At 43.4% G+C, this 221,454-nt stretch carries 249 protein-coding genes, 2 tRNA genes, 1 other RNA gene and 1 CRISPR repeat array (2 of these 253 only partly in view); of the genes, 131 read left to right on the forward strand and 121 right to left on the reverse strand.

The annotated features are described in order from the left end of the window. Positions 1–59, reverse strand: partial view of an inositol-3-phosphate synthase gene (locus tag IAE16_RS02320; RefSeq protein ID WP_323701106.1) — the start only. Its footprint begins 1,042 nt before the window's first position; the window shows 59 of its 1,101 coding nt (coding positions 1–59); the start codon lies at positions 57–59; its stop codon lies beyond the left edge, outside the window. A gap of 37 nt (positions 60–96) precedes the next feature. On the opposite strand from IAE16_RS02320, the gene IAE16_RS02325 reads away from it, so the two are divergent. From IAE16_RS02325 to gcvPA, 3 genes are read left to right on the forward strand one after another with little or no spacing between them, the layout of a single operon-like run. Continuing rightward, complete coding sequence (locus IAE16_RS02325; protein WP_323701107.1) at positions 97–579, forward strand: hypothetical protein; 483 nt, start codon at positions 97–99, stop codon at positions 577–579. An 11-nt stretch (positions 580–590) separates the two neighbouring features. Then, entirely contained in the window at positions 591–1,118 is a 528-nt protein-coding gene (gene gcvH / locus IAE16_RS02330; protein WP_323701108.1) for a glycine cleavage system protein GcvH, read from the forward strand. Further along, positions 1,119–2,435, forward strand: coding sequence for an aminomethyl-transferring glycine dehydrogenase subunit GcvPA (gene gcvPA / locus IAE16_RS02335; RefSeq protein WP_323701109.1), 1,317 nt, complete (start codon positions 1,119–1,121; stop codon positions 2,433–2,435). Here the strand turns inward: gcvPA and IAE16_RS02340 are convergent. The 8 genes from IAE16_RS02340 to IAE16_RS02375 are packed head-to-tail and all read right to left on the reverse strand — an operon-like array spanning position 2,432 to position 11,220. Next, entirely contained in the window at positions 2,432–3,511 is a 1,080-nt protein-coding gene (locus tag IAE16_RS02340) for an EAL domain-containing protein (RefSeq protein ID WP_323701110.1), read from the reverse strand. The genes gcvPA and IAE16_RS02340 overlap by 4 nt on opposite strands. 10 nt (positions 3,512–3,521) lie before the next feature. After that, a complete protein-coding gene (locus IAE16_RS02345) occupies positions 3,522–4,424 on the reverse strand; it encodes a DUF2860 family protein (protein WP_323701111.1) in 903 nt (300 codons plus the stop codon). Positions 4,425–4,427: 3 nt separating this feature from the next. Continuing rightward, positions 4,428–5,999 carry a DHA2 family efflux MFS transporter permease subunit gene (locus tag IAE16_RS02350; RefSeq protein WP_323701112.1) on the reverse strand — a complete coding sequence of 524 codons (1,572 nt, stop codon included), beginning with the start codon at positions 5,997–5,999 and terminating at the stop codon, positions 4,428–4,430. Further along, positions 5,996–7,114 carry an HlyD family secretion protein gene (locus tag IAE16_RS02355; RefSeq protein ID WP_323701113.1) on the reverse strand — a complete coding sequence of 373 codons (1,119 nt, stop codon included), beginning with the start codon at positions 7,112–7,114 and terminating at the stop codon, positions 5,996–5,998. The genes IAE16_RS02350 and IAE16_RS02355 overlap by 4 nt, the downstream gene beginning before the upstream one ends. Then, entirely contained in the window at positions 7,111–8,379 is a 1,269-nt protein-coding gene (locus tag IAE16_RS02360; protein WP_323701114.1) for a TolC family protein, read from the reverse strand. Before IAE16_RS02360 ends, IAE16_RS02355 begins: the two co-directional genes overlap by 4 nt. After that, a complete protein-coding gene (locus tag IAE16_RS02365) occupies positions 8,367–8,945 on the reverse strand; it encodes a TetR/AcrR family transcriptional regulator (RefSeq protein ID WP_323701115.1) in 579 nt (192 codons plus the stop codon). The genes IAE16_RS02360 and IAE16_RS02365 overlap by 13 nt, the downstream gene beginning before the upstream one ends. Further along, positions 8,942–10,159: a TolC family protein gene (locus IAE16_RS02370; RefSeq protein ID WP_323701116.1), complete on the reverse strand. Its 1,218-nt coding sequence runs from the start codon at positions 10,157–10,159 to the stop codon at positions 8,942–8,944. The genes IAE16_RS02365 and IAE16_RS02370 overlap by 4 nt, the downstream gene beginning before the upstream one ends. Then, positions 10,156–11,220, reverse strand: coding sequence for an efflux RND transporter periplasmic adaptor subunit (locus IAE16_RS02375; RefSeq protein WP_323701117.1), 1,065 nt, complete (start codon positions 11,218–11,220; stop codon positions 10,156–10,158). Before IAE16_RS02375 ends, IAE16_RS02370 begins: the two co-directional genes overlap by 4 nt. Before the next feature lie 72 nt (positions 11,221–11,292). Here IAE16_RS02375 and IAE16_RS02380 point away from each other — a divergent pair, with 72 nt between their 5' ends. The 7 genes from IAE16_RS02380 to IAE16_RS02410 all read left to right on the forward strand — a co-directional run bounded on the left by IAE16_RS02380 (position 11,293) and on the right by IAE16_RS02410 (position 17,310). Then, positions 11,293–11,502: a type II toxin-antitoxin system HicB family antitoxin gene (locus IAE16_RS02380; protein WP_323701118.1), complete on the forward strand. Its 210-nt coding sequence runs from the start codon at positions 11,293–11,295 to the stop codon at positions 11,500–11,502. Positions 11,503–11,640: 138 nt separating this feature from the next. Next, complete coding sequence (locus IAE16_RS02385) at positions 11,641–14,673, forward strand: efflux RND transporter permease subunit (RefSeq protein WP_323701119.1); 3,033 nt, start codon at positions 11,641–11,643, stop codon at positions 14,671–14,673. A gap of 12 nt (positions 14,674–14,685) precedes the next feature. Then, positions 14,686–14,982, forward strand: a complete 297-nt coding sequence (locus tag IAE16_RS02390; RefSeq protein ID WP_323701120.1) for a GYD domain-containing protein — start codon at positions 14,686–14,688, stop codon at positions 14,980–14,982. A 7-nt stretch (positions 14,983–14,989) separates the two neighbouring features. Further along, a complete protein-coding gene (locus IAE16_RS02395) occupies positions 14,990–15,331 on the forward strand; it encodes a hypothetical protein (RefSeq protein WP_323701121.1) in 342 nt (113 codons plus the stop codon). Beyond that, positions 15,300–16,181 carry a methylenetetrahydrofolate reductase [NAD(P)H] gene (gene metF, locus IAE16_RS02400; RefSeq protein WP_323701122.1) on the forward strand — a complete coding sequence of 294 codons (882 nt, stop codon included), beginning with the start codon at positions 15,300–15,302 and terminating at the stop codon, positions 16,179–16,181. Before IAE16_RS02395 ends, metF begins: the two co-directional genes overlap by 32 nt. After that, entirely contained in the window at positions 16,178–16,387 is a 210-nt protein-coding gene (locus IAE16_RS02405; protein ID WP_323701123.1) for a ubiquitin family protein, read from the forward strand. Before metF ends, IAE16_RS02405 begins: the two co-directional genes overlap by 4 nt. A 5-nt stretch (positions 16,388–16,392) precedes the next feature. Then, complete coding sequence (locus IAE16_RS02410; protein WP_323701124.1) at positions 16,393–17,310, forward strand: TIGR00269 family protein; 918 nt, start codon at positions 16,393–16,395, stop codon at positions 17,308–17,310. Here the strand turns inward: IAE16_RS02410 and IAE16_RS02415 are convergent. Genes IAE16_RS02415 through ilvE form a run of 4 tightly spaced genes read right to left on the reverse strand, consistent with a single transcriptional unit; the run spans position 17,273 to position 20,325 of the window. Further along, positions 17,273–17,734 (reverse strand): GNAT family N-acetyltransferase, encoded by a 462-nt coding sequence (locus tag IAE16_RS02415; protein ID WP_323701125.1) that lies wholly within the window; start codon positions 17,732–17,734, stop codon positions 17,273–17,275. The two genes, IAE16_RS02410 and IAE16_RS02415, sit on opposite strands and share 38 nt — an antisense overlap. Continuing rightward, on the reverse strand, positions 17,731–18,336 hold the full coding sequence (locus IAE16_RS02420) for a LolA family protein (protein WP_323701126.1): 606 nt from the start codon (positions 18,334–18,336) through the stop codon (positions 17,731–17,733). The genes IAE16_RS02415 and IAE16_RS02420 overlap by 4 nt, the downstream gene beginning before the upstream one ends. Continuing rightward, positions 18,333–19,418, reverse strand: a complete 1,086-nt coding sequence (locus IAE16_RS02425; protein ID WP_323701127.1) for a M28 family peptidase — start codon at positions 19,416–19,418, stop codon at positions 18,333–18,335. Before IAE16_RS02425 ends, IAE16_RS02420 begins: the two co-directional genes overlap by 4 nt. Then, positions 19,408–20,325, reverse strand: a complete 918-nt coding sequence (ilvE, locus tag IAE16_RS02430) for a branched-chain-amino-acid transaminase (RefSeq protein ID WP_323701128.1) — start codon at positions 20,323–20,325, stop codon at positions 19,408–19,410. The genes IAE16_RS02425 and ilvE overlap by 11 nt, the downstream gene beginning before the upstream one ends. Positions 20,326–20,402: 77 nt before the next feature. Between ilvE and panD the strand changes: the two genes are divergently transcribed. Genes panD through IAE16_RS02460 form a run of 6 tightly spaced genes read left to right on the forward strand, consistent with a single transcriptional unit; the run spans position 20,403 to position 25,923 of the window. After that, positions 20,403–20,801 (forward strand): aspartate 1-decarboxylase, encoded by a 399-nt coding sequence (gene panD, locus IAE16_RS02435; protein ID WP_323701129.1) that lies wholly within the window; start codon positions 20,403–20,405, stop codon positions 20,799–20,801. Continuing rightward, entirely contained in the window at positions 20,791–21,393 is a 603-nt protein-coding gene (locus tag IAE16_RS02440; protein ID WP_323701130.1) for a hypothetical protein, read from the forward strand. Before panD ends, IAE16_RS02440 begins: the two co-directional genes overlap by 11 nt. Then, entirely contained in the window at positions 21,390–22,283 is an 894-nt protein-coding gene (tilS, locus tag IAE16_RS02445) for a tRNA lysidine(34) synthetase TilS (RefSeq protein ID WP_323701131.1), read from the forward strand. Before IAE16_RS02440 ends, tilS begins: the two co-directional genes overlap by 4 nt. A 34-nt stretch (positions 22,284–22,317) precedes the next feature. After that, the gene (gene ftsH / locus IAE16_RS02450; protein ID WP_323701132.1) at positions 22,318–24,195 is read left to right on the forward strand and encodes an ATP-dependent zinc metalloprotease FtsH; all 1,878 of its coding nucleotides are present in this window, start codon (positions 22,318–22,320) and stop codon (positions 24,193–24,195) included. After that, a complete protein-coding gene (leuC, locus tag IAE16_RS02455; RefSeq protein ID WP_323701133.1) occupies positions 24,195–25,484 on the forward strand; it encodes a 3-isopropylmalate dehydratase large subunit in 1,290 nt (429 codons plus the stop codon). The genes ftsH and leuC overlap by 1 nt, the downstream gene beginning before the upstream one ends. Further along, complete coding sequence (locus IAE16_RS02460; protein WP_323701134.1) at positions 25,465–25,923, forward strand: Mut7-C RNAse domain-containing protein; 459 nt, start codon at positions 25,465–25,467, stop codon at positions 25,921–25,923. Before leuC ends, IAE16_RS02460 begins: the two co-directional genes overlap by 20 nt. Here IAE16_RS02460 and hemG read toward each other — a convergent pair. From hemG to thiS, 3 genes are read right to left on the reverse strand one after another with little or no spacing between them, the layout of a single operon-like run. Then, a complete protein-coding gene (hemG, locus tag IAE16_RS02465) occupies positions 25,885–27,219 on the reverse strand; it encodes a protoporphyrinogen oxidase (RefSeq protein WP_323701135.1) in 1,335 nt (444 codons plus the stop codon). The two genes, IAE16_RS02460 and hemG, sit on opposite strands and share 39 nt — an antisense overlap. Continuing rightward, complete coding sequence (locus IAE16_RS02470; RefSeq protein ID WP_323701136.1) at positions 27,216–28,019, reverse strand: thiazole synthase; 804 nt, start codon at positions 28,017–28,019, stop codon at positions 27,216–27,218. The genes hemG and IAE16_RS02470 overlap by 4 nt, the downstream gene beginning before the upstream one ends. Next, positions 28,020–28,226, reverse strand: coding sequence for a sulfur carrier protein ThiS (thiS, locus tag IAE16_RS02475; protein ID WP_323701137.1), 207 nt, complete (start codon positions 28,224–28,226; stop codon positions 28,020–28,022). 216 nt (positions 28,227–28,442) lie between these two features. Between thiS and IAE16_RS02480 the strand changes: the two genes are divergently transcribed. The 4 genes from IAE16_RS02480 to IAE16_RS02495 are packed head-to-tail and all read left to right on the forward strand — an operon-like array spanning position 28,443 to position 31,526. Continuing rightward, positions 28,443–28,568, forward strand: coding sequence for a hypothetical protein (locus IAE16_RS02480; RefSeq protein WP_323701138.1), 126 nt, complete (start codon positions 28,443–28,445; stop codon positions 28,566–28,568). 12 nt (positions 28,569–28,580) lie between these two features. After that, positions 28,581–29,039, forward strand: coding sequence for a cytochrome c oxidase subunit II (locus IAE16_RS02485; protein ID WP_323701139.1), 459 nt, complete (start codon positions 28,581–28,583; stop codon positions 29,037–29,039). A 3-nt stretch (positions 29,040–29,042) separates the two neighbouring features. Further along, entirely contained in the window at positions 29,043–30,791 is a 1,749-nt protein-coding gene (locus IAE16_RS02490) for a cbb3-type cytochrome c oxidase subunit I (RefSeq protein WP_323701140.1), read from the forward strand. 9 nt (positions 30,792–30,800) lie between these two features. After that, entirely contained in the window at positions 30,801–31,526 is a 726-nt protein-coding gene (locus tag IAE16_RS02495) for an SCO family protein (protein WP_323701141.1), read from the forward strand. Here IAE16_RS02495 and IAE16_RS02500 read toward each other — a convergent pair. Genes IAE16_RS02500 through IAE16_RS02515 form a run of 4 tightly spaced genes read right to left on the reverse strand, consistent with a single transcriptional unit; the run spans position 31,517 to position 36,576 of the window. Next, the gene (locus IAE16_RS02500) at positions 31,517–32,650 is read right to left on the reverse strand and encodes an acetoin utilization protein AcuC (RefSeq protein ID WP_323701142.1); all 1,134 of its coding nucleotides are present in this window, start codon (positions 32,648–32,650) and stop codon (positions 31,517–31,519) included. The two genes, IAE16_RS02495 and IAE16_RS02500, sit on opposite strands and share 10 nt — an antisense overlap. Then, entirely contained in the window at positions 32,622–33,914 is a 1,293-nt protein-coding gene (locus IAE16_RS02505; RefSeq protein ID WP_323701143.1) for a PDC sensor domain-containing protein, read from the reverse strand. The genes IAE16_RS02500 and IAE16_RS02505 overlap by 29 nt, the downstream gene beginning before the upstream one ends. Continuing rightward, on the reverse strand, positions 33,911–35,416 hold the full coding sequence (locus IAE16_RS02510) for a sodium-dependent transporter (protein WP_323701144.1): 1,506 nt from the start codon (positions 35,414–35,416) through the stop codon (positions 33,911–33,913). The genes IAE16_RS02505 and IAE16_RS02510 overlap by 4 nt, the downstream gene beginning before the upstream one ends. Continuing rightward, positions 35,413–36,576 (reverse strand): LL-diaminopimelate aminotransferase, encoded by a 1,164-nt coding sequence (locus tag IAE16_RS02515; protein ID WP_323701145.1) that lies wholly within the window; start codon positions 36,574–36,576, stop codon positions 35,413–35,415. The genes IAE16_RS02510 and IAE16_RS02515 overlap by 4 nt, the downstream gene beginning before the upstream one ends. A gap of 74 nt (positions 36,577–36,650) precedes the next feature. Between IAE16_RS02515 and nth the strand changes: the two genes are divergently transcribed. Beyond that, positions 36,651–37,292 (forward strand): endonuclease III, encoded by a 642-nt coding sequence (gene nth, locus IAE16_RS02520; protein ID WP_323701146.1) that lies wholly within the window; start codon positions 36,651–36,653, stop codon positions 37,290–37,292. Then, positions 37,289–38,122 (forward strand): S-methyl-5'-thioadenosine phosphorylase, encoded by an 834-nt coding sequence (gene mtnP, locus IAE16_RS02525; protein ID WP_323701147.1) that lies wholly within the window; start codon positions 37,289–37,291, stop codon positions 38,120–38,122. The genes nth and mtnP overlap by 4 nt, the downstream gene beginning before the upstream one ends. Here the strand turns inward: mtnP and IAE16_RS02530 are convergent. From IAE16_RS02530 to yaaA, 4 genes are all read right to left on the reverse strand, one after another. Further along, positions 38,119–39,027, reverse strand: a complete 909-nt coding sequence (locus IAE16_RS02530) for a LysR substrate-binding domain-containing protein (RefSeq protein ID WP_323701148.1) — start codon at positions 39,025–39,027, stop codon at positions 38,119–38,121. The two genes, mtnP and IAE16_RS02530, sit on opposite strands and share 4 nt — an antisense overlap. A 59-nt stretch (positions 39,028–39,086) precedes the next feature. Continuing rightward, complete coding sequence (locus tag IAE16_RS02535; protein ID WP_323701149.1) at positions 39,087–40,037, reverse strand: glycosyltransferase family 2 protein; 951 nt, start codon at positions 40,035–40,037, stop codon at positions 39,087–39,089. Beyond that, positions 40,034–40,726: an NYN domain-containing protein gene (locus IAE16_RS02540; RefSeq protein WP_323701150.1), complete on the reverse strand. Its 693-nt coding sequence runs from the start codon at positions 40,724–40,726 to the stop codon at positions 40,034–40,036. The genes IAE16_RS02535 and IAE16_RS02540 overlap by 4 nt, the downstream gene beginning before the upstream one ends. Positions 40,727–40,807: 81 nt before the next feature. Further along, positions 40,808–41,470 carry a peroxide stress protein YaaA gene (gene yaaA / locus IAE16_RS02545; protein WP_323701151.1) on the reverse strand — a complete coding sequence of 221 codons (663 nt, stop codon included), beginning with the start codon at positions 41,468–41,470 and terminating at the stop codon, positions 40,808–40,810. Between the two features lie 17 nt (positions 41,471–41,487). Here yaaA and rsmA point away from each other — a divergent pair, with 17 nt between their 5' ends. Together rsmA and speE are read left to right on the forward strand one after the other, a co-directional pair. Then, the gene (gene rsmA / locus IAE16_RS02550) at positions 41,488–42,228 is read left to right on the forward strand and encodes a 16S rRNA (adenine(1518)-N(6)/adenine(1519)-N(6))-dimethyltransferase RsmA (protein WP_323701152.1); all 741 of its coding nucleotides are present in this window, start codon (positions 41,488–41,490) and stop codon (positions 42,226–42,228) included. A 6-nt stretch (positions 42,229–42,234) separates the two neighbouring features. After that, a complete protein-coding gene (gene speE, locus IAE16_RS02555) occupies positions 42,235–43,077 on the forward strand; it encodes a polyamine aminopropyltransferase (RefSeq protein WP_323701153.1) in 843 nt (280 codons plus the stop codon). Here the strand turns inward: speE and IAE16_RS02560 are convergent. From IAE16_RS02560 to IAE16_RS02580, 5 genes are read right to left on the reverse strand one after another with little or no spacing between them, the layout of a single operon-like run. Beyond that, positions 43,074–43,514 (reverse strand): ribonuclease H-like YkuK family protein, encoded by a 441-nt coding sequence (locus IAE16_RS02560; RefSeq protein WP_323701154.1) that lies wholly within the window; start codon positions 43,512–43,514, stop codon positions 43,074–43,076. The two genes, speE and IAE16_RS02560, sit on opposite strands and share 4 nt — an antisense overlap. Then, positions 43,492–44,190 (reverse strand): RibD family protein, encoded by a 699-nt coding sequence (locus tag IAE16_RS02565; RefSeq protein WP_323701155.1) that lies wholly within the window; start codon positions 44,188–44,190, stop codon positions 43,492–43,494. Before IAE16_RS02565 ends, IAE16_RS02560 begins: the two co-directional genes overlap by 23 nt. Positions 44,191–44,224: 34 nt before the next feature. Beyond that, the gene (locus IAE16_RS02570; protein ID WP_323701156.1) at positions 44,225–44,578 is read right to left on the reverse strand and encodes a hypothetical protein; all 354 of its coding nucleotides are present in this window, start codon (positions 44,576–44,578) and stop codon (positions 44,225–44,227) included. A gap of 6 nt (positions 44,579–44,584) precedes the next feature. Next, the gene (locus tag IAE16_RS02575) at positions 44,585–45,100 is read right to left on the reverse strand and encodes a lytic transglycosylase domain-containing protein (protein WP_323701157.1); all 516 of its coding nucleotides are present in this window, start codon (positions 45,098–45,100) and stop codon (positions 44,585–44,587) included. Then, positions 45,069–45,542 (reverse strand): Fur family transcriptional regulator, encoded by a 474-nt coding sequence (locus IAE16_RS02580; protein ID WP_323701158.1) that lies wholly within the window; start codon positions 45,540–45,542, stop codon positions 45,069–45,071. The genes IAE16_RS02575 and IAE16_RS02580 overlap by 32 nt, the downstream gene beginning before the upstream one ends. 48 nt (positions 45,543–45,590) lie before the next feature. On the opposite strand from IAE16_RS02580, the gene thiE reads away from it, so the two are divergent. Together thiE and IAE16_RS02590 are read left to right on the forward strand one after the other, a co-directional pair. After that, complete coding sequence (thiE, locus tag IAE16_RS02585; protein ID WP_323701159.1) at positions 45,591–46,253, forward strand: thiamine phosphate synthase; 663 nt, start codon at positions 45,591–45,593, stop codon at positions 46,251–46,253. Continuing rightward, positions 46,231–47,100: a 5'-3' exonuclease gene (locus IAE16_RS02590; protein ID WP_323701160.1), complete on the forward strand. Its 870-nt coding sequence runs from the start codon at positions 46,231–46,233 to the stop codon at positions 47,098–47,100. Before thiE ends, IAE16_RS02590 begins: the two co-directional genes overlap by 23 nt. Here the strand turns inward: IAE16_RS02590 and IAE16_RS02595 are convergent. Beyond that, a complete protein-coding gene (locus IAE16_RS02595) occupies positions 47,097–47,819 on the reverse strand; it encodes a flagellar hook-basal body protein (protein ID WP_323701161.1) in 723 nt (240 codons plus the stop codon). The two genes, IAE16_RS02590 and IAE16_RS02595, sit on opposite strands and share 4 nt — an antisense overlap. A gap of 60 nt (positions 47,820–47,879) precedes the next feature. On the opposite strand from IAE16_RS02595, the gene IAE16_RS02600 reads away from it, so the two are divergent. The 3 genes from IAE16_RS02600 to IAE16_RS02610 are packed head-to-tail and all read left to right on the forward strand — an operon-like array spanning position 47,880 to position 50,177. Continuing rightward, positions 47,880–48,827 (forward strand): RpnC/YadD family protein, encoded by a 948-nt coding sequence (locus IAE16_RS02600; protein ID WP_323701162.1) that lies wholly within the window; start codon positions 47,880–47,882, stop codon positions 48,825–48,827. Positions 48,828–48,866: 39 nt separating this feature from the next. Then, the gene (locus IAE16_RS02605; protein ID WP_323701163.1) at positions 48,867–49,820 is read left to right on the forward strand and encodes an RpnC/YadD family protein; all 954 of its coding nucleotides are present in this window, start codon (positions 48,867–48,869) and stop codon (positions 49,818–49,820) included. A 48-nt stretch (positions 49,821–49,868) separates the two neighbouring features. Next, positions 49,869–50,177 carry a hypothetical protein gene (locus IAE16_RS02610; protein ID WP_323701164.1) on the forward strand — a complete coding sequence of 103 codons (309 nt, stop codon included), beginning with the start codon at positions 49,869–49,871 and terminating at the stop codon, positions 50,175–50,177. 205 nt (positions 50,178–50,382) lie between these two features. On the opposite strand, the gene IAE16_RS02615 is transcribed toward IAE16_RS02610, so the two are convergent. Both IAE16_RS02615 and IAE16_RS02620 read right to left on the reverse strand, forming a co-directional pair. Next, on the reverse strand, positions 50,383–50,583 hold the full coding sequence (locus IAE16_RS02615) for a hypothetical protein (protein ID WP_323701165.1): 201 nt from the start codon (positions 50,581–50,583) through the stop codon (positions 50,383–50,385). A gap of 15 nt (positions 50,584–50,598) precedes the next feature. After that, positions 50,599–53,616: a helicase-related protein gene (locus IAE16_RS02620; protein WP_323701166.1), complete on the reverse strand. Its 3,018-nt coding sequence runs from the start codon at positions 53,614–53,616 to the stop codon at positions 50,599–50,601. Between the two features lie 30 nt (positions 53,617–53,646). On the opposite strand from IAE16_RS02620, the gene ileS reads away from it, so the two are divergent. The 4 genes from ileS to IAE16_RS02640 are packed head-to-tail and all read left to right on the forward strand — an operon-like array spanning position 53,647 to position 58,174. Continuing rightward, positions 53,647–56,406, forward strand: a complete 2,760-nt coding sequence (ileS, locus tag IAE16_RS02625) for an isoleucine--tRNA ligase (protein ID WP_323701167.1) — start codon at positions 53,647–53,649, stop codon at positions 56,404–56,406. Between the two features lie 25 nt (positions 56,407–56,431). Beyond that, the gene (locus IAE16_RS02630) at positions 56,432–56,758 is read left to right on the forward strand and encodes a hypothetical protein (RefSeq protein ID WP_323701168.1); all 327 of its coding nucleotides are present in this window, start codon (positions 56,432–56,434) and stop codon (positions 56,756–56,758) included. Positions 56,759–56,766: 8 nt separating this feature from the next. Then, positions 56,767–57,162 (forward strand): hypothetical protein, encoded by a 396-nt coding sequence (locus tag IAE16_RS02635; RefSeq protein ID WP_323701169.1) that lies wholly within the window; start codon positions 56,767–56,769, stop codon positions 57,160–57,162. Between the two features lie 10 nt (positions 57,163–57,172). After that, a complete protein-coding gene (locus IAE16_RS02640) occupies positions 57,173–58,174 on the forward strand; it encodes a DHH family phosphoesterase (RefSeq protein WP_323701170.1) in 1,002 nt (333 codons plus the stop codon). Here the strand turns inward: IAE16_RS02640 and IAE16_RS02645 are convergent. Genes IAE16_RS02645 through IAE16_RS02670 form a run of 6 tightly spaced genes read right to left on the reverse strand, consistent with a single transcriptional unit; the run spans position 58,142 to position 64,131 of the window. Then, positions 58,142–58,861, reverse strand: coding sequence for a YdcF family protein (locus IAE16_RS02645; RefSeq protein WP_323701171.1), 720 nt, complete (start codon positions 58,859–58,861; stop codon positions 58,142–58,144). The genes IAE16_RS02640 and IAE16_RS02645 overlap by 33 nt on opposite strands. Continuing rightward, on the reverse strand, positions 58,858–59,250 hold the full coding sequence (locus IAE16_RS02650) for an ExbD/TolR family protein (RefSeq protein WP_323701172.1): 393 nt from the start codon (positions 59,248–59,250) through the stop codon (positions 58,858–58,860). Before IAE16_RS02650 ends, IAE16_RS02645 begins: the two co-directional genes overlap by 4 nt. Continuing rightward, positions 59,247–59,861, reverse strand: a complete 615-nt coding sequence (locus IAE16_RS02655; RefSeq protein ID WP_323701173.1) for a MotA/TolQ/ExbB proton channel family protein — start codon at positions 59,859–59,861, stop codon at positions 59,247–59,249. The genes IAE16_RS02650 and IAE16_RS02655 overlap by 4 nt, the downstream gene beginning before the upstream one ends. Position 59,862: 1 nt before the next feature. Beyond that, positions 59,863–62,403, reverse strand: a complete 2,541-nt coding sequence (locus tag IAE16_RS02660) for a tetratricopeptide repeat protein (protein ID WP_323701174.1) — start codon at positions 62,401–62,403, stop codon at positions 59,863–59,865. Continuing rightward, positions 62,378–63,013, reverse strand: a complete 636-nt coding sequence (gene pspA, locus IAE16_RS02665; RefSeq protein WP_323701175.1) for a phosphoserine phosphatase PspA — start codon at positions 63,011–63,013, stop codon at positions 62,378–62,380. Before pspA ends, IAE16_RS02660 begins: the two co-directional genes overlap by 26 nt. Further along, positions 63,007–64,131 (reverse strand): pyridoxal-phosphate-dependent aminotransferase family protein, encoded by a 1,125-nt coding sequence (locus tag IAE16_RS02670; RefSeq protein WP_323701176.1) that lies wholly within the window; start codon positions 64,129–64,131, stop codon positions 63,007–63,009. The genes pspA and IAE16_RS02670 overlap by 7 nt, the downstream gene beginning before the upstream one ends. Before the next feature lie 20 nt (positions 64,132–64,151). On the opposite strand from IAE16_RS02670, the gene IAE16_RS02675 reads away from it, so the two are divergent. After that, positions 64,152–64,982, forward strand: coding sequence for a DMT family transporter (locus IAE16_RS02675; protein WP_323701177.1), 831 nt, complete (start codon positions 64,152–64,154; stop codon positions 64,980–64,982). On the opposite strand, the gene IAE16_RS02680 is transcribed toward IAE16_RS02675, so the two are convergent. Continuing rightward, positions 64,966–65,487 carry a gamma carbonic anhydrase family protein gene (locus IAE16_RS02680; protein WP_323701178.1) on the reverse strand — a complete coding sequence of 174 codons (522 nt, stop codon included), beginning with the start codon at positions 65,485–65,487 and terminating at the stop codon, positions 64,966–64,968. The two genes, IAE16_RS02675 and IAE16_RS02680, sit on opposite strands and share 17 nt — an antisense overlap. A 9-nt stretch (positions 65,488–65,496) precedes the next feature. Next, complete coding sequence (locus tag IAE16_RS02685; RefSeq protein WP_323701179.1) at positions 65,497–66,555, reverse strand: hypothetical protein; 1,059 nt, start codon at positions 66,553–66,555, stop codon at positions 65,497–65,499. A gap of 57 nt (positions 66,556–66,612) precedes the next feature. On the opposite strand from IAE16_RS02685, the gene IAE16_RS02690 reads away from it, so the two are divergent. The 6 genes from IAE16_RS02690 (at position 66,613) to IAE16_RS02715 (ending at position 70,991) form a co-directional block, all read left to right on the forward strand. Beyond that, positions 66,613–66,876 (forward strand): hypothetical protein, encoded by a 264-nt coding sequence (locus IAE16_RS02690; RefSeq protein ID WP_323701180.1) that lies wholly within the window; start codon positions 66,613–66,615, stop codon positions 66,874–66,876. A gap of 89 nt (positions 66,877–66,965) precedes the next feature. Then, a complete protein-coding gene (locus IAE16_RS02695; protein ID WP_323701181.1) occupies positions 66,966–67,514 on the forward strand; it encodes a DJ-1/PfpI family protein in 549 nt (182 codons plus the stop codon). 3 nt (positions 67,515–67,517) lie between these two features. Beyond that, positions 67,518–68,075 carry a flavodoxin family protein gene (locus IAE16_RS02700; RefSeq protein ID WP_323701182.1) on the forward strand — a complete coding sequence of 186 codons (558 nt, stop codon included), beginning with the start codon at positions 67,518–67,520 and terminating at the stop codon, positions 68,073–68,075. Further along, the gene (locus IAE16_RS02705; protein ID WP_323701183.1) at positions 68,069–68,527 is read left to right on the forward strand and encodes a (2Fe-2S)-binding protein; all 459 of its coding nucleotides are present in this window, start codon (positions 68,069–68,071) and stop codon (positions 68,525–68,527) included. The genes IAE16_RS02700 and IAE16_RS02705 overlap by 7 nt, the downstream gene beginning before the upstream one ends. Continuing rightward, positions 68,524–70,608, forward strand: a complete 2,085-nt coding sequence (locus tag IAE16_RS02710; protein WP_323701184.1) for a xanthine dehydrogenase family protein molybdopterin-binding subunit — start codon at positions 68,524–68,526, stop codon at positions 70,606–70,608. The genes IAE16_RS02705 and IAE16_RS02710 overlap by 4 nt, the downstream gene beginning before the upstream one ends. Continuing rightward, a complete protein-coding gene (locus IAE16_RS02715; RefSeq protein WP_323701185.1) occupies positions 70,605–70,991 on the forward strand; it encodes a PaaI family thioesterase in 387 nt (128 codons plus the stop codon). The genes IAE16_RS02710 and IAE16_RS02715 overlap by 4 nt, the downstream gene beginning before the upstream one ends. Here the strand turns inward: IAE16_RS02715 and IAE16_RS02720 are convergent. Further along, positions 70,988–71,350, reverse strand: coding sequence for a winged helix-turn-helix transcriptional regulator (locus IAE16_RS02720; protein ID WP_323701186.1), 363 nt, complete (start codon positions 71,348–71,350; stop codon positions 70,988–70,990). The two genes, IAE16_RS02715 and IAE16_RS02720, sit on opposite strands and share 4 nt — an antisense overlap. Positions 71,351–71,432: 82 nt before the next feature. On the opposite strand from IAE16_RS02720, the gene IAE16_RS02725 reads away from it, so the two are divergent. Genes IAE16_RS02725 through IAE16_RS02785 form a run of 13 tightly spaced genes read left to right on the forward strand, consistent with a single transcriptional unit; the run spans position 71,433 to position 81,398 of the window. Then, on the forward strand, positions 71,433–71,855 hold the full coding sequence (locus IAE16_RS02725) for a hypothetical protein (RefSeq protein WP_323701187.1): 423 nt from the start codon (positions 71,433–71,435) through the stop codon (positions 71,853–71,855). A gap of 2 nt (positions 71,856–71,857) precedes the next feature. Next, positions 71,858–72,052 (forward strand): CDGSH iron-sulfur domain-containing protein, encoded by a 195-nt coding sequence (locus IAE16_RS02730; RefSeq protein WP_323701188.1) that lies wholly within the window; start codon positions 71,858–71,860, stop codon positions 72,050–72,052. 9 nt (positions 72,053–72,061) lie between these two features. After that, positions 72,062–72,286 carry a hypothetical protein gene (locus tag IAE16_RS02735; protein WP_323701189.1) on the forward strand — a complete coding sequence of 75 codons (225 nt, stop codon included), beginning with the start codon at positions 72,062–72,064 and terminating at the stop codon, positions 72,284–72,286. Then, the gene (locus IAE16_RS02740; RefSeq protein ID WP_323701190.1) at positions 72,287–72,847 is read left to right on the forward strand and encodes a class I SAM-dependent methyltransferase; all 561 of its coding nucleotides are present in this window, start codon (positions 72,287–72,289) and stop codon (positions 72,845–72,847) included. It begins immediately after the preceding gene. A 1-nt stretch (position 72,848) separates the two neighbouring features. Continuing rightward, a complete protein-coding gene (locus IAE16_RS02745) occupies positions 72,849–73,427 on the forward strand; it encodes an NAD(P)H-dependent oxidoreductase (protein WP_323701191.1) in 579 nt (192 codons plus the stop codon). After that, positions 73,424–74,044, forward strand: coding sequence for a nitroreductase family protein (locus IAE16_RS02750; RefSeq protein WP_323701192.1), 621 nt, complete (start codon positions 73,424–73,426; stop codon positions 74,042–74,044). The genes IAE16_RS02745 and IAE16_RS02750 overlap by 4 nt, the downstream gene beginning before the upstream one ends. Then, complete coding sequence (locus tag IAE16_RS02755) at positions 74,045–74,797, forward strand: sulfite exporter TauE/SafE family protein (protein ID WP_323701193.1); 753 nt, start codon at positions 74,045–74,047, stop codon at positions 74,795–74,797. Between the two features lie 4 nt (positions 74,798–74,801). Continuing rightward, the gene (gene aroA, locus IAE16_RS02760) at positions 74,802–76,097 is read left to right on the forward strand and encodes a 3-phosphoshikimate 1-carboxyvinyltransferase (protein ID WP_323701194.1); all 1,296 of its coding nucleotides are present in this window, start codon (positions 74,802–74,804) and stop codon (positions 76,095–76,097) included. Next, positions 76,094–77,479 carry a DUF8196 domain-containing protein gene (locus IAE16_RS02765; protein WP_323701195.1) on the forward strand — a complete coding sequence of 462 codons (1,386 nt, stop codon included), beginning with the start codon at positions 76,094–76,096 and terminating at the stop codon, positions 77,477–77,479. Before aroA ends, IAE16_RS02765 begins: the two co-directional genes overlap by 4 nt. Further along, positions 77,473–77,958, forward strand: a complete 486-nt coding sequence (locus tag IAE16_RS02770) for an N-acetyltransferase (RefSeq protein WP_323701196.1) — start codon at positions 77,473–77,475, stop codon at positions 77,956–77,958. The genes IAE16_RS02765 and IAE16_RS02770 overlap by 7 nt, the downstream gene beginning before the upstream one ends. Next, on the forward strand, positions 77,945–79,675 hold the full coding sequence (locus IAE16_RS02775; RefSeq protein ID WP_323701197.1) for a bifunctional 3'-5' exonuclease/DNA polymerase: 1,731 nt from the start codon (positions 77,945–77,947) through the stop codon (positions 79,673–79,675). The genes IAE16_RS02770 and IAE16_RS02775 overlap by 14 nt, the downstream gene beginning before the upstream one ends. A 20-nt stretch (positions 79,676–79,695) precedes the next feature. Next, positions 79,696–80,352 carry a flagellar basal body L-ring protein FlgH gene (locus IAE16_RS02780; RefSeq protein ID WP_323701198.1) on the forward strand — a complete coding sequence of 219 codons (657 nt, stop codon included), beginning with the start codon at positions 79,696–79,698 and terminating at the stop codon, positions 80,350–80,352. Beyond that, a complete protein-coding gene (locus tag IAE16_RS02785; RefSeq protein WP_323701199.1) occupies positions 80,313–81,398 on the forward strand; it encodes a flagellar basal body P-ring protein FlgI in 1,086 nt (361 codons plus the stop codon). The genes IAE16_RS02780 and IAE16_RS02785 overlap by 40 nt, the downstream gene beginning before the upstream one ends. Here IAE16_RS02785 and rnr read toward each other — a convergent pair. Then, entirely contained in the window at positions 81,395–83,497 is a 2,103-nt protein-coding gene (rnr, locus tag IAE16_RS02790; protein ID WP_323701200.1) for a ribonuclease R, read from the reverse strand. The two genes, IAE16_RS02785 and rnr, sit on opposite strands and share 4 nt — an antisense overlap. Here rnr and IAE16_RS02795 point away from each other — a divergent pair. From IAE16_RS02795 to queA, 6 genes are all read left to right on the forward strand, one after another. Beyond that, entirely contained in the window at positions 83,496–83,801 is a 306-nt protein-coding gene (locus IAE16_RS02795) for a dephospho-CoA kinase (RefSeq protein ID WP_323701201.1), read from the forward strand. The genes rnr and IAE16_RS02795 overlap by 2 nt on opposite strands. A gap of 40 nt (positions 83,802–83,841) precedes the next feature. Next, positions 83,842–84,114, forward strand: a complete 273-nt coding sequence (gene rpsO, locus IAE16_RS02800) for a 30S ribosomal protein S15 (protein WP_323701202.1) — start codon at positions 83,842–83,844, stop codon at positions 84,112–84,114. Continuing rightward, the gene (locus tag IAE16_RS02805; RefSeq protein ID WP_345785532.1) at positions 84,114–86,189 is read left to right on the forward strand and encodes a polyribonucleotide nucleotidyltransferase; all 2,076 of its coding nucleotides are present in this window, start codon (positions 84,114–84,116) and stop codon (positions 86,187–86,189) included. Before rpsO ends, IAE16_RS02805 begins: the two co-directional genes overlap by 1 nt. Next, positions 86,180–86,251: transfer RNA gene (locus tag IAE16_RS02810), tRNA-Thr, on the forward strand. Before IAE16_RS02805 ends, IAE16_RS02810 begins: the two co-directional genes overlap by 10 nt. 11 nt (positions 86,252–86,262) lie before the next feature. Continuing rightward, positions 86,263–86,715: a dUTP diphosphatase gene (dut, locus tag IAE16_RS02815; RefSeq protein ID WP_323701204.1), complete on the forward strand. Its 453-nt coding sequence runs from the start codon at positions 86,263–86,265 to the stop codon at positions 86,713–86,715. Further along, the gene (gene queA / locus IAE16_RS02820; protein WP_323701205.1) at positions 86,712–87,716 is read left to right on the forward strand and encodes a tRNA preQ1(34) S-adenosylmethionine ribosyltransferase-isomerase QueA; all 1,005 of its coding nucleotides are present in this window, start codon (positions 86,712–86,714) and stop codon (positions 87,714–87,716) included. Before dut ends, queA begins: the two co-directional genes overlap by 4 nt. Here the strand turns inward: queA and guaB are convergent, their stop codons facing one another. The 3 genes from guaB to IAE16_RS02835 form a co-directional block, all read right to left on the reverse strand. Further along, complete coding sequence (gene guaB / locus IAE16_RS02825) at positions 87,717–89,174, reverse strand: IMP dehydrogenase (protein ID WP_323701206.1); 1,458 nt, start codon at positions 89,172–89,174, stop codon at positions 87,717–87,719. It lies immediately after the preceding gene. 7 nt (positions 89,175–89,181) lie between these two features. Next, on the reverse strand, positions 89,182–90,522 hold the full coding sequence (locus tag IAE16_RS02830) for a sigma-54-dependent transcriptional regulator (protein WP_323701207.1): 1,341 nt from the start codon (positions 90,520–90,522) through the stop codon (positions 89,182–89,184). A 584-nt stretch (positions 90,523–91,106) separates the two neighbouring features. Next, positions 91,107–92,141: a succinate--CoA ligase subunit alpha gene (locus IAE16_RS02835; protein WP_323701208.1), complete on the reverse strand. Its 1,035-nt coding sequence runs from the start codon at positions 92,139–92,141 to the stop codon at positions 91,107–91,109. A 61-nt stretch (positions 92,142–92,202) separates the two neighbouring features. Here IAE16_RS02835 and IAE16_RS02840 point away from each other — a divergent pair, with 61 nt between their 5' ends. From IAE16_RS02840 to argF, 4 genes are all read left to right on the forward strand, one after another. Then, the gene (locus IAE16_RS02840) at positions 92,203–92,364 is read left to right on the forward strand and encodes a hypothetical protein (protein ID WP_323701209.1); all 162 of its coding nucleotides are present in this window, start codon (positions 92,203–92,205) and stop codon (positions 92,362–92,364) included. 12 nt (positions 92,365–92,376) lie between these two features. Next, a complete protein-coding gene (locus IAE16_RS02845) occupies positions 92,377–92,742 on the forward strand; it encodes a spherulation-specific family 4 protein (RefSeq protein WP_323701210.1) in 366 nt (121 codons plus the stop codon). 226 nt (positions 92,743–92,968) lie between these two features. Next, entirely contained in the window at positions 92,969–93,385 is a 417-nt protein-coding gene (locus IAE16_RS02850; RefSeq protein WP_323701211.1) for a lytic transglycosylase domain-containing protein, read from the forward strand. A gap of 5 nt (positions 93,386–93,390) precedes the next feature. Continuing rightward, positions 93,391–94,311: an ornithine carbamoyltransferase gene (argF, locus tag IAE16_RS02855; protein WP_323701212.1), complete on the forward strand. Its 921-nt coding sequence runs from the start codon at positions 93,391–93,393 to the stop codon at positions 94,309–94,311. On the opposite strand, the gene IAE16_RS02860 is transcribed toward argF, so the two are convergent. Continuing rightward, entirely contained in the window at positions 94,304–94,669 is a 366-nt protein-coding gene (locus IAE16_RS02860; RefSeq protein ID WP_323701213.1) for a CZB domain-containing protein, read from the reverse strand. The two genes, argF and IAE16_RS02860, sit on opposite strands and share 8 nt — an antisense overlap. Before the next feature lie 32 nt (positions 94,670–94,701). After that, the gene (glmS, locus tag IAE16_RS02865; protein ID WP_323701214.1) at positions 94,702–96,480 is read right to left on the reverse strand and encodes a glutamine--fructose-6-phosphate transaminase (isomerizing); all 1,779 of its coding nucleotides are present in this window, start codon (positions 96,478–96,480) and stop codon (positions 94,702–94,704) included. 17 nt (positions 96,481–96,497) lie between these two features. On the opposite strand from glmS, the gene trmFO reads away from it, so the two are divergent. After that, positions 96,498–97,802 (forward strand): FADH(2)-oxidizing methylenetetrahydrofolate--tRNA-(uracil(54)-C(5))-methyltransferase TrmFO, encoded by a 1,305-nt coding sequence (gene trmFO, locus IAE16_RS02870; RefSeq protein ID WP_323701215.1) that lies wholly within the window; start codon positions 96,498–96,500, stop codon positions 97,800–97,802. A 32-nt stretch (positions 97,803–97,834) separates the two neighbouring features. Then, entirely contained in the window at positions 97,835–98,137 is a 303-nt protein-coding gene (locus IAE16_RS02875) for an STAS-like domain-containing protein (RefSeq protein ID WP_323701216.1), read from the forward strand. Here the strand turns inward: IAE16_RS02875 and IAE16_RS02880 are convergent. Next, on the reverse strand, positions 98,134–98,832 hold the full coding sequence (locus IAE16_RS02880; protein ID WP_323701217.1) for an ATP-binding protein: 699 nt from the start codon (positions 98,830–98,832) through the stop codon (positions 98,134–98,136). The two genes, IAE16_RS02875 and IAE16_RS02880, sit on opposite strands and share 4 nt — an antisense overlap. A gap of 130 nt (positions 98,833–98,962) precedes the next feature. On the opposite strand from IAE16_RS02880, the gene ffs reads away from it, so the two are divergent. Then, positions 98,963–99,049: signal recognition particle sRNA small type (ffs, locus tag IAE16_RS02885), an RNA gene on the forward strand. Here the strand turns inward: ffs and IAE16_RS02890 are convergent. After that, on the reverse strand, positions 99,044–100,342 hold the full coding sequence (locus IAE16_RS02890) for a TrpB-like pyridoxal phosphate-dependent enzyme (RefSeq protein WP_323701218.1): 1,299 nt from the start codon (positions 100,340–100,342) through the stop codon (positions 99,044–99,046). The two genes, ffs and IAE16_RS02890, sit on opposite strands and share 6 nt — an antisense overlap. 21 nt (positions 100,343–100,363) lie before the next feature. Continuing rightward, positions 100,364–100,918, reverse strand: a complete 555-nt coding sequence (locus tag IAE16_RS02895; protein ID WP_323701219.1) for a TetR/AcrR family transcriptional regulator — start codon at positions 100,916–100,918, stop codon at positions 100,364–100,366. Between the two features lie 74 nt (positions 100,919–100,992). On the opposite strand from IAE16_RS02895, the gene IAE16_RS02900 reads away from it, so the two are divergent. From IAE16_RS02900 to IAE16_RS02920, 5 genes are read left to right on the forward strand one after another with little or no spacing between them, the layout of a single operon-like run. Further along, on the forward strand, positions 100,993–102,960 hold the full coding sequence (locus tag IAE16_RS02900) for an ATP-dependent helicase (protein WP_323701220.1): 1,968 nt from the start codon (positions 100,993–100,995) through the stop codon (positions 102,958–102,960). 8 nt (positions 102,961–102,968) lie between these two features. Next, positions 102,969–103,688, forward strand: coding sequence for a hypothetical protein (locus IAE16_RS02905; protein ID WP_323701221.1), 720 nt, complete (start codon positions 102,969–102,971; stop codon positions 103,686–103,688). A gap of 32 nt (positions 103,689–103,720) precedes the next feature. Next, positions 103,721–104,662 (forward strand): bifunctional phosphoglucose/phosphomannose isomerase, encoded by a 942-nt coding sequence (locus IAE16_RS02910; protein ID WP_323701222.1) that lies wholly within the window; start codon positions 103,721–103,723, stop codon positions 104,660–104,662. Positions 104,663–104,679: 17 nt separating this feature from the next. Then, complete coding sequence (locus IAE16_RS02915; protein ID WP_323701223.1) at positions 104,680–105,597, forward strand: TerC family protein; 918 nt, start codon at positions 104,680–104,682, stop codon at positions 105,595–105,597. Continuing rightward, a complete protein-coding gene (locus IAE16_RS02920; protein WP_323701224.1) occupies positions 105,590–106,693 on the forward strand; it encodes a glycosyltransferase family 4 protein in 1,104 nt (367 codons plus the stop codon). Before IAE16_RS02915 ends, IAE16_RS02920 begins: the two co-directional genes overlap by 8 nt. On the opposite strand, the gene IAE16_RS02925 is transcribed toward IAE16_RS02920, so the two are convergent. Continuing rightward, positions 106,668–107,543 (reverse strand): FAD:protein FMN transferase, encoded by an 876-nt coding sequence (locus IAE16_RS02925; protein ID WP_323701225.1) that lies wholly within the window; start codon positions 107,541–107,543, stop codon positions 106,668–106,670. The two genes, IAE16_RS02920 and IAE16_RS02925, sit on opposite strands and share 26 nt — an antisense overlap. Beyond that, entirely contained in the window at positions 107,540–108,172 is a 633-nt protein-coding gene (locus tag IAE16_RS02930; RefSeq protein ID WP_323701226.1) for a hypothetical protein, read from the reverse strand. The genes IAE16_RS02925 and IAE16_RS02930 overlap by 4 nt, the downstream gene beginning before the upstream one ends. 23 nt (positions 108,173–108,195) lie before the next feature. Here IAE16_RS02930 and IAE16_RS02935 point away from each other — a divergent pair, with 23 nt between their 5' ends. Then, on the forward strand, positions 108,196–108,438 hold the full coding sequence (locus IAE16_RS02935; RefSeq protein ID WP_323701227.1) for a hypothetical protein: 243 nt from the start codon (positions 108,196–108,198) through the stop codon (positions 108,436–108,438). Further along, the gene (locus tag IAE16_RS02940) at positions 108,435–109,565 is read left to right on the forward strand and encodes an SH3 domain-containing protein (protein WP_323701228.1); all 1,131 of its coding nucleotides are present in this window, start codon (positions 108,435–108,437) and stop codon (positions 109,563–109,565) included. Before IAE16_RS02935 ends, IAE16_RS02940 begins: the two co-directional genes overlap by 4 nt. Here IAE16_RS02940 and IAE16_RS02945 read toward each other — a convergent pair. From IAE16_RS02945 to IAE16_RS02985, 9 genes are read right to left on the reverse strand one after another with little or no spacing between them, the layout of a single operon-like run. Further along, on the reverse strand, positions 109,562–110,944 hold the full coding sequence (locus IAE16_RS02945; protein WP_323701229.1) for an MBL fold metallo-hydrolase RNA specificity domain-containing protein: 1,383 nt from the start codon (positions 110,942–110,944) through the stop codon (positions 109,562–109,564). The genes IAE16_RS02940 and IAE16_RS02945 overlap by 4 nt on opposite strands. After that, positions 110,941–111,783, reverse strand: a complete 843-nt coding sequence (locus IAE16_RS02950) for a glycine--tRNA ligase subunit alpha (protein WP_323701230.1) — start codon at positions 111,781–111,783, stop codon at positions 110,941–110,943. The genes IAE16_RS02945 and IAE16_RS02950 overlap by 4 nt, the downstream gene beginning before the upstream one ends. Before the next feature lie 15 nt (positions 111,784–111,798). Next, the gene (cmr6, locus tag IAE16_RS02955; protein WP_323701231.1) at positions 111,799–112,728 is read right to left on the reverse strand and encodes a type III-B CRISPR module RAMP protein Cmr6; all 930 of its coding nucleotides are present in this window, start codon (positions 112,726–112,728) and stop codon (positions 111,799–111,801) included. Beyond that, on the reverse strand, positions 112,709–113,080 hold the full coding sequence (gene cmr5 / locus IAE16_RS02960; RefSeq protein WP_323701232.1) for a type III-B CRISPR module-associated protein Cmr5: 372 nt from the start codon (positions 113,078–113,080) through the stop codon (positions 112,709–112,711). Before cmr5 ends, cmr6 begins: the two co-directional genes overlap by 20 nt. Next, the gene (cmr4, locus tag IAE16_RS02965) at positions 113,077–113,961 is read right to left on the reverse strand and encodes a type III-B CRISPR module RAMP protein Cmr4 (protein WP_323701233.1); all 885 of its coding nucleotides are present in this window, start codon (positions 113,959–113,961) and stop codon (positions 113,077–113,079) included. Before cmr4 ends, cmr5 begins: the two co-directional genes overlap by 4 nt. Further along, on the reverse strand, positions 113,958–114,935 hold the full coding sequence (gene cmr3, locus IAE16_RS02970; protein ID WP_323701234.1) for a type III-B CRISPR module-associated protein Cmr3: 978 nt from the start codon (positions 114,933–114,935) through the stop codon (positions 113,958–113,960). The genes cmr4 and cmr3 overlap by 4 nt, the downstream gene beginning before the upstream one ends. After that, positions 114,916–116,721 carry a type III-B CRISPR-associated protein Cas10/Cmr2 gene (gene cas10, locus IAE16_RS02975; protein ID WP_323701235.1) on the reverse strand — a complete coding sequence of 602 codons (1,806 nt, stop codon included), beginning with the start codon at positions 116,719–116,721 and terminating at the stop codon, positions 114,916–114,918. The genes cmr3 and cas10 overlap by 20 nt, the downstream gene beginning before the upstream one ends. Beyond that, positions 116,718–117,851, reverse strand: a complete 1,134-nt coding sequence (cmr1, locus tag IAE16_RS02980) for a type III-B CRISPR module RAMP protein Cmr1 (RefSeq protein WP_323701236.1) — start codon at positions 117,849–117,851, stop codon at positions 116,718–116,720. The genes cas10 and cmr1 overlap by 4 nt, the downstream gene beginning before the upstream one ends. Next, the gene (locus IAE16_RS02985; RefSeq protein WP_323701237.1) at positions 117,848–118,099 is read right to left on the reverse strand and encodes a TM1812 family CRISPR-associated protein; all 252 of its coding nucleotides are present in this window, start codon (positions 118,097–118,099) and stop codon (positions 117,848–117,850) included. The genes cmr1 and IAE16_RS02985 overlap by 4 nt, the downstream gene beginning before the upstream one ends. A 119-nt stretch (positions 118,100–118,218) precedes the next feature. Here IAE16_RS02985 and IAE16_RS09745 point away from each other — a divergent pair, with 119 nt between their 5' ends. Beyond that, entirely contained in the window at positions 118,219–119,109 is an 891-nt protein-coding gene (locus IAE16_RS09745) for an IS982 family transposase (RefSeq protein WP_438617125.1), read from the forward strand. Between the two features lie 634 nt (positions 119,110–119,743). Here the strand turns inward: IAE16_RS09745 and IAE16_RS02990 are convergent. The 39 genes from IAE16_RS02990 to def all read right to left on the reverse strand — a co-directional run bounded on the left by IAE16_RS02990 (position 119,744) and on the right by def (position 157,417). Beyond that, the gene (locus IAE16_RS02990) at positions 119,744–120,376 is read right to left on the reverse strand and encodes an MBL fold metallo-hydrolase (protein WP_323701238.1); all 633 of its coding nucleotides are present in this window, start codon (positions 120,374–120,376) and stop codon (positions 119,744–119,746) included. Next, positions 120,376–121,758: an NADH-quinone oxidoreductase subunit N gene (locus IAE16_RS02995; RefSeq protein WP_323701239.1), complete on the reverse strand. Its 1,383-nt coding sequence runs from the start codon at positions 121,756–121,758 to the stop codon at positions 120,376–120,378. The genes IAE16_RS02990 and IAE16_RS02995 overlap by 1 nt, the downstream gene beginning before the upstream one ends. A 3-nt stretch (positions 121,759–121,761) precedes the next feature. Then, positions 121,762–123,237 carry a complex I subunit 4 family protein gene (locus tag IAE16_RS03000; protein WP_323701240.1) on the reverse strand — a complete coding sequence of 492 codons (1,476 nt, stop codon included), beginning with the start codon at positions 123,235–123,237 and terminating at the stop codon, positions 121,762–121,764. 3 nt (positions 123,238–123,240) lie between these two features. After that, positions 123,241–125,067: an NADH-quinone oxidoreductase subunit L gene (nuoL, locus tag IAE16_RS03005; RefSeq protein WP_323701241.1), complete on the reverse strand. Its 1,827-nt coding sequence runs from the start codon at positions 125,065–125,067 to the stop codon at positions 123,241–123,243. Between the two features lies 1 nt (position 125,068). Continuing rightward, complete coding sequence (gene nuoK / locus IAE16_RS03010; RefSeq protein ID WP_173832856.1) at positions 125,069–125,377, reverse strand: NADH-quinone oxidoreductase subunit NuoK; 309 nt, start codon at positions 125,375–125,377, stop codon at positions 125,069–125,071. Beyond that, positions 125,358–125,891: an NADH-quinone oxidoreductase subunit J family protein gene (locus tag IAE16_RS03015; RefSeq protein WP_323701242.1), complete on the reverse strand. Its 534-nt coding sequence runs from the start codon at positions 125,889–125,891 to the stop codon at positions 125,358–125,360. The genes nuoK (IAE16_RS03010) and IAE16_RS03015 overlap by 20 nt, the downstream gene beginning before the upstream one ends. Further along, the gene (locus tag IAE16_RS03020; RefSeq protein WP_323701243.1) at positions 125,888–126,511 is read right to left on the reverse strand and encodes a NuoI/complex I 23 kDa subunit family protein; all 624 of its coding nucleotides are present in this window, start codon (positions 126,509–126,511) and stop codon (positions 125,888–125,890) included. Before IAE16_RS03020 ends, IAE16_RS03015 begins: the two co-directional genes overlap by 4 nt. Before the next feature lie 3 nt (positions 126,512–126,514). Beyond that, positions 126,515–127,030, reverse strand: coding sequence for a Uma2 family endonuclease (locus IAE16_RS03025; RefSeq protein ID WP_323701244.1), 516 nt, complete (start codon positions 127,028–127,030; stop codon positions 126,515–126,517). Beyond that, entirely contained in the window at positions 127,027–127,545 is a 519-nt protein-coding gene (locus tag IAE16_RS03030; RefSeq protein ID WP_323701246.1) for a Uma2 family endonuclease, read from the reverse strand. Before IAE16_RS03030 ends, IAE16_RS03025 begins: the two co-directional genes overlap by 4 nt. Positions 127,546–127,547: 2 nt before the next feature. Further along, positions 127,548–128,597, reverse strand: a complete 1,050-nt coding sequence (gene nuoH, locus IAE16_RS03035) for an NADH-quinone oxidoreductase subunit NuoH (RefSeq protein WP_323701247.1) — start codon at positions 128,595–128,597, stop codon at positions 127,548–127,550. 2 nt (positions 128,598–128,599) lie between these two features. Continuing rightward, positions 128,600–129,106 (reverse strand): Uma2 family endonuclease, encoded by a 507-nt coding sequence (locus IAE16_RS03040; RefSeq protein WP_323701248.1) that lies wholly within the window; start codon positions 129,104–129,106, stop codon positions 128,600–128,602. Positions 129,107–129,146: 40 nt separating this feature from the next. Continuing rightward, the gene (locus tag IAE16_RS03045) at positions 129,147–129,659 is read right to left on the reverse strand and encodes a Uma2 family endonuclease (protein ID WP_323701250.1); all 513 of its coding nucleotides are present in this window, start codon (positions 129,657–129,659) and stop codon (positions 129,147–129,149) included. After that, entirely contained in the window at positions 129,656–131,371 is a 1,716-nt protein-coding gene (locus tag IAE16_RS03050; RefSeq protein ID WP_323701251.1) for an NADH-quinone oxidoreductase subunit D, read from the reverse strand. The genes IAE16_RS03045 and IAE16_RS03050 overlap by 4 nt, the downstream gene beginning before the upstream one ends. An 11-nt stretch (positions 131,372–131,382) precedes the next feature. Then, positions 131,383–131,754 (reverse strand): NADH-quinone oxidoreductase subunit A, encoded by a 372-nt coding sequence (locus IAE16_RS03055; protein WP_323701252.1) that lies wholly within the window; start codon positions 131,752–131,754, stop codon positions 131,383–131,385. Between the two features lie 4 nt (positions 131,755–131,758). Beyond that, on the reverse strand, positions 131,759–133,210 hold the full coding sequence (locus IAE16_RS03060; protein ID WP_323701253.1) for an NADH-quinone oxidoreductase subunit N: 1,452 nt from the start codon (positions 133,208–133,210) through the stop codon (positions 131,759–131,761). 1 nt (position 133,211) lies between these two features. After that, positions 133,212–134,711, reverse strand: coding sequence for a complex I subunit 4 family protein (locus IAE16_RS03065; RefSeq protein ID WP_323701255.1), 1,500 nt, complete (start codon positions 134,709–134,711; stop codon positions 133,212–133,214). Positions 134,712–134,715: 4 nt separating this feature from the next. After that, positions 134,716–136,629, reverse strand: a complete 1,914-nt coding sequence (nuoL, locus tag IAE16_RS03070; protein ID WP_323701256.1) for an NADH-quinone oxidoreductase subunit L — start codon at positions 136,627–136,629, stop codon at positions 134,716–134,718. A 1-nt stretch (position 136,630) separates the two neighbouring features. Continuing rightward, positions 136,631–136,933, reverse strand: a complete 303-nt coding sequence (gene nuoK, locus IAE16_RS03075; protein WP_323701257.1) for an NADH-quinone oxidoreductase subunit NuoK — start codon at positions 136,931–136,933, stop codon at positions 136,631–136,633. Beyond that, entirely contained in the window at positions 136,930–137,418 is a 489-nt protein-coding gene (locus IAE16_RS03080) for an NADH-quinone oxidoreductase subunit J family protein (protein ID WP_323701258.1), read from the reverse strand. Before IAE16_RS03080 ends, nuoK (IAE16_RS03075) begins: the two co-directional genes overlap by 4 nt. Beyond that, a complete protein-coding gene (locus IAE16_RS03085) occupies positions 137,406–138,011 on the reverse strand; it encodes a NuoI/complex I 23 kDa subunit family protein (protein ID WP_323701259.1) in 606 nt (201 codons plus the stop codon). The genes IAE16_RS03080 and IAE16_RS03085 overlap by 13 nt, the downstream gene beginning before the upstream one ends. Positions 138,012–138,067: 56 nt before the next feature. Then, entirely contained in the window at positions 138,068–139,336 is a 1,269-nt protein-coding gene (rimO, locus tag IAE16_RS03090; protein ID WP_323701625.1) for a 30S ribosomal protein S12 methylthiotransferase RimO, read from the reverse strand. Beyond that, on the reverse strand, positions 139,336–140,253 hold the full coding sequence (locus tag IAE16_RS03095; RefSeq protein WP_323701260.1) for an MBL fold metallo-hydrolase: 918 nt from the start codon (positions 140,251–140,253) through the stop codon (positions 139,336–139,338). The genes rimO and IAE16_RS03095 overlap by 1 nt, the downstream gene beginning before the upstream one ends. A 14-nt stretch (positions 140,254–140,267) precedes the next feature. After that, positions 140,268–141,347: an acetate/propionate family kinase gene (locus tag IAE16_RS03100; protein ID WP_323701261.1), complete on the reverse strand. Its 1,080-nt coding sequence runs from the start codon at positions 141,345–141,347 to the stop codon at positions 140,268–140,270. Then, the gene (locus IAE16_RS03105) at positions 141,304–143,682 is read right to left on the reverse strand and encodes a phosphoketolase family protein (protein WP_323701262.1); all 2,379 of its coding nucleotides are present in this window, start codon (positions 143,680–143,682) and stop codon (positions 141,304–141,306) included. The genes IAE16_RS03100 and IAE16_RS03105 overlap by 44 nt, the downstream gene beginning before the upstream one ends. Then, positions 143,573–144,427, reverse strand: a complete 855-nt coding sequence (gene trmD, locus IAE16_RS03110; RefSeq protein ID WP_323701263.1) for a tRNA (guanosine(37)-N1)-methyltransferase TrmD — start codon at positions 144,425–144,427, stop codon at positions 143,573–143,575. The genes IAE16_RS03105 and trmD overlap by 110 nt, the downstream gene beginning before the upstream one ends. After that, the gene (locus IAE16_RS03115; RefSeq protein WP_323701264.1) at positions 144,424–145,287 is read right to left on the reverse strand and encodes a tyrosine-type recombinase/integrase; all 864 of its coding nucleotides are present in this window, start codon (positions 145,285–145,287) and stop codon (positions 144,424–144,426) included. The genes trmD and IAE16_RS03115 overlap by 4 nt, the downstream gene beginning before the upstream one ends. A 13-nt stretch (positions 145,288–145,300) precedes the next feature. After that, entirely contained in the window at positions 145,301–145,933 is a 633-nt protein-coding gene (locus IAE16_RS03120) for a hypothetical protein (protein WP_323701265.1), read from the reverse strand. A gap of 118 nt (positions 145,934–146,051) precedes the next feature. Then, a complete protein-coding gene (locus IAE16_RS03125) occupies positions 146,052–146,684 on the reverse strand; it encodes a trimeric intracellular cation channel family protein (RefSeq protein ID WP_323701266.1) in 633 nt (210 codons plus the stop codon). Between the two features lie 39 nt (positions 146,685–146,723). Further along, positions 146,724–147,810: direct repeats of the CRISPR family, unit length 29 nt; unit sequence CTTTCAATCCCACAATTGGCAGCTAAAAC. Positions 147,811–147,914: 104 nt separating this feature from the next. Continuing rightward, complete coding sequence (gene cas2, locus IAE16_RS03130; protein ID WP_323701267.1) at positions 147,915–148,196, reverse strand: CRISPR-associated endonuclease Cas2; 282 nt, start codon at positions 148,194–148,196, stop codon at positions 147,915–147,917. Between the two features lie 3 nt (positions 148,197–148,199). After that, positions 148,200–149,195 (reverse strand): type I-B CRISPR-associated endonuclease Cas1b, encoded by a 996-nt coding sequence (cas1b, locus tag IAE16_RS03135; RefSeq protein ID WP_323701268.1) that lies wholly within the window; start codon positions 149,193–149,195, stop codon positions 148,200–148,202. After that, positions 149,189–149,686 carry a CRISPR-associated protein Cas4 gene (cas4, locus tag IAE16_RS03140; RefSeq protein ID WP_323701269.1) on the reverse strand — a complete coding sequence of 166 codons (498 nt, stop codon included), beginning with the start codon at positions 149,684–149,686 and terminating at the stop codon, positions 149,189–149,191. The genes cas1b and cas4 overlap by 7 nt, the downstream gene beginning before the upstream one ends. A gap of 11 nt (positions 149,687–149,697) precedes the next feature. Beyond that, complete coding sequence (gene cas3, locus IAE16_RS03145) at positions 149,698–152,304, reverse strand: CRISPR-associated helicase Cas3' (protein ID WP_323701270.1); 2,607 nt, start codon at positions 152,302–152,304, stop codon at positions 149,698–149,700. 16 nt (positions 152,305–152,320) lie between these two features. Next, a complete protein-coding gene (gene cas5b, locus IAE16_RS03150; protein WP_323701271.1) occupies positions 152,321–153,178 on the reverse strand; it encodes a type I-B CRISPR-associated protein Cas5b in 858 nt (285 codons plus the stop codon). Then, the gene (gene cas7i / locus IAE16_RS03155; RefSeq protein WP_323701272.1) at positions 153,147–154,247 is read right to left on the reverse strand and encodes a type I-B CRISPR-associated protein Cas7/Cst2/DevR; all 1,101 of its coding nucleotides are present in this window, start codon (positions 154,245–154,247) and stop codon (positions 153,147–153,149) included. Before cas7i ends, cas5b begins: the two co-directional genes overlap by 32 nt. Positions 154,248–154,249: 2 nt before the next feature. Further along, a complete protein-coding gene (locus IAE16_RS03160) occupies positions 154,250–154,744 on the reverse strand; it encodes a hypothetical protein (RefSeq protein ID WP_323701273.1) in 495 nt (164 codons plus the stop codon). Further along, entirely contained in the window at positions 154,734–155,831 is a 1,098-nt protein-coding gene (cas8a1, locus tag IAE16_RS03165) for a type I-B CRISPR-associated protein Cas8b1/Cst1 (protein WP_323701274.1), read from the reverse strand. Before cas8a1 ends, IAE16_RS03160 begins: the two co-directional genes overlap by 11 nt. Next, positions 155,824–156,597, reverse strand: a complete 774-nt coding sequence (gene cas6 / locus IAE16_RS03170) for a CRISPR-associated endoribonuclease Cas6 (protein ID WP_323701275.1) — start codon at positions 156,595–156,597, stop codon at positions 155,824–155,826. Before cas6 ends, cas8a1 begins: the two co-directional genes overlap by 8 nt. Positions 156,598–156,641: 44 nt before the next feature. Then, positions 156,642–156,911: a septation protein SpoVG family protein gene (locus IAE16_RS03175; RefSeq protein WP_323701276.1), complete on the reverse strand. Its 270-nt coding sequence runs from the start codon at positions 156,909–156,911 to the stop codon at positions 156,642–156,644. Continuing rightward, positions 156,908–157,417 carry a peptide deformylase gene (gene def / locus IAE16_RS03180; RefSeq protein WP_323701277.1) on the reverse strand — a complete coding sequence of 170 codons (510 nt, stop codon included), beginning with the start codon at positions 157,415–157,417 and terminating at the stop codon, positions 156,908–156,910. Before def ends, IAE16_RS03175 begins: the two co-directional genes overlap by 4 nt. A 191-nt stretch (positions 157,418–157,608) precedes the next feature. Between def and IAE16_RS03185 the strand changes: the two genes are divergently transcribed. The 6 genes from IAE16_RS03185 to IAE16_RS03210 are packed head-to-tail and all read left to right on the forward strand — an operon-like array spanning position 157,609 to position 160,741. Continuing rightward, the gene (locus IAE16_RS03185) at positions 157,609–157,950 is read left to right on the forward strand and encodes a DUF2173 family protein (protein ID WP_323701278.1); all 342 of its coding nucleotides are present in this window, start codon (positions 157,609–157,611) and stop codon (positions 157,948–157,950) included. A gap of 16 nt (positions 157,951–157,966) precedes the next feature. Then, on the forward strand, positions 157,967–158,302 hold the full coding sequence (locus IAE16_RS03190; protein ID WP_323701279.1) for a DUF2173 family protein: 336 nt from the start codon (positions 157,967–157,969) through the stop codon (positions 158,300–158,302). A gap of 42 nt (positions 158,303–158,344) precedes the next feature. Then, entirely contained in the window at positions 158,345–158,479 is a 135-nt protein-coding gene (locus IAE16_RS03195) for a c-type cytochrome (RefSeq protein WP_438617126.1), read from the forward strand. 10 nt (positions 158,480–158,489) lie between these two features. Continuing rightward, positions 158,490–158,876: an SCP2 sterol-binding domain-containing protein gene (locus tag IAE16_RS03200; protein ID WP_323701280.1), complete on the forward strand. Its 387-nt coding sequence runs from the start codon at positions 158,490–158,492 to the stop codon at positions 158,874–158,876. An 8-nt stretch (positions 158,877–158,884) separates the two neighbouring features. Further along, positions 158,885–160,450, forward strand: a complete 1,566-nt coding sequence (locus tag IAE16_RS03205) for a sigma 54-interacting transcriptional regulator (protein ID WP_323701281.1) — start codon at positions 158,885–158,887, stop codon at positions 160,448–160,450. A gap of 9 nt (positions 160,451–160,459) precedes the next feature. After that, complete coding sequence (locus IAE16_RS03210) at positions 160,460–160,741, forward strand: hypothetical protein (RefSeq protein WP_323701282.1); 282 nt, start codon at positions 160,460–160,462, stop codon at positions 160,739–160,741. Here the strand turns inward: IAE16_RS03210 and IAE16_RS03215 are convergent. The 4 genes from IAE16_RS03215 to IAE16_RS03230 are packed head-to-tail and all read right to left on the reverse strand — an operon-like array spanning position 160,718 to position 164,688. Next, positions 160,718–161,659, reverse strand: coding sequence for a bifunctional riboflavin kinase/FAD synthetase (locus IAE16_RS03215; RefSeq protein WP_323701283.1), 942 nt, complete (start codon positions 161,657–161,659; stop codon positions 160,718–160,720). The genes IAE16_RS03210 and IAE16_RS03215 overlap by 24 nt on opposite strands. Next, entirely contained in the window at positions 161,647–162,243 is a 597-nt protein-coding gene (locus IAE16_RS03220) for a LabA-like NYN domain-containing protein (RefSeq protein ID WP_323701284.1), read from the reverse strand. The genes IAE16_RS03215 and IAE16_RS03220 overlap by 13 nt, the downstream gene beginning before the upstream one ends. Next, a complete protein-coding gene (locus tag IAE16_RS03225) occupies positions 162,240–163,457 on the reverse strand; it encodes a baeRF12 domain-containing protein (protein ID WP_323701285.1) in 1,218 nt (405 codons plus the stop codon). Before IAE16_RS03225 ends, IAE16_RS03220 begins: the two co-directional genes overlap by 4 nt. 25 nt (positions 163,458–163,482) lie before the next feature. Beyond that, positions 163,483–164,688, reverse strand: coding sequence for a coiled-coil domain-containing protein (locus IAE16_RS03230; protein ID WP_323701287.1), 1,206 nt, complete (start codon positions 164,686–164,688; stop codon positions 163,483–163,485). A 17-nt stretch (positions 164,689–164,705) separates the two neighbouring features. On the opposite strand from IAE16_RS03230, the gene mazG reads away from it, so the two are divergent. Further along, positions 164,706–165,464, forward strand: coding sequence for a nucleoside triphosphate pyrophosphohydrolase (gene mazG, locus IAE16_RS03235; protein ID WP_323701288.1), 759 nt, complete (start codon positions 164,706–164,708; stop codon positions 165,462–165,464). On the opposite strand, the gene IAE16_RS03240 is transcribed toward mazG, so the two are convergent. From IAE16_RS03240 to IAE16_RS03250, 3 genes are read right to left on the reverse strand one after another with little or no spacing between them, the layout of a single operon-like run. Beyond that, positions 165,433–166,677, reverse strand: a complete 1,245-nt coding sequence (locus IAE16_RS03240; RefSeq protein WP_323701289.1) for an epoxyqueuosine reductase QueH — start codon at positions 166,675–166,677, stop codon at positions 165,433–165,435. The genes mazG and IAE16_RS03240 overlap by 32 nt on opposite strands. Next, entirely contained in the window at positions 166,674–167,894 is a 1,221-nt protein-coding gene (locus tag IAE16_RS03245) for a cysteine desulfurase family protein (RefSeq protein ID WP_323701290.1), read from the reverse strand. The genes IAE16_RS03240 and IAE16_RS03245 overlap by 4 nt, the downstream gene beginning before the upstream one ends. A 3-nt stretch (positions 167,895–167,897) precedes the next feature. Continuing rightward, entirely contained in the window at positions 167,898–168,932 is a 1,035-nt protein-coding gene (locus IAE16_RS03250; RefSeq protein ID WP_323701291.1) for an Mrp/NBP35 family ATP-binding protein, read from the reverse strand. 81 nt (positions 168,933–169,013) lie between these two features. On the opposite strand from IAE16_RS03250, the gene IAE16_RS03255 reads away from it, so the two are divergent. Further along, entirely contained in the window at positions 169,014–169,856 is an 843-nt protein-coding gene (locus tag IAE16_RS03255; protein WP_323701292.1) for a twitching motility protein, read from the forward strand. On the opposite strand, the gene IAE16_RS03260 is transcribed toward IAE16_RS03255, so the two are convergent. Further along, positions 169,819–170,991 (reverse strand): type III PLP-dependent enzyme, encoded by a 1,173-nt coding sequence (locus IAE16_RS03260; protein ID WP_323701293.1) that lies wholly within the window; start codon positions 170,989–170,991, stop codon positions 169,819–169,821. The genes IAE16_RS03255 and IAE16_RS03260 overlap by 38 nt on opposite strands. Before the next feature lie 23 nt (positions 170,992–171,014). Here IAE16_RS03260 and IAE16_RS03265 point away from each other — a divergent pair. From IAE16_RS03265 to IAE16_RS03275, 3 genes are all read left to right on the forward strand, one after another. Then, positions 171,015–171,088, forward strand: a tRNA-Arg gene (locus IAE16_RS03265). A gap of 65 nt (positions 171,089–171,153) precedes the next feature. Next, a complete protein-coding gene (locus IAE16_RS03270; protein WP_323701294.1) occupies positions 171,154–171,588 on the forward strand; it encodes a copper chaperone PCu(A)C in 435 nt (144 codons plus the stop codon). Between the two features lie 67 nt (positions 171,589–171,655). Then, entirely contained in the window at positions 171,656–172,291 is a 636-nt protein-coding gene (locus IAE16_RS03275) for a superoxide dismutase (RefSeq protein ID WP_323701295.1), read from the forward strand. Here the strand turns inward: IAE16_RS03275 and IAE16_RS03280 are convergent. Continuing rightward, on the reverse strand, positions 172,272–172,826 hold the full coding sequence (locus IAE16_RS03280) for a hypothetical protein (RefSeq protein WP_323701296.1): 555 nt from the start codon (positions 172,824–172,826) through the stop codon (positions 172,272–172,274). The genes IAE16_RS03275 and IAE16_RS03280 overlap by 20 nt on opposite strands. A 90-nt stretch (positions 172,827–172,916) precedes the next feature. Between IAE16_RS03280 and IAE16_RS03285 the strand changes: the two genes are divergently transcribed. Together IAE16_RS03285 and lpdA are read left to right on the forward strand one after the other, a co-directional pair. Beyond that, positions 172,917–173,120, forward strand: a complete 204-nt coding sequence (locus IAE16_RS03285) for a hypothetical protein (RefSeq protein WP_323701297.1) — start codon at positions 172,917–172,919, stop codon at positions 173,118–173,120. Further along, a complete protein-coding gene (lpdA, locus tag IAE16_RS03290) occupies positions 173,113–174,504 on the forward strand; it encodes a dihydrolipoyl dehydrogenase (protein ID WP_323701298.1) in 1,392 nt (463 codons plus the stop codon). The genes IAE16_RS03285 and lpdA overlap by 8 nt, the downstream gene beginning before the upstream one ends. On the opposite strand, the gene rimM is transcribed toward lpdA, so the two are convergent. Then, a complete protein-coding gene (gene rimM, locus IAE16_RS03295; protein ID WP_323701299.1) occupies positions 174,501–175,028 on the reverse strand; it encodes a ribosome maturation factor RimM in 528 nt (175 codons plus the stop codon). The genes lpdA and rimM overlap by 4 nt on opposite strands. A 37-nt stretch (positions 175,029–175,065) precedes the next feature. Between rimM and IAE16_RS03300 the strand changes: the two genes are divergently transcribed. Further along, entirely contained in the window at positions 175,066–175,329 is a 264-nt protein-coding gene (locus tag IAE16_RS03300) for a NifU family protein (RefSeq protein ID WP_323701300.1), read from the forward strand. Position 175,330: 1 nt separating this feature from the next. Here IAE16_RS03300 and IAE16_RS03305 read toward each other — a convergent pair whose 3' ends face one another. Beyond that, positions 175,331–175,840: a DsrE family protein gene (locus IAE16_RS03305; RefSeq protein WP_323701301.1), complete on the reverse strand. Its 510-nt coding sequence runs from the start codon at positions 175,838–175,840 to the stop codon at positions 175,331–175,333. 209 nt (positions 175,841–176,049) lie between these two features. Here IAE16_RS03305 and IAE16_RS03310 point away from each other — a divergent pair, with 209 nt between their 5' ends. Continuing rightward, the gene (locus IAE16_RS03310) at positions 176,050–176,889 is read left to right on the forward strand and encodes a PDDEXK family nuclease (protein WP_323701302.1); all 840 of its coding nucleotides are present in this window, start codon (positions 176,050–176,052) and stop codon (positions 176,887–176,889) included. Further along, positions 176,886–177,689: a DNA-methyltransferase gene (locus IAE16_RS03315; protein WP_323701303.1), complete on the forward strand. Its 804-nt coding sequence runs from the start codon at positions 176,886–176,888 to the stop codon at positions 177,687–177,689. The genes IAE16_RS03310 and IAE16_RS03315 overlap by 4 nt, the downstream gene beginning before the upstream one ends. Positions 177,690–177,725: 36 nt before the next feature. On the opposite strand, the gene IAE16_RS03320 is transcribed toward IAE16_RS03315, so the two are convergent. Next, complete coding sequence (locus IAE16_RS03320; protein WP_323701304.1) at positions 177,726–179,636, reverse strand: ATP-dependent DNA helicase; 1,911 nt, start codon at positions 179,634–179,636, stop codon at positions 177,726–177,728. 16 nt (positions 179,637–179,652) lie between these two features. Here IAE16_RS03320 and IAE16_RS03325 point away from each other — a divergent pair, with 16 nt between their 5' ends. From IAE16_RS03325 to sreC, 9 genes are all read left to right on the forward strand, one after another. Further along, a complete protein-coding gene (locus IAE16_RS03325; protein WP_323701305.1) occupies positions 179,653–180,621 on the forward strand; it encodes an SDR family NAD(P)-dependent oxidoreductase in 969 nt (322 codons plus the stop codon). A gap of 119 nt (positions 180,622–180,740) precedes the next feature. Then, the gene (gene sreA, locus IAE16_RS03330) at positions 180,741–183,584 is read left to right on the forward strand and encodes a sulfur reductase subunit SreA (RefSeq protein WP_323701306.1); all 2,844 of its coding nucleotides are present in this window, start codon (positions 180,741–180,743) and stop codon (positions 183,582–183,584) included. Beyond that, positions 183,581–184,132, forward strand: a complete 552-nt coding sequence (locus tag IAE16_RS03335) for a Uma2 family endonuclease (protein WP_323701308.1) — start codon at positions 183,581–183,583, stop codon at positions 184,130–184,132. Before sreA ends, IAE16_RS03335 begins: the two co-directional genes overlap by 4 nt. Further along, positions 184,129–184,674 carry a Uma2 family endonuclease gene (locus IAE16_RS03340; protein WP_323701309.1) on the forward strand — a complete coding sequence of 182 codons (546 nt, stop codon included), beginning with the start codon at positions 184,129–184,131 and terminating at the stop codon, positions 184,672–184,674. Before IAE16_RS03335 ends, IAE16_RS03340 begins: the two co-directional genes overlap by 4 nt. Beyond that, complete coding sequence (locus tag IAE16_RS03345) at positions 184,671–185,222, forward strand: Uma2 family endonuclease (protein ID WP_323701310.1); 552 nt, start codon at positions 184,671–184,673, stop codon at positions 185,220–185,222. Before IAE16_RS03340 ends, IAE16_RS03345 begins: the two co-directional genes overlap by 4 nt. Then, the gene (locus IAE16_RS03350; protein ID WP_323701311.1) at positions 185,219–185,770 is read left to right on the forward strand and encodes a Uma2 family endonuclease; all 552 of its coding nucleotides are present in this window, start codon (positions 185,219–185,221) and stop codon (positions 185,768–185,770) included. The genes IAE16_RS03345 and IAE16_RS03350 overlap by 4 nt, the downstream gene beginning before the upstream one ends. Further along, positions 185,767–186,312: a Uma2 family endonuclease gene (locus tag IAE16_RS03355; RefSeq protein ID WP_323701312.1), complete on the forward strand. Its 546-nt coding sequence runs from the start codon at positions 185,767–185,769 to the stop codon at positions 186,310–186,312. The genes IAE16_RS03350 and IAE16_RS03355 overlap by 4 nt, the downstream gene beginning before the upstream one ends. A 2-nt stretch (positions 186,313–186,314) precedes the next feature. After that, the gene (gene sreB / locus IAE16_RS03360; RefSeq protein ID WP_323701313.1) at positions 186,315–187,013 is read left to right on the forward strand and encodes a sulfur reductase subunit SreB; all 699 of its coding nucleotides are present in this window, start codon (positions 186,315–186,317) and stop codon (positions 187,011–187,013) included. Positions 187,014–187,016: 3 nt separating this feature from the next. After that, a complete protein-coding gene (gene sreC / locus IAE16_RS03365; RefSeq protein WP_323701314.1) occupies positions 187,017–188,027 on the forward strand; it encodes a sulfur reductase subunit SreC in 1,011 nt (336 codons plus the stop codon). On the opposite strand, the gene IAE16_RS03370 is transcribed toward sreC, so the two are convergent. The 4 genes from IAE16_RS03370 to IAE16_RS03385 are packed head-to-tail and all read right to left on the reverse strand — an operon-like array spanning position 188,024 to position 190,211. Then, a complete protein-coding gene (locus IAE16_RS03370) occupies positions 188,024–188,446 on the reverse strand; it encodes a nucleotidyltransferase substrate binding protein (RefSeq protein ID WP_323701315.1) in 423 nt (140 codons plus the stop codon). The two genes, sreC and IAE16_RS03370, sit on opposite strands and share 4 nt — an antisense overlap. Continuing rightward, a complete protein-coding gene (locus IAE16_RS03375; protein WP_323701626.1) occupies positions 188,392–188,742 on the reverse strand; it encodes a nucleotidyltransferase family protein in 351 nt (116 codons plus the stop codon). Before IAE16_RS03375 ends, IAE16_RS03370 begins: the two co-directional genes overlap by 55 nt. After that, complete coding sequence (locus IAE16_RS03380) at positions 188,742–189,947, reverse strand: molybdopterin molybdotransferase MoeA (RefSeq protein ID WP_323701316.1); 1,206 nt, start codon at positions 189,945–189,947, stop codon at positions 188,742–188,744. Before IAE16_RS03380 ends, IAE16_RS03375 begins: the two co-directional genes overlap by 1 nt. Positions 189,948–189,956: 9 nt before the next feature. Further along, positions 189,957–190,211, reverse strand: coding sequence for a c-type cytochrome (locus IAE16_RS03385; protein ID WP_323701317.1), 255 nt, complete (start codon positions 190,209–190,211; stop codon positions 189,957–189,959). A gap of 29 nt (positions 190,212–190,240) precedes the next feature. Between IAE16_RS03385 and coaE the strand changes: the two genes are divergently transcribed. Both coaE and IAE16_RS03395 read left to right on the forward strand, forming a co-directional pair. Beyond that, the gene (gene coaE, locus IAE16_RS03390) at positions 190,241–190,855 is read left to right on the forward strand and encodes a dephospho-CoA kinase (protein WP_323701318.1); all 615 of its coding nucleotides are present in this window, start codon (positions 190,241–190,243) and stop codon (positions 190,853–190,855) included. Beyond that, positions 190,839–192,689 carry a helicase HerA domain-containing protein gene (locus IAE16_RS03395; RefSeq protein WP_323701319.1) on the forward strand — a complete coding sequence of 617 codons (1,851 nt, stop codon included), beginning with the start codon at positions 190,839–190,841 and terminating at the stop codon, positions 192,687–192,689. Before coaE ends, IAE16_RS03395 begins: the two co-directional genes overlap by 17 nt. On the opposite strand, the gene dtd is transcribed toward IAE16_RS03395, so the two are convergent. Beyond that, a complete protein-coding gene (gene dtd / locus IAE16_RS03400) occupies positions 192,686–193,129 on the reverse strand; it encodes a D-aminoacyl-tRNA deacylase (protein ID WP_323701320.1) in 444 nt (147 codons plus the stop codon). The genes IAE16_RS03395 and dtd overlap by 4 nt on opposite strands. Before the next feature lie 44 nt (positions 193,130–193,173). Between dtd and IAE16_RS03405 the strand changes: the two genes are divergently transcribed. Beyond that, positions 193,174–194,271 (forward strand): OmpA family protein, encoded by a 1,098-nt coding sequence (locus IAE16_RS03405; RefSeq protein ID WP_323701321.1) that lies wholly within the window; start codon positions 193,174–193,176, stop codon positions 194,269–194,271. On the opposite strand, the gene IAE16_RS03410 is transcribed toward IAE16_RS03405, so the two are convergent. Next, entirely contained in the window at positions 194,265–195,746 is a 1,482-nt protein-coding gene (locus IAE16_RS03410) for an ArnT family glycosyltransferase (protein ID WP_323701322.1), read from the reverse strand. The genes IAE16_RS03405 and IAE16_RS03410 overlap by 7 nt on opposite strands. A gap of 15 nt (positions 195,747–195,761) precedes the next feature. Here IAE16_RS03410 and secF point away from each other — a divergent pair, with 15 nt between their 5' ends. The 17 genes from secF to IAE16_RS03495 all read left to right on the forward strand — a co-directional run bounded on the left by secF (position 195,762) and on the right by IAE16_RS03495 (position 208,519). Further along, positions 195,762–196,625, forward strand: coding sequence for a protein translocase subunit SecF (gene secF / locus IAE16_RS03415; RefSeq protein WP_323701323.1), 864 nt, complete (start codon positions 195,762–195,764; stop codon positions 196,623–196,625). Positions 196,626–196,633: 8 nt separating this feature from the next. Continuing rightward, entirely contained in the window at positions 196,634–197,200 is a 567-nt protein-coding gene (locus IAE16_RS03420) for a tetratricopeptide repeat protein (RefSeq protein WP_323701324.1), read from the forward strand. Between the two features lies 1 nt (position 197,201). Further along, positions 197,202–199,178, forward strand: a complete 1,977-nt coding sequence (gene glyS, locus IAE16_RS03425; RefSeq protein WP_323701325.1) for a glycine--tRNA ligase subunit beta — start codon at positions 197,202–197,204, stop codon at positions 199,176–199,178. 3 nt (positions 199,179–199,181) lie between these two features. Further along, on the forward strand, positions 199,182–201,737 hold the full coding sequence (gene ppsA / locus IAE16_RS03430; RefSeq protein WP_323701326.1) for a pyruvate, water dikinase: 2,556 nt from the start codon (positions 199,182–199,184) through the stop codon (positions 201,735–201,737). Continuing rightward, positions 201,734–202,597: a type IV pilus biogenesis protein PilM gene (gene pilM, locus IAE16_RS03435; RefSeq protein WP_323701327.1), complete on the forward strand. Its 864-nt coding sequence runs from the start codon at positions 201,734–201,736 to the stop codon at positions 202,595–202,597. Before ppsA ends, pilM begins: the two co-directional genes overlap by 4 nt. Further along, on the forward strand, positions 202,594–203,244 hold the full coding sequence (locus tag IAE16_RS03440) for a septum formation initiator family protein (protein WP_323701328.1): 651 nt from the start codon (positions 202,594–202,596) through the stop codon (positions 203,242–203,244). The genes pilM and IAE16_RS03440 overlap by 4 nt, the downstream gene beginning before the upstream one ends. 3 nt (positions 203,245–203,247) lie before the next feature. Further along, the gene (locus IAE16_RS03445; protein ID WP_323701329.1) at positions 203,248–203,952 is read left to right on the forward strand and encodes a hypothetical protein; all 705 of its coding nucleotides are present in this window, start codon (positions 203,248–203,250) and stop codon (positions 203,950–203,952) included. Then, a complete protein-coding gene (locus IAE16_RS03450; protein WP_323701330.1) occupies positions 203,949–204,179 on the forward strand; it encodes a hypothetical protein in 231 nt (76 codons plus the stop codon). The genes IAE16_RS03445 and IAE16_RS03450 overlap by 4 nt, the downstream gene beginning before the upstream one ends. Further along, positions 204,176–206,119 (forward strand): secretin GspD/PilQ domain-containing protein, encoded by a 1,944-nt coding sequence (locus IAE16_RS03455; RefSeq protein ID WP_323701331.1) that lies wholly within the window; start codon positions 204,176–204,178, stop codon positions 206,117–206,119. Before IAE16_RS03450 ends, IAE16_RS03455 begins: the two co-directional genes overlap by 4 nt. Positions 206,120–206,146: 27 nt before the next feature. Beyond that, the gene (locus IAE16_RS03460; protein WP_323701332.1) at positions 206,147–206,347 is read left to right on the forward strand and encodes a hypothetical protein; all 201 of its coding nucleotides are present in this window, start codon (positions 206,147–206,149) and stop codon (positions 206,345–206,347) included. After that, entirely contained in the window at positions 206,344–206,610 is a 267-nt protein-coding gene (locus IAE16_RS03465) for a hypothetical protein (RefSeq protein ID WP_323701333.1), read from the forward strand. Before IAE16_RS03460 ends, IAE16_RS03465 begins: the two co-directional genes overlap by 4 nt. Then, positions 206,607–206,828: a hypothetical protein gene (locus tag IAE16_RS03470; protein ID WP_323701334.1), complete on the forward strand. Its 222-nt coding sequence runs from the start codon at positions 206,607–206,609 to the stop codon at positions 206,826–206,828. The genes IAE16_RS03465 and IAE16_RS03470 overlap by 4 nt, the downstream gene beginning before the upstream one ends. Beyond that, on the forward strand, positions 206,825–207,091 hold the full coding sequence (locus IAE16_RS03475; RefSeq protein WP_323701333.1) for a hypothetical protein: 267 nt from the start codon (positions 206,825–206,827) through the stop codon (positions 207,089–207,091). Before IAE16_RS03470 ends, IAE16_RS03475 begins: the two co-directional genes overlap by 4 nt. Next, entirely contained in the window at positions 207,088–207,321 is a 234-nt protein-coding gene (locus IAE16_RS03480) for a hypothetical protein (RefSeq protein ID WP_323701335.1), read from the forward strand. The genes IAE16_RS03475 and IAE16_RS03480 overlap by 4 nt, the downstream gene beginning before the upstream one ends. Then, the gene (locus IAE16_RS03485; RefSeq protein WP_323701336.1) at positions 207,318–207,593 is read left to right on the forward strand and encodes a hypothetical protein; all 276 of its coding nucleotides are present in this window, start codon (positions 207,318–207,320) and stop codon (positions 207,591–207,593) included. The genes IAE16_RS03480 and IAE16_RS03485 overlap by 4 nt, the downstream gene beginning before the upstream one ends. 118 nt (positions 207,594–207,711) lie before the next feature. Further along, positions 207,712–208,140: a prepilin-type N-terminal cleavage/methylation domain-containing protein gene (locus tag IAE16_RS03490; protein WP_323701337.1), complete on the forward strand. Its 429-nt coding sequence runs from the start codon at positions 207,712–207,714 to the stop codon at positions 208,138–208,140. 70 nt (positions 208,141–208,210) lie between these two features. Beyond that, complete coding sequence (locus IAE16_RS03495) at positions 208,211–208,519, forward strand: prepilin-type N-terminal cleavage/methylation domain-containing protein (protein ID WP_323701338.1); 309 nt, start codon at positions 208,211–208,213, stop codon at positions 208,517–208,519. Positions 208,520–208,873: 354 nt separating this feature from the next. On the opposite strand, the gene fabZ is transcribed toward IAE16_RS03495, so the two are convergent. Next, on the reverse strand, positions 208,874–209,320 hold the full coding sequence (gene fabZ, locus IAE16_RS03500; protein ID WP_323701627.1) for a 3-hydroxyacyl-ACP dehydratase FabZ: 447 nt from the start codon (positions 209,318–209,320) through the stop codon (positions 208,874–208,876). A 328-nt stretch (positions 209,321–209,648) separates the two neighbouring features. On the opposite strand from fabZ, the gene IAE16_RS03505 reads away from it, so the two are divergent. From IAE16_RS03505 to IAE16_RS03515, 3 genes are read left to right on the forward strand one after another with little or no spacing between them, the layout of a single operon-like run. Continuing rightward, positions 209,649–209,891, forward strand: coding sequence for a c-type cytochrome (locus IAE16_RS03505; RefSeq protein WP_323701628.1), 243 nt, complete (start codon positions 209,649–209,651; stop codon positions 209,889–209,891). Then, positions 209,888–210,124 carry a DUF7990 family protein gene (locus IAE16_RS03510; RefSeq protein WP_323701339.1) on the forward strand — a complete coding sequence of 79 codons (237 nt, stop codon included), beginning with the start codon at positions 209,888–209,890 and terminating at the stop codon, positions 210,122–210,124. Before IAE16_RS03505 ends, IAE16_RS03510 begins: the two co-directional genes overlap by 4 nt. Beyond that, positions 210,115–210,924 carry an ArsA family ATPase gene (locus tag IAE16_RS03515; protein ID WP_323701340.1) on the forward strand — a complete coding sequence of 270 codons (810 nt, stop codon included), beginning with the start codon at positions 210,115–210,117 and terminating at the stop codon, positions 210,922–210,924. Before IAE16_RS03510 ends, IAE16_RS03515 begins: the two co-directional genes overlap by 10 nt. Here the strand turns inward: IAE16_RS03515 and IAE16_RS03520 are convergent. Continuing rightward, positions 210,909–213,407 (reverse strand): cation-translocating P-type ATPase, encoded by a 2,499-nt coding sequence (locus IAE16_RS03520; protein ID WP_323701341.1) that lies wholly within the window; start codon positions 213,405–213,407, stop codon positions 210,909–210,911. The two genes, IAE16_RS03515 and IAE16_RS03520, sit on opposite strands and share 16 nt — an antisense overlap. Before the next feature lie 31 nt (positions 213,408–213,438). On the opposite strand from IAE16_RS03520, the gene atpB reads away from it, so the two are divergent. The 9 genes from atpB to leuA all read left to right on the forward strand — a co-directional run bounded on the left by atpB (position 213,439) and on the right by leuA (position 221,001). Beyond that, complete coding sequence (gene atpB / locus IAE16_RS03525; protein ID WP_323701342.1) at positions 213,439–214,098, forward strand: F0F1 ATP synthase subunit A; 660 nt, start codon at positions 213,439–213,441, stop codon at positions 214,096–214,098. Between the two features lie 24 nt (positions 214,099–214,122). Beyond that, positions 214,123–214,422 carry an ATP synthase F0 subunit C gene (gene atpE / locus IAE16_RS03530; RefSeq protein WP_323701343.1) on the forward strand — a complete coding sequence of 100 codons (300 nt, stop codon included), beginning with the start codon at positions 214,123–214,125 and terminating at the stop codon, positions 214,420–214,422. Between the two features lie 39 nt (positions 214,423–214,461). Continuing rightward, entirely contained in the window at positions 214,462–214,605 is a 144-nt protein-coding gene (gene rpmH, locus IAE16_RS03535) for a 50S ribosomal protein L34 (protein ID WP_323701344.1), read from the forward strand. Further along, positions 214,602–214,808, forward strand: a complete 207-nt coding sequence (gene yidD, locus IAE16_RS03540) for a membrane protein insertion efficiency factor YidD (protein ID WP_323701346.1) — start codon at positions 214,602–214,604, stop codon at positions 214,806–214,808. The genes rpmH and yidD overlap by 4 nt, the downstream gene beginning before the upstream one ends. Continuing rightward, positions 214,808–216,310, forward strand: a complete 1,503-nt coding sequence (gene yidC, locus IAE16_RS03545; protein ID WP_323701347.1) for a membrane protein insertase YidC — start codon at positions 214,808–214,810, stop codon at positions 216,308–216,310. Before yidD ends, yidC begins: the two co-directional genes overlap by 1 nt. Further along, entirely contained in the window at positions 216,307–217,239 is a 933-nt protein-coding gene (gene rfaD / locus IAE16_RS03550; RefSeq protein WP_323701348.1) for an ADP-glyceromanno-heptose 6-epimerase, read from the forward strand. Before yidC ends, rfaD begins: the two co-directional genes overlap by 4 nt. Further along, positions 217,208–217,807 carry a DUF429 domain-containing protein gene (locus IAE16_RS03555; RefSeq protein WP_323701349.1) on the forward strand — a complete coding sequence of 200 codons (600 nt, stop codon included), beginning with the start codon at positions 217,208–217,210 and terminating at the stop codon, positions 217,805–217,807. The genes rfaD and IAE16_RS03555 overlap by 32 nt, the downstream gene beginning before the upstream one ends. A gap of 94 nt (positions 217,808–217,901) precedes the next feature. Beyond that, positions 217,902–219,383 (forward strand): RNA-guided endonuclease InsQ/TnpB family protein, encoded by a 1,482-nt coding sequence (locus tag IAE16_RS03560; RefSeq protein WP_323701350.1) that lies wholly within the window; start codon positions 217,902–217,904, stop codon positions 219,381–219,383. Between the two features lie 58 nt (positions 219,384–219,441). Continuing rightward, positions 219,442–221,001 (forward strand): 2-isopropylmalate synthase, encoded by a 1,560-nt coding sequence (gene leuA / locus IAE16_RS03565; protein ID WP_323701351.1) that lies wholly within the window; start codon positions 219,442–219,444, stop codon positions 220,999–221,001. Positions 221,002–221,108: 107 nt separating this feature from the next. Here leuA and selD read toward each other — a convergent pair whose 3' ends face one another. After that, positions 221,109–221,454, reverse strand: partial view of a selenide, water dikinase SelD gene (selD, locus tag IAE16_RS03570; protein WP_323701352.1) — the final stretch only. Its footprint extends 626 nt past the window's final position; only the last 346 of its 972 coding nucleotides appear in the window; the start codon falls outside the window, past its right edge — the gene reads right to left on this strand; it ends in the stop codon at positions 221,109–221,111.

The raw sequence follows: 221,454 nt of genomic DNA on the forward strand, positions 1-221,454 counted from the left end.
TGAACAAGGCTACTGGCACAGTTCCCTACACCTGCTATTGCTACTCTTATTTTTGACATTTCTACCTCCGCAAAGGCTTATAATATTATAACAGGCATGAAGGTTCTTATAGTCTTTTACTCAAAACTGCTTCAGGACAACGAGCTCTTGCAGAAGGTTGTGGACAAGGTGAATATCCTAAAGAAACTAATAGGTCCAGACAGCCTTTACGCGGTAATAACAACAGAGATGAAGGATTTTATAGACAAGTTTCCAGACCTGGTATTCATAAGAAATGATGAGGGCACTTTTCTTTATGGGCTTTATAAGGGACTTAGGAAGCTAAGAGGCAACGATGTGCTTGTTCTTGACCCCTCTCAGGTCATAAGTCTGGATAAACTTAAAGAATTCATTGCTAAAAAACGGCAAAACGCTCTATATTCAGAGGATGGTAGATGGAAGGGTATTGCACTTTTGAGGTTGATAGACCTTGACTATCTTATAAGAACCCTGGAGGGCTTGCTTGGAGAGGAAAAGGAGCTGACCACAGTAATGGAAAAGGTCAGTCAGGAGTATGGTATACAATATGAAACTCTGTAAGGAGGATAAATATGGATGAGATACTTGTTGGTAAGTATGTGGTAAAGACAGACAGGTATTACACAAAAGACCATGAATGGGCTCTCGTAAAGGGAAACAAAGCTTGGATAGGTATAACAGACTACGCACAGAAGGAGCTTGGAGATGTGGTTTATGTAGACCTTCCTCAGGTAGGAGAGAGCTACGAAGCTGGTGATACCATTGCCAACGTGGAATCGGTAAAGAGCGTATCACCCATATACTCACCCCTCTCTGGAACTGTGGCGGAGGTAAATGAAACTCTAAGTGATGAGCCACATCTTATGAACGAGTCTCCTTACGAGGACGGATGGCTTGCGGTTATAGAGCTTTCTGATCCCATGGAAGTGGAAGACCTTATGCCTGCAGAAGACTACGCACAGCTCCTCGTGGAGATAGTAAAGGATGAGAAGGGAGAAATCATAAAGCTGGAGCTACCTGGGGAGGAAGAAGAAAGGTTTGAAGAATCCCTTGAGGCTCTGCCAGAGGAGGAGTTGGGCTACGAAGAGAAGGAAAGGTAAATGTATATTCCCCACTCAGAGGAAGAGACACAAAGACTTCTGAAAAGGCTTGGTCTTGAAAATCTTGAAGAGCTTTTTTCACATATAGACCCATCGCTCCTTTCAAAGCCAGAGCTTCCAGAGCCAAAAAGTGAAGAGGAGCTAAGGAGATACTTCAAAGACCTAAGCAAGAAAAACATACCTCTTATTTCCTTTGCAGGCTTTGGCTCTTACGATAGGATAATTCCGTCGGTAATATGGCAAGTCCTCAACAGAGGCGAGTTTCTTACCGCATATACTCCTTACCAGCCAGAGGTTTCTCAGGGAACACTGCAGGCTCTCTTTGAATACCAAACTCTTATCTGTGAGCTCACAGGCATGGAGGTTGCCAACGCAAGCATGTATGATGGGGCATCCGCACTGGCGGAAGCTCTTCTAATGGCAAGGGCTATAAGAGGCAAAGGCAAAAGGGTGGTTTTGAGCGAGGGAGTAAACCCTCTCTATAGAAGAGTGGCAAACACATACCTAAGGGGCTACATGGATGAGATTGAAATATGTTCGCTTACTCATGAAGGCTATACAGACCTTGAGAGGCTTGAGGGTTTGATAAAGGATGGAGAAACACACGCCTTGGCGGTGCAGTATCCTAACTTTATGGGTTTTGTAGAGCCTCTTGGAGAAATGGTGAGTCTTTCAAAGAGGTATGAAGTCCCCATCGTAGTAGTTGCAGACCCTATAGCTTTGGCAATTCTTAAGCCTCCTGGCGAGTTTGGTGTGGACATTGTGGTGGGAGAGGGTCAGCAGATGGGCGTGCCTATGAACTTTGGAGGACCCTATGCGGGCTTTTTTGCGGTAAGGTCAGAGCATCTCAGGAGAATGCCTGGAAGGCTTGTGGGCATGGCAGAAGACATAGAGGGCAAAAGAGCCTTTACCCTAATGCTACAGACAAGGGAACAGCACATAAGAAGAGAGAGGGCAACCTCCAACATATGCACCAACCAAAACCTCATAGCCTTAGCAAACCTGCTTTATATGGTCTTGCTCGGAAAAGAAGGTATGAGAGAGGTAGCCAGACAAAGCCTCTCAAAGGCTTTATATCTCAAAAGAAGACTTCTTGAAATAGGCTTTGAGGAAGTCTACAACGGAAAGCACCTTTGGGAGTTTCCACTAAGACATGAGAGGGCGGAGGAGCTTTATCAAAGGGCTTTGAGGGCAGGTTTCCTTGCTGGTGTGCCTTTGGAAGGTTTTGGATATCACAAGACCATACTCTTTGCTATTACTGAAAAGAGGACAAAAGAGGAGATGGATAGTTTGGTGGACGCTATAAGAGCTGTCTAAGAGCCTTTTACGCTTATTTGCCGGGAAGGTTCTGGGGAGGGCTTTGCAAACAGGAAACCCTGCATGTAGTCAACCTTTTCAAAGATAAAATTGAACTCTCCAATGGTTTCAACTCCTTCCGCCAAGACCTTAATATTATTCTTCCTGCAAAGGTCTACGAGGGCTTCCACGACTCCCTGCTTAAGGTTGTCTCCATTTACATTATGAATTATCTCTCTGTCTATCTTTATAATATCTGGATGTAGATTTACGAGGTTCGTAAGCCCAGAAAAGCCTGAACCTACATCATCAAGAGCAACCTTGAAGCCCTTTTCTCTGTAGTAATCAAGGATATTTCTAAGATGCTTTATATCCTCTACCTTATGTGTTTCAACTACCTCGAAAACTATATTTTCATGCTTGAGGTTATATGAGTCCGCAAGTTCTATGGTTGTTTTCAAACAAGTCTCTGGGTTATATATACTTGTAGGCACAAAATTTATAAAAATTAGGGCATCCTTTAACCCTTTCTCCGCAGACTTTCTTATGGCTACTTCTCTGCAGGTTCTGTCAAAGTAAAAAATACTGTCCGTCTTCTCCGCACAGTCAAAAAGATAGGCTGGAGATACCAACGAGCCATCCTGGTCTATCCCTCTTATTAGACATTCAAAGCCTATAACAGAAAGTTCTCTATTGACTATAGGATGAAAATACACAGTAAACCTTTTTTCTTCGAGAATTTTAATGTATTTACTACAAGCTACCTGAGAGAGCCAAAAGTTTAGATTTCTGGCGTTTTTAACATGATAGCTTTTGAGCATTTCTCCAGAGCTTAGAACCACAATCCATATATCCTCGCCCTCAAGTTCTGAAAAAGTGTTTGTTTGGTAGAATTTCTCAAAGAAGCTCCTTAGTCCAGAAACTTCAATAGTTATTGAATCCTCTTCCTCTTGGTATTTAGATGTTATGCTCGCAAGCTGTCTTTTTAGTTTGTCTTTCAATAGTTGATTTTCCAATATAAAGACCAGTGTAGCTGGTTCCTCCCTTAATCCCTTTATACCGTCGCATCTTTTACATTTTTCGTCCATTCTATCCATATATTATCCTTCACCAACTGTATCCCGTCAAGACCCCAAAGAATAGGGCTTTTCTGTCGTAGAAGTTTGCATTAGAGTTTACCTGTCTGTATGCGGTGAAGGATGTCAAGTAGACATTTTTATGGATAAAGTTCCTTTTGGTCATAGAAACAAGTAGGTAGTAGCCTGTGTCTTTTCTCTTTTTAAGTAAAACTGGGTCTTTGCTTAGGTAATTATCCACATCTATTCCCAAGCCTGCGTTGAATAGGTATGTGCTTTGTCTGTATATGCCAGAAAGTCCAAGTGTGTAGCCTGCATAAGAGTTAGCTTTGCCCTCTGCCTTAGAATACCTTAGGTTTAGTGAGGGCGAGATGCCAAAATTTTTGCTAAGGCTGTATCTGTAAGAATAGCTTAACTCTGTAAGAAGCCTGTCTCTTCTCAAGTCCCTTTCTCTCTCGCCTAACTTGTCATCCTCTATGTCTGAGTATACAGACCTTATACCAAGGCTTGAAGGACCTTGAAAAAACTTCACACCTACTTCGTAGTCTCGCTGGTAGGTCTTCTCTCTTGGTGTGTTTAACAAATATGGGTCTTTCCATACCCTTCTTAGAGGGTTGTAGCCAAGATATAGCTCCGTTGATTCAAAGACAAAGCCCTGTCTTTTGAAACCTACCTGAAGCCCAGGCATCATGGCTTCGGTGGAAGTCCTCAAAAAGTAAGTGTTTGTCCCGCTTTTGTAGGATAGGTTTATATCAAGAAAAGGCAAAGCCCTTAGGAAGCTATCCTCTGGCTTATCAAGGCTTTTTACGACGCTACTCCCCCTTGTGGATGTGTTATCCTTACCCCACATAATAGCACCGCCAGCCCCTATACGGTTCTCCGCCATAGAGACCGCTGGTAGAAGCAATGTAAGTAAAACCATGTATGGACGCATGGCTTACACCTTCCTCCTTCTTGCAAAAAACTTTAATCCAAAATCTCTTACATCCTCCCAAAAAAGATAAAAAACTGGCAGACTGCCAAGAAGAGCCCAAAGGGCTGCAAAGAAAAGAGTAGAGCCAAAGGCATCAGAAAGGGCATAAAGGTTTTGAAGCTGGTATATCATAGCCTTTGCCTTTTCCTCTGACTGGTAGGCGAACTCAGATAACCACCGGCTGGCTTCTTGTATTTTGAGTTCTAACCAATAAGTATCTTGTATCTCTGTGCTTCTTTGAAAGTTTTCTACCGCAAACCTTTGAAGGTCATTGGTGGCAAAGGCTGTTCCAAAAGAGCCTCCCACAAACCTCACATAGTGCATAAGACTTACTCCAAGAGTTGTCTTATCTCCTAACTTTTTTAGAGCCATCTGAGTGACTGGTGCAAAGAAAAAGCCCATACCCGCACCCATTGCTATAAGATAAGGAATGGCAGTTTCCTTTGAGGTGAAGTAATTGAGCCTTGGCAGTAGCAAAAAGGCAACAGAGAGATACAAAGCGGTTGCAATGTATAGAGCAAGCCGTGGAGATTTTTTGTCAGAGAGTATGCCAGCAACTGGAGAGAGAAAGCCTATAGTAAGAGCCATAGGCAGTATAACAAGACCTGTCTGAAAGGTGGTATAGCCCTTGAGCTTTTCAAAGTAGAGAGGTATAAGGTAAAAGACCTGATACATGGAAAAGCCAAGCACAAAGCAATAGACCCAAAAGGCTACCACAAACTCCTTAATCTTGAAAATAGACGGGTCTATGAGCTTGTTTTTAGAGAGCATTTCAGAAAGCAGGAAAAGGAGAAAGGAGAAAAGGGAAAGCAAAGAAAGGTAAAGTATAAAGTCGCTGGCAAACCAACCCTCCTTTTGACCCCTTGAGAGGACTATGAGAAAGCTCACGGTGGCAAGAGAAATGAAAAGGTAAGATAGGAAGTTGAGCCTTAGCTTGTGAGCAGGCTTGTGGTCTTTTAGGAAAAAAAGGGCAAGGGTGAAGTTAAGGATACCTATGGGTAGGTTTATGTAGAAAATCCATCTCCAGTCTATGTGTTCAGTTATCCAGCCACCCAGTGTGGGACCAAGGGCGGGAGCAAAGCTCACACCAAGCCCGTATATACCCATGGCAAGACCACGCTTTTCTGGAGCGTAGGCGGAGAAAAGAAGGGCTTCCGCACTTACCACAATTAAGGCTTCGCCAAGGCCTTGAACTGCCCTTGACGCTATCATCCATTCAAGGGATTGAGCTTGACCGCAGAAAAAGGAAGCGGTAGTAAAAAGAAAAAGCCCGAGCAGGAAGACCCTCTTTAGACCCACAAGACCCTCAAGCCACTCTACCAGCAGTATGGCACTTGCGGAGGCGGTCATGTAGGCGGTTATTACCCACTGGACGCCATATAGGTCTGTGCTAAGAGGTGCCATCATCTTAGGCACCACTATGTCCACGATGGTGGTATCCAAAATCGCCATAAAGACGCCTATCATCAGAGAAAAGGTGAGAATACCCCTCTCTATGGGTGTAAGACTTTCGTGAAAGGGTCTTTCTTCCTTCATTCTCTCCTTATCTCCACCTTTCCGCCCATGCCAACTCTAAGAAGGCTCTTGTCCCCTTTGGTTATCCTTATCTTCACCGGTATTCGCTGGACTACTTTGGTAAACTCTCCTGCGGACACATCCCTTGGCACGAGGGCAAAGGTTGCCGCAGAGGCTGGGCTTATCTCTTCCACTACGCCTTCAAAGACTACATTCTTGTAGGCATCAAGCCTCACATAGGCTTTTGAGCCGGGCTTTACACCCCTTAGCTTTGTCTCCTCAAGAAGGGATTCCACATAAAAGCTCTCCGGGTCTATTAGACTAAAGGCTGGCTGACCAACCCTTACCATGTCTCCTACGCTTATAAACCTCTTGGCAACTATGCCATCTATGGGTGAGCGTAGCTCTGTTCTTTCAAGGTTTAACTTTGCCTGTTGTATTTGGGTTTCTAAAGCCTCTATGTCCCTCTCCAGTGCCTCAATCTGTTTGCTAAGCTCCTTTGCTCTTATTCTTTCAAGCTCGGTTTTTTCGTATTCCCTTTGAGTTCTTGAGTATACCGCTCTTAGCTCCCTTAAACTGTCTTCCAAAGCCTTTTTCCTAAGTTGAAGGCTTTTATAGGTGGTGTCTATCTGTTCAAACCTCTGCTTTGGAATAAGACCCTCTTTAAAGAGGTTTTCCGCTCTTTGTCTGTCTCTTTCTGTCTGTTGTATTTGGACTTCAAGCTCTTGCACTTGTCTTATTAGTGCGTCCTCTTTGGCTTTTAGCTCTTTTAGGGTATCTCCTGCCATACCAACCCCTAAGTCAATCTGAGCCTTTGACCTTTTTAGCTGAAGTTCAAGGGCTTCCTTTTGTGCCAAGAGAGAGTTTAGCTTCATCTGTAAGCTCTCTAAGTGTAGCCTATAATCCTCTGGTTCAAGCCTCGCCAAAAGCTCTCCCTTTTTTACCCTGTCTCCCATATCCTTGTAGACCTCCACCACTCTACCACTAACCTCAAAGGACACGTTGCTCATGGTGTCCACCCTTACAAAAACCGCATCCGTTATGGCATATTCCATTCTGTGCTTTATCCATCTATAGGACAAAAAGCCAAAAAGCACCAAAAGAAAAAGAATTACCCCTATTCCTACCTTTCTCACAGCTCGCCCACCTCTCTTAGAAGTTCAAAGTAGGCTTCAAGTAATTTGTAGTAGGCTATAACCTTAGACTTCAAGGCTTGGGTTCTACTTGCCTCCGCCTGCAGTAGGTCTGTCCCGCTTATTATCTGGTTTCTATACTGCTCAAGGGAAAGCCTATAAAACTCCTCTGCAAACTTTACAGACTCCTCTGCCACCTTAAGATTGTCCTGTGCGGTCAAAAAGTTCTCATAGGCGGACTTCACCCTTAGGGCTATTGCCTGCTGTAGGTCTCTTAGGTCTTCCTTTACGGACTTTTCTTCCTGCATAAAAGCCAAAGTGCTATAGTAGGCACTAAGGGACTGAAAACTTAGGCTAACCCCTGCACTTAGGACAAAAAAGCCCTTTGGAGAAACTGTAGGGTTTTGGTCTGAGTAGTTGTAAACCGCTTCCAGAAAGACCTTTGGATAGAGCTTTGAGCTTTCCATTCTTCTTTGAGCTTGTGTAAAGGAGATTTTTTCTCTGAGTGCTTTTATGGCTGGTCTTTTTTCTATGGCGGTCTTTATAAGCTCCTCGAGACTTGAAAGCTCTGGCTTTATATTTAAGGGTTCTAAGGCTTTTAGCCTTTCCTCCTCAATACCTGTGAGCCTTGAAAGGTTGGCAAGGGCTATTTTGTAGTTTCCTTCCGCTTCTCTTAGGTCTCTTTGGACCTCTGCAAGTCTCACTCTTGCCTGTAGCACGTCCGTTATGGCGATTAGACCCTCTCTAAAGAAGGCTTCCCTTTGCCTTAGGTCCGCCTCCACCGCCTCCTTTTGCTTTTTTACCACTTCAAGAAGCTCCAAAGCGGAAAGCACAGAAAGGTAAGCCTTTATAACCTCAAGTTTTACCTCAAGCACCGTCTCCCTATAGTCCTCCTCAGATATCCTCAACTGAGCCTTTGATATATCAAGACTTGAAGACCTAAAGCCTCCATCGTATAGCACCTGCCTTACTCCGAGCTGGAAGTTTTGGTAGTTCCTTTTTGAGCTTCTTACCTCAAAGGGTGGCAAGCCTCCAAAAGATGGTATACTTATAGACTGTCTTTCTGACTGAATTGAGTATCGGTATACCGCAAAAAACTCAGGATAATAAAGTTGCTGACTTGACTTTAGCCTTAGCTTAGCGGACTCCACCACGTAGTCCTTTGAGGAAACCCTTGGATTTTTTTCAATTGCGGAGCTTATTAACTCCTCAAGTCCAAGAGAGAAGGAAAGTCCACAAAAAGCCAAAAGAATGCCTATTGCCCGCATTTTAACCCCCTGAATATAAGTCCAAGACCCTCATCTACCTCTCTTAGTAGGTCTTCCAAAGATGCGTTGTTTAGAAGGAGCTCCTCCATGTATATAAGTCTTACATAGCCTGCTATCAAGTTAACAAGGGCTTTTGTGTTTCCACATAGAAACTCACCCCTCTGGTATCCCCTTTCCACCATCTTTGTAAGCAGTTCTCTTATCTCTTGTAGGTGTGCGAGGTAAAGTCTTCTAAAGTCTTCCCTGTTGCATATGAGCTCAAAGAAAAAGACATAAGCTATATGCCTGTCCTCGTAGCATTCTACAAGAAAGTCCCTTATATGCCCCCTAATGCACTCCTCTGCGGAGACATCTTTTTCTAACCACCTTTTCATAATACCCTTTGTTCTTTCCGCCATCGTGTTTACAAGCTCTTCCATAAGCTGGTCTTTGCTCTTAAAGTAGAAGTAAAAAGCACCCTTTGAAAGACCCGCATGCCTTACTATGTCATCCACAGTGGTATGGTTATAGCCCCTTTGAGAAAAAAGCTCCTTAGCGGACTGGATTATCCTATCCTTTGCACTCATCTTATAAGCCTTTCAAGCCTTGCTAAGGCAGTGTTATACAGATAGAGCAAAAAGTAGTAGTTTTGCAAAGTGTTGTTATAGTTGCTTACCGCATCAAGGACCTCAAGCTGAGTTCCAACACCAAAGCCATATCTCTCCTTGGAGAGCCTAAGACTTTCCTTGGCAGATTCAAGGGCTAACTCTGTAGCCTTTATTTGAGCATCCAGAGCTTTTATGTCTAACAGGGTTTTGTTTAGCTCCGCCTTTAGCTTTTCCTCTGTGTCTTTTAAGTTTTCCATCTGCCTTAAAAGGTCAATCCTTGCCTGTGCTATGCTTGCCTCACGGGCAAAGCCATCAAAGATCTTGTAGTTTAGCCTTGCACCAACCGTATAACCTTCCACCATGGTGTCCCTGCCACCAATCCTTGCGGTATTACCCTGATAGGTAGCAAAGAGGTCAAGGGTAGGATAATACTGAGACCTTTGGACTTCAACCACCCTTTGGAAGACCTCAAGGTTCTTTTTTGCTACCCTTAGGGTGCTATTGTTTTCAAGGGATACTTTTAGGTCTTCTTGCCTTAGCTCTTTCCCTTGGAGTTCTCCTTGAATTTCAAGCTCTCCTTCATATCTAAGAAAGGCTTTAAAGTCCTCAAGGCTTTTCTTGTAGTCCGCTATTGCCTTTTCTAACTGAGCTTTGGCGTTTTCAAGCTGAGCCTTTGCTCTCACAAGCTCCACCTTTGGCACGATGCCTGCCTGAAACTTGCCTTCTGTCTGTCTGTAGTTTTCTTCCCAGTATCTGAGGTTTTCCTCCAAGAGTTTTATAACCTCCTTCTTATAGAGAAGAGAATAGAAGAACTGCTTGGTTTGAAACTCCACCTCTCTTTTCACATCCTCGTATATGAGCTCTTGAAGTTCTCTTTGGTCTTTTGCAAGCCTTAGTCCTTCAAAGACCGCACGATTAAAAACCGCTTGGTCTAATTGAAGCAAATAGCTGTGTCTGTTCTTTGGTGTAAAACCAAAAGCTAAATCCCCACCAAGTCTCGTATAGCTGTAAGAGAAACTTACCTGAGGCAGTATACCCGCCTTGGCTTTCCTTATGTTTTCCTCCGCCTTTTGAAGGTCAAGGATAGAAAGCCTCATGGAAGTGTTGTTTTTTATGGCAAGCTCCACTGCCTCCTCAAGGCTTATGGCAAAAACCAGCTTTAGACTTACAAAGAGCAATACAATAAGCCTCATCTTACCTCCACCTTTACGCCTTGTTGAAGCACGTAGGCATTTTCTAAGGCTATGCTATCACCCTCTTGTAGCTCACCCTTTATGTAAACTATGCCTTTTCCTTGTTTTATAACCTCCACTTGCACAGGCTGGGCTGTGCCATCCTGAATTTTCCAAACCACCCTCTTGTTTCCTTGAACTACCACCGCCTGCTCTGGCACTGCAAAACCCTTTTCAACTCCGAGCGAGAGCCTTGCTTCTCCATACATGTTTGGCTTTAGGTCTCCCTTAGGGTTTTTTAGCCTTGCTTTTATGGTTATAAGCCTATTGGCATCCGCAGTGGGTGAAACAAAAAACACTGTCCCTTCGTATTCTCCAAAGGCTTCAACCCTTATCTTAACCTTTGAACCCTCCTTTGCGTATGGAAGATATTCTTGAGGAGTTTGAAAAACAAACCTTATAGGGTCAAGGGTCACAAGTCTAAAGGTCTGACTTTGAGGTGTTATGTAGTCTCCCACGTTTACAAACCTTTGGGCTATGTATCCAGAGAAGGGTGCTGTGAGGCTTGTCCTGCTCAAGTTTAGCCTTGCGTTGGCTATCTGTGCTTGAATGCTTCTAATTAGCTCTTCTTGAGCCTTGAGCTGTGTCTGGACGTTTTCAAACTCTTCTCTTGCAATAAGCTCTCTTTCAAGGAGAAATTTTCTCCTTTCATAGACGGACTTTAAGTTTTCATAGCTTGCCTTTGCTTGTGCAAGCTGTGCCTCTAACTGTCCGAGCACATTTTCATAGTCCGCAGGGTCTATCTTCAAGAGAGCCTCTCCGCTCTTTACGAATGCACCCTCTTCCACAAAAAGGCTCAAAACTCTACCGCTGACAAGAGGTCTAAGCAAAACATCCTTTTCTCCCTCAAAGTAGCCCTTTGTAGCATACTCTATTGGCACTTCTTCGGACTTCAATTTATAGAGGCTCACCACTACCCTTCTCTCTCTTGGCTGTTGTTCTGAAGCCTTTTGAGCTTGCCTCTGACAGGAAAGGGCAAAGAGTAGAGCAAAAATGCCTATGGCATAAAGAACCTTCCTCATAGTGAGAAAGATTATAACATACTGACCAGTCGGTCGGTTGACATACAGGCTAAGAGATTTTAATGTATTCTTATGGTTTTCCAAGTAGTAATTCAAAAGGATAAGTATGGTTACTTCGCATACTGTCCTGAACTGCCCGGTTGTCACACACAGGGAGACACCTTTGATGAGGTTGTAAAAAACATAAAGGAAGCTATAGAGCTTTACCTTGAAACCCTTACGGAAGATGAGCTTGAGGAGCTTAGAGGTAGGGAACTTATAACTGCATTCGTGGAAGTTTAATGCCAAAGCTACCAAGGCTTACACTGTAGGAAGCGGAGGGATTGCTAATATCCAATTGTTTTGAACTGTTAAGGACAAAGGTAAGCCATCCTAACCCACTAACATACTGACCAGTCGGTCGGTTATAATATACCTACCATGTATCGCTTTTTTATACACAGACCGGTCACCTCTTGGATGTTTATGATAGCCTTTATAATCCTTGGGCTTTATTCTCTGAGGACAATACCCCTTGATAGGCTTCCTGACGTGGACTTTCCCACAGTTAGCATCGTAACTACCTATCCCGGTGCCAACGCCTACGTGGTGGATGTGAACGTCACAAGAGTTATCGAAGACCAGATAGCCACCATAAGTGGGATAGAAAGCATCTCATCTGCCAGCTTTGCAGGCACTTCAAGGATAACCATAACCTTCTCCCTTGAGAAAGATATAGATGTTGCAGCACAGGAGGTCAGGGATGCGGTGCAAAGGGTTTTAAGAAGACTTCCCGAGGGAGTAGACCCACCTCTGGTTAGAAAGGTGGATACAGCCCTCACCCCTGTTTTTGTCACACTGCTCCACTCTAAGACTGCGGACTATCAGACCCTCGCTTACTGGGCGGACAAGGTTATAAAGAGGGAGTTTGAAAGGATAAATGGCGTAGGACAGGTAGACCTTGGCGGTTTTAGAGACAATGTGCTTTGGGTGAGGATTGACCCAGAAAGGCTCTACTCAAGAGGGCTTGCGGTTCAGGACGTATTGGATGCGGTAAGTAAAAACCACATAGAAGCACCCGCAGGAGCCATATACGGCAAAAATAGGGAATACATACTAAGGCTTTACGGAAAAGCTCAAGACCCAAGAGAGCTTGAAAGTGTATACATAAGAAACGGTGTAAGGCTTAGAGATGTGGGCTTTGTGGAGTTCACAGAAGATGAAAGAAGAGGCATGGCAAGGTTTATGGGCGAGCAGGCTATTGCCTTGGTTGTTTACAAGCAATCTAAGACCAACACCGTTGAAGTGGTGGATGCGGTAAAGGCAAAGATGGAAGAGCTAAACAGACAGCTACCTCAAGGCATGAGGATGGACTACACCTTTGACTCCTCCATATTTGTAAAGGATAGCGTCAGAGCGGCAATAGAGGAGATAATAATAGGTAGTTTGCTAACCGCCCTTGTGGTTTACTTTTTCCTTGGAAACTTAAGGCTTACCCTTGTTCCCATATTTGCAATACCCATAACCCTTCTTGGCACTGTCTTTTTCATCTACCAGCTTGGAAACTCCCTTAATACCTTTACCCTTCTTGCCCTTGCAGTAGCAGTAGGCATAGTCATAGACGATGCCATAGTGGTGCTTGAGAGCATATACAGAAGAAGATATGAAGAAGGTCTTAGTCCCTTAGAGGCAGGAGAGGAAGGAACGAAAGTAGTTATATTTGCTCTACTTGCCTCCACAGCCTCTTTGGTGATAGTTTTCCTGCCTATAATATTCCTGAAGGGTGTAGTAGGCAAGCTCTTCGGAAGTTTTGCACTAACACTCGCTATAGCCATAGCACTCTCTTACCTTGTTGCCATTAGCTTTACCCCCATGGCGGTTTCGAGGCTTGTGGCAGGTCCTCCCTCCACTAACCCCTTTGTAAGAGCTTACGAGAGGTTTGAAAACTTCTTTGATAGACTTCTCAGGTGGTCTCTTGACCACAAGTTAGTGGTTATAGCCTTCTCTTTGCTAAGCGTTTTTATAGGCTTTCAACTATTTAAGGCGGTCAAAAAGGAATTTTTCCCCATAGTAGATGAGGGCAGGTTTCTTGTAAGGTTTGAAACGCCTGTGGGCTCTTCCTTTGAATACACAGAGCAGAAAACAAGGGAAATAGAATCAATTCTTCTCAAAAACCCCTATGTGGACCGCTTTGGTCTTGCTATGGGTCAAGGCGTGGCAGGAAGACCAGACGTAAACGGAGGTCTTGGCTTTGTTTACCTAAAGGAGGGCAAAAGACCCCATCAGGCAAAGATTATGGAGATGGTAAGAGAAGAGCTAAGAAAAGTAAAGGATGTTAGAGTAAGCGTAGAGCCTCCGGGCATTGTGGGACCTGGCGGTGGAAGGCAGGTAGACCTCCAGTATGCCATAAGAGGTCCCTCTCTTGAAGAGCTTCAAAACATAGCCAATAGACTTACCACAGAGTTTAGAAACAGGGCTGGCTACAGGGACGTGGACACAGACCTTAGGCTCAACGAGCCACAGGTTCAAATAAGGGTAAACAGAGAAAAACTTGGAGACCTAGGTGTTAGCGTGGAGGATGTGGCAATAACCCTTAACGTGCTTTTTGGTAAGTTTCAGCTCGGAACTTACGAGCTTGGTGCGGAAAGCTACGATGTGTATGTCAAGTCCATGCCGGAGTTTGTGCAAAACATGGAAAACCTCAAAAGGGTATATGTGAGAAACCTCAAGGGAGAGCTTATACCACTAACGGAGCTGGTAGATATACAAGTAGCCACAGGTTATAAGGCAATAAACCGATATAACAGACAATATTCTTTCACCTTCTTCGCCAACCTATCTCCAGAAAAGCCTCTTGCTGATGCGGTGGCAGAGGTTGAAAACTGGCTAAAAAATAACCTTCCACCCGGCTACACCTTTGAGCCGGTGGGTCAAGCAAAGGAGTTTCAAAGAGCCTTTCAAGGTCTTGGCTTTGCACTTATCTTTGCACTAATAGGCGTTTATATGGTGCTTGCTTCTCTTTTTGAAAGCTACAGGCATCCCTTTACCGTGCTTCTCATGGTCCCCCTTGCAGTGGCTGGTGCTTTCGGGCTTTTGCTTCTTACAAATACCTCCCTCAGCGTCCCTTCCTACTTTGGCATAATCCTCCTTGTGGGTATAATCGTCCGTGATGCGGTGCTATTCATAGAGAGGATAATCCAGCTTAGAAAGGAAGGTATACAAACCCGTGAGGCTATCCTTCAGGCAAGAAGAGAAAGGCTAAGACCCATTCTTATGACTACCTTTACCATAGTGTCCGCCCTAACACCCGTAGCTCTTGGTCTTACCGCAGGTGCGGAGCTAAGAAAACCCCTTGCCCTTGCGGTCATAGGTGGTATATTCACTGGACTTCCACTTAGCCTTTTCCTTTTGCCAGTGCTGTATGAACTCTTTGACAAGCTGAGCCTAAGAAAGTATCATATTAGAAAAACCTAAGGAGGTGTCGCCATGCCAGTGTATGTGATGCTAACCACTCTAACCGACGAGGGTATGAAAACCCTCAAGCACAAGCCCGAGAGGATAAAGGAAGTAGACAAGGAAGTGCTGGAGCGTTTTGGCGTCAAAGTGCTTGCCCAATATGTGGTGATGGGACCCTACGACTTTGTCAACATTCTTGAAGCTCCAGATAACGACACCATAGTTAAAATGGCGGTGGAGCTTGGCTCAAGAGGGACTATAAGGACACTTACCATGCCTGCCATTGATGTAGACCAGTTTATAAAGGACCTAAAGGAGCTGGGATAAGGCATTTATGGAGCATACCCTTAGGGCATTCTTTGAGATAACGGTAAGGTATACAGACCTCAAGTGGGCAAAGACCAGGGATGACCTTATAAGCAGGTCTATAAAGGTTTTGAGAGCCTTCAAAGAAGGCAAAGACCTTGAAGAGATAAAAGGCACAAGGGAACTGAGCTTTGAAATAGAAGACTCCCTTCCTTTTCTATACTCTTTTGTAAAAGAGCATCCAGAGGAAGTGGAAAGGCTTATAGAACTGCTTAGTATGTTTATAAAGTCACCAGCACCCTGTAAAATAAGACTTATAAACTTTTCGGAGGCTTTGCTTGAAGATAGGAGATTATCTAAGGCAGGGTAAGTTTAGCGTATCCTTTGAATTTTTTCCCCCAAAAACGCCAGAAGGGGAGGAGGAGCTTTTCCAGACCATAAAGAGCCTTCAGCAGTTAAACCCTACCTTTGTGTCTGTAACCTATGGAGCGGGTGGAAGCACAAGGGACAGGACAAGAAGAGTAGTAGAAAGAATTCACAAAGAAACAAACCTCACCGTAATGGCACATCTTACCTGCATAGCCCATACAAAAGAAGACCTATACGATATACTCAAAGGCTACGCACAGATAGGGATAGAAAACATATTAGCCCTTAGAGGAGACCTTCCTGCAAACATGCCAGATTTTAAGCCTCCAGAGGGTGCCTGCAAGCATAGCTCTGAGCTTGTGAGGTTTATAAGGGAAAACTTCGGAAACACCTTCTCCATAGGCGTCGCCTCTTACCCAGAGGGACATCCAGAATCTCCCAACATGGAGTGGGAGATAAGATACTTCAAGCAGAAGGTAGAGGCGGGTGCGGACTTTTCCATAACCCAGATGTTTTTTGATAACTCTTACTTTTACAGGTTCTTGGAGCTTTGCCAAAGGGCACACATAAACATTCCCATTATACCGGGTATAATGCCAATTACCAACTTCCGGCAGATACAGAAGTTTGCCAGCATGTGCGGTGCGGAGATACCCCAAAGCCTTGTGGAAAGACTTGAGCCTTATGCGGACAATCCAGAAGAGACACTAAAGATCGGTGTAGAGTTTGCCATAGAGCAGTGCCTTGACCTTTTGGACAACCGCGTGCAAGGTCTGCACTTTTATACCCTAAACAAGTCAAAGGCTACACTTCTTGTATACGAAGGCATAAAAGGTGCTTTAAAAACATGAGGGTGAAGGTAAGCTATAGGGGACAGACCCTTGAACTGGAGTTTGAGGGCGAAAGGGTAAGGGTAGGTGAACTTCTCAAAGCCTTAGGGCTTTCAAGGGAATATGCCTTTGTGGTCAAGGGCGAGGATGTGCTTGAGGAGAAAGACACCATAGTAGACGGAGAAAGTGTAAGGGTTATAAACGCCATATCGGGTGGATATATTTAAAAAGAATGCGTAGGTGTCAAAGGTGCGGACAAAAGGCGGTAGTGTATCTCCCTCAACATAGGCTTTCTCTTTGCAAGGAGCACTACATAGAGTGGTATCTCAAAAGGGTAGAGTCCACTATAAGAGAGTTCAAAATGTTCGGTAAGGACGATAGGGTCCTTGTTGCAGTCTCTGGTGGGAAAGATAGCCTTTCTCTGTGGGATGCACTGTGTAGGCTTGGATACACAGCGGATGGTCTTTATATAGACTTAGGTATAGGTGAGTATTCTCAGAGGTCAAGACTTGCCTGTGAAAGGTTTGCAAAAGAGAGGGAGCTTGAGCTTTATGTGTTGGAGCTAAGAAAAGAGATTGCTACCATACCAGAGATAAAAGAGGTGGAAAGCAGACCTGCCTGTTCCTTCTGCGGACAGCTCAAGAGATACTACATGAACCGCTTTGCAAGGGAGAAGGGCTACCATGTGATAGCTACAGGACACAACCTTGACGATGAAAGTGCAACCCTCCTTTCTAACGTGCTAAGCTGGAACATGGGTTATCTTTCAAGACAGTTTCCAGTCCTGTTGGAAGGAGATGGTTTCGTGAGAAAGGTAAAGCCTCTTGTGAAGTTTACAGAAAAGGAAAACGCCCTATATGCCTTTCTTTCTGGCATTGAATATGTGGAAGAGGAATGTCCCTTCTCGGAAGGTGCAAGCTCCATAGAATACAAGAAAACACTCGCCCAGATGGAAGAAAAGAGCCCAGGAACCAAGCTAAGGTTTTACATGGACTTTTTGAGAAGACTGCACCCTATACTTCAAACCCAAGAGGTGGAATTAAGACCTTGCAAAGTCTGTGGTGAGCCCACCACTGCTGAAGTATGCTCCGTCTGCAGGTTAAAAGAAAGGGTTATTCCAAAGCTTTTGTCATCCTCACCCAGTAGTTAAACCTGTCCCTCTCCTCAAAGCCGAGATTTTTGTAAAAGTCTATAGCCTGTTTATTTTCGTCCCCTACCCAAAGCTCCGCCATATCAAGCCCCCTGCTTTTGAAGTATTCCAAAGCCTTTTGCACAAGAGCCCTACCTATACCCCTATTTCTATACTCGGGAAGAACCACAAGTTCATGAATAGCACCCACCACCTTACCTTCCCTTTTACTAAACCAATTTCCGTCGCTGGCAACAAAGCCAACTACTTTGCTATCCTCCTCTGCAAGCCATATACCCGCCACATCCCTCCTAAAAAGCCAGTTAAGATATGCTTGCACGTCATCCGGGTGTGTATAGGAGTATTCCTCAAGACCCTTGTAGCCTAACAAATATAGGTCCACCAAAATTTTTATGTCCTTCTCTTCTGCCCTTCTTATGGTCATGGTCTTACAACTCTCGCCCCTTCGGGAACGACCACTCTAAAGAGGTTTTCAGAGGGTGTAAAGTTTGTGGTAATCCTTAGAAACTCTATGGTAGTGATTGTGCCACCCTTTTCTTCAACCCTTATACCTCTTATATCTCCCCTTGAAGATACCTCCACCAAAACCCTTGAAAAATAGTCGTCTCTTACCTTTGGCTTGAGAATAAAGGTCTTCCCTCTTGAACCTTCCATCTCACCCACAAGTTCAAAAACCTCAGAGAGAGGTCTTGAGACCAGAAATAGGGCTTCCACCACCGGCGAGCTGTTTCTTTCAACTCGTTCAAGAAAAGCAGTCCTATCCCTGGGAACATAAACCATGACCTGCACTCCGTCAGACACTATAAGGGTCCTCTCTGGCTGTTCGTATTCTATCCTAAACCTTCCTCCCTTCTGAGCGTAGAATATTCCCTTTGATACCTCTGGTTTTGACTGCCATGGATACTGGACTCTTTGCACAAAGTCCACCCTTATACTTCTTATATTCTCAAGTCTTCTCTCAAAGTCCTCAAAGGACTGTGCCACAACCAAGGATACCACAAAGAGGAACAGCAAAAGGGCTCTCATAGCCTATGGAACCTCCTAAGAAAAGATAGTATAACCTCGTGCCACATGACCACGTGGTCCCAGCTTATGGCGTCATAGTTGTCATAGGTGGTGTGCTTGAGAGTAAAAGGGTATGAGCTAAGATAGAGGGTTTGTATACCTAACTCCTTAAAGGGTAAGTGCTCACCCTCCAGCTCACCGACCATGCAAAAATCTATATCCACCCTCATTTCCTGCAAATGCCTGTAGAACATCTCGTTTATCCTCTCTCCATTGTATCCTGCCATATCTTTGTAGACGACCACAGGGTTGTGCCACCCTATATCTTCAAGGTTTATACAATAAAAGGTATGCTTTACCCCGTTTCTTAGGTGAAACCTTACTCCTTCCATACCTACCTCTCTGCAGTCAGTGATAAGGAATCTGAGCCTATAAGGTAAATTGTAATTGTCTTTTAACTCCTCGTAGAGAAAAAGTAGGAGAAGAAAACCAATACCATTGCCAATAGCTCCACGTATTCCTGCCACCGTATCCCTATGAGAAACCAGGTATATCACAGGACCCTTTCCTATCTCCGTGAAAAGGTTTACCCCCTCTATTACCCTTTCCTCTGACCTTACTTTGAGTAAAACCTCAGAATCCTCCACCTTGGGAACATGCTCCCTCCTTATACTGACTATCGGTATGTTCGCACCCATGTCATGACCGTGCACGTATGCATCCGCCTTGTCTTCCGACCTATAGGTTATTATAGCTACCGCGCCCCTTTGCTGAGCCAAAAGAGCCTTTTCCTTAGTTAGGTCTGGCACAAGGGCTATATCTCCCTCTATATAGTTTCTTTTCACATAGGCTTTATTCTCAATAGGTTTACTACCTATGTAGGCTACAGCCTTTATACTCTCCTCTCCTACTCTTATCTGTGCTTCCTCTGGCACAAATTTTCTTACATAAAAGGTTTCTTTTTCATACTTGGAGGAGGCATACTCAAGAAAGGATTCCACAAGTTTGTGGGTTTTTCTGCTTTCTTCTGTTCCCGATAGACGGTTGTAAGTCAAAATCTTATAAGCATACTCTTTGAAAAACTCCAACCTTTCACTTTTCATAAACAGGCGTTAGCCAGCCAAAATACCGCTCTATCATTCCTCTTACCGCACGGAAGTATATATCTTGAAGTTCTTTTGTTATAGCTCCCACATCACCACCACCTATCTTCCTGTTGTCCACTTCCACCACAGGTGTTATCTCCGCTGCAGTGCCAGTTAAAAATATCTCATCCGCCACATATAGCTCACTCCTTGCCACGGGACGCTCTTCTATCTCCACCACAAGCTCGTTTTTAAGAAGTTTCTTCACCGCAGAGCGAGTTATACCCTCAAGTATATGCTCAGAGTAAGAGGGAGTTATAGCCTTGCCTTCCCTTATCAGGAATATGTTTTCTCCAGAACCTTCTGCAACAAAGCCATGTTGGTTTAACATGATAGCTTCGTCATATCCTGCCAGAAGAGCCTCTGTTTTTGCCAAAGCACTGTTTACATAAGCACCAGCCACCTTCCATCTTGAAGGTATGGAGTTGTCGTCATTCCTCCTCCAAGAGGATACCTTTACCCTTATACCCTTTGAAGTATCCAAATATCTTCCAAAGTTGTAGGTGTATATGGCTATTTCGGGCGTATAGTCTATTAGCTTGGGAGTGAGCTTGAGGTCCTTAAAGTAGACTATGGGTCTTATGTAAACGTCTTCTTTTATCTGATTTTTTCTGAGTAGTTCTACGGTTATGTTTACAAGGTCTTCCACACTGTAGGGTAGTTCCATAAACATGGCTTTGCAGTTTCTTAGCAGTCTTTGGTAATGCTCTCTTGCAAAGAGGATATATAACTGCTGATGCTCCTCATTCCAATAAGCCCTTATGCCCTCAAAAATTGCAGTGCCGTAGTGGAAGGAATTGGTCTTTATGTTTATTTTGGCTTCCTCTATTGGGACAAACTTTCCTTCAAAAAAGGCGTATTCCATGGCAATATAGATTATAGCAGAAAAGCGGTTGAAGTTTACAAGTCTTAGCTTATATTTTTATTCCCTTGGAGGCGGGCATGAAGAGGTTTATGTTAAAGTCAAAGATTCATAGAGCGAGGATAACGGGTGCGGAGCTACACTATGAGGGTAGCCTTTCCCTTGACCTTGCCCTTATGGAGTCTGCGGACCTTTTACCTTTTGAGAAGATAGAGGTGTATAATGTGAGCAACGGTGCGCGTTTTTCCACTTATGTAATACCAGCACCAAGATACTCTGGTGAAGTAAGGTTAAACGGTGCCGCTGCGAGGTTGGGTGCAGTGGGCGATATTGTGATAATAGCCTCCTATGGTCTATTTGACAAGGAGGAGCTTGAGGGTTTTAGACCTTACCTTGTTTATGTGGATGAGAACAATCAGATAAGGGAAGTAAGAAGGGAGATGGTTATAGAAGGTGTGAGTAGCTGGCATGATTGGTAAGGTTTTTAGAATATTTAGAGAGAAGGGAGGTGTGCTAAAAGCCCTTGAACTTTGGGATTGGTATGAGTCCCTTGAACCAAAGGACCAAAAGAGGGTGAAGTATTACTTTTCTCTAAAAAGCATAAAGGATATGCGATTTCCCTTTAGAGCAAAGCACTTTGACACCGGGGAGGTAAACAACCCTGGATACACGAAGGCTACCTTTCTTGGCACACTTGCTCAAACAGCCCTGCTTGACGGAAAATACGAGGATGCGGAATGGCTATACTTGAAAGCCCTTGAGCTAAGCCAGAGCCCTTACGAAAAGCATCTAATATTAAACGACCTCGTTATGCTCTCTCAAAAGCTAAAAGACTTTGAAAAGATGGAAAAGTATGCACGAATGGATTTGGAATTGTTCCAAGAGTATAAGGAGGAGCTCAAAGACAAAAACGGTGGCACTTTGCCACAGATAAACTCTTATGAGCTTATGGTTTATCTCTTGGAAAGGAAAGGAGACAAAAAGTCAGCTCTTGAGATTCTCGAGAGGTTTCACAAAGAAGGTGTCCCTCACCCCTTTTACGAGGAAGTAAAAAGAAGACTCATCGCATGAAATACCACAGGCTTATAAGAAAAGTGGTTCAGCTTCAAAGAGAGAAAAAACTCATATCAGAGGGAACTTCACTGCTTGTTGCCTTTTCTGGTGGTGTGGACTCTGTAGCCCTTGCCCTTTGTATGCTTGAACTAAGGAGTTTTCTAAGTCTCAAAAGGCTCGCACTGGCCCATATAAACCACCAACTCAGAGGAGAGGAGTCTTACAGAGACGAATCTTTTTGTGTAGAGTTTGCCAAGGCAAAAGGTCTTGAGGTATTTGTGGAGAGGATAGAAGTTAAATTGGAGAGAGAAAACCTTGAGGCTAAGGCAAGGGAGCTAAGATACAAGGCTCTCGAGGAGATAAGGCAAAGAGAAGGCTTTGACCTTATAGCAACCGCTCATCATCTTAATGACCTTGTGGAGACCGTCCTTCTGTGGCTTGTGCGTGGTGCAGGAAGGGAAGGGCTTTTAGGCTTTGAGGAGAAGGAGGGTAGGGTAGTTAGACCGCTATATTTAGCCACGAGGGAAGAGATAGAGGACTTTGTAAGGTCAAAGAAGGAAACCTGGGTGGAAGATTCTACCAACTACGACCTTAGCTATGCGAGAAACCTCATAAGGCATAAGGTTATCCCAGAGCTAAAGAAGATAAACCCAAGGCTTGAGGAGAGTTTTCTAAGGCTTAGGAAAATTATAAGAGAGGAAGAAGACTTGCTTGAGGACCTCACACAGAAAGCAATTATGGAAGTTTTCAAGGAAGGTGAGCTTGACAGGAAGTCCTTTTTGAAACTGCCACAAGCCATAAAGAGGCGTATAACTTATCACCTTTATGGTATAAGAAACATGAAAGAGACAGAGAGACTAATAAACAGCATAAAAAAGGCTATACCCTTGAAAAGGCTGGGTGCATGATTAATATTAAATCTTTAAGTGTGGAGGTAGACAGATGCAGTGGATGAAGAGCATTTTTATATGGGTCGTTCTCTTAGGCTTTATGGTCCTTGCCTTTAATCTCTTTGAGAGCAATAAGGGACAGACAGCGGTCAGGACACCAATAAACACGGTGCTTGAGCTTGCAGAAGATGGTAAACTCAAAGAGGTAAAGGTTAAAGACAACCTGCTTACTGGCATAACCACAGAGGGTCAAAAGATAGAGACGGGCATACCACCCGGTTCAGACATAGTCAACAAACTCATAGAAAAAGGGGTTAGAGTAGAAGTTGCGGTGCAAGAAAGTAGCTGGCTTTTTCCCTTTCTCATTTCTTGGCTTCCCATACTTCTTTTTATAGGTATATGGATATACATGATGAGGCAGGTTAGCGGTGGCGGAAATCCCACCTCAAGGGCTTTCAGCTTTGGAAAAAGCAGGGCAAAGGTCTACATAGATGAGAAGCCCAAGGTTACCCTTGAAAACGTGGCAGGCATGGAAGAGGTAAAGGAGGAGGTAAAGGAGATAATAGAATACCTAAAAGACCCTGTGAAGTTCCAAAAGCTGGGTGGAAGACCACCAAAGGGTGTAATGTTCTACGGAGAGCCAGGTGTGGGTAAGACCCTCTTAGCAAAGGCTATAGCAGGCGAGGCTCATGTGCCTTTTATATCCGTATCTGGTTCTGATTTTGTGGAGATGTTTGTGGGTGTGGGTGCGGCACGCGTGAGAGACCTTTTTGATACTGCTAAAAAGCACGCACCTTGTATTATATTCATAGATGAGATAGATGCGGTGGGTCGCTCAAGGGGTGCTTTAAATCTTGGTGGTGGGCATGACGAAAGGGAACAAACCTTGAACCAGCTTCTTGTGGAGATGGACGGCTTTGATACCTCAGAGGGTATAATCGTCATAGCGGCTACCAACAGACCAGACATACTTGACCCTGCACTTTTGAGACCTGGTAGGTTTGACAGACAGATATACATACCCAGACCCGATGTGAGGGGAAGATACGAGATACTCAAGGTTCATGCAAAGGATAAAAAGCTCTCACCCAATGTGGACCTTGAGATAGTGGCAAGGGCTACGCCTGGCTTTACTGGTGCGGACTTAGAGAACGTGCTAAACGAGGCAGCACTTTTGGCAGCAAGAAGGGGCAAGGAAGTCATAGAAATGCAGGATATAGAAGATGCCATAGACAGAATAACTATGGGGCTTGAGAGAAAGGGTATGATGATATCTCCAAAAGAGAAGGAAAAGATAGCCTACCATGAGATGGGACATGCCATAATGAGCTTAATGATTCCTGGTTCTGATGCTCTTCACAAGGTTTCCATAATACCCAGAGGCATGGCACTTGGTGTCACCCAACAGCTACCCATAGATGACAAGCATATGTATGATAGGCAGGACTTGTATGGCAGAATACTTACTCTCATGGGTGGTCGTGCTGCAGAAGAAGTCTTTTATGGCAAAGAGGGCATTACCACAGGTGCGGAAAACGACCTACAGAGGGCAACCGAACTCGCTTATAGGATGGTTTCCATGTGGGGTATGAGTGAGCGTGTGGGTCCATTGGCAGTGAGAAGGACAATAAATCCTTTCTTGGGTGGCATGACTACATCTGTAGATATAAGCGAAGACCTCAGAAAGGAAATAGATGAGGAGGTAAAGGAGATACTTATAAGGGCTTATGAAGATACCAAGAAGGTGGTTATGGAACACAGGGAAGCCATACGGGCAGTGGTAAAAAGGCTCTTGGAGAAGGAAACCATGTCCTGTGAGGAGGTGGTAGAGATACTAAAACTACATGGGGTTGAGGTAAAGAACGAGTGCAAAAAGGAAGAATTTAAGATGGAAGGAGAAAAGAAAAAACTTGAGCAGGAGGTAGCGTAATGGGTATGACCATAACGGAGAAGATACTTGCAGACCACGCAGGTAAGAAGGAGGTTCACGCAGGCGAGCTTATAACGGTAAAGATAGACCTCGCCATGGCAAACGACGTGACCGCACCCCTCGCCATTAAGATATTGGAAAAATATGGCATTCAGAAGGTCTTTGACCCGGAAAAGATTGCTCTTGTGCTTTCTCACTTTGTGCCAGCAAAGGATATAAAGTCCGCAGAGCAAGCAAAGATGGTGCGGGACTTTGCCAAAAAACATAACATAAGGTGGTTTTTCCAAGAGGGTGAGGGTATAGAGCATACCATCCTACCAGAGCAGGGTATTGTTGTTCCTGGAGACCTTGTGGTTGGTGCGGACTCTCACACATGCACCTATGGAGGCATAGGAGCCTTTGCCACTGGTATGGGTTCTACGGACATAGCCTACGCTATGGCAACGGGAGAAACTTGGCTAAAGGTCCCACCTACCATGAAGTTTATCTTCTATGGGAAGCTCCAGCCTTGGGTTTTTGGAAAGGATCTCATCCTTTACACTATAGGTCAAATAGGTGTGGATGGGGCTTTATACAAGGCTATGGAGTTTGATGGCGAAGCCATAAGAAGCCTTTCTGTGGAGCAGAGGCTCACCATAGCCAACATGGCAATAGAGGCAGGTGGCAAGAGCGGAATTATAGCACCCGATGAGAAGACTATAGAATATGTATCTCAGAGGGCTAAAAAGCCATGGAAGGTATACCAAAGCGACCCAGATGCCCAGTACGAAGTGGTATACGAATGGAACGCCGGTGAGATAGAGCCTTTGGTGGCTTGGCCCTATCTTCCTTCAAACGTCCATCCTGTGTCTGAGTCAACCCATATAACCATAGACCAAGCCTTTATAGGCTCTTGCACCAATGGAAGAATAGAAGACCTAAGGATTGCGGCAAAGATACTAAAAGGTAAAAAGGTCCATCCCTATGTGAGATGTATAGTCATTCCTGCGTCAAAGCAGGTTTACATGCAGGCTTTGAAGGAAGGACTCATAGATATATTCCTGTCTGCTGGGTGTTCTGTTTCTGTATCCACATGCGGTCCTTGCCTTGGTGGTCATATGGGTATATTGGCAGAGGGTGAGCGATGCATATCCACATCTAACCGAAACTTCCCCGGTAGGATGGGACATCCAAAGAGCGAAGCCTATTTGGCAAACCCTGCAGTGGTTGCCGCCAGTGCAGTGCTTGGTAGGATAGCTCATCCAGAGGAGGTTGTCAAAAAGGAAGAGCTTGAAGAGGTTCTTGCTTGAGGCAGACCTACATAGGCTTGCCTACTGGCTCAGACTTCTGGGCCAGGATGCACTTCTTTTAAAGACCGCTATAAGTAAGGTGGAAGTTCTAAAGCATCAAGGTAGGGTTTTTATAACCACTTCACGAAAGCTTGAGCAACACTTCAAAGCTTGGGGCATAGAATACTTGATAATTCCTAAAGATGAATGGGAAGTCCAGCTCTGCCTTCTTATAAAATACTTTCAAATAGAGCCAGTGCTTAAACTCAACAGGTGTTACCACTGCAACGGAGAGCTTTTAGCAGTGAATAGAGAAGAGGTAAATGACAGGGTTCCACCCATGGTTTATCTCTATGGAAGAGACTTCACCCTTTGTCCTCAATGTGGCAAAGCCTATTGGAAAGGTTCACATCATCCAAAATTAAGAAGAGCCTTGAGAAAGATTCTTGCTTCCTGTTAGGTATTCTTCCACTCTCTTTGCCACCTCATCACTTGACCTTATACAGTCCGCAACAGACACACCGTGCAGGTAATTTCCAGTTAAGAAAAGTCCTGGGTTTTCTCTCTCGAGGGTCTTTGTCAACTCAAGGTATTTTCCATAGCCGAGGGTGTATTGAGGTATGGCTTTTTTCCACCTCGTTATGTTAAGAAGCTCCACATCGTCTACACCAAGCGTTTCTTTCAGCTCCCTTTGGGCTATGTTTATTATTTCTTGTTCTTCATAGTCTATTATCTCTGGGTCTGTGGCTCCGCCCATGTAGATGGTCAAAAGCTCCTTGCCTTCTGGAGACCTACTTTTGAATATCTGAGAGGAGAACAAAACTCCAAGAATCCTTTTACCTTCCACCCTTGGCACGAGGAAGCCAAAGCCAGGAGGAATTGAACCAGACCTTACGCTCACATGTAGGACTATAACGGGTGCGTAATATATACTGTCAAACTCTTCCGACGCACTCCATGATATATCTCTCAGTAGGTAGCCTGCGGAGGTAGCAGGAGCAGAGACCACCACAGCCCTTGCTTCATATTTACCCTTTTTGGCATCAAGCACAAAGTAGTTTTCCTTCCTTCTTATTTTGAGAACCACGTTTTCCGTGTCAACCTTTAGCTCAGAAGAAAGCTTCTCTATCAACGCGTAGTTTCCACTCTCAAAGGAGATAAGCCTACCACCAGGACCCAGAGCCTTTAGCTTTATAGCTCCTTTTATAAGACTTCCAAATTTTTGCTCAAGCTCGTAGACCCTTCTGACCGCATACTTTACAGAAAGTCCTTCTGGGTCTCCTGCGTAAACACCCGACACGAAGGGAGCAACTATGTAGTCAAGAAACTCCCTGCCAAGCCTTCTGCGAACAAACTCTCCTATGCTTTCCTCCGTTTTTACTGAGGGTGGAACAAAGGGTTCTCTCAAGACCTTGAGCTTGGCACCAAAGGACAAAAGAGGAGACTTTAGAAAACTAATAGGGGACATGGGGAGGGGTATTAGCTTACCTTTTTTGTATACATACCTTATTTTGGAGCTCTCCTCTGCGTATTGTGGACTTATGCCTACCTTCTTTAGAAACTCCTCCACCTTTGCATCCGCTAACACCGTTTGAGGACCAAGCTCAAGTATGTATCCATTTTTTCTTACAGTCTGTATGTTACCACCGGGTAGCTCTTCCTTTTCAAAAACATGAACACTAAAGCCCTTGCTTTTAAGATGCAAGGCTACGGAAAGACCAGATATGCCTGCACCAACTACCGCAACGTCTATCATGTCTTATAGGGCACTCCCTTAAGAGGTGAGGAAGGCACTGCATAGGTTCTCTTTGGCATCCTTCCCGCAAGGTAAGAGAGCCTTCCTGCAATAACCGCATACTTCATAGCGACCGCCATCTTTATGGGGTCTTTTGCCTCCGCGAGGGCTGTGTTAGTAAGAATTGCGTCCACACCAAGCTCCATCACCGGTGGAATGTCCGCAGCACTTCCTATGCCTGCGTCCACTATAACGGGCACTGAGACCGCTTCCTTGATGAAGATAAGGTTATAAGGGTTTTGCATACCAAGACCAGAACCTATGGGTGCTGCAAGGGGCATTACCGCAGCACAGCCTATGTCTTCAAACTTCTTGGCGTATATGGGGTCGTCAAAGATATAGGGCAGGACTACAAAGCCTTCCTTTACCAGAAACTTCGCTGCCTTTAGGGTCTCTTCCATGTCTGGTAGGAGGGTCTTTTGGTCTCCTATAACTTCAAGTTTTACCCAGTTTATGCCTGTTGCCTCCCTTGCCAGCATGGCAGTCCTTATAGCCTCGTCTCCAGTGTAACAGCCTGCTGTGTTTGGAAGTATCTGATACTTTTGAGGGTCTATGTAGTCAAGTAGGTTTTCTTTGTTTCTGTCTGTTATGTTTACCCTTCTGACCGCCACGGTTATCATCTCTGCACCACAGGACTCAAGAACCTCTTTGTTTTCCTGAAAGCTTTTGAACTTACCAGAGCCTATTATGAGCCTTGAGCGAAAGCGTTTGCCTGCGATCTCAAGGTAGTCATCCTCCAAAAGCCTTTCATAGTCTAACATCTATCCACCTCCTACAATGTTTACTATCTCAACCCTATCTCCCTCTTTCAGCTTGTACTCCGCATATCTACTCTTTGGGACTATCTCCTCGTTTACCGCCACCGCAAGTCCCACGGGTCTTACCTCTATGCGGTTTTTCTCTAAAAGAGCAAGCAGACTGATATCCTCTTCCACCTCCAAGGGCTTGCCGTTAACTATGATCCTCATGGAATTATTAAATATAAACTTTAGCTCGGTTTTGCAAGATGGATAAGTATATTAGTATTTTCTTAATTACTTATTAAAGATTAATAAACCATAAAAGGTGAAAAGAAGAAATTGAATAAATCTTGCTTTTAATAGAGGTTGACAAAATATAATATCTTGCATATAATTATAAGTAAGTTTTATTGTGCTATAAAAAAATGTTATAGGAGGTATGCCATGAAGGACGAGCACTTCTTCCCCAAAGGGGCAGTAGCCTTCTTTCTGTCCATGGTAGGCATCTACGCACTGCTGTGGCTCAGCATCTATGCAGTTCTCGTAATGAGAGGTGCAACACAACAGTAAGGAGGTTATGCCATGGACAGAGCAGAAAAGTTCGCTCTCAAAGTTACATTAGTATTGCTTGGCGTGTTTACCGGTCTTCTTGTTTACGCTGCCAAAGGTCTAAACATTGACGTGCCCACCTGCATTACAGATGTAGAGCCCTTCACAGAGGGTAAGCTAATCCAACATGCGGAAGACAGATACGAGCTTCACCTACTTGCTAAGATGTGGTATTTTGAGCCGGGGGAAATTGAAATACCAGCAGGGTCTGTAGTGGACATTTACCTTACCAGTGCGGATGTCATCCACGGTATAAAGATAGTAGGCACAAATGTGAACCTAATGGCTATTCCCGGTGCGGTTGCTTATGCAAGGTATAAGTTTGACAAACCTGGAGAATATCTCATAGTGTGCCACGAATACTGTGGTATAGGTCACCAAAACATGGCTGGAAAACTCATAGTAAAGCCAACTACAACAGCAAGGAGGTAAACCATGAGAGTGCCTGGTAGCATAAAAACGGTTCTTTACATTGAAATTCTATTGCCTATGCTACTTTTGGTTTTTGGTGTGTATCACGGTCTTTTGCAGGTTCTCTACAGAGCTGGTTTTATGAAGGAGCTGTCTTTCCTAAGGATTGAATACTATCAAGGTCTAACACTTCATGCGGTTATAAACGCTATAGTGTTTACCACCGTTCTGATAGTTGCCTTTGGAAACCTTATGTTTCTCTACCACCTTAAGAAACCACTTAGACCCGCTGTCCAGTGGACTGGTGCTATTTTGATGGTTGTAGGAACTCTTATGGCCGCTTGGGCTATGTTTACTGGCAAAGCGAACGTGCTTTATACCTTCTACCCACCTCTTTTGGCTCACTGGAGCTTTTATCTTGGTGCTGCACTGTTGGCGGTAGGTTCTCTTGTGCCCTTCTTCTTTGACTGGATACCCAACTACATCTCTTGGAAAAGGGAAAATCCCGATAAAAAGGTTCCTCTTGCGGTCTACGGCGTTTTTATAAACCACATACTCTGGCTTATAATGCTTGTTCCTCTGGTAATAGAAATCTTTTTCCAACTCTTACCACTTTCCTTGGGTCTTGTGAGTGAAATAAATCCCTCTTTGGCAAGAACCCTCTTCTGGGCTTTTGGGCACCCAGTGGTTTACTTCTGGCTATTGCCTGCATATGTGATGCTATATACAGTTCTACCTAAGGTTGTTACAGGCGAGGGCAAACTTTACTCCGATGGTGCTGCAAGACTTGCCTTTATACTCTTCCTTATATTCTCCTTCCCTGTTGGTCTCCACCACCAGTATACAGAGCCAAGCATAACCGATAGCTACAAGCTCATACACGCCATCTTCACCTTTGGTGTTGCAGTGCCAAGCTTTATAACCGCTTTCACTGTTGCTTCTTCTTTGGAGTATTCCATAAAGTCCAAGTATCCTGAAGTAAGAGATTCTCTTTTCGCTTGGTGGAAAAAAATACCTTATGCAAGCACAGAAGGTGATAAATGGCTTGTGTCCTACTTCATGGCTGGGCTATTCTTGTTCCTCATAGGGGGAATAACAGGAATAGTCAATGCTTCTTACAATATGAACAATGTGGTTCATAACACTGCTTGGGTTCCTGCACACTTTCACACCACGGTTGGTGGTCTTGTGACTCTCGTTTTCTTGGGTATGGCTCTCTATTTCTTGGCTCAACTTAAGGGGACAGAGGTAAAAGCGAAAGGTCTTGCGGTAGCAGCTCCATGGCTATGGCTCGTGGGTATGGTTATATTCAACGTGGGCTATTCCATAGCAGGTCTTATGGGCTATCCAAGGAGGACACAAACGGGTGCAACAGGTTCTTACTTTGACCCCTCTTCTCCCTACTATATGCCTGACTGGCACTTTTATGCGGTGTTGGGGGCTATAGGTGGTGTAATTGCTACTCTTGGCTTTGTCCTATACCTTGTGTCCTTTGTCTCTACGCTTTTTGCACCTGCAAAAGAAAATGCGGAGCTTTATATCCCAAGTGCAGAGCCCTATCATGACGAAAAAATGCCATCTCTTCAAAAACTCACTCCATGGGTTGCTTTCAGCGTAATTCTCTTTGTGGTTTCCTATATCCCACCTCTCTACGATGTTACAAAGAGGGGTGTTTTCTTTGATTCCCCAGGCTACAATGACAAAAGCCCAATTCCCATCACAAAACCTCAATCCGCAAGGGATGAAAGAAAAGAAACCGCAGAGGCTAAGTGAGGGTCCGTCGTGAGTGGTGTTTTGAGAGGGCTTGTGGCCCTCCTTTTTCTTATAAATCTTTCCCTTTCTCAAGAGGCTTCAACGGGAATACCACCCAACGAGAGAAGAACTCTTGGAAAGGAGCTTCCTGATGTGCTTTTGGTAGACTCCTTAGGAAGAGAGTTTAACCTTCACACTCTCAAGGGAAAACCCATTATCTTAAGCCCCATATATACACACTGCAACTCCGCCTGCCCCATAATAACGGACTCTCTAAAGAAGGTAGTTCCAGCACTTGGAAAACCCGGTGAGGACTTTTGGGTTCTTTCCTTCACCTTTGACCCCTTAGATGGACAAGAAGACATAGTAGCCTTTCAGGAGAAATACGGTCTTGACGGTGAAGGCTGGAAGGTAGTTAGGGCAAAGACAAAAGAAGACCTCTTTAGACTTGTGGATGCCATAGACTTTAGGTTCATGTCTATTCCTAAGACAAGGGACTTTGTCCACCCTAATCTTGTGGTGTTTATATCTCCTGATATGAAGGTCAAAAAGTATATCTACGGTGTGGTCTTTGATGAAAAGAACATGGTTAAGGCTCTACAATATTCCTTAGGTGCCAGAGACCTCTTGGAAGATTTTAGAAGTTTTCTCTTCTTTTTTGGTCTTTTAGGTTTGTCCTTTAGCGGGCTATATCTTGTGATATCCAGTGCAAGACTACTTCAGAAAAGAGAAGAAAGCAGGAATTTTCAAAGGTAATAAGATAGAGCTTGTTCAACTATCCCTTTTACCTCCTCTCTAACACCTCCTTCTCTTGGCATATCTAAAAGCAATTCATACATGTAGCTTCTGTCTACCTCATCGTCAAACTCTTCAAAGTCCACAGAAAGCAAAAGCTCCCTCGCCTTTTGGTTTAGGCTTTTAGGTATGTCCCTCTCTGACATTCTACACCACAAAAGAGTCCAAGCTCTTGCAAGTGCAATAGGGTGGTAGCCTCCACCTCCAAGATATATACCCTCCCCAAGCATATCTCTTATTAGGTCAAAAGCCTTAAGAAAGCCCCAGTTGGAGAGCTCAAACTTGGAAAGGTAATCCTCGCTCAAAACATCTGTTCCCAGCTGGAGAAGGTATACCTCTGGTTTAAAAATCTCTAAAACCTTTGTCAACACCTTCTCAAGGACAAAGAGAAACTCCCTGTCATTGACTCCCTTAGGAAGTGGAAGGTTAAGGTTATAGCCCTTACCCTTTCCAGAGCCTCTCTCATGGATAAAGCCTTTTTTGAAGGGAAAGGCATACTCAGGAGACTGGTGGATGGAGAGGACAAACACCCTGTCATCTTCGTAGAAGAAGTCTTGCACTCCGTCGCAGTGGTGTGCATCAAGGTCTATGTATAGGATTCTCTTATAACCCTTTGAAAGGAGATACTGGAGGGCTACGCCAGGGTCGTTTATAAAACAAAAGCCGTTTGCTCTTGAGGGATAAGCGTGGTGCATACCACCCGCAGGATTAAAGGTGGTAAAACCTTCAAGAAACAGCTCCACCGCCTGCACAGAAGAACCAGTGGCAAGCAAAGAACCTCTCCACATGGCTGGAGAGACAGGGTTTTCGTAAGTGCCTATGTTAAACCTTTCCCTATATTCCCTCTTTACACACTGACATTGGTCGCATTCTTCAAGAGCTTTGAGATATTCTTCCTCGTGGAAGAGTCTTAGCTCCTCCCACTGGGCTGGTCTGCTTTCTACAAGCTCCGCCTCTGTGAGAAGACCCATAGCCTTTAAAAGTTCAAGCAGGAGAGAAACTCTGGGTATTCTAAGAGGATGGTTCTTGGTGTATCTTAAGTTTCTGTATGCGTAGCTACCTATCAGCCTTGAGCTCTTCCGCATAACCCTTTACCAGTTTATGCACCTCTCTGTAGTTTATGTCTCCTGCAAGCACGTAGTTCTTCTCTCCATAGTTAAACTTCTTTGATACTGTAATACAAAAATCATCCGTTGCCTGTGAGATGTATATGTTGGAAATGTAAACGTCTTCGTGGCTTGCCTTCTTGAAATACTCCTTTTCTGACCTATCCGCACCCTTTTTCCCAGTTTTTACTGTATAAGTAAGCTTTGGGTTTACCACATTGTTGGAAACCTGCAAACCATTCTCTCCTATTATGTAGAAAAGTTCAAAGTAAGGATACTTCTTAAAGAAGTCATACAGAGTAAACTCCCATAGGTCTCTGTCTGTCCTTTTTAGGCTCTCCACTATGCTTTCAAAATCTTGTTTTATTCTGTTTCTTATGTGATGTATAAGCTCTCTCCTTTCATACTCGCACAAAACCACTGAAGGTTTTTCCTCGTGAAATATAAAGCAAGAGGCATCATGGATATCTTCCATTCTCTTCTTTAACTCCGAGCTTATTCTGAAAAATTCCTCAAAGTTTTTCAATTTTTTCATAGGTATACAGTATCCAAATAGGTAAACTAGGCTCGCCTCCGAATAAAGCAAAGAAAACTCCCTCTGAAACTCTCTGTATAGGTTCATAATTTCTTCCTCTTTTAGCTTTATCTTAGAAAGGGCATAGACTTCATTCTCTTCGTAAGATAGGCTTACATCTCCCTGTATGCTGGTCTTTACCGCTTCATACAGAACTCTCTGAAGGCTTTCCGCCTTTGAAGAGCCATACTCTTCCACAAACTCCTTTAGACCTCTTATGTAAAAACAGTAAAAGTAGTATTCATGACCGAAGAGAGACCTTAGCTTCTGAAACATGGGAATGGTAGCTTCTTTGAAAAGGCTTGCATAATAGAGAACCACGTGGTAGAAGAGGACACCCATGTATGAACCTTTTTTGTCCACAAGTAAAATAGGCAATTTACAGGATTTAAAAAAGTCTAAAAGAGAGGTAAGGTGCTCTGGCTTTAGTGTTGCTTCCCTTAGCTTCATAAGAGGATGGGCAATATCTCCCACGGTCAAATGCTCTCTGTGCTGAGCTTTAACGAGGTCAAGTTTGTTGACTATGCCTATGGGTTTGTTGTTCATTACCACCACCAAAAAGTCATACATGCCATACTCCTCAAAAGCCTTTAGGGCTTCCCTTATGCCAAGGTTGTATTCTATTTTTGGAATGCCTGTGGCAAGTTGAGAGAGCTTAATCTCCTTCATAAGTGTGGTCCAGAAAGGTATCTTCTTCTACTTTCTATGGCAATAAAGGCGAGGAAGACAAGGGTGGCTATTATAAACATGCGTGCAACTGTTACATCCAATCCACCCTGAGCCAATACCTTAGGAGCTTGCACCACACCCCATTGGTATAGGAGTATTACCAAGAATATGGGAGAAACTATAGCAAAGAAATAAACCAAAGGCTTTGGCACCTTCAAGAATACGTCCCTTGTCAGTTCATGGTGGAACTTATGAACTCCAAATATCCACACAAAGACTATTATTTCCACAAGTGCAAAAAAGACAAGCATAAAAGTCCCAGCCCAAAAGTCCACCTCATCTATAAACCCTGGAAGAAAGGCAGAAAGAAAAGCACCTACAGAAACCATAAGCATAGAAACATTTACCGCCTTTTTGTGAGACCATCTCATCTCATCTTCAAAGAGAGCTATTAGAGGTTGCGTAAGTGCAAGGCTTGAAGTTAGTGCTGCGATAAAAAGCAGGAAAAACCATACCGCAGACAAAAGCCAGCCCAAAGGCAGAGCCATAAGAACCGCAGGCATGGACATGAAGCCCAGCCTAAAGGTACCTTCCTTTGCGAGCTCAGGGACCGCAAGAGCACCAAACATGGCAAAGGCAGCGGGTATAGCTATGGAGGCACCTATGACTACCTCCACAAACTGATTAAGACCTGCAGTCCAAAGACCTGTTTTTAACACATCTTCTCTTGCCTTCACATAGCTGGCATAGGTGGCAATAGCACCCATTCCAAGGGAAAGGGTAAAGAATATCTGCCCCGATGCCTCAAGCCAAACCTGAGGGTCAGATATCCTGCTAAAATCGGGAGTGTATATGAAAAGCAGACCCTCTAAGCCTTTACCACCTCTTATAGAAAGAGAGACTATGGCAAGGAAAATACCCATGAGTAAAAGTGCGGGAATGCCTACTTTTGCGGTAAGCTCAATACCCTTTACCACACCCCTTTGGAGTATATACCAGTTAACCGCAAGGGTAATAATAAGAAAGACTATAGCCAAGTATGAGGGTTCTGTGTAGCTTTTAAAGAAGTCCACATAGGGTTGCATGGCGGTTTTAGGGTCGGTGCTATCCACAGGATGTGGCAGTTGTCCAAAAATAGAAAGCACCGCAAAACCCAGCGTCCAAGACTCAATGTATATGTAGTAGCACACTATGAGAAAAGGTATTGCTACACCTATGGAACCCAACACCCTCGCCCAGTTGGCATGATGGAAAAGAGAACCCATAATGCCAGTCATAGAGCCATGTCCCTTTGAACCCGCATACCTACCGATAACCCACTCTAAGACCAAAAGAGGTATTCCCAAAAGGAAAAGAGCCACAAAGTAGGGAATCATAAAGGCACCACCGCCGTAGAGAGCTACCTTAGACGGAAACCTAAGGAGATTTCCAAGACCTATAGCATTCCCCGCTGCGGCGAATATGAGACCTACTCTTGAAGCCCAGACTTCCCTTTTTTTCATAGCTTAAGCCTTTTTATCCTTTCCACAGCCTCAAGAAGTCTTTGAGTAGGCACAGTGAGGGAAATCCTAAAGTACCCCTCTCCATACTCTCCAAAGCCGTTCCCGGGAGTGCATACTATTCCACACTCATCAAGAAGCCTTGATACAAACTCCGCAGAGGTATATCCCTTAGGCACTTTTATCCATAGGTAAAAGGTAGCATCAGAGGGATAGACCTTTAGACCAACCTCTTCGAGGGCTTTTACCATGGCAGACCTTCTTTCCTTGTATGTATCTCTTATCTTTTGCAGTTCCTCCTCTGGAAGGTTCAAAGCGGTTATACCAGCCTCCTGCACCGCCTGAAACTGTCCCGAGTCCACGTTTGTTTTTACCTTTCCAAGACCTGCAACCAATTTTTCGTTTCCCACTGCCATACCAAGACGCCAGCCTGTCATATTAAAGGTCTTGGAAAAGGAATGAAACTCTATGGCTATGTCCTTTGCACCCTCTATCTGTAGGATGGACATGGGTTTTTCATTGCCAAAGTATATCTCCGAGTAGGCAAGGTCAGAGGCAACAATTATGTTATTTTCCCTCGCCCACTCTATTAGTTCCTTATAGAAAACCTCAGTTGCTGTAGCAGAGGTTGGGTTGTTAGGGTAGTTTACCCAGATAATCCTTGCCCTCTTTAACACATCCTTTGGAACGCTTTTAAAGTCTGGAAGAAAGCCATTTTCTTCCTTAAGTGGCAAAATATAAGGCTCACCGCCTGCAAAAAGCGTGCCTATCTTGTATACAGGATAAGCAGGGTCTGGACACAAAACCACATCCCCGGGGTTTACAAAAGCTAAAGGAAAGTGGGCTATACCCTCCTTTGAACCTATTAGCGTGACCACTTCCCTTTGAGGGTCAAGCTCCACACCAAAGCGTCTTTTATACCAATCCGCTACCGCCTGACGAAAAGAGAGCATGCCCTCATAGGAAGGATACCTGTGGTGTTCTGGATTTTCTACAGCCCTTTGCATAGCTTCCACTACAGGTTGAGGCGTGGGGATGTCTGGGTCTCCCACCCCAAGGTCAATTAGGTCTACACCCTGAGAAATTTTCTCTCTTTTTTTCTGGTCAATCTGAGCAAAAAGGTAAGGTGGCAAAGCCTTTATCCTCTGGGCGTATTCAAGCATTTTGCACCTCCTGAGCTTAAGCAGGAATATTATATAATAGAGTATACATATGGTCTTAATTTCGCACTCGGGATATGGTATATAATTCTATAAGAGCCAAAATGGTGCAAGAAATTCTTTCAAGGCTTGAGGAGGTGTTTCCAGATAGGCTTGAGCTGAAATTTTCAAGCCCGCTTGAGCTACTGGTGGCTGTTATACTTGCAGCACAATCAACAGATAAAAAGGTAAACCAACTGACCGAGAAATTATTCAAGAAATATAGAAGCTGTCAAGACTACCTTAAAGCACCCTTAGAGGAGTTAGAAAGGGATATAAGCTCCATAAACTACTATAAAAACAAGGCAAAGTTTATAAAGTCCGCCTGTCAGCAGATAATGGAAAGGTTTGGAGGACAAGTTCCAGACAGTATGGAAGCTCTCACAAGCCTACCCGGAATAGGCAGGAAAAGTGCAAACATTATCCTATACAACGCCTTTGGGAAAAACGAAGGTATTGCGGTAGATACGCATGTGTTAAGGGTTAGTCAAAGGCTGGGTCTCACAAGGGAGAAAAAACCTGAGAAGATAGAGCAAGACCTAATGAAAATAGTCCCAAGGGAACAATGGGGAAAATTCTCTAACCTCCTTGTCCTTCTTGGAAGGTATATATGCACCGCACAAAAGCCAAAGCATCAAGAGTGTCCTCTTTATGACCTCTGTCCTTCGAGGGAGTTATGATAGGCGTAATAGGTGGCAGTGGACTCTATAAACTTGAAGGCTTTGAAATAGTGAAAAAACTTAAAGTAAGGACGCCTTTTGGCGAACCCTCTTCTGAAGTGGTAATAGTCAAAGTGGGAGATAGGGAGCTTGCCTTTATCTCAAGGCATGGTGAAGGGCATGTATACCCCCCTCATCTTGTGCCATATAGGGCAAACCTCTGGGCTTTGAGGGAGCTTGGTGTAAATAGAGTTTTGGCTGTGTCTGCGGTTGGTGGCATAAATAGGACTTTTAAGCCAGGAGATTTTGTGGTAATTGACGACCTTCTTGACCTTACAAAAAACAGAAAAGACACCTTTTACGAAGGTAAGTTTTCTCTGCCTGTGGATGGCAATGACAAGGTAGCCAAACTATTGAAAGAAGGAAAGGTAGTTCACATAGACGCAAGCCAGCTATACTGTCCTCAGATGAGAAGCCTTCTTTTTGAGGTTTTGGAAGACTTAAAACTTTCCTACCATCCCTCTGGTGTTTATGCTTGCACAGAGGGTCCAAGGTTTGAAACACCGGCAGAGATAAGGGCGATAGAAAGGCTTGGTAGCGATGTGGTGGGTATGACGGGCTATCCTGAGGTGGTCCTTGCCAGAGAGCTTACCATGTGCTATGCCAGTGTGTGCGTAGTGGCAAACCCTGCAGCAGGTATAGCAGGCTACAGACTGACAAGCGACGAGGTTATAAGTCTTATGAAAGAAAAAGAGCAAGAAATAGGCAAGTTGATAGTTGAGTTTATAAAGAGACTACCAGAGAATAGAACCTGCGGTTGCGACCGCATATTAGATGGTGCGGAGGTTTAAACACTTACTTCCTGTAGAAATTTACTGAACTCCTCAAGAAAGTTCCTAACCGCCGAGCCCTGTGCTCTGTCCTTGCTGTAGACCATGTAAAACTTCCTCTTAGGTATTTCCAAACCCTGAAGCCTTAGGACACGGATTTCGGACGCATCAGACCCTTTCAGCACATGGGAAGAGAGGTAGGAAACCGCCCTTATGTTTTTTAATACGTCCAATATGACCTCATTCTTGTTCACTACAAGAACCACATTTAGGCTTCTCACATCCACCCCCACAGAGTTCAGAAAGCCTTCCACAAACTTCCTTGTACCCGAGGTCTCCTCCCTCAGAACAAAGGGCATCTTGGTAAGCTCTTCTAAGGTAAGCCCATCCTTCACATCTTTACCACCAACAAAGAGTATGCTGTCCTCCCAAACCTCTATTATTTCCATCCTTCTGTCTTGTTGAACAAAGCCTGTAAAGCCTATGTCTACTTCCCCTGCTTCAATCTTACTGAGCACTATCTCCGAATCCTCCACTATTAGGTCTATTTTGGTGCTTGGGTTTTTGTTAAGATACCTGCTTATAAAATGTGGAAGTAGGTATCTTCCCGGTATGGAGCTTGCTCCTATTTTTATGTATCCCTTGTAAGAACCCGTCAGAAGCCTTATCTCTTCTATTACAGAGAGCTTTAGCTCAAGCAATTTTCTTGCGTAGGGATATAGCATGTGAGCGTTGCTCGTGGGCAGGAGCTTCCTGCCTTTTCTGTAAAAAAGTTTAAGCCCTGTAGATTTTTCTAGCTGGTGTATATGAAAGCTTATTGTAGACTGGGAAAGGTGGAGACAGTTAGAACTCTCGGACAGACTTCCTTTCTCATACACGCAACAGAAAAGCTCAAGCAATCGCAGGTCTATATCAATATTCTTCATGAAATTAGCTTATACATAAATCTGCAAGACATTCAATGAATGTAGTCATACGTTTTTGTCTACAGATTGACCTTTTCTTCTACTACAAAGGGTTTATCTTCTTTTGTCCTATAGTATATCCTCACTAAAAGCTCCGCTATTACTCCTGTAGATATAAGCTGTATACCTGCAAGAATGAAAAGAACGCTAAGAATTAGGAGGGGTCTCCTTCCTATATCTTGGTCAAGAAAGAGTTTGATAAAAGCAAGATAAAAGAGTGCAATAAGACCCAAGCTAAGCAAGATAAAGCCCAAAGTCCCAAAAACATACATGGGCTTGTTTATGTATTCGTTTAGGAACTTTACCAAGAAAATATCAAGAATGACCCTTACAGTCCTACCAATGCCATACTTTGACTTTCCATACAATCTTGGATGATGCCTCACTGGAATTTCTGTTATTTTTGCTCCAAGCCTTTTTGTAAGTGCTGGCAGAAACCTGTGCATGTCCCCGTATAGCTCAAGCCTTTTTACTATGTCCGCCCTGTAAGCCTTTAAAGTGCATCCGTAGTCATGAAGCTCCACACCAGTTACCTTTGAGATTATCCAATTAGCTATCATAGAAGGTAGTCTCCTTGAGAGGAAGGGGTCTTTTCTATCCCTTCTCCACCCGCTTACTATGTCATAGCCCTCCTCCAACTTTTGCAATAGCATGGGAATGTCTTCTGGGTCGTTTTGAAGGTCCGCATCCAAGGTTATGATAACCTCTCCGGTGGCATGCTGAAAGCCCGCATACATGGCAGCGGTCTGTCCGTAGTTTTTCCTAAAGCGTATTAGCTTTACTCTTTGGTCCTTTTCCGCTATATCCTTTAGCCTTTCCCAAGTCCTGTCTACAGAACCATCATCCACAAAAATAATCTCATACTCTCTTCCAAGCCTTTCAAGAACTCCCTTTAACTTTTCATAGAGTATGGGTATGTTGTCTTCCTCGTTGTAGGCAGGTATAACTACAGAAAGGTAAGTGCTTTTCATGTGCTTAAGCTCTCTACTATTTTAACATAGTTCTTATTCCTTACAAAGTCCGCTTCTCTAATCATTTCCTTTGGTGGTTCTATAATTCCCTCTATAGCAGGAAGTACTATTTGGAGGCCATTATCCTTAGCGAGAAGAATTGCTGGCAAAAGGTCAGTGTCATAAGAAAAGAGAATTATCCTATCGACAAGCCTTTTATACGAGAGTGTTGCCACATCCAAACCTATTAGCATATCCACCTGCTTTTGTTCAAATCTTAGACTTTTGGCTGTGTCTTTATTTTCCTCACGAGGGCTAAGATGTCCAAGCCTAACTTGAACATTGTCCATTTTAGCTACACTGTTAACTAAGCTTTTACTAAGCTCATAATTTCTTAAATATTTAGGGTATAGAGCTTCAATTCTTTTACGGTCTTCATCTTTGTGTATATTTAGTTTTTCCCTCTTCAATTTTATTGTTTCTGGATACAAGCAAGTATAAAAATATATTCTAAAAATATCCTCTTGCTGTGGGTCTACGAAAGATTTCAAAAAGTTTATAGCTTTCTGCGGATTTTCATTGTAGTTTATGGTTAGGTTGTCAGGTATTCCATGTTTTTTAAGAATATTATTATCAAATATTCTGTATCTTACATTTTCCCAATCTACCAGTATAGCAACTTTATAAATGGACTTGAGGGGTCCGCTCAACTTCTTGGACCCCCCTCATTCAAGAGTAGGTTCTGGGAACCATCTACTATATTATATAGCCTGGCACACGATTTGTCAAGTTTAGATTTCATACCTACCCTCCGACCTCATAACCACCAAGGTTTTATTGCCAAGGCTTTTTACATTTTCTACCTTGTAGTCATAGAAGTTTATCTTCTCAAGCTCCGAAAAGCTCAAGTTTTTCTCAGCTATGTATCTTAGCGTATAGGCGTAGTGCTTATAGGGCAATTTTACCCTTTGGTCTTTCCTATAATACTCAAAGCTAAAAAAGCCTTTGGCATGTTTTAGGTCAAAGAGTTTCTCGTAAGGCTTGCTAACAAAGGAAACGACAACCTTTTCAGAAAGGAGCTTTTTTGAGAGGTTTCTTATGTGTTCTTTCCAGAAATCCATCAGAGTTTTCTCTCCATAAAATTCCTTCCAAGATACGGGTGCAAAGGGAATGCAAGCGGTAGGTTTAACAAGACCATACAAAGGAGATAAGACCCATGAATTTTCCTTTATGTAACTGACCACAGGAGGAGGCAAGACCCACAGCTCAAGACTTTCCCAAAAAACATCGCTAAACCTTCTATACAAAGGTGCGAGAGAGTAGTCTTTGACAAACGCCTTTTCAATAGACCTTGCAAGAGGCTCAAACTCCTCAAGTGTAAACCTGCTATCATCACAATTTTTAAAGACCAACTTCCTTTGAAGCCTACTATAAGGCAAGAGGAAAAGAAACATGCCTAAAATTATAAGGCATGAAGCTCAAAAAACATCTCGGTCAACACCTTCTTGTGGCAAAGGGTGTCCTTGAACGCATAGTGGAGTTTTTGGAACTCCAAGAGGAGGACATAGTGGTTGAGATAGGTCCAGGCACTGGAAACCTAACAAAAGAAATCCTAAAAAAGAACTTCAAAGAGCTTCATCTTTTAGAAATAGACCCGCAGATGGTAGAAATTCTTCATAAAAACATACAAGAGGAGAGAGTATTTATTCACAAAGAAGATGCCACCAAGTTTAACCTTTGCTCTCTGGGAGAAAACCTCAAAGTGGTGGGAAATCTACCCTATAATGTGGCAAGTCTTATATTGGAAAATACGGTTTTTCACCATTCCTGCATTCCAATGGCAGTTTACATGCTACAGAAAGAAGTGGCAGAGAAAATTCAAAAGGGAGCTTCTTGGCTTTCTACCTTTGTGAGAACCTTTTATAGGGTTGAGTATCTTATGAGCTTGCCTGCGCGCTTCTTTGTGCCACCCCCAAAGGTGCAATCCGGACTTATTAGGCTAAGCAGAAGGGAGGAGCTTCCAAATTTAGACCTTATGGACTATAAGAGTTTCTTGGTAGGCTTATACTCCATGAGAAGAAAGGCTCTAAAGAATAAAGTTCCAGAAACTATACTTCTAAAAGCGGGCATTGACCCCATGTGTAGGGTTGAAACTCTTGAGCCAGACAGAGTTTTTATGCTTTATAATATGCTTCAAAAAAATGAGAGGTGAAAGACTATGATGGACACCTTCTTCATGGAAAGAGACCCATATGCACCCATAAGACATTGCTATCCCATAAGCAATGTGCTTTACCACGGTAAGAGCGAATATCAGGAAATAATGGTTGTGGAGTCGCCACACTTCGGAAAAATCTTGGTGCTTGATGGTGTTGCCCAGTGCGACGAGCGATATGAGTTCATCTACCACGAGTTTATGGCACATGTGCCACTTTATGCCCATCCAAACCCGGAAAATGTTCTTATAATAGGCGGTGGTGATGGTGGAGTTCTAAGGGAAGTTCTTAAGCACCCGGAGGTCAAAAGGGCTGTCCTTGTGGACATAGACAAGGAGGTTATAGAGGTATCCAAAAGGTTCTTACCTACCATGGCGGTCGCCTTTGAAGACCCAAGAGCAATAATCCTCAATGAGGATGGATATAAATACATTCAAGACTACGAAAACGAGTTTGACGTGATAATAGTAGACTCCACAGACCCAGTGGGTTTTGCCCACGTGTTAACCACAGAGGAGTTCTTTAAGTATGTCTACAGAGCCCTAAAGGAAGATGGCATATACGTGGGTCAGACAGAATCCATACATTACCATGTTGAAATAGTTAGAAGAATACAAAAGGCTCTTAAGAAAGTTTTCCCAATAGTAGACCTCTACACCGCAGTAATACCGGGATACGCAGGATACTGGTGGACTATGTCCATAGGCTCTAAGAAGCACCCCGTAAGAGAGCCTTCCAGAGAGGTAAGGGTTCAGACAAAGCTATACTCTGCGGACATGCACCGTCATGCCTTCCTACCAGAGAGCTTTTATAACAGGCTCATATCCGGTGAATACGTGTTTTAGTATTTGCCGGTAATATAGTCCGCCACAGTAGTAGCTGCGATGGAATGAGGCTTTACCACAGGCTTTAGACCTTGAGCAAGCACATAACCTATGGCTTCCTTGAGTATTACGCTGGAGTTATGCTCTGGGTTTGGGTTTATATCAAGGTGGACTTCAAAAGGTCTGTTGCCAACCACTTCAGAAATCTCAAGGGCAAGATAAACCGCTCTACTTACCTCCTCTAAAAGCCTTTGTCTTAGGGACCTTATGCGTGGCACTTTATCCACTTTCCAGAATATCCTTGCACCTCTGCAGGAATCTATGTGAACAACTACCACAGAAACAAAGACCGTGTGGTTTTTAACCTGTCTTGAATCACAGCCCACATAAACAGCGGTCTTCTGCGAGGTTTTTCTTATAAACTCCTTTACCTCTTCAATGTCCCTTATGAGAGGCATATAGATATTCTAATTCACTCTTTCTGTTTTCCAACCCTTCTGGAATCCAACGGGTTATAAGGTATCCCTCTATAACTTCACTACTAACAAGTTTTAAGTTTAGCACAGGGACGTTCATCGCTTCCGCAAAAGAGGGTGCATCCTTTGAAAATACCACCATTGGATGATGAATTATTACAAGCTCATCCACAAGAGACAGAGCCAAGAGACTTCCGTTTAGCTTTGAACCACCCTCTACCATTAAGCTTTTTATTCCAAGTTCGTAAAGTTTTCCAAGCATGACTTTAAGGTCTATTTCATCTCTACCTGCGAGCAGGACTTTAACCCCTTGCCTTATAAAGGATTCTAAAGCCCTTCGGTCTGTATTTTCTGGAACAGCCAAGATAGCATCACTCGGTGGTTTAAAGACGTTCATATCTGGCGATATATCTACTCTGTTGCACGGTATAACCCTTATAGGATTTTTACCCTCCGTGTATTCTACCCTTAGGAGTGGATTATCAAGCCTTACCGTGTTGCATCCCACACTTATGGCGTCAAACTTTGACCTTAAGGTATGCAAGTATACTCTCACTTTTAAAGGCAAGGGCATAGTGTGTTTAGAGGACACGCCCTTGGCAGGAGCCATTTTACCATCAATTGTTATTCCTGAAACTATACTTACCCACGGTTTCATAGCTCTCCCCCACTAATTATGAATATAGTCCTTCTTATTGTCCTTTTGTTGGCTTATTTTTACCTTCTGGTGGCAAAAAGCTTACCTCTTTGTAGTAGGTAGGTCTGAAAAATATCCAGTGCTTTAGGTTTTCTGGAGTTCTTGAGTAGCATACCTCACAAAGTAGCCCACCTTCTACCAGCTTTGAATTGTCATCACAGCAATCCGTTAAGTTCCAAAACTCATAATTATCGTGAAATACCAGCTTGCCACAACTTAGGCACTCGTATAGCTTACAGCCTCTTGAGGCAAGAAACTCATCCAACTCCATATCCTCTGGAAGTTCTTCAATCTCAAAGAGGTTTTTTAGAAAGTCCTTTTGTTTTTGAGTAAGTTCCCTTATTTCCATTGCACCTCACCTAAAAAGAGCCAGCTTCTCAAAAACTCCCCTCACATAGTCCCAGTTGTCTGCCTTCAGCCCATTGTAGGCTTTTACAGCCATTGCCCAGTTGCCAAACCTTTGGAAGTTTTCATAGAGTATCCTTGCTCCAAGCTCTATGTTGGTTTCTATGTCAAAAAGCTGGTTTGGGTCTGTTATGCCATATTCTCTCATAAGCCTTAGGTTGTGCTGGTAGTTGACCTGCATGAGACCTCTATCCTCTGTGCCATCTTTGTTTTTATTGTAAGCCTTCGGGTTGAAGTTGCTCTCTTGCTTTATTATGGCATAGATAAGCTCCTTAGGGATTCCATACTTTTGGGATACCTCTTCCACCTTTGCACTAATTCTTGCATCTACTGGCAAGGATTCTTTATTTACACGCTCTTGCTGTTTTTCCATAGCAGAGTTAAGGTAATAGCTAAAGTCCTCCCTAGGTTTTATATGCTCTGCTCTCGTAGTTTTAAGCTCCAACTTCCAGCCTTCTATTCTCATATTTTTTTGCCTTGCAGTCTGAGCATATACCAAAAATTTCAAGCCTATGGTTTAAAGGTGTAAAGCTGTGCTCTTCGCACACCTTGTCTTGAAACTCTTCTATTTCCTCTTTGTAAAACTCTATTATCTTCCCGCATTCCACGCATATGAGATGCTCATGGTGTGGCTTTCCCGCCACAAACTCATATATGGTTCTGTTGCCCAGCTTTATCACCTCCCTTATTGCTCCAAACTCCTGAAGAAGCCTTACGGTTCTGTAGACGGTAGACCTGCTTGCTATAGACCTGTCTTGGTTTGCTATCCAGCGGACAAGTTCTTCTATTTCAAAGTGAGGACCATAGCTGGCTATCTTGTCTATTATCTCAAACCTACCCCTCGTAATCTTGTGTCCGTTCTGTCGCAAAAACTGCTCAAACTTCTGTTTTAGTTCTTCCAACTGCATACCTTATAATATAGTCTAACTGAATATCATTTGCAACAGGAGGAAAGAATGAAAAAGCCAGACTTAACTTTATACCTTGTAACCGATGACAGCTACCTTAAAGACAGGGACCTCGTATCTACCATAGAGTCCGCCATAAAGGGTGGAATAACTGCACTCCAGTATAGGTTTAAAAACAAGTCCACAAGGCAGATGTATGAGGAGCTTTTGGTTCTTAGAGAGCTCACTCAAAGGTATAATGTTCAGCTTGTGGTAAACGATAGGGTGGACTTAGCTCTTGCGGTGTCTGCGGACGGTGTTCATGTGGGTCAAGAAGACCTTCCTCCCGATGTGGTTAGAAAACTCGTAGGAGACAAAATCTTTATAGGATACTCAGTAAACTCTGTGGATAAACTAAAAGAGGTGGAGCATCTTCCCATAGACTATATAGGCTTTGGCTCTGTGTATGAGACTACCACAAAGGCAAACTACAAATTGGTAGGTATAGAGGGTCTGCGTCAAGCGGTAAAGCTAACCTCAAAGCCCATAGTCGCCATAGGTGGTATAACTCACTATCGTGTTGCGGAGGTGCTTTCTGCGGGTGCAAAGGGTATTGCGGTGGTTTCTGCTATCCTTGGCTTTGAGGACGTAGAAAAGGCTACAAGAAGCCTTGTGGAAGCTATGAAAGGCTATTACAGAAGGGCTCTCCATGAAGGTTTTGCATCTCCTTGACGGCTCCGCCTTTCTGTATAGGAGCTTTTTTGCTCTTCCACCTCTTTCCACAAGGTCTGGCTTTCCTACCGGTGCCATATACGGCTTTATGAGGGCTATCTTTTCCATACTAAAAACAGAAAAGCCTTCTTACTTTGCCATAGCCTTTGACCTGCCTGCACCTACAAAGAGAGAAGAGGTCTATAGAGAATACAAAGCCAAGAGACCTTCCATGCCAGACCCCTTAAAGGTCCAGATACCAGTTATAAAGGAGCTTGTTGACCTTCTTGGCATTAAAAGGTATGAAGTGGAAGGCTATGAGGCGGATGACATAATTGCAACCATAAGCTGGTGGGCTCTTGAAAGAGGTTTTTCTGTAAAAGTCTACTCACCAGACAAGGATATATTGTCGCTTGTGTGTGAAAGGCTTGTAGTGGTTAATCCCATAAGCGGTGAGGTCTTTGACAGGAAAAAAGTTTTGGAGAAGTTTGGCGTTCCACCAGAAAAACTTCCAGACTACCTTGCCCTTGTGGGTGATAAGGTGGATAATATAGAAGGCGTAAAGGGTATAGGTCCAAAGACTGCCATAAAAGTTCTTGAAGCCTACGGTAGTGTGGAAAACCTTTTGAGAAACTGGCAAGACTTCCTTAGAGCCTTTCCTCAGGCAAATAGAGAAAGCCTTGAGCTTGCTTTATCTCTTCTAAAACTGCAAAAAGTAGAGGGTTTAAGCCTAAAAGAAGAAGAGTTAAGGCTAAAAAGTCCTAACTTTAACGCATTAAGGAAAAGGTTTGAAGAATTGGAAATGAAAAGCCTTATAAAGGAGCTTGACAGCCTCTCAAAAGCCTCTGCACAAAAGAGCCTTTTTTAAAAGCTCTGGTTAAACCTCTCATAAATGGCGTCAAGAGACCTTATAAGATTGGAATAAACCTCGTGAGCTCTGTGGGTTTGAATAAGCTTTGCCATTTCAAGAATAGGGTTCACATTGGAAAGTTCAAGAAAGCCTTGCATAAGCCTATAGCCTTGAGCAGGCTGAGCCTGACCTGTATAGAGGTCTCTTCCTATTTTCTGAGGGTTTTGAAGCTCAAACACACCGATAGTAGCAATTTGCTGACCGTTTACAAACACAGAACCATCAATACCAAAAGTTGGTTGCCCTTCCAGCCTTATCTCATTGAGGTTTGTATCAAGCACCCTGTAGCCAAGCTCGTTGACAAGGTAGCCGTCTGCGTCCAGCCTAAAGTTTCCCTTTCTTGTATATAGCACCTCTTGACCACTTCTAACTGCAAAAAAGCCATTGCCCTCTATGGCAAGGTCAAGCGGGTTTCCCGTCTGTTTTATAGCTCCTTGAGAGAGGTCTGTAAAGACCCTTTCCATGACTGGATATAAAAAGTTGTTGCTTGGGTTTTGTGGGTCGTTGTCTGGAAAGCCTTGACCCATAGGAGTTTCCCAGAGGCTTGCCAAAATTAGGTCTTTCTTAAAGGCTGGCGTATCCACGTTGGCAAGGTTGTTGGTTATGGTTTCCAACTTTCTCTGCTGAAGTAGCATTCCACTGGATAGGATATATAAAGGCTGGTATTCTATCGCCATTTTTAAACCCCCTAAACCATATTTTAATGTAGTTTGCAAGTGGTGTGCTATAATTTCCCAGTGTCTTCAAAAGACATAGCTTTAAAGGACATCTTTGAGGAAATCCCTTACAGGCTAAGCAGAATACTCACACCAGCACCCATCAAGGAGCTACTACCCACAAACTTTCCCTCTACAGAGCTAAGAGTGGACTTTTTAGCAAGACTTGAGGACGAAAGCATACTGCACATAGAATTTCAGTCCTTTAACGACCCTAACATGCCCTTCAGAATGCTACGCTACTACCTTGCCATATTGGAGAGATATCCTAACACTCCAATAAAACAGCTCCTTGTTTATGTGGGAAACAGAAAACTAAGAATGAAGTCAAGGCTAAGGCTTAGAAATCTTACCTTTAGCTACGAGATGATTGACATAAGGCAGATAGACTGCAAAGTGCTTTTGGAAAGCCCAGACCCTATGGACAGGCTTTTGGCTTGTTTGTGCAAGGTAGAGGATGAAGTGTATCTGATAGAAAAGCTCATAAAGACCATGGAAAGCATGAACGAAGAAGAGAGAAAAGCCTATCTTTTGAAAGCCTTGACGCTAACAGAACTAAGACCTAACTTAAGGATAAGGTTTACGGAGGAGGTTAGGCACATGCCTATAGTGGTCAGACCTGAGGATGTAAGATTGCCAAAGAGGAAGTTGAGAAAGGATATTCTTTATAGGCTTGGACTTGAAGAAGGTAAACAGATTGGACTTGAAGAGGGTAGAAAAGAGGGCGAAGTTATTGGTGTTGAAAAGGGTAAACGGATTGGTATTGAAGAAGGTAGGCAAATTGGAGAGTTAGAGTTTGCACAAAAGATGGTTATAACTCTCGTAGAGGGTAAACTTGGCTATGTGCCGGAGGGTTTGGCAGAGATGGTAAGAGAGATAAAGGACAGAGAGTTTTTACATGCTTTGATTAAAAAGCTGATAACCTCTGAGGAAGTGCTGGAAGTCCTGAAAAAAGAGTTGAATGTTTAAGCCTTTTAACTCCTTACGAATGCGTGATATACTTTTTGTGTGTCTTCAAAAGACATAACCCTAAAAGACATCTTTGAGGAAATCCCTTACAGGCTAAGCAGAATACTCACACCAGCACCCATCAAGGAGCTACTACCCACAAACTTTCCCTCTACAGAGCTAAGAGTAGACTTCTTGGCAAGGCTTGAGGATGAGAGTGTATTGCATATAGAATTCCAGTCCTTCAACGACCCTAACATGCCCTTCAGAATGCTACGCTATTACCTCGCCATATGGGAAAGATATCCAAACAGTCCCATAAAACAGCTCCTTGTTTATGTGGGAAACAGAAAGCTAAGGATGAAATCAAAGCTAAGGCTTAGAAACCTTACCTTTAGCTATGAGATGCTTGACATAAGGCAGATAGACTGCAATGTGCTTTTGGAAAGCCCAGACCCTATGGATAGGCTACTGGCTTGTTTGTGTAGGGTGGAGGATGAGGCATATCTGATAGAGAAACTCATAAAGACAATGGAAGGTATGAACGAGGAAGAGAGAAAAGCCTATCTTTTGAAAGCCTTGACGCTAACAGAACTAAGACCTAACTTAAGGATAAGGTTTACGGAGGAGGTTAGGCACATGCCTATAGTGGTCAGACCTGAGGATGTAAGATTGCCAAAGAGGAAGTTGAGAAAGGATATTCTTTATAGGCTTGGACTTGAAGAAGGTAAACAGATTGGACTTGAAGAGGGTAGACACATTGGACTTGAAGAGGGTAAACAGATTGGTCTTCAGGAAGGTAAACAGATTGGACTGGAGGAAGGTCTTTTGAAATCTGCACAAGAGATGCTTATAGCCATAATTGAAGGTAAACTCGGCTATGTGCCTGAAGAAATAGCAAATAGGATAAGGGAAATAAAAGACGTGGAGTTTTTGAGGTCTTTAGCCAAGAAGTTGGCTTCTACTTCTGAGGACGTTATGCAGGTTTTGTCTACTGAACTGAGAATTTCATAGACTAATTCAAAACTCATAGTGGCAAGGCTCACGGAGGAGGTTAGGCACATGCCTATAGTGGTTAGACCTGAGGATATAAGATTGCCGAAGAGGATGTTGAGAAAGGATATTCTGTATAGGCTTGGGCTTGAGGAAGGTAAACAGATCGGTCTGCAAGAGGGTAGGCAGATTGGAAAGTTAGAGTTCGCACAAAATATGGTTATAACTCTCGTAGAGAGTAAGCTTGGCTATGTGCCAGAGGGCTTGGAGGAAAGAGTAAGAGAGATAAAAGACAGAGATTTTTTACACGCTTTGATTAAAGAGTTGATAAGCTCTGAGAAAGTATTGGAAGTGTTGAAGAAGGAGCTAAATCTCTAAAACTTCGTCATATACTTGGGGTGCAGTTAACATAGAAAGGTGCTTTGTCTAATATCTTTAGTCCTTGCCTTAAAATTATTGAGAGACAACAGCTTAATAAGCATGATTTATATCATAAAAATTCTCCAGATGACTGAAATTTCTACTTTCTCTGCGAATATATTGGACAAAGCAATAGAAAGGCAAACTTTGGCTCGTAAACCTTTTATAGTCTATTTTCAACCGCAAGTATATAAACGGGCTCATGGCTTTCCATAAGGACTTTTACCTCTGGGTCTGGATATTCTTCCTTGAGTTGCATAAGTTGTTTCTGCAAGTCCTTTCCCAAGGACAGGTTTCTTATTTTGTTTATCACGTATTTTGGCACAGTGCTGTAATTCTCTATGTTTTCCATAAGGTTTTTCACATATTGACGTAAGTCCTATGGTAGTTGATAGTTCCTGACTATAGTATTTAGCATACTCCACGCTTCTGAATAACTTCTCTGTAATTTTCCTATTGTTTTTGTTGCAGCATGGTTCAAAAGCTCATTGTAGTTTTTCCAAAAGCTCTCAGAAAGCTCAAGAGGTCTATCTTGATAACTTGCCTTAATATGCTCGTATACATCCTCAAAACTAACTATCTTTGGTTTTCCTTCTGGTTCTTTGTAGCCAACAAATAGGTCTGTGCCTTTCTTTATTAGCACTATAAGGTTTTCTTGGCTGTGCCTTTTTGCAGTCTTTACTCTGTATGGAAACTCTTCCACAACCTTTAAAACCTCTGGGTGCCTTTCCTTTATTTCCTCAAATTCCTTTCTTACCTTTGAGAAAAAGCTCTCCTGCTCTGCTTCCGTGTAGGTGGTAAGTCTCCTGTATAGCTCAGAGGGTTGTGGCTCTTCCTCTGGTGAAAATATCTTTGCATCTTCTCCCAAAACCTTGTGAATCATAAACATCTTGTTCTGGGCTATTTCCCTTGAACGCACTATATCCGCTCCCCTTTCTGTAGGGAAGAAGTTTACAATGGAAAGCTCATCGTAAACCTTTTTACCAATACGGTTAATCCTTCCAACCCTCTGGATAACTCTTATAGGATTCCAGGGAATATCGTAGTTTATAACCACTCCTGCACGGTTTAGGTTAAAACCCTCTGAAAGCTTGTCAGTGGCAAGTAAAATGTCATACTCACCTTTCTGCTCTTTTGCACTGGCATCAAAGTTTTTGTATATGGACTCTATGGTTTGTTTTGAAAGGTTTCCATGGGCACAAAGAACCTTATCACCAAAAGCTTCTTCAAGGATTTTACATAAATATCTGGCGGTATCCACATACTCTGTAAAAACTACCACCTTTCTGTCTTTTAAAAACTCCTTTATTGTTTCTATGAGCTTTTTTGCTTTTGGGTCTTCTCTTTCCAAACCTATTCTTTCAAACTTCTCCAAAAGCTCCCTAAAAAGCCTTATGTCCCTCTGTATATCTTCAACAAACTTTTTACCAAGCTCTTCTATCTTGTAAACTTCATGATACTTTGACTTCTTGCCTTGTTTGTATACCTTCTCTAATTCTTTTAGCTTTTGCTCTACGGTTTCATCGTCCTCAACAGAAAGTATCTCTTCTATGATGTCTCTGTCAAGCACAAAGCTTTTTGTTCTTTCTATGAAATCTAAGGCATTTTCGTGAATTTCTAAGAACCTTTTGAGGCTATTTTTAAAGGCTCCAAAACTGCTTTCAAACCTCTTTACCAATAGTCTTCTCATGAAGCTATAAAGGTTTTTCTGATAGAGGTAAGTAAAATCCTCATTTTCTTCCTCTTCTCTTTTGTATCTCTCTGGAAAGTATATGGCTCCTGTAAACCTTCCACCTTCTGAGAGGTCGGTAAAGGCACTTATGACCTCGTCGTAAAAGTCTAACTGCTCTGGTGTTAACTCAAAAAACTTCTCTATAGGGTCTTTTACTTCAGGAAGGTCTATTTTGTCTGGGTAATACCGTAGGTCAAGCCTGTTTCTTCTTATAACTACTGGCTCAATAATACTTCTTATCTGCCTTGCCAAACTCTTTGCGGTTTCTTTTACCTTGTTTATGTCTATGTCATCTTCTTTGAAAAGTTCCTTATAATACTTTCGGGCACGTTCTTTGTTGCTCTTGTTTGAGGAGTTCCAATAGGTTTTTATGTAGGATAGTTTTTTGAAGTCTCTTTCAAACTCTTCAAATTTACCTTCAAGGTCTTCGTCAAAGACTATGGTGGATTTTTTGGGAATGGTAAAGAGTTTTAGCATGGCAAATATATCCGAAGGTCTGTTGTTAAAGGGAGTTGCACTCAAAAGTAAAACTTTTTTACCACTGCATATCTGTTGCAGATAGGTGTAGCTTTTGGTGTTTTCGTTTCTAAACCTGTGGGCTTCGTCCACTATAACAGTTTGGACATCCTGGTGTTTCTCCACATATTCTAAGGCTTCCTTTAACTTTCCCACAGAAAAGACTCTCCAGTCATGCAGTCCAAAGTCCGCCAAGTATTTTTTCCACCCATAGTTTTCTCCTTCGTCTCCTATGAGGTGTGGTGGTGCAATAACAATTCCTCTTGTGCCAAGTCTTTTGGCTACCGCAACCGCTATAACAGACTTTCCAAGTCCCACCACATCCGCCAAAATAATACCATTATGGGTGTTTACTATTCTAACCGCCTGTGCAATCGCTTCCACTTGATAGCTATAGGCTTTATATCCTGCCTCTTCCAATAGAGTCTTTATAGTGTTTTTTGAACTTTCCGAGGTATCTGTGTAGCTTTCCATGTAGGTTTTAAGTGCATATACATAGGCTTCAAAGGGGCTTATAGCCCTTAGGAAGGTTTTTGTTCTAATATGGTCTAATATCTTGTTTACATCAAGGGATACCGCTTTTTCCCATAGTTTATCAAAGTATGCTTTAGCCTCATCAAAGCCATAGTCCCTTATTTCCACATTAAACTCTTCTTGATAGCTAAGCCCTGCGATGGTTAGATTGCTACTGCCCGTTATAAAAAGGTGTGGTATTGCTTGTCCCTCTTCCAAGATAAAAAGGTAAAGCTTTGCATGATTAGGTTTCCTTGTCTTTTTCAAAAGAAGTTTCTTTTCCTGTAGAAGTTTTATAAAAAACTCCACTTGCTCGTAGGTTTCTTTTCTGTCCGTATCACTGGAGGTAAAAGCCTTGTCCAAAGAGAGGAAAAATTGATTTCTTGGGTCTGAAGTCTCAAGAGCATATTCATAAAGTTTGTTTATCCTCTGGTCCACATCAAGCCCAACGAGAATCTTTATATGTCCTTCTCTTAGCTTTCCCTTCTCCTCCATATCTTTGAGAACCTCATACAAGAAGGGTGCGGAGGAAAAGTAGAAAAAGCCCACAAGGATGTTTATTTCCACACTTTTGGGGATTATATACCTTAGCCTCTGCTCAAGGGTTTTCTGGTCGCTGTTTGTTATAAAGGGCATGGCTCTATTAGCTTAGTATAATATAACCTCATGCGAAACTACGCAGAAACATTAAACCTTCCAAAGACGGACTTTCCAATGAAGGCAAACCTGCCAGAGAGAGAACCTCAAATACTTCAGAAGTGGCAGGGGCTATACAGAAAGCTCTGGGAGAGAAACAAGGACAAACCCCTTTTTGTGCTTCATGATGGACCACCTTATGCTAACGGGCATATTCATATAGGGCATGCTCTCAACAAAATCCTTAAAGACCTAATTGTCAAATATAGGCTTTTGACAGGGTATCGTGTGGACTTTGTGCCTGGTTGGGATTGTCATGGACTGCCTATAGAACAGCAGGTGGAAAAGGAGCTAAAGGAGAAAAAGCTCTCCAAGGAAGAGCTTGGTAAGGTGGAGTTTAGAAGGCTTTGTAGAGCTTATGCGGAGAGGTTTATAAAGGTTCAAAAGGAAGAGTTTATAAGGCTGGGGGTCCTTGCGGACTGGGAAAATCCTTACATAACCATGGACCCTGCCTATCAGGCACAAGAAGTAAGGGAATTAGGAAGGGTCTTCAGTAGGGGCTTGGTCATAAGGAGCAAAAAACCCGTCTATTGGTGCATATATGACAAAACCGCAGAGGCGGAGGCGGAAGTAGAATACTACGAGAAGGAAGACCCAAGCATATATGTGAAGTTTCCACTAAGGGACCAGCCAAAAACATACCTGCTTATATGGACTACCACTCCTTGGACTTTGCCTGCCAACCGTGGCGTTATGGTGGGAGAAGACTATGAGTATGTCTTTTTCAAGTCTGGAGAAGAGACCTACATATTGGCAAAAGAGTTATTAGAAAGTGTTAAGTCCCTTACGGGCATAAATGGAGAGGTTATAAGGCAGGTAAGAGGGTCTGAGCTTGTGGGTCTTGAGTATTTTGCACCCTATGGGGGCAGGGTAAACAGGGTATATCCCTCGGAGTTTGTGGAGCTTTCTACAGGAACAGGTCTTGTGCATATGGCACCGGGTCATGGTAGGGAGGACTATTTGGTGGGTCTTAGGTATGGGCTTGAGCCTTTTGCACCCGTGGACGACGAGGGTAGGTTTACCCAAGAAGCACCAGAGTTTATAAGGGGCAAGAGGGTCTTTGAGGCAAATCCTCTCATAATAGAAGACCTGAGGGCAAGGGGTTTACTACTTTGGGAAGGCAAGATAAGGCACTCCTATCCTCACTGTTGGAGATGCAAAAACCCTGTCATATTTAGGGCAACACCTCAATGGTTTATAAGCATGTCAGGTCAGGTTGATGGTAAGAGTTTTAGAGAAAAGTGTCTTGAGGAGATAGAAAAAGTTCAATGGATTCCACCCTATGGCAAAAACCGCATAGGGTCTATGGTAGAAAACAGACCAGACTGGTGTATATCTCGTCAAAGGTTCTGGGGTGTGCCTATAACGGTCTTTTATTGTAAAAACTGTGGGCATGTGGTCTCTGACTTAGAGGTCTTTGAAAGGGTAGCTAATATGATAGAGACTTCTCCGGAGGGAGCTGACCTTTGGTTTGAGAAGTCTCCAGAAGAGCTCCTGCCAGAGGGCTATACCTGTCCTTCCTGTGGCTCAAGGGAGTTTATAAAGGAAGAGGATATTCTGGATGTGTGGTTTGACTCTGGCTCTTCTCACGCACAGGTTTTGAGAAAGAGGGGTGTGCAAAAGGCGGACCTCTACCTTGAGGGTTCGGACCAGCATAGGGGATGGTTTCAGGCATCTTTGCTTGAGTCCGTTGCCAGCTACGGAGAAGCACCCTACAAGGCGGTCCTTACCCATGGCTTTACGGTGGATGAAAAGGGCAGAAAAATGTCCAAGTCCTTAGGAAACGTGGTCTCACCTCAAGAGGTCATAAGGCAATACGGTGCGGACGTGCTTAGGCTTTGGGTGGTATCTGAAGACTACACGGAGGATGTGAGGCTCGGAAAGGGCATAATCCAAAGGCTCGTGGAGGACTACAAGAAGATAAGAAACACTATAAGGTTCTTGCTTGGAAACCTCTACGATTTTGAAGTCTCAAAGGCGTTGCCTTATGAGGAGCTTCACCACTTTGACCGTTGGATGCTTTCATACTTGCAGAAACTTCTTCAAGAGGTTCATAAACATTACCAAGAATATGCCTTTCATAGGGTCTATCACTTGGTAAGAAACTTCTGCTCTGTGGAGCTTTCGAGCCTGTATCTTGATGTTTTAAAGGATAGGCTCTACGTTTATGCTCCAAACAGTTGGGAAAGAAGGTCCGCTCAAACAGTCCTTTATGCCTTGGCGGAAGCCCTCATTACTTCAATTGCACCCTTTCTTAGCTTTACCGCAGAGGAGGCTTGGGAATATCTAAGGAAGATAAATCCAGAGCTTCCAGAGAGCGTCTTTATGCACCAAATACCTCAAGGAAAAGGAGAGCTCATTGATGAAAAACTCCTCAGGGACTACGAGTATCTAATAAAGCTAAGAGAGGATGTGATGAAGGCGATAGAAATAGCAAGAAGGGACAAGGCGGTAAACCACCCATATGAAGCTCAAGTCTTTCTGTGGGGAGAAGGCTTGGAAATTGCGAGAGAGTATGAGGATTACCTTAAATACTTTTTTACCGTAAGCGGGGTCAAGTTTTCAGAGGGTGGTAGGTATGTTATAGAGGGTGAGGCGTTAAAGGGTATAAGAGTGGGCGTGTCTCCTGCGGAAGGTAAGAAATGTCCAAGATGCTGGCTATACTACCCAGAGGAAGAGTTTGAGGGAGAAGTATGCAAAAGATGTGCAGGAGTGCTACAAGAGGTATAAATTTAATAGATTACGAGGAAGTGTTATGGTTAGGCTTTTACTTCTTTTAATCGTGCTTTTGGGCTTTGGCTTTGCCAAGGAGGTCTCTTTTACTCAAGAGGACAGGGAAAGGCTTAGAAGCATGGAGATAAGAATAGAGAGGCTTGATACAAAGGTAGACATGGGCTTTCAGCAGATAGACAAACGCTTTCAGCAGATGGAGAAGCAAATAGACAGGCTTACTCAGATAATGATAGCCATCTTTGGTGGTCAACTTCTTTTGATAGCCACCATAATTGGGCTTATCCTGTGGGATAGGAAAAACGAGGACAAAAGGCTTTATGGGGTCTTGAAGAAGTATAATCTACTGTAGGAGGTTGTATGGGTAGACTTTTAATTCTTTTGACCATACTCTTATCCTTTAGCCTTGCCAAAGAGGTCTCTTTTACTCAAGAAGACAGGGAAAGACTTAGAAACACAGAAATAAAAATAGAAAAACTTGATACAAAGGTAGACATTGGCTTTCAGCAGATGGAGAAGCAAATAGACAGGCTTACTCAGATAATGATAGCCATCTTTGGTGGTCAACTTCTTTTGATAGCCACTATAATTGGACTTATCCTGTGGGATAGGAAAAGCACTGTGAAAAGGGCTACAGATGAGGCTCTTGAGAAGTTTGAAAAGGGTAAGTTTTCTAAACTTTTGGATGCACTCAAAGACCTCGCAAACGAAGACGAAAGGCTTTATAGGGTCTTGAAGAAGTATAATCTGCTGTAGGAGGAAAGCCATGTTTGAACAAAGTATACCACTTATAGAACTTCTAAAGAGAGAAGAGGGAACTATTCTCATAGCCAGCCACGAAAACCCAGATGCGGATACATTGGGAAGTGCTCTTGCTCTTTATCTTTTCTTAAAGAAGAAGGGTAAAAAGGTAACCGTAGGATGTAAAGATAAAGTGCCTCACTTTCTGGACTTTTTGCCCGGTTCTAAGGAGGTGGTTAAACTGCCAGTTAATGAGGTGTTCAGCTTTGGCGTGGTAGTGGATGCCAGTGGCTTTTACAGGATTAATGCAGAGGTAAAGGCTCTAAGAAAGGCGCGTATAGACCACCATATAGGAGGAGACTTTTACGGAGAGTATGACTACATAGACCCATCCGCACCATCAACCACAGCTTTGATATACAAACTTCTTTGTGCTTGGGATAGGTCTGCTATAGACAAGGATATAGCCCAAAACCTCTATGCTGGGCTTGCCACAGACACGGGCTTTTTCAAGTATTCCAATACCACCGCAGAAACCTTCCAACTGGCAAAGGAGCTCGTTGAGCTTGGAGCTGAGCCTCATTGGACTTATGTGAACTTTGCGGAAAGAGAGAGCTTAAACAAGATGAGGCTGATATCAAAGGTGCTTGACACTCTGTCTCTTCATGAAGATGGTCTTGTTGCAGGTATAACCATATTTGATAGGTTTTTCAAAGAAACTGGCTCTGAGTATTCAGATAGCGAGGGGCTTGTAAACTATCCAAGGTCTTTGGAAGGGGTGGAAGTGGCTTATGCCATTATAGAAAAGCCTGACGAAGGTGTGTGGAAGGTTTCCCTTAGGTCTAAGGGAAAGGTGGATGTGGCGAAGATAGCGGAAGCTCTTGGTGGTGGAGGACACAAGTATGCATCTGGTTGTAAGATTAAGGCTGATAGCTATGAATCCGCTCTTGAAAAGCTCCTCAGTGCCATAAGAGAAGGGTTTGAAAAAGAGGGTTTAATAAAGCATGCTGTAAGCCAGACCACCTAAGTGTTCTCTAAGAGCCTTGTAGCTGTCGTTTAGGACACCCATCTTAGGGATAAAGCTGTAGAGGTTGTATTTTTTGTCCTGCTTGAAATCGGTAGGATAGGGTATAACTTCTAAGCCTGCCTTCTTGAAGGTTTCCGCAGCTCTTGGCATATGGTATGCAGAGGTTATGAGAGCCACTCTCTGAAAATTGTGCTTCTCACATATCTCCTTTACATACTTGGCATTTTCAAGGGTATCTCTGCTTCTGACCTCGGTTATTATTTTACTCCTATCCACACCGAGCTCTTCAAGGAGCTGTTTCATTACCTCAGCTTCAGGAAGCCTTCCTATATTTGCACCTCCTGAGAGTATTATGGGCAGTCCGTACCTTTTGTGAAGTATAAAGCCCGTAAGAAGTCTTTTCATGGAGTCTTCTTTAAGAATGCCCGTGTTGTATGAGCCTCCTCCGAGGACTACAAGTGCGTCCGTCTGCACCTCCCTTGGGACAGGATAGGCTTTCTCCAAAGGCTTGTATAGCATATCCTTGACAGGCTCTACAGACAGCAGATAGAGCCCTAAGGCTCCAAGAAAAGCAAGAAAACTAACTATCCTTTTCTTGGAGAAAACCGCAATGAGTAAAAACAAAAGAATAAAGATGGCTGGAGGGAGTATGATGAAGCTTAAGAGCTTTTTGAGGAAAAAACTCATCTTCTTGTTCTAACACCTATAAGCAGGCTCTCCACTTCATTGCGTTTACCCATATCCATAAGAGCGACCACAAACTTGTGAGGAGTATCCTCGTCCGCTTCTATCACTAAGGTCTTTGGCTTTTTCTCTTGAAGGAGCGTTTCTATCTCCTCAAGGCTAATATCCCTACCACCTACTTGATACCTTCCATCCTTCATAACTTGAACTCTAAAAACCTCAAGGCTTATCTTTTCACCCTCTTTTGCAAAAGGAAGTTTTACTGCAAGAAAGGTCACTGGTGATTGGAATGCAATAACCGCAAGAAAGAGAAAGACCGCAAGGAGCGTATCCACAAGAGGAACCACATCTATATAAGTCCTCTCGTCGTAGCTGAGCCTCCTCTTCCTCATCTTAGCACCCTTAAAACTTCAAAAACCTCAGACTCTATCCTGTTAAGTATGCTGTTTCCCCATATTCTAAAAAGCCAGTAGGCAACAAGGGCTGGTATGGCAACCGCAAGACCTGTAGCTGCGGCCACAAGGGCTTCACTTATACCTTTTGAAAGGAGAACCATTGCCTGCTCTGGGTCTGCAGTGGCAAAGGCAGAGAAAACCTTTATAAGACCAGTTATAGTGCCAAAAAGACCAATAAGTGGTGCAACGCTTGCGGTAGTAGATAGCAGTGGCAGGTTCTTCTCAATCTTTGGCACTAAAAGAGAAAGCTCAAAATCAAGGCTTTTTACCATGTCTTCCTTTCTAAGCTTTCCCTCCTTGTATCCTTGTAGCATGTCCCTGAGTAGGTTTGCGGTAAATGAGTTTTCCGTAGAGAGAAGTTTTAAAGCACCTTCTATATCTCCACTTGCAATAAGAGGTTTTAGGTCTCTTACAGACCTGCCTATGTAGGAAGAAGAACGAAGATGAAATATGCGTTCCACTATTACAGCCCAAGAAACTACAGAAAGAAAGATGAGAGGATACATGGCAAGCCCACCCTTCTGAAGTAGCTCAAAAAGTCCTTCCATATCACCTCACCTCACATTTTGGTAAGCCTTGTCTGAGCTTATTGTATGAATTTACCTCCTCTGGTTTTGACTTGTTTAGGTCAAACCTCTCCAACAAACAGCTGGCATCTATCCTCGCACCTAACTCTATGAGTATTTTAGTTCCTTCCAACACAGCTTGATTGTAGTATGGTTCTTCCTTATAATTAAGGGATATCTCTACAAAGTTTTCAAGAGCCTTTTTCTTATCACCCTTCTTGAGACTATCAAGACCCAGAAGAAATAGAGATTCTCCTCGCAAGGTTTTGTCTGGGCTTTTGAGTACGTAGCTCAGCAGGTCAGCTTCGCCTGACTGCCTGTATAGGTCTATAAGATACTTTTCAAGGTCTCTGCTTCTGTAGCCTGCATTTATTAGCTCACGAGAAAGGGAAAGTGCGGAAGGTATGTCTTTTAGGGCTATGTATAAACCTACAGCTTTAACCTTATCTTGGGTATCTCCCTCCGCAAGCAAGTCCGCAAGACTTTTGGTGTCTCTTGCTGAAGTGTATAGCTTTATAAGCTCCTCTCTTGCTTTAGCCCTATCCTCTTGAAGTTCTGCCTCCTTGTATACCTTGTAGTATAGCACCAGTTTTTTGGCAGGGTCTTCTTCCATCTCCGCCATCTTAAGTATGGCTTTAAACCTAAGGGGTGTGTCAAGAAGTTTTAAGAGCTCCCTTTCCGCTCCCCTTTTGTCTCCCTTTCTTGCCAAGAGGGATGCATACTGGTAGATTACCTCAGGTTGTGGGTTTTTCTCCCTTTGCATGTAATTGACAAGGAGCTTTTCCAGTTCTTCGTCGCTTACTCCCTTACCAGAAAACTCAAACAGAGACAGAGTTGCCTGCTTAGCCTCCTCACTATCTGGATACCTCTTCAAGACCTCGTAATAGCTCTCCTTTGCCTTTTCTACGTTCCCGGCGTTGTAATAGGCATCACCCATCCTAAGCAAGGCTTTTGCCTTTAGTGGACTTTTATCCGAAACTCTTCCAAAGAAGGAAACCGCTCTTTGATATTCACCCTCTAAGAAGTAGGACATTCCCAATAGATATAGCTCTTCGTCCGACCTCTCTGTGAGGAAACTCCTTGCCAGTCTTGTATCCCCCATCATAAGTGCGGAGCGAGCCTTTAGGATGTTTGACCTTTGGTCTGTTTTTCCCTGAAGAAGGCTTATGACCTCCTTGTATCTTTTTAGGTTGTATAAAGCTATAGCCCTGTAGTATGGGTCTTCAAAGAAGCCCAAAGCTCCAAGCCAATCTCCTCTCCTGAATCTTTCCCAACCTGAGAACTCCCTTGCGAGGTCGGGGTAGAGCCTTGATACTTCAGAAATTACAGGGTTTAAGTCTCCATTGGTCCAATAAAGGGCTTCAAGAAGCCACATGTAGTCTTCTCTGTCCTTGCCCCTTTTATTTTCCAAAAGGCTTATAACCCTTCTGTAATCTCCCATCTTAACAGCTGAATAAACCGCATACCTTACGTTCCCCGCCTCAAGAAAATTAAGAAGGGCAAGAGAATGGTCTCCCGCATTATAGGCTATTATGCCTGCCTTTTCTAGAAAGTGGGGATTTCTCGTGATGGTATATGTAAGCCTTGAAAGGTATATATCCTTCTCAGACAGCAGAGCGTATAGTTCGCTGGCAAGTCTCTGATTAAGGCTCTCTAATATACCTGCATACCTGAAAGCCTCTTCTCCCTTACCTTCCTTGTATTCTATAAGGGCAAGATAATAAAGAGCTATGTCTCTATATGGTTTGCTCGGTGCGGAGTATAGGGAAAAGGTTTCCTTTGCTCCCTGTAGGTTGCCAGAAAAATATCTAACTATTGCAGACCTTAGAGTAGTGCTATCTTTATATAGGACATTTTCTTGTCCCCTTACAAAATCCGCTACATAGCCACAATACTGAGAAAAGACCGCATTACTGCAGTCTGGTTCTTGCATTCTACCTTCCTTAATGCTTTTTACCGCCTGCCAAAGCCCATCCCTATTTTCTGGCACGGAGCCTCTGAGGATAAAATGCAAGGCGTAGTAGGCTTCGCATGCAGGCTTTTGATACATGTGGGAAAACTCACAAGAGCTTCTGAAAAGCTCAAGGGCTTTGTTTTTTTGGTCTCTTGAGTAGGTTATAAGTCCCAAAACATACTCCGCCATAGGCTTAAAGGGAGAGTTAGGGATAAGAACTACCTTTGAAAGCTCTTCTTCCGCTGAGGAGTATCTACCTCTTAGATAGTAGTCCACTCCAAGCCTATAGGAAAGAGCATCCCTTGGCTCTCCACAGCTTATACCGCTGCCTTTTTCCACAGGCTTGACTGGAGCAAACTCCATAAACTTAGGCGGTTCAAGAAGCTCAGAAGAAAGGTCAAGCTCCCTCGTTTGCGGCATAGGAAGCTTCTCTGGAGGAGAAAACTTTGGCTTTTCTTCAAAAACCCTGCCTGTGAGCTCCACATTTATATCAAACTCTTTGCTTATCTGCTGGGCTAAAGCAAAAACCACCAAAAGCAGAAAGCTAAAGAGCCTTATGGGCTTCCACATACAAATCTCCTAAGTGGCAGGTTGTATTAAGTCTCATTATAACATTTCTATCCTTTTCCATATGGACCAGAGAGTAGCTGGCATTATCACAGCCGAAGGACCAAAACTTAGAAAGGTCTACCTTGAGGAGTGCACAGTAGATGGCTCTTATAGGCACTGTATGAGATACCAAGGCTATAGTCTGCCCCCAGTGTCTTTCCCTTATCTCCTCAAGAAAATCCTTTACCCTCTCATATACCTGCTGAAGGCTCTCACCTCCTTCAAAGCTCACCTTGTAAGGCTCTTCAAGCCACTGTCTGAACTGCTCTGGAAACCTTTTTTGGACCTCTTCCACCAAGAGCCCTGACCATACACCGTGGTCTATCTCTATAATTCTTCTATCCTCTATTATCTCAAGCCCTTTTGCCTTTGCCACTTCCTGTGCGGTCTGTAGAGTCCTTTTCAAAGGAGAGGAGTAGATGGCATGTAGCTCAATGCTTTGAAAGTGTTCTCCCAGTCTTTTGGCTTGTGCCTTGCCCCTTTCTGAAAGCTCTGGGTCAAGAAGCCCCTGATATCTGCCGATAGGGTTCCATTCGCTCTCTGCGTGCCTTATTATGTATAGCCTTACCATATTTTGTGTTCCATAAGGGTTTGACTGTAGGTCTTCACTCCTTCTCCAAGCTCCACGCTAAAGCCGAGCCTTTTGAGGACTACTTCAAGCATACCAATAAGCATAAGACCGTCCTTTGGGTCCACGCCCATGTGGGATATGCGGAATATTTTACCCTTTAGACTGTCTTGCCCTCCTGCCACTCTAATACCAAGTTTTAAAAGCTCCTTTCTTATATCCTCTGACCGTTCGGAATATATGGCACTTACAGAAAGGGATGGCTTTTCCGCAAATTTCCTTAGACCCAAGGTCTCCAATGCCCTTATAGTTCCCTCTGAGAGTGCTTTATGTCTTTTTTCAACCTTCTCCATGCCTTCTTCAAGTAGCATAAGTAGAGACTCTCTCATGGCAAGGATTAAACTTATGGCAGGCGTCCATGCAGTTTGACCTTCCTTTTGTTTAGAAAGCTCTCTCTTTACGCTAAAGTAGAAGGCTCTATCCACAAGGCTTTTTTCCGCATGCTCTGAAAACCAAAGCACCGAAAGACCAGGAGGGAGCAAAAATCCCTTTTGAGAGCCACCCACTATCACATCAAGGTTCCACTCAGAGGGTTTTATATTATAGACACCAAGTGCAGTGATGGCGTCCGCCACACATAGGGCGTTAAACTCTCTGCAAACCCTACCTATCTCTGGTGCTGGATGGTATGCTCCAGTGGAGGTTTCTGAGACTTGAAAGAGCACACCCTTGCACTCTGGGTTTTCCTTCAGAATCTCTCTTACCCTCTCTGGGTCTGCGGATTTGCCCCACTCTACCTTGTATTCTATAGGTCTTAGACCCCAATGTTGAGCGAGCTTTAGCCACCTTTCACCAAACTTTCCACCGTTTATCACAAGAACCTTATCGCCCTCTTTGAAAAAGCTAAGTATGGCAGACTCCATCGCTCCAGTGCCAGAGGAGGCAAAGAAAACAAAATTGTCTGATGGCTCATCAAGAAGCCTTTTGAAGAGCTCTCTTACCTCAAGGAAGGCATTTTTAAACTCCTCTGTCCTGTGATGGATTATCTGCCTTCCGAGGACTTCTCTTACCCTTTCGGGAAGCTCCACAGGACCAGGTGTGAAAATTTTTTCATGACGCATGGTAGAATATTTTACCCTAAATGCTTGGACTTTCTCTGGCTTTGCTATCCTCCATATTCTGGGGGACAAACGACTACCTTAGCAAAAGGCTTCTGCTGAGAGGTTTAGACGAAAACTTCACTTTATGGGTTAGATTTCCTATAGCCTTCTTACTTCTCACACCCCTTGGTATCCTCTACTGGGACTTTAATATAAAGGTTTTGACCTATGCCCTAATTTGGCTTCCTCTTGAAGTCCTCGGTGGTGTGCTTTTCATCAAGGGTTTAAAGTATGCACCCCTTTCCGTTGCCATGTCCTTTTACTCCTTTATGCCTGTCTTCTCTGCCCTCTTTGGCTGGCTTATTCTTTCCGAAGAGCCTTCTCCTATGGGTATGCTGGGTATGTCTTTGGTAATCTTAGCTACTTTAATTCTTGTAGGTTTTTCACCAAAAGAATTTTTCAAGAAAAACAGGGGAGTTGTCTATATGATCCTTTCTACTGTCTTATTTGGCTTTAATGTGGTTATAGGCAAGGCGTCCATAATAGAGAGCAATAGCCTTTTCTTCAGCTGGTTTTATACCCTTTGTATGAGTTTTGGCACTTTGGTTTTTGTAAAGCCTTCTCAAACTATCAAAAAGGAAAACTACAAGCACTGGGAGATACCTCTTCTTGGATTATTCTTTGCCATTGGAGATATTCTGTATAACCTTGCACTTTTGCTTACCCTCTCTCCCTATGTGGCATCTGCGGAAAGGCTGTCTCTATTGGTTGTTATCTTTTATGGAAGGGTGTTTTTAAAAGAGGAGACAAGGGGCATAGTCCTTCCTGCTTTTCTTATGATGGTGGGCAACCTTCTTATGGCTTTTGGCTAAGGTAGGAGTTTTTGTAGTCTATGTAGTTTTTGGCAGACTCTTCTATAAGCCTTATCTCCTCTTCTTTTAGGTCTCGCACCACCTTGGCTGGAAAGCCTGCCACCAAAACGCCAGAAGGGAATTTCTTGTTAGGCGTTAGCAGTGCACCAGCACCCACAAGCACATAGTCCTCAACCTCCACACCATCCATTACCACCGCACCCATACCTATAAGCACATAGTTTCCTATCCTACAGCCGTGCAGTATCACTCTGTGTCCTACAGTGACAAAGTCTCCTATCAGCGTAGGGTGTGTATCGTGTGTAACGTGAACCACAGAGTTATCTTGAATGTTTGTCCCTTTTCCTATGCGTATGTAGTTCACATCACCCCTTATCACCGTCCCATACCAAACAGAAGAGTCCTCTCCTATTTCCACATCTCCTATAACTGTGGAGTTCTCCGCAAGAAACACAGAGGGATGTATTACAGGATGCTTATCCTTGTAAGGCTTAACTATTGCCATAGGAATATTTTAATAGAGCTTTTTGCAGTCTTCCCAAAAATACGAGGCTTTAGCGATTGGAAAGTTTATTGACCTAAACTCCATAAAGTCTTTCTCCACCCTGAGTTTAAAACTTTTCCACCTCAAAGGCTTTTCCTCTATTTGGTATTTAAACTCCGACCTCAGCTGTGGATTCCTTACCCTAAAGGCGTAGGCTTTGCCTCCCACATACACATAGCCGTAGGCAATGTTTTCCCTCTCATCGTAAAACCTAACCGCAGAAAAATCCTCACCTAATAGGAAAACATGCTCCCTATGGACTAAAAGAGATTTCCTTACTCCACTTTTATCTTCGCCCTCACCCGCTATAAGTGTCGCATCCGAGTTTACATGCCTAAAGTAGTCAAAGCCTTGCCTTCTGTATAAGAGGCTTTCAAGCCCTTCAATACCCACTACAAAGCCTTCTGAATCTCCTTCTATTTCAAACCTTCCCACCGCCCAGCTTCCGTTGGTATATCTAAGATAGTCATTCTCTTTCCATGTGCTTCTCAATGCCCTAAGCGGTTTCATCTTAGGGTTCATCCAGAGGATAAAGCTGTCATAGTTACCTTCTTGTCCTATCCTTCCCACCAACACATAACCCCTGTCAAACTTAGCAAGGCTATAGGCGTAAAGGTGTTCACCCACGGATAAAGCCCTGCCCTTTTTGTTTTTTAGGTCCACAAGGAAAAGATGCCACAGCTTCTCTTTTGCACCGCCTACCGCATAATTACAATCCGTTTGCCAAAGTATGCCCTTGGGACCTACGAAAGAACGCACCCTTCCAGAAGCCTTCTCATAAAATAGGAACAAAGCCCTATCTCCCGAGTGTCCTACCGCCGCGTAAACATGACCACACTCCTTAACGCTATACAAACCTTCGTCCCCCTTGCCACCTAATATAAGAGCAATTCCCTTCTCCTTATCCACTACAAGAGCCTGATAGCCCTTACCTTCTTTGAAAACCCTTCCCACCAAAACTTGACCATCAGAAGCAAAAAAGGCACTGTTATATAGTCCTTCCGCCTGCAGAACTAAACACTCAAGCAAATTTCATCCTCTTTTCATCTTTAGTTAATTATATTTCCTCAAAAAGGAGGAAGTGCTATGAGAAGATTTCTTGCCACATCCACCCTGTTGTTAGGTTTGGCTGGCATAAGTGGTGCAGGTGATAGGGTTTACCTCTCCTTTGGAGTGAATCTTGGATATCCTTCCTGCCCAGAAAAGAGGGTTGTCTATGTTGATAGAGGTCCGGAGGTGATTGTAGTAAGACCCGCACCTGTTTATTACTATGCTCCCTACGAAAGGGTGCTTATAGTGGAAAAGCACAAGCCCAAACACAGGAAAAAGCACCACGGCTGGGACTGGTAAAACTTACAAACGTGTAACTAAGTTAAATGAAAGACCCTTCTTGACCTCTTTCATACAGGGTTATATACTTTGAGGGAGGAGGTGCAACCATGAAAAAGGTTCTAATACTTACAGGAGACGCAGCGGAAGCCCTTGAAGTTTTTTATCCCCTTTACAGGCTCAGAGAAGAAGGCTACGATGTAAAGGTTGCAACGCCTGGGAGAAGGGTTCTTCAGACAGTGGTTCATGATATGGAGCCCAATGTGATGGAAACATACACGGAAAAGCTGGGATACAAACTGGAAGTGGATATGAACCTAAAGGATGTAAACCCCGAGGAGTTTGATGCCCTATTTTTGCCCGGTGGAAGAGCTCCAGAGTATGTGAGGACACACCAGAAGGCTTTGGATATCGTTAGGCACTTCTTTGAGAAAAACAAGCCTGTGGCTACTCTGTGTCATGGACCTCAGCTTTTGGTGGCTGCGGGTGTGCTGAAGGGTAGAGGGGTTAGTGCCTTCTTTGTTCTAAAGCCAGACATTGAGATGGCAGGTGGAGAGTATGTGGACGGTGTGGTGGTAGACGGAAACCTTGTGTCTGGAAGGGCTTGGCCAGACCTGCCTGAGATAATGAGGGAGTTTCTAAAACTTTTGAGAGGGTGAGGTATGGGAAGGGTGTTGGTGTTGTATGATAGTAGGACTGGAAATACGAAGAAAATGGCACAGCTCGTGGCGGAGGGAGCAAAAAGGGTGGAGGGAACAGAGGTAAGATTACTGCACGTGGACGAGGCAAGCAAAGAAGATGTGCTTTGGTGTCATGGGCTGGCGGTTGGGACGCCTACCAATATGGGCATAGTCTCTTGGAAAATAAAAAGGTTTTTTGATGACACCATCGGAGACCTCTGGGGGCAGATAGACGGTAAAATTGGCTGTGCCTTTTCCTCTTCTGGCGGATGGGGTGGTGGCAACGAGGTGGCTTGCTTGTCTGTCCTGTATATGCTTATAAACTATGGCTTTCTGGTCTTTGGGCTTACGGACTACACGGGCAAGAAGTTTACACTACATTACGGTGCGGTCGTGGCAGGTGAGCCAAGAAGCCAAGAGGAGAAGGAAGCCTGTCTTCGCTTAGGTGAAAGGCTCGCTCAGTATGTGGCGGTGCTATACGAAGGCAGAAGGGAGCTTATAGACCACATAAGGAACTTTGGAGGCAAGTTTCCATGGTAAAAGACTTTGAGTTAAGGATAAATGGCAGGGTATACAGGGTTAGAGCCTTTGAGGATGAGCCTCTTCTCTGGGTTATTAGAGAAAGGCTTCGGCTAACAGGCACGAAGTTTGGATGTGGTATAGGTGTGTGTGGTGCTTGCACCCTTTTGGTGGGAAGGCAGGCGGTCAGGTCTTGTCTTTTACCAGTTAAGGATGCGGTAGGAAAGGAGATAACCACCATAGAAGGACTTCCCTCAAACCATCCTCTCAAAAGGACATGGATTGAGCTTCAAGTGCCTCAGTGTGGATACTGTCAGCCTGGTCAAATAATGGAAGCCTACGCCTTGCTTTTGGAAAACCCAAGACCCACGAGGGAGCAGATAGTTCAGAGGCTTTCTTCTCACCTTTGCAGGTGCGGAACTTACAACAGGATAGTAAGGGCGGTGGAAAGGGCGGTAGGAGGAAGGACATGATAACAAGAAGAGACCTTTTAAAGTTGAGCGGTCTTACCCTCTCTGTTATGCTAATGCCTGAGGGATACAGAATCTTAAAAGCTCAAGAAGTGCCAAGAAGGTATGCACCAAACCTTTGGATAAACCTCTCAAGGGACAACTACCTTACAGTGCTTGTTAACAAGTCGGAGATGGGACAGGGTGTGTATACAGGGCTTGCCATGCTTGTTGCGGAGGAATTGGACTTTCCTTGGGAAAGGGTAAGGGTAAGACCAGCACCTGCAGGAAGGGCTTATGTGGACCCTAAGATGGGTATACAGCTAACGGGTGGTAGCACCAGCGTAAGGAACATGTATGAAACCCTAAGGCTTGCGGGGGCAAGTATGAGGGCAATGCTTATTGCCTCTGCAAGCAAAAGGCTAAAGGTTCCTGCGGATAGGATAAGGGCGGAGAGGGGCTATCTGCTTGTGGAAGGCAAAAGGTATGCCTACGGAGAGTTTGTAGACCTTGCAAGCAAGGAACAGATACCTGCAAAACCAAGACTAAAGGAGTCAAAGGAATTCATATACATAGGCAGGTCTGTGCCAAGGATTGACGCACCAGAAAAGGTAGATGGGAAGGCGGTTTTTGGTATAGACACCTTTGAGAAAGGTATGGTTTATGCGGTGGTGGAAAGACCACCCTACTTTGGGGCAAAGGCTCTCAAAGTGGACAGCACGGAAGCTAAAAGAGTGCCAGAAGTGGTAGATATCTTTCCCATCTCCACAGGAGTGGCAATATGTGGGGAGTCTCTCTGGGCTTGTCAAAAGGCAAGACGGTATCTAAAGATAGAGTGGAGTGAGAGCTTTGTAAAGGGTTGGGAAGACAAGGACTTGGAGAAATACTTCTTGCAAAAGCTAAGGGAAAGGGGTGATGTGGTAAGGGTCAAGGGAAGCCCTCAGAGGGTCTTTGAAGGCTCTCCAGTAAAGGTTGAGGAGACCTACATACAACCCTACCTCTATCATGCCACCATGGAGCCTATGGCTTGCCTTGCATGGGTAAAGAAGGATGAGTGCATAGTTTATGCACCTACACAGTCTCAAACGTGGGTGTTGGAAACCGCAAAGAGGGTCAGTGGACTACCAGAAGGCAGGATAAAGGTCATAACCACCTACCTTGGCGGGGGTTTTGGAAGAAAAGCAAATGTGGAGTTTGTGGCGGAAGCCCTTGAGATTTCCAAAAGGCTTTCAAGACCCGTAAAGCTCATATACACAAGAGAGGATGACATAAGCTCTGGCTACTACAGACCCTACAGTGCCACTCATATCAAAGTCTCTGCAGACCAAAGGGGGAACATAAACTCTCTTAGCTTTAAGATAGCGGTTCAGCCACTGCTTGGTGGGAGGGCTTCAGTGGAAGGAGTGGAAAACACACCTTATAACATTCCCAACCTTTATGTGGAAAGGGTTGACGTGGAGCTTCCTATAAGCGTATGGTTTTGGAGGTCTGTGGGGTCAACCCACAACGCCTTTAGCCTTGAAACCATATTAGACCGCATAGCCTATCAGACAAAACAAGACCCGGGAGAGCTAAGGCTAAAGCTCCTAAGGGATAACCCAGTAGCCTACAAGGTAGTCCAGACTGCCATGGAGAGGTCTGGCTGGGGCAGGAAGAAAAACCTTGGCATAGCCTATCACTACTCCTTTGGAAGTCATGCCTGTCATGTGGCGGAGGTGGAGCTTGACGCAAAAAGTGGACAGGTCAAGGTAAAAAGGGTGGTGGCGGTCATAGATGTGGGTCCTGTGGTAGTCCATCCAGACCTTATACGCTCTCAGGTAGAAGGCTCTGTAGTCATGGGATTGAGCATGGCTCTTAAGGAGAAGGTGAGCTTTAAAGGCGGTGGTGTGGAAAACAGCAACTTTGGGTCTTATGGGCTTTTGACCATGGATGAAACGCCAGAGATAGAGGTTCATATTCTTACCTCAAATCGTCAAATGGGTGGTGTAGGAGAGCCGGGGCTTCCACCAACTGCACCTGCGGTTGCCAATGCACTCCTTTGGGGCTATGGCATAAGAGTAAACAGACTTCCCATGACGCCAGAATACATAAAAAGCCTGCTATGAGGGTAAACTTGCCCTTTCTCCAGCACTTGGGTGCAAGGCTTTTGCATATAAGCTCAGGGGAGGCAAGGCTTGGGCTTTTGGTGGAAGATTATCACCTTCAACATCTTGGCTATGTGCACGGTGGTGTTATATCAAGCCTTGCGGACAACACAGGCTGGTTTGCGGTCATCTCTGACCTGCCAGAGGATAAAACCTCTGTAACCATTGAGATAAAGGTAAATTATCTTAAGCCTGCTGTAAAGGGTGAGCTTTTGGCAGTAGGAAGGCTCTTAAAAAGGGGCAAAAAGGTAGCCTTTGCGGTGGTGGAGGTTTGGCAGGGTTCTGAACTTGTTGCCTACGCCACAGGGACATATGCGGTGCTGGAAAACAAAGGAGAAGTTTAGCTGGAGTTTTCCTCTTGGCATTCTAAGGTTTTGATAGACATAGCTTCCACATACTTTAGACCCCATTTATGTATGGCGTTAAATACATCCTCAAGGCTCTTGCCTATCTCTGTTAACTCATACTCTACCATAGGTGGCACCACAGGGTATACGGTTCTGCGTATAAGTCCACAAGCTTCAAGCTCTCTTAACTGTTTTGAAAGCATCCTTTGAGTAATCCCAGGTATAGCCCTCTGAAGTTCTGAAAATCTCTTCTTTCCATCCATTAGGTTCTTAAGAATATATAGCTTCCATTTACCGCTTAGTATCTGTATGGCAAGCTCTGCTGGGCATACTACAGAGTTGTTATTAGGTTTCATAGAGGATAGTATATAACAAAAAAGACCCTTCTTGACACGCCTGCGGAGCAGGTTTAAACTCAAAAGCAGGAGGTGGAAAACCATGAGTGTGATAAAAGGAGTAAACTTCTGGAGTTTTCTCTTTGCTTCTCAGATGGGTGGGTGGGCTATGGTAGTGCTTGATATGGTCTATGCAGGCTGGTTTGGGCTTTTTGGCATATTTCCCGGCACAAAGGATTGGGGGTGGGTGCTAAAACACCAGATAGATGCTACCCTTTTTGCCATACCCCTTGTGCTTCCCTATGTGTGGAGGCTTCTTCCTGGTCCCGGTCTCATAAAGGGCATAGTTTATGGCGTTCTTTGGCACATATTTGTTATGGTGGTGTCCTTTGTGGGTAGTCTGGGGGATGCCTTGTGGTTTCAAAAACCCATGCAGATGAATGCGCAAATTAGCACCTTTGTGCTTCACATAGTGTGGGGTGGTCTCACAGGCTTTCTATACAATCCACCAGAAAGGGAAGAATAAGCATGGCAAGACTTGTAAAATTCACAGGAAAAGGTCCATACAAACTTCAGATAGGGGAAGAGACCTATTATCTGTGCCAGTGTGGGCTCTCTAAGAAGTTTCCCTTCTGTGATGGCTCTCACAAAAGAACAAGGGATGAAGAGGAAGGAAAGCTATACCTATACGATGAAAATTCAAGGGTAGAAATAAAGCCATAGGAGGTTGCCATGGAAAACTTTAACAGGGAAAGGGCAAAAGAATATCTAAGAAGGCTTGAAAGCCTAAGCCAGATGATATACGCCTGTGCGGAGGAAGCGGAAGAGTGTGCGGGCTACGCTCCAATGGAAGGTTGTGGAAGGTTCATGAAGGCTCTTATGGAAGACCTTAGAAAGAACCTTGAATCGGTAAGGGAAACTATAGACTACTGGAAGTATCAACTTCAGGAGGAATAGATGGCTTTTAAGTTTCCAGAAGAAAACTGGCAGGTGCTTCTTTTGCCAGAAAGACAAAGTTGGCAAAACCTTGAGGACTTTTTCAAAGTAGCAAAGCCAAACAAAGAGGAGGTTTGGGCAGATATTGGGTGTGGTCCAGGATACTTTACCATACCCCTTGCGGAAAGGGTAAAAAAGCTCTATGCCATAGACCAGTCAGGCTTTATGTTAGATAGGTGCAGAGAAAGGGCTAAAAGCCTTAGAAACATAGAATATATCCAGTGTGGAGAAAACCGTATACCTCTTGAGGACAAATCGGTGAATGTAAGCCTTCTCGCAAACCTATTTCATGAACTTTTAGAGCCCAAAGCCTTTATGGAAGAAGTAAACAGGATAACCACCCACAGAATAATCCTCATTGACTGGCATCCCATACCATCACCCGCAGGACCACCCCTTGAGGATAGAATTCCAGAGGAAAAGGTCATTGACTTTATGCAAAAAGAAGGCTTTAAACTCATAGAAAGCCACGCCATATTTCCATACCATTATTTTTTAATCTTTCAGACAAAGGAGGTATAAGATGGTATGTGTGATTTACGCCCATCCAAACCCAAAGAGCTTCAACAAGGCTATAAAGGAAGTTGTCCTTGAGACTTTGTCCGCCAAGGGTGTTCAATACAGCTTGAGAGACCTATATGCTCTTGAGTTTAATCCTGTCTTGTCCGCAAGGGATTTTGAAACCTTTCTATCGGGTGGCGTGCCAGAGGACATAAGAAGGGAGCAGGAGATAATAAAAGGTGCAAAACTTTTGGTCTTTATATATCCCATATGGTGGACAGGCATGCCTGCAATCCTAAAGGGCTACATAGATAGGGTTTTTAGCTACGGTTTTGCTTACGAAGAGAGAGATGGAGAGCTTGTTGGACTTCTCTCTGACAAAAAAGCTTTCATAATAAACACCCTTGGAGCTTCTGAGCTTGACTATAGACCCTCAGGCATGGAGGAGTGCCTAATAAAGACCACGGATATTGGCATTTTCAAATTCTGTAGTATTGAAGTAATAAGACATCTTTTCCTGTATGCAGTGCCATACGTAAGCGACGACGAAAGGAAAGCTATGTTAGACAAGGTCAAAAAACAGCTGGAGGAAGTGCTATGAAGGAATGTTTAAGGTTAATCACAGAAAGGAGGTCTATTACCTTCTTTGACCCAGCGAGAGATGTGCCAGATGAAATAATAAAGGAGATACTTGAGGTTTCCGCAACCGCACCCTCTGGCTACAACCTTCAACCATGGGAAGTTATAGTGGTAAAGGATAAGGAGAAAAAGAAGAGGCTAAGGGAAATATGCTACAACCAACAAAAGGTGGAAGATGCCAGTGCAAACATAGTGCTTATTGCCAACACAAGGGCAGGCTTTGAGCATGTGGACAGAGTTTTGCAAAGCTGGGAGGAGCTGGGCTATATAAAGCCAGAGGCAAAAGAGAGCCTAAAAAGCCAAATTATAGCAGGTTGGCAAGACCCTCAAAGAGCCTTCAGAAAAGCGGTTAGAGACACAGCCCTTTTCGGTATGACTATAATGATAACTGCCAGAGCCTATGGGCTTGAGACCCATCCCATGGAGGGCTACGACGAGGCAAGGCTTAAGGAATTTTTGCAGATAGAAGACTACAAGGTAGTGCCTATGATAATAGCCATAGGATACAAGGACCCATCCAAAGGGCTTTTACCAAGGGCTTACAGGTTTAAGTTTGAGGAGTTTGGAAAGATAGTCTAAATGGAATACTTTCTTTTATCCTTTTGCTCTGCCTTTTTGGCAGGAGCTATAAACTCAGTTGCAGGTGGTGGGACGCTCATTACCTTTCCCACACTCCTGTGGCTTGGGCTTGACCCAGTGGTTGCCAACATAACAAATACAGTGGCTCTCTGGGTAGGCTCCCTTTCTGGTGCTTTTGGCTTTAGGAAAAGGATACAGGAGGTAAAAAGCCTTATTCTGCCTTTTCTTATCTCTTCTACTGTAGGTGCGGTAGTGGGTGCGGTGCTTTTAATAAAAACACCCTCTCAAACCTTTAAGTCCATAGTGCCCTTTCTCATATTCTTTGCGGTCTTTATGCTTGCCTTTAGCGAGGTCATACGAAGATTTTTGGCTAAGTTTGTAATTCAAGAGAAAAACCTTCCTTTGCTTTTGCCTCTTTTCCTTCAGTTTATAACCGGCGTATATGGAAGTTACTTTGGTGCAGGCATAGGCATAATGATGCTGGCAAGCCTAACGCTTTCTGGAGTGCATCACATACATACCGCAAATGGGCTAAAAAACCTTCTTGGCTTTTCTATAAACCTCCTTGGTGCTTTTATTTTCATATTTAGTGGTAAAGTAAGTTGGGCTTACGCACTTTTTATGATGCCGGGCTTTGCTCTTGGTGGATATGCAGGAGCAAAAATCTCTCAAAGGTTCAAGCCAAAGGTGGTAAGGTTCTTTGTAATAGTGTGGGGGCTTTTCATAGGAATTTACCTGCTTTTGGTAGAATAGTCATATGCTTAAACTAAGAAGGGCAAAAAAGGCAAAAGGCGAGCTAAGAGTTCCTTCAGACAAGTCCATATCCCATAGGGCGGTAATATTCTCTGCCATAGCAGAGGGTGAAAGCCACATAAAAGAGTGGTTAGCTTCCGAAGATACAAAGGCAACCTTAGATATAGTAAAAAGACTTGGCGTGGAAGTAAAGAGAAAGGGAAAGAACCTAAGGGTAATTGGAAGGGGATACCAGTTTCGTGAGCCACTTGAGGTGCTTGATGCCAAAAACTCTGGCACTACCGCAAGGCTTATGATGGGGGTGTTAGCCACTCAAGACTTTTTCAGTGTCATAACGGGGGATGAAAGTCTAAGGCAAAGACCTATGCTAAGGGTTGTAGAGCCTCTCAGACAGATGGGAGCCTTTCTTGATGGAAGGGAAAAGGGAAACAAACTTCCTGTGTGCATAAGAGGTGGTAAGTTAAGGGGTATTTCCTTCTTTAATAGAAAGGCATCCGCACAGGTAAAGTCTGCCCTTTTGCTTGCAGGGCTAAGGGCGGAAGGATACACGGAGGTTTTAGAGCCTGTCCTTTCAAGAGACCATACAGAAAGAATGTTAAGAGCCTTTGGTGTGGAGATTATTCAGTTAGAGGGGCAGGAGGGTCATGTGGTAAAGCTCACGGGAGGGCAAAGCCTTAAAGCTACTGAGATATTCTGTCCTGCGGACCCATCCTCTGCGAGCTTTTTTATCGCTTTGGCTTGTCTTCTTGAAGGCTCGGAGCTTGTCCTAAAAGATGTCCTTGTAAATCCTACAAGGGATGGCTTTTTTAGAAAACTCAGACAGATGGGAGCGGACATAAGGTATGAAAACCTAAGGGAGCTATCTGGAGAGCCAGTGGCGGACGTTTATGTTAGGGACAGTGGAAGACTAAAGGGTGTGGAGGTTTTGCCGAAGGAGGTGCCTTCCATGATAGATGAGATTCCTATTTTGGCAGTGGTTATGGCTCTTGCGGAAGGAAAGTCTGTGGTAAGGGGTGCTCAGGAGCTTCGTGTAAAAGAGAGCGACCGTATAAGGGCAGTGGTTGAAAACCTTAGGTCTATGGGTGCAAAAGTCCATGAGCTTGAAGATGGCTTTGAAATAGAAGGCGTTGAAAACCTCAAGGGTGCTACCATAAGGACCTACAAAGACCATAGGATAGCCATGGCTTTCTCCATAGCGGGGCTTGTAGCGGAGGGAGAGACTGTGATAGATGAGCCCGAATGTGTAGCCATTTCATACCCAAACTTTTACAAAGACCTTGACTATATTATAAAGGGATGACAGTGGAAGAACTCCTTTCAAAGATGCGAGCGGTCTTTACTCCAGAGCAGGTGGAGGTGCTTACTGAGTTTATTAAGTTTTTAGACAAGTTGGTGAAGGCTACCGACTTTATGGAAGTAAAGGAGGCTATAATCCGACTTGAGAACTCCATTGAGTCTTTGAGAGATGTGGTCAGAGAGCTTGCTCAAAACCAAAGGAAAGTGGATGAAAGCCTCTTGGAGCTTAAGGAAGTCCAGAAGTTAAATGAACAAAGGATAGCAGAACTTGCGGAAGCACAAAGAAGGACAGAAGAATCAATTAGGGAACTTCATGAGGCACAGAAGATAACCGAGCAAAAGATGGCAGAACTTACAGAGGCTCAAAGGCAAACACAGCAAGCAATCAAAGAACTCACAGAAGCTCAAAGAAGAAACGAGGAATCAATCAAGGAACTCCGTGAAGCACAAAAGATAACCGAACAAAAGATGGCAGAACTCATAGAGGCTCAAAGGAGAAGTGAGGAAGAGTTTAGAGAATACAGGAAAATAACAGAACAAAAGTTCGCAGAGCTTGCAGAAGTTCAAAAGAGGAACGAGGAAGAACTCAAAGAATACAGAAAGATAACTGAGCAAAAGTTTGCTGAGCTTGCGGAATCTCAAAGGGAAATGCAACAAGCAATCAAAGAACTTACAGAAGCTCAAAAGAGAAATGAGGAATCGGTCAAGGAATTGCGTGAGGCACAGAAAATAACCGAGCAAAAGATGGCAGAACTCATAGAGGTTCAAAAGAGAAGTGAGGAAGAGTTTAGAGAATACAGGAAAATAACCGAGCAAAAGTTTGCTGAGCTTGCAGAGGCTCAAAGGAAAAATGATGAATCAGCCAAAGCACTGCGTGAGGCACAAAGGATAAGTGAGCAAAAGCTCGCTGAGCTTTCTGAGGAATCTAAAAAAACTCAGATGGTTTTTAAAGAGTTTATGGAATCTCAGAGGGAACTTAACAGAAAACTTGGTGGCATAGACCAAACAATGGGTTATATGCTTGAAAATGAAGCCTATAGGAACTTGCCTGGCTACCTTGAGAGAAAGTTTGGTATAAAGGTTCACACTCGCATAATAAGGAAAGAGGTAAATGGAAAGGAAATAAACCTTTTGGCGGAGGGAGAAAGGAACGGAGAAAGGGTTTTAATAGTGGGCGAGGCAAAAAGCAGGTTAGCCATAGGACCAGAAAGAGCCAAGGATATCTTTGAGGAGTTAGAGGATAAAATAAGGGCTGTGCTTGAGGAGTATAAAGAATACACTGAGGAGAATGTAGTGCCAGTCATAGTTACTCACTTTGCCAGTAAAGGCTTTCTGGAAGAGGCGGGCAAGCAAGGATACATAGTGGTTCAGAGCTTCGAATGGTGATTAGAAAGGCAAAGTTAAAGGACGCAGGAGAGATATATAACCTGATAAACCATTATGCCAAGGAAGGCATCTTACTTCCCAGAAGCCTTAACTCCATATATGAGAACATAAGGGATTTTTGGGTCTGTGAAGAGGGTGGCAATCTTATAGGTTGTGCGAGTCTCCATATAGTCTGGGAAGACCTTGCGGAGATAAAGAGCCTTGCGGTAAGCGAAGAGCATAAGGGTAGGGGCATAGGCACTATGCTTGTGGAGGCGTGTTTGAAAGAGGCGGAAGAGCTCGGTGTTAAAAGGGTCTTTGTCCTCACCTACGCTCATGACTTTTTCTCAAAGCTAAACTTTGAAGAAGTAGAGAAGATAAAACTACCTCACAAGGTCTGGGGTGAGTGCATAAACTGTGTTAAATTTCCTTCTTGCGATGAGATAGCCATGTGGATAGACCTTGAAAAGGTCAGTCTAAAGCATGATGCCAAAGTTTAGTTATATAACATCAAAGGAAAGGCTTTTTGGTGTATACGAGCACCTCAAAGGGGAAAGATACCTGTTTTTTGACACAGAGGTCTCTGGTGACAAAATAAGACTTGCTCAAGTGGGAGGTAAGGAAGATATATTCATACTGGACCTTTTTGAGCTTGGTCAGGAGGGCGTGCTTTTCCTAAAAAAACTGCTTTCTGAAAGAGGTATAGTGGGGCATAATTTGAAGTTTGACCTTAAATATCTATACGCCTATGGAATAGAACCTTATGCGGTCTTTGATACCATGATAGCGAGCCAACTTCTTGGGAATACAGATAAGCACTCCCTTCAAAAAGTTGCCATGCACTATTTGGGGCAGGTTTTGGACAAGGGGCTTCAGGCATCAAACTGGGGACAACCTTTTCTCGGAAAAGAACAGCTTGAATATGCTGCTTTGGACGTTAAGGTGGTGAGAGACCTTTTTTATCTTTTTCTTGAAAAACTCAATGAACAAACTCATAGGGAAGAGATTCTGCTAAAGACGAGAACTTCAAAGGTTTTCGGGCTTACCAATCCAGTTGCCATAGTGGAGATGGCTTTTGTGCAAGAGACCGCAAAGTTAGAGATGGTGGGTATACCAGTGGACAGAGAAGAGTTGGAGAAAAAGTTAAGGGAACAGGAAAAGCTACTCCAGAAAAAGGTTATGGACTTTATGTTTCGCTACAGGACAGACCCTATGTCTCCTAAGCAAGTGGGAGACCTTCTCACAAAACGTTTTGGTCTTGACCTTCCAAAAACAGAAAAGGGTAATGTTTCTACCGATGATAAGGCTTTGGCGGAGTATTCTCTACATCCTGTGGTTTCCGAACTTCTTGAAATAAGAGCTTTAAAAAAGACTATAGAAAAACTCCAAGAGATAAAAGAAAAACTTAAGGGCAACAGGGTATATCCTGAGTTTAAACAAATAGGTGCTATAACCGGCAGGATGGCGAGTATGAACCCAAACGTGCAAAACATACCAAGAAATCTCAGGAGCATCTTCAAGGCAGAAGAAGGCAAAACCTTCGTTATAGCGGACTTTTCTCAGATTGAGCTAAGGATAGCAAGCGAATACGTGGGGGAGGAAAAGATGATTCAGGCATTCATTGAAGGCAAAGACCTTCACCGCTACACCGCAAGCGTCTTTTTGGGCAAACCAGAAGACCAGATAACAAAGGAAGAGCGTCAGCTTGCAAAGGCGGTAAACTTTGGTCTCATATACGGCATATCCGCAAAGGGTCTTGTGGAGTATGCAAAGACATACGGAGTAGACCTCTCTCTTGAAAACGCAGAGAAAATAAGAGAGAGCTTTTTTGGATACTACACTACCATAAGGGCATGGCACGAGAGAGTGAAAAGAGAGCTAAAGGAGTTCAAGGAATCAAGGGGGTATACACTGCTTGGAAGACCTTATATCGCTCACACTTTCCCAGATGCGGTTAACTACCCTATACAGGGCACGGGTGCAGACCTTCTTAAACTCTCCGTCCTCATGTTCGATGCGGAGCTTAGAAAAGAAAACCTCAAGGCTAATGTGGTTAACCTTGTTCATGACGAGGTCTTGGTGGAATGTGAGGAACGCATAGCGGAGAGGGTCAAGGAGCTTTTAGAAAGGGCGATGAAACATGCGGGCAAGATAGTGCTAAAGCGTGTTCCAGCAGAGGTAGAAGTTTCTATAAACAAAAGGTGGGAAAAGGATTAAAATTATTAAACATGGGGAGGATGTGGATTTTAATAGTTTGGTTTTTAGTCTTTTCTTGCGGACCAAAGCTAAGCACTCTGGAAGAATATGAGAGGAAAAATCCATATCCTGCTGGTGAAGAAAAGATTGAGTATGCCTCAAGAGGAAGCATTATGCCAAAAAACGGCTACCAAGACCTATACTCAGAAAGAAGGGCAAGTAGAGTGGGTGATATTATCTTTCTTCAAGTGGTGGAAAGTATAAACGCTGTGGAAAGCGTTTCAAACCAAACTCAAAGGTCATCAGCCTTTCAGCAAGGTATTAGCTCCTTTTTCGGCATCTCGCAAAATACCCTTGCGAACATAGGTGGTCGTGGCTCTGGAAATATAAACACAAAGGGCACAGGCAAAGTCCAACAAACAGGTGTCTTAACCACAAGGCTTGCGGGTAGGGTAGTGAAGGTTTATCCCAATAACACCATGCTTGTGGAAGCTAAGAAAAATATAATCATGAACAACGCACAGAGAGAGGTGGTTTTAAGAGGCATAGTCAGACCAGAGGATATAGATAGCACCAATACAGTTACAAGTGACAAAATAGCTAACCTTGAAGTCTTTATAGATGGAAAGGGCTTTTTAGCAGATGGAGGTAGCCCAGGATGGTTTGCAAGAATATTAGCAAAGGTTTTGCCTTTCTGATACTTTTCTTTTCTCTGAGCTTTGCCACACGCATAGGAGATGTGGTAACCATAGAAGGAAATAGGAGCAACTACCTTGTGGGCTACGGTCTCGTGGTAGGGCTTAGGGGAACGGGTGATGGCAAAAGCACTCTCTTTACAGTGAAAAGCATAGCCAACATGCTAAATAGGATGGGTATAGTGGTTGACCCAAGAAGAATGACCACAAAAAATGTAGCTGCGGTGATGGTTACCGCCAAGCTACCACCCTATGCAAAGCCAGGAATGCCTATAGATGTGGAGGTTTCCTCCATAGGTGATGCCAAAAGTCTGGAAGGTGGTACTCTCCTTCTTACTCCACTGAGAGGTCCAGATGGTGAAGTTTATGCATTGGCTCAAGGACAAGTTATAGTGGGTGGCTACGAGGCAAGGGGTAGAGGTGCTCAGCAGATAAAAAACACTCCCACGGTAGGAAGAATACCAAACGGTGCTATCGTAGAAAGGGAGATACCCTTCCAAAGCATACCTCAGGAGGTCAACCTATACCTTGATAGCCCCAGCTTTGCTCTTGCAAGGCTAATACAGGACAGGTTAAACACAGAATTTGGCATGCAGGTTGCCCAGGCTATTGACGCAAGCACTGTAAGGCTCAATATTCCACCAAATGTAAACCCTGTAGATTTTCTCGCAAGGGTGGAGGAGACTACCATAGACGTACCCTCCATTGCAAGGGTCGTAATAGACAGTAGGACTGGGCTTGTCCTTTTAGGTGGAGATGTAAGAATAAATCCAGTTTCAGTCGCTGTAGGTAGCCTCACGGTTACCATAAGAGAAGCTCCTGAAGTAGTCCAGCCACCTCCTCTTTCTCCCGGAGAGACAAGGGTAGTTCCCAGAACAGAGCTTAATGTTCAAGAAAAGGAGGCGAGGCTTGTAGAGCTCAGAGGTGTCACTATTTCGCAACTTGTGGAATCTTTGAATAGAATAGGTGCAACACCAAGAGAGATAATATCAGTCCTGCAAGCCATTAAAGCCGCAGGAGCCTTAAGGGCAAAGTTAGAAGTCCTCTAAACCAAAACAAGTTCAAGCCTTGCTCTTTCCTCGTCAACACTTACCACTTTGACCCTTACCCTATCTCCAAGTCTATACACCTTGCCAGTATTTACACCTACGAGCCTGTGGGCAGGTTCATCGTATATGTATTGGTCTTCCTTGAGGTTTGTTATGCTTACAAGGCCCTCCACAAGGTATTCTTGCACCTCCACGAATATACCAAAGGAAACAACACCGGTTATGATACCTTCAAATTCCTCGCCGATATGAGCCTTCATGAAACGTGCCTTTAGCCTGTCTATGGCTTCCCTTTCCACCTCCTCCGCAAGTCTTTCTTGCTGTGAAAGGTGCACGCCTGCCATCTCAAGATACTCAAGGGTCTTTTCGTAGTTTATGTCCTGACCTCTTATAGCCTTTTTAAGAAGTCTATGGACTATTAGGTCTGGATATCTTCTTATGGGTGAGGTAAAGTGAGCATAATGCTCTGATGCAAGACCAAAGTGTCCAAGGTTGTGAGGAGAGTAATGAGCCCTTTTCATGCTCCTGAGGGTTAGAAACCTCACGAGGTTTTCCTCTGGCCGTCCCTCAAAGTCTTCTATTATTTTCTGGAAAAACTTGGGACTTAGCGAAGGCTTTTTCACCTTGTAGCCAAGCCCTGCAAGAATTTCAAGAAGGTTTTCCACCTTTTGAGGGTCTGGCTTCTCATGAACTCTGTAAAGGCATGGATATTCCATACTTTCAAGATGCATAGCTACCGTTTCGTTTGCAGAAACCATGAACTGCTCTATTATCCTATGAGCCACATGTCTCTCATAAGGCATAAGGGCAACAGGCTCACCAAATTCGTCCACCACGAGCTCCGCCTCTGGCAGGTCAAAGTCTATGCTTCCCCTCTCCCACCTCATCCTTGAAAGTATTCTGTAGAGGTCTTCCATGAGCCTAAGAGGTTCAACGAGGTGTGGGTATTTGTTCTCAAGAGAGGGATCACCCACTATGAGCCTTAGGGCTTCATTGTAAGTAAGCCTTGCCTTGCTCCTTATGACGCTTTCGTATATGTCATACTCCAAAAGGCTACCCTTTTCGTCAAAGAGCATCTCACAGGTAAAGGCGAGCCTGTCTTCGTTGGGTCTAAGACTACAAAGGTCACCTGCAAGCCTTTCTGGAAGCATATGCAATGCCCTGTCAGGCAGGTAAAAAGTGAAACCTCTCTTGAAAGCCTCCTTATCCGTTGCGGAACCTTCCTTAACAAAGTAGGAAACATCCGCAATGTGAACCCAAAGCCTATATCCCTTGGGAGTTTTCTCTATGGCAACCGCATCGTCAAAATCCTTTGCCTTCTCTGGGTCTATGGTAAAACATAGCTGGTCTCTTAGGTCTTTCCTCCTTCTTAGCTCCTTTTCCAAGTCCACTTGGATGCTTTCCACTTCTCTTAGAACCTCTTCAGGATATGAGGTTGGCAAGTTATACTTTCTTATAAGCACCTCTATAACGAGGTTTTTATCTTCGGGATGACCGAGCACTTCCTTTATTCTACCTACCGCAGGATTTTCCCTTGTAGGAAACTTCTTTATCTCCACAACCACAAGTGTGCCATCCTTTAGGTCTTGACACTTGGTTCCTTCAAGGAGTATGGTTTGATGCTGGTTTTCGTCCACAGGCATACCAAGGCAGAACTTTTTTCTTTTAAGGAGCTTGCAAACTATTTCCTTTTTTGCCCTCTTTAGGACCCTGAGAACCCTTATCTCCTTTTTACCCTTATATTCCACAACCTTCGCCTTTACCACATCACCCCCAAAGAGCCTCTCCATCTCAAAGGGAGGTATGTATATGTCCTTTTTACCTTCTCCTATTTGCAAAAAGCCAAAGCCTGCAGGGTAGGGTATCACCTTTCCGCTTACTATATCTTCTTCTGGATAGGAATACTTACCCTTCTGTAAAAGAACCTTACCAGACTTCCTAAGGGACTTGAGCACCTTTTTGAGGCTTTTTCTTCCCTTCTGGTCAAGCCCAAGCCTTTTGAGTATTTCCTCGAAGCTAAGAGGCTTCTTGCTATTCTTGATAAGGTTTAGGATTTTATCCTCTATGGAAACTCCTTCCATTGTAAAATATTTAAACATGAAAGACTGGAAAATTTACAGTACCAAAATTGATGAGCTAAGAAAAATCCTTGAAGAAACTCTTGGTAGTCTTGATGTGGAATACGAGGTCAAAACCCCCGATGAGCCTGACTTTGACCACAACTTTAAAGTGCCCTACTTGCTCCTTAGATACTACACGGACCAAGAACATGCACACGAGAGAAAGATAGAGCTTTTTGACTATTACTTTGATACCCCCATTCAAGAGACTGCAAACCTCATAAAAGACATGGTGGAAGAGTTCCTTATGGAAATAGACCAAAGCGAATACGGTGGTGGTTGAGATATAATAATATCTTTTGAAGAAACTTAGGAGGAAAGAGATGGCATTACCAAAGACACTAAAGGAAGAGGTTATAAGAAACTTTCAAAGGCATGAAAAGGACACGGGTTCGCCAGAGGTGCAGATAGCCATACTTACAGAGCGTATAAACAAGCTCACCGAGCATCTCAAAAAGCACAAAAAGGATGTGCATTCAAGACGCGGTCTTATAGCCCTCATACACGCAAGGAGAAGACACCTTGAATACCTCAAGGAGAGGGACTACAAGAAGTATTTAGAAGTGGTAGAAAGGCTTGGGTTGAAGGTGAGATGATGGAGAGGGTAAGTGCAAAAGTGGGAGATTCGGAGATTTTTATAGAGACTGGTCTTTATGCAAAGCTGGCAGACGGTGCGGTTGTGGTGCGTCAAGGTGAGACCGCAGTGCTGGTGACTGTGGTTATGTCCGAAGAGCCTGTGCAGGGTATAGACTTTGTTCCTCTGTCGGTAGACTATAGGGAGCAGTCCTCCGCTTGGGGTAAGATACCAGGGGGTTTTGTAAAAAGGGAGGGAAAGCCTACAGAGAGAGAAATTCTCGTTTCAAGGGTTATAGACAGACCCATAAGACCCATGCTCCCAGAAGGCTTTTTCCATGATGTGATAATCACCGCACTTACTCTCTCTGCGGATGACAAATATGACCCAGATGTGCTTGCCATAACTGGGGCTTCTGCTGCCTTACACATATCTCGTATACCCTTTGATGGTCCCATAGCAGGAGTAAGGGTCTGTAGGATAGATGGCAAGTTTTTTGCGAATCCCACTTATGAGGAAAGACAGAGGGCAGACCTTGAGATAGTTATGGCTGGGAGCAAGGACGCTATAGTTATGGTGGAAGGTGGGGCAAAGGAGGTGGACGAGGATACCCTCGCAGAAGCTCTATACTTTGGACTTTCCGCCATACAAGACCTTATAAAAGCTCAGGAAGAGCTGAGGGAGAAGGTTGGAGTTCCAAAGGTTTCTTTTGAAGGTATGGAGCTTCCACAAGAGATTCAAAAACAACTTGAAGAATTTTGCACTCCAAAGATAATCCAGTCCTTTGGTATATCAGATAAAAGGGAAAGGAAAACCTTCCAGTCTGACATACTCAAGGAGTTTATAGAGAACTATCAAGTCCCAGAAGATCTACATTTCAAGCTCTCCTACAACTACAAAAAGCTTATAAGCAAGCTGATGAGAAGACAAGTCCTCCAAGAGGGCAGACGCATAGACGGAAGAGGAGCCAAGGACATAAGACCCATAAGCATACAGGTTCATCCCTTTGAGAGACCCCACGGCAGTGCCATATTCACAAGAGGGCAAACACAGGCTTTTGCCACAGTCACTTTGGGTTCACCGGAAGAAGCTCAAATGGTGGAAAGCATATATGAGGGTGAAACCTTCAAAAGGTTTATGCTCCACTACAACTTCCCACCCTTCTCCACTGGCGAAGCCAAGCCATGGGGTCCACCAAGAAGAAGAGAAATAGGACATGGTGCTCTGGCAGAAAGGGCAATAGAGCCACTTATACCACCAGAGACAGAGTTTCCCTATATTATAAGGGTAGTCTCTAACATCCTTGAGTCAAATGGCTCTACTTCTATGGCAACTGTTTGTGCTGGCTCTCTGGCTCTCTTTGATGCGGGTGTGCCTCTCAAAAAGCATGTGGCTGGTATAGCTATGGGGCTTATAATGGAAGGCGAGTCCTATGCCATACTTTCTGATATACTTGGCGATGAAGACCAGCTCGGAGATATGGACTTCAAAGTGGCTGGAACAAAAGACGGTATAACCAGCATCCAGATGGACATAAAGATAAAGGGTCTAAAGAAAGAAATAATGAAGGAAGCCCTTCAACAGGCAAAGGAAGGAAGGCTATATATTTTGGAAAAGATGTATGAAGCCATACCCGAACCAAGGAAAGAAGTATCTCCCTATGCACCTAAGATAGAGATAATTACCATACCAGAGGATAAGGCTCTATTGGTAATAGGACCAGGAGGGAAAAACGTCAAAGAGTTCAGGGACAAGATGGGTGTGTCTGTATGGGTGCATGAGGGTGGAAAGGTGTCCTTGACCTCCAACTCAAGGGAAGCCATAGAGGAGGTCAAGAAGGCTATACAGAACCTTATAGCAGAAGTGGAAGTAGGTAAGGTCTATAAGGGCAAGATAACAAGGGTTGAACCCTATGGAGTTTTTGTGGAGATACTACCTGGGAAGGTGGGGCTTTTGCATGTGAGTAAGATGGAAGGATATATTAAGGATGTTAGGGCTATCTTTAGCGTTGGAGATGAGCTTCTGGTAAAAGTGATTGAGATAGACGAGCAAGGAAGAGCAAAGCTTACCAACATGGGCATAAAGGAGCCGGCGTAGCTCAGCGGCAGAGCGAGGCACTCGTAATGCCTAGGTCGTGGGTTCAAATCCCACCGCCGGCTTGGAGAAGGCTATGAAGATAAAGGTCAAAAGACTTCCACACGCAGAAGGATTACCATTACCCTTTTATGCTACAGAACATGCTTCTGGTATGGACTTGCTCTCTGCGGTCTACGAGCCAATAGTCCTAAAGCCCATGCAGAGAGCACTTATTCCCACAGGCATAGCGGTTGAAATACCGCCAGGCTACGAAGCCCAAATAAGACCCAGGAGCGGTTTAGCCATAAAACATGGCATAACCCTTCTAAATACGCCCGGCACCATAGATGCGGACTACAGAGGGGAGATAAAGGTAATTCTTATAAACCTTGGGGAAGAAGACTTTGTAATAAACAGAGGAGACAGGATAGCACAGATGGTTATATGCCCAGTGGTAAGGGTTGAGCTGGAAGAAGTGGAGGAACTTAGCACCACCAGTAGGTCTGAGGGAGGCTTTGGTTCAACGGGTTATAGGATACTGGAATGAAAGTAGAAGACTTTGACTATGAACTTCCCGAGGAGCTTATAGCTAAGTATCCTGTAGAGCCAAGACATAAAGCAAGGCTTATGGTCTTAAACAGGAAGGAAAAAAGCATAAGGCACGACATTTTTTGGAACTTACCCTTATACCTCAATAGGGGAGACCTCTTAGTTTTTAACAATTCAAAGGTCCTGCCTGCAAGGCTTTATGGCAGAAAACCCACTGGTGGCAAGGTGGAAGTCTTGCTAACAGACTTTGTAAACAAAGAAGAGTGGTATGCCCTAATAGGAGGCAAAGGTATAAAGGAAGGTCTTATAATCCACGTAGGGGATGACTTGCAAATAGAAGTGTTAGAACACGTAGAGGGAGGAAAGTTCAAAGTAAAACTCTTATCACAAGACCCAATAAAAGCTCTTGACAAGTATGGAAAAATTCCCATACCACCCTATCTCAAAAGGGAAGAAGAACCCATAGACAGGGTCTATTACCAGACAGTGTTCGCTCAAGTGGAAGGCTCTGTGGCAGCACCTACCGCAAGTCTTCATTTTTCAGAGGAGTTATTGCAGAGGTTAGAGGAGTTTGGCATCAAGAAAACCTTTATAACTCTTCATGTCTCCTATGGGACTTTTAAGCCAGTAAAGGTTTCTGAAGTGGAGCTACACAGAGTTGACCCTGAGTATGTTAAAGTTTCAGAAGAGACGGTTAAGCAGATAAGGGAAACTAAGGAGAGAGGAAACAAGGTTGTAGCGGTTGGCACAACTGTTGTAAGAGCTTTGGAAACAGCAGGTTTTGAACCCTTTGAAGGCTGGACAGACCTATATATATACCCGGGCTATAGCTTTAAAGTGGTGGACGCACTAATTACGAACTTCCATCTTCCAAGGTCTTCGCTCCTTTTCCTTGTGTGTGCCTTTGGAGGGAGAGAGTTTATCCTTCAGGCTTACAAAGAGGCGGTAAGAGAAAGGTATAGGTTTTACAGCTATGGAGATGGGATGTTGGTGCTCTAACTACTCCACCCAGTAGTTGGGAGCTTCCTTTGTTATCTGCACATCGTGCACATGAGATTCTCTGTAGCCAGCCCACGTTATACGGACAAACTTTGCTTTTTGACGGAGTTCCTCAAGGTTCCTTGCACCCACATAGCCCATTCCAGACCTAAGACCTCCAACAAGCTGGTATATAACATCGCTAAGCCTCCCTCTGTATGGCACTCTGCCCTCTATACCCTCTGGGACAAACTTTTCAAGTTTTTCCTGTCCGTATCTGTCCGCACTCCTCCTGCTCATCATAGCACCCAAAGAACCCATACCTCTGTATACCTTATAAGCCCTACCTTGATAGTAGACGGTCTCTCCGGGAGATTCCTCTGTGCCTGCCAAAAGGTTTCCAAGCATCACAGAGCTTGCACCCATAGCTAAGGCTTTCACAATATCACCAGAATACTTTATACCACCATCCGCTATTATGGGAACGCCGTATTCTATTGCTACCTCATAAGCCCACCTTACCGCAGTAAGCTGAGGAACACCTACTCCCGCCACTATACGAGTGGTGCATATAGACCCGGGACCCACGCCTACCTTTATGGCGTCCGCACCCGCCTTTATAAGGTCAAGGGTTCCCTCCTTTGTTGCTACATTACCTGCAATAACCTGCAGGTCTGGATAATGAGATTTTATCTTTTCCACCGTTTCTATAACCCTCTTTGAATGTCCATGTGCAGTGTCAACCGCTATCACATCCGCACCCACAGAGACAAGGGCAGAAACCCTTTCCATAGTATCTGGACCTGTGCCAACCGCAGCACCTACTCTGAGCCTTCCGAACTCATCTTTACAAGCGTTAGGATATTTTTTCCTTTTGGTTATATCCTTTATGGTTATAAGACCCACAAGCTTACCTTCTTTGTCCACTATGGGAAGTTTTTCCACCCTGTGCTTCTGGAGTATCTCAGCTGCTTCCTCAAGGGTAACCCTTTCCTGAGCTACTACGAGCTTTTCTGAAGTCATAAAGAGGGAAACGGGCTTATCATAGTCGGTAGGTTTTATAAACCTTAGGTCTCTGTTGGTGAGAATACCAACCAGCTTGTCCCCATCGCTTACAACTGGCACACCAGATATCCTGTATCTTTCCATTATCTCAAGAGCTTGCTTGACAGTAGTATCTGGCTTTACAGTCACGGGCTGGAGTATCATACCGCTTTCGGACTTTTTTACCTTTTCCACCTCTTGGGCTTGCTCCTCTATGGAGAGGTTTCTGTGTATTATGCCAATGCCACCCTCTCTGGCAAGTGCTATAGCAAGGCGAGACTCTGTTACCGTATCCATTGCAGCGGATACGATGGGTATGTTGAGCCTTATCTTCTTTGTGAGCCAAGTGGAAACATCCACCTCATGAGGTAAAACTTCAGAATACTGAGGAACTAAAAGCAAGTCATCAAAGGTGTAGGCGTCAAAGACTTCCATGTATTAATTATATTCCAATCTCTATCTCATACTGCTTTATCTTCCTGTATAGGTTAGAAAGGTCTATGCCTATGGCTTCCGCAGTTTTTCTAAGGTCATATTGGTTCTCCTTTAACCGCCTTTCTATAAAGAGCTTTTCAAAAGACTGTCTTGCCTTTCTTAGGTCCTTTTCCATAAGAAGAGACCTTATGTCTTCTGGCTCGTGGTCAAAGCCAAGAAGGCTTTTCAGGTCTTTTTCTGTTATCTGCGTGCTTTCGTGGAGTATGACAAGTCTTTCCATAAGGTTTTTCAATTCTCTTACGTTCCCCTTCCATGGGTAGCTTTCAAGAAGCTTCCTTGCACCTTCATTTAAATACTTAGGTTGTTTGTTGTATTCCCTTAGAAACTTTGACAGGAAATGCTCCGCAAGGAGAATTATATCCTCATCCCTTTCTCTAAGGGGTGGGAGACTTATCACAAAGGTGGATATCCTATGATACAGGTCTTCTCTGAAGTTTCCCTTTTTTACCCCTTCCTGTAGGTCCTTGTTGGTGGCACATATGAGCCTAAAGTCAGACATTATTACCTGTGTTCCACCAAGCCTTGTAAACTCCTTTGTTTCAAGCACTCTAAGTAGTTTTGCCTGTGCCTTTGGGCTAAGTTCAGAAACTTCATCAAGAAAGAGCGTGCCACCATGAGCAAGCTCAATTTTACCAAGCTTTCTTTGACTGGCGGAGGTAAAAGCTCCCTTCTCGTAGCCAAAAAGCTCTGCTTCCACAAGGTCGTCAGGAAGCCCAGCACAGTTTATGTCTACAAAGGGTCCTTCTGACCTCTCTGAAAGGGTATGTATTCTCCTTGCCACAAGCTCCTTTCCTGTGCCACTTTCTCCTAATATAAGGACGTTGGCGTTGGTCTTTGCCACTTTGTGAATGAGCTCCTTTACCTGTAGTATCTGCCTGCTTTTGCCAATTATAGGGTCTTGGTCTTCCTCCCTTTTTGACCTTATGGTCTCCCTTAGGGCTTTTTCTACTGTTGTCAAGAGCCTATCCATAGAAAAGGGCTTTTCGAGAAAATCGTATGCACCCTCTTTTATTGACCTGACTGCATGCTCTGTCTTGCCATGACCAGTTATAACTATAATGGCAGATCCCGGGAGTTTCTCCTTCAAGTAAGAAATGTATTCAAGCCCATTACCGTCAGGAAGCCAAAGGTCCAAAAGCACACAGTGAAAGTAAGAACGCTCTACCCTTTCCTTCATGGACTTTATGCTGTCCGCGATAGATACACTGTAGCCCTCCTCCTCAAGTATGCTCCTTAGGGTCTCTTTTATACCCTTTTCGTCATCTACCACTAATATGTTGGCGCGCATAGGTTATAATTTAACAGCAAAGGAGGAAAAAATATAAAATAAAAAAACTATCATACTAATAGTCCTAACCCCTACGCCTACGCTAATTTTCAGTGCGTAGTTCTTTGCAATCCCATACATAACCCTTAAAAGGCTTGGCTCTGCCTTGGAAAGGGATGATTTCAATCAGATATCCAAAAAAGCATGAGTATCATAGCCGCTGTCTGCTATTAACTTCTATACCTTCAAATCACTACCCTCACCTGCACTTGCTACACCTTCCAGTAGCTCAGTTGTCTTCTGACTGTGATGCACCCTCTCACTAGATATCTCTCCTCGGTCTCTTGCCCCTTGATGGGTCTTGAGGTTAATTTCCTCTTTTGTAAACCTATGATGTAGTGTTCTAAGGAGTTCACCTCTTTTGACCAGTTCTTTGTTGTAGTCTCTCTTGTCTTCAATTCTATTATTCTATAAGTAGTGTTCTTGGACAGAGCAGTGCAATCGTAATTTAGGAAGGAGGAAGCTTCCCGAAATAATTGATAACGATTATTCGTATAGTTATTGGTCTTTGTCAAGTAGGCACAACAAAAACCCAATAATATTAATTACCCTCTAAACTGACAGGTTTCCTCATCAATAGTAGAGTAGAGAGGCTTGACTCTTCCTTCTGGAGTGGTGTCTTCAAAGTCCCTTGGGACTCTGAGCTCCTCTATGCAGTGCACAAGGTCATGGTAAAACTCTGCAACCTTAACAAGCCCTGTTATCTTACCAACTTCGTTGAATGCTCTTATCTTATCTGTCGCCTTACCCTTACCCCTTTCTACTATAGCACCTGCATGTCCAAAGGAGACGCCCTCCAGTTTTTCCTGAAATCTTCCTGCCACAAAGGCGGCCACTGGCTTGCTCCATCTGCCTTCCTTCCAAAGCCTTAGGATGGTCTCCGCTGCCTGTTCTTCGTAAGAGCCACCCACTTCACCCTGAATTATTACACCTTTCACATTTGGGTCATCAGCTATATTTTCCAAAGCATCCGCAAAAGTAGTGCAAGATATCACATCACCACCAAGAGCCAAAGCCATATAAACACCCCACCCTCTGCGTTTAAACATCTCCGCAGTTGTAGTAGTAAGACCGCCAGACTTAGAAAGAATCACTAGACCACCCTTTTCGTAAGCTATGGATGGGTTCTTACCACCTATTGCACCTATCCTTGCAGGAATCCATGGGACCATACAACCTAGGGAAGTAGGACCCACTATGACAACACCTCTCTCTTTGGCGTAGTAGTAGAAGTAAACCGTATCTCTTATTGGCACATGCTCTGTGATTATGAATATGACCTTTATCCCTGCATCTACAAGTTCTATAACAGCATCCTTTACGGAAGCAGGAGGAACGTATACTATGCCGGTATTTATTTCAGGATGTTTAGCCAAGGCTTCTTTCACCGTGTTGTAAACGGGCTTGCCAGCAACTTCTGAGCCTCCCTTTCCGGGTGTGACACCTGCCACTATAAAACCCGGATAGAGAGCCTCAGACTCTGCCACCACTTGAGAGGCTTCTCTTCCCGTTATTCCCATTACTATTATTCGTGTCTTGTCGTTCAGATATACAGTCCCCACATTCCAGTTTTTCTCCATTTTTTACCTCCAAAACCTATATGCCTTATGATTATATTACAATTTGCACTGGGAGGGAAAAATGAAAAGGTTTTGGGCTTTTTGGCTTGTTACTTTTAGCATGCTCTTAGGATGTGGAGGTTCTGGCTCTACTTTCTCTCAAGAGCAAACACTTGGAATATCCACCATACTCGTCCCTCTCTATTCCTACCCTGCGGACGTAAACTACAGAGGGCATCATTAGAGATTAGCTCAGTTGAGAAGCCAAAAGGAGATAATAGTGATAATAAATCCTGATAACGGTCCAGGTGCTACGAAATACCAAGAGTTTGAAAACATAATAAACATATACAAGGCATCGGGTAAAAGGGTGTTGGGTTATGTGAAAACTGACTACGCTCGCAGAAATCCGCAAGAGGTCATAGCGGATATACAAAGGTATTTGGACTTTTATCCTCAGATAAAGGGCTCTTTCCTTGATGAGGTGAGCAAGAAGCTTAAAAATTTTGAATACTACAGACATATATACGATTATGTAAAGAAACGCGGAAACTTTATGGTGGTAATAGACCCTGGGACAAAGATGCCTCAGGATTATTATAGCATGGCGGATAGGGTGTAGCCTTTGAGGACAGGTTAAGTTTCCTATACGACGGATATGGGCTAACGAGGGCAAACAGGAAGGATTGCTTTCTTGTGTACGGTGTAGAGGATATAGGGCAAGCAAAAGAGCTCCTTTCATACCTAACATCTCGTGGTGTTAGTTGTGTCTATGCGGTAGACAAAGACCCACCTTCATGGTTTATAAACTTACTTCCTACATGAAAGTTCTGTTAGAATAAAACTCTATGAAATTGCTCTTTCTTCTACTTATGCCTTACCTCTCTTTTGCCTTTTATCATTGCTTTTTTGATGCAGGTAAGAGGTATGGAGTTGACCCAGTCCTTTTGATAGCTATAGCAAGGGTAGAGAGCAATTTTAATCCAAGGGCTGTAAACGTCAACAAAAATGGCACAAAAGACTACGGCATTATGCAGATAAATTCTTCTTGGCTTGAGAGGTATAGGATTCCAAAGGAGTGGATTTTTGAACCTTGCTATAACATACACTTTGGTGCTATGGTGCTTAGAAGGTGTATGGAAAAATACAAAAAAATAAGCCATGCGGTGGACTGCTACAACAAGGGAAGCAAAGCAAAGGGTCATGGTGCTTATGTGGAGAGCGTCTTTAGAAATTACAAAAGATACTACACTATGCTAAAATAGATAAAATGAAGCGGAATTTTGTTGATCTTTGGGAGATAAGCTCTGAGGAAGGGTGGATTATACTCCAAGACGCTCTGAGTATAAAAAAAGGTCTTGATAGGGAGAAGTATCTTAAAGATAAAAACATAGCCCTATACTTTACAAAACCCTCTACAAGAACTCGCGTATCCTTTGAGGTAGCTATAGCCCAGCTTGGTGGTAATACCATATTTCTGCAAGAGGAGAGCTTACAGGTTTCAAGGGGCGAAGACCTAAAGGATACTGCAAGAACCCTTTCAAGGTATGTGGATGGGATAGTTATAAGGACGGACTCTCACAAAAAGTTAGAGGAGTTTGCCAAATACTCAGATATACCTGTGATAAACGCTCTTACAGATATGGCACATCCATGCCAGATACTGAGCGATATCTTCACCCTTTACGAAACCTTTGGAGAGGATTTGCAGAGTATAAAGATAGCTTATGTGGGAGATGGAAACAACGTGTGCAATACATGGCTTGTGGGTGCTGGGCTCTTTGGTCTTAAGCTTTTTGTGGCAACTCCAGAAGGTTATGAGCCAAGTAGTCTATACTATCAAGCTGGTGAAGACCTGTGCAAGATAACTGGAGGTAGCATATACCTAACTACGAACCCTGTAGAGGCGGTAAAGGACGCTCATGCAGTATACACAGATGTGTGGGTTAGCATGAACCAAGACAGAAAGGAGGAAAAGCTACAAACCCTAAGACCCTATCAGGTAAACAGGGATTTGCTATCATATGCAAAGCCAGAGGTCAAGGTTATGCACTGCCTCCCTGCAAGGAAGGGAGAGGAGATAACGGAAGAGGTCTTTGAGTCCCATGCGGACTTTATATTCACGCAGGCAGAAAACAGGCTTCACACCCAAAAAGCACTGCTTAAGTTTTTGTTTTCTAACTCTACTTGAGGATTTCTCTCTTTAGTGCAAGAAGTAGTTGAAAAAGGTGAGTGGAGTCCTCTTTAGCCTTTTTTATTATTTCCACATCCTCTGGCTTTGGGTTTTGGGTATCTATTCTGCTGGCTATCTCGTGAAAATGACAATGAAGTTTTTCTATTTCATGTAGCATTTCTTTAATGTTATCCTCGTATTCTTCCATGTAAGGATATACCTCTTCATAAAACCTTTTCCCAAAGGCACATTCTCTGCAGGTCTTATGTTCAAAGGGCTGACAGCTTTCTATGGCTCTTTCCAGTTTGGAAATATATATGGCATGTTGAGAAAGGTATATGTCCAAATCTCTTAATAAACTTATTATCCCAACCATAGGAACAAACCTCCCTAATGTCTAAATAAATTTTACTCCACAGTAACAGTCTTTGCGAGGTTTCGTGGTTGGTCCACGTCAAGACCAAGATAGTCCGCTATGTAGTATGCAAATAGCTGTAGCGGAATAATGGTCAAGAAGGGTGTGAGGTTTTCTTCTATCTGTGGCACTTCAAGGATATCTTGGCAAAGGTCTTTTAGTTTTTGGTCTTTTCTAAAGCCCACTCCTATTACTTTTCCTTTTCTTGCGAGCACTTCCTCTATGTTGGATAAAATTTTCTCGTAAACCCTATCGGTTGGTGCTATGGCTATAACGGGCATACGCTCATCTATAAGGGCTATTGGTCCGTGTTTCATCTCTCCTGCGGGATAGCCCTCTGCGTGGATGTAGGATATCTCCTTTAGCTTTAGTGCACCCTCAAGGGCTACCGGATAGCTCAGGTATCTGCCAAGATATATAGCGTTTTTAAACTCCGCATACTTGAGGGCTATTTCCTTTACCTTTTCAGCTTCCGATAGAACTTCTTCCACAAGGTGAGGAACTTTGAGAAGGTTTTCCATAAGGTTTTCCCTTTCTTCTGAATGGCTCACCGCAAGGGCGTAAAGAACTGCAAGCTGTGCGGTAAAGGTCTTTGTGGCAGCAACCCCTATCTCTGGTCCCGCATGAGTGTATAGGCTATAGTCAGATTCTCTGTCTAAGGCACTGCCTATTACGTTCACTATTGAAAGGAGCATAGCCCCCTTTTCTTTCATGGCAAAGGAGGCAAACCTCGTATCTGCGGTTTCACCAGATTGGGATATGGCTATTATTAGGTCTCCATCTCCTATTGGGCTGTCTGAGTATCTAAGTTCTGAAGCATACACGAGCTCCACAGGAATTTTTGCATACCTTTCTATCCAATACTTTCCTACAAGACCTGCATGATAGGAGGTTCCGCAGGCAACCACCAATACCCTGCGAAAGTCTCTTAGGTTTATTGGTATGTCATAGCTTCTTGAAATGTAGCCTCTTATGGTATCTCCAAGAGTTCTTGGCTGTTCAAATATTTCCTTTAGCATAAAGTGCTTAAAACCACCCTTTTCTGCAGAAAGCGTGTCCCATGGCACGTGCATTATCTCCTTGGTAAGCAGGTTGCCTTCAAAGTCGTATATGAAAAAGCCGTCAGGTCTTAGGTCCACTACTTCTCCGTCGTTGAGAGGTATCACATCCTTTGTAAAGGGCAAAAGGGCTGGTATGTCAGAGGCTATAAAGTTTTCTCCTTTGCCTATACCTACCACGAGAGGGCTTCCGTACCGCACCGCCACCGCTCTGTTTGGTTCTTTCATGGTTATTACCGCAAAGGCATAAGCTCCCTTCAACTTTTTTATAGCCTTGAGAACTGCCTTTAGGAGGTCTCCCTCATAGTTAAGAGAAATAAGGTGTGCTATGGTTTCTGTGTCCGTCTGCGTCTTGTATTCTATACTTTTTCTTTGAAGCTCTTCTTTTAGTTCTCTGTAGTTTTCTATGATGCCATTGTGAACCACTGCAAACTCACCCTTGCTGTCCACATGAGGGTGGGCGTTTAGCTCACAGACCTCTCCGTGGGTTGCCCATCTTGTATGCCCTATACCTGTGGTAGCCTTTAATTCTTTCCCCCAGAGGCTTCTTATGAGCTCCCTTATCTTGCCTACCTTTTTCTCTACATAGAGCTTCCCGTTTTCTATTAGGGCGACGCCTGCAGAGTCATAACCTCTATACTCAAGCCTTTCAAGCCCTTGCAATAAGACAAGAAGGGCAGGGCTTGTTCCTGCATAGCCTACTATTCCACACATGCCTAAAATTATAAGCTATGGAGGAAGTTATAGTAATAGGTGGTGGTCTTGCAGGTTCAGAAGCCAGCTATAGACTGGCAAACATGGGTCTTAGGGTATTACTCTATGAGATGAGACCCAACCAATACACCCCAGCCCACAGGACAGATAAACTGGCTGAGCTCGTATGCAGTAATACTCTTGGGAGCCTTGAGATTACCTCTGGTGCTGGACTTTTAAAGGCGGAGATGGAAATGCTTAACTCCTTGATAGTAGAAGCTGGCAGATACGCCTACGTGCCAGCAGGCACAGCCCTTGCGGTAGACAGGGAGCTTTTTTCTGAATACATAACTCGCAAAATAACAGAGCATCCCAACATAAAGTTAATAAGAGAAGAGGTAAAGAAAGTTCCAAGAGACAGGGTAGTTATTATTGCTTCTGGACCCCTGACATCCAAAGCCCTCGCGGAGGACATAAAGGAGCTTATAGGTTTTGATTATCTTTACTTTTACGACGCCATATCGCCTATTGTTGAAGCGGATAGCGTGGACTTTTCAAAGGGTTTTTGGGCTTCTCGCTATGGAAAGGGTGGAGATGACTACTTTAACTGCCCCCTTACGGAAGAAGAATACAAGGTCTTTTACGAAGAGCTTCTTAAGGCGGAGAAGGTAAAGCCAAAGGACTTTGAAAACCTCGTTTACTTTGAAGGCTGTATGCCAATAGAAGAACTCGCAGAAAGAGGATACAAAACATTGCTTTTTGGACCCATGAAGCCAGTAGGTCTAAAGGACCCGCATACCAGAAAAGAACCCTTCGCTGTGGTTCAGCTAAGAAAGGAAAACAAAGAAGGCACACTGCTTTCTCTTGTAGGCTTTCAGACGCGCATGACTTATTCAGAACAAAAAAGAGTTCTCAGGCTAATACCCTGTCTTAGAAATGCGGTTTTTGTGAAACTTGGTTCTATGCATAGAAATACCTTTATACAGTCAAACCGAATTCTCACACCCTTTTTGAATATGAGAAAGTATGAAAATATCTTTTTTGCAGGACAGATAACAGGTGTGGAGGGATACATTGCATCCGCAGGCACTGGTCTGTTAGCTGGTATAAACGCAGGAAGGCTTATAAAGGGTAAACCCTTGGTTGTCCCATCAGAGGAGACCATGTTAGGTTCTCTTGTAAGGTATATAACCATCAAAGAAGGAACGCTCCAGCCTATGTCTCCCGTGCTTGGACTTTTGCCACCTCTGGAGAAAAAGGTAAAGGATAAGCAGGAGAGGAAAAGGCTCTTGTCAGAGAGGGCTATAAAGGCTATGCAAAGTTGGATACTTGAGTTGACATAAAGAGTGAGGTTTATATAATTGAATATTAAGCTATGGAAGAGAGAATAGGCATATATGATATAGTGCGGAATAATTTTGCAGGGTCGAGGCACTATGCGGAGATAATAAGAGAGACCGTTTACCAGCATATTCAGAAGGGTAGAAGGGTTGTTTTAGACTTTGAGAATATTGATTTAATAACTCAAAGTTTTGCGGACGAATTGATAGGTATATTCGTGAGGGCTTTTGGAGTAGACTTTGTTAAGACAAACATATCTGTTATAAACGCTAATAAAAATATAAGAAATATTTTGAACGCAGTAGTATCTTATAGCAGACAATTTCAAACCGCTTAAAAAACATCCTCATCCTCTTGCGTTGATAGCTTCATGCTTATGTAAAGTCCTATGCCATAGTCCGAAACTTTCCTTTTAAACTTATCCCTGCATAACCTTATGTAAACTATACTACCATCCCAGTTAAAATCACATTCTAATGTTTTGCCTGATACCACGTCATACAAGGCGTTTCCTGAAATCATATACATTAAACCCTCACAGTCCTTTAGTATTTCTGAGATTATATATAAGCCCATACCTGCATGTTTGACTGCAGATGAATATACCATTTTAGCATATCCAGAAACTCCTTTCTTTACCGCTTCTTTTAGGGCATCTTTATGAGTTTCTACTTTTCTTACCCTTGAAATTGTCTTCAAGAAGCCTAAGCCTCTATCAACAACACCTATTTCTATTTCATCAATGTTAGGATAAACTTGACAATATACAGTAGCTGGGCTTTGTCCATGAATAAGAAAGTTTATTACCAATTCACTTAGTATGTAGGAAAGTTCCTCTTCATAGTCCTGCGAGCTCGCCAATCTTTGAATTATTTCTTTGACTATCCTATCAGACTGGGCTTCTGTTTGTATTTTCTTAATGGGAACAGTAGTATAGGATATTTCATCTTCTTGAAGTATGCGATTGACATAGCTTTCTATGTCAGGGTTGAGTTTAACATTACGCTTATCCATAGCTCTAAGAATAGCCACAAAAAAGGTTCTACAAAGTCAACATAGAGAGATCTAAGTTTGGAGTAGATGTAGCTTCCTTTAAGAAATCACAAGCAACTTCTATATTTCTGAATGATAGATTACCAACAAACATGCCTTATAATTATAAACAGCCCCGCAACGGGACAGGGTTGAACCCCGCCAGGCCCGAAAGGGAGCAACGGTAGACCCGCAGTCTCGGGTGCGGGGTTTAAGTATCTGGAAGCTCTCCCTTTAAATACATATGGTAAGCGTTGAGGTCAAAGTATCCGTGTCCTGAGAGGTTAAAGAGGATAACCTTTTCTTCTCCAGTCTTCTTGCACTCAAGGGCTATGTCTATTGCCTTTCTTATGGCGTGGGCGGACTCTGGAGCGGGCACTATACCTTCTGTCCTTGCAAAGATAACAGCGGATTCAAAGATTTCTCTTTGTTTGTAGGCGGATGCGGAGACAAAACCTTCATGATACAAAAGACAGACAAGTGGTGCATCACCGTGATAACGCAAGCCACCTGCATGTATGGGGGGAGGCACAAAATCATGTCCCAATGTATACATCTTTATAAGGGGCGTAAGCCCAACCGTGTCTCCATAATCGTATCTATATTCTCCTTCTGTGAGGGTTGGGCAAGCTTTGGGCTCAACCGCTATCACCTCAAGGTTTGGTTTCTCTCCTGTTAGTTTATCCTTCAAAAAGGGGAAGGCTATGCCTGCAAAGCTACTCCCACCACCTATACAACCTATCACATAGTCTGGGTAGTATCCTGCCATTTCCATCTGTAGCTTTGCCTCAAGCCCAATGACTGTCTGGTGAAGTAAAACATGGTTTAGGACGCTTCCGAGAGAATATTTGGTGTCTGGTGTAGAAACCGCCCTCTCTATGGCTTCGCTTATGGCGATGCCAAGGCTTCCTGGGTGTTCTGGGTTTTCGTCATAAAACCTCCTCCCTGACTGCGTGAAGGGGCTTGGAGAAGGGACCACTTTGCCACCCCAAGTTTCCATAAGTATCCTTCTAAAGGGTTTTTGGTTATAGCTCACTCTTACCATAAAAACCTCGCATTCAAGCCCAAAGAACTGGGTAGCGAAGGAAAGAGAGCTTCCCCACTGACCTGCTCCCGTTTCTGTGGTAAGCCTTTTCACGCCAGATATCTTGTTGTAGTATGCTTGTGCAACCGCAGTGTTTGGCTTGTGGCTTCCAGGAGGGGAGACGCTCTCGTTTTTGTAGAAGATCTTTGCAGGTGTGCCTAAGTATTCTTCAAGGTTTTTTGCCCTATGAAGGGGAGTAGGTCTCCAGAGGCTGTATATTCTTAGCACCTCTTCTGGAATATCTATCCATTCCTTGTCTGAAACCTCCTGCTCCACTATGGGCTCTGGGAATATGGCAAGGAGCTTGTCTGGGCTAACAGGTTGACCAGTTTGGGGGTCAAGAGGTGGGTCAAGGGGTTTTGGAAGGTAAGGCACTATGTTAAACCACCTTTTTGGTATCTGACTTTCTGAAAGGAAATACTTCATGTTACCCTCCTACGGAGAATTTTAACTCACAGCCTTCCATATTATCTCCGCCATTTCCTCCTCAAGACCCTCTTTCTTCTCTAAAAGCCCAGCCTCTACAAGCAGAAAAACCCTTTCAAGAGCTCCTACAAAAACAGCAAGTGCGTATTCTTTTCCTATCTTTACCGAACCCACCCTTATACCTTCTTCTATAAGCTCAAGAATTGCATCCTTAGGAAGAGGGCTAAAGTTTTTCACATCCTGGGCTCTAAGATAATGAAAGAGGTCAAGATACTTAAAGGCGGATGGGTTTTCAAAGCAAAAGCTCAGAAAGTTATGAACAGTCAGATAAAACTTTTCCTTGTAGCTTATGGGAGACCTTATCCCAGACAAAAGCCTGTTGTAGAATTCTTCGGAGTATAAACTAAAAAGACCAAGAACTATCTCATCTTTACTACTGAAATGCCTGTATATGGCTCCTTCTGTTATACCAACTTCCCTCGCTATGTCTTTTACCGTAGTCTCTCTTATACCCTTCTCAGAAAATAATTTTAGAGATGCATCCAGAATCTTTTCTCTGGTGCTTTTTCTACGCATAGTAAATTTTATTATACAGTAGGTCAGTATGAACTTGCTTACTCTCTTAGCTTTATAATCTTAAAGCCTAAGCTATGGAAGCCTTAAACCCTTCTCAAGAAAGAGCGGTAAAGCACTTTGGCAAGCCTTTGCTTATTATAGCGGGTGCTGGCTCTGGAAAGACCAAAACCCTCGCTCACAAGGTGGAGTTTCTCATAAGGGAAAAGGGCATAGCACCAGAGAGGCTCTTAGCTATTACCTTTACCAACAAGGCGGGTAAGGAGATAAGGGATAGGGTAAAGAGGGTAGCGGGCGTAGACCTACCATGGGCTGGCACTTTTCACTCTGTGGCTTTGAGGCTTTTGAGGGCAAAGGGTAAGCAAGTGGGGATAAGCACCAACTTTAGCATACTTTCTGAAGGAGATAGAAACCAGATAATAAAAAAGCTCTCGCAGTTCATAAACACAAAGCCAGAGACCTTAAAAAATTATCTTTCAGAAAGGTTTGAAAACCTAAGAGAACCCTATGACGAAAAACTTGAATACGCTCTACAGGAGTATTTGAAGGCTTTAAAAAGTATGAACCTTTTAGATTTTAGCACCTTGATGCTATATACGAGAGAGCTACTCCTTAAAAACCAAAGCATAAGAGAAAACTTTGACTTTGTGCTTGTGGACGAGTTTCAAGATACGAACACAGTCCAGTATGAAATTTTGAAACTTTTGGCAAAAGAAAATGTTTGTGTGGTGGGAGACCCAAACCAGTGCATATACGAATGGCGTTATGCAAGACCAGACAATATACTTCGCTTTAAGGAAGACTTTAACCCCGATGTGATAAAACTCGAATACAACTACAGGTCAAGACCTTACATAATACATATTGCAAACGCGGTGCTATCCGCCTCTAACGCAGAATGGAAGAGCCTAATACCTACCCTTAGACCTGTAAAGGAGGGTGGTCAAAAGCCAACTGTTAGACGCTTTGAAAGGGAAGAGGAAGAGGCGGTTTGGATAGCCACAAAGGTCAAGGAGCTACTTCAGAGCTATAAGCCTCATCAAATAGCCATACTCGTGAGGGTGGGATACATAACAGAACCCTTTGAAAGAGCCCTTGCTGGGATGAGAATTCCTTACAAAATAGTGGGTGCTATAAGGTTTTTTGAAAGGGCGGAAATAAAGGATGTGCTTAGCTTTTTCCGAGTTCTTACCAATCCTTACGATGCGGTTAGCTTCTCAAGAGTTTTGGAGGTTGCCACAAGGGGTATAGGAGAAAAAACTTTGGAGCATATACTTCAGGCAGGAAAGGGCAATTGCCTTGCGGGTTCTCAGGCTATCTTAAAAAGCCTACCACAGGCAAAGGCGGTGGAGCTCTATGGCTTTTTACAGAAACTTTCAAGACTCTACAAAAGACTTGAGGACTATCCTCAGGCTATAGAGGACTTCTTGAGGGAGATAGACTTCTGGGATTATCTAAGGGAGAGCTACAAGGATGCGGAAGAAAGGGAAGAAAATGTTAAAGAGCTTTTGAGATACCTAAGGCAAAAGCACTCTGAAGGATACCGTCTTGTGGATGTGCTTGAGGAGGTGGACTTTCTTACAGAAAGGGAAGAGGAGGAGGGTGCTGTTAAGATAAGCACTATACATGCCAGTAAGGGGCTTGAGTTTGATGTGGTTTTCCTGCCAAGGTTGGAGGAGGGCATACTGCCACACGAAAAGGCAAAGGAGAGCCAAGAGGAAATTGAAGAGGAGCTAAGGCTTTTCTATGTGGCTATAACCAGGGCTAAGGAGCTTCTCTTTATGACCTACACAAGAAACTCCAAGCCAAGCAGGTTTCTTTCTTTAATTCCTAAGGAGCTTCTTGACCTTTCCGCCTTTGCAAAGAAGAAGACCACCTACATGCCAGAGCTAAAAAGCTTGAAGGACTTCAAGGTGGGTGATAGGGTCTTGCATGAAATCTTTGGTGAGGGAGTTATACTTGCCATTGAAGACTCCAAGGCTCTTGTGGAGTTCAAAGCTGGTAGAAAGAGCATACATACCGCCTTTTTAAAGCCTGTGGTATAATGTAAAGCATGCAGACAAAGGTTGCTTGGAGCATCACCCATCAAGAGTTTACCATAACGGACTACTACTACTTTTCCATACTTCAAAAAGAGGCGGAAAAGAGAGGTCTAATAGTCCACGAGGTGGACAATTGGGAAAAACTCAAGGAATACCACACCATAGTATTTAACTACCCCGAGATTCCTTTCACAGAGAAGGAAGTCCAAGACGTAGAAAGGTGGGTCTGGGAGGAGGGTAAAAAGGTCATTCTCCTTGGCTATTACAAAAACGAAGACCACATAGCGGACACTTGCAACACTCTTTCTAAAAGGTTTGGAATGGAGCTAAACCCAGATGAGGTTATAGACGAGGTAAACAACCACCAAGGAGACAAATACTTTTTGGTCACCTCAAAGATAAGAAGGTATAACAAAAACGAGAAAAACGAGGTCAATGTAAACAAGATTATGCTCGCCTGCAGTGCCTCTATAAAACCTCTTATGCCAGACATAAAAGTGGTGGTGCGTGCGGAAGACACCGCCCAGTCTAATATGGGACACTATACCCTCTTAATAGCGGAGCAGATAGCACCTACAAGTGGAGGCTATTTCTGCCTTGCAGGGACATGCGTCTTTTGGGATAATTACTCCATAACCCTCTACGACAACCTTGAGTTTTCCATAAACCTCTTAAGGCATACACCAAAACTCAGGGTAGAGGGTGGAAAGCAGGTTATATTAGAGGTATAATTAAGGTCAAAACCTTATAAAGGAGGGGTGATATGGATGCTTACCTTATGGCAGAAGATTTTCCCAAGCAGTTTAGCAAAATAGAGTGCCAGCCTATTTCTCTTGAAGGCTATGCGGGTGTGGTCTTTAGTGGTATGGGTGGTTCTGGGATTGTGGGAGACTTTATGAAGTTGTTTGTCTCTGCGGAAAAGCCTGTGCTTTTCATAAGAGGCTATGACCTGCCAGCCTTTGTAAAAGATAACTGGCTTTTGGTTTGCACCAGTTACAGTGGAAACACAGAAGAGACCATAAGCGTCCTTGAGGAGGCACTCCAAAGGGGTCTAAAGCCAGTTTGCGTTAGCTCTGGAGGAAAACTAAGGGAAATAGCAAACAGAGAAGGACTTGTGCATATCCCACTTCCAGAAGGATATCCACCCAGATATGCACTTGGCTTTATGCTTTCTGCCCTTTTGTGCCTTTTTGGAATGGATGGCTCTGTGGAGCGTGTAAGAGAGCACTTAGAGACCAATAAGGAGGAAATAAAAAAGACCGCCCAAGAGCTTGCCAAAGATATGTTTACCTACCTGCCAGTGGTTTATGGCACGCCTCTTACAGAGCCTGTAGCCTTTAGGTGGAAGACCCAGATAAACGAAAACTCAAAAACCCTTTGCTACAATGCCATTTTGCCAGAAATGCACCACAACGAGGTGGTAGGCTTGGACAACCCTCAAATAAGAAACCTATGCGGTTTTGTCTTGCTTTATGACCCACAGGACCACGAAAGAATTCTAAAAAGAGTGGATATAACTCGTCAGGTCTTTGAAGACCTTGGCGTGCTTTTGAAGGTTCTCTCTGGAAAAGGAGAAAGTTTAATAGAGAGACTTTTATACCTTACCTATCTTGGAGACTGGGTGAGCCTATACTTGGCAGATATATATGGACAAGACCCTATACCAGTCAAGGTCATAGACTTTATAAAGAAGAGCTTAGCTTGAGTTTATAATATGCATGCATGGAGTTAGAGTGGCTTATCTTTGGTGCAGTAGTTTTTACTGCCCTTTTTCTTGACCTTTTTGTGTTTCACAGAAACCCTCACAAGATTTCTCTAAAAGAGGCACTCCTTTTATCTGCCTTTTGGATAGCTTTGGGTCTTGCCTTTGGTGTTTTTGTCTATTTTGATAGGGGCTACAATAGGGCTGTGGAATACTTTACGGGATACCTGCTTGAAAAAGCCTTGAGCCTTGACAACATATTTGTGTTTATCCTCATATTTTCCTACTTTAAGATACCAGAGGAATACAGGCACAAGGTGCTTTTCTGGGGAGTGTTAGGTGCCATAGTCTTTAGGGCAATATTTATTTTTGCTGGGCTTGAGCTTATAAAACACTTCCATTGGGTTGTTTATATCTTTGGCGTAATCCTTATAGTTTCTGCCATAAAGCTCCTTACCACGGAAGAAAAGGAGTTCCATCCAGAGCAGACCCTTGTCTATAGGATAGCCAAAAGGTTTATTCCTCTAAGACCTCATAATGGTGATGGAAGGTTTTTTATAAAAGAAGGTGGAAGGCTTTACGCCACGCCCATGTTTTTGGCTCTTGTGTTTGTAGAGAGCTCAGACATAATGTTTGCCATAGACTCCGTTCCTGCAATTCTTGCCATTTCCAAAGACCCATTTGTGGTATACACTTCTAACATTTTTGCCATATTGGGGCTTAGGTCTCTATACTTCGCCGCTGCGGGGATTTTGCCTCTCTTTCACTACCTGCACTATGGGCTTTCCTTTATACTGGGTTTTATAGGTGTAAAGATGCTCATATCGGAGTTTTACAAGATACCTGTGGAGGTTTCTTTGCTTCTTATTGGCAGTGCCATTTTCTTGTCGGTGGTCGCTTCCTTGGTGGTGAAAAAGAAAGAATCCAACAATGCTTAGGGTGCTTCAGGTTGTGGATGGTATTGGCTGGGGAGGGACAAAGGAGCAGACATACCTTATAACAAGAGAGCTATCTCTTAGAGGCTTTCAAGTCCACATGGCTCTTTCTTTTCAGTATGAGCTCATGAGAGAAAAGCTAAGAGACTTTGGAGTTAAGTTTCATCTTTTTGAAAACCACAACAAGCTCTCCAGGTTTAATCCTGCCAATTACTACAGGCTTTGGAGGGTTCTGAAAGAGGGCTTTGATATAGTTATAGCCAATTCTCCTCATGCCCTTGACTTTGTAAGGATAGCCATATCCTTTTTGAGAAAAAAGCCTAAAATAATAGCCTACAAAAGAACAGGCAAAAGCTCAAACTTCCTATCAAAAACTTTCAAATACGCTGTGGCGGACAGGATAGTGGTGGTGGACAAGACAACCTTTGAAAGGCTAAAGGAGGAAAACTTCTTTCCAGAAAGGCTTGTATATATACCCAGTGGGCTTGACCTTGAGAGGTTTAAACCCTTAGGAAGTGAGAAGGCACTACAGAAAAGAAAGGAGTTAGGCATAGAGCCAAGCAAGAGGGTTTTCATAAATGTAGCCAACTGGAACCCAGAGCATAAGGGTCAACCTCTTCTCATAGAGGCTTTCTCAAGGCTTGGGTGTGTGGACTGTCTTCTTATCCTCGTAGGACTTGAAACGGACAGGTATGCACTAGAATACGCAAAAAGGTATGGTCTTGAAGGTAGATTAATAGGTCTTGGCTTTAGGGAGGACGTGCCAGAGCTTTTGAATATGGCGGACTACTTTGTCTTTTCCTCTTACTTTGAGGGTATAGCAGGGGCGGTGCTTCAGGCTATGGCTTGCCAAAAGGTGGTAATATCCACCCTTGCAGGTGGCATAAGGGACTATCTTGTAGATGGTGAGAACGGTCTTGCGGTGCAGGTGGGAGACCTTGAGGGCTTAACGCAAAAGATGTCTCGTGCTCTAAGCCTTTCAGAAGAGGAATACAGAAAAATTTCCACAAAGGCACTTCAAACCGCAAGCCAATACTCAATAAAAAGCACTGTAGACAAGTATGTGGAGCTCTTTAAGGAGCTGTTGGATATATCTTAAGCCCTTCAAAATACTCCATAAAAGCCTTGTTTATGTATATTCTTCCATCCTTAAACAGTAGCAAAACGCCTATGTGTGGATTTTCCTTAAGAAACTTCTCCCTGCTTTGGTCATCCATAGCCAAAAGAGCAGTCTCTATCGCATCGTTAATGGTGCAATCTCCATAGGCAACTGTTGCCTGGAGCAGGTTATTTTCCCTACCCAGAATGTGCCTTCTTAGATAGTTTCCACCCGTTGAAAGGCACAAGTCTTTTGCGTTATAGCCTTCCGCGAGTATCTTGTTGTTTATAGGGTTAAAAACCGCAAGGCGTCTTTTGTGTCCCCAGACCCTTAGGTCGCCTGCTATGGACAAAAAGCCCCAGTCCGTTTTCAACAGCTCATAAGCCTTCTGCACCGCATAACCCTTGCCAACACCCCCAAGGTCTATAGCCATACCCTCTTCCAAAAGACAGACCCTATTCCCTTCTATCCTCACCTTCCTATAGTCTATGAGCCTTTTGGCTTCCTCTTCCTTTAGCATACCCTTCCTTTTGTAGTTTATAGTGTAGCTTCCCACTGTTATGTCAAAAGCACCCCCTGTCCAACTTGATACCTCAAGGGATTTTTTTATGACCTCAAGGGTCTCTTCAGAGACTTCCACACAACCCTTGCCAGCCTTCTGGTTTATCTGAGACACTTCAGAGCTTTCCAAGTAGTCAGAGAGCTTCTCCTCAAGGCTTCTCATGTATCTATAGGTTTCATACTCTTTACCTTGAGGAAGTTCAATAAGGGCGTATGTCCCCATTAGGTGGAAAAGTTTCTCCTGTGGGAAGGCAAAGGCTATAAAGAGCAAAAGGGCAAAGAGCCTCACCTTCTCCTCTGTCTGCTTGGTTGTTGTTTTTGTGGTGCCTTTGGCTCTTGCACAGAAACTTTTACTTCAAAGTCCTTTATAACCACCCTTGCAGGTTTTGCCCTTCCCTCCTCAAAGACAAAGCTAAGCATAGGATGGTTTTCCAAGCTGTAGGACAAGGTTTCATCTGCGAGTATACCACTTACAAAACCTAAACCCAAAAGGGAGGGTTGAAGCACAAGGCTTGGTTTTTCCTGATATTTTAGCACCCTCTTTAGGTCTTGGTTAAACTGGCTTTGCACCTCTTCGTGAGGTCTTTCTCCAAAATAAGCCATGTAAACATGAAAGGGCTGAAGAAGTTTGAGCCTTTCCTCAAGACCCTCTCCACCCTTTACATAGTAGGCTTCAACACCCAAGGTTTTCAAGGAAGCCACCAAAGAAGCAGAAAAAAGGGCACACAGGTCTGAGGTCTCCATATAGACCACTGCAATGCGGTTATAGCCCATGTCCTTCAGTAGCTTAGCTATTTGGACGCTCGCATTTATGCGTGAGTTTGCCCTCTCTGGCACAAGAAAAGGGTTCACCTGCTGAGCGGGTAAAAAGGCAGCAACTGACAGAATTACACCAAGTCCCAGTATGTATTTCCTCATGACCTTCATTATAATACATAACTGTGGAAAACTTTAAGGAAAAGCTCAAAGAGTTAGAAAGGCTTTCGCTTGACCCCTTTAAACCAGAACCCCTAAGGGAAGAGCTGGAAGATATAATGAAAAGCATCCCAAAAATGAGCAAAGAGGAAAAGGAAGAGCTTTTGAGGTTTCTCCAAAAACTTGAGAAAAGACTTGAAGAAAATCATCGTATATGCTTTGGCTGGATAGAAGAGGTCTTTAAAAGAGGCTTTAGGAGGCAAGTGTGAGACTTCTCATACTTCTTGTCCTTCTTAACCTTTCCTTTGCCCTTGATAGAAGCTCAATAAACGAGCAATCCTATAGGCTTATAGAATACATGAAGAGAATAGAGGAGTTTCCACAAAGGCTAAGAGGAGAGCAGATAAAATATTGGATAACTCAAGACCGCTTTCCGGAGGGCAGGCTTTTCATAGGAGACAGGCTTTTTACAGAGAAAGACCTTGAGAACTTTATGCAGGAGGCTAACCTTTCTGCCATACCAGAAGAGGTTTATGTGCGTTATGGCTGGACCCTAAGAAGGACCAATATGCGTATGTATCCGAGCGATGCGGTGGTTCACAAGGGAAACCCAAAAATAGACTACAACCAGTATACGCTTCTTGAACCTCATACCCCTTTGGCTATACTCCATAGTTCAAAGAGTGGAAAGTGGTTATACGCGCATGCACCCTATATGAGAGGCTGGGTAAGGAGAGAGGATGTGGTTTTTGTGGAAAGAAATGAGCTTCTCAAAGTTATGAGCTTGCCCTTTTTGGTGGTAACCAAGGGAAGTGTAAAGGTAGATAACACTGTCTTTGGACTTGGTTCAAAGGTCTACTACGAAGAGAAGAAGGGAGACCTCTACAAGGTAGTCCTTCCAGACAGGAGGAGGGTATGGATAAAAAGGACAGAAGGTCTTGAGGAAGGCTATATAGCCTTTAACGAAAGAAGGACTAAGTCCATCTTAGACAGTCTTCTTGGCACACCTTACGATTGGGGTGGAAAGGAGGGAAGGTGGGATTGCTCTTCCTTGGTGCAAAGCCTTTATGCCATATATGGACTTGAGCTTCCAAGAAACTCCTCCCAGCAGGCACAGATAGGCAGGCTCGTAGCGGAAAGTTTTGGTAGCTACGAAGAGTTTAAGGAAACTCTCAAAGCCCTGCCACCCTTTAGGACGCTTCTTTTTATGAGAGGTCATGTGATGATATATGGAGGTTTTGAGGAAGGTCAGCCAGTTATCTACCATGCGGTTCATAGACTAAGAAGAGAGGATGGGTCTCAATGGCATGTAAACAGCATCTATAAAAACCTCCTTGAAAGAGACGGGTTGAGAAACCTGTATAAATCTATAATAGCGGTGAGGGTGCTTGACTAAAGCTCAAGGTTTTCTCCAAAATCTGGTATGTGAGCTTCAAAACCTAACCTTTCCTTTATTTCCTTGCTAAAGACCTTCATTTTCTCCTCTTCTCCATGCACTAAAAACACTCTCTTGGGCTTTGAGGTGTAAGAGAGCCACTCAATAAGACCCTGCTGGTCCGCATGGGAAGAAAAGCCGTTTATGGTAAAAACCTTTGCTCTAACCGCTATCTCCTCTCCAAATATCCTTACACTTTCCGCACCCTCTATTATCTTTCTTCCTAAGGTTCCACGAGGCTGATAGCCTACAAAAATAAGTGCACATTCTTCACGCCAAAGGTTGTATTTAAGATGATGAAGCACTCTTCCGCCGTTAAGCATACCAGAGCCTGCGATTATTATTGCACCAGAGCTTATTGAGTTTATGGCTTTTGATTCTTCCACTTCCTTTGTGTAATGGAGGTTGGGAAGTTCAAAGGGATTTCTCTCCAAAAAGACCCTGTAGGTTTCTCTGTCGTAAAACTCTGGATGTGATGTAAAGAGCTTTGTTATGCTTATGGCTAATGGACTGTCAAGGAAGATTTCACACCTTGGGAGCCTGCCTTGTTCGTAAAACTCCCTTAGCACATAGAGTATTTCTTGGGCTCTCTCAAGGGCGTAAGAGGGAATTATTACGTTTCCACCTTTTCCTATAGCGTACCTTATGGCATCAAGTAGCTCTTCCTTTGATTCTTCAAAGCCTTTATGATTTCTGTCTCCGTAGGTGCTTTCTATAAAGACGTAGTCCGCAGGAGAAGGTGTATCTGGGTCGTGGACTATGGGCTTGTTTTTGTTTCCAAGGTCTCCAGAAAAGATTATTCTCTTGTGCCTTTTGTCCTCGTATACTTCAAGCTCCACAAAGGCAGAACCAAGAATATGTCCAGAATCTCTGAGTTTTAGGCTTATACCCTTAGATAGCCTATACTCTTGCCCGTAGGCAAGCCTTATTTTGAAAAGCTCCATAGCCTCTAACACATCGTATTCTTCATAGAGTGGTGGTTCTGGCACTTTCCCAGTCCTTTGGAGCTTTTTTAGGGCGGTTTTGTAGTTTTCATACATAACCTTGCTGGCATCAAGGAGCATAAGTCTGGCTAACTTGGCGGTAGGCTCTGTGGAGATTATCTTACCTTTAAAACCTTCTTTTACAAGGAGCGGTATCCTTCCACAATGGTCTATATGAGCGTGTGTAAGCACAAGGTAGTCTATTTCCTTTGGGTCAAAGGGAAAGGGTTCACGGTTTTTCCTTTCCTCAAGACCTTGAAACATTCCACAGTCTATAAGAAGTTTTAGACCCATTGCCTCCACATAGAAACAGCTACCAGTTACCGTCTTTGCACCGCCGTAAGGAATAACTTTCATGTCATGGTTTCAAGGTATAGCTTTGCCACCCTTTGAGCTAAGGCGTTCATCCTTCTTATATATCTTGCCCTTTCTTGGACAGAGATAACACCCCTTGCGTCAAGAAGGTTAAAGGTATGAGAACATTTAAGAAGATGGTCATAGGCAGGAAGCACAAGACCTTCCTCAAGAAGTCTTTTGGTCTCCTTTTCGTATATTTCATAAAGTTCAAAAAGCACCTTTGGGTCTGATTTTTCAAAGTTGTATACGCTCCACTGGTATTCCGCAGGCTTAAAGACCTCTCCGTAGGTAAGCCACTCGTTCCACTTTATATCAAACACACTGTCCACATCCTGAAGATACATGGCAATCCTCTCAAGCCCGTAGGTTATCTCCACCGATATCTCCTCAAGGTCAAGCCCACCCGCCTGCTGGAAGTAGGTAAACTGAGTTATTTCCATACCGTCCAGCCACACCTCCCACCCAAGCCCCCAAGCACCCAAAGTAGGAGACTCCCAGTCATCTTCTACAAAGCGAATATCATGCTCCTCTGGGTTTATACCAAGTGCCCTGAGGCTATCCAAGTATATCTCCTGAGGGTTGTCTGGTGCAGGCTTTAAGATAACTTGAAACTGAAAGTAGTGCTGAAGTCTGTTAGGGTTTTCGCCATAGCGTCCATCCTTTGGTCTCCTTGAAGGCTCCACATACGCCACGTTCCACGGCTTTCTGCCAAGCACCTTGAGAAAAGTGGCAGGGTTCATAGTCCCCGCACCCGTCTCTATATCATAGGGTTGCCAAACCGCACAGCCCCTCTCCGCCCAAAAGCGATGCAAGGTCATGATAATCTCTTGGAAGGTCATGAGAGTTATTTTAACTCAAACAGCCTCAAACCATCCATAACCCTTAGCCTTCTTTCCACCCACTCCGAGGTTTTCCAAGCCAATCCTCAGCAGGTTATAGGCATGCTCCAAAAGCTCAGGCTCTTCTTCTCCAAGAGGCTCATAGTCCAAGCAGAATACAAAGGTTGTCCCCTTCTTTAAGGTTAAAAACTTTATTGGCACTGGGTTTTCCCAGTCTCCCGGTGGGTTTTTACCCTTTTCTGTGTAGTAGCCCGCATAATGAGGGTTCATAATATCAAGCTCAAGGTCCTGAGGGTTAAATTTTTTTGGAAAAGCATCAAGGAATATAACCTCACCCCTTTTCTCCTGCGTTCCAAAAATCCTCCTAAAAACCCTATGAGGCTCTCTAATCTTGTAATCGCTAAGAATTATGCTTATTTCTGTCCTGTCAAGGGTTTCTGTAAGGCTATTTTTTGAAAACTCCTCTTCCGTTGAACTTAGATACTTATCAAGATAGTTAAGAGGCTCTTGTGTGGAAGCGAGTTTTTCCTTTATCTCTTCGTATATGGAAAGCAAAAGCACATGCCTTGCCAAGCCCTTTAGAGTTTCTCCCGGTATGTAAGGAATGCCATAGGTATGGTGGAAAAGAAAGCCGTTTTCCAAAAGGGACGGATAGCCCATACCTATAGCCAACCTGTAAGCGGTCTTTAACTCAAAGGACTTTTTGCAGGGAAGTTTGGGAATGTTCACACGGTAATCTGTAAGCTCTTTCAATGTGGCATCCAGCTCCCTTGCAAACCTTTCAGCCTTTAGACCATTTTCTAATTCATCCTCTGTAAATTTAGAAACCAAGACCTTGTAAAAGACAAGACCAATATGAGGCGATTTTGCCTTTGAGAGAAGCTCGCTAAGTTGCCTCTTAAAGCCAGCAGGTAGTTCTGAGAAACTATTCAGCCTGCTCTTCATACTTTAGCTCTCCTTCCGCTACTCTTTTTAGCCACTGTGCAAAATACAAGACCTTTCTTGTGTATAGCCTATATTCCTTAAGGTCAAGCCCTGAGAAAAACTTCACAAGACTATCCACTTCCTTATTTTCTATCTCCTTCATATATCTCTTGATATGTTCCTCTATCTTCTTCCAACCGTCGTCGTTTTGCTTTGACCTTATAAAGGCACAGGTAGTCAAAAGTCCGTTATGGACTATCATAGAGGGTAGCTTTCTTGCGTGTGATAGATAGTCTTTTTCAAAACTTTTATTCTTTACTTCCATCACACAGTCATAAGCAAAGCTCGCAATCTCTTGAAGTTTGCTCTTCATGTTTTCACCTCCCTTAGCTTTACCCTACCCTTACCCGTAGTCATATCGCCACCAAGCCACATCTCTCCCGGCAAGGAATATTCAATGTCCTCATCAAGGAAAAGGTTTACAAAAAGCACGCTCTCCGCAGGCAAATACTCGCTTGTCCAAAGTGCACCGCTTGCCACCGTTCCCTTGTCTGGGTCTATCCTCACATGGGTTTGCACCTCTGTATAGTTTTGCACAAGCTCAGAAAAGACCGTATCGCTCACACACACCACCCTATGCTTATAGCCTATCCCAAGAAGGTCCACAAACTTTTTGAAGTCTTCTCCAGCCTCCTTTGCCTTAAAGACAAACTCCTCAAGCACTACCTGTTTGTCTATGGCTATCTCCATAGAGTAGCAGAGGGCTTCCGTGTCTCCAACCTTTTGTGGAGGGATATCCATACCCACAGTTCGCGCAAACCTGCTTATAACATAGGGACAAGTAACCAACAGGAATATGTGGCTTAAGCTCCTCACAGGAAAGAGTAAAATGCTTGCATCACCAAAAGACACCTTTCCTGCACTTCCTTCTTCTAACTCTCCAGCAGTGCCAAATACAGACCTTAGGTATTCCAAGTCATCCTTTATCTTTTCTGCCTCATCCTCTTTTAGCTTTTTGCCTTTGCTAACCTCTTCGTCCAAGTCAGAGAGTTTCACTCCCGAGTTGGCAAGATGTCTTTTCCAGACTTCTCTAAGTGCATACTCCCTTGCAGAACCTTTTATGGCACTGCCGGGAACAAAGGGAAAGCCTGTGTGAACTTCTCTCATTATAGGCAGGTCTACGTGAGACAGCCCCTGACCCGCTCCCACATGGAGAGGAGTTAAAACCTCAATCAGGTAAGTTTTTCTTTTCATCCTTCCACCTCCAAAAGTATTCCACTATTCCATCCTCTTTGCAAAAAGTTTTCCAAATCCCAAAGCGTTTTCTTATCCTTACCCATCCTCTTTTTATAGTTAACCGTAGGAACGGACTCTATCTGACATATGGAACAACCCATCCCACCCTCATCCAAAGCAGACAGCAAAAGCACACTCCCCGGCTTTATCATCTCCAAAAAGGGCTTTCCAAAGCCAGAAACATACTCTATGCCAGCACTGAAAAACCATAGCACTTTAAACCTCAAGTTTCCTATTTTCAAATTCTCTTTAAGACCACCTTCTATAAAGAGATGACTAAGGACGTAGAACTTGTAAAGCTTTCCCTTTTGTATGGATACGGGCTTTTCAAAAACCTTAAGGTCTTCACTATGCATGTAAGATACCCTTCTCTCTCCGCCGAGGAAAACCCTATTATCCCTTATGTCCTCTCTTAAACCTTCCGCCAAAACCCCAATACGAGAACCCTCTGAAAACCTCAAAAAGTCTTGAGAGTATAAAAACCCATCCCTTGCAGTTCTTGTGTCCTTATCTATGCTTATACCAACCCTTTGCTCCTTTTGGATAAAGTCCCTAAGGCTACAGATAGAAAAGTCCCCTTGACCCTTCGCATATTTTGTAAAAAAGTCTTTAAGACTTATAAAGTATTCCCTTGCCTGCTCGTATGCACCTTCAACACCCGTAATGAGAGGAATACCTCTTTTATTTAGCTTAAGTATCTTTATATTAGGCTTGTCTTCCTTTTTTCTTTCCTTTACCACGTCCGCAGGCAAAGGGATATACACCATACCGTCCTTATACAGAAAAACTCCATAAACCCTTTCAAATATGTGGAAAAACCTCATTATAGGTGGTGGAAAGGCACTTCTTTGCACATGGGTTTCTCCCCCAGCAAAATGCCTAAGCCCGCCAAAACTCAAAACATCGTAAGGTTCAAACACATACAGTTTCATCCTCTTCCTCCAACTTGGAGAAAAAGCGTGCTATGTAAAAGAGATGCTCTAAAGAGTTAAGGTCTTTCAAAAATCCAGCCTTTTCTAAATCTTCTATCAAAGATAGAATATCCTCTTTTTCTAACTTACTCTTTCTGGCAAAAAGTCTTTTTAGTAAGGACATCACTATAGGCTTATAGGAGTCCGCATCCTCCTTGAAAAGCCACAACTCTTCTCTGAGGGCATAAGGCATGTTTTGAGAGATTAAAGAGTCTTTGGAATGTTCAGCTACCTTCTTGACTTTGAAATACTCAGTTATCTTCTTAAAAAGTTGCAGGTCATTCCATTTAAGAACAAGCCTCACAGGTTGAGAGTTTCTCATAACTACACTTATGCATATCCTATCTCTTCCCTCCCGCTTGGCGAGTTTTTCCGCCTCCCTTAGCTCCTCAAGCAAGAACCTAAGGTTTTCGCTTTCATGTCCCACCACCAAGCCTGCACTTGTGGTAGCTTCCTCTAACTTAAGAGTTTTTGAAAAGTTCCCTCTTATATCCTCCGCAAAGTCCAAAAGACTTGTAGGATAGCCTACCGCCAACACGTCATCTCCACCTGCATACACAAGCTCCACACAAGGTTTTTTCTCTTGTGCCTTTTGATAGACACTATTGGCATATTCAGAAAGCCCTTCTGAAAATCTCCTATGGAAGTCTTCACTTAGCTTTTCCTTTCTAAGCTCCCTCTTTAACCCCAGCCATTTACCCATATTGTCCCCGTCCATCATAAGTAGACCAAAGTAGGAGTTATCTGGCTTTTTATAGCCTGTTATCTTCTTGTCATAAAAGACCCCCTCAAGAAAATCAAGCAGTTCTTCGTAATGCTTTCTATCTTCTTGCTCCGCCTCTTCCATCATAGTTCTCACATCCTTTGGGTCAAGCCAATCCGCACTTATATACTCTATTGGCATAAGTTCCTTACCCAGCACAAGCCCCACCAAGTATTCCAGCTTGCTTATAACATCCCTCCTCTTATCTTCTATTAGCCTATTTTTGAAAGGAACCCATGCAAAGTCCTTTGTGGATGGAAAGCCCTTTTTGTTTAACCTCCCAACCTCCCTAAAGTATTCCATAGCAAACCTCTTTGTAAGACACACGCCACAGAGTTTTTCCCCACTTGACAAAAGCAGTTTCTTTTTCCTTCTTAAGCTCTCCCAATCTATAGCCAAGGCAGGACGCTCTCCACACAGGGTGCAACCATCTGGAAACTCCCCGTCGTAAGTCTCTTCATCAACCCTACCCCTATACGCCCTAAAGCTCTTTTTAGCACCCAAGAACCTCTCCACAAGGTCGTAAGTGTATCCATAGTCCTCTGCATCTTCCACTTGACATAACTCCATAGTCTCAAGCCATTGCTTTTTATCTATAAAGTCCTGACACTCACAGAAACTCTCAAAGTATCCATCCACATGTTTTTCAAATTGAAGACGCTCCTTGGCAGATAAACCAAGAGATAGTATGACATGGTTGTATATATCTTCCCAGGTTTTCTCAAAAACTTCCCTTAGCCTCTCACAAAGGTCTTGTGTGCTTTTTATCACTATCCTGTTGGGATACCCCGCAAGCTCTGTGCTTTTAAGCCCGGGTGCATAAACAGGATACACCACATCTCCCAACCCCTCATTTCTTATGTATTCTATAAGTCTTTCTGTAAAATACGAAAGTAAAAAGCTGGAGTTAAAAAGGTCAAGGAGTTTTCTTGATTGAGATATAAAGCTCTGCACGGGAGAGAAGGTGAAGATGCATAGTTTCATACTTTTACCTCCACAAAGCCTACGCTCTTTAATCTTGAGACCGCATCTTCAAAATCCCTACGGAACTTTTCTTCAGAATAGGGAAGGTTTTCCCTGCCGGGTCTTCTCGTTCCTAATATGTCCCAGTATTTACCCTTGGTTTGAAGTAGAAAGTTAGCACCCTCTGGAAGAAATCTGCACATAAAAGCAAGCACATAAAAACCATCTTCCTTTACAAGAAAGATAAAAGGAGAGCCTCTTCTTCTATCACCCCTTTCTTCGTTCTCTTGCCTTCTTTGAGTAGACCAGTTTAATTGAGCTTGAGGTCTTACTGGTTTATTGTTTTGCTGTCTTTTTTCAAGGCTTTTACTTTGATACATTATTGGCAGACCAAACACATAGTTTTTCAATTCAAGAGATTTAGGTATAGGATTTGACCTTATGTATTGAGCTATACCCGTTTTGTATTCATAGGTTCTGCTATCTCTTAGCCTCACCTTCCTATATAAGTTTCCAAGAAATCTTATGGCATCTTCCCAGTTATCAAAAGCCCTTTGATACCTAAGCACCCTTAGGTTATTCAAGTTAGGAAGGTCATTAAATCCAGAGCCATTTTTAGGTATATCTTTGAAAATCTTGTCTTTACTTAGTATTTCAGACCAATAGTCTCTACTTAGGAGTCTTAGGCTTAGAGACTCTTGTTTGCTTTTCATATTTCCAAAGCCTTTTCTCGCCCGGTATCCTATACCACTAAAGTTAATTGCAAGGTTTACAAGACTTCTTACAAGTTGCTCAGAAACTTCCCTATAAATTACCTCCAAATAAAACTTAGAGCCAGAAGGGATACAAGTTCTCCCTTTTGCCCCCATACCAAGCATATATATTGGCTCTCTTCTATCCTTTAGTATATCAACGGTAGATACATGACCTTTTGTTCTTACCATTATCTTAGCAGTCTTTTCTTGAGAGCCAAAAAGCTCTGCCTCGTATTTAAATATTTCTTCACTATTATTGAGATAGGTTGCCAATATTACCCTCCACCACCATCTCAAAGGCCCCACAAAGCTGGCAGGTCTAAGCTCCGCCTGCTGTTGTGCATTACCTATAAAAGCAGGAGTAATAAATTCCAGCTCAAAGGTTAACTTTCTCATCCTTCTCCCTCACAAACCCTTTCGTATACATAATCATCGTAAAGAAATTTCTCCACTACACTTCTCATCTCTTCCCTATACTTTAATAAAATCTCCCCGTTATCGCCCTTTCTGACAGCCACAATGTTGTTTTCCAAGCCAGAATGTGCGTAAAAGTTCCTTTTAGCCCTATCATCTCTTAGTAAATCTCCTGTAAGAGTTTCTCTGAAGTTGTTATTAATTAATCTTTGCTCTGTCCAACAATGCAAATTTTAAACTCCCATCAAAATTCCACTTCCTGTTTATACTATATTAACCCGAGTTGCAAGTTATAAAGAGATGTGGTAAAAAAGCTCCCTATGGAGCATCCCCATAGGGAGGTGCAAAAATGACAGAAGATAGAATAATAACATACTTTGTAATTATAGACGACTTGCTCAAGGAACTTAGACTTCGTGAAGAACCACAAACGGTAATATCTAACTCGGAGGTGTTAACAATGGCAGTTATAGCCCACATAGATTTTTGTGCAAACTACTCAAAGGCTCTTGATTGGCTTAAAAGTTTCTGTAGTCATCTCTTCCCTAAAGTCCCTGATAAATCTACCTTCTCAAGAAGACTTGAAAAACTGCTATCTTATATGCAAACCATCATATTAAAACTCGCATCTCTACCACAGGTGGATGAAAGATATTACCTAATTGATAGCATGCCAGTGAAAGTGTGTGAGAATGCACGCATATGGACATGCAAAACATTAAAAGGTGAGCTATACAGAGGATATACACCAGGCAAGAGAGAATACTTTTACGGGCTTAAGCTAAACGCACTTATGGACTCTAAGGGTTTAATTAGAGAGGTTCATCTACTTGAGGGGAGTAGGCATGATATTGATGGTTTGGCAAACATGAGCTTTTACAGTGTAGAAAGTAAGGAAATCATATGTGATAAGGCATACAAGAATTATCTGATGGAGGATATCTTGAAGGAAGAGGGCATAGTGCTTAACCCATTAAGGAGTACAAAGGAAAGCAGATATGAGGGTGGGTGGATTGAGTATGCAAAGAGGTTATACAGGAGGCTTGCGGAGAGTGTGTTTAGTGTCCTTAAAAGGTTTATCGGTATGAGACCTTATTCTGTTAGCCTGAATGGGCTTCTTGTGAAAATCTATACCGCTGTGGTTTCCTATAATCTGTATAGAATGTGGAAAATGAACCACCCGAGAGCAAAAAACTCTCAGGAGGTGCAAAATATAATCTGTATAGAATGTGGAAAATGAACCCACTTCAAAGTATCCCTTCCTGCCTGCCCTTCCTGATAATCTGTATAGAATGTGGAAAATGAACTGGTAAAGAATACAATAAGCAAGTTTTTTACTAACATATAATCTGTATAGAATGTGGAAAATGAACCTAATATAACTTGCAACTTGCGTTAAGATATATCAAGCCTTTTGTCAAGGGTGCACCACTCTCAAATAGGGGTAATTTTTCTCCAACCTCCGATAATGCAAAATTCAGTGTGCCATTGTCAAGTTTAAATCTTTGAGAGACAAGGCTTTAAAGTACTCATCATTAAAACATCAGAGCATCAAAGCATCTTGATGCCAAAACATCAAAGCATAAAGGCATTAAAAATAACTCAAGCAGACTATCATATCTCCACCCTACGACCTTTGGGAGAGCCTACGGATAGAAAGCATAAAGAAAAACACCTCAATGGGTGAGCTGATAGCAAAGAAGCTAATAGAGCTAGAAAACCTCAGAGAAAAGACTACCATAATGGAAGTTGACGAGGATGGACTTCTCAAGCCTCTTAAGTGAATACTACCCCCTTGCTTTCAAACAGCAAAAGCCCTATTCACCTGCCAAGATGTCAAGGGGCTATAGACCCCTAAGTTAGCCTCAAAAATATTATAACAGCTGTCTTAGGTATGGGTTGAACTTTCTTTCCTGTCCTATGGTAGTCTCCTCGTAGTGTCCGCATATTACCAATACATCGTCCTCAAGCTCTGAAAAGATTCTCCTTAGGGAGTTTCTTAGTGCATTGAGGTCTCCGCCGGGTAAGTCCCACCTGCCTACTCCACCTCTAAAGAGTAGGTCTCCTGCTATAAGGGTTTTGCTCTTTTCTTCATAAAGACAGCAAAGACCGGGGGTGTGTCCGGGTGTGTGGATTATGCGAAGGGTGGTGTCTCCCAGTTTTATTTCCATTTGGTCTTTTAGCTCTATGTCTGGCTCTGGGCAGGGTAGGTTTGCTCCTATTTGTCTTTCAAAGCCATGCCATATGGGGTCGTTTATAAGGAAGGTGTCCGCTGGGTGCATATAGAAGGGAACGTTAAACCTTTCCTTTAGGGTCTTTACTTGACCCACGTGGTCTATGTGTCCGTGTGTGGCTACTATGCCTACAAGCTCGTAGCTCTCTAACTCTCTTATTATCTTTTGGGCGTCCGCTCCCGGGTCTACTACGAGGGCTTTTCCGTTCTCCTCGTCCACTATCAAGGAGCAGTTAACAGAGAGCAGTCCTACGGGTAAGACCTTTAGGAGCATCAGAGTTTTATAAGGTCATAAAGTAGGTTGGGGAATATGCCAAGAAGCACCATAAGAAGGGAACAAAGGAGCAGTGTTAGGGCTTCGCCTCCCGAGACCTTTGCGGGTGGAAACCTTTTTTCTCCCTCTTGTAGGAATAGGGATACTACCACTCTTAGATAATAGCCTGCGGATAGGATGCTGGCAAGGACGAGGGCTATAGCCAAAGGTAGGAGCATGTTATTAACCAATCCCATAAAGAGGGTTAGTTTGCCTACAAAGAGTGCCATGGGTGGTATGCCTATGAAGGCAAAGAGGAAGAGGGCAAAGAGGGATGCGAGGATTGGATGGTCCTTGTATAGTCCTCTGTAGTCAAGGATGTGGTGGGAAAAGCCAGACCTTTTCTCAAGCACTGACATTATGGTGAAAGTTCCAAGACTTGCAAAGGCATACAGAGAGACATAGAAAAGAAGGGCTTTTTGAAGCTGTGGGTCTGCAAGGCTTAGACCAAGTAAGAAGTAGCCTGCGTGGGCTATGGTGGAGTATGCCATAAGCCTTTTCACAGACCTTTGGGTGTATGCCACAAAGTTGGCATAAAACATGGAAAGAATAGAAAGGATAGCTACCAGTATTAGCCACTGCTTGAGGTGGTAAAAGTAGCCAAGAAGCTCAACCAATAGGAAGTATAGGGCTACCTTTGGGACAGAGGAGAGGTATCCTGTTATGGGTGTGGGAGCACCCTCATAGGCATCCGGTGTCCAAAAGTGATAGGGAACTGCAGAAGCCTTTAGGGCAAGGGCGGAGAGCAGAAGGAACATGGAAAGCAAAAAGAGACTGTTTTCATCCCTGTATTCTTTTAGAAAGAAACTTCCCGTGCTGGCATAGTAAAAGACAGAGCCGAGAGCAAGCATAGAAGTCCCAACAGAGCCTATCATAAGATACTTGTAGCTTGCTTCTTTGGAAAGATAATCATCCCTCAAGAGAGAGACCATAACATACATGCCTATGCTGGCAAGTTCAAGGGACACAAAGACAAGGACAAGGTTTACCGAGGATATTAAAATTGAAAGCCCAAGTGTAGAAAGGAGGGGAAGATAAGAAAGCTCTGTGTATACAGAGCCTTTTTTCTCATAGTAGTCATGCATGGAAAATATGGCAAGGCTTGTGAGTATATACAAAATGGCTTTTCCCAGCAGGTTGAGGGCGTTTACCTCAAAAAGGTCAAAAAGGGTTCTTGCGGGATACTGCACAAAGAGAAGGCTTATAAGGGAAGCGATAGGCACGAGGGCGGAGATAACACTCAAAAGCCTGTAGTGCTTTTTGTCAGAAAAGAGGTCAAGGACAAAGACCAAAAGTATACCGAGGGCAAGCACCAGTTCGGGAATTACTGCGTTCCAGTTCACCTCTTAACCTCCAAGCACGTATCGGGAAGTATGCTCTATTATCTTTACAAAGGGATAGGGATAAAGACCCATGATAAAGGCGGAGGCGATTATGAGTATAAAGGAGAGCATGTGGTGAAGCTCCAAGTCTTTTAGGTGTTTCCACTTTTCTAACCTGTATTCGGAAAGGGTTTCCTCCTCAAACATGACCCTTTTATACATATAGAGGAAGTATGCTGCAGAAAGCACAATACCTACGCCTGCTATAAAAGCCCATACGGGGAAGTTTTTGTATGTGCCAAGAAAGACCAAAAACTCTGCCACAAAGCCTGCAAGACCGGGGAAGCCTATACCCGCAAGACCAGATATCATAAAAAGAACCGCCAGTTTTGGCACATACCTTGCCAGACCCCCAAGGTCATCCATATGATAGGAGTGGACTCTGTCGTATATAAAGCCTGCGGACATAAACAGTGCGGCAGAGGAAAGACCGTGAGCTATCATCATGTATATAGCTCCGTTTAATGCGTTAAGGTCCATGGCAAAGGTTCCAAGGGTCACTACACCCATGTGGCTTATGGAAGAGTAGGCTATAAGCCTCTTTATGTGGGTTTGGGCTATTGCCATCATGGCGGTGTAGATTATGGCTACAAGGCTCAGGAAGAATATGAGAGGAATAAAGTATTTGCTGGCATCGGGGAAGAGGGGTAATGAGTATCTTACAAAGCCGTAAGTTCCCATCTTGAGAAGCACGGCGGCGAGCACTATAGAGCCTGCGGTTGGAGCCTCCACGTGGGCATCAGGAAGCCAAGTGTGGACTGGCCACATGGGTATCTTTACCGCAAAGCCAAGACCAAAGAGCAGAAAGCCTGCTATTTGCAGAAACATGGGATAAGAGAAAGCCATATGGAAGGTGTAGTCAAAGGATATGGTTCCAGTCATTATATAGCCATAGACCACTATGCTGGCAAGTCCGAGAAGAAGAAACACACTTCCAAAAAAGGTATACACAAAGAACTTGTTCGCTGCGTAAACTTTTCTGTCGTGCCCCCAAAGACCTATGATGAAATACATGGGTATGAGCATACCCTCCCAGAAAAGGTAGAAGAGGAAAAGGTCAAGGGCGGAGAAAACTCCAAGACAAGCGGTCTCAAGGGCAAGAAAGAGGGCAAAGTATAGATTTGGTCTGTCTTCTATCTTAAGGGACCACAAAAAGGCGGACACGAAGACCAAAGAGGTCATCAATAGCAAGGAAATAGCCATACCATCCACACCCACATGGTAGGAGATGCCTAAGGAGGGTATCCAGTTTAGCTTTGTCACATACTGAAAGCCTTGAGCAGACCAGTCAAAGTTGAGGAAAAGATAAAGCATTATAAAAAACACCACAGAGGATATGCTTAGAGAGACTACTTTGGAAAACTTTTCGTTCCTAACTATTCCCACAAGGATAGCAGCGAGCAGTGGCAAGAATATGGCGATGTTTAGAAGGTTTTCCATCCTTTACCTCCACAAAATTGTTATGAAAAGCAAAGCCAAAAAGCCAAAAGCCATAAACAAGGCATAAAGGTTTAACTTGCCTGCTTGAAGCATTCTAAGGACACTTCCTGCACCCCTCATTGCTGGATAGGTGGCATTTACAAGCCCGTCTATGAGCTGTCTTTCTGCGGTCATGTAAAGTATTTTAGAGTAGAAGAGGTAGCCACCTGCCAAGACTTTATGGTAAAGCCTTTCAGTAAAGAACTGCTCTTTGAAGGTAGTATGCAAAGGCTTGAGAGCCTCATATGCCTTCTGTGGGTCTATCAAACCCTTCACATACACAAGATAGGCTACACCTATACCCGCTAAACCCACAAACACAGACAGTATGGCTATCTCTATGTGCAGTTCCTTCTTTACTCCCAATACACTACCATACCACCCCTCAAAAAATCCTGCGGACACCGCCATTACTCCCAACACTACCATCGGTATCGTCATCACTCCCGGGCTTTCATGTGGTTCCTCTTTATGCTCGTGCCTGAAATGCTCCTTGCCATGAAACATGACAAAGCCTTCCCTGAATATGTAATAGGCTGTCAAAAAGCTCACTACAGACACAAGCACTCCCCAGAAAAAGCTCACCTCATAGGCAGTTGCCACTATGAGGTCCTTGCTCCAAAAACCTGATAGTGGAAATATTCCCGCCAATGCCAATGCTCCCACAAGAAAACTGCCATAGGTTATGGGCATGTATCTTTTCAAGTTTCCTGTCTCGTATATGTCATGCACATGGTGGTGAAAGGCATGGATTATTGAACCTGCAGAGAGGAAAAGTAGGGCTTTGAAAAAGGCATGAGTGGTAAGGTGAAACATGGCGGACATCTTGTCTCCAAGACCCAAAGCCAAAAACATAAGTCCAAGCTGGCTCATGGTGGAAAAGGCGATTATCTTTTTGATGTCTGTGTTAGAGGTTGCAGCGAGGGCTGCAAAGAGGGCAGTTATACCTCCCACAAGGGCAACAACCTTTAAACTCTGTGGTGCGTTTTCAAACATGGGATAGAGCCTTGCAACCATATAAACACCTGCTGCCACCATGGTAGCAGCGTGCAAAAGGGCAGAAACAGGAGTAGGACCAGCCATAGCATTAGGAAGCCATGTGTGAAGAGGAAGTTGACCAGACTTTCCTACCGCACCACCAAATAGCAACAAACACGCAAGACCAAGAAGTGCCTTGTCCACCTCAGAGACCTTGCCAAAAATGTCAAGAATAGACAAAGAACCAAAAAGGTAAAAGGTAGCAATAATGCCAAAGAGGAAAAACCAGTCTCCGATACGGTTTAGAGTAAAAGCCTCAAAGGAGGCATTAGCGGACTTTTTCTGAGTGTGGAAGTATCCAATAAGCAGATAAGAGGCAAGACCAACGCCTTCCCAGCCAAAGAAGATACCAAGCAAGTTATCGGAAAGCACGATAAGAAGCATGGCAAAGAGGAAGAGGGAAAGGTATGCATAGAACTTAAAAGTCCACTGACCAAAGAGGTTAGACATGTAGCCTACAGAGTATATGAAGATGAGAGTAGCCACGAAGGTAACCACAGAGGCGGTGATAGAAGAGAGTGCGTCAAAGTAAAGACCCAGGGATAGTGTGTAGTCTCCCAGAGGCAGGAATTCGTAGAGTTTAAGGCTAAAGGGTTGAGAGAGAGCCTTTGAGGTAGCCCATAGGGAGAAGATAAAGGAGAAGAGGGAGCCAAGTATGGCTATAATTGCGGAAGCCATGTCTCCTATTCTTGAGCCAAAGAGACCTATTATCAAAAAGGCTATTAGAGGTGAGATAAGAACCAGTATCTCCATCTTACCCTCTCATGTCTGTTATTTCATCGGTAGAGTCTACCTTTCTAAGCCTAAATATGGCTATTATTATACCAAGACCCACTGCAGCCTCTGCAGCAGCAAGGGCTATTATAAAAAGGGCAAAGACCTGACCGTCCACAAGGCTTAGGTGTGCGTCCGCACCCACAAAGAGCACGTTGACCGCATTTAGGGCAAGCTCCATGCTCATAAGAACGGTTACCATGTTTCTACGCACTATCATACCAAAGACGCCAAGCCCAAAGAGAATTACGCTAAGGGTCAAGTATGCCTCAAGGGGTATGGTTGTCATAGGTCTGTGCCTCCTTCCTTCCTATTATTACCGCTCCTATCATTCCAATTAGCAAAACGAGGGAAACAAGCTCAAAGGCAAGGAAATACTTGCTAAAGAGTATACCACCTATCACCTCCACATTGCCAAACTTCTGTATAAGCTCTCTAAACTCTCCCTTTGGCGATACGCTAACTCCGATGAGAAACACCAAGAGCATCTCCGCATAGAGTAGGGGTATAAGGGGAAAGGAAAAGAGACCTGCAACCCTGTAGTGGGAGTCCTTTTTGAGGGCTTTCTCCCATGGGACTGCGGTAAGCACAAAGACATAGAAGACCGTCACTGCAACCACATAGATAAGAAGCTGGAGAGCACCCACAAGCTCCGCACCTGCCACAAAGAATATACCCGCTATAGCTACAAGGGTAGACAAAAGGGAGAGTATCACATATATGGGGTTGGACAAAAGCACAACTCCAAGGGCAGAAAGCACCGCAAGAGTGGAAAAGAGGAGAAAAACCAGCCACTGTATCACCTTTTCACCTCCGGAAGTTTAAGGTCATTTTCATACCAAAGTCTCTGTCTTTGGTAGTCATCTATCCATATTCTGTCTGGCTCTTCTTCTCTTCTCCTTTGCCAATCTCTGCCAATCCTCTCTAACACCTCAAGGTTTAGCACCGCATCCCTTCTTGTGTAGCTTGCGGTCTCGTGGATATCGCTCTGGAAAAGGCAGTCCACAGGGCAGGCATCCACGCAAAAGCCACAGAAGGTGCAAAGCATCATGTTCATGTTAAAGACCGCAACCCTTCTTCTACCATCGGGCAGTTTTTCTCCTTCTATTTCAAAGAGTTGTGGCACAGGGCATGCTCTTTTGCAAAGCATACAGACCACGCATCGGCTTTGACCGGGCTCTACCTTTATCTTAAACCTCTCCACCCACTCGTCAAAAGCAGGTTGTGGCTCTTTTCCGTCCACCACCTTGTGTCCAAAGAAACCTCTGAACCTCTTGGGTGGCGTGAGCTTTTCGTAGGGGTAGTGGGTGGTTATGGTTTTTCTGAAGGCATTTCTTATGGTTATGGAGAGACCTCTTATAAAGTCAAGGAATAAAATCCTTTCCAGCCAACTAAGCGGTCGCTCAAAGACCTTCTTTACCATGCTTTACCTCCATATTTCTTCCTCTTTTAGTTCAATAAGGCACTCTTTTATACTAAACCTTAAGTTTTCCAAGGGCACATACCCTTCAGAAGTGTTTCTATATACCTTTAAGATTTTTTCCTCTGGATAAAGGAGTATGTAGTAGGGAACACCAAGCTCTTGATATATTTCAAACTTTGTCCTTTCGTCGTGCTTTTTTGAAGTTTTCGAAACCACCTCCACAATAAGCACGGGTGTTTCTCTTATGTAGTCTTCGTTTCCTCCATCGCAAAGGACCGATATATCTGGTCTTAGGACGGTGTCTTCTGAAAGGACCCAGTCTACCTCTGAAAGAACCTCACAGGGACACTGTTTTTCCTCAAGTGTCTGGACTATAAGCCTTTGTAAGCGAAAGACAAACCTTTGGTGAAGCCTTGTGGACAAAGCCTTGGCGTAGGGAATACCTTCTATAAGCTCCCAGTCGCCTTGCCACTTTGCGTAGTCTTCGTAGGTGTAGTGGGGCAAGTGCTCCACCTTCATGCCAAGCTCCACAAGGTGTTTATATCAATTTCCACTTCACAGTCCTTTAGCCTAAGCCTTAGGTTTTCTATGGCTTTAAAGCCATCTTTTGTGTTTTTGTAAGCCTTCCAGCTTTTTTGTTCTGGGTATATTAGTATATAGTATGGGACGCCAAGCTCCTCATACTTTTCAAACTTTATGACCTCATCCTGAAGTTTTGAGCTTTCTGAAACTACCTCTAATACGAGTTCTGGTCTCTGTCTTATGTAGTCTGTGGGTTTTTCACAGAGGATTACGAGGTCTGGTCTAAGGACGGTGTCCTCTGAGACTATCCAATCAAGCTCTCCTACCACCAAGCAAGGACAGTTTGCCTTCTTTAGTGCCTCCCTTATAAGGGCGGAGAGCTCAAAGATAACCCACTGATGGGCAAACTTTGGCGAAGCCATGGCGTAGGGAATACCTTCTATAAGCTCCCAGTCGCCTTGCCACCTTGCGTAGTCTTCGTAGGTGTAATGGGGCATATGCCTTAGTTTCATCCTCATCTCCATATGAGGGGTGCTATAACCGCAGTAAGCACCAAGTTTACAAAGGTAAGGGGTAGCATCACCTTCCAGGCAGTGGCGGTTATCTGGTCAATCCTATATCTTGGCAGTGTCCAATGAAGCCATAGCACAAAAAGGAATAGAAGGCTTACCTTGAGGATAAACCAGACAAAGGGAGATAAGGGTCCAAGGAAAAAGAGGGGGTCCACAAAGCCAAGGAAGGGTATGTTTATGGGAGACCAACCACCCAAGAAGAGAACCACCGCAATGGCAGACAAAGATAGCACTTCCACATACCACTCTACAAGTGGGAAAAGACCAAACTTCATGCCACCGTATTCCACAGTAAAGCCTGTGACCAGCTCCGCCTCTGCCTCTTGTATGTCAAAGGGCACTCTTCCAGTTTCCGCAAGCATGGCAAACATGTAGACCACGAAAGCCACAGGTTGTAGCCATATATACCAAAGGTTTTGCTCTATTTGTTTTTGGACTATGTTGTAGGTGGAGAGAGTTCCTGCCAGTATTATGGGACCCATGACCGCAAAGGTTATAACCACCTCGTAGGAGACCACTATGCCTGCCTTTCTCATAGAGCCTATAAGGGCATACTTGGAATTGGAAGCCCATCCTGCCAAGGCTATGGAAAAGACCGCCATAGAACCAAGGGCAAAGACAAGCAGTAGACCAATGTTTACATCGGTAAGAATGGGCTTTATCTTGTATCCAAAAAGCTCAAACTCGGGACCAAAGGGAACTACCGCAAAGACCAAAACCGCAGGCACAAGAGCCATCACAAGGGCAAGGTTATACAGAAACTTGTTTCCATATCTTGGAAAGATGTCTTCCTTTGTGAGGAGCTTAAGACCGTCCGCAAGGGGTTGCAAAAGTCCGTGCCAACCCACCACCATGGGACCTGGTCTTCTTTGTATGTGCGCTGCTACCTTTCTCTCCACCAAGGTCAGATACGCACCCACACCAAGGACTATACCCAATATGACCAGTATCTTTATAAGAGTTATTATGAGCCAAGCGACCACGCTTTCCATGTTTACCTCCAAAGCCTTTCTGCGTCTATTTCAAAAGGGCAGTCTTTTACACTAAAGGAGAGCCTTTCCATAGGCACAAAACCCTCTGAAGTCCATCTGTAGGCTTTCCAGCTTTTGCTTTCTGGATACAGTAGCACATAGTAGGGCACTGCCTCCTGCTCGTAGAGCTTAAACTTTACAAACTCATCCATCTCCCTTGAGTTCTCTGAAACTATCTCAAAAACCACCTCCGGTCTTTTTCTTATGTAGTCCTGAGGTTCCTCACACAAAACTACAAGGTCTGGTCTCACAACCGTATCCTCCGATATGACCCAGTCAAGCTCTCCTACCACAAAACAGTTGCATTCTTCAAGCATGTCTTCCAAAAGCCTTGCCAACACAAACATAAGACGCTGATGGGGGAATTTGGGCGAAGCCATAGCATAGGGAATGCCTTCTATAAGCTCCCAGTCTCCTTGCCACCTTACATAGTCCTCATAGGTGTAATGTGGCACATGCCTTAGTTTCATCGCTTTATCTCTCCTGCTATAGGGCTTATCATGAACATGTTTACCTCCAAAGCCTTTCTGCGTCTATTTCAAAAGGGCAGTCTTTTACGCTAAAGGAGAGCCTTTCCATAGGCACAAAACCCTCTGAAGTCCATCTGTAGGCTTTCCAGCTTTTGCTTTCTGGATGCAGTAGCACATAGTAGGGCACTGCCTCCTGCTCGTAGAGCTTAAACTTTACAAACTCATCCATCTCCCTTGAGTTCTCCGAAACTATCTCAAAGACTACCTCCGGTCTTTTTCTTATGTAGTCCTGAGGTTCTTCACACAAAACTACAAGGTCTGGTCTCACAACCGTATCCTCCGATATGACCCAGTCAAGCTCTCCTACCACAAAACAGTTGCACTCTTGCTTTTCAAAAAGACTTCTTATTAACCATATAAGAGTTGAGGCTAAGAGCTGATGTTTGAACCTTGGCGAAGCCATAGCATAGGGAATGCCTTCTATAAGCTCCCAGTCTCCTTGCCACTTTGCGTAGTCCTCATAGGTGTAATGGGGCACATGCCTTAGTTTCATCGGTCTATCTCTCCTACCACTGGGTCTATGCTTGCCAAGATGGTAACCGCATCCGCTATTACACGGTCTTTCATGAGCTTGGGATACACGCAAAGGTTATACATAGAGCCTGGTCTTATCTTTACCCTGTAGGGCTTTGTGCCACCAGTGGAGTATATGTAAAAACCCAGCTCTCCTCTTGGGTTTTCTCCAGAGGAGTATATCTCTCCCTCTGGTGCTTTTAGACCTATGCCGTCAAGGGGTAGCTTGAGCTTTTTGGGGTCTGGAGATTCCGCAAAGAAGGGTGCATTTTTGAGTTTTTCAAGCACCGCCACACACTGTTCTATTATCCTCAGGCTCTGCCTTATCTCCTCAAGCCTTACCAAATAGCGGTCATATACATCGCCATTTTCTCCCACGGGAATGTCAAACTCCACCCATGGATAGGCATCGTAGGGTTCAAACTTTCTTATATCGTAAGGCACGCCAGAGCCTCTGGCTACTGGACCTGTTAGCCCATAGAAGTAAACATCCTCCTTGCTTATAACTCCCACTCCCACGTTTCTTCTTAGCCATATCCTGTTCCTACTGAGTATGGTCTCCCACTCCTTTAGCTCCTTTGGAAATCTCTTTATAAATGCTTTTATTACCTCCAGAGCACCTTCTGGTAAGTCCATACGCACACCACCGACCCTCGTGTAGGAGATGGTGAGCCTTGCACCAGTTATACCCTCTATAATGTCCATAAGTTTTTCTCTCTCCTTAAAGGCATACAGGAATATGGTCAAAGCCCCAAGGTCAAGGGCGTATGTGCCAAGCCACAAAAGGTGAGAGTTTATCCTCTGAAGTTCTGACATCATAGTGCGGATATACTTTGCCTTTTCTGGAACAAGGTCTTCTATGCCAAGAAGTCTTTCCACTGCCACAACCCAAGCCTGATTGGAGCATAGGGCGGAAAGGTAGTCCATACGGTCTGTGTAGACCAGAAACTGGTTATACATCTCGTTTTCTGCTAACTTTTCCACACCCCTATGGAGCTGACCCAGTATCACATCGCACTGATAGACCCTTTCCCCCTCAAGGTCAAAGAGAAACCACATAGTCCCGTGCGTTCCCGGATGTAGTGGTCCCCAGTTTAGCACTATCTGAGCCTTCTTCTTAAGCCTTCTCTTTTCGGTTATCTCAAGGTCTTCCAGAGTTGGCACAGGTGTGTGCATCTTATCGTAGTTCATAAGACCGTTGAGGTTTTCACCCCATAGGACCTCGTTCAAGGAAGGTAAGTATTCTGTGGCGTAGCCCTCAAGAGGAAAGTCCTTTCTAAGAGGATAGTGCTGGTAGGTTTCCCACATAAAGGCACGCACTAAGTTTTCGTGCCCCTCATACCTTATGCCAAACATATCGTAGCATTCTCTTTCTGCCCATTTGCCCGCAAACCAGAGCTTTTCTATAGAAGGAAGCTCTCCATCCGTCCACGTTTTTACCACTACCCTCTTTTTTTCATCCACGTTGTAGAGGATATAGAAGGCTTGAAAGCGAGGCTTTTTGTCAGGAAAGTCCACCACTGAGTGGTCAATAAAGAGCTTATAACCCCTTTCTTCCTTTAAGACCTTAAGAAGGTCAATGAGCCTTTCCTTTTGGATATGAAGAGAGGTAATGGTAGGCTTTTCTTCAATTTCAAGCCCCTCAAACCTGCTCCTTAGGTCAATAAAGTCCTGTCCCTTTGCCCAAGGCATCTCACACTCCTTTAGAGGCTTTCTTCTTCAAACTGCCAATCAAGGGCTCCCTTTCTCCAAGCATAAAGAAGCCCATAAGTTAATATAAGTATAAAGAGGAACATCTCCACAAAGCCAAAAACCCCCAGATACCTGTAAACTACCGTCCAAGGAAAAAGAAAGGCAGCCTCTATGTCAAAGAGCAAAAGCAGTAGACCAAGCAGGTAATAACCTTGATGGAAGGTAGACTGAGCGGATTTATCGTAAAGAGGCACTCCACACTCATAAGGATAGTCTTGCATAGCATCTGAGCTTTTTGGACCCAGTAGCTTGTTTACAAAGACAAAGACCAAGGCTAAGCCTAACATAATGCCTAAGAATATGAGCAGTGCTATATACTCCATGCTTTCACCTCATAAATAGGTTTTCCGCAGAAGGACTTACAAAGCTCCATAATATTATAGGCACTGCACCAAGAAGGACAAGGGCAAGACTAAAAAGCAATATAAGAAACTTCTCCACCTGAGACACAGAAAGGTTTAGGCTGTTGGTCTGCTCTTTCATAAACATAAGCACCGTTATTCTTAGGTAATAGCCTGTGGATATACCCGTTGCGATTATCATCACCAGAGCAAGCCACCAGAGCCTCTCAAAGGAAAGGGACATAAAGACCAGAGCCTTTCCCACAAAACCTACAGTGGGAGGGATACCCAAGAGGGCAAGGAGCATTACCATAAAGGAGAAGGCAAGCCAAGGTGCGGAGAACCTCATACCTGAAAACTGCTCTAATTTGTTTTCCCATCCTGGCACTCTCTCTAAAAGGGCAAGCACCATGAAGCTACCAAAACCCATAAGGGAGTAGGCAAGAAGAAAGTATATGACCGCCTTTAGACCTATAACCTCTGCCACGGAGATACCTGCCAATATGTAGCCAGAGTGTGCTATAGAGGAGTAAGCCAAAAGCCTTTTTACGTCCTTTTGCACCAAGGCGGTGAGGTTTCCATACAGCATAGTCAAGGCAGAGATGATAGCCACTGTGGTTATCCATGCATAGGCAAAATGCTCCTGAACCAAGGGCATGAGCCTAACCACTGGAGCAAAAAAGGCGAGCTTTCCAAAGGATGCCATATAGGCGGTTATGGGCGTGGGAGCACCCTGATAGGCATCTGGAAGCCAAAAATGAAAGGGCACCGCACCTATCTTTATGGCAAAACCTATCAAAAATAGCACGAGACCAAGCACCAAAAAGTATTGGTTTTCACCCACATGTGTAAGGATATATCTAAGGTCAAGAGAGCCTGAATACAGATACATAAAGCCTGCACCGTAGGAAGCCAAGGCTATAGAAAGACCTCCAAGGATTAGATACTTAAAGGCACCCTCTTTTGAATTAAAGTCCGACCTGAGAAGAGCGGTAAGTATGTAGAAGGCTATGGAGACCGCCTCAAGGGCAACATACAGAACTATAAGGTTGTAGGAGGAGACTAAAAACATCCCACCTATTAGGGCAAAGCTAAGAATGTAGTAGAACTCTCCGTAAAGAGACTTTTTGCTTTTGTAATAGAGGTAATTAAAGCCTAAAAGAGACATGGTAAGCAAAAGCATAAAGGCTTGCATAAGGCTTGAAAAGCTGTCTCTCTTGTAAAGCCCATAAAAGGTCTCTCCCTCCATACCCCAGTTAAAAACTAAAAGAAGCAAAGCCAAAAGATAACCCACAAGGCTTACGCTTATGGCAAGGGCATGGTTTATCCTTTTGTATATAAGGTCAAGGCTAAAGAGGACAAAGCCAGTAAGCAAGACCACAAGCTCTGGAAGGACAAGGGACAGACGAGGCAATTCTATGCTTATTAGCTGTTCCATCTTAACCTCCCATTACCCTTAAGACTAAGTATTCCAAAAGGCTGTCTATGTAAGGGTCATAGAAAGCGAAGAATAGGAAGGGTAGAAAGCCTACCATAAGCATGGGAATAACCACAAGCAAGAAGGCACTTAGCTTAAAGCCTCTTAGGTCTGTAAAGTGAACGAGCCTGCTTTCCTCCTTTGTGTCAAGGTATAGAGTCTTTAGGAGGTATAGCACATAGACCGCACTAAAGAAGGCACCCACAACCACTAAGAAGGCAAGAAGTAGTGTGTATTCCCTTGCTCCCACGATAGTGAGAAACTTACCCCAGAAGGAAGAACCACCGGGAAGCCCCATAGAGGAAAAACCGGTTATGGCAACAAGAACCGCAAAAAGGGGCATAAACTTTATACTTCCCCTAAGTGCTTGCATATTAAAGCTGTGTAGCCTGTTGTAGATAAAACCCGCCATCATAAACAAGGCGGAGGAGGTAAGACCGTGGGCAAACATCTCTGTAATGCTGGCTCTTAGACCCTCTGCGTTAAGGAGAAACATACCCCCTACCACAAAACCCATATGGCTCACAGAAGAGTAGGCTACAAACCTCTTTACATTGCTCTGGCTTATGGTAAACCAAGAGGCAAAAACTATGGTAAGTATGCCCCAAAGCACCATTATGGGCATAAGGTATACAGAAGCTATTGGAAAGAGACCTATGTTGAACCTAAGCAGGGCATAAGTCCCCATTTTAAGAAGCACCGCAGCAAGCACCACAGAACCTGCAGTTGGTGCCTCTCCGTGAGCGTCTGGAAGCCATGTATGGAAGGGCACTATAGGCGTTTTTACCGCAAAGGCTATTAGAAAGAGAAGGAACATAAAAAGCTCAAAGGTAAAGTCATACTGATTGTTTATAAGGTCAAAGTAGTTAAAGGAAAACTTGCCAAACTGTCTATAGTGCTGGACCGCAAGGCTCACAATACCAAGCAGAAGGAACAAAGAGGAAACAAAGATGTATATGAAAAACTTATAGGCGGAATATAGCCTTAGCTTGTAGCCCCATATGCCTATGACAAAGAACATGGGAACAAGGGTAAGCTCATAAAAGACATAAAAGACCATAAGGTCAAGGCTGGCAAAAACACCTACAAGAAAAGTCTCTGTGAGCAAAAACCATGCGTAATATTCCTTAAGACGGTGGCTTATTTGATGGTCTCTTGTAGACCAAAGGATGGCAACCAAAGAGACCAAGGTGGTGAGTATATACATAAGGTAAGAAAGCCCATCAAAGCCTAAGTGCAGGCTAAGGTTTAGCTCAGGTATGAGGGCATACTTTTCCTCAAACTGCACCCTGTCCGCCCTTGAAAAGTCAAAGGAGAAGAGAGATACCAAAGATATGCCAAACACAAGCCCGCTGAAGAAGACCGCTATCCACTTAGAAAGCTCCTCTTTTGCCAGGAGTATCACAAAAACTCCCAACAGAGGCAATATCATGCTCACCGATATTAGTGGAAACCCTTCCATCCTTTCACCTCATGCTGTATAGTATGACACCCAGTATAAAGACCACACCAAGTAGTAGAAAGCTCACATAGTTGTTAAGAAGACCTGTCTGTATGTTCCTTACCTTTTTACCCATCCAGTAGGACAGCTTTGCCACGCCGTTGACAAAAAGGTCCACAAGCATTATATCCAACTTCATCCAGAGGAACTTCACCACCTTAAAGTAGAGGAAGTTAAGGAGGTTTATAAAGCCATCTATCAAAACCCTATCACCAACAAGGAAAAGGCCCTTAGAAAGACCCATATAACCCCTTGCTATGCCCCTATGGTAAAGCCTTTCAGTAAAGAACTGCTCCTTGAAGGTAGTATGCAAAGGCTTGAGAGCCTCATATGCCTTCTGTGGGTCTATCAAACCCTTCACATACACAAGATAGGCTACACCTATACCCGCTAAACCCACAAACACAGACAGTATGGCTATTTCTATATGTAGCTCCTTCTTTACTCCCAATACACTGCCATACCACCCCTCAAAAAATCCTGCCACTACCGCCATTACTCCTAACACTACCATCGGTATCGTCATCACTCCCGGGCTTTCATGTGGTTCCTCTTTATGCTCGTGCCTGAAATGCTCCTTGCCATGAAACATGACAAAGCCTTCCCTGAATATGTAATAGGCTGTCAAAAAGCTCACTACAGACACAAGCACTCCCCAGAAAAAGCTCACCTCATAGGCAGTTGCCACTATGAGGTCCTTGCTCCAAAAACCTGATAGTGGAAATATTCCCGCCAATGCCAATGCTCCCACAAGAAAACTGCCATAGGTTATGGGCATGTATCTTTTCAAGTTTCCTGTCTCGTATATGTCATGCACATGGTGGTGAAAGGCATGGATTATTGAACCTGCAGAGAGGAAAAGTAGGGCTTTGAAAAAGGCATGAGTGGTAAGGTGAAACATGGCGGACATCTTGTCTCCAAGACCCAAAGCCAAAAACATAAGTCCAAGCTGGCTCATGGTGGAAAAGGCGATTATCTTTTTGATGTCTGTGTTAGAGGTTGCAGCGAGGGCTGCAAAGAGGGCAGTTATACCTCCCACAAGGGCAACAACCTTTAAACTCTGTGGTGCGTTTTCAAACATGGGATAGAGCCTTGCAACCATATAAACACCTGCTGCCACCATGGTAGCAGCGTGCAAAAGGGCAGAAACAGGAGTAGGACCAGCCATAGCATTAGGAAGCCATGTGTGAAGAGGAAGTTGACCAGACTTTCCTACCGCACCACCAAATAGCAACAAACACGCAAGACCAAGAAGTGCCTTGTCCACCTCAGAGACCCTGCCAAAAATGTCAAGAAGAGACAAAGAACCAAAAAGGTAAAAGGTGGCGATAATGCCAAAGAGGAAAAACCAGTCTCCGATACGGTTTAGGGTAAAAGCCTCAAAGGAGGCATTAGAAGCCTTTTTCTGAGTGTGGAAGTATCCAATAAGCAGATAAGAGGCAAGACCCACACCTTCCCAGCCAAAGAAGATACCAAGAAGGTTATCAGAAAGCACAATAAGGAGCATGGCAAAGAGGAAAAGAGAAAGATAGGCATAGAACTTAAAAGTCCACTGACCGAAGAGGTTATGCATATAGCCTACAGAGTATATGAAGATAAGAGTAGCCACGAAGGTAACCACAGAGGCAGTGATAGAAGAGAGTGCGTCAAAGTAAAGACCAAGCGATAGTGTGTAGTCTCCCAGAGGCAGGAATTCGTAGAGTTTTATGCTAAAGGGTTGAGAGAGAGCCTTTGAGGTAGTCCATAGGGAGAAGATAAAGGAGAAGAGGGAGCCAAGTATGGCTATAATTGCGGAAGCCATGTCTCCTATTCTTGAGCCAAAGAGACCTATTATCAAAAAGGCTATAAGAGGTGAAAGAAGAACCACCAAGCCTTCCATCTTATTCCCTCAAATGCGTTATCTCAGAAGAGCCTTCGTAGCCCTTCAGCCTAAATAGAGCAACTATAAGACCAAGACCTACCGCAACCTCCGAGGCGGCAACCGCAAGTATGAAGAGTGCAAAAACCTGCCCTTCTATACCACCTACGAGCCTGTCCACACTAACTAAGGCAAGGTTCACTCCGTTCAGCATGAGCTCCGTGCTTATAAGCAATGTTATAAGGTTTTTTCTTATGATAACACCAAGCAGACCAGAAAGGAACAAAAAGATGCTTATAAGAAGATAAGCCTTCTCTATAGTCACTCCTCTTTCCTCCCAAGAAGAATGGCTCCTATCATGGCGGTCAATAGTATAACAGAAGCCACTTCAAGAGGAAAGAGGTAAGTGGTGAAAAGACTTTTACCTACCTCCTTTACATTGTCCTTGACCGCAAGACCTGTGCTGGCAAAGTTTCCATTGAGTATGGCGTAGGCAAAGAGTGCAAAACTTCCCAGCAAAAGAGGAAAGCCAAAGAAAAACTCCCTTTTGTAGAAGCCTTCAAACTTCTTTACCTTCTCCCAAGGTATGGTGGTAATAACAAGCACGTAAAAGACCACTATGGCAACTGCGTATATTATCAACTGCAAACCTGCAAGAAGCTCCGCCCTAAGGTGAAGGAACATGCCAGCCATGGCAAGGATTAGGCTTATAAAGGAGAGTATGGCGTGGACTGGGTTTTTGAGAAAGAGCACGCCCAGGGTGGAAATTACAGCCCAAGTGGACAAAAGAGCAAAAATTAGCCATTCCATTCTATCTTCCCCCAGAGCTTTTCTCTTTGCTGGTCATCTATCCAAATACGGTCTGGCTCAGAGCCTCTTCTCTTTTTCCAATCTATGGCGTTTTCCTCAAGTCTATCCATCCTAAGGACCGCAGACCTCCTTGTGTATCCCGCCAGTTCATAAAGGTCTGTCATGGTAAGACAGCCTACAGGACAGGCATCCACACAAAGACCACAAAAGAGACAGTTAAGCAGGTTCATATCAAAACGCACCACCTTTTTTGAGCCGTCAGGCATCTGCACCGCCTCGATTCTAAAAAGGGTAGGCATAGGACAGGCGGTCTGGCACATATAACAGGCAACGCATCTGCTTTTACCCTTTTCGTAGCTCATGAACTTCTCTATAGCCTTTAGAGAATCTGGCTCTGTGCCATCCCACACAAAGTGTCCGTGAGCTCCTCTGTATCGCTTAGGTGGAGTAAGTTTTTCTATAGGGTAGTTGGTGGTTATAGGTCTTCTGAAAAGGTTTATGAGGGTCACAGAAAGACCCTTTATGAAATCTACAAAAAACACCGTCTCCAACAGGTTGAGAAAAGCTTTTCTGTTTACCTTCTTTATACCCATAGTGGGCTACTATTTTAAGCCAAGTAGAGCTTTCGTGCAAAAGTTTATGACCTATTTCATTCTTCAAGCTCCACAGCCCCAAGGTCATACCCTCCCACTTGAGTTATCTTCACCCTTAGCATATCCCCCTGCTTTAGCTCTCTACCAGACTCCACATAAGTTATCCCATCCACCTCTGGAGCTTGTGCGTAAATTCTACCCACTGGCACGTAGCCAAACTCCTCGTCAAAGCCATCCACCAAAAGCTCCAACTCCTTCCCAATAAGCTCTTGGTTTTTCCCAAGGGTTATCCCTTCCTGAATTCTTAGGAGCTCTTCTTTCCTTCTTTCCTTTTCCTTTTCTGAGAGTGGGTCTCCTAAGGAGAAGGCATGAGTGCCTTCCTCTTGATAGTAGGTAAAGACGCCAACCCAGTGGAAGTGCCCCTCCGAAACAAAGTCCAAGAGCCTTTGAAAACCCTCTTCTTCCTCTGTGGGATAGCCCACTATAAAGGTTGTCCTTAGGACAGCCTGTGGCAGTTTTGTGCGAACCTTTTCTATAAGACCTCTTACAAAGCCCTCCTCATAGCCCCTTCTCATGCTCCTTAAAACCTTAGAGCTTATATGTTGCAGTGGCATATCAAAGTAAGGTAGGACCTTTTCTGAGCTTTGCATATAGTCAAGCAGGTCATCCTCTATCTCTGTGGGATAGAGGTATAGAAGTCTTATCCACCTAATGCCTTCTACCCTTTCAAGCTCGCTGAGTAGTCTTATAAGATAGCCCTTTCCGTATAGGTCTCTTCCGTAGTAGGTGGTGTCTTGTGAGACTATGCAAAGCTCTTTTACGCCCTGACTTGCAAGGTATCTGGCTTCCTCTAATATTTCCTCAATAGGTCTGGAGCGGTGCTTTCCTCTTATCAAGGGTATGGCACAAAAGGAGCAAAGCCTATTGCACCCTTCTGCAATCTTTAGGTATGCGTAAGACTTGGGTGTGGTAAGCACCCTCTGAGTTTTCTCCTTCTTCTCCAATCCCAGAAACTCTACCACACTGTCCCAGCTTTCTGTCCCAAAGTAGGCAAGCACCTCTGGAACTTCCTTTTGGAGCTCTTCCTTATACCTTTGCACAAGACAACCCATCACTATAACCTTTTTGTCTTCCGCAAACTCTAAGATGGTTTCTATGGCTTCTCTCTTTGCAGGCTCAATAAAACCGCAGGTGTTTATAACTATCACATCCGCCTTCCTTGGGTCGCTAAGGAGCCTTGCACCACCCTCCTTTAACTTTCCAAGAAGCACCTCCGTGTCCACAAGGTTTTTGGCACAACCTAAACTTATCACACCTACCTTCATCATTCCTCCATGTCAAGCTCAGCATCTACCCTAAAGACGTTAGCGTTGTGAAAGGCATCATACATGACATATTTTCTGTAAGGGTTGTCCTTTAAGGCTTCTCTTATTTCGTCTATGCTCTTGCCTTGCTCTTTGGCTTTCCTTATGTTCTCTCTGAGAAACTGCACATATCCGAGAGTAAAATCCACAGCGGACATGTCCATAGGCTCGTTGTGTCCACCAAGAATCACCTTTGCATCCATCTTCTTAATCTTATGCAGGGCTTCCACAAGACCCTTTGAGCTTGCTCCCCTATCCCCCATAAAGGGTATGCGGTTATAGAGGACAAGGTCTCCTGTAAAGAGTACCTTTTCCGAAGGCATGTATACCACAAGGTCGTTGTCTGTGTGAGCTGGTCCCATGTATATGACTTCAAAGGTCTTTCCACCCACCTTGAGGGTGTATTTGTCCTCTACCACTATGTCTGGCGGGACAAGGACTACGCTTTTGAAAAGGTCGCCAAACCTCTGCTTTGCGTTCTCAAGGGCAAGCTGTGCCTCTCCTGACTGGTAGAAGTCCATGAGCTTTTTGTGAGCTACTATTTTTGCTCCAAGCTCTTTGTAAGTTTTTGCTCCATACCAATGGTCAGGGTGGTAGTGGGTGATTATGGCGTATTTTATGGGGGCTTTCCTTACTCTCATAAGGTTGTCCACAAATTCCTTTGAGAGCTCTGGAGTGGACAGGGCATCTATCACAACCCAACCATCCTCTGTTAGCACCGCAAAGGCATTGGACATAAAGCCTCTATTTTCCATAGAGGGCAGGGCATCCACACCCCTAACCATATAAATATCCTTTTGCACCCTCCTTAGCTTCATCTCGGGCGTAATAGCGTAGGCAAGAAAAACAAGCACAAAAAGGAGCTTCATATATCTCATCTTTTTACCTCCTGCTATATGATTTTATTACTTTCCACGAATATGTTAACCATTTCCAACTCTTCTTGCGTTTGTATCACCAAGACCTTTACACTACTACCCTTTGAACTTATGACCTCTTGGTTTTTTCTGTTTGCCTCTTGGTCAAGCTCAACTCCAAGAAAGGCAAGCCTTTTGCAAAGCTCTTCTCTTACCTCTGGACTGTTTTCTCCTATACCACCAGAAAAAACAAGGGCGTCCACCTTTCCCTCTAAGAAAAACCAATAGGCACCCACATACTTCAAAAGCCTATGCAGGAAAGCCTCAAAGGCAAGGATTGCCCTCCTGTTGCCGTTCCTTTTCAAAGTGAGAAGCTCCTCAAAGTCAGAGACCCCCGCTATAGCCCTTATACCGCTCTCTCTGTATAGCCTTCTTTCCAATTCTTCCACAGACAAGCCAGACCTTAGCATATGGAGTATAACCCCAGCGTCCACATCGCCAGGTCTTGCCACCATAAGGAGACCCTCAAGAGGTGTAAAGCCCATGGAAGTATCTATAGAAACCCCCTCCTTTACCGCACATACACTACAGCCTTGTCCCAAGTGCATCATTATGAGGTTTGGCTTTGTTTTCTCAAGAACCTGCTTAGACCGTCTCAAAAGGTAGGAGTAGGAAATGCCATGAAAGCCATACCTCTTTATACCCCTTTGATAAAGCTCATAGTCCAGTCCATATATTCTTGCACTTTCTGGTATGTTTGAATGGAAGTCTGTGTCAAAGATGGCGTAGTGCTTGCTCTTACCAAAAAGCTCAAGGCTCTGCTCTATGCCTTCCAAGGCTATGGAGTTGTGGAGAGGATTTATGCGTGCGAGCTCTCGCAGTATCTCAAGACTTTGACCTTCTATAGGCATAGGGCTTTTGTGTTCCATACCGTGCACCACCCTGTGCAGGACTACCTCTGGGCTAATTGGAAGTTCCTTTGCAAGCTCCCTTAGTGCTTGGGATAAGCCTTCTCCTCTGAAGACCCTTTTGTGCCTTAGGATTTGCTTTTGACCCTCAAAGAGGGCATGCTTAAGAGAGGAGCTTCCGTAGTTTAGGCACAAGAAAATTCTCATCGGAAAACTCCGGTGCGTCTACGCCTTCTTCGTAGGCATGCCTTAGGGCTTTTATCTGCATATCCTTTAAAAGGTCTATATATCTGCCTCCCACCGACTGTAGGGCTGGTGTTCTTTGGATAGCGTCTATGGCAATGCTAAAGCGGTCTGTTTGGTTTAGTATGGCAAGCTGGAGGGGTGTGGTAATGCCACCTCTTCCCTTAAGGAAAGGTTGAAGTTGTGTGGCATCTATGCCTATTTTTCTGTTTTCTCTGTAGCCTCTCACATGCAGGTTCTTGTGGTTCTTTCTTCTGTAGGTGAGCCTGTGTATAAGCCACGGATAGCCGTGGAAGTTAAAGATTATGGGCTTGTCTGTGGTAAAGTAGGCGTCAAAGTCCCTGTCTGGAAGACCGTCAGGATGCTCGCTGTCTGGAGTAAGCCTGAAGAGGTTTACCACGTTCACAAACCTTATGGCTAAGTCTGGAAAGAATTCTCTCAAGAGCAGTGACGCACCTATAGCCTCCTTTGTGGGTATATCACCACAGCTCGCAAGGACTAAGTCAGGTTCTTTGTCTGTGTGTGTGCTTGCAAAGTCAAAGATACCTATGCCCTTTATTGCATGGGAGTAAGCACTTTGATAATCTAAATACTGAGGATGTGCCTGCTTGTCAACTACGATGATGTTTACTCTGTTTGTGGACTTAAGGCATAGCTCCGCAGTTATAAGGAGTGTGTTGGCATCGCATGGGAAATAAAGCCTTACCACATTGGGCCACTTGTCCACTATGCTGTTTATAAAGCCAGGGTCTTGATGGGTAAAGCCATTATGGTCTTGTCTCCAAACTACAGAGGTAAGCAAAAGGTTAAGGGAGCTTATGGGTGCTCTCCAAGGCACATCCTGAGAGATATCCAGCCACTTTCCAAACTGGTTTACCATTGAGGTTATTATGGGAGCAAAGCCTTCGTAGGTGCTTAAAATGCCATACCTTCCCGTAAGGAGATAACCCTCAAGCCAGCCTTCCACTGTGTGTTCAGAAAGCATCTCCATCACTTTGCCTGTAGGGCTCAAATAGCCTTCGTCCTCGTCCACAGGAAGTCTCTCTAACATCCATACTTTGCCAGATTCAAAGGTGGGGTGTAGTCTGTTTGAGGCGGTCTCGTCTGGTCCAAAAACTCTAAAGTTGTGGGGATTTCTCCTTAAAACTTCTCTAAGGTAGTATCCAAGAGGCAAGGTGTTGTTATGGAGAGTAAACCTCTCTACGCTATGGTCTTCCATTTTTGGCAGGTCAAGAGGCTTTCTCAAAAGCCCACCGTTGGCAAAGGGAGTATCTCCAAGCCTTCTGCCCTCTTCTGGAAATAGCTCGCTAAGGTTTATGAGAGGTCTACCCTCTTGGTCAAAGAGCTCTTCTGGTTTATAGCTCTGCAGCCACTCCTCAAGGAGCTTTAGGCTATCTGGATTTTCATGAACATCAGAAAGAGGAACTTGGTGAGACCTCCAATAACCCTCTATGTATTTTCCTCTAAACTCCTTTGGTGCTGTCCAGCCCTTGGGTGTTTTTAGCACTATGGCAGGAAGCACAGGTCTTTTCTCCTTTCCACGCAGGTCCATAAGCCTTTCAAAGGCGGACTCCATAGCGGTTTTCATCTGACCAGACACTTCTTCTGGCTCTTCTCCCTCCACCCAAAGTGGCTCATAGCCATAGCCCTTCAGAAGACTTATGAGTTCTTCCTTTGGAATTCTCGCAAGCAGTGTGGGGTTGTTTATCTTGTAGCCATTAAGAGAAAGCACAGGGAGAACAAGACCATCCCTTTTTGGGTTTAAAAACTTATTAGAGTGCCACGCAGTAGCCAAAGGTCCAGTTTCTGCCTCACCATCGCCCACTATGGCAACCGCCACAAGGTCGGGATTGTCAAAGACCGCACCAAAGGCATGAGAAAGGCTGTATCCAAGCTCACCACCTTCTTGTATAGACCCGGGAAGCTCTGGAGTGCAATGACTTCCGAGCCCTCCCGGAAAGGAAAAAGCCTTAAAGAGCCTTTTCATACCCTCCTTGTCTTGAGAAAACTCAGGATAGAACTTGCTAAGAGTCCCCTCAAGATATAGGGGTGCTATGTAGCCAGGTGCACCATGCCCAGGACCCACCAAAAGTAAAGCGTTAAGTGGATACTTACGAAGCATATAGCTGGTAAACAGGTAAACAAAGCTAATGTTAGGACTTGCCCCCCAGTGTCCCAGAAGCCTTTTCTTAAGATGCTCCCTCCTTAGAGGTTCCCTTAGAAGAGGATTGTCCTTGAGGGATATCATCCCCACCGCTAAGTAGTTGCATGCTTTGAAAGCCTTTAATAGCTCTTTCATGACCCACCTCCTCCAGCCAATTTTTAAAGTTCTTACCCTTTATTATAGCAGAGAGCATAGACTCTTCCAGAGGATAAAGCCTTTTAGGGACAAGTTCTGGTCTAAGCTTTAGAGTTCTCTCTATAGAGTGCCAGAGCTCCCAGAGTCTTATAAGCTCATGATTGCCAGATAGGAGCACCTCTGGGACTTTCATCCCCCTAAAGTCCGCTGGTCTCGTATAGACTGGAGCACCAAGCCACCTTCTAAAGGAGTCCCTTTTTAGACTTTCAGGCTCGCTCAAAACCCCCGGCAAAAGCCTCGCAATGCCTTCTAAAAGCACAAGGGCAAAAAGCTCACCGCCTGCCAAAACAAAGTCTCCAAGAGAAAGCTCCTCGTCCGCCAGAGTGCTAACCCTTTCGTCCAAACCCTCGTATCTGCCACATATAACCGCCAAGCGGTCAAAAACAGACAACCTGTCAAGGTCTTCTTGAGTAATCCTTTTGCCCCAAGGTTGAGGGATAATGGTATAGGGCTTTCCAAAATTCTCCACCACATACTCATAAGCCTTAAAAACAGGCTCAGGCTTTATAACCATCCCCGGATGCCCACCATAGGCGGTATCATCCACCTGTCTTTTATGAGCAAAGTCTCTTATGTCTACAGTATGGAGCTCAAGCGTGCCTTTCTTTATCGCCTGCTTTACTATTCCATACTCCGCATAGCACTGAATTGTCTGGGGGAAAAGGGTAATAGCAAAAAATCTCATCTAAGAAAGTTCTCCACCAAGCTCTTTGCCCTTTCTTGGCTGAAGCGGTAGTATATGTCTATGGTGGTCTTCACATTGGAGTGTCCCGCAAACTCCTTTACCACCTCTGCAGGAAAGCCAGAGTTTACAAGGTTTGTTATATAGGTATGCCTAAAGCTATGCACGGAAAAGGAAATACCGAGCCTTTGAGAAAGCCTATTGGTATAAACCTGCAAAGACCCCGCCTTTACCCTTATGTAGGCATCGTAATCCTCAAGCCATTCATCAAGTTTTTCGTTTATTTTCATAGTTTCCTCTTTAGAGGGACCAATTATTGGGACCAATCTTTCTTTTCCTCTCTTTGTTATCTCCGCAGGAAGTCTTAGCCAATATATACCGCTCTTGTCTCTGTAGAAAAAATCCCTCCTAAGCTGGACGTACTCAGAAAGCCTAACACCGCTATAGAGGAGAAGACTATAAACACGTTCGTATTTTGTATCTCTTACCGTCTGGAAAATCCTATCAAGCTCCTCCCTGCTGAGAGCCTTCGGGCTTTTTTGAGGCTTTGAGCTAGAAAGCTCATCCCTTATCTCTTCCAAAACCGCTTCTAATTCCGAGTAGTGTTCCTTACTTAACCATCCTCTTCTAAAGGCAAACTTATAAAAGTGCTTTATAGCAGACAGGTGAGTAAGGAGAGAAGAAGTAGAGAGGTTAGAGGAGTCAACATAAGAAAACAGCTCTGTGGGTTCAATCTCAAGAAGACTTGATTTCTTGCCTAAGTACTTTTGAAGAGACCCAAGACACATGGTGTATGTGATTACAGTCCTTTGGCTTTTTGTCCTGCTAAGGCTTTTAACCCATAGGTCCAAAAGCCTATCCATAGTTCTATTAATTTTATTCCTTCTTTTTCTTCTTCTCCAGTTCCATACGAAGAGTGGACAGCTCCATCTCTTTGTTTAATATCTCCCTGTCCTTGTCTAGCACAACCCTCTGGATTTCCAGCTCCTTCTGGCTCAGAAGATGTTCCTTTTCTCTAAGTTCCTCTTGAAGTTTCTCTATCGTATTGTCCTTCTCTTGGATTATCTCCTTTAACCTTTGGTTCTCAGATTCCTTTTCCATGCATCTTTCTTTAACCCTTTCCAGTTCCCTTGTGAGAAACTCCATCTCCTTCTCCCTTATGGCAAGGAGCGTATATAGGCTTGATAGCTCATGTAGAAGCTGTTCCTTTTGTTGTTCCTTTTGCATAAGGGCGGACATATAGGTGGCTATAAGGCTACCTTCAAGGCTTGACTTTAAACCCTCAAGGTTAGACTGAAGGCTTTTGTTCTTTTCCTCTTGAGCTTCCTTGAAGCCTCTTATGTGTTCTAATTCCTCCTGCGTGAGGTAAACATACCATATACCATCCTCCTCTTTGCTACCCTTTAGAACACCAGCTCTTATACGGTTCTTTACCGTGTTCAGCGAAAGGTCTGTTAAAAGCGCATATTCTGACGCTTTTATCTTGACAACATCTTTGTCATCTATCATGACAGCCTCCTTTCAATAATATGACAGCATTTTATACGCTTTGATGTCAGATGTCAATACTTGTCAGATAGGAAGCAGAACTTAGAGCTGTTAATATAATTGCTATTATGTTAACAACTCACACAGCCTTGGGAAGCCTCCACTTGAAGACGATAGCAAGGGTGCGTATTGTAAGCGTAGTAAGGAAACATACTATGGAAGAAAAGGTCAGGTCTCCACTAACCTTTACGCTAACATAAAAGGCTACAGCCCCAATAATACTGCAAGTAGCGTAAAAATCCTCCCTTAGCACCCATGGAACTTTTCTAAGAAGCACATCCCTTATAACGCCTCCACCAACCCCTGTTATAGTAGCAAGAAGGACAACACCATAAAAGGAAACTCCAGTTTTGTAAGCTAATATTGCTCCTGTGGTTGTAAAGGCGGAAAGCCCTATGGCATCAAGCATTAGGAAGGTGTATTTACTTTCAATCTGCTTTTTGGTTTTTCTGTATAGCAAAAGGGATATCATCACACCAATAAGAGCAACCGTCATATCGTAGGGTGAAGTCAAGGCATTGGGAACTTTTCCTACAATAATATCCCTAAGAATACCCCCGCCGAGTGAAGTTATCACGCCCAATGTGGCGATACCCAAAAGGTCAAGACCCTCCCTTATACCCCTTAGAGAACCTGCCACAGAAAAGGTGGCTATACCCAGCAGGTTTATAAGTTGGAAGAGTAAGTCTATTTCAAAAAGGAGAGAAAACATTCCAATTTACCTAAGAGTATAAATTCTAAGCCATAATTACTTTCAATCCCACAATTGGCAGCTAAAACCTTTTATTTTTCCTGTTCTTATGTCTCCCAGTGTTATCCTTTCAATCCCACAATTGGCAGCTAAAACAAAGAGGGACAGATAGATAACATGCAAAAGCTATACCACTTTCAATCCCACAATTGGCAGCTAAAACACTTCAAGTAGAGACATCACAAAAGATTACATATGGGCCTTTCAATCCCACAATTGGCAGCTAAAACCTGCAACACGAGGAACAGGTTATAGTGCTTGTTAACCTTTCAATCCCACAATTGGCAGCTAAAACAAAAGATATACAGCAGCGTGGTACAGGAGACAATTCTCTTTCAATCCCACAATTGGCAGCTAAAACACCTCCTTTATGAAAAGTTTTTTGCAAACGCAGGTCTCTTTCAATCCCACAATTGGCAGCTAAAACGACACATTTATGTCATCAAAGCTATAGCCTGCAAGAGCTTTCAATCCCACAATTGGCAGCTAAAACCATAGGATAGCATAACACTATAGCTTGCCTCATTACTTTCAATCCCACAATTGGCAGCTAAAACGTCTACTGTGTAGGTGTCTCCTTTCCTCTTAACTTTCTCTTTCAATCCCACAATTGGCAGCTAAAACAAACTTTACCTTTGCAGGTCTTACAGGAAAACTTTACTTTCAATCCCACAATTGGCAGCTAAAACATGTCAACCCAGCTCTGTGTTTGCATGTCATACTTCTCTTTCAATCCCACAATTGGCAGCTAAAACGCTCTCGTCCTTTATCTTGTTAAAAAGATACTTGAACTCTTTCAATCCCACAATTGGCAGCTAAAACTTTCAAATCGGAAGGCTCAGAATAAATAATAATGTACTCTTTCAATCCCACAATTGGCAGCTAAAACCCTTATCCTGGCTGTCCCATCTCCTGCTACTTCGATCTTTCAATCCCACAATTGGCAGCTAAAACCATACGGAGGACTGACGCACTTATTCCTTGATAGCTCTTTCAATCCCACAATTGGCAGCTAAAACAAACTTAGCTCCACTACGGCTTTGACTTCCTGTTCCTCTCTTTCAATCCCACAATTGGCAGCTAAAACCCGTCACCTTGCCTCTTGGCAAATGCCCTACATACAAGGCTTATTATAATACAGGGTATAGCTCAAAAGCAAGCAAATTTTCTCCATGTGGCGGTAGTGCATTTTTAGAGAATGTTGTCCGTCGGGTCAAAGTCTATTCCTATGTTTTCTCTAACAAGGCTATTCTTATTTTCCAACTTATATATAACAACATAGTCCTTGTTATGGTCTATAATCTTTCCAATAGCTACCTTTAATTCCATAAGCCTTCCATAGGAAATTTCACCTTCAAAGACAGATTTTTGTGTGTGATGTAGATATTGCCTACATTTTTTCATAACCCTTATAAGCCTTCTTTGTCCCTCTTTTGTGTCTGTGGCTATATCATAAACCAGTATCACATACATCCCCTACCACCATATTCGAAAGGATTTATAGACTTCCTCGCCAAGCAAATGTTTTATTAACTTATACAATTCAAGCCTTATAATTCTTTCATAGCTAACATTCCTTTTGAGTTTTTTGTGTTTAATAGTGGTATTTAACTTCTCCTCAAAGGCTTTAACCACAATCTTTCTACCTGTTTCTTTTAGATAGCAATAATTCAAATCCTTATCGAAATGATCTTCGGTTATGCTTCTGTTATTCAGCAAATCAAATATAGTTCTGTCTCCATATATAGGTTTGAATATTTCTGCAACATCAAGTGCAAGCGAAAACCTCCTATAAGAAGGTTCATGTAGATAACTTATAGTTGGATTTAACTGAGTCCTATATATCTCCTTCAAAACTGCCGTATATACTAAACTATTTACGAAAGATATCAAAGCATTCATAATATTATTGGGCGGTCTTTTTACTCTTTTATCAAATTCTATATCTTGCCTTATGATATTTGGAAACATATCGTAATATAGGTCTCTCGCATTACCTTCAATGCCCATCAAGGATGGTATATCTTCCTGCTCATTTACCAAGTTTAGGTAATTATCCAACTGTTGAAATATTTCTTTTCCTATATCCTTATGCTTGTATCTTTTGAGATTATACACAAAGCCATGTATTGCCCCCTTGACAAACTCTCTCGCTATTTCAATTCTTTTATTCCTATCCAAATAATGCTCTGCTTGTCTTATTACAACCTCGCCAGCAAGGAGCTCTTCTCTTGGATACAAACTTCCAGTCCACCATCCATAATAATTGAAAATATGAACCACTATACCCTTTTGTGCAAGAAAGTTCAAAGCTTTCGTATTTATGTCCACTTCACCAAATATGTATAGACTATCTATGTCATTCACAGGTATTGATTTAAATTCTTCTTGTGTTTCAAACATTATAGAGTTATCTTTTCTACTAAGCCTACCACTTTTGAATATATAATAATTTCTCATGGCATTCAGCAATAACAAAACTCATAATAACTACACTTTTTGCAATAAGACTTATTTATAACAGGAGGAGGCTTTACGGAGTTTATGATTTCATGAATATCATCTATCACCTCTTTTATTGTAGTTCTATCTTCATCACTTAGTTCTACTTTTATAGCCCTCTTCTGTTTAGGGTAGTTTATTAAACCCTTGAAACCCATTATACCTTTCTTTTCAAGCACATAAAGATAGTATTTTACCTGCCATATATGTAGTTCTTCAAGTTTATTTGACTTCTTAATTTCATGAACCACTTTTCTATTTTTATCTATAAAATCCATAACTATAGCATCCTCGTCATCTACGATTTGTATTTCATGCCTTCTTCTATCAAAGCTATAAGCTGATATGAGTTTCCCAATAAAAACATCCTCGGAATTATGTTCCATTCTTATATTTCTTGCAAAAAGCCATAGGTGTCTTTTACAATGAAAATAGTAATTTATGTAAACACCATTAACCATATTATACCTTCCTATTCAATATATTTATTTTCATCTTTTGTGTAAATCACAAAGATATCACCACACCATTCCTTCAACTTTTCAAACCATTTTCTGTTTATATCTTTCACATTCCTCTCCATATCAGCTTCAACTTCCCTTATCCATTCAGATAGTGGTTTATAGCCCTTCAGTTCATAGTAGGGTATTTGAACTACAAACCCCGCAATGATTTTGTCTTTGAATGCAGTATAACTAAGTTTATCATTTACCAATTCCTTTAGTTTCTCTTTGAACTCTTTTTCCCTCTTTCCATCCACTACAGATACATTTGCTATTCTCCTAAAAATATCCTGTGCCTCTTCCCTTCTATCTGACATATATCCAGCATCCAATATAGAAAGAGTCTTAATAAACTCTTGTAGATACTCTCCATCTTCAGAAAGGCTTTCATAAAATTTACTAACGAGAGTGTATTTATCAAGTTCAGAAAGAGGTTGCCCTTCAAGGTTTTCTAGCAACTTTTCTATATCCTCTTCGCTCTTTTTTTGCTTTTTTCCTTTTACTTTGTTTTTATTGCCATCATCTTCCTGTTCATTTTCCTTCAAGCTTTTCACTTTGTCGTCTAAATACCCCTCATATGTTTTCCCATGCTGACCTTTCAAGTATTCAGCATGAAAACTAAGCATTTTTAGAGATTTTTCTATAAGCTCTCTATTATACACCTTGCCTTTTCCAGACTCATAGTCCTTCTCAAGGACAAAAATATGAATATTAGCGTCGTCGCCTCGGTATAAGTAATTCTCTTTATACCTTCTTAAGACTCTACCCATTCTTTGAACCAAGGCATCAAGAGGACATATCTCCGTATATAGAATGTCCGCATCAATATCTATTGACGCTTCCACCACCTGCGTTGCCACGAGTATCTTCCCTTCCTCATAGGAGTTTTCCTTAGGATTTTTAAACAGATTTTCTATCTTGTGTTTTATACTTTGCTTCTCATTATAGGTAAACCTTGAGTGGAAAAGAATTATGTTATCTTCTCTGATATTGTAGCCGCCTTTACGCATCCTTTCTCTTATACTCTCGTAAACCTTCTCAGCCTGCCTTACTGTGTTTAGTATCACAAGCACCCTATTACCACTATCAGCTTTCTCAAGGATTTCCTCTATATACTCATGCGGTATAGAATTGGACTCTTCTATCAATCTCATTTTAATTTTGTGCTTCTTAAGGTTTTCATATTTCTCCCCATTTTCATAATAAAGGTCTATCTTCTCAATGTCTATGTTCATATTTTCCTTTATATTATTTATCCTATCCTCGACATGCTTAGGAAGAGTTGCAGTCATCAATAAGAATCTGCCACCCAATCTGACTACATCCTCTATAAACTTGACAACTATGGCACAGGCTACTGGGTCGTATGCTTGGACTTCGTCTATAACAAGTCTTGAATAGGAAAGGGTAGCATAAACCCTCTCATACAAAGGAGGTCTTAGAGCGTATGGGAAAAATTGGTCACCAGTGGCAACTATGACAGGGTATGAAAGATTCTTAGATAGTTGGTATATTTTCATTTTTTCTATATCTTCGTTCTTTTCCTTAATTTCCCTAAGTATATAAACATCCGCATCACCGTGTAGAATGCCCACCCGTTCTTCTCCAAAAACATCCCTTGCCCTTCCAAATATCTGCTCTACCGCTGACCTTATCGGAAGCGTGTATATCAACTTACCGCCATTACTCCATAAAAAGGCAAACTCTGTTTTTCCACTTCCTGTAGGTGCTACCAAGATAAGGTTTTTGTCTTTACCTTTTTCTACAACCTCTTCTTGCCATATAGAGTCCAACCTCCCTCCTTTCTCCTTGTCCTTTTTGTTTATTTCCTCTTTCACATTTGAGAGTATACTTTCATAACCTAAATTTTCAATTTCCACCTTTTCTAAACACTCCTCCAAACCTTCTTCTTCTGCCTTTTCACAAAAAGAAGCATAATGGTCACATCTCTGTAAGAAGCCACTTATTAGTATCCAGCTTCTTAGCCTATCTTCATCTATATTGACCCTTTTGGGAAGGAAATCAAGCCTATAGGGTGGAATTACGTAGTCCGCAAAACAAAGACCATTTGCTAACCCTTTCCCAATAGCCTCATTAAAATCTATAATTCCCTCCTCTAAGAGTCCTTTCAAGTTATTTCTAAGATTTTCAATTAATTTATCCTTCTCCGCATATTCAAATAATCTCTTAAACTTTTCCTTACCATAAAGCATATCTTCTTCAAGAGAACTCTTCCAATGATGATAAGCAACAGCGGACAGCACAAGACCAACCCTATCTTTTCCTATGCCTTCAATTTTCTCTAATTCCTCTTTATTGATAAAAAGCACAGAGGCAAGAGAATGGTATATATTCATCTGCCTGTCTATGTTAAAGGGCTTATAGTCTTCGTTTTCAAGACTTACTATCTGAAAGTAAGGCAAAACTTTACCAAGGTCATGCAACAGTATAGCATACTTTACCGCTTCCCTCAAATCTTTTGGAATCCTATCCTTTATTTTCTCAAACGTTTTTAGCAAGTGTTGAATATGCTCGCTTAAACTTGTTTTATTTCCTTTTGCCCATATACAACTCATGAAAGCTCTCCAAGAACTATTTCTTATCCTTATCAATTAACTCTCCAAGAAATATAGGAATATTCTTTTCCTTATCAATTAATGTTGAAATGTTCTTTATTTTTCCATCACTTAATTTCACTTTTATTTTATCGTATGTCTTCTTTACCGCATGATTGCGATGAGATTCATAACCTTCTATCTTTGAAAGAGTTGTAAGGAAATATATATTTCCTTCAATTTCTCTCCAGTCTACTTTTACGCTATTTTTTAAATCTTCAGGATTTTTTAAATCTTCAGGAACCAATAAGAGCCTGTCTTCAGGAATCCAAAAGAAGTAGTCGTAATTTCCATCCACACGGCCTATATCCAATTCTTCATCTTTTAAAACCTTTAAATCTCTTATAACTAACAAATCTTCCGCCCTTCCAAGATGTAAAGGTTGAAGTCTTTCAACTGGATTTTCCAATTTTTGTTTTATCATTTCTATATGCTCTTCATTTTTATGATATAAATGAATTACAAGTTCCACGTTTTCAAGCACATCAATCTTTACAGGAATTTGACCACCAACATGACCAACCTGCCCATTTTTATACCTAACTGTTTCTGAAATGTAATAGGTATTATGTGCGTTTCTTGACAAGTTTCTAAACCATATATTCTCAGTCGTTTTACTATCAAACCTGCCAGCTATTGATATTTTTAGCTCTCTTATTATACTATAAACCTCACTTTTTTGGTCATCCACACCACAAATATTACACAAAAAGCCTATTACAGTGGAGTAAGGTGGTATAGGATAAGTAAGTCTCCTATTTATACTGTAAGGAATCCTGTAGTGAGCATGAGGCTGGTATATTTCAAGACAAAGCAGAGGCATTTTCTTCCTCACTTTCCTTCTTTAAAAATCCACATCCTATAAGAAAGTCCTCCCAGCTTGCATAAACTCTCTCTTTGTAGGGTTCTAAGTAAGCCTTAAATCTTTCAGAGATATAGACATAAACCTTATCTTCGAGCCAAGAGTTTCTAAAGCAATCACTTAAACCAATAACCTTTGGCTTGTCTTCACCTAATTCCAAATGTATGTAAGGATGAAAGACTGGACTTGGAACTTTCACAGGTGCTGCTATCAAAAATAGAGGAATTATCGTATTATCTTCTCCACCTGAGTGAGCCACCAATCCATCTTTGATTGTCTCAAGGATCTGACGGATACGCTCCCTTTTAATTTGTTTGTCCAGAGTCATAACCATTCTATACTTTTCGCCCACAGGATAGAAAGATACACGTCCTAATTCTAATTTTGCTGTTCCCTGAATCTTGTAAATAATAAATTCATCCTTTCCTACCTTTTCCGCATATTCAAAGGACTTCTCCAGACCTTTAATAGTTAGAGACTGACCTGAGTAATCGTATCCTTCTACAACCCATACATCTTGTCCCAAAAACTTTGCATCAATAGTAAAACTAACCTTAAAGAAGCTCATATTTTCCTCTCTTTGGTTCGGATCGGGCGTGGCATTTATACCTTGCACTAACGCCCTCTTTACTAAATCATGATTGGCATTAAACTGCATATCATTGTTATAAGGTATAAGGGAGACTGCTTTAGTTATACCAACAGGGGCTTTTCTTGTGATTGAGCTTCCTCCGCTTATGGTATACATATAACCAAAGGCATCGAGCTCCGCACTGGTAAAAATATCATCTTTTATAACGTCCAACTGGACTACCTTTTTATCTCCACTTCCTTGTAGAACCACTCCTGCCTCTTTCCAGCTATCAGGATATGCTTTTAAGAGCGTATTAAAGAGGTAGTGCCTCATGGCAGGTCTGCTTATGTATGATAATTCTTTACTTAAATATGTAAGTTTTTTAATTGACAATATATTTCCTGCTATCTTTTCGTCTCTGTTAAGGGCATGCCCCTCAAATATAACTGTTAGCGTTATGCTTTTCATGATTAACCCTCCTTCTCTTTTGGTTTTATGATAGAGCCTATAAAGGCATACATAAAGGCTTTAAAGGTATCTTCATCATAATAGGGCTTAAAGGCTTCTATAAGTTTATCGGGTATCGTTTCACCGTTAGTTATAAATATCCTTACTACACTGTATTCCACATCACTTCGCCTTCCAGCTCTTATTTGTTCAAGGATCTTAAATCCCATCGTGGCAAAACTCTCACCAAGCCTGTCTCTATATTTTTTGCCCAAGTCTGCAAGATCCTGCAATAAGGAGGATACGGTTTCCATCTTGAGTTTTTCATATACTTCTTGTGAAGTTTTATCCGCCCTTTCAGTATCAATTTTATATTCCAGAAGAGAAACAATAGCATTATCAAGTCTCTTTTTTGATTCATATAAACTTTTAACGTCTTTTACACTATGAGGTTCTTTTTCAATCTTCCAAGCGATCTCCTTTAGTAATTCTTCCGGAGTTTTTTCACTATTCTCCATATTTGACCCTCCTGTCTGTTATTTTAGCATATAAATCCAAGACCCGCCTCAGAACTATATGCGGGTTCTGCCTGTTCTTATTTTTTGTGAAATATGTATTAAGTTTTTCGTTTTTAATATAGGCTCTTAGGGATTCGTGTGCAACCTTTAGAAGTTCATCATGTCTACCCTCCAAAACAATCCTAAGTATGTGGTATTCGCCTATTTGTGAAAGAATAGAAGCTATTTCTCTATCAGTTAAAAGAGTCTGTATGTTTGATGGAAGATTGTAAAAATCTACCGATGTTTCGTCCTTGATTACAATTTCAATATTCATCGCCGTCCATCTATTTAAAACTGTATTTATTTTTGTAGTATATTCAATTAAGCTCATCCCTAATATATCAAGTGGGCTTTTGTCTTCTGAGTCTTTAACAACAGAAATCTCTCTAAACAATCTATTAAGCCAATACATAGTTTCAAAGGATGGAGTATTTATAAATACCTCCGTTCCGTCTGAAAGTTTAGTAAAAGCAAGATGATGATGTAAAATTAAAAACGTGCACATGTGACATATCTTAAGGCTATTATCTAAATTCCACGCGGAGTTAGGAAATTCTCCAACAGATGGACCAAGTAGTTTATTATTATGTAGACCAAAGTTTTCAATTTTTTCTCTGAATTTTCCAAGTGATTCTTTATCTTTGATATTTTGATCGCCAAGTTTTACATATATTGGATTATCACATAAATCGCAGTTTCCTTTACTTATTTGTAAATTTTGATTTCCAAGTTCTCTTATCAAAAGCTCAAAAGCCTCCTTTTGTTTCCCTTTAGTATCTATAAAGTTAGGATAGTATGGATTCTTACCTTTTAGGTTAACAACCTTATTCTTGTCAAGATAGTAGTTAACGCGTATACAACTAAAAACTCTCGGATTTACTTTGACTATTTCCTTCTCAAATTCATATTTTTTATGTTCTTTAGAACACCATATCAAGTAGCCCTTAAGGTTTTTCTCTTCCTTGTCTAAACATCTAAGAAATCCTATTACCCCCGCATTATATAACCAACTTGATGGATACAATTCTATCCATCCATTACTCATTTATCACCTCCAGCATACCAAAGCCCTCACTTCTTCTTGCTCCTATGCCAAGGTCATATATGTGTTTTAAAACATCACCTCTTGCCTGAATTTTTAAGTATGCACTTATACCCGGATACGTAACCTTAAAGCCACTGCTTTTTGAGCTACACAAAACTGGAACTATCCTTTGCACCCTTAGCTCCAAGAGCTTCACCTCTTTACCAGTTATCCTCACGAGGTTTTCTCTCACTCTTTGGGTAAATTCTTCCATATCTACCGCTTTCCAATATTTGAATTTTTGAAATTCTACGTCTATATCTCCCTCTGCCAGCATTGGGTATATGTAAAAATCCCCATCTTTGGGATCCCTCAGCAGAAAGGGAGATATTGTCTTGAAGTCTACAACTTCGCCTGAAAACTTTCTCTCGGGTAGTATACTGCAAGATTTCACCTTTACAGGATAACCATGGAAATAAAACCCATGTTTATTTATCTCCAAAAGCCCATTATAAACCTTAGCAAGGAATTCAGTATTATTAGTGGAAAATATTAACTTGAAATAGTCTCCATTAAGCAAGGACACACCTTTGTTAAAATTCAAAGGAACGAATATGGAAAAAGTGAAAGGCTTTTGTCTGTTAGAGGAATACCATTTTCTGTAGAAAAGTTCACCATCCTCCGAACCTATCTTTATGGACCCCTTGATGAGAGAAAGAACCCACTGTCTAAAGTTGGGCGGTATTTCCACACCCCTTTTTAGCTCTATACTGCAACAAAGCCTCATAACCCCTCCTTAGAATTAATTATAAAACATATGGAAATGCGGAGTCAACTCACAGAAATTAAACTCTTGTAATAGTCCACCACTACCCTTCTCACCTTCTCAAGAAGCTCTTTATCTTCAAGCTCCACTATGGCTCTTTTCCTTTCTGGATTGTATTCTGGCATAGAGATAAAATAGCCTCCGTTTTTTGACTCGTAGAGCCTTATTCCTCTTATGAGGATTTTCCCGTCAATTCTTACATCCGCATAGGCGAGAAGTCGTGGTCTTCTTGTGGAGACTTCAAAGGGGTAAAAGTCAACAAGCTCTACATTCATGCCTTTTGCTTTTGCAGTTTTGAATACTTTTCCAATGCCAGCCTTCTCTTTAGTCCGTTCACTCTGTCTATAAAGGTTATTCCCATAAGGTGGTCCATTTCGTGCTGAAAAACTATGGCTGGAAAGCCTTCAAGCTCATATTCTTTTTCTTCGCCATTCAAGTCCGATGCTCTTACCTTTACTTTATTGTGTCTTTCTACTTCTACCATAAGACCGGGAAAAGAAAGGCAACCCTCTTTGTATTTTATGCTTCCTTCCGCAGAGATAACCTCGGGGTTTATCAAGACCAGCTTAACAGGTGGGCTTTCCTTTTTTGGTGTGGTGTCTATAACCATAACCCTTAGGCTCACACCTATTTGGTTTGCTGCAAGTCCTACACCTTCCGCATGATACATGGTCTCAAACATGTCTTTAACAAGCTCTTTTATTTCCTTATCTATAACATCTACCTTCTGGGTGGGTGTCTTCAATACAGGGTTAGGAAATCTAACTATTTCTCTTACCATAAAGATAAAAGTTTATGCCTCTTTTGTGTAGTTTCAAGCCTTGCACGGCGTTGCATCAGTGTTGCAACACGCAACATATGATATAAAGCACTAATTCATAAAAGCATTGATAATTCTAAATCTTATGCTTATGATTTTTGGCAAGTTATTTGCATAGAATGAAAGTGAAAACCTTTAAAGGAGGTAGAACCATGGCAACACTTAGCAAGCTCAAAGAGCTCATGTCACTGCCTGGTGCAGTGGCAGCAGGAGAGTTTTCAGATGACGGTAGGCTTCTTGCCTACTACGGTAACATTGATGAGAAGTCCGCAGAGATCGCTGCTATGATGTGTGCTGCAAACAAGCTCATGGGCAATATGCAGGCAAAGGGTTGGAGTGCCTACACTGGACAGGATGGCTTTTATCCTGTTGTGGGTTTTGCAGTTGCTGGTGGCAAACACGTTGCATGCATAATGGGTAATGTGGGTGTGTTCTTGGAGCTTGACAAGGCAGACTTTGACAAGACCTTTGAAACCCTTTCCAGGTATATCTAAAAAGGAGGTGTAAACCATGGCAAACCTTGACAGACTCATGCAAGTTAAAGGTGTTTGGGCGGCAGGTGAGTTTACCGATGATGGTAAACTTGTCGCTTACAAAGGCAATATTTCAGAAGAGCAAGCGGCTATGGCTGCAGAGATGTGCGGGGCAAACAATGCTATGGCTAAGATGCAGTGCGATGGATATACTGCCTTCTCTGGTCAAGAGTGGACGCCTCTTATGGGCTGGGCTCTTACTGGTCCAAAGTATTCTGTATGCGTAATGGGTAATGTGGGGGTATTCGTTAACAACGACGAGGTGTCCTTTAACGAGGTCTTCAAGGCACTCAGAGAAGTAGCGGGCAAATGACCGCCACCTGGGGGAGGCTCTAAGCCTTCCCTTTTTTTATTTTTGGCGTTGGACTATCTTACAGAAAAAACCCTCAAGGGTGGTGCAGGTGTTTGGGGTAGTATTCCTATGCTACCTCAAAAGGTCAAAGAAGCAGAAGCCAGACAGATAGTCAAATGGATACTTTCTCTTGAATAGGGGGTTTGAAATGTATAAGTTTTTGTCAGAGGACTGGATAAAAGCCTACATGGAGGAATGGAACAAGAACGAAAAGCTAAAGTCTGATCTGAGAGACTTTTCTGCGAGTATAAAGTATTACATAGAGGGCAAGGAAGGAGAGGCGGTGGAGCTTGTAGTGGAAAATGGAACTGCAAAATTCGCTGGAAAGGCTAACGCTCATAAATATGACTTTGAGCTATGGGCAAGCCCAGATAATTGGAAAAGGTTAGCAACGGGTGAAATGGGACCTCGTTCTGCAATGCTAACAAAGAGGCTCAAGTTCAAAGGTTCTATGATAACCGCCATGAGGTATATGTCCGCCTTTGAAGAGAGTCTAAGGATGATGTCAAGGATACCAACAAGCTGGGAGCTATAATTTTGCCTATGGATTTTTCTTCCTTTGACAGTCTTTTTGATGCAGTTCTTGTGATAGATGAAAATTTCAAGGTAATTTATGCCAACAGGTCAGCCAAGGCTCTTTTACAGCGTGAGGATATAGAAGGTAAAAACTGCAAGGGACTTTTCTCCATATGTAATTCCTGTCCCTTTGGGTATGTAAGGGAGGAGGGGGAAGGAGTTCAGGTTTACGATGTGGAGACCATAAATTCAAGGCACGCCTGTTGGAGCATGTCGCCCTTGTATAAAGAGGGAAGGTTTGTGGGCGCCCTTGAGGTCTTTAGAGATGTTAGCAATGTGGTTCACTGCATAGTGGAGGCGGAGCGTCAAAGGACTTACAAGGAGACCATACTAAACTCCATAGTGGAAGCTATACTTGTCCTTGACCCACAAGGTAATGTAATAGAACACAACAGAGTTGCAAGCAGGATGTTATGTAGGGAAGAGGAAGGTATCTTAATAGGCAAGAACATAAAAGAGCTTATAAACCTGTCCCTTGAAGAGCTACCTCCAGAAGGTGAAAGGTCTGATATATTCGTGGAAACACCCTGCGGAAGACAGAAGGCATCTCTTCTTGTTTCTCCCATGTCCTCTGGCTTTGGTTATGTGGTCTCCTTGTATGTGTTAAACGAGGTATCTGTGTGTGAGCTGGGAGAAGAGGAAACAATAATAACAAAAAGCCCGGTCTTTCAGAAGGTGCTGGATACGGTAAAAACCATAGCGGATTACGATGTGAACGTCCTTATTGAGGGAGAAACGGGAACAGGTAAAAGCCTACTTGCTAAATACATACATTACCTTTCTCCTAGAAGAAACGGTCCCTTTGTAAAGGTAAACTGTGCTGCTATTCCAGAGAGTCTCTTAGAAGCTGAGCTTTTCGGATACATAAAGGGAGCTTTTACTGGAGCGGTTAAAGATAAGCCGGGTAAGGTAGAGCTTGCCGACGGTGGAACCCTGTTTTTAGACGAGATAGGTGATATGCCACTTCACCTGCAGGCAAAGATACTCCACTTGGTGCAAGACAAAGAGTTTGAAAGGCTTGGAGATACAAGGACAAGAAGGGTAAATGTTCGCATAATAGCTTCCACAAACAAAAACCTAAGAGAGCTTATAAAACGCGGTGAATTCAGAGAAGACCTCTACTACAGGCTCAGCGTTGTGAGGCTATACCTTCCTCCCCTCAGGGAAAGAAAGGAAGATATACCAGCACTTCTTAAGCACTTCTTGGAAAAGTATGCGAGGAAATACTCAAGGAGAATAAAGGGCTTTTCCTCCGAGGCAATAAGGCTTTTGCTTTCTTATCATTTCCCCGGCAATGTGCGTGAGCTTGAAAACATAGTAGAGCGTACGGTTATCACTTGCAGAGGAAGTCTGATAAACCTTGAGGATATTCAAATTGAGGTAGAAAACTCTCAAAGGGAACAAGAAGAGGAGAAGGAAAAGATAAGAAGAGTCCTTGAACAGGTGGGTGGGAACAAAAGCCTTGCGGCAAGAATGTTGGGCATGCACAGAACCACCCTCTGGAGGAAGCTAAAAGAGTTAGGCATAGGTTAAAATATACCTATGAAGTTGGTGGCAAGAAGTGTAAGCATTGAGGTGTTGGGTGAGATAGAAAGGTGCCATGATGGTGAAAACTCTAAGTTTTATTGCTTGCCTGTGAAGATTCACTTTGACAACGGTGAGGTAAAAGAATACATGCTCAGAGCCCATGGAGAGCCAAAAACCCTCAAGGACTTTTTGGAAAACAAAAAGGGTCTTAGAGACAAGATGGAAAAAGCCTTTGGTCTAACTGAGGATGGCAATATCATATACGTAGGATATTTAGAAGAGTCCTCTGACTCTTGAGATATCTTCCTCTATCTGCCTTTTAAGCTCCTCTGGATTGGAGAACTTTCTCTCTTCTCTAAGAAACTTGAGAAACTCCACCCTTATTTCCTTATCCCTTAAGTTTCCCTCGAAGTCAAGTATATGGACCTCCAAGACCCTTTTCTTACCTCCGAAGGTGGGTCTTATCCCATAGTTAGCAACGCCCATAAAGTGGTCTTCGACCTTCACCGCATACACACCTTCCCTTAGACAAAGGTTTTCCGTATTTTGCAAGTTTGCGGTTGGGAAACCAAGAGTAAAGCCTCTTCCCTCTCCAGATATTACTTTTCTTTTAAGGGTATAGTTTCTTCCAAGGTAGAGGCTGGCTTCCTCAAGTCTTCCCATATGAAGCAGTCTCCTTATAAGTGTACTACTCACCACATGCCCGTTTACCCTAAAAGGTTCAGTCTCTTCCACTTCAAAGCCTATTTCTCTGCCAAGCTCCTTTGCAAGCTCTATTTCACCCTCACGCTTATAGCCGAATCTCCAATCGTAGCCAACCACAAGATGCCTGCACTTTAACCTACTCCAAAGAACTTCTCTTATAAAATCCTCCGCAGGAAGCCTTGAAAACCTTCTATCAAACCTTATAAATACCACTTGGTCTACATCATGCTTGAGGATAAGCTCTGACCTCTCCCTTATATCCGTAAGCTCGCAGGGTGCTTGCGTAGGGCTCAAAACCCTTAGTGGATGTGGATAAAAGGAAAGCACTAAGCTCTTTAGACCCTTCTCCCTTGCTCTTGAAGTTAGTCTTTCTAAGAGATGCTGATGTCCCCTGTGGATACCGTCAAAGTTCCCAACGGTTACAGCATAGGGTTCTGTAAGTTCCTCTACACACTCCAACCCTTTAATAGACCCACTCTGACTTGTCCTAAGACACACTACCCTTTCCATAGCTTTTTTATCCTTTCCCAAAAGCTCAGCTCTTGAGATACCTCTATCTTTTCTTGCACCACAAACCTATCCAGGTAGTCATCCAAGAGCAAAAACCTGTCGCAAACCTTACGAAGTTGGTAGGAGCTTGTCCTCTTGAAGGAGGCGTTTTCTACCCTTTTGCCGATCCTTTGCACCTCCTCCACCGTGTAGGAAAAATCGCTGTCTCCACTTACAAGCACTGCAGTGTCGTAGGTATTCATGTGAGCCATGCTGAGCATGTCCGTTGCAAGCATTATATCCACCTCTTTCTCCACGTATTCGCCAGAAGGTAGCTTTCTCAGCTTTGCCAATTTTACCTTTATGCCCTGTAGAGAAAGCTCTTCAAGAAACCTCCTCTGCCTTATATAGCTCTCCCATTCTGGACTGTTTTTCTTTATGTCCTTCTCCTGAGGTATGGCACCATAAAAATACGCCCTTATGAGCTTTCTATCTTCCCTTAAAAAGTCCACCAACCTCTGGTAGTCTATCTTTATGGTCATATACCTTATGGCATGAAAAAGGTTAGAGCCATCTATGAATATTACCACCCTTTCATAGTTCATAGAGCAAACCGCATAAAGCAGGCAAGCCCGTCTATCCTTCTCTTGAGCTCTTCTGAAGATACAACCTTTATCCTTGCCCTTTCCTCAAGAGCAAATTCAATGACCTCATCCACCACATCTGGGACAGGATAGACCCTGTCCTCCAAGGGGCATTCTGGTGTAAGAAGAGGCAGGTGGGACTTTTCGCACACATATCCCGGTTTTTGGAAATCATCAGGAAGTAGCAGAAGTCTTACGTTTCCGTTGTATAACTGCTCCAAAACCTTTGAAGTGCCGTTGACCGCAAGACCCCTACCTTCTAACTCCTGCAGTTCCTCTATCAGGCTCTTCTCTTTTTCCCTACTTTTGCTCATAAGGAGCTGGTAGACCTTTTCCCTAAGTTCCACATCCTCCACGTAGGATGGGTTCATATTTATATATCCTACGAGCCTCTCCAAAAGGTATGGGTGCAGGTGGTTTTCTATCTGCCTTATATCCTCTCTGTCGGAACCTATGATCAGTTTGTCAAACTTGTTCTCTTTCCAAGCCTCCATAAGAGCATCGCTCGCAATCTTGAAGAGCCTATGCTTTTCTTCCTTTATCCTCATGTTAAACCTGTATTCACCAAAAGAGTGCTGGACCATGTTTGGACCACCTATTCTGGAGGGCATGGAAAACCTCATAGTTCCCTCCGCCCCCTTGAGCATACTACCTCCAGAGTGGAATTTATGTGCTCTTGTGGCAAGAGGCTCCATAAAGTCCAAAACCTCCGTCATCCCCTCAAGGTCCATAAGGAAAAACCGCACATGCTTTCTGTCTATGATTAGCACTCCTATCCTGCCAAGCTCTTCGTCAATTACCGCTATTTCTCTTATAAGAGGGTCATGGTCAATCATGAGCCTGTTTTTGTAGGTGTATGGTAGTTCAACAACTTCAAAAAGCCCTCTAAGGGAAGAGGAGAAGATAGCTATTCCTCTGCATCCCTTGAGGTTTTCTGGTTCTGAAAGAAAGTCTTCCATTCTCCTAAAGTCCTCTTCCAAAGACTTAAGAACATCATTCTCTAATTCTCGCTCCTTTAGAAGTTCCTTCTGAGCTTTAACCAAATCCTTAAAGGTCCTTAGATACTTTCTGTCTGTCCTTTCTTCCACGCCGAGCTTAAGGTATAGGTTGGCAACCATGTAGTTGTTTGGTTTGAAGCTCAAAAGCCTTTCAATGACCTCTTTCAAACTGTTCATCAATTACCTCCTTTCTTGATTACCTTTAATCTCTATATTTTATCAGAAGCTCCTTGGTATATCTGTCCTTGCTTTTATCGTCCTCACCCCAAAGCATACCAAGAACTTTCCATCTTTTTGTTTCGCCAAAGGTGAAGTATATCCTTCCACCCATAGGCTTGAGTTTAAACACATTTTTGTAGCCCTTCATTACCTCAAACCTTTCTTCCCTGTCCTTCATGTTGAGAAGCATAAGCTCCCTAAGAAACTCCCTCTTTGTTTCCCTGTCAAGCTCTAAAAACTCCCTTATGGCTCTGTCTTCAAACTCTATGTTTTCAAAGAGAGTTGAAAGTAGGTCTTCGTACATTTGTCTTTTGCTCTCCACCTGCTTGAGGAGGCTTTCCACCTGTAACTGGAGTTTTTCCCTTTCCCTTTTTTCCTCCTCAAACCTTTGCAAGAGCTCCTCGTACTTTTGGCTTATCTCCATATTCTCCTTTGAAAGCTCCTCTAAAAGCTCCTGCAGAGATATAAGCTCTTTTGATAGTCTTTTTCTTTCTTGTCTTAGTCTTGATAATTCCTCCTTGCCTCCCTTTGGTTCTGTGTCCTGCATGGCTTCAAGCATCTGGAAAAGCTCCCTGTTTATTCTTGTAAGCCTTTCAAGCCTTTCTGTGTATTCCATGAGCTTTTTCTGGTTTTCCTGTAGCTTTTTCAACAGAACTTGCCTTTCCCTTTCCAGTTCCTCCTTCTCTGGAAGCTCTTCCTCCCTGAGTTTTACAAGCTCTCTCTCTATAAGCTCTTTCTCCTTAGAAAGCCTTTCTGTTAGGTCTTTTGAGAGGTTTATCTGCTCAAGGAGCCTCGTTAGCTCTGTCTGGTTCCTGCTTAGCTCTTCTTCCAGCCTTCTTCTTTCCTCCTCCAGCTTCTTTGTCCTTTTTTCCACAGGAGACTCAAATAGCCAGATAAGGGACACAGTAAGCAAGAGGGAAGGAAGAAACTGGGTTATTACCTCATGGTCTTCTCTCACAATAGAAAGCCCTATTATCTGGAATAGGGAAACATAGGCAAGCCATATGACGGTCTTTTCTCTGTATCCAAAGAGCCATGCAAGGTAAAGGGCGGAAATGAAAGATGCAACCATAAGGATACCCTCTAAATGAAGAGGAAATAGAGCAATAGGTAGCAGAGTAGACAGGTAGTGCAGTATAAAGTTATAAGAGACTATGAGAAAGAGCAGTTTTAGAGCTTCTCTAACCATTGGGTATAATATAGCCCATGGAAGCCTTTAATGAGCTTTTGAGGATTATGGAGGAGCTTCGCTCCAAATGTCCCTGGGATAGGTCTCAGACCCACCAAAGCCTCAAAAAGTATCTTATAGAGGAGGCTTATGAGCTTCTTGATGCTATAGATATTGGAGATGATGAAAAGCTAAAGGAAGAGCTTGGAGACCTTTTGATTCAGGTGGTTTTCCACTCTCAGATAGCAAAGGAGAGGTCTGCTTTTGATATAGAGGAGGTAATCCAAAGGCTTAATAAAAAGCTCATAGAGCGTCATCCCCATGTCTTTGGCTGTGAAACTCCAGAGGAGGTGCTTAAAAACTGGGAGGAGAGAAAGCTAAAAGATAGAGAAAGCATCCTTGATGGTGTTCCCAAGAGCCTTCCTGCACTTATGAGGTCTCAAAAACTTCAAGATAGGGCAAGTCTTGTGGGTTTTGACTTTGAAAGACCAGAGCAGGTAATAGAGAAAATAATGGAGGAGCTTCAAGAACTAAGAGAAGCCATGACCTCTGGAGATAGCAGAGAGCTTGAACATGAGCTGGGAGACCTTCTCACTGCGGTGGTAGAGCTTGGAAGACTTCTCAAACTTGATGCGGAGCTATGCCTTCAAAAGGCAAACGATAGGTTTGAAAAGAGGTTTAGATATATGGAAAGGAGGGCAAAGGAGATGGGTAAAGACATAAGGCAGATGACCCTTGAGGAAATGGACGCTTTGTGGCTTGAGGCTAAGAGGTTTGACTACACAGAAAACTTCTAACCTTTTTACCAGTTCTCTCTTCAAAGTATCTCACTCCGGGGTTTCCGAGAGTGCTTGCACCAACCAAGAGGTAGGCTTTTCTTCCCAAGGCTATGTCCCTTTGCTCTTTTCTTAGAAACTCCCTTAAACCTTCCAGACTTATCCCTGTGCCATCCTGCAGGGTGTCCGCAGGCAGGTAAGCTATGTCCTTTGCATCCAAACTACCTATAAGCAAAATAAGAGACTTATCTGGGTTTATCTCTGTTTGAAGCTCCGCAGAGACTCTGTTTCCTAAGAGTATTTCCTCATATTCCTTTGGAACAAGAAAGGTAGGACTGCAGAGATTATCAAAAAACTCAAGAGGTTCGTCTCTCAAGCCTTCTGTCAAAATTACCCTTAGCCCACCCTTGTTGTAGTATATGACCCTTCCTACCTTTTCCACTGGGTCTGCCTTTAAGAGACCTCTTATGGAGGGGGAGTAGGGTCTTACAAGGGATGGAATTGTCTGACCCTTGACTTCAAGTTTTCCTTGCAAAACCTTCCAATTGAGAAAGCCAAATTCCCACTCCTTGCAAGAAAGCCCAAGCTCCTGTTCCGCAAAGAGCCTTGCTCCTTTTATAAAGCTCAGCTCCTCCTTGCTTCCCGGTCTTCTGCCGCCAAAGGAGACCAAATCCCACTGCACTGGACCCTTCTTCTGCTTAAAAAGTCCATATATACATCCGCAGTAGTCCTGATGGTATAGCTCCAACTCCCTTGAAAGCCTGAACATCTCCTGAGTGCCACCACCCTTGCGATAGTCCAAAGCCAAGAACTCAATGCCTGAGCCTTTGCACACCTTTTGCCCGCTCTCTTTTAGCATAAGAAACTCCTTCTTTGGACTCATAAGCAAGGTAGTTGTCAAATGCGTGGCACCCACCTCCTTGGCAAACTGGAGACTTCTGAGGAGCCGGTAATCAAAACATATGGCACATCTTTCGCCCCTCTCTGGTTCATCCTCATAGCCTTTTACCGCAGAAAGCCAACTCTCCAAGTCGTATTCGCCCTCATATAGCTCAATACCAAGCTCCTTACATATCCTTTCGGTCTCCAAAAACCTAAGCCTATACTCTTCATAGGGGTGTATATTCGGATCGTAGAAAAAGCCCACTATCTCAGACTGCGGATAGTCTTCTCTCAGCCTTTTTAGAAAGTAAACCGCATCAGGTGCACAGCATATATGGACTAAAATTTTCATTTCTTGCCCTTCACATACTGCTCCCAGTTTTCTGGGTTAAAGGGTGATAGCTCTCTGAGAAGTTTTACCGTCTTTGGAAACTCCTCTATCACATAGTCCACATCCTCATCCGTGTTATCCCTTCCAAAGCTAAAGACTATAGAGCCGTTGGCTACTTCCTTGGGAACACCCACCGCAAAAAGCACATGAGACTGCTTTAGAGCCAAAGACACGCAGGCAGAACCAGAGGCTGTCTCTATACCCATAAGGTCAAGCCTAAGGAGCATGGCTTCTCCTTCTATTAAGTGGACAATCAAAGAAAGATGATGCGGTAGCCTTTGCGTGGGATGCCCCGTAAACTCTATCATATCAAGCCTTTCTTCAAGACCCCTCTTTAGCCTGTCTCTGTATAAGGAGAGCCTTTCCATTCTGTCTGGCAGTTCCTTCATGGCAAGCTCGCAGGCAGCACCAAAGCCCACTATACCCGGCACGTTTTCCGTTCCAGCCCTTACACCCCTTTCTTGAGTTCCACCCTCTATTAGTGGTCTTATCTTTACGCCCTTTCTTGTCCACAAGGCACCCACACCCTTAGGTCCATACATGAGGTGTGCGGTAAAGGAGGCGGCATCTACACCCCAATCCTTTAGGTCTACAGGATAATGTCCCAGGGTGGGACATGCGTCCGTGTGGAAGATAACCTTTGGGTTTTTCTCCTTTACTGCTCTTACGAGCTCTTTTATGTTTTGTATAGTCCCTATCTCCCTGTTAGAATGCCCTATGCTTACAAGAACCGTATCTGGTCTGACCGCATCCGCCAATTGCTGAGGGTCTATAAGTCCGTATTTGTCTGGCTTTAGGTAGGTTACCTCCCAGCCCCTCTTCTCAAGGCTTTTTAGAGGGTGCAATATGGAATGATGTTCTATCTCCGTGGTAATTATATGCCTTCCCTTCTTTTCATAGGCTTCCGCTATACCCTTTATAGCTAAGTTGTTGGCTTCTATACCACCAGAGGTGAAGATAAACTCCTCAGGACTGTTGGCGTTTGTAAGGGCTGACAGTTTTCCCCTTGCTTCGTTTATAGCCTTTTTTGCCACCTGTCCAAAGCTATGCAGAGATGTAGGGTTTCCAAAGTGTTCTCTAAAGTAGGGAAGCATAGCCTGTAGGACTTCTTCCGCTACTGGCGTTGTTGCAATGTGGTCTAAGTAAACTACCCTTTTACCCGCTTTTTTAACAAACATCTTTTACCTCCTTTCTGTTATGTCGCTAATTAGCTTTGCTATGCTTATAAAAGCCCTTGCGGTGTCTGAGTCTGGGTGGCTTTCCACCACCGGCACTCCCAGGTCAGAAGTCTCCGCAAGCTCTGGGTCAATGGGTATTGAACCAAGTATCTTAAGCCCGTAGGTGGTGGCAAACTCTGCCACCCTACCCTTTCCAAAGATGTAATATTTCTTGCCGCTATCGGGGCATACAAAGTAAGCCATATTTTCTATGACGCCCAGAATGGGTATCTGAACCTCTTTGAACATGGCTACCGCCTTTTTCACATCTGCCAAAGCCACATCCTGAGGAGTGGTCACCACCACCGCACCACCCATATGCACGTTTTGAGCAAGGGTAAGCTGAACATCTCCTGTTCCAGGTGGGAGGTCAAGGATAAGGTAGTCAAGTTCACCCCAATTTACGTCAAAGAGAAACTGCGTGAGTGCCTTCATAAGCATGGGACCACGCCATATAACTGGCGTGTCCTCGGAGGGGAGCAAAAAACCTATAGAAAGCAGTTTTATTCCATACTTTTCTATGGGTATTATCCTATTGCTTTCGTCCACATGCACCCTTTCGCCCTTTACACCCATTATAGTAGGAATACTGGGTCCGTATATGTCCGCATCCAAAAGACCAACCCTATATCCGAGCTTTGAAAGAGCAAGGGCAAGGTTTGCTGAAACGGTAGACTTACCCACACCACCCTTTCCACTACCAACTGCGATAAGGTGTTTTATGCCTGGTACCCTTCTTCTGGTAAAGGCAGGTGCACCCATAACAGGCTGTGCGGGAATGTCCTCCACAAACCTGACCTTTACATCCTCCACATCTGGCACCCTCTCAAGGGCATTTCTTGTCTTTTCTACGATATCCTCTTCAAGCCCCCTTTGAGGTAGCCTGTATACTATCTCAAGTGTTCTTCCTATGAGTTTTATATCTTTAACTAACTCGGAGAGCCGTGAGTTGTTAACCATTTCGTCCCTTAGGGCTTCCATAATATCCTTTACCGCCATTTTTTTCCTCCTGACCTTTTGAGCATAATATAATTTTTAGTTTGAGTGGTGTTATGAGAATTATCAACAAGGAGAAAAAAGATGAATTACCTACCGCACATAGTTAGCTATCTGAGTGCCAACGAAGATATAACAGAGATATACCTCGTGCCAAAGGCTTTTATAATGGAAAGGAAAGGTCAAAAGCTCATAAAGGTATCTGATGCTCTTCTTACTCCAGAGGATATAAGGGATACCTTGGTAGCCCTTAGAAGCCACACAACCTTCGCTCTTGGACCCCTCGGGAAAGAGGGAATGTTTTCCTTTGGTCTTCAAAACGTGGGAAGGTTCAGAGTTAAATACATTACGCAGAGGGGTAGCTACGTGGTTCACATCCTAAAAACTCCTTACAATATACCGTCTCTTGATAAACTCTGTCCAAACAAAAACGACCTAAGCAGACTGGAAGAAATAATAAGGATTTATAGCTCTGGCTTCTTTGTTTTTCAGGGGAGAAACCATCTTTTAGTGAACACGTTTATATACTCCTTTTTGCAGAAGGTTTGTGATAGCTACGGTAAGGTCATATTCATCTTAGAATCCCCTCTTACTTTTCTCCTTAGACACGGGCAGTCCCTTGTAGTGCAGAGAGAGGTGGGTGTTGATGTGGATACATTTGAAGAGGGTTTGAAGGACGCTTTTTACATGAATCCTAACATACTCTTTGTGGGGTATAGAGAGATAATACAGCCTAAGGAGCTAGAATATATGCTTATGCTTGCGGAGAATACCTTACTTATACTCAATTTGCCTGCGGTTGACAAGGCTTTTATTGAGCTTTCCAGCTCCTTGCTAAGGGCGTGGGTGCATGTGGAAAGCGGTATGGAAGGAACAGTATGCTTAAGCTTCAAAGGCACAGAACCTCAGGCTCAGGAAAACCGTTAAAGTCTGCAGCATATACGGTGGTGTAAGCTCCTGCAGAGAGAATGTAAAGGTAATCACCCACTTCTGGCTCAGGCAGTGGCACCATGCGTGCAACCACATCCATGCTATCGCAAGAAACACCACCTATGGTCCACTCCTTTAGTTCTCCACCCCTCTCAAGGTAGAATGGATACCTTATGCCCCCGAGGGCTTCCGCAAGACCGTTAAAGACTCCCGTGTCTACGTAAAGCCAGTTTTCCTCACCTCTTTTTGCCTTTCCTATAACCCTGCAGACCATTATGCCTTGGTCTCCCACTATACCTCTTCCTGGCTCAATTTGAAGCTCATGGGGAAGTGAAGGCATAAACTTCTGCAAAAGACCCTTCACATAGTAAGCTATGTCCTCTATCCTAAGGGCTTCGTAGGTGTATTTTACGGGCAGACCACCACCCATATTGAGCATCTGAAGTCTTAGACCTCTGAGTTTTGCCTTCTGCCAAAGCTCACTGGCTTTCTTTATACCTATAAGCCAGTTTCTAAAGTTGTTGCACTGAGACCCCACATGGAAGGTAATACCGTAAGGAATAAGACCTTTGCTCTGGGCATATTCCAATATGTCAAGGGCTGTGTCCACATCAACACCAAACTTCTTTGATAGAGGCCAGTCGCTTCCCTCATTTGGAACCACAAGCCTTGCGTATACCCTTGACCTTGGAGCTGTCTTTGTCAATTTGTCTACTTCTGTGAAAGAGTCCACTACGAACCTATTTATTCCCTTCTCGTAGGCATAGGCTATAAAGTCCGTAGGCTTTACGGGGTTGCTGGAGATTATCCTTTCTGGCTTTACTCCAAGCTCTAAGACTTTTTTTAGCTCCTCTGAGGAAGCCACCTCAAAACCAGAGCCAAGCTCTGCAAGGGTCTTAAGAATATCCACATGGTCGTTAGCCTTCACCGCATAGTAAACCTTAAACTGAGAAAAGTGATACTTTACCTCAATGTATCTACTTTTTATGCCCTGAAGGTCTATAAGTAGCAGAGGGGTTTTCTGGGGCTTTAGGTAAGGAAGCAGATGCTCTCTTTGGGAGAGGAATTCCGTAAAATACCTGCGGGCATTTTCGTATTGCAAAGACAAGGGGTCTATAGTTTCTTTTAGCATTATGGCATATAATATATACCAAACGGCCCGTAGCTCAACTGGATAGAGCGTGGGACTACGGATCCCAAGGTTGCGGGTTCGACTCCCGCCGGGCTGGCTTTCATTGACTTTTCATGAAAACCTCCTTAAAATTATCTTTAAATTCACTTAGGAGGTAAAGCCATGAAAAAAGTTCTTCTTGGAAGCCTTTTCTTGGCAGGACTTAGCCTTGCTCAGCCAAAGATTGAAGTGAAAGACGCATGGGTTAGGGAAGTTCCTCCCACCTCTAAGATGTCCGCTGCCTATATGGTTATCGAGAACAAAGGGAGAGAAGCGGACAAGCTCGTAGATGCGTCCAACAACGTTTCTGAGATAACCGAACTCCACGAAACCGTGGAAGGTAGAATGAGGAGAGTTAAAGCCATAGAGATTCCTGCAGGTGGAAAGGTAGAGTTAAAGCCCGGTGGTCTTCATGTTATGCTTATAAACCTCAAAAAGCCTCTCAAAGAAGGCGATACGGTTGAGCTCACTCTCAAGTTTGAAAAGTCTGGAGAGGTTAAAGTCCAGGCACCTGTAAGAAAAGGCATGGGTGGGCATATGCACAGGCATGGACATTGAGCTTTCTCATAGAAAAGGAGTTTATGAGGGCATTATAATAGGTTAAAACTCACTAAGGAGGTGAACTATGCCAGTGCATAAGTTAGAGCCAAAGAACCATCTTAAGCCTGCAAACCTCAATGGCATTTCTAACGAGCAGATTGAACCCCACTTTGAAGCCCACTATAAGGGCTATGTGACTAAATACAACGAGATTCAGGAAAAGCTCGCAGACCTTAACTTCTCTGACAGAAGCAAAGCAAACCAAAACTACTCTGAGTTCAGAGAGCTAAAGGTGGAGGAGACTTTCAATTACATGGGTGTTGTTCTTCATGAGCTTTATTTTGGTCATCTTGGTGCAAAGGGGCAGCCTTCAGAAGCCCTCAAAAAGAAAGTAGAAGAAGACTTTGGCTCTTGGGATGCCTGTATTCAGGAGATAAAGGCAGCAGGTATAGCCTTTAGAGGTTGGGCTATTCTTGGACTTGATATATTCTCTGGCAGGCTTGTGGTAAACGGTCTTGACGCTCACAATGTTTACAACTACACAGGGCTTATTCCTCTCATAATCCTTGATACCTACGAACACGCCTACTATGTTGACCAAAAGAACAAGAGACCTCCATACATTGACGCCTTCCTCCAGAACCTAAACTGGGAAGTTATAAACGAAAGGTTTGATAAGGCTATGAAGGCTTATGAAACCCTCAAGGATTTTGTGAAATAACTCTCTGGGGGCTTTGCCCCCATTCTATCCATCCTTCCTCTTTGTTTATACAAACCCTTCTTACACCATCATAGTTTATTTCCCTTGATATTCTATAAAGCTGTGGTTTTTTTATAAAGGCTTCCATATGCTCTCTTGTGTCAAAGTAGAGAAGGCTTTTGCTATCCATAAGCACGCAATAGTTTCCCTTTGGGTCTATAAAGCTACCGCACACTGGACAACGAGTGAAGGGCTTAGGAGGTGGAGGAAACTTCTCTTTTAGTTTTTTTACCTTGTAGGCTTTCAAAAATATGACAATGCTTAGGACGATAATTACAGCGTCCGCAATAAGCACCTCTGGCAATGAAAAGAGCCTTGTTAGCACGCCTGTCAATATGGCAAAAAAACCTACAAGGTTTATGGCAAAAACGAGAAAGGTGTATCCAATAGGGAACTCTTTTATAAGCATAAGTATGGCAAAGAAAAAGCCAAAAACCTGAACAAACCTCGCCACTATTACAAGCAGGTTAACAAAATCCCACTGCTCTTGAGTCATGTCTTTGAGACTTTATTTCTGAACCCTCCTACATACAATGACAAAGCTCATCCAGTCTAAAGGCTATGCCTGTTAAAATATCTCAAGCCCATGAAGGAAACGCGCATAGTAAAATACATAAAAAGCATAATAAGAAACCACAGATACACTACCACAGAGGATATAATGCTCCTACTTGAGAGGTATTACGGACTTCCCATAAAAGTCCCATCTGTATACTACAAATACAAGGCTATAATAAAGCAATGCAGGCAGGCGGTTTACAAGGAAAGGAGGAAGAAAAAAGATGTATGACCTTGTCATTGTGGGTGCGGGTAGTGGTGGCTACGAGGGTGCACTATACGCACACAGAAGAGGTATGAAGGTTGCCCTTGTGGAGCTAAGTCCAGAAACGGTGGGAGGGAACTGTTTAAATAGAGGGTGTATACCTTCCAAGTATATGAGGCACGGTGCTTATATGTTGGATAAATTTCAAAAACTCCCAGAGTATGGAATATTTCTCAAGGGCTATGACCTAAACATGCAAAGGCTCAAAAAGGGAAGGGAGAAGGTTGTGCTTACCATAAGGGAAAACTTTAAAAAGTTTGCGGAGCATCTGAAGATTCCCATATTCTATGGCAAAGGTGTTCTCAAGGATGCTAACACTGTAGTGGTTGGACCCGAAGGAATTGAGCTAAAGGCAAAGTATATCCTTTTGGCTACTGGGTCATCTACTGCATCTGTTGGCGACCTTGTGCCTGACGGAAGGTATATCTTTGACACAGACCAAATATGGTCTTTGGAGGATTTTCCAAAAAGAATTCTTATATTAGGCGGTGGTGCGGTTGGCGTGGAGTTCGCCTACATATTTAGGATGTATGGCTCTGAGGTGGTCTTGGTGGAGCTAAAAGACAGACTTTTGCCCTCTGCGGACATACCAGAGGAGTCCTCCCGCTATCTTGCCAGAAAGCTGAAGAAGATAGGTGTAGATATAAGGCTCAAAACCACGCTCAAAGGCTGGGAAGTAGCAGGCTCGCAGGTGAAGGCTTTTCTTTCCGATGACTCTGAAGTTCAAGCAGACCTTATCTTGCTTGGCGTAGGAAGAAAACCCAACACAGAAGGCATAGGTCTTGAACAATTAGGTATTGAAAAGGATTCAAAAGGCTTTGTGAAGGTAAACCAGTTTTGTCAAACAAACATACCTAACATATACGCCTGTGGAGATATAACCTCTCCTCTGATGCTCGCTCACAAGTCCATGTATGAGGCGAAAGTTGCCATAAGCCATATACTCGGAGATAAAGACACGGTTAGGAATGAAAGACTTGTTCCTAAGATAATTTACTCCGCCTATGAAATCGCCAGTGTGGGTCTTACAGAAGACCAAGCGGAGGAAGAAGGCTATGAGGTAAAGGTAGGCGTGGTATCCTTTGTTCCTAATCCAAAGGCTATGGATGACGGAGAAAATGAAGGTTTTGTAAGGCTTGTGGCAAGTGAGGATGGAAAGATATTGGGTTGTCATATACTTGGTCCACATGCGGGAGAGCTTCTCCACCAAGTATTACACCTTATGAAGGCAGACCTTGGAGTGGACTTCCTTTCAAAAGCCATGTATTCTCATCCCTCTCTCTCGGAGTCTATAGTTCAAGCAGGCATGGAAGTGCACTTTGGACCCATAACCTGGGCAAAGAGGCATTAGAGTTCTGCCAAGATATCGCTTACTATTAACCTTCCTTCCTCTAACTTTACCTCCTTAACCAATGCAGACACAAAGGGTATGTAGAGCCTCCCTTCGTCTATCTCCAAAAGGTCATAGGGCTTTTGTTCTACAACTCCTGAAACTTTTCCCATATACCTTCCACTTTCTGTAAAAACCTCTAAGCCTTCAAGCTCAAAGTAATAGTATTCTCCCCTTCTTCTCTTGGGAAGCTCTCCCTTAGGTAGAAAAATCTTTGCTCCGCTAAAGGACTCTACTTCCTCAAGCCTTCTAAAACCCTCAAACTTTAAGATTAAATAGTCCTTTCCATGTGGTTTTGAGTATTCCACAACAAAAGGCACGTAATCCCCACCTTTACGCTTTAGAAAGAGCCTTTTTATCTTTGACCAATGCTTCTTGTCTAAATATGTCTGCACCTTTAGCTCGCCTCTAAGCCCGTATGTGTCAAGCACCTTACCTATTACCACATAATGATTTTCCTCATTTACGAACTCTTCCCTGTGCATAACTTTTTAGTTTAAAACTTTTCAAAGGAGGATAAAAATGGCAATGCCCACTTGGGAAGAGGTAGAAGCAGTCCTTGATGAAATAAGACCAGCCCTTAGATTTGATGGTGGAGATGTTGAGCTTGTAGACATAAAAGATGATGGCACTGTGCTTGTTAGAATGGTGGGAGCTTGCTCAGGCTGTGGCATGTCTGTGCTTACCCTAAAGGCAGGCATAGAGAGAGCCCTCAAGAACAAGTTCCCAGAAATAAAAGAGGTCAAGGATGTAAACATGGATATTCCTATGACCTTTGGATTTTGAACTACTGAACCTTTATGTAGGCAAACCGCTCAACAGCCTGAAGATGTCCTATTATCCCAACACCAGAGGGAACTATCTTTGTAAATTCGTGCAGTTTATTAGCATCAAGCCTCAACCTTTGGAGAGTTATATTACATATAAGATAGTCAACACCGTATGTGGAGAGAGACTTCTCTTCCTCGTATAGTTCTTGGACTCTTATGTTTTCCTTTTCCCAAGGCGTGCCTGATAGGTCTTTCATGAAAAACTTTGCTCCAGAACCGTGAGCTACCACCACAATCTTTATTTTCATAGGATTGAAGTCGTAAACAGAAAGATGATTCCCTATATTTCTAAGCATGGTTCTAAACCTATCCTCCTGAGGAAAATCACAGTGATAAACAACACCTATCTCTGCATCTTTTTTGACCTGTGACATATCAAGTTTTTGTGGCGATGCTTGTGCAAATTTGTTTATCAAAGGCACAGAAGCAAACAAAGAAATCCACTTAAAAAAACCTCTTCTGTCCATATAACCACCTCCTTATGCAAGGAAAATAGTCCATATAACAGAAAAGGCTATAAAACTCTGGTCTTAGATGTATAAGACATATTTATGTTAATATATTGTTTAACTCTTATGATTACCCCTGTTTTCAAACCTTCTTGGTTAAGGAGGAAGCGTGTTTTTGAGTTTTGAGCCTAACCTGTCTATTGAGTTATTATATTTAGCAAGGCAAAATGCGAGACACCAGTTTGAGCAAAGCTATTATAGGTTCATCCACTGCAAAGGGAGGCTTTGCTAACGAAAGAACTATAGCTGAGAAATTCAATAATTACAAATGGGATACTGATGCACAATTATGGCTAAGGTATATGGGATATGACCCAAGATTTATCAAAGAACTGAATGCAGAGGTGGTTCCTGTTAGAATATCATTAAAAGATGTAGTTAAATTCGGACTTGATAAAGATAAAATCCTTGAAGGGCTTAAATATAAGAAAAGTGATGTTCAAGTTAGAATAGAAATGTTATATAAAAATGTCTACTTTATTGAAAACATTTCTGTTAAGAAAGCCAACAGCGACGCTGATTATAATCAAGTAGATAAAAGAAAAGTTGATGAATATAGAAATATGTGGAACTTTGATGAACAGATAGCTACGTGGTTAAAGTATTTTACAGGAGAATTGGAACCACCTAAGAGTCTAAACAAAAGAGACAAGAGAAGGCTATTTCTTGACGAAATGCCAGAGGAAATCAGAAGTAAAATAGTTAAATTTTTTAGAGATAATAAGGTTCTTGTCGTATGTGATGTTATAAAAGGGAGAGGCTCACTATCTGCAGGATGGTTCATGGTTGCTAAGTATGACAAACTCAAAAATGAAACAAGTTTTGCAATAACAAACATAAATTTAGCGATAAATATATTTGGTAGTGGTGAAGTAGAAATCTCGCCAAAAGGAAGTCTATATATAGGCAAGGTAGTTATGCAAAGAAAAGGAGGCACACCTGATCCGACAAAACTACAGTTTAAGATAAAACCGTGCGAAATTTCCCGTGTAGGAGCATTAACATGAAGATAGAATTAGATAAGGTTTATCATGGAGACTGCATAGAAATAATGAAACAGCTTCCTGACGAATGCGTAGACCTTATATTTGCAGATCCACCCTTCAATATAGGTGTAAGATACGATAAATGGAAAGATAACCTTAAATATGAAGAATACCTTCAATGGTCTGAAAGTTGGTTAAAAGAAGCCTACAGACTTTTAAAGAAAAACGGCTCTATATACGTGGCTATAGGAGATGAATTTGCCGCAGAATTGGCTATTATACTGAAAAGGCTTGGGCTTTATATGAGAAATTGGATAATATGGTATTATACCTTCGGTCAACACCAAAAGAAAAAATTTACTCGCTCTCATACGCATATACTATACTATACTAAACATAAGTCCCACTTTACTTTTAACGCTGATGCAATAAGAGTGCCATCCGCAAGGCAGACTGTATACAAGGATAGGAGAGCAAATCCAAAGGGTAGAATTCCTGACGATGTTTGGACATTTCCAAGAGTATGTGGGACTTTTAAAGAGAGAGTTGGTAATCATCCGTGCCAGATGCCTACAGCTTTGCTGGAAAGGATTATATTAGCCAGTTCAAATCCAGGAGACATAGTGCTTGATCCCTTTGGAGGCACAGGAACTACCGCAGTAGTTGCTAAAAGGTTAGGTAGACATTTCATAACTATTGAGTTATCTGAGCAATATTATAGCACCATAATTGAACGGTTAAATATGGAAGATGCCAAAAAATTTATAAAAAAAGACATAAAGGGGTTATTTGATAGTTTGTATGAATTCAGTAATACTTGACAATATTAGCCCCTTCCACAACAAGAATATAAAACTTTAGAGATGCTCCTTTACATTCTTAACCCTTATACCAAGTTCCTCCACAGACTCCAAAAATTCTCTAAACTTGTATATTCTCTTATCGCACAAAACTATAGTTCCGCTGTCCTCCTTACTTCTCATTAACCTACCTATGCCCTGTCTAAACTTTATGAGAGCCTTTCTTTTTTGATACTCAAAAGGGTCAAGTCCCACAGACTTTAGAAACCTTATTCTATGAAAAGTTATAGGTTCCTCTGGACTTTCAAAGGGTAGCTTTGCCATAAGTATGCCCTTTTCACCCTTCACATCAACACCAAACCAAAGGCTATCGAGCCCCACAAGAGCCTTTATCCTTCCAGACCTTAGCTTTTCAAGAAGCCCAGACAAAGGCTCATCTCCCTGAAAGGCTATATCTTTTTCCTTTTCAAAAAGTTTTATATGCTCTTTGTTAGTTAAAAGCACCAGAAGTTTATCGTATAGGCTTCTAAGATACTTATAGGCATCCTTTAAGCACTGCTCCCACTCTTCCCTTCTTCTTGGGTCTACCAAGTATACGAGAAAATTAACCTTCTCGTAAGGAAAGGAATGCTCAAGGTCGTAGTATTCACCCTTTATACCCAAGGTTTGATTTAGGTCTTCTGGGTCAACGGTTGCTGAGGTAACTATGATAGCCTTGTAGCCTGTCCAATCCACATGACCTGCAGGAAAAACGGGAAAAGCTTCAAGCCAGTAGTTAAAGGTCTGAAGCCTTCTGCTAAAGCGTCTACCTACGAGATATCCTATTCCAGGTGGGTCTTCCTTCATGATTTTGTAGAAATCTCTAATCTTGTTTAGCCTCCTTGTTAAAAGCTCGTAGTTTCTTATTTTCTTTATCCATTTTTCCTCTTCCTCGCTGGGTGCGTCGTAGTTAGCCTTTAATTCCAAATACCTTTCCCAATCAAGAATACCGCTTTTAAGCATATACTCCTTTAAGGTTATGCTTACAAACATTTTCTCTGTGACAAAGTTTGTCAGCTGTGATATGAGGTTTTCTCTTATGGTTTTGTGAAAATAGAGAAGTGGTCTAAGGATATGGGTTTCAAAATCTTCCGCATAGGGTTTTAGACTTTCAAGGGCAAGCTCTTCCTTTTGCTCTTTGAAAAGTCCTTCAAAGTGTTTTATGAAGAAGTCCTCTAATTCAACCTTTGCCTCTTTGAGAAAGTCAAGGATCTTCCCCATTATATCAACTCTTAAAGTGTAGAGAGATATTCCCCATGTAAGACTGCTGGTTATATACTTGTCAAGCTCATGGGCTTCATCAAGGACAAGCACCCTTTCCTCTGGGTTTTCAAAATCCTTTAGGGTCAAAAGGGCGTGGTTTACCACAATTATGTCCGCCTGCCTTTCAAGCCTTTTTAGCCTTCCCCAGTAGAAGCAATCATGCCTATACTTGCAGGTTTGTCTGTAATGAAAGGTGCAATAGTCATCATCCACGCAGAGCATTTCTCTAAGTTCTGGCTCAAGGTTTACAAACTCAAAATCACCATCCCAACCACTCTCCAACAGAGATTCAATCTCCACAGGTCTTCTTTCCAATGATAGGTCATAGAACCTATCCAAGCACAGATAGTTGCTTTTGCCCTTCAAAATAACGTAGCTAATATCCTCTCCATATATATACGAGTAATAAGACCTAAGATTTTCAATATCTCTCCTTAGTTGTTCCTGAAGTAGCTTTGTCCCAGTGGAGATTATTGCCTTCTGCTCCCTTTCCATAAGAGGTATAAGGTAGCCGTAGGTCTTTCCAGTCCCTGTAGGCGCCTGTATTATCTTTATGCAGTTATTCCCTTCTTCTATAGCGGACAAGACTATGCTGAAAAACTTCTCTTGAGCCCTTCTTCTCTCAAGACCCTTCTTAAGAAGAAGTTCATACACTTCAAGAGCCATGCTAAAATTCTAAGCTATGAAGAACTTTTTAATAACGGGATGTGCGGGCTTTATAGGTTGGAAAACTTCGGAAAAGCTATTGCAAAAAGGCTACAGCGTGGTAGGTCTGGACAACATGAACGACTACTATGACACAAGGCTAAAGGAGTATAGGCTATCACTTCTCAAAGGGTATGAGAATTTCACCTTCTACCCCGTAGATATAGAAGACAAGGAGTCCCTAAAAGAGGTTTTCAAAAAACACTCCTTTGACTGTGTAATAAACGAGGCGGCGAGAGCTGGAGTGCGTTATTCCATAGAAAACCCTTATGTTTACTTTACCACGAACACCATAGGCACTTTGAACCTGCTTGAGCTATGCAAAGACTTTGGTATTAAGAAGTTCGTATTGGCTTCTACATCTTCTCTCTATGCGGGACAGGAGATGCCCTTTAGAGAAGACCTGCCTGTTAACACACCCATATCTCCCTACGCTGCTTCAAAGAAGTCCGCAGAAGTGCTCTGCTACACTTACCACTACCTTTATGGCATAGATATGTCAATTGTTCGCTACTTTACCGTTTACGGTCCTGCAGGCAGACCAGATATGAGCATATTTAGGTTCATAAAATGGGTGCTTGAGGGCAAGCCTCTTGAAGTCTTTGGTGATGGTTCTCAAAGCAGGGACTTTACCTACATAGACGATATAGCGGAAGGGACTATTTTGGCTACAAAGCCTCTCGGGTATGAGGTTATAAACCTTGGGAATAACAAACCACACACACTTTCGGAGGTTATATCTCTAATTGAAAAATACACAGGAAAAAAGGCTGTGCTTGAGTTAAAGGACTTTCACAAGGCGGACATGAAAGCCACATGGGCGGACATACAAAAGGCTCAAAGCCTTCTTGGCTGGAAGCCACAGGTAGACCTTGAGGAGGGAATAAGAAGAACCGTGGAGTGGACTTTGGAAAACTGGGAGTGGGTAAGGGAAGTGAAGATATAAAAGGCTATTCACTATAAGCCAGCTTTATAGAGTTAATAAGTGAGGCTTATAATGATATAAAAACTCTGAAAGGTATTAAAGCTGTCGTGCGTATATCTTTTTACTAAAGGAGGTCTATCATGGAGATAGGCGGTAGCTTTTACGACAGGAAAGCCTACAGCACTTGCTATATGTGTGCCTGCAGATGCGGTATAGAGGTCTATGTGAGAAACAACAAGGTGACATACATAAAGGGTAATGACACCCATCCAACTAATAAGGGTGTTCTATGTGCCAAGGGTTCATCTGGAATAATGAAAGAATATAGCCCCGCAAGGCTCAGGAAACCTCTTCTGAGAGTGGGTCCAAGAGGCTCTGGCCAGTTCAAGGAAATAGAGTGGGAAGAAGCACTTGAGATAGCTACCCAGTGGCTGGAAGAGGCAAGAAGGAAGGGACCCTATAAGATTGCCTTCTTTACAGGAAGAGACCAGATGCAACAGATAAACAGCTGGTTTTCCAGCCAGCTCGGGACGGTCAACTGGGCGGCGCACGGAGGTTTTTGTTCTGTAAATATCGCTGCCTCTGGTCTGTATTCCATTGGTGGCTCTTTCTGGGAGTTTGGAGAGGCGGACTTTGAAAACACAAAATACTTTATGCTCATAGGCGTGGCGGAAGACCACTCTTCTAATCCCTTCAAGCTGGGTATTCAAGAAATGAAGCGCAAAGGTGGAAAGTTTGTGGTGGTAAACCCAGTGAGATGGGGCTATGGTGCGGTAGCGGACGAGTGGGTGCCTATAAAGCCCGGCACGGACGGTGCTTTCTTTATGGGTATAATGCACGTTCTTTTTAAATACAACCTTGTTAACTGGGAGTTTCTAAAAGAATACACCAATGCAAGCTGGCTTGTAATTCAAGCACCGGGCACCTCAAAGGACGGTCTCTTCTACAGAAACGCAGAAGGTAAGCCTATGGTCTATGATAAAAGGTCTCAGTCCTTTAAGCCTGCGGACAGGATAGTGCCAGACAACCTTGACCCTGCCTTTATAGGAGAGTTCACCACGCCAGAAGGCTACAAGGTGAGACCTGCCTTTGACATATTCGCAGAAAGGCTCGTAAAGGACTATAGCCCAGAGAAGGTGGAAAAGATAACGGGCATACCTGCAAGGGATATAGAAAGAATAGCCAAGGAAATGGGAACTATAGCCCTGTATCATCCAATAGAACTACCCATAGAGTGGACGGATGTATGGGGAAGAAGGCACAAGAAGGTTATAGGTAGACCTGTTTCCTTCCATATGATGAGGGGTGTGGCATCTCATAGCAATGGCTTTCAGAGTGCAAGGGCTGTTTTCTTGCTTATGATGATGCTGGGTGTGGTGGATGTGCCTGGAGGTTTTCTTAATAAGCCACCTTATCCCAAACACATAGAAGACCTTCCAAAGCCTTACAAGATTACCAGACCTGATGAGATAAAGTATGGAGAGGTGTATCCCGGACCACATCTTGGTTATCCTCAAAACCCCGATGACCTTCTTGTGGACAAAAAGGGCAACCCTGTAAGGATAGACCATGCCTATAGTTGGTGGTTTCCTCTAACCGCTCACGGTCTTATACACAATGTCATACCCGCAGCATACGAGGGTAATCCTTATCACATTGAGGTGCTTATAATTTACATGGCAAACATGGCATGGAACTCCTCTCAGAATATACCCTACATAATCCAAGCCCTAACTGCCACAGACCCTGCGGGTAATTACATAATCCCTAAGGTTATAACCATAGATGCCTTCTATAGCGAGCAGGTTGCATACTCGGACTTGGTCTTTCCGGATGCCACTTACCTTGAGCAATGGTTTGCTCTGTCTTTGCTTGATAGACCACCCTCTGCGGTAGATGGTCCTGTAGATGCCCTAAGACATCCCATAGTAGACCCTCTGGCAAAAGGCTACGATGTGAGAGGTTGGGGTGATGTGATGGTGGAGCTTGGCTCAAGGTTAAAGCTACCAGGCTTTTTAAACCCAGATGGCTCAAGAAAATACAAGGACTTCAAGGACTTTCTTATAAACTGGCAGATAAGACCTGGTGTGGGTGCTCTTGCAGGATGGAGAGGCAAAAACGGAGACAAGCACTTTGTGGGAGAACCAAACCCTAACCAGCTTGAAATGTATATAAAGAATAAAGGCTTTTTCTACTACAAACTGCCAGAGAATATGAGGTTTTACAGGCATGCAAACAAGGACTACCAAGAGTGGGCTGTAAGCGTAGGCTTTATAAAGAAGGTAGCTCCTATAGTCTTTAACTTTTACCTTGAAACGTTACAAACCTTTAGGCTTGCGGGTCAAGGATTGTGGGAAGGCAAAAACCAGCCATCCAACGACCCCATACTCAGAGAAAGACTTGTTAAATACTTTGACCCTCTACCCTTCTGGTATCCACCCTTTGAGGAAGAGGTCTCCAATAAAGACTATCCTCTTTATGCCTTTACACAGAGACCCCAGTGGATGTATCACTCTTGGGACTCTCAAAATGCATGGCTAAGGCAGATATCTTCAAGGAACTACCTGTATATGAACCCCAAGACCGCAGAGAAACTTGGTATAAAGCACCTTGACTGGGTATGGGTTGAGTCCAGAATAGGAAGGGTAAAATGCCAAGTATTCCTAACAGAGACCACAGAACCCAACTCCGTCTGGACCTGGAACGCCATAGGCAAAATGAAAGGAACATGGGGTCTAAAGCCAGAAGCGGAAGAAGGGCGTGAAGGCTTTCTCCTCAACCATGTTATACCCCATAGCATACGCATAGGAGGAAGGGAAGTCTACTATGGAGACCCAATAACAGGACACCTTGCTTGGTTTGATACAAAGGTAAAGGTCTACAAAGCGGAAGACCAAACTCCAGAAACCTATCCACAGTTTGAAGTAGAGCCACTTGACTATATTAAGGAAAGGTGGACTCCTGTGCTGAGGTATAAACCATGAAGACCCTTGAGAAGAAGACTGTAGTGGACTACGAGGCATTGCCAGAGGGTAGTCCATACCAGCTTATTGAAGGAGAGCTTATTATGAGCCCAGCACCGGGGTTTGAGCATTTTGGAAGCTCTTTTAACCTTGTCATAAGGCTTGCAGATGCTGTTTATCGCACCGGCAAAGGAAGGGTCATCTACGCTCCAGTGGACTTATATCTTGACGAAGAGAACGCCTACCAGCCAGATATAATGGTGGTTTTAAAAGGCTCAAAGGCAAAGATAACAAGCAAAGGCGTGTATGGACCGCCTGATGTGGTGGTGGAGATACTTTCACCTTCCACTGCATACTATGACTTGACTCAAAAGAAGGATGTTTATGAGAGGTCTGGAGTAAGAGAATACTGGCTTGTGGACCCTCTTAGGAGAACCTTTGAGGTATATCTCAATACAGAAGAAGGCTTTAAACTCATAAGCAAGGCAAAGGGTAAGGGTATGGTGAGGTCTGAGGTGCTTTCTTTGGAGCTTGAGCTTGAAGAGGTTTTTGAGGGTATAGAGCCATGAAGACCCTTGAGAAGAAGACTGTAGCAGATTACGAGGCATTGCCAGAAGGTAGCCCATACCAACTCATTGAAGGAGAGCTTGTTATGAGCCCAGCACCAGCACCTGACCACCAAGTAGTCTCTGGAAATATCTACCTCTTGCTTAGAATGGCTGTAAGAGGTAAGGGCGTTGTCTTGTATTCACCCCTTGATGTATACTTGGACTTGGAAAATGCCTATCAACCTGACATAGTGGTAATTCTCAAGGGTTCAAAGGCAAGGATAACCAGAAAAGGCGTTTATGGACCACCTGATGTGGTAGTGGAGATACTTTCACCTTCCACTGCATACTATGACTTGACGCAAAAGAAGGATGTTTATGAAAGGTCTGGAGTGAGAGAGTATTGGATAGTGGACCCTCTTAGGAGAACCTTTGAGGTATATCTTAATACAGAAGAAGGCTTTAAACTCGTAAGCAAGGCAAAGGGTAAGGGTGTGGTGAGGTCTGAGGTGCTTTCTTTGGAGCTTGAGCTTGAAGAGGTTTTTGAGGGTATAGAGCCATGAAGACCCTTGAGAAGAAGACTGTAGCAGACTATGAGGCATTGCCAGAAGGTAGTCCATACCAGCTTGTTGAAGGAGAGCTTGTTATGAGCCCAGCACCGGGGTTTGAGCACTTTAGAAGTCAGAGAAACATTCTTTTGAGATTATTCAGGCTTATACTCGAAGCAGGCAAAGGTGAGGTCATCTATGCTCCAGTGGACTTATATCTTGACGAAGAGAACGTCTACCAGCCAGATATAATGGTGGTTTTAAAAGGCTCAAAGGCAAAGATAACCAGAAAAGGCGTTTATGGACCACCTGATGTGGTGGTGGAGATACTTTCACCCTCTACCGCTTACTATGACTTGACGCAGAAGAAGGATGTTTATGAGAGGTCTGGAGTGAGAGAATACTGGCTTGTAGACCCTCTTAGGAGAACCTTTGAGGTATATCTCAATACAGAGGAGGGTTTTAAACTCATAAGCAAGGCAAAGGGTAAGGGCTTGGTGAGGTCTGAGGTGCTTTCTTTGGAGCTTGACCTTGATGAGGTTTTTGAGGGTATAGAGCCATGAAGACCCTTGAGAAGAAAACTATAACAGACTATGAGGCATTGCCAGAAGGTAGCCCATACCAGCTTATTGAAGGAGAGCTTGTTATGAGCCCAGCACCAGGGTTTGAGCACCAGCAGACTTCTATAAACATAAGCCACAAGCTTTATAGTTTCCTCAAGCAAAAGGGTATTGGAAGAGTGCTATACGCACCCCTTGACGTGTATATTGACGAGGAAAACGCCTACCAACCTGACATAGTGGTAATTCTTAAGGGTTCAAAGACAAGGATAACAAGCAAAGGCGTTTATGGACCGCCTGATGTGGTGGTAGAGATACTTTCACCTTCTACCGCTTACTATGACTTGACGCAGAAAAAGGATGTTTATGAGAGGTCTGGAGTGAGAGAGTATTGGATAGTGGACCCTCTTAGGAGAACCTTTGAGGTATATCTCAATACAGAAGAAGGCTTTAAACTCGTAAGCAAGGCAAAGGGTAAGGGCTTGGTGAGGTCTGAGGTGCTTTCTTTGGAGCTTGACCTTGATGAGGTTTTTGAGGGTATAGAGCCATGAAGACCCTTGAGAAGAAAACTATAACAGATTATGAGGCATTGCCAGAAGGCAGTCCATACCAGCTTATTGAAGGAGAGCTTATTATGAGCCCAGCACCGGGGTTTGAGCATTTTAGAAGCTCAAAGAGGGTCTTTGTGAGATTATATAGGCTCATCGAAGATGCAGGCAAAGGTGAGGTCATTTACGCTCCGGTGGACTTATATCTTGACGAAGAGAACGTCTATCAGCCAGATATAATGGTGGTTTTAAAAGGCTCAAAGGCAAGGATAACGAACAAAGGCGTGTATGGACCGCCTGATGTGGTGGTGGAGATACTTTCACCTTCCACTGCATATTATGACCTAAGGCTCAAGAAAAAGGTTTACGAAAGGGCAGGAGTGAGAGAGTATTGGATAGTGGACCCTATGGAAAGAAGCCTTGAAATATACACAAACTCAGAAGAAGGTTTTAAGCTAACTTCAAGGGTCGTGGAAAAGGGTAAGGTATTTTCTAAAGTTTTAGATATAGATTTAGACCTTGAAGAAGTTTTTAAGGAGGTATAGGTATGGCACAGTTTGCACTTGTGATAGACCTTAACACCTGCGTTGGCTGTCATGCCTGTGCGACAAATTGCAAGGAATGGAACACACAGGCGGCTTTTGGACCGCTTTCTGACTTTGACCCATACGGTAGAGAGCCTCAGGGCGTGTGGTATAACAGAATAATGACCTACGAAATGGGCGAGTTTCCAAATACGCAGGTCTTTCACCTTCCTAAGTCTTGCCTGCACTGTCAAGATTCTCCTTGCGTCCCAGTTTGTCCCACAGGTGCAAGCTACAAGAGAGAGCAGGATGGCATAGTGCTCGTAAATTATGATGACTGCATTGGTTGTAAGCTCTGCTCTTGGTCTTGTCCTTATGGTTGTAGAGAGTTTGACGAAGCGGACAAGGTGATGAAAAAATGCACCCTTTGTATAGATAGAATATACGACGAGTCCCTTCCACCAGAGCACAGAAAACCTGCCTGTGTCCTTACATGCCCTGCTAAGGCAAGGTTCTTTGGAGATATAGAAGACCCAAACAGCGAAGTATACAATGTCATAAAGGAGCGTAATGGCTTTGTGTTATTCTCTGACGCAGGCACAAACCCAGGTAATCACTACCTGCCAAGAACGGAGACAAAAGTCCATGTGGACGAGCACCTTCTAAAGCACGATAACCCTCTTTTCTTAGAGGTTTTAAGAAGACATCATGTAGGAGGTTAAGACATGCATCCACCCATCTCTTTGATATGGTTTTTCTTAACCGCAGGCGTTTCTATAGGGCTTTTCAACTTTACCTACTTTATGGAGTTTCTCACACTCTTTGGTAAAAACACCGCAATGCCAAGACAGGCAGTTATTATCTCACTGGTTATCTCTCTTGTCCTCATAGGGCTTGGTGCTATTGGTGCAAGTTTTCACCTTGGACACAAAATGAGAGCCTGGAAGGCTATAAAGCGTTTTCATACCTCTTGGCTTTCCCGTGAGGCGGTCTTTAGTGGAGCCTATGGCTTTGTCCTTTTTCTGTATGGTCTTGCCTATTACTTTAATGCAAACCTCTTTATACAGCACTCTTTGGGTATCCTTACCTTTGTTCTTGGATGGCTTTCTGCCTTTTCCACTGCCATGATATACGCCAGCAACAAGTTTGTGCTTGAATGGTATACTTCTCTCACAGTGCTTTATTACCTCAACATGTATCTTATGCTTGGCTCCTCTGCCTTTTTGTCTTTGACCTATTTTTACAGACCAGAGTTTGTCCCCACTTATCTTTTCCTCACATTTCTATTTGTTTCCCTTGGGCTTGCCTTTAGGATAGCCTTTAACATAAGGCAGTTTATCATTCCAAGACCCACCATAAATGAAGCCCTAAACCTACCACACAACAGACCCATAAGAGTTCTTGACACAGGCACAACCACGAACAATTACTGCACAGAGGAATTCTATTACAAAAAGGGTAAAGACCTACTTGGCTCTGTCCTTCCCGTTGCCTACATACTTACCTTCATTGTGCCACTTTTCCTTATACTCTACGCTTGGATAACTGGAAACTATAACTACAACTTTTTTAAGATAGCCTTTGCAAGCCTCGTGTTAGGTAGCTTTTTAGAGAGATGGTGCTTCTTTGTGGAAGGCAACCACGTGCAAAACCTCTTCTATGGACTATACCCAGAAGAAGGCTATAGACTGAGAAAGGGCTATATGGAAAGAAAGAAAACGGTCATAAGGCTCTAATCTTCCTTTTGGCACTCCTCCCTTATTTTCCTAACCACCGCCCTGAAAAGATGCAGGGCGGTCTCCATTATGCTTATGTAAGCCTTTTCCGCCAAAGAAAAATCGTATATATGAACCACTTCATTTTTTAGTCTAACCACGCGGGGAATATTGTCTCCAAAACCCTTCTCTAACATTCCAACGGAGTAAAAACTCTTAAAACAATCCATGGGTGAATTACATTCAAGCCCTTTTCGCTCTAAAAGAAAAAGCCTGACCGTTTTCCACGAGGTTTCAAAGGTGTATTCAAACCTTTTTACACAAACTTCATAAAGAATCTCTTCCTCAAGCCTTTCTTTGAGGTCCTTTACCTGCTCCAATTTGCCTAAAGCCCTTTCCGTTTGAGCCAGCTTTTTAAGTAATCTTTCCCCACATGCCATAACACCGCTCCTGTAAGTATGCTATCTAAGAATTCCTCAGACAATCTCCTTAACTCTACAAACTCAATCCTCTTTGGTGTGTCCACATACAGGTTTAGCTCTTTCTCAAGCTGTAGAAAAAGCCTATCCTCTATAGGCTCAAGGCAGTCCAAAGCAAGGTCCAAATCTGAAAGCTCTGTGTCTTCTCCTAAGGCAGTTGAGCCATACAGGAGAAGAAGACACTTGTCTATGTTTAGCTTAGACCCAAGAACTTCAAGCACTTGTTTCCTTAGTTTCCACAGCTCTCCACTTTCCATTACCAATCAAAAGGCACAATATCCACCTGCTGACCTGCCTTTAGCTCATGCACCCCTTCGTATACTACCATATAACAGTTGGCATCCACATATGAGGTAAGCATGTGAGATTGTGTTTTCGGAGAATAATCACAAAATAGCCTGCCATCCTTCTCCATATACTTCGCTCTTACGAACTCTCTTCTTTCCGCATCCCTTCTTGAAAAATCCCTAAGAAGCTCTGCCTTTAGAAACTTGGGTCTATGTTCTTCTACTCCCTGCATTTTCAAAAGGGCTGGTTTAACAAGCATATCAAAAGCCATAGCACAGGATACAGGATTGCCCGGCAGACCAAAGAATAGCGTCCTTCCTCTTTTGGCAAAAAGCACAGGTTTTGCAGGCTTTATCCTTAGCTTGTGAAAGACCACCTCAAAGCCCATATCCTTTACCAACTTATGGACAAAATCCTTCTCTCCTGCGGAGACTCCACCTGTGGTAATAAAGACATCATAATCTTCCACCCTTTGGAGGACTTCCTCTATACTCTCGGGTTCATCCCTTATTATCCCCAACTGGTGCACTTCACAACCAAGCTCCCTTGCCCTTGCATACAGAAGGTGATTATTTGTGCTCCTTATCTGTGATGGCTTTTCTATGGGTTCTCCTGGCTCTTTTATTTCGTCGCCAGTAGAAAGCACTGCTACTCTTGGCTTTTGATACACTTCCACAAAGACCTTGTTGGCAAAGGCAAGCAGACCTACCTCATAGCCCCTTATTCTCGTGCCTCTCTTGAGGATAAGTTCTCCCGCCTTTATTTCTTCTCCCCTTCTCCTTATGTTAGCACCTTCTTTGAAAGACCTCTCTATGAGCACATACTCGCCTTCAAGTTTTGTGTATTCCACAGGGACAACTGCGTTTGCACCCACTGGAATAGGTGCACCCGTGAATATCCTTATGGCTTGCCCTCTCTCTAAGCATCCAGAAAACTCGCTACCTGCAGACACTTCCCCCACCACCTTTAGCTTTGCTGGAATTTCTTCAAGGTCTTGAGAAACAACCGTATAGCCGTCCATGGCTGAATTGTCAAAGGCTGGGCTATCTCTGTCTGCAAAGATGTCTTCTGCCAAAACTCTGCCTATGGCATCCCACAGAATAACCTTCTCTGTAGGTAGTCTATCAACCCTTTCGAGCAAGGATTCCAAAGCCTCTTCATAAGGTGTAAGCATGGAAATATTTTAACGCGTATTTACGCCCGCAAGCCACTTGCTTACAAGCTCTATCTCCATATCCGACAAGCCTTGACCCCATGGGCATCTTTTAGCAAGCTCCATAACCGCCTCAGGATTACCCTTATACTTCTCCTTCAGATAGCTCAAGGGCTTTCTATCCTTGTCCGTATGGCATCTCATACAGGAATTTTTAAAGATAAGCTCTCCCTCTGAGGCAAAGCCAAGGCTTACAAGCAAAAGGGATATATAAAACTTTTTCATGACCACACCTCCGTTTAAAATATCTCTTAATGCTAAATATAGCCCTAACGGGAAATCTTGGTTCAGGAAAATCTACCGCGGGAAAATTCTTTCAAGAAGCTGGCTTTCATGTCCTTGATGCGGACAGAATAATAAGGTCCTTCTACGAAGAGAAGGGTGAAGTCTACAGAAAGGTGGTAGAGGCTTTTGGTGATAGGGTGCTTGACAGGGAGGGAAACATTGACAGAAAAACACTCGCACAGATAGTTTTCTCAGACCCACAGAGCCTAAGACTGTTGGAAAGTATAACTCATAGTGAACTCTACAGAAGGCTTGATGAGGAGTTTAGAAGGCTTCCTCAAAAGAGCATAGTGGTCGTGGAGGCGAGCCTACTTATAGAAAAAGGGACATATAGAAACTACCACGTAACCCTGCTTGCTTATGCTCCCTATCAACTCTGCAGAGAGCGAGCCTTGAGGGCTGGCTATAGCATAGAGGACTTTGAGAGAAGATGGGCAAACCAGATGCCTCCAGAAGAAAAGAAAAAATACGCTCACTTCATAATGGAGAATACGAAGACCCTTGAAGCCTTAAGGAGTAGGGTCTTTGAGCTTGCAAAAGTCTTTAAAAACTGGGTGGAGTTTCAGCATGAAGAATTTCCTTGAGCTTATAGGGGAGGAGGTAGCAAAAGCTAAGAAAAGCCTTAAGATAGCTTCTCCTTGGATTGACCAGTGTATACTGGAAAAGACCCTTGAAAGGCTTCCCGAGGGTGTAAAACTTGAGGTTATACTTAAGGTAGGAGACTTAAAAGACCTCCATATAACCGGTGGAGGAACCTTTAGAGTTTTGGAAAGGTATGGGGCGGAGATATACATAAACGAAAGGCTTCACGCAAAGATAATACTGATAGATGACAGGATAGCCTTTGTGGGCTCTGCAAACCTAACCAGGGCTGGGCTTGAGGAAGAGGGTAATTTGGAGGTAGTTATTCCTGTAAAGGGGGTGGAGCTCCAGAAAACACTTGAGCTCTTTGAAGATTACAAAAAGGAATCTACAAGGCTCTTTGAGGAGGTGGTGGCAGTTGTTATGTCTTCAGAATCTTCTGTGGAGGCTTTGGTTCTTCTTTTTGACAACCTTCCAGAGCAGTCCTTTCTCTGGGCAAAGAGTGAAAGGGGAAGGCTACTCTGCAAGCTTACAAGGGTATACACCCAGATTAACCTACAGGACTCTATAGAAGGGCTCTCTGAGAGCAAAAGCTGGCTTGTTGCTTACTACAGAACGCTCTTAAAAAAATCTATCCTTGTGGGAAAGGTCAAAGTGCTTCTTGAGCTGATAGAGGATGAAAAAGGATACTTTGGCACACCTATCTCTGGTCTTTTACCAGGAGACCAGCTTCTACCCGTTAAGGAAGAGGATGAGGCTCTACGCAAGGTAATGAAAACTAACCTTTCTGGTTATTCAATGGACTTGCCCGTAAATGTTGGAAAGCTTGTAGGTAAGGGAGTTTCTGTTTTCGTAGACCTCGCAAAGGTAAGTGGTATGCATATGGCTGTCTTTGGGACAACAGGCTCTGGGAAAACTACCTTTGTAGTTAGGCTCGTGGAAAACATCCCGCGGGGCACATGCAAGACCCTTATCTTTGACCTTTTTGGAGAATACAAGCAAAAGTTGAAAATTGAAGAAGACAGAGTGCATCGCGTAAGCCTGCCCTACACTCTACTTCCCATCTGGATAGAGGACATAAAAGACCTATTCAGAGAATATGGTCTTAACCTCTATGAGAGAGGTGAAGAGGAAAAAGCCTTTTTTGCTCAACTGAGAACTTCTCTAAAGCCTGACTTTAAGCTCTCCACTTACAGGGAGAAAGAGCTGGGAAATATACTGCTTGATGCTTCAAAGGGTGGACTAAGAAGGGAGGTGCTTGAGATACTCCAGATGGTCTCAAAAGATATGGGGCAAGAGGCACTTCAGAATCAACCAGAAGTCTTTAGACTGCTGGACGATGCCTTAAATTCCTCAAAAGATGTGATTATAATAGACCTAAGAGATGTGGTGAATCCTACGACACGTCTTAACTTAACTGGGCTTGTGCTCAAGGAAATCCTATCCTTGGCAAGGTCCAATCCTCTGAGAAGACTTGTGGTGCTTGAAGAAGCACATAACTTTGCTCCAGAAAGGGGAGCTACTGATGTGCCTACAGGCAGGGAAAACCTTGCCATAGCAATGACAAAAAGGATAGCTCTGGAGGGAAGGAAGTTTGGTGTTGGTCTTGTGGCGGTATCTCAAAGACCCGCAAACCTTAGCAAATATGTGCTTTCACAGCTAAACACTCAGGCGATTTTCAGGCTCATCACCCAAAACGATATAAATGCGGTATCTCAGTTCTTTGAATATCCTTCGGAGGACCAGTTAAGGCTTCTACCAAATCTCAAGCCAGGTCATCTGTTTTTAAGCGGTATAGCGATGCCCTTTAGTATGCTGATAGAGATTGAGCTCTAAAGCTCCTTAGTATCAAGGATTATGGTCACAGGTCCCCAATTGACTATATGCACTTCCATTGTAGCACCAAATACACCACATTGAGTGGGCACATACTCTGAAAGTTTCTTTACAAAGAGTTCATAGAGCTCTCTTGCTCTGTCTGGCTTCTCCGCAAACTCAAAACTTGGTCTTCTACCCTTTTTTACGTTAGCGTAAAGAGTAAATTGAGAAACTACGAGGGCAGAGCCCTTCACATCAAGAATAGAGAGGTTAAACTTTCCAGAGCTGTCTTCAAATATTCGGAGGTTTACCGTTTTTTCTACAAGTTTTTTCACATCTTCCTCTGTATCTCCCACACCTACACCTAAAAGGATATTTAACCCCTCTCCTATGCTCGCCACCTCTACACCATCCACAAAAACCTTAGACTGCTTTACTCTTTGCAGGACTGCCCTCATGGCGTAAAATTTTATTGTAGAATAAAAGAGAACGGAGGGAAAGCATGAAAAGATTTGTGCTTTTGGTGGTAAGCTCCACTGTCCTTTTTGCACAGGACTTTTCTAACATGAGGCTTCTTGAGGGTCTAAATCAGGTTCAAAAAGGTATTGAGCTCGCAAAGAGGGAAGAGGCGGACAAGAAGGGCCCTTATCATTTTGAAAAGGCAAAGGCAAACAGGGATGTGGCTAAAATACTGGCTTCTGAGATGGATGAAGTAGGCTCAAGGGTCTTTATGATAAAGAGCTTTAATGCTCTCTCTAAGGCTGGTTCAGGTAAGTTAGAGCTTGACAGCATAGAGTTCATAACTCAGACAGAAATCAAGAAGGTTAAAAGGGTTGAATACGGCGAGTATGGAGAACCATTATACTATGATGAAGAGGAGGGTTCAAAAATAGGGGTAGAATACCAAAAGGCTCTTGGGCTTGATATAAGCTCTCTTAATGCGGGCTTGGAGTATATTAGAGAAAACAAAGCTATAAGCTGTGCTCCTGCTGAGCTTGCAAGGGCGGAAGTCTATTACGATGCTATGGCTTACGAGCTTTCAAAACCCAGACCTCATATTACAAGGCTTGTAGATTTCTACTCAAAGGCTCAAGCAGAAATAAACAGTGCCACTGAAAAGGTCAATATAGCAAAAGAGGGAAACCTTGAGTGCTATACAGGCAAGCCCTTCGTTCCAGAGCTTGCAAAGGTTGAAGAGCCCACAATAAGACCCACGCTTACTCCTATACCTTCTCGGATCCAAGAAGAACCCCTCATGGTAACTGCAAGGGTTCACTTTGATTTTAACAAGTCCAATATAAAGAGGGAATACATCCCCCTTCTTAACGAAGTGGTAAAGGTGCTTAAGGAAAATCCAAATGTAAGGGTAAGGATAGAAGGCTTTACAGATGATATAGGCTCAAAGGCATACAACGATAGGCTCGCCTTAAGAAGGGCTCAGGCGGTAAGAGACTATCTTGTAAGAGCTGGTATACCTGCGGACAGGATAGAAGTTGCTGGCTTTGGAAAAGAGAGATACATAGCGGACAACGCCACTCCCATAGGGAGGTTTACCAACAGAAGGGCGGAGTTTATTGTGATTCAAGTCCCCGGTCAGTAAAGGCATACGCCAAAATCCGCAAAGTTTTTGTCTTTGCGCGCATCCATGAGGAATTTAAACAGTCTGCTTTCTGAGCCAGTATAGAGCCTAAAAGTCCTGACTGGCTCACAGTCATTAAAGGAATTGAGCCTGAAAACTACCACAGACCCCCTTTCCGGTTGGCTGTCTCTTATTATCCTCCTTTCCGCATAGAAGGGTAGGCTATGGTGGAAGTGTCCTACTTCATAAACAGGTTTTGAAGCCTTGGCGTCCAGCATCTTTATGAACTCTCCCACCTCTCTCACCTTTCTCTTTTCCTCAAGTGAAGGAAGAAGTGCAAACTTGAGAAGGACAACTATCAAAATGCCAACCATAGCAGGAGCAAGCCTATAATCCCTCAAAAACAAAAGGAAAGGTAGTGGCAATAGGGTAAGTATTAAGGGGTTCAAAGAAAAGAAGAGCACGGCAAAAAGAACTGCAAGGGCTACAAGAAGAGAAACCACAAAGGAGAGGAATTTCTTGAACCTTTCCCAATCCTCAGAAAGCAAGAAGGCAGAGGTTATAAGTGCAAGTGCGGGAAAGGCTGGCATAACATAGACAGGTATCTTTTGGGCTATAAGACTAAAGAGTCCGTAAATAAAGGCGAACCACACAAGAGGAAAGGCATACTCTCTTTTAAGTTTTATGAGCACCCATAGGAGGGCTGGAAAGAAGATAAGAGAATAGGGCAGGAAGCTAACATTTAGGTCCGCCAAGTAAAAGTATATGGGCTCGCTACCGTGATAGACTCTCCTGAGGTTTTCTTTGTAGAAAACTTCCCAGAAAAGACCTCCCTTTGTGAATATCTGATACGCTTGCCACCAAAGACCAAGCAATAAAGCCAATACGCTAAGTATGTAATACCTGAGCTTAAGAAGTTCTCTTGGGTCTTTAAGGAGCAGGTATATAAACACGGTGCCTGCAGGTAGCACAAAGCCGGCAGGTCCCTTTACCAGCATGGCAAGAGAGGAGGCAAAAAAGGCTAAGGGTAAAAGGAAAAGGTAGCCTCTTTTGTAGTAAAGAAGCCATAGATATAGGCTAAGGGTTATAAAGAAGGTAAAGGGCACTTCTGGAGAGGCGTATTGAGAATTGGCAAAAAACTGCACAGACAGACTTAGTGCCAAAAAGCTATATACTCCAGCCTTCCAGCTCCCCGTAAGTTCCTTTGCCATAAGCATGGTTATAAAAGCAGTTCCCAAGCCAAGAAGTGCATGCATAAACCTAAGACCAAACTCGTTGACACCAAAGAGGGAATAGCCGATAGCCACAAGCCAGTAGGTCATGGGTGGCTTGTTGAGCCTTAGTTCTCCGTTGTAATATGGGTTTATAAAGTCTCCATTCTGTAGCATCCTACGAGTAGAGTCCGCATAGAAGGCTTCGTTGGGAGACCAAACCTGAAAAGCACCAAGATTAAGAAAATACAGCAAAGCCACAAGAAGGGCTAACACATATAGCATGCTAAAATTATAAGCATGAAAAACATACCCTTTATGAGTTTTAGATATTACGCTTATGGTGTATCCCTCTTGCTTGTCCTTTTGAGCCTTTTATCCCTTTTTTACAGGGGTCTCAATCTTGGGCTTGACTTTACGGGTGGTAGCGTTATTGAGGTAAAGTTTGAAAAACCTGTAAAGGTTGGGGAGGTAAGAAAACTCCTTGAAGATGCGGGTTATTCTCACTTTCAAGTGCAAGACACAGCACAGGGAACAGTTATAGTAAAGCTAAGACTTGGAGACCCAACACAGCCTGCCCTTGAAAGCCTAAAAAACCTGTCAAGCTACGAACTAATAAGGTCTGAAAGCATAGGAGGAATAATAACCTCTGAGCTTCGTCAAAAGGCAATATGGGCGATGCTAATTGCCATTGGAGGCATACTACTTTACCTTGGATACAGGTTTGAACCTCTTTGGGCTTTGGGAGCGGTTTTGGCTTTGGCTCATGACGTTCTTATAGTAGTGGGTGCTTACTCTATAAGTCAAAGGGAGGTAAACCTTGATGTGGTGGCCGCTCTTTTGATAGTGGCGGGTTATTCTGTCTCGGACACGGTAGTGGTCTTTGACAGGATAAGGGAAAACCTCAGGATAAGGAAGGGAACACCCTTTAGAGACTTGATAGACCTCTCCATAAACCAAACCCTTGCCAGAACCCTTATGACCTCTCTTACCACCTTTGTGGTTTCTCTTATGCTCTTTGTGTTTGGCGGTCCTGCTCTTTCTAATATAATGTTTGCCTTTGTGGTGGGTGTAGTGGTGGGAACTTTGTCCTCAATATTCGTGGCAAGTGCTCTGGTATACGACATCAAGCACAGGCTAAAAGCCCAGCCTGTAGGTGTATAATCTTATTAATGAGGGATATTTTTTTAAGGGTAGGTGGTCTTATAGCAGTCCTTGTTCTTCTTGTTGGAGGCTTTCTCCTTTGGGATAACTACAGGAATCGTAAACTTCAGGAGGCTTCTTACAAGGAATACGAAATAAGAAAACTCTTGCAGGCAGGCAACTACGAAAAGGCGAAGGAGCTTATTGACTCAGCTTCTAACAGTTCCATGAAGCCCCTTTTCCTCTCTTACAAGCTGTATATTGCGGACAATTCAAAAGAGCAGAAGGTCAACACCTTAGAAGTGCTTCGTGAAATTACAAATAGCCTCAAGGATAGGGAGCTGTTAGCCTTCTATAGGGAAAGATACGCTTATGAGCTTTTCAAAGAAGGTAAAAACAAGGAAGCCCTAAGTGAATTGGAGAAGATAAGGGAAGAGGACTTTAATTACGTAAGCTCTCTCTTGTTAAAGGCTCAAATTCTCAAGGCGGAAGGGAAAATAGAAGAGGCAAAGGCGGTTTTGAAAAAAATAGAGGAAAAAAGCCCCAACACTTACTTTGCCAATATGGCACAAGCCTTCTCCTTGATAGGAGACTAACATGAAAGACCTTCTTATAGAAATAGGCACTGAGGAGCTACCCGCAAGCCACATCCCTCTGGCGGTAAACCACCTAAAGGAAAAACTCTCCCAGATACTACACAGACAGGACATACAGACCTTTTCAACCCCCAGGAGGCTTGCCTTTTTTGTTAAAAACTTTGAAAATAGTAGTCCTGAGAAGGAAGAAACCATCTACGGTCCACCAGTTAAAGTAGCCTATGAAGACGCAAAGCCCACGAAGGCACTCCTTGCCTTTCTTGAAAGAAACAAGGCAAGCATAGAAGAAGTCATTGAAGTTCAAAAGGGTGAGGGTCTGTATGTGGCTATAAGGAGGAGGGTGAAAGAGGATTCACCCCTTGAGAGGCTTTCAGAGGTCTTTGAGGAGCTCCTAAGGAACGTTCCTTTCCCCAAGACAATGAGATGGGACTCCTCAAATCTTAGGTTTTCAAGACCAATTAGATGGATATGTGCCTTGTATGGCGATGAAGTTTTGCCCCTTTCTTTTGGAAGGTTAAAGGCAGGCAGGATAACATACGGACACAGGATAATCTCTCCAAAGGCTATTGAACTTAAGAGTGCGGGGGAATACCAAGAGGTGCTTAAAGAAAATTATGTAATTGCGGACTACAAGGAAAGGCTTGGTATGGTGCTTGCCTTTCTTCGGGATGAGGCTTACGCTCTTGGTGGAAAGCCCCTGTATCCAGAAGGTCTGGAGGAAGAGGTGGCAAACCTTGTAGAGTTTCCCTTTGCGGTGGTGGGAAAGTTTGAAGAAAAATACCTTGAGCTTCCAGATAAGGTTATAATGACCGTCCTTGCACATCATCAAAGGTTCTTCTGCGTAGAGAAAGACCGCAAACTCCTGCCTTACTTTATAGCCATAAGCAACAACTATCCAAGAGATGGTTTGGTAGTTAAAGGCTACGAAAAGGTTATAAGAGCGAGGCTTGAGGATGCACTGTTTTTCTATAGAGAAGACCTTAAAAGACCTCTTGAGGAGTTGGTTTCTGGACTTTCTGAGGTGCTTTTCCATCCAAAGGCTGGCAGTATGTTAGAGAAGGTGAAAAGGGTAGGAGCCCTTGCCATAAAGCTGGCAGAGCTACTCGGGCTCTCTGAAGAGAAAAAGAAAAAGATAGAAAGGGCTTGCCAGCTCTGTAAGGCAGACCTTCTCACTCAAATGGTAAGGGAGCTTGACGAGCTTCAAGGTTATATGGGATATATATACGCTCTTAAGCAGGGTGAAGACCCAGAAGTTGCCCTTGCACTCTATGAGCATTACCTACCAGTGCGGACTTCTGACCCACTACCTTCAAATGATATCTCTGCGGTGTTATCTGTGGCGGACAGGCTTGACAGCATAAACACCCTTATCACCGTAGGTGAAAGCCCTAAGGGTAGCTCAGACCCTTACGGTATGAAAAGACTTGCTCATGGACTCTTTGCCATATTAGAGCACTTTGGATGGGACATAGACCTTTCTGTATTGCTTGAAAGCTATACTAAAGAATTGGAGAAGTTTCTTGAGGCAAGGCTTGAAGCCTACCTTGACCCCTACGGCTACGACCTTGTGAGAGCGGTTCTTGAAGTAAAGAATCCACTTAAACCCTATGAAATTATAAGCATGGTAAAAACCCTTGCCAGCCTCAGGGAAGAGGAAGAATTTAAACATATAGTGGAAGTATACAGAAGGGTAGTAAGGATACTACCCTCAGAATGGGAGGAAGATATGGTGGAAGAAGGGTTAATAACTGAAAAAGAAGAGGGAGAGCTTTGGAAAGTCCTCAAAAGCCTTAAAAATACGCAGGATATGCTAAGCCTTTACGCTCTTAAAGAACCTATAAACCGCTTCTTTGATAAAGTTTTGGTAATGGACCCAAGAGAAGAGATAAGGAAAAACAGGCTTGCACTTCTTTACAGAATAAAAAAACTTTTTAACAGATTTGCGGATTTTAGCAAGATAGTAATAGAAGGAGGTTAAGGCATGGCGTTTCTTGTTTGGCTTGATGAGGTAGGTATTGAAGACATCCCCCTTGTGGGAGGCAAAAACGCATCCCTTGGAGAGATGATAAGAAACCTCTCCTCTTTGGGTGTAAACGTGCCCTACGGATTTGTGGTTACATCAGAAGCCTACTATGAGTTTATAAGGTATAACAGGCTTGAGGGAGAGATAAAAAAGATACTTCAAGGACTTGACCCAAGCAACGTAGAAGACCTGGCTCGCAGAGGGCACTTGATTAGGGAGCTTATAAAGGGTGGAGAGTTTCCAAGAGAAATAGAGGAGGGTATAAAGGACTATTATCAAAAACTCTCAGAAAGGTATGGCTCCTTTGCTATAGATGTAGCGGTGCGTTCCTCAGCTACAGCAGAAGACCTTCCCCATGCATCCTTTGCAGGACAGCAAGAGACCTACCTCAACGTGGTGGGCGCAGAAAACGTGCTAACTGCGGTAAAAAACGGCTTTGCTTCTCTTTTTACAGATAGAGCCATATCCTACAGAGAGTCCTTTAACTTTGACCACTTTAAGGTGGGTATAGCTATGGGTGTGCAAAAGATGGTCCGCTCCGACATGGGTGCGTCGGGTGTTATGTTTACCCTTGATACAGAATCAGGCTTTAAGGATGTGGTGGTGATAAATGCCACCTACGGGCTCGGTGAGCTCTTGGTGCAGGGTATGGTTACACCCGACGAATACATGGTCTTTAAGCCTACCCTTCAAGCGGGATACTCCGCCATAATTGAAAAAAAACTGGGAAGAAAAGACAGAAAGATGGTATATGGCACTGGGCAGGAAAGGGTAAAGGTGGTAAACGTGTCCCTTCAGGAGCAAAAGCAGTTCGCCCTTTCTGACGATGAAATACTCCAGCTTGCAAGGTGGGGCATACTCATAGAGGACTACTACTCAAGAAAGAACGGCAGGTGGATGCCTATGGATATAGAATGGGCAAAGGATGGAATTCTCAACCAACTCTTTATAGTGCAAGCCAGACCCGAAACAGTCCACTCAAGAAAGGAAGAAAACATACTCAAGGTTTACAAGTTTACCCAGCCTATCGAAGAAAGGTTAAAGGGAAGAATAGTCTATGGCATAGCAGTTGGCGATAAAATAGCTCACGGAAAGGTAAGGGTAATACATGACCTAAAGGATGCGGGGCAGTTTCAAGAGGGCGAGATACTTGTAACGGACATAACGGACCCAGACTGGGAACCCATAATGAAGAAAGCAAGTGGAATAATAACCAACAGAGGTGGAAGGACCGCTCACGCAGCCATAGTGGCAAGAGAGCTTGGAATACCTGCTATCGTTGGCACTCACAAGGCAACTGAGATACTAAAAACAGGTATGGAAGTCACCCTTTCCTGTGCGGAAGGAGAGATAGGATACGTTTACGAAGGCTTTATACCCTTTGAGGTTGAAGAGATAAACCTTGAAAAGCTTCCAAAGACTAACACAAAAATAATGATGAACGTGGGAAACCCTGAATCTGCCTTTAGTTACTCTTCTATACCTAACGATGGCGTAGGACTTGCCAGAGAAGAGTTCATCATAGCTAACTACATAAAAATACACCCCCTTGCACTGCTTCATTATGAGGAGCTAAAGGCTCTTTATCAAGAACTCAAGGCTCAGGGTCTTATAGATGACAGAGGAAATGTGAGCATGGCTGTGGTATATAGGTATGCCAAACCACCGCTCTCTGAAAGGCTTGCAAAGGGCAAAGACAGAAAACAAGTAAACCTTCAAAAACTTATAGAAGACATAGAAAGCCTAACCTTCGGATACGAGGACAAGGCTCAATACTTCGTCAAAAAGCTCTCCTACGGAATTGCCAAAATATCCTCCGCTTTCTATCCAAACCCTGTGATAGTGAGGTTTTCTGACTTTAAGTCCAACGAATACAGAGGACTTATAGGTGGTGAGCTTTTTGAACCAGAAGAAGAAAACCCCATGCTCGGTTGGAGGGGTGCATCAAGGTATTATTCAGAGGTCTATAAGCCTGCTTTTGGGCTTGAGTGTCAGGCAATCTTAAGGGTTAGAAATAAAATGGGTTTGACAAATACAAAGGTTATGATACCATTTTGTAGAACACCTGAGGAGGGAGAAAGGGTGCTTATGGTAATGGAGGAATACGGGCTCAGGAGAGGAGAGAATGGGCTTGAAGTTTATGTGATGGCAGAGCTTCCAAGCAATGTGGTTCTTGCGGACAAGTTCGCAGAGATATTTGATGGCTTTTCCATAGGCTCTAACGACCTTACACAGCTTACACTTGGGCTTGATAGAGACTCTGGGCTTATTGCCCACCTTTACGATGAAAGAAACGAAGCGGTAAAAAGACTTATAGCACAGCTTATACAAACTGCAAAGGAAAAGGGCAGAAAGGTGGGGATATGCGGTCAGGGACCTTCGGACTTTCCAGAGTTTGCAGTCTTTCTGGTAGAGCAAGGCATAGACAGCATATCTCTAAACCCAGACTCTGTGCTTAAGACCATGCTCGTGGTTGCGGAAGCAGAGAGTAAAACGAAAGAGGCTGTGTCATGAAGCTAAGCCTGCCTCTTCCATCTCTTGGGAAGAAAACTAAGACAGTCTTAGGTCTACATTATACAGACAAGGTTATAAGGCTCTTGGAATTGGGGAAGGACAAAAAACCCGTTTCTGAACCCGTTGAGTTAAGTCTTGAGGGAAAGGATAAGGAAAGGGTGCTAAGGGAGCTTGTTCAGAAGCACGGGCTTTCTGGAAAGAGGGTAGCCGCTTGTGTGTCTGTCGACGATGGACTTCTAAAGTTCTACAAGTATCCTACATCCATGAGCAAGAAAGACTTACAGAGTGCTATAGAGTGGTCCATAAAGAGAGAGCTTTCTGCTATGAAGGAAGAAACCTATTACGACTACTTTATACTTGAGCCGGGAGCTGAAGAAAAACAAGTGGGTGTGGTTCTCGTGCTTTCTCGCAAGGAAACGGTTGAAGGTATAAGAAAAATGCTTGAAAATGCAGGGCTCAAACTTCATATCCTTGATTACGAACCTTTAGCCATAATAAACTACGGAATCTATCACAGGCTACCTGTTCCCTATTCCATTCTCTACGTGGACTACAACTACTCTATACTTACCACCTATTCACCCACCAACATAGGCTACTATGTGACCTATTGGAGCTTTATGGAGTTTTTGAAAAGTAAAGACGAGGAGTCTCTTGAGAGCTTTTTTGCAGAAATAAGAAACATAGTAGTCCTCAATGACCTTTCCAGTATGTATGTGGCTGGTCCCATTCTTGCGGAGGAGGAAATGCTCACCAGAGTGATGGAAAACCTTCCCATACTTGGCTTGCTTGACCTTGAAGAGCTTAAACCAAACTTCTTTATTCCGTACATATTAAGTATAAGGGGGATGGAAGGATGATAAGGATAAACCTTGCAAAGGTAAGGAAGGAGGAGGGAAAAAGGGGCATAGCCTTTGACTTATCATCTTTGAAAACTTTAAAGGTGCAGGACTTACTCAAAGCTGGGGGAGAGTATTACGTAGGACTTTTGCTGTGGCTTGGTGTGGTAGGCATATTGGCTTATTATTGGAAAGTCAAAGCAGAAGTGGACTCTCTTAAGGCGGAGCTTGACAATTTAAACGCAGAAAAGACAAGGCTTCAAGCACAGGCAGAAAAATTTCTCAATGAGAAAAAGGCTATAGAAGAGAGGATAGCAAGGATAAAAAAGGGCATACAAGATATTGAAAGTAGCAAGGATATAATCATAGGACTAAAGGCTTACTATGAGCCTTTTAACTCAGGCTTTTTCCTCTACACATCAAGAGTGCCAAGAGCTTCTTGGATTAGCTCCTACACACAATCTCTGAATATAAACCAAGGTAAGCTAACCTCAGAGCTTGAAATAAGCTCCCTTGATTATGAGAGTCTCAGCCTTTATAGTAAGGCACTAAGTAATGCTTCTCAAGGTGTTTATTTTTCTCAGCTTGAAAGAAAAGTAAACCCGCATGGATTTGAATATTATTCTGCCAAGCTGTCTTCTGAAAAAAGCCTGCAGGAAGGGAGGTAAACCATGCAAAAACTCATAGAACAGTTTAAGGCACTTCCTCCTTGGCAGAAGTATGTCCTACTTCTTGGTCTCCCCTCTGTTTTAATCGTATACACTTGGCTAATGCTGATATCTCCAGCTATGGACGAAGTAAGCAAGCTGAGAGTGGAAGCCGATAATGCTAAAGCTGATATTCAACGCATAAGGGCAAGCCTTAATCCAGCGGTCCTTGAAAACCTAAGGAAGGAAGAAAAGGCTCTCAAAGAGGAATACCTTAGAAAACAGGCGGAACTTGTTAGTTTGGTGGGAGAGATACCAACAGAAAAAGACGTGGGTAAAGTAATTGCCAACATAGGGCGTATAGCTAAAAGGTCAAAAGTTACCATACTCAACATGCAGGTCTCTGGAGCTCAAAGGGTAAGCTATACAGTAGTCCAAGAGGGTGAAAGGAAGGTGGTAAAAGAATTACAACAACAGCAACAACAAGCTCAACAACAGCCTGGGCAACAAGCTCAACAAAAACAGCCTAAAGAGAGTATAACCCTTTTAAGAACTGAGGTGAGGATTACACTTCTCGGAGACTACAACTCTGTGAGGGCTTTTCTTGATAACATGAGAAGGGAAGGAATAGTATCCTATCCAGCATCTCTAAGTCTTAACGCCGAGGGTAATAAGTTGAGAGCGGAGTTAGTGATAAATATCTTGATGAAGGAGGGACAGGAGCTATGAAGAGATTACTATTTCTGTTGACTTGTTTTGGTTTTGTTTTTGCACAGCAACCCTTTCAAAACCTTGAGGGTGCGGTAGGCTATATAGTGATTGAAAGGCAGGGAAGGGTGGAAAACTACATCGTGGTTGAGGACAAGGACGGCTCGGTAAGGAACATAAGAGTAGACAGAAACCCATCACAGTTTATGAAGAAGACCGAGGAACAGAGGGAAGGAGGTAGAAGATGAGGAAAGTATTAGGCTTTCTTGTGGTGCTTTTGCTTGTAGGTTTTTCCTATTCTCAAACCATAAGAGAAATGAGGTTTGAGAATGTTAAATTGGAAATAGTCCTAAAGGCACTGGCGGAAGTTTCTGGTATGAATGTCATATTTGACCCAGCAGTTTCTCAAGATCTTCAAAAGACGGTAAGCGTTGCCATATACAGACCTGTGCCTGTAGGAGAAGCTATGAACATTATACTGAAAACTCATAATCTCATTGCGGTGCCTGTGGATACGAGAGTTTTCAGAATAACAAAGTCTGGAGACTTAACCTTTGATGTGGCAAGATATACTGACGCACAAATAAAAGAGCTCGTAGACCTTTTAAAGGCAAGGGTTAGCCCCTCTGCGGAGATAGTAGTAGATAGAACACTTAAAAAGGTCTTTGTTAGAGATGAACTTTCAAGGATAGAACAGCTTAGAAGACTTCAAAGGGACATAGAAAGGGCAAGCCTTCAAGCAGAAGAAAGGGAAGAATACATAACAAAGGTGTTCTACATAAGAAGGGATATATCTTACAAAGACATAGCAAAGGCTCTGCAGGAGCTTAATATCAAAGATATGACTGTAACTGAAGCTCCTGAGTTTAACGCTCTTATAGTTTCCGCTAACAGAAGAGACCTTGAAAGGGTAGAAAAGGCTCTTGAGAGATATATAAGAAGCACAACCTCAGAAAAGCCAATACTTACAAAGGCTCTGTATGTCAAATATGTTCCTGCGGAAGAGTTTAGAAGAATGATACAACCCATGCTCTCCGAAGTTGGTGAGGTTTATGTTTTAGGCACTGGCATTGCAACCACTGTGGCAGAAGAGAGGGAGCTAAGAGACCTCCAGCAAAGGGCTCAGGCAATTGCAGAAAGACTTAGGGATGCATCACCCGAAGAGAGAACACAGCTACAGCAAGAGCTACAAAGACTTCAGCAAAGACAACAGGAGCTTCAGAGGGTTCTTCAAGCTCCCGCCGGTCAGAGAGGAGACAGCGTTAGTATGTCAGGCTTTCCTACAGCAAGGGAAGGCATACTCGGTCCAGAGTTTAGAAAGGAAAAATCCGCAAGGGTGGTATTCCAAAATGCGGTCGTGATTAGGGACTATGCGGACGTGGTATATAGAGTAATGGAAAGATACAAGGATATAGTATCAGAGCAACCCATTCAGATAAAGATAGAGGCAAGGGTTGTGGAGCTTTCTTCCAGTGCGGTTAGGGAGCTTGGAATAAACTGGAATGCTCTTCTTTCTCAAGCAAGGGTGCCTCAATTTTGGAGCGGTGGAGCGGGTTCTAATCTTGGAATAAACGTTTCTCCTCCGCTTAGTCCCGGACTTTCCGCAACACCCGGAGGAATACTTGCCTTTACCTTCCAGAGGGGTGTGTTAAATGCTCTTAACCTAAGGCTCTCTGCCTTTGAGCAGGTGCAGAAAGCTAAAACCCTCTCAAGGCCTGTTATTATGACCCTTAACGGTGAGCCAGCTACCATACAGAGCGTGCTTGAGTATCCAATAAGAAGAGTCACCGTTGTCCCTGGAGGAACTACAACGGTCAGCATAGACTACAAGCTAATACCCCTAAACCTCACCGTCACGCCTGTCCTTCTCCCAGAGGGCAATCTTATGCTGGATATCACCATAACAAAATCAGAGATAACAAACATTGAAAAGTTTATCACAGAAACAGGCTCTGTTTTTGACATTCCAACAGTTCAAAGCCAAAGGGCGGACACAAAGGTTATAGTAAGGGATGGAGACCTTGTGGTGCTTGGAGGTCTGGTAAAGGCTGTGGATAGAAACACAGAAAGAGGCATCCCGGGTCTTATGAGAATTCCCTTTTTTAGATGGCTCTTTATGGAGCAGAGGACAGAAAAGGAAGACACAGAGCTTCTTATCTTTATACAGCCAACGCTTATAACCCAGTAGAACCTATATTTATAGGTGGAGGCTGTTATGAACCTAACAGAGGTGGTTACCATAATCTCTGCCATTACTGTGGTGGTAGGTATAGCGGTTAGTTTGCTTAACAAACGTATTGATGACACTAATAAGCGTATTGATGAGCTTAGACAGGAGCTGAAAGAGGAGATACGGGAAATCAGGATGCTTCTTTATAAGGTCTTAGAAGTGCCGCATAAGGAGGACAAAGGATGAACATAACAGAGGTGGTTACCATCATTTCAGCCATCACCGTGGTGGTAGGTATAGCAGTTAGTTTGCTTAACAAACGGATTGATGATACCAACAAGCGTATTGATGAGCTAAAGCAGGATATGGACAAGAGGTTTGACGAGCTTAGGCAGGAGCTAAAGGGGGAGGTGCGAGAAACAAGGCAGGAGCTAAAAGAGGAGATACGCGAAATAAGAACACTTCTCTACAAAGTTTTAGAAGTCCCTCATAAGGAGGACAAAGGATGAACATAACAGAGGTGGTTACCATCATCTCAGCCATCACTGTGGTGGTAGGTATAGCAGTTAGTTTGCTCAACAAACGCATTGATGACACAAACAGACGCATTGACGATACCAACAAACGCATTGATGAACTAAGACAGGAGCTAAAAGAGGAGATAAAAGAAATCAAGATGCTTCTTTATAAGGTCTTAGAAGTGCCGCATAAGGAGGACAAAGGATGAACATAACAGAGGTGGTTACCATCATCTCAGCCATCACTGTGGTGGTAGGTATAGCAGTTAGTTTGCTTAACAAACGGATTGATGATACCAACAAGCGTATTGATGAGCTAAAGCAGGATATGGACAAGAGGTTTGACGAGCTTAGGCAGGAGCTAAAGGGGGAGGTGCGAGAAACAAGGCAGGAGCTAAAAGAGGAGATACGCGAAATAAGAACACTTCTCTACAAAGTTTTAGAAGTCCCTCATAAGGAGGACAAAGGATGAACATAACAGAGGTGGTTACCATCATTTCAGCCATCACTGTGGTGGTAGGTATAGCAGTTAGTTTGCTTAACAAACGGATTGATGATACCAACAATCGTATTGATGAGCTAAAGCAGGATATGGACAAGAGGTTTGACGAGCTTAGGCAGGAGCTAAAAGAGGAGATACGCGAAATAAGAATACTTCTCTACAAAGTTTTAGAAGTCCCTCATAAGAAGGACAAAGGATGAACATAACAAAGGTGGTTACCATCATCTCTGCCATTACTGTGGTGGTAGGCATAGCGGTTAGCCTGCTTAATAAACGCATAGAGGACACAAACAAACGCATTGACGATACCAACAAACGCATTGACGAACTAAGGCAGGATATGGACAAGAAGTTTGATGAGCTAAGGCACGACACAGATAGGAGGTTTACAGAGCTAAAGGAGGAAATTCGTGAAATACGCCTACTCCTATACAAAGTCTTGGAAGTGCCTCAAAAAGAGGGCAAGACATAGCTCATTCCTTTCGTGAAATTTTCGTGAAGTCTATTGACATCTCCTACAAAAGAGATAAACTAATATCATCCTCTCTAGCCCGGGCAAGGGAGGAAAAACTCAAAAAGGAGGGTTTACCATGAGAGCACTCTACGAAGCAACCGCAAGGTCCATGAGGACCAACAAGGGTTTCACCCTCATTGAGCTCCTTGTAGTGGTCGCCATCATAGCCATACTTGCAGCCATAGCCATACCCCAGTTCAACAAATACCGTGTAACCGCAGCAAAAAACGCTTGCCTCTCTGATGTAAGAAACGCAGTAACCGCATGTGCAGCACACCTTGCAGAAAACCCGAACGCAACCGACTGCCCAAGTTTTGCGGGTGCTAATGTTACCATTGATACCACCAGTGGGACTATCACCGCTACAAAGGCATGCACTGGAGCTGCAGCAGGCAACACCGCAAGCTGCACTTCAAGCAACGACAGCATAAATTGTTCAGTTACTGGTACTGGTGGCGGCACTGGTACTGGTGACGGCACTGATACTGGTGACGGCACTGAATGAATAATGTTTAAATAATAACACCCCCAAGCCCCCTTGTGGGGCTTTTTTTTATTTTGGAGGTTTTTATACCATGAGGAGGGTATATGGGTTTTCTCTGATTGAGCTAATGGTTGTTGTTTCTGTAATTGCAATTTTGACTCTTATAGCCCTACCATCTTACCAATCCTATGTAAAGAACGCCTATAAATCCAAGGCTTTGGCTAACGCAAGGGTGTGTCTTGGAGAGAAGGCACATTCTGGTGTTAATAATTCCTCTTACAATCCTCCAGAAGGTTGCACTGTTGCGGAGGATGGTTCTTCTTGCACTTGCACTGTTTCTGGGTTGGTTGGCTCTGTGACCTGTAGTCTTGGAGAGGGTGGCTCGGTGAGCTGTGAATAGTGTGGCGTGCGTAAGTCTTGGCAACCAGTCTCTGAAAATATTGACACCCAATAATGGTAATTTGTTGCTTGAATTGTTTCACACACAAACTCACAAGCAAAAGCTATAATATCCCTACGTATAGGGCTATTGAAGTCTCTTGCCCTACCACAAAAAGAAAAAGCACCCTTATAGCTCATGTCCTAAAGCTATACAGAAAAACCGCTGAAATAATAGCAAAATTCCAGTGGTTTCTTTAGCTCCTTAAGGAAAGAGGAAAAATAAAGCCAGAATAGGCGGCGAGCTTACTGTCCGCTCCCTTTTTCAAGTAAGAAGCTCCCTAAGAGAGCTAACTCAGGTAGAGAAGCTACTATATTAACGCTTTATATCTTCAAGCTCCCTCGCCGCTGCATAGAGCACTGCGGTAGCTACCACTTCGGAGTCTACCCTTGCTGTGCCTTTCATTTTAGACAGGCTTTTCTTTAGGGATATGACTTCAAGCTCTAAAAGGAGTTGGTCGCCGGGATAGACTGGTCTTTTGAACCTTGCATCATCTATGCCTGCAAAGACTATGGCGTATTTACCTATCTCAAGCCCAAGGGATTTTATCATAAGGATTCCACCCACTTGAGCCATGGCTTCAAGGATATATACGCCCGGCATTAGAGGAAAGTCTGGAAAGTGTCCCTGAAACACAGGCTCGTTTACAGACACATTCTTTATGCCTACTATCCTCTTGCCAAGCTCCATCTCCACAATTTTGTCTACAAGAAGTATAGGATACCTGTGTGGTAGGATTTCCATTATCTCTTTTACGCCCAGCATGGCTATAGATTATAAGCCAAAATTTCATGAATTTTTAACCTTTGGTGATGTATACTCTTTAAATAGAACTATTGGAGGTTTTAGCATGAAGAGGGTTGCCTACTTGACGTTGGCTTCTGGATTAATCTTTGCACTTTCTTGCCAACAAAAGCCTGCGGAACAGCCAGCACAACAAGCACAACCTCAAGAGCAAGCACAACAACCTGCAGAGCAACCTGCACAGCAAGAGGAGCAAAGACCGGCAGAACAGCCTAAGGCAGAAGAAAAACCCGCACAACAAGAAGCTAAGGCTCCAGCGGGACAGCAAGTAGCTCAAGCAAAGGATATGCAGGCTTTCGCCCAGCAGAAGGGCTGTTTTGCCTGCCATGGCATGGACGCCAAAAAGGTGGGACCCTCCTTCAAGGAGGTTGCAAAAAGGTTTGCAGGACAGCCTAATATAGAAGAAGAGCTTGCCAAAAGGATAAAGAACGGTGGTGTAGGAGTATGGGGGCAAGTGCCAATGCCTCCTCAAAACGTTACAGAGCAAGAGGCTAAAGACCTGGCTAAGTGGGTGCTCAGCTTAAAGTGAAGGAAATTTTCAGAGGTTTTATAGAGCTTCACTTTAAAAAGCCTGTGGAGGTCTCTCAGTCTCATGTGAGGGACCTCCTTTTGCTTTCTGTTTTCTTGGACTACTTTGGTCTTGATAATCCTCTTGGCGTGTATGTGCTTGACCTGTATCCTCTAATGCTTTATGAGTTTCATATATGGCATAAGAGCTTAGGGCTTGAAAGGGGAGGTTTGGACTTCCTGCCGTGTTGTTAAAGAGGCTTGTATTCTTTGGTGGTAAAGGAGGAGTGGGTAAAAGCACACTTTCTTGTGCGGTCGCCCTTGAGCTTTCAAAGAGGGAAAAGACCCTTTTGGTCTCCATAGACCCAGCCCATTCTCTTTCTGGCATTTTTCTGGTAGAAGTGGGAGACCAGATAAAAAGACTAAAAGACCAGCTATTTGCCATTGAAATGAAAGCGGAAGCCCTTGTTGAAGACTATGCGGAAAAGGTTTTGTCTACTCTTACTGAGCTTTTACCTACTGTAAGGTCTGGAATAAAAGAGTATGCCAAGTATATAAGACATTCTCCTACCGCTCAAGAGACCGCAATTCTTGACAAGATATTGGATTACTGTGAGGAGTTTACCTATGTGGTGGTAGACTCCGCACCCACTGGTCAGATGCTAAGGCTTTTTGAGACTTTTCACATGGTAAGTGGCTGGTTTGACTTTTTAAGCCAAGTGGCAAAGGAAAGGCACAAAGTGGAAAGGTTTATGGGAAGAGAGGACAGATTACCAAAGCTCATAGAAGAGAGAAAGCAAAAACTTCAAAACTTGGCTAACATACTAAGAGAAAGGACCACAGTTTTTGCAGTTGCCAACGAAGAGCCTCTATCTTTGCAAGAAGCCCAGAATATACGCAATAAGCTCAAGGATATAGAGGTTCAACTTGTAATTAACCGCTGGCACTATATGGAATGTGATTGTATAAAAATTCCTGGGATTGAAAAACCCTATGGCTTTGAAGCCCTTGAGAGACTCTCTATAAAGCCCATTCTGGACTACCTCCTAAGATAGACAAACCACTTCCTAAGCTCTATTCCAAAGAAGGTAAAGACTGGAAGAAGGACCACATAGGGTATATGCTCAAGAGATAGGCTGACCGCATGGAAGTAATCCGCAAGAAAGGTTATGGCAGAAAGTTGAAGTAGAGTTCCTATGAATATGCCAAGATAGACGTATGGGTTGAGCTTTATATGTTCCACTGGGTTTCTAAAGAAGGGTTTCTCGCTTACCTCTTGTACACCTACCGCCCACTGGCTTGCTACCGCAGAGGTAAAGCTAATGGTGAGTGCTATTTCATAGGGATAAGTTTTTAGAAGATAGACAAAAAGCATATAATGTGTAATCGCCATCAAAAGCCCGTTGTAAAGCAAGGTAATGAGCTGTTCCCTGCCCATAAAGACCTCTATAGGGTTCTTTGGCTTTTCCTTCATAGGGTCTCCTTCGTATTTGGTAAAAGGATAAGCCTTGTCTTGGACTCCGTCGGTTACCAAGTTTATCCAAAGTATTTGGGTAGGATATAAGGGTAAAGGTAGTCCTGTGATTATGGCGAAGGAGTTGTAGAAAATCTGAAAGGAGTTGGCAGAAAGGAGATACCTTATGACCTTTGAGATGTTTTTGGCTATGAGCCTGCCTCTTTTTATGGCGTTGACTATTATGGCGAGGTTGTTGTCCACTATTACCATCTTGGCGGCGTCCTTTGCCGCTTGAGAGCCAGAACCCATGGCTATACCAAGGTCTGCCACCCTTAAAGCGGGTGCATCGTTTGCTCCATCTCCAGTTACCGCCACTATCTCACCCCTTGACTGTAAAACCCTTACTATTCTGTATTTGTCTTCTGGCGTAGCCCTTGCCACTATGCTCACCCTTTTGAGTATGTTGTAGAGCTCCTCATCGCTATATCTTTGCATTTCCTTTCCCTCTATGGCTAAGTCCTTGTCTTGGTATATTCCCACCATCCTCCCTATAGCCTTTGCGGTCAAAAGGTTGTCTCCTGTTATCATTATCACCCTTATGCCTGCCCTTTTTGCGGTCTCTACCGCCTCCTTTACTCCTTCCTTTGGAGGGTCCATAAAGCCCACAAGTCCCACTATTTTTATCTTTGCCTCGTCCACATGTTCTGGAATTCTCTCTAACTTTGCATATCCAAAGGCTAAGACTCTCAAACCCTCCTGAGCCATTTTGTCATGTATTTCCCAAACTTCCTCAGGGCATTCCTCCCTGCACATACCCACAAGACTTTCTAACGCACCCTTCACATAAAAGTCAAAACCACCAGACCCGTCGGAAACCACCACAGCCATAAGCCTCCTTTTTGTATCAAATGGGTGTTCCCACAATCTTTCGTAGGTCTTTCTAAGAGCTTCCCAGTTTACCCTTTCTTCCTCTAACCACTGCAAGAGGGCTATCTCAAGGGGGTCTCCTTTAACAGCGTCCGCATCGTTGCAAAGGGCAGAGCAAAGAAATAGTCTTTTTCTATCGTAGGCTTCATACTGGCTAACTTTTAGCCTGCCAAGTGTGATAGTTCCAGTTTTGTCGGAGCATATGTAAGTGGCACTTCCCAAGGTTTCTACCGCAGGCAGGTATTTTACAAGCACCTTTTCCCTTGATAGCCTGACCGCACCTACCACGAGGGCTATGGTTACCACTATGGGAAGTCCTTCGGGGACTGCAGAAACGAGCTGTGCTATGGCAAAAAAGACTATTGTTTTTGAGTCTCTTCCTTGAAGGATTCCAATGACTACCAGCAGGGAAAGGAATACAAGCAAGAAAAGTATCCACCTTTTCCCAAAAGTGCCAAGAGCTCTCGTTAAGGGACTTTCTGGAGATTTCTCCTGCACCCTCTGGGCTATCTTGCCAAGCTCTGTGTTTCTACCTGTGGCAAAGACCACACCAAGAGCCTTTCCTCTTACCACAGTAGTGCCCTTGTATAGGCAATTACTACGAGCATGCAAAGGTGTATCCGCTTGCAATACAACACCTGCCTCTTTTTCCACCGGTAGGGATTCACCTGTGAGCATAGCCTCGTCCACCATAAGCCCAACACTTTCTATGAGTCTTATGTCCGCAGGAACAACATCTCCTTCACTAAGTAAAACGAGGTCTCCAGGCACAAGCTCCTTGCTGTCTATCTCCCTTTCCACACCATCTCTTATGACCTTAACCTTTAGAGCTGTTAGAGACCTCAGGGCTTCTATGGAAGCCATAGCTTTTAGCTCTTGATAGAAACCCAGAATCCCGTTTGCCAACAAAATTCCATACACAACAAGAGCATCCTTGAGGTCTCCAAGGAAAAGTGCTATAAATCCTGCTGTCAAAAGTATAAGCACAAAGGGGCTTGTAAACTGCCTAATAAAGACTCTTAGCTTACTTTCCTTTTCTTCCTTGAGTAGGTTATAACCGTAGGAGGCAAGCCTGCTTTTTGCTTCCTCTTCGCTTAGACCCTCCAACCCAGTTTTTAGCTCTTTTAGAGTGGCTTCAGTACTTTTGTTATGCATGCATGAAATTTTATGGTATAATCTTATTATCATGCAAGAGCTAAACCTAAGCCATGTATACTTTGGCGTGCTGGCGATGGCAATTTCCACAGGTCTTGTGCTAATGGCAGGCAAGCCATCCCTAAAACCCACAAGGTTTCAAGCCTTTTGGGAAGGCTATGTGCGATTTGTTAGAGGTATGGTTCTTGAAAACATGGGACACGAAGGTCTTAGGTATGTGCCACTCATAGCAAGCATAGGGCTCTTCGTGTTCTTTTCCAATCTCCTTGGTATGGTTCCCGGGCTTGAGGCTCCAACGGGTAATGTGAACACAAACTTGGCATTGGCTCTTATAGTCTTTTTCCTATACAACATAGAGGGTTTTAGGCTACACGGCGTAGGATACCTTAAGCACTTTGCGGGTCCAAACCCATACCTTGCACCTGTCTTCTTCCTTATAGAGGTAATCTCTCACCTTGCCAGACCCATAACGCTCACCCTCAGGCTTTTTGCCAATATGAAGGGTGGTGCAATGCTTCTTGTGGTGCTTGTAGGGCTTGTGGTTCAAAACTACGTGGCTATGGCTTTCTCTCCTATATTTTTAATATTCATCATAGCTATAAAGTTTCTTGCGGTCTTTATACAGACCTACATTTTTATGATACTTTCTACCATATACCTTGCAGGTGCGGTAGCTCATGAAGAACACTGAAAATAAATCAAAGGAGGTAGGAATATGAAGGCTACTTTAGTGGCACTTCTAACGGTGCTCTTGCCAACCCTTGCATTGGCAGCGGAAGGAGAGGCTCTAAAGCAGGGTCTCATGTATATGGGTGCAGGATTGGGAATTGGGCTTGCAGCTCTTGGCACAGGTATAGGCATGGGCTTTGCCATAAAAGGCACGCAGGAAGGCGTAGCCAGAAACCCAACCGCAGGTGGAAGACTTCAAACCCTCATGTTCATAGGTCTCGCCTTTATAGAAACCCTTGCCCTCTATGCTTTGCTTGTGGCAATAATCCTACTCTTTGTAAAATAATGGGGGTGCTTCCCCCTTTTATCATTTTGGAGGCATAACATGGCAACACAGAGAAATATAACTCGTATTTCAAACCTAAAGCGTAAACGCAAAAGCGGTTTTCTCGCTCGGATGGAAACAAAAAGCGGAAGAGCCATAATCAAGAGGAGAAGGCAGAAGGGAAGAAAAAGGTTAGCACCTTGAAGAAGATAGTTATTGGGTTTTTAAGATTTTGGCAGGTGTTTATCTCGCCTCTATACCCTCCAAGCTGTAGGTATTACCCTACCTGCTCAAGTTATGCCATAATGGCTGTGGAAAAGCATGGAGTTCTAAAGGGTATGCTAAAAGCCATTTGGAGGGTTCTAAGGTGCAACCCCTTCTCTAAAGGCGGAGTAGACTATCCCTGATGGAAAGGAAAGACCTTGACCTGAGAGGACTTCTCATAATCTTTGTGGTTATGACACTCTTTCTCTTTGCCTATCAGGCATATCTTATCTTTTTTACTCCTCAACCCGCACCCCAAACACAAGAAAAGATAGAAGAAAAGCCTCAAAATGTGCCATCTCTCCTTCTTGGCACTAAAAGAGAAGCTCAAAAGCCACAGGCTCTCAAGACCTTTGACTTTGAAAAGTTTACCCTCACGCTTGCTGAGGAAGGTGCTCGTGTTGTAAAACTTGTGGATAAAAGGTATAAAAAGGACTTGATAACAGAGGAGGAAAAAAGACTTCACATATACCCCCTTGAAGTCTTTACTGGAGACCCAGAGGTTGACACTTTGCTAAATTTCTCTCCCTATGAGATAACTTCAGAAGGCGATAGGATAATTGCCACTCTAAAAGGTGAGACCTTTGAACTTAAGAAAATTCTTGAGTATAAGGGTGATTACTTTACTCTTAAACTGGAAAGCAAGGGACTACCTTCCCTTTTTGTCAACTCTGGCATGCGTGTAAAGGAGGATGACTTCTTTACTCACTCTGGTCCCGTATTTAAGATAGGTGATAAGGTAGAAAGGCTTGAACCCAAGAAGATAGAAGGTAGAGAGCTTATAACGGGAGACATAAGGTTTGCTGGAGAGGAGAGCAGGTATTACTTTAAGGGTTTTGCTGGAAGCATAAATGCGGTTGCGGTTTATAGACTACAGGAACGAGAGACTATAACCTTAGTCAACGCCAAGGATGAGCTTATCTTCTATGCAGGAGCAAAGGAGTATTCAAGGCTGAGAGGTATTGGGCTTTCTGATGTGATAGACTTTGGCACTCTTAGGCTTATTGTTAAGCCACTCTTTGTGTTTATGTATTGGATATACGAGCATCTTCACTCTTGGGTTTTTTCCATAGTTGCACTAACTCTGATAATAAGACTTTTGATGTTCCCTCTTACCTACAAAAGCACCGTAGCTATGAGTAAGATGGCGGAGCTTGCACCTAAGATGCAAGAGTTAAAAGAAAAATACAAAAACGACCCTGCAAAATTCCAAGAAGAGATGATGAAGCTATACAGTGAGGTGGGCTTTAATCCCATGTCAGGATGTCTTCCTATTCTTCTTCAAATACCTGTCTTTTTTGCTCTCTATAAGGTTCTTACCATAACCACAGACCTTCAGCTTGCAAGTTTTCTCTGGGCTCCAAGCCTTGCAGAAAAGGACCCATACTACATCTTACCTATACTTATGGGTGCTACCATGATAGCACAGCAGTTTATTAGTCCAAGTCCAGAGAAATCGCAAAACTACATAATGATAATAGTCTCTGTGGTCTTTACCTTTCTCTTTGCCAGCTTTCCTGCAGGACTTGTCATATACTGGACGCTTAACAACATATTCAACCTCGGGCAGACTTACATAATAAAGAAGCTCACCTTTAAGGATAAACCCTCACAACCTCAGAAGAAGAAAGGAAAGAAAAAATGAGGTTTTTAGTCACAGGTGGTGCAGGCTTTATTGGTTCAAACTTGGGAAAAGCCTTAGAGAAAAAGTATCCTAAGGCAAGGGTGTATGTGCTTGATGACTTTTCCTCGGGGCACTTTAAAAACCTTATAGGTTTTCGTGGTGAGGTCATTACCGCAGACCTTTCAAAAAGAGACCTTTGGGAGTGGCTAAAGGGTAATTTTCATTTTGATGTGGTATTCCATCAGGGTGCTATTACAGACACTACCATACAAGACCAAAGGAGGATGATGGAGGTAAATGCAGACAGTTTAAGGTATATCCTTGATGCTTGTCTGTATTGGAAGGCTAAGCTAATTTATGCCTCATCCGCAGGAGTATATGGCAACAGCGAGCCACCTATGAAGGAAGAAGAGGGGCTTGAGCCAGAAAACATATATGGCTTTTCCAAGCTAACTATGGACAGGATAGCTATTAACTCCTTGGAGGAGCATCCAGAAATTCAAGTGGTGGGTCTTAGATACTTTAATGTCTATGGACCTGGGGAACACTACAAGGGCAAGACCGCAAGCATGATATACCAGCTATACAGACAAATGAAAGAGGGAAAGCGTCCAAGACTTTTCAAGTGGGGAGAGCAGAAAAGGGATTTTGTCTATATAGAAGATGTGATAAGGGCAAACCTCTTGGCTTTTGAGGGAAATGTTTCTGGCGTGTTTAATGTGGCTACTGGCGTGCCAAGAAGTTTTAATGAGATAGTGGACACACTCAACAGATATCTTGGGACAAACTACGAGGTGGAATACTTTGACTGTCCCTATGACTTTTATCAAAACTTCACTCAAGCAGACCTTTCAAAGGCAAAAGAGTTTTTGGGCTACGAGCCTTTATATGGCTTAGAAGAGGGTATAAGGGAATACCTTGAAAAACTGGGAGAAAGTCCTCGGGCTTGACCTTGCAGGAAGTGAAAGGAGAAAGACGGGCTATGCCTATTGGGAAGGAAGTAGCCTAAGGATAGGCGTGGTATACACAGACAGAGAGGTGCTTGAGCTCTCAGAAGGTTTTTCTTTGATAATGATAGATGCTCCGCTTTCCATACCAGCTGGAAGAAGCAGTCTTGAAGATAGAGGACCACATTTGAGAGAGTGCGACCTTTTGCTGAAGAAACAGGGGCATAGGTTTTTCCCTGTAACCTTGGGTCCTATGAGGATGCTCACCAAAAGGGCTATGAGCTTGGCAAAAGATATGAAGGAAAGGGGAGCGGAGGTTTTTGAAACCTTTCCCGGTGCTACCTATGACCTGCTTGGGCTTGATAGAAAGGACAGGAGTTTGATACTTAACTTCTATATGAAATTGCCTTTGGAACTTGAGGAGAGAAAATACTCGCAGGATGAGTTGGATGCGGTTGCCTGTTGGCTTGCGGGCATTTGTCATCTAATGGGCAGAAGCCTTGTATTTTCTGGCAAGGATGGACAGATAGTTGTTGCAAGCAGGGAATGTGTTGAAGGTCTTTGCGACTAGTCTCCGAAAATATTGACATTTATACCTAATAATGGTAATTTATTGCTTGAATTGTTTCACACACAAACTCACAAACAAAAGCTATAATATCCCTATGTATAGGGCTATTGAAGTCTCTTGCCCTACCACAAAGAGAAAAAGCACCCTTATAGCTCATGTCCTAAAGCTATACAGAAAAACCGCTGAAATAATAGCAAAATTCCAGTGGTCTTTATTCTTTAAGACTGGCTCCTTTAACAGAAAAGCCAACATAAAACACTTAAACTGCCCACTTTCAGAAAGGTTCAAGTCCACTATCCAATACCATGTGGTAGTCCCTACACTGGAAAGTTTTATCGCCAATGTCCAAGAAAGGTTCAAAGAGATAGTCCTTAGCTCTACTCTTCCTGAAAAGACAAAAAGAGTTTTGCTATACATAAACTCCAGAGAGGAATGGCTTATTCCAAAAAGTGAGAAAGCCCTGTGGATAGACAAAGACAAAAACAAACATGAGTATGAGATGGTCAAGGAAGAAAGACTGCTTGCTAAGAAGATATTCAAGCATATTCTCAAAAGCTGGAAAAAGCCAAGTTTTAGAGGTATCTCTATGCTTTTAGACAGCAAGTGTGCCTTGCTGGAAAGACCAAAGAGAGCAAAAGCCTTTGACCTCTGGATAAGGCTGTCAACTCATGAAAAAAGAAAGCCTATATATCTGCCTGTGAAACTTCATGAGTATTTTGAGGAAAGAGGTGGAAAGCTAACAAGCATGGTTCAGATAGCAGAGGATGGCAAACTAAGGCTTGTGAAGGAGATAGAGAGGAAGGAGATAGCTTTCAGTGGAGAGGTAGCCCTTGACTTTGGCATGGAGTGTTTTCTTGTTTCAGACAGAGGAGACCTCTTTGGCAGGAAGTTTTACAGCAAGGTCAGGGAGTATGCGGATAAGATAGACAGAATTCAAAGAGAGATACAAAGGAGAGGGAAAAAGCCAACAGAGAGCAGAAGGTATTTAAGACTTCAACACAGGCTAAGTGAGTATGTGAAGAATGAGGTAAGGAGGGTAATAAACAGGGTTATAGAGCTATACAGACCACGAAGGCTTGTGCTTGAGAACCTAAGAGGATTTCTGCAAAGGGTAATAAACAACTTCCCAAAATCAATAAAGCGAGTGCTTATAAGGTTTGGGCTTGGGGAGATAAGGAGGAAGTTAAAGGAGATAAGCGAGGAATATGGCATAGAGGTGGTGTATGTAAATCCTGCCTATAGTTCGCAGGCATGTAGTAATTGTGGGTATGTAGACAAAGAAAATAGGAAGGCAAGGAGTGAGTTTGAGTGTAAGCTATGCAATAGAAAACTCCATGCGGATGTGAATGCAAGCAGGAATCTGCTTAGCCGTGCTAAGTGGAGCTTGCATTTACGTCGTATGGAGCAAGCCCTTATCAAGCAGGTAGAGGAGTTTATGGCTCGCCTGTTTGATGAGCGGTTTAAGTGCCTCTGGAGTAAGGCACTGGGATTGATTGAGAGAAATCCATACTTTCAGTCAGTCCCTAAACCCGAGGTGTGGATAAATGTCCCTAAAAGGGATATTTGTCTATGCTAAGGGATACTCTTGACAAAAGGTGAATTGCGAATTATTATCATTTACAAGGAGGTAAAGGATGGACAGAGTATATATCTTTGACACAACGCTGAGAGATGGAGAACAGGCACCGGGCTTTTCAATGACCACAGAGGAAAAACTCCAGATGGCACAACAGCTTGCAAAACTTGGCGTAGATGTAATAGAAGCAGGCTTTTCTGCGGCATCAAAGGGGGATTTTGAAGCGGTTCAAACCATAGCAAGAGAAGTAAAAGGACCCATAATATGCTCCCTTGCAAGGGCTTTAGAGAGGGACATAGAGCTTGCAGGACAAGCACTTGAGCCTGCGGAGAGAAAAAGAATTCATACCTTTATAGCCACCTCTGAAATACACATGAAGTATAAGCTGAGGATGTCTCCAGAAGAGGTCTTAGAAAGGGCAAAAAGGGCTGTGGAATACGCAAGGAAGTTTACCGACGATGTGGAGTTTTCTTGCGAAGATGCAACCAGAAGTCAGAGGGATTTTCTGTATAAGGTAATAGAGACCGCCATAAAGGCTGGTGCTACCGTTATAAACATACCAGACACCGTTGGCTATACAGTTCCAGAGGAGTTTGCGGACCTCATAGAGGGTATAAGAAACAACGTTCCCAACATTGACAAGGCAATAATAAGCGTTCACTGTCATGATGATCTTGGGATGGCGGTTGCCAATTCTCTTATGGCGGTAAAGCATGGAGCAAGACAGGTAGAATGCACCATAAACGGCATAGGAGAAAGGGCGGGAAACGCAGCCTTGGAAGAGATAGTTATGGCTCTAAGGGTTCGCAAGGACTTCTTTGGAGGTCTATACACCAACATAAACACCAAAGAGCTATATAGGACAAGCAGGCTCTTGTGTAGGATTACAGGCAGTTTTGTCCAGCCCAATAAGGCGGTAGTAGGTGATAACGCCTTTGCTCACGAGTCTGGCATTCACCAACATGGTGTGCTGTCTAATCCTCTCACCTATGAGATTATGTCGCCGGAAGATGTAGGCTTTCCATCAACGCGCATAATCCTCGGTAAACATTCAGGAAGGCACGCCCTAAAGAGCAAGTTAAAAGAAATGGGTTTTGAGTTCTCAGAGGAAGACTTGGACAGGGTTTTTGAAAAATTCAAAGCCCTTGCGGATAAGAAGAAGGATGTCTACGAAGAGGACATAGAGGCACTGGTTTATGAGGAGTTTGTAAAGCATGAAGAGGAAGAGCCCATAAGGGTTATCCACTATCAAGTTCAGACAGGAGACAAACTCTTACCTACCGCCACCGTGGTGCTGACCTTTAAGGGAGAGGAAAGAACCGCTACCTCTACTGGTAATGGACCTGTAGACGCCATAATAAGAGCAATACAGAAAGCTCTCGGTGTAGAACCTAAGCTCTTGGACTTTTCTATCAAAGCACTAACTCCTAACACGGACGCTCAGGCGGAGTCAAGGCTTGTGATAGAGCTGGATGGAGTTAAGGCAAGCGGAAGAGGTGTGGACGTGGATATAATAAGGGCAAGCGTAAGCGGTTTTGTGGACGCGCTCAACAGGGCTATGATGAGGAAAAGCTACATAGTTTCAAGGGAAAGCCTAAGAAGGGAAGGCACAGTTTGAAATTTTAGAACTTTTTTATCCTTAATGCCCTACCAGTCCTAATGGTTAATGGAAAGGCTCTGCGTATAGGTAAACACATCCCCACTACCGGAGCCCTTAGGGAGATACTAACTAACATAAACCCTTAGCCCTTCTCCCTCCTCTACTTTTCCTATGACCCACACCCTTAAGCCCAAGTTCTCCGCTTCCTTCTTAAATGTTTCTTCCTTATCCTCTGGAAATGTAAAAAGCAAACCCCCTGAGGTTACAGGATCTGTAAGCAGTAAAATCTGCCACCATTCAACCCCTTCGTTTATAGTCTTGTCCTTTACAAAATTGTAGTTATCAAGAGCACCTTTTGGGTATATCTTCTGCTTTATTAGAGACACAGACTCTTCGTATATGGGAACCTTAGAAAAGTCTATGGCGAGCCTTACCTTGGACTTTGTCGCTATGTTCATGGAATGACCCAAG

Origin of the sequence: Hydrogenobacter sp. T-2, assembly GCF_033971325.1 — a bacterium.
Classification (GTDB): Bacteria; Aquificota; Aquificia; order Aquificales; family Aquificaceae; genus Pampinifervens; species Pampinifervens diazotrophicum.

Bases quoted from the DNA above. Each gene is read 5' to 3' on its own strand.
- IAE16_RS02380 (WP_323701118.1), top strand. From the start codon at position 11,293: ATGGTTTTCCAAGTAGTAATTCAAAAGGATAAGTATGGTTACTTCGCA.
- IAE16_RS02740 (WP_323701190.1), top strand. From the start codon at position 72,287: ATGGCTTTTAAGTTTCCAGAAGAAAACTGGCAGGTGCTTCTTTTGCCA.
- IAE16_RS02705 (WP_323701183.1), top strand. From the start codon at position 68,069: ATGGTAAAAGACTTTGAGTTAAGGATAAATGGCAGGGTATACAGGGTT.
- IAE16_RS03490 (WP_323701337.1), top strand. From the start codon at position 207,712: ATGAGAGCACTCTACGAAGCAACCGCAAGGTCCATGAGGACCAACAAG.
- IAE16_RS02635 (WP_323701169.1), top strand. From the start codon at position 56,767: ATGGGTAGACTTTTAATTCTTTTGACCATACTCTTATCCTTTAGCCTT.
- IAE16_RS02795 (WP_323701201.1), top strand. From the start codon at position 83,496: ATGAAAGACTGGAAAATTTACAGTACCAAAATTGATGAGCTAAGAAAA.
- rpmH (WP_323701344.1), top strand. From the start codon at position 214,462: ATGGCAACACAGAGAAATATAACTCGTATTTCAAACCTAAAGCGTAAA.
- IAE16_RS02650 (WP_323701172.1), bottom strand. From the start codon at position 59,250: ATGAGGAAGAGGAGGCTCAGCTACGACGAGAGGACTTATATAGATGTG.
- IAE16_RS03065 (WP_323701255.1), bottom strand. From the start codon at position 134,711: ATGGAAGGGTTTCCACTAATATCGGTGAGCATGATATTGCCTCTGTTG.
- IAE16_RS03205 (WP_323701281.1), top strand. From the start codon at position 158,885: ATGGATTTTTCTTCCTTTGACAGTCTTTTTGATGCAGTTCTTGTGATA.
- IAE16_RS03345 (WP_323701310.1), top strand. From the start codon at position 184,671: ATGAAGACCCTTGAGAAGAAGACTGTAGCAGACTATGAGGCATTGCCA.
- IAE16_RS02365 (WP_323701115.1), bottom strand. From the start codon at position 8,945: ATGAGTGCAAAGGATAGGATAATCCAGTCCGCTAAGGAGCTTTTTTCT.
- IAE16_RS03200 (WP_323701280.1), top strand. From the start codon at position 158,490: ATGTATAAGTTTTTGTCAGAGGACTGGATAAAAGCCTACATGGAGGAA.
- IAE16_RS02900 (WP_323701220.1), top strand. From the start codon at position 100,993: ATGGAAGCCTTAAACCCTTCTCAAGAAAGAGCGGTAAAGCACTTTGGC.
- pspA (WP_323701175.1), bottom strand. From the start codon at position 63,013: ATGGTAAGGCTATACATAATAAGGCACGCAGAGAGCGAATGGAACCCT.
- IAE16_RS03560 (WP_323701350.1), top strand. From the start codon at position 217,902: ATGTATAGGGCTATTGAAGTCTCTTGCCCTACCACAAAGAGAAAAAGC.
- IAE16_RS03260 (WP_323701293.1), bottom strand. From the start codon at position 170,991: ATGCTAAAAGAAACTATAGACCCCTTGTCTTTGCAATACGAAAATGCC.
- leuC (WP_323701133.1), top strand. From the start codon at position 24,195: ATGGGTATGACCATAACGGAGAAGATACTTGCAGACCACGCAGGTAAG.
- IAE16_RS03190 (WP_323701279.1), top strand. From the start codon at position 157,967: ATGGCAAACCTTGACAGACTCATGCAAGTTAAAGGTGTTTGGGCGGCA.
- IAE16_RS02890 (WP_323701218.1), bottom strand. From the start codon at position 100,342: ATGAAGTATTTCCTTTCAGAAAGTCAGATACCAAAAAGGTGGTTTAAC.
- IAE16_RS03335 (WP_323701308.1), top strand. From the start codon at position 183,581: ATGAAGACCCTTGAGAAGAAGACTGTAGTGGACTACGAGGCATTGCCA.
- tilS (WP_323701131.1), top strand. From the start codon at position 21,390: ATGAAATACCACAGGCTTATAAGAAAAGTGGTTCAGCTTCAAAGAGAG.
- IAE16_RS02345 (WP_323701111.1), bottom strand. From the start codon at position 4,424: ATGCGTCCATACATGGTTTTACTTACATTGCTTCTACCAGCGGTCTCT.
- IAE16_RS02505 (WP_323701143.1), bottom strand. From the start codon at position 33,914: ATGAAGGAGATTAAGCTCTCTCAACTTGCCACAGGCATTCCAAAAATA.
- IAE16_RS03120 (WP_323701265.1), bottom strand. From the start codon at position 145,933: ATGATAGATGACAAAGATGTTGTCAAGATAAAAGCGTCAGAATATGCG.
- thiS (WP_323701137.1), bottom strand. From the start codon at position 28,226: ATGAGGATCATAGTTAACGGCAAGCCCTTGGAGGTGGAAGAGGATATC.
- trmFO (WP_323701215.1), top strand. From the start codon at position 96,498: ATGGAGGAAGTTATAGTAATAGGTGGTGGTCTTGCAGGTTCAGAAGCC.
- cas7i (WP_323701272.1), bottom strand. From the start codon at position 154,247: ATGAAAAGCATAACGCTAACAGTTATATTTGAGGGGCATGCCCTTAAC.
- trmD (WP_323701263.1), bottom strand. From the start codon at position 144,427: ATGAGATTTTTTGCTATTACCCTTTTCCCCCAGACAATTCAGTGCTAT.
- IAE16_RS02720 (WP_323701186.1), bottom strand. From the start codon at position 71,350: ATGAAACCTAATAACAACTCTGTAGTATGCCCAGCAGAGCTTGCCATA.
- IAE16_RS02680 (WP_323701178.1), bottom strand. From the start codon at position 65,487: ATGGCAATAGTTAAGCCTTACAAGGATAAGCATCCTGTAATACATCCC.
- IAE16_RS02950 (WP_323701230.1), bottom strand. From the start codon at position 111,783: ATGACCTTCCAAGAGATTATCATGACCTTGCATCGCTTTTGGGCGGAG.
- IAE16_RS02730 (WP_323701188.1), top strand. From the start codon at position 71,858: ATGGCAAGACTTGTAAAATTCACAGGAAAAGGTCCATACAAACTTCAG.
- IAE16_RS03055 (WP_323701252.1), bottom strand. From the start codon at position 131,754: ATGGAGTATATAGCACTGCTCATATTCTTAGGCATTATGTTAGGCTTA.
- cmr1 (WP_323701236.1), bottom strand. From the start codon at position 117,851: ATGAGAAAGTTAACCTTTGAGCTGGAATTTATTACTCCTGCTTTTATA.
- IAE16_RS03450 (WP_323701330.1), top strand. From the start codon at position 203,949: ATGAAGAGATTACTATTTCTGTTGACTTGTTTTGGTTTTGTTTTTGCA.
- IAE16_RS03000 (WP_323701240.1), bottom strand. From the start codon at position 123,237: ATGGAAAACCTTCTAAACATCGCCATATTCTTGCCACTGCTCGCTGCT.
- IAE16_RS02390 (WP_323701120.1), top strand. From the start codon at position 14,686: ATGCCAGTGTATGTGATGCTAACCACTCTAACCGACGAGGGTATGAAA.
- secF (WP_323701323.1), top strand. From the start codon at position 195,762: ATGAAAAACATACCCTTTATGAGTTTTAGATATTACGCTTATGGTGTA.
- lpdA (WP_323701298.1), top strand. From the start codon at position 173,113: ATGTATGACCTTGTCATTGTGGGTGCGGGTAGTGGTGGCTACGAGGGT.
- rpsO (WP_323701202.1), top strand. From the start codon at position 83,842: ATGGCATTACCAAAGACACTAAAGGAAGAGGTTATAAGAAACTTTCAA.
- IAE16_RS02410 (WP_323701124.1), top strand. From the start codon at position 16,393: ATGCGTAGGTGTCAAAGGTGCGGACAAAAGGCGGTAGTGTATCTCCCT.
- IAE16_RS03370 (WP_323701315.1), bottom strand. From the start codon at position 188,446: ATGGCATGTGGGGAAAGATTACTTAAAAAGCTGGCTCAAACGGAAAGG.
- IAE16_RS02640 (WP_323701170.1), top strand. From the start codon at position 57,173: ATGTTTGAACAAAGTATACCACTTATAGAACTTCTAAAGAGAGAAGAG.
- rfaD (WP_323701348.1), top strand. From the start codon at position 216,307: ATGAGGTTTTTAGTCACAGGTGGTGCAGGCTTTATTGGTTCAAACTTG.
- IAE16_RS02875 (WP_323701216.1), top strand. From the start codon at position 97,835: ATGGAAGAGAGAATAGGCATATATGATATAGTGCGGAATAATTTTGCA.
- IAE16_RS03025 (WP_323701244.1), bottom strand. From the start codon at position 127,030: ATGAAGGTGGAGCACTTGCCCCACTACACCTACGAAGACTACGCAAAG.
- dtd (WP_323701320.1), bottom strand. From the start codon at position 193,129: ATGAGGGCAGTCCTGCAAAGAGTAAAGCAGTCTAAGGTTTTTGTGGAT.
- IAE16_RS03255 (WP_323701292.1), top strand. From the start codon at position 169,014: ATGAATTACCTACCGCACATAGTTAGCTATCTGAGTGCCAACGAAGAT.
- IAE16_RS03160 (WP_323701273.1), bottom strand. From the start codon at position 154,744: ATGGAGAATAGTGAAAAAACTCCGGAAGAATTACTAAAGGAGATCGCT.
- IAE16_RS02945 (WP_323701229.1), bottom strand. From the start codon at position 110,944: ATGAAAGTTATTCCTTACGGCGGTGCAAAGACGGTAACTGGTAGCTGT.
- IAE16_RS03175 (WP_323701276.1), bottom strand. From the start codon at position 156,911: ATGAATGTAGAGCTTGTTGACTTTTACCCCTTTGAAGTCTCCACAAGA.
- IAE16_RS03375 (WP_323701626.1), bottom strand. From the start codon at position 188,742: ATGGAAAGTGGAGAGCTGTGGAAACTAAGGAAACAAGTGCTTGAAGTT.
- IAE16_RS02660 (WP_323701174.1), bottom strand. From the start codon at position 62,403: ATGTGGAAGCCCATAAGGCTCTTTAGCTTTCTGCTTTTGGTGGTTTTT.
- IAE16_RS02500 (WP_323701142.1), bottom strand. From the start codon at position 32,650: ATGCGGAAGAGCTCAAGGCTGATAGGTAGCTACGCATACAGAAACTTA.
- cas3 (WP_323701270.1), bottom strand. From the start codon at position 152,304: ATGAGTTGTATATGGGCAAAAGGAAATAAAACAAGTTTAAGCGAGCAT.
- gcvPA (WP_323701109.1), top strand. From the start codon at position 1,119: ATGTATATTCCCCACTCAGAGGAAGAGACACAAAGACTTCTGAAAAGG.
- rsmA (WP_323701152.1), top strand. From the start codon at position 41,488: ATGAAGCTCAAAAAACATCTCGGTCAACACCTTCTTGTGGCAAAGGGT.
- IAE16_RS09745 (WP_438617125.1), top strand. From the start codon at position 118,219: ATGACAGAAGATAGAATAATAACATACTTTGTAATTATAGACGACTTG.
- IAE16_RS03270 (WP_323701294.1), top strand. From the start codon at position 171,154: ATGAAAAAAGTTCTTCTTGGAAGCCTTTTCTTGGCAGGACTTAGCCTT.
- IAE16_RS03480 (WP_323701335.1), top strand. From the start codon at position 207,088: ATGAACATAACAGAGGTGGTTACCATCATTTCAGCCATCACTGTGGTG.
- IAE16_RS03285 (WP_323701297.1), top strand. From the start codon at position 172,917: ATGAAGGAAACGCGCATAGTAAAATACATAAAAAGCATAATAAGAAAC.
- IAE16_RS02830 (WP_323701207.1), bottom strand. From the start codon at position 90,522: ATGCGCGCCAACATATTAGTGGTAGATGACGAAAAGGGTATAAAAGAG.
- cas8a1 (WP_323701274.1), bottom strand. From the start codon at position 155,831: ATGAGTAATGGATGGATAGAATTGTATCCATCAAGTTGGTTATATAAT.
- IAE16_RS03115 (WP_323701264.1), bottom strand. From the start codon at position 145,287: ATGGATAGGCTTTTGGACCTATGGGTTAAAAGCCTTAGCAGGACAAAA.
- rnr (WP_323701200.1), bottom strand. From the start codon at position 83,497: ATGTTTAAATATTTTACAATGGAAGGAGTTTCCATAGAGGATAAAATC.
- IAE16_RS02510 (WP_323701144.1), bottom strand. From the start codon at position 35,416: ATGAAAAAAAGGGAAGTCTGGGCTTCAAGAGTAGGTCTCATATTCGCC.
- IAE16_RS02675 (WP_323701177.1), top strand. From the start codon at position 64,152: ATGCTTGGACTTTCTCTGGCTTTGCTATCCTCCATATTCTGGGGGACA.
- IAE16_RS03095 (WP_323701260.1), bottom strand. From the start codon at position 140,253: ATGAGATATATGAAGCTCCTTTTTGTGCTTGTTTTTCTTGCCTACGCT.
- cas6 (WP_323701275.1), bottom strand. From the start codon at position 156,597: ATGAGGCTTTGTTGCAGTATAGAGCTAAAAAGGGGTGTGGAAATACCG.
- argF (WP_323701212.1), top strand. From the start codon at position 93,391: ATGAAGCGGAATTTTGTTGATCTTTGGGAGATAAGCTCTGAGGAAGGG.
- rimM (WP_323701299.1), bottom strand. From the start codon at position 175,028: ATGCACAGGGAAGAGTTCGTAAATGAGGAAAATCATTATGTGGTAATA.
- IAE16_RS03420 (WP_323701324.1), top strand. From the start codon at position 196,634: ATGAGGGATATTTTTTTAAGGGTAGGTGGTCTTATAGCAGTCCTTGTT.
- cmr3 (WP_323701234.1), bottom strand. From the start codon at position 114,935: ATGAAACTGTATGTGTTTGAACCTTACGATGTTTTGAGTTTTGGCGGG.
- IAE16_RS02780 (WP_323701198.1), top strand. From the start codon at position 79,696: ATGTGGATTTTAATAGTTTGGTTTTTAGTCTTTTCTTGCGGACCAAAG.
- thiE (WP_323701159.1), top strand. From the start codon at position 45,591: ATGAAAAAGCCAGACTTAACTTTATACCTTGTAACCGATGACAGCTAC.
- IAE16_RS03485 (WP_323701336.1), top strand. From the start codon at position 207,318: ATGAACATAACAAAGGTGGTTACCATCATCTCTGCCATTACTGTGGTG.
- IAE16_RS02775 (WP_323701197.1), top strand. From the start codon at position 77,945: ATGCCAAAGTTTAGTTATATAACATCAAAGGAAAGGCTTTTTGGTGTA.
- IAE16_RS03225 (WP_323701285.1), bottom strand. From the start codon at position 163,457: ATGAACAGTTTGAAAGAGGTCATTGAAAGGCTTTTGAGCTTCAAACCA.
- IAE16_RS03210 (WP_323701282.1), top strand. From the start codon at position 160,460: ATGAAGTTGGTGGCAAGAAGTGTAAGCATTGAGGTGTTGGGTGAGATA.
- IAE16_RS02490 (WP_323701140.1), top strand. From the start codon at position 29,043: ATGAGAGTGCCTGGTAGCATAAAAACGGTTCTTTACATTGAAATTCTA.
- IAE16_RS02710 (WP_323701184.1), top strand. From the start codon at position 68,524: ATGATAACAAGAAGAGACCTTTTAAAGTTGAGCGGTCTTACCCTCTCT.
- def (WP_323701277.1), bottom strand. From the start codon at position 157,417: ATGGTAAGAGAAATAGTTAGATTTCCTAACCCTGTATTGAAGACACCC.
- IAE16_RS03275 (WP_323701295.1), top strand. From the start codon at position 171,656: ATGCCAGTGCATAAGTTAGAGCCAAAGAACCATCTTAAGCCTGCAAAC.
- IAE16_RS03220 (WP_323701284.1), bottom strand. From the start codon at position 162,243: ATGAACTATGAAAGGGTGGTAATATTCATAGATGGCTCTAACCTTTTT.
- IAE16_RS03505 (WP_323701628.1), top strand. From the start codon at position 209,649: ATGCAGGCTTTCGCCCAGCAGAAGGGCTGTTTTGCCTGCCATGGCATG.
- IAE16_RS03245 (WP_323701290.1), bottom strand. From the start codon at position 167,894: ATGTTTGTTAAAAAAGCGGGTAAAAGGGTAGTTTACTTAGACCACATT.
- IAE16_RS02765 (WP_323701195.1), top strand. From the start codon at position 76,094: ATGACAGTGGAAGAACTCCTTTCAAAGATGCGAGCGGTCTTTACTCCA.
- IAE16_RS03060 (WP_323701253.1), bottom strand. From the start codon at position 133,210: ATGGAACAGCTAATAAGCATAGAATTGCCTCGTCTGTCCCTTGTCCTT.
- IAE16_RS02840 (WP_323701209.1), top strand. From the start codon at position 92,203: ATGAAAAGGTTTTGGGCTTTTTGGCTTGTTACTTTTAGCATGCTCTTA.
- cas2 (WP_323701267.1), bottom strand. From the start codon at position 148,196: ATGTATGTGATACTGGTTTATGATATAGCCACAGACACAAAAGAGGGA.
- IAE16_RS03405 (WP_323701321.1), top strand. From the start codon at position 193,174: ATGAAAAGATTTGTGCTTTTGGTGGTAAGCTCCACTGTCCTTTTTGCA.
- atpB (WP_323701342.1), top strand. From the start codon at position 213,439: ATGCAAGAGCTAAACCTAAGCCATGTATACTTTGGCGTGCTGGCGATG.
- IAE16_RS02595 (WP_323701161.1), bottom strand. From the start codon at position 47,819: ATGGCGATAGAATACCAGCCTTTATATATCCTATCCAGTGGAATGCTA.
- IAE16_RS03125 (WP_323701266.1), bottom strand. From the start codon at position 146,684: ATGTTTTCTCTCCTTTTTGAAATAGACTTACTCTTCCAACTTATAAAC.
- cmr4 (WP_323701233.1), bottom strand. From the start codon at position 113,961: ATGAAAAGAAAAACTTACCTGATTGAGGTTTTAACTCCTCTCCATGTG.
- IAE16_RS02530 (WP_323701148.1), bottom strand. From the start codon at position 39,027: ATGAAGAATATTGATATAGACCTGCGATTGCTTGAGCTTTTCTGTTGC.
- IAE16_RS02560 (WP_323701154.1), bottom strand. From the start codon at position 43,514: ATGCCTCTCATAAGGGACATTGAAGAGGTAAAGGAGTTTATAAGAAAA.
- IAE16_RS03385 (WP_323701317.1), bottom strand. From the start codon at position 190,211: ATGAAAAAGTTTTATATATCCCTTTTGCTTGTAAGCCTTGGCTTTGCC.
- IAE16_RS02610 (WP_323701164.1), top strand. From the start codon at position 49,869: ATGCCTATAGTGGTTAGACCTGAGGATATAAGATTGCCGAAGAGGATG.
- IAE16_RS02690 (WP_323701180.1), top strand. From the start codon at position 66,613: ATGAGAAGATTTCTTGCCACATCCACCCTGTTGTTAGGTTTGGCTGGC.
- IAE16_RS02515 (WP_323701145.1), bottom strand. From the start codon at position 36,576: ATGCTTGAATACGCCCAGAGGATAAAGGCTTTGCCACCTTACCTTTTT.
- IAE16_RS02420 (WP_323701126.1), bottom strand. From the start codon at position 18,336: ATGAGAGCCCTTTTGCTGTTCCTCTTTGTGGTATCCTTGGTTGTGGCA.
- IAE16_RS02850 (WP_323701211.1), top strand. From the start codon at position 92,969: ATGAAATTGCTCTTTCTTCTACTTATGCCTTACCTCTCTTTTGCCTTT.
- ilvE (WP_323701128.1), bottom strand. From the start codon at position 20,325: ATGGAATACGCCTTTTTTGAAGGAAAGTTTGTCCCAATAGAGGAAGCC.
- IAE16_RS02715 (WP_323701185.1), top strand. From the start codon at position 70,605: ATGAGGGTAAACTTGCCCTTTCTCCAGCACTTGGGTGCAAGGCTTTTG.
- IAE16_RS02535 (WP_323701149.1), bottom strand. From the start codon at position 40,037: ATGAAAAGCACTTACCTTTCTGTAGTTATACCTGCCTACAACGAGGAA.
- IAE16_RS02860 (WP_323701213.1), bottom strand. From the start codon at position 94,669: ATGGTTGGGATAATAAGTTTATTAAGAGATTTGGACATATACCTTTCT.
- IAE16_RS02370 (WP_323701116.1), bottom strand. From the start codon at position 10,159: ATGAGGCTTATTGTATTGCTCTTTGTAAGTCTAAAGCTGGTTTTTGCC.
- IAE16_RS02725 (WP_323701187.1), top strand. From the start codon at position 71,433: ATGAGTGTGATAAAAGGAGTAAACTTCTGGAGTTTTCTCTTTGCTTCT.
- IAE16_RS02630 (WP_323701168.1), top strand. From the start codon at position 56,432: ATGGTTAGGCTTTTACTTCTTTTAATCGTGCTTTTGGGCTTTGGCTTT.
- IAE16_RS02385 (WP_323701119.1), top strand. From the start codon at position 11,641: ATGTATCGCTTTTTTATACACAGACCGGTCACCTCTTGGATGTTTATG.
- IAE16_RS03305 (WP_323701301.1), bottom strand. From the start codon at position 175,840: ATGGACAGAAGAGGTTTTTTTAAGTGGATTTCTTTGTTTGCTTCTGTG.
- cmr6 (WP_323701231.1), bottom strand. From the start codon at position 112,728: ATGAAGAGCAGGCTGAATAGTTTCTCAGAACTACCTGCTGGCTTTAAG.
- nth (WP_323701146.1), top strand. From the start codon at position 36,651: ATGGTATATAATTCTATAAGAGCCAAAATGGTGCAAGAAATTCTTTCA.
- leuA (WP_323701351.1), top strand. From the start codon at position 219,442: ATGGACAGAGTATATATCTTTGACACAACGCTGAGAGATGGAGAACAG.
- IAE16_RS03465 (WP_323701333.1), top strand. From the start codon at position 206,344: ATGAACATAACAGAGGTGGTTACCATCATTTCAGCCATCACCGTGGTG.
- IAE16_RS02580 (WP_323701158.1), bottom strand. From the start codon at position 45,542: ATGCAGTTGGAAGAACTAAAACAGAAGTTTGAGCAGTTTTTGCGACAG.
- IAE16_RS03320 (WP_323701304.1), bottom strand. From the start codon at position 179,636: ATGGCTCTTGAAGTGTATGAACTTCTTCTTAAGAAGGGTCTTGAGAGA.
- IAE16_RS03310 (WP_323701302.1), top strand. From the start codon at position 176,050: ATGCGAGACACCAGTTTGAGCAAAGCTATTATAGGTTCATCCACTGCA.
- IAE16_RS02835 (WP_323701208.1), bottom strand. From the start codon at position 92,141: ATGGAGAAAAACTGGAATGTGGGGACTGTATATCTGAACGACAAGACA.
- IAE16_RS02910 (WP_323701222.1), top strand. From the start codon at position 103,721: ATGGATGCTTACCTTATGGCAGAAGATTTTCCCAAGCAGTTTAGCAAA.
- IAE16_RS03475 (WP_323701333.1), top strand. From the start codon at position 206,825: ATGAACATAACAGAGGTGGTTACCATCATCTCAGCCATCACTGTGGTG.
- gcvH (WP_323701108.1), top strand. From the start codon at position 591: ATGGATGAGATACTTGTTGGTAAGTATGTGGTAAAGACAGACAGGTAT.
- IAE16_RS03470 (WP_323701334.1), top strand. From the start codon at position 206,607: ATGAACATAACAGAGGTGGTTACCATCATCTCAGCCATCACTGTGGTG.
- IAE16_RS02570 (WP_323701156.1), bottom strand. From the start codon at position 44,578: ATGGAAATAAGGGAACTTACTCAAAAACAAAAGGACTTTCTAAAAAAC.
- IAE16_RS02375 (WP_323701117.1), bottom strand. From the start codon at position 11,220: ATGAGGAAGGTTCTTTATGCCATAGGCATTTTTGCTCTACTCTTTGCC.
- IAE16_RS02395 (WP_323701121.1), top strand. From the start codon at position 14,990: ATGGAGCATACCCTTAGGGCATTCTTTGAGATAACGGTAAGGTATACA.
- IAE16_RS02405 (WP_323701123.1), top strand. From the start codon at position 16,178: ATGAGGGTGAAGGTAAGCTATAGGGGACAGACCCTTGAACTGGAGTTT.
- IAE16_RS02655 (WP_323701173.1), bottom strand. From the start codon at position 59,861: ATGGAAGGACTTTTTGAGCTACTTCAGAAGGGTGGGCTTGCCATGTAT.
- IAE16_RS03280 (WP_323701296.1), bottom strand. From the start codon at position 172,826: ATGACTCAAGAGCAGTGGGATTTTGTTAACCTGCTTGTAATAGTGGCG.
- atpE (WP_323701343.1), top strand. From the start codon at position 214,123: ATGAAGGCTACTTTAGTGGCACTTCTAACGGTGCTCTTGCCAACCCTT.
- IAE16_RS02785 (WP_323701199.1), top strand. From the start codon at position 80,313: ATGGTTTGCAAGAATATTAGCAAAGGTTTTGCCTTTCTGATACTTTTC.
- IAE16_RS03395 (WP_323701319.1), top strand. From the start codon at position 190,839: ATGAAGAATTTCCTTGAGCTTATAGGGGAGGAGGTAGCAAAAGCTAAG.
- IAE16_RS02735 (WP_323701189.1), top strand. From the start codon at position 72,062: ATGGAAAACTTTAACAGGGAAAGGGCAAAAGAATATCTAAGAAGGCTT.
- IAE16_RS03350 (WP_323701311.1), top strand. From the start codon at position 185,219: ATGAAGACCCTTGAGAAGAAAACTATAACAGACTATGAGGCATTGCCA.
- IAE16_RS02620 (WP_323701166.1), bottom strand. From the start codon at position 53,616: ATGCCCTTTATAACAAACAGCGACCAGAAAACCCTTGAGCAGAGGCTA.
- IAE16_RS02340 (WP_323701110.1), bottom strand. From the start codon at position 3,511: ATGGATAGAATGGACGAAAAATGTAAAAGATGCGACGGTATAAAGGGA.
- hemG (WP_323701135.1), bottom strand. From the start codon at position 27,219: ATGATAGACGTTGCGGTAGTTGGTGCAGGCATATCTGGTCTTTCCGTA.
- IAE16_RS02700 (WP_323701182.1), top strand. From the start codon at position 67,518: ATGGGAAGGGTGTTGGTGTTGTATGATAGTAGGACTGGAAATACGAAG.
- cmr5 (WP_323701232.1), bottom strand. From the start codon at position 113,080: ATGAAGAGCAAACTTCAAGAGATTGCGAGCTTTGCTTATGACTGTGTG.
- IAE16_RS02325 (WP_323701107.1), top strand. From the start codon at position 97: ATGAAGGTTCTTATAGTCTTTTACTCAAAACTGCTTCAGGACAACGAG.
- IAE16_RS02695 (WP_323701181.1), top strand. From the start codon at position 66,966: ATGAAAAAGGTTCTAATACTTACAGGAGACGCAGCGGAAGCCCTTGAA.
- nuoH (WP_323701247.1), bottom strand. From the start codon at position 128,597: ATGGAAAGCGTGGTCGCTTGGCTCATAATAACTCTTATAAAGATACTG.
- IAE16_RS02750 (WP_323701192.1), top strand. From the start codon at position 73,424: ATGAAGGAATGTTTAAGGTTAATCACAGAAAGGAGGTCTATTACCTTC.
- sreC (WP_323701314.1), top strand. From the start codon at position 187,017: ATGCATCCACCCATCTCTTTGATATGGTTTTTCTTAACCGCAGGCGTT.
- IAE16_RS02425 (WP_323701127.1), bottom strand. From the start codon at position 19,418: ATGAAAAGTGAAAGGTTGGAGTTTTTCAAAGAGTATGCTTATAAGATT.
- IAE16_RS02930 (WP_323701226.1), bottom strand. From the start codon at position 108,172: ATGAGGAAATACATACTGGGACTTGGTGTAATTCTGTCAGTTGCTGCC.
- IAE16_RS02670 (WP_323701176.1), bottom strand. From the start codon at position 64,131: ATGCGTCATGAAAAAATTTTCACACCTGGTCCTGTGGAGCTTCCCGAA.
- IAE16_RS03050 (WP_323701251.1), bottom strand. From the start codon at position 131,371: ATGCCTTGGGCAAAGGGACAGGACTTTATTGACCTAAGGAGCAGGTTT.
- coaE (WP_323701318.1), top strand. From the start codon at position 190,241: ATGCTAAATATAGCCCTAACGGGAAATCTTGGTTCAGGAAAATCTACC.
- ppsA (WP_323701326.1), top strand. From the start codon at position 199,182: ATGGCGTTTCTTGTTTGGCTTGATGAGGTAGGTATTGAAGACATCCCC.
- IAE16_RS03495 (WP_323701338.1), top strand. From the start codon at position 208,211: ATGAGGAGGGTATATGGGTTTTCTCTGATTGAGCTAATGGTTGTTGTT.
- IAE16_RS02360 (WP_323701114.1), bottom strand. From the start codon at position 8,379: ATGCGGGCAATAGGCATTCTTTTGGCTTTTTGTGGACTTTCCTTCTCT.
- yaaA (WP_323701151.1), bottom strand. From the start codon at position 41,470: ATGTTTCTTTTCCTCTTGCCTTATAGTAGGCTTCAAAGGAAGTTGGTC.
- nuoL (WP_323701241.1), bottom strand. From the start codon at position 125,067: ATGGAGATACTGGTTCTTATCTCACCTCTAATAGCCTTTTTGATAATA.
- IAE16_RS02470 (WP_323701136.1), bottom strand. From the start codon at position 28,019: ATGTTAGACTATGAAAGGCTTTTGGAGGATGACTACCTTGAGATCGCA.
- IAE16_RS03325 (WP_323701305.1), top strand. From the start codon at position 179,653: ATGAAGAACTTTTTAATAACGGGATGTGCGGGCTTTATAGGTTGGAAA.
- IAE16_RS02440 (WP_323701130.1), top strand. From the start codon at position 20,791: ATGATTGGTAAGGTTTTTAGAATATTTAGAGAGAAGGGAGGTGTGCTA.
- IAE16_RS03230 (WP_323701287.1), bottom strand. From the start codon at position 164,688: ATGGTTAGAGAAGCTCTAAAACTGCTCTTTCTCATAGTCTCTTATAAC.
- IAE16_RS03520 (WP_323701341.1), bottom strand. From the start codon at position 213,407: ATGCATAACAAAAGTACTGAAGCCACTCTAAAAGAGCTAAAAACTGGG.
- IAE16_RS03250 (WP_323701291.1), bottom strand. From the start codon at position 168,932: ATGGCGGTAAAGGATATTATGGAAGCCCTAAGGGACGAAATGGTTAAC.
- mazG (WP_323701288.1), top strand. From the start codon at position 164,706: ATGGAAGCCTTTAATGAGCTTTTGAGGATTATGGAGGAGCTTCGCTCC.
- IAE16_RS03045 (WP_323701250.1), bottom strand. From the start codon at position 129,659: ATGAAACTAAGGCATGTGCCCCATTACACCTATGAGGACTACGCAAAG.
- ileS (WP_323701167.1), top strand. From the start codon at position 53,647: ATGCGAAACTACGCAGAAACATTAAACCTTCCAAAGACGGACTTTCCA.
- dut (WP_323701204.1), top strand. From the start codon at position 86,263: ATGAAGATAAAGGTCAAAAGACTTCCACACGCAGAAGGATTACCATTA.
- IAE16_RS03355 (WP_323701312.1), top strand. From the start codon at position 185,767: ATGAAGACCCTTGAGAAGAAAACTATAACAGATTATGAGGCATTGCCA.
- IAE16_RS03030 (WP_323701246.1), bottom strand. From the start codon at position 127,545: ATGAAACTAAGGCATATGCCCCATTACACCTACGAAGACTACGCAAGG.
- IAE16_RS03020 (WP_323701243.1), bottom strand. From the start codon at position 126,511: ATGGTAAAGAAGGTCTTTGAGCGACCGCTTAGTTGGCTGGAAAGGATT.
- IAE16_RS02485 (WP_323701139.1), top strand. From the start codon at position 28,581: ATGGACAGAGCAGAAAAGTTCGCTCTCAAAGTTACATTAGTATTGCTT.
- guaB (WP_323701206.1), bottom strand. From the start codon at position 89,174: ATGGAAGTCTTTGACGCCTACACCTTTGATGACTTGCTTTTAGTTCCT.
- IAE16_RS03455 (WP_323701331.1), top strand. From the start codon at position 204,176: ATGAGGAAAGTATTAGGCTTTCTTGTGGTGCTTTTGCTTGTAGGTTTT.
- IAE16_RS02920 (WP_323701224.1), top strand. From the start codon at position 105,590: ATGCTTAGGGTGCTTCAGGTTGTGGATGGTATTGGCTGGGGAGGGACA.
- speE (WP_323701153.1), top strand. From the start codon at position 42,235: ATGATGGACACCTTCTTCATGGAAAGAGACCCATATGCACCCATAAGA.
- IAE16_RS03215 (WP_323701283.1), bottom strand. From the start codon at position 161,659: ATGGAAAGGGTAGTGTGTCTTAGGACAAGTCAGAGTGGGTCTATTAAA.
- IAE16_RS02895 (WP_323701219.1), bottom strand. From the start codon at position 100,918: ATGCGTAGAAAAAGCACCAGAGAAAAGATTCTGGATGCATCTCTAAAA.
- queA (WP_323701205.1), top strand. From the start codon at position 86,712: ATGAAAGTAGAAGACTTTGACTATGAACTTCCCGAGGAGCTTATAGCT.
- IAE16_RS03410 (WP_323701322.1), bottom strand. From the start codon at position 195,746: ATGCTATATGTGTTAGCCCTTCTTGTGGCTTTGCTGTATTTTCTTAAT.
- nuoK (WP_173832856.1), bottom strand. From the start codon at position 125,377: ATGACAACCATACCCCTTGAGGCATACTTGACCCTTAGCGTAATTCTC.
- IAE16_RS03240 (WP_323701289.1), bottom strand. From the start codon at position 166,677: ATGAAAATTTTAGTCCATATATGCTGTGCACCTGATGCGGTTTACTTT.
- rimO (WP_323701625.1), bottom strand. From the start codon at position 139,336: ATGAAGGTAGGTGTGATAAGTTTAGGTTGTGCCAAAAACCTTGTGGAC.
- IAE16_RS03445 (WP_323701329.1), top strand. From the start codon at position 203,248: ATGCAAAAACTCATAGAACAGTTTAAGGCACTTCCTCCTTGGCAGAAG.
- IAE16_RS02480 (WP_323701138.1), top strand. From the start codon at position 28,443: ATGAAGGACGAGCACTTCTTCCCCAAAGGGGCAGTAGCCTTCTTTCTG.
- sreB (WP_323701313.1), top strand. From the start codon at position 186,315: ATGGCACAGTTTGCACTTGTGATAGACCTTAACACCTGCGTTGGCTGT.
- IAE16_RS02755 (WP_323701193.1), top strand. From the start codon at position 74,045: ATGGAATACTTTCTTTTATCCTTTTGCTCTGCCTTTTTGGCAGGAGCT.
- pilM (WP_323701327.1), top strand. From the start codon at position 201,734: ATGAAGCTAAGCCTGCCTCTTCCATCTCTTGGGAAGAAAACTAAGACA.
- cas10 (WP_323701235.1), bottom strand. From the start codon at position 116,721: ATGAAACTATGCATCTTCACCTTCTCTCCCGTGCAGAGCTTTATATCT.
- IAE16_RS02565 (WP_323701155.1), bottom strand. From the start codon at position 44,190: ATGAAACCGTGGGTAAGTATAGTTTCAGGAATAACAATTGATGGTAAA.
- nuoL (WP_323701256.1), bottom strand. From the start codon at position 136,629: ATGGAAGGCTTGGTGGTTCTTCTTTCACCTCTTATAGCCTTTTTGATA.
- IAE16_RS03080 (WP_323701258.1), bottom strand. From the start codon at position 137,418: ATGGAATGGCTAATTTTTGCTCTTTTGTCCACTTGGGCTGTAATTTCC.
- aroA (WP_323701194.1), top strand. From the start codon at position 74,802: ATGCTTAAACTAAGAAGGGCAAAAAAGGCAAAAGGCGAGCTAAGAGTT.
- IAE16_RS02905 (WP_323701221.1), top strand. From the start codon at position 102,969: ATGCAGACAAAGGTTGCTTGGAGCATCACCCATCAAGAGTTTACCATA.
- IAE16_RS03100 (WP_323701261.1), bottom strand. From the start codon at position 141,347: ATGAGAATTTTCTTGTGCCTAAACTACGGAAGCTCCTCTCTTAAGCAT.
- IAE16_RS03380 (WP_323701316.1), bottom strand. From the start codon at position 189,947: ATGCTTACACCTTATGAAGAGGCTTTGGAATCCTTGCTCGAAAGGGTT.
- IAE16_RS03040 (WP_323701248.1), bottom strand. From the start codon at position 129,106: ATGAAACTAAGGCATGTGCCACATTACACCTATGAGGACTATGTAAGG.
- IAE16_RS03315 (WP_323701303.1), top strand. From the start codon at position 176,886: ATGAAGATAGAATTAGATAAGGTTTATCATGGAGACTGCATAGAAATA.
- IAE16_RS02915 (WP_323701223.1), top strand. From the start codon at position 104,680: ATGGAGTTAGAGTGGCTTATCTTTGGTGCAGTAGTTTTTACTGCCCTT.
- IAE16_RS02590 (WP_323701160.1), top strand. From the start codon at position 46,231: ATGAAGGTTTTGCATCTCCTTGACGGCTCCGCCTTTCTGTATAGGAGC.
- IAE16_RS02350 (WP_323701112.1), bottom strand. From the start codon at position 5,999: ATGAAGGAAGAAAGACCCTTTCACGAAAGTCTTACACCCATAGAGAGG.
- IAE16_RS02990 (WP_323701238.1), bottom strand. From the start codon at position 120,376: ATGCTCCTAAAGGTCTTACCCGTAGGACTGCTCTCTGTTAACTGCTCC.
- IAE16_RS02575 (WP_323701157.1), bottom strand. From the start codon at position 45,100: ATGAGAATAGAAGGCTGGAAGTTGGAGCTTAAAACTACGAGAGCAGAG.
- IAE16_RS02805 (WP_345785532.1), top strand. From the start codon at position 84,114: ATGGAGAGGGTAAGTGCAAAAGTGGGAGATTCGGAGATTTTTATAGAG.
- IAE16_RS03085 (WP_323701259.1), bottom strand. From the start codon at position 138,011: ATGGGTATAAAGAAGGTAAACAGAAAAGCTTTTCTCAACCTGTTGGAG.
- sreA (WP_323701306.1), top strand. From the start codon at position 180,741: ATGGAGATAGGCGGTAGCTTTTACGACAGGAAAGCCTACAGCACTTGC.
- panD (WP_323701129.1), top strand. From the start codon at position 20,403: ATGAAGAGGTTTATGTTAAAGTCAAAGATTCATAGAGCGAGGATAACG.
- IAE16_RS03460 (WP_323701332.1), top strand. From the start codon at position 206,147: ATGAACCTAACAGAGGTGGTTACCATAATCTCTGCCATTACTGTGGTG.
- IAE16_RS02645 (WP_323701171.1), bottom strand. From the start codon at position 58,861: ATGAGTTTTTTCCTCAAAAAGCTCTTAAGCTTCATCATACTCCCTCCA.
- ftsH (WP_323701132.1), top strand. From the start codon at position 22,318: ATGCAGTGGATGAAGAGCATTTTTATATGGGTCGTTCTCTTAGGCTTT.
- IAE16_RS03340 (WP_323701309.1), top strand. From the start codon at position 184,129: ATGAAGACCCTTGAGAAGAAGACTGTAGCAGATTACGAGGCATTGCCA.
- IAE16_RS02415 (WP_323701125.1), bottom strand. From the start codon at position 17,734: ATGACCATAAGAAGGGCAGAAGAGAAGGACATAAAAATTTTGGTGGAC.
- mtnP (WP_323701147.1), top strand. From the start codon at position 37,289: ATGATAGGCGTAATAGGTGGCAGTGGACTCTATAAACTTGAAGGCTTT.
- IAE16_RS03105 (WP_323701262.1), bottom strand. From the start codon at position 143,682: ATGAAAGAGCTATTAAAGGCTTTCAAAGCATGCAACTACTTAGCGGTG.
- IAE16_RS03300 (WP_323701300.1), top strand. From the start codon at position 175,066: ATGGCAATGCCCACTTGGGAAGAGGTAGAAGCAGTCCTTGATGAAATA.
- glyS (WP_323701325.1), top strand. From the start codon at position 197,202: ATGAAAGACCTTCTTATAGAAATAGGCACTGAGGAGCTACCCGCAAGC.
- IAE16_RS03440 (WP_323701328.1), top strand. From the start codon at position 202,594: ATGATAAGGATAAACCTTGCAAAGGTAAGGAAGGAGGAGGGAAAAAGG.
- IAE16_RS02745 (WP_323701191.1), top strand. From the start codon at position 72,849: ATGGTATGTGTGATTTACGCCCATCCAAACCCAAAGAGCTTCAACAAG.
- glmS (WP_323701214.1), bottom strand. From the start codon at position 96,480: ATGTGTGGAATAGTAGGCTATGCAGGAACAAGCCCTGCCCTTCTTGTC.
- IAE16_RS02770 (WP_323701196.1), top strand. From the start codon at position 77,473: ATGGTGATTAGAAAGGCAAAGTTAAAGGACGCAGGAGAGATATATAAC.
- cas4 (WP_323701269.1), bottom strand. From the start codon at position 149,686: ATGGTTAATGGTGTTTACATAAATTACTATTTTCATTGTAAAAGACAC.
- yidC (WP_323701347.1), top strand. From the start codon at position 214,808: ATGGAAAGGAAAGACCTTGACCTGAGAGGACTTCTCATAATCTTTGTG.
- IAE16_RS03185 (WP_323701278.1), top strand. From the start codon at position 157,609: ATGGCAACACTTAGCAAGCTCAAAGAGCTCATGTCACTGCCTGGTGCA.